Below are 230,686 nucleotides of genomic sequence, written 5' to 3' on the forward strand. Positions count from 1 at the left end.
CGGCCGGGCAAACGCCGATTTTCCGGTACCGGGCAAGGGCGATGTCGATTTCCCGGCAATATTCCGCACGATGCGGTTAACCGGGTTTGCGGGCCCGATCGTCGTCGAGCGGGTCGACGGGACGGACGGAGGCGCGCTGACCGCGGACGAGATCGACCGCCGTCTTGCTGAGGCCCGCGGCGGGCTGGCGAAGCTGCTTGCGGATGCCGGGCTGGCGGCGGAATAGGTAGTTTGGGCTGTGGTTGCTGATGGCAAGGCAAAACGAAAACCCCTTGTAGAGGGACGGCGTTCGACCGGTTTCGGTCAGCGTCTCCGTATGCAAGGGGTTTTGCATGCCGTTATGCGGGTTAACGCATCGGGGTGTAGAAGTTCTGCGTATAGTAAAGGCTCATATCGCCGCCAAAATGGACGCCGACGCCAAGCCGCGCGATATCGGACAGCAGATTATTGCGGTGTCCGAGCGAGTTCATCCAGCCCGCATGGGCATAAATCGCGTTGCGCTGCCCTGCGGCGATATTTTCCGCGGCTTGCCGGTAGATGATTCCGTTAGCTTTCATCCGATCGAAGGGAGATTCTCCATCCAAGTTCGTATGGTCGAAATAGTTTCGCTCCGCCATATCTTTGCTATGCTTCCTGGCGGTGTCGGCCGCCTTGTCGTCCCATGCGAACGGCGCCAATCCGAAACGCGCCCGCGACGCATTCGCGAGATCCAGGCTTTGCTTCTCAAAGCTGCTGCGCAGCTCTTTGCTGTAAGCCGGGTAATAGGTTTGCTGCGAATCTTCCACCGCTTGATCCACCAGTTGAACCGCTGCCGCCGTATTGTCCTTATGCTTGTCGAAGAACAAGGTTACATAGCTGCCGTCCGTCTTGTAAACGGCAATCTCGTTCTTATCGTGCGAATCTATCGTGTTTCCTTTGACGACCCGGATGGATTTCCCGTAGATCGCTTCGGCGTCGGCCGCCTTGGTGCCGATCTTCACGCCGCTGCTCGAGCTCCAGTTATCGGCATTGGAGAATAGAGCGACAACCTTGCCCGCTTGTATGCCGACCTGCACATAGTCTTTGTAATCGCCGTTGTAAATGTACCAGCGGAAGCCGTATTCGCTCGCATCCTTGCGGGCGGGCTGTCCGCGCTTGGCGATAACGGATGCTTCCGTTTGGCCGAGCTGCAGGCCGCCTACCGTAAACGCCGCGGCCGCAGCCGGAGCTCCGGCAGGGCCGTCCGTAACGGTCGTCCCTTTGTCCTTCATGTTCTTGATGAATTGAACGGCCTCAGCCCGCGTCAGGCGGTCGTTCTGCCCGAAGCCGTCGACGGTGTCGTCCGTCTTCCCGCTGGCGAGCCCTTGAGCCAGAAGGAAGCGAATCGAGCCGTCGACCGAATCCTGCTTGCCTTGCGTAGTCGTAATGAGCTGCGCCACGTTGCCGCGGTTGAACTGATCGGGCGACGTCACTTGGCGCACGGCCCAGCGCTTCTCGCCGGCTACGCGGTAGTATGGCGCATACCACGGTTCGCCGGCGCCGGTGGCGCCCGGCTGAATGTCGGGATACGCGCGAAGCAGCATCGCCAGGAATTCCGGCTCCGCCACCCGGCTTGTCCGGCTGGAACGTGCCGTCTTCGTAGCCGTCGACGATCCGCTGCGTCACCGCCCAGCGGATCGTGTCCGACGCCCAATGGGTTAGCGCGTCGCGGAACGAGCCGGCGGGATTGGGCAAGCTCGTTCCGCTTGCCGCGTTGGCCTGTTGAGCCGCCGGTAGCCCGGACAAGCTCGCGGCCGTAATCGCCGCCGCCGACAGGATCGAAAGAAGCATACGCTTCGGTCTTGTTGTTTTCATGTTCATCGTCGACACACTCCTTTACGGACAATATTCGACAATAATCGAGTTATTCCTTCCGTAAGCGGGGTGGAGAGGCAGTATTTGGCTCGAGGGGAAATGTTGCTGCTCAGGGCCCTATTCTATGCGTCCCGTCCAACCGGCACGCACAATAGAATCATTCGTTTGCCGCAAAAGATGCTCTTCACCAATAAGTAACTGGAAAAGTTCCAGCTTCTTTCGGCAGTTTGATCCGAGGTTCGGCACGAACTGGATATTCTCCATCTCATTCCGCATGATATGTACCGCAGATGGGGTATTCTCAGAATGAACGGCAGGTTTTCCAGTTAGATGACGTTACGAAGCCCCTAGAATAACATTTAACAGCATGTTTTCCAGTAGGGCAGTGGGTAAAGGGCAGAGAAATCAAGATTTTGTACCGTTAAGGGAAATCTGCTAAATATAAGGTTTTTTACGGTATAATTTAGAACAGACGTTCAAATAAAGGGGTTATCGCATGGATCGGGGCAGTACGGCAAAGTGGATAGAGGCAGGAAAAGCACTGGCAACTAATCCTTTCGCGAAGGTTCCGTGCCCGGAATGCGGAGACGAGGATCGAGACCAATAGGATAGGGATGCCCAGGGGGAACGATAATATGGAGCTTCAGAAATGGAGTGCGCTGAACGAATGGCTAAGCGTGGATGCGAGCGAGCTTGAAAGCAAGCTCGAGAGGGTGCAGAGTCTAATTTCCGGCATGGATATTTCGGAGCAAATGACGATTCATGCATCCTTGTCGAAAGAGGCGCTGCGCGGGTTGTTTTCCATACGAGACCGCATCACGCTTTCTCTTGATACGGTGGAACTCGTTGTCTGGACTTACTTCAAACAGCGGGTGCAGGAAAACGAAGATAGGCTTAACGACGAATGGGAAACAAGCTTGGTCGAAGAGTATAAAGCCAGCCGGAATATAGCGCTAGAAAGCCTAATTATCGGACTTCTCAAAAGAGATCGTATACCGCCGATGCAGCTGGAACGGCTCGAAAGCACATTCTCCTGCAAAGCCTTTCAAAAAGAGGCGGCGGCTTTTAGAGCCAGAAGCGTTGTCGGAAGCGGCGGCATGCTGTCGGAAGACCAGGTACTGCGTTTGATGGAGCGTAAGGCCTATGCTGCGCTGGCATTCGCGATGGACAACAAGGCCTTGACTCAGGAGGCGCTGGGACTTTTTTCCATGCCGGAAAAGTGTGCCGAGGACAGGAAAGCGAAGCAATCGCTTTTTGAGAAGGCGCAAAAGCTTCTGGACAAAAGCGAAGACAGCCCAAGCGGTTGAAAGGAGTCGAAGGGGATTTCAACTCCCGTCGAATATTCCAATTTATCCTATTATATGAATTATTTTAATAAATACCACTTACTAGAACATATGATATACTACTCCCAGTAACACCACCAATGACCACTGGGAGGACATCATGAAGAAACGCAACTTGCTAACTAGAACCATTGTCGGTGTAGGCTGTCTCTCATTGCTTTTGACGTCCGGACTTGTCGCGGCTCCGAATTCGGCTTATGCGGCCACGGGAACTACCGCGGCGATCGCGTCCACATCGTCTGCCAAAGCGGATAAAATTATCGCACTGGCTCAATCGCTGAAAGGAAAAGTCAGCTACAAATACGGCACGAACGATCCGAAAAAGCTGATTTTCGATTGTTCGTCGTTTACGAAATATGTTTTTGCTTCTCAGGGCGTATCGCTGAAATGGGGCTCGAGCGCGCAAAGCAAGCAGGGCACATATGTTTCGAAGAGCAACCTGAAGAAGGGCGATCTTATCTTCTTGAGCGTAGGCACGCCGGGTAAAATCAACCACGTCGGCATCTACATGGGGAATGGAAAGTTTATACATAACACCATCGGGAAATCGGTGAACGGCATCGTCGTCAGCGATTTGAACTCGGCTACCTATTCGAAGCGGTACATCACCGCCAGACGGGTATTGTAGCATTTTGAGAGGGGACGAGTCCTCTCTCTTTTTTTGTTGGTATGAGAGTTTCTTACATCTTGCCTAGCTGCAAGGTGTTTTTTTGCGTTGATAGCAAATGAACAGGAGATGCGGGACGGAGGGTTTGAGAATAACGGATTTTCGAGGCGCTAATGTTCGATGGACTTCGTTTGGTGGCATATAAGGCCCTGAGAGTCCGCTATCGCCGGTCTCTCGGTCCCCGTTCACTGCTGTTTCATGTAAATAGGCCGCTAACTACCTGTTGGATGGTTATTCTCCTGTAATTTTGTGACGGAAAGAGGGGCAGCTGATTATGGAATAAAATCGTTGTCGAATCCAGTCGTTACCATGTAAAATTATGCTATTCGTTTTGTTTTAGGGTCGATAGTCCTAGCCAACTTCAGGAGATGAGCAGCCTAGTATGATTTGTCCGAAATGTCAGACGGAAAATAAGAGTAATAAGTTTTGCAAAGTATGCGGTAATCCGCTTGGGACCGTACAAGCGGATTCGACACATAGCGAAGAAGTAGAGTTGGAAGCGGTATCAAACATGCATGCAGAGCGCGAGGCACATGAGCAAGCAGAGCAGGCGGAGGGGCAGACGCAAACGGCCCCTGTCCCTGTGCCCGAATTTCCGCATAAGAAGAGGAGGTTAGCGGCTTGGGCCGTCGGGGCAGCGGGCGGACTCTTATTGTACGCTTGCGCGATCGCATTCTCTCTTCTATGCGGATGGATCGGCAGCGGCAGCGTTTTGAAGAGCGACTTGGTCTATCATCTTCTAAAAAATGTAGTAGGCTACACGGCCGAACAGGCCGCCTATTTTACAGAGGATTTACGGCTCGGGATTTGGAGTCTTTTACTCCACACGCATGGGGGGGTGTATGAGGGAATGCTGACGCAGACGCCGGGAGATGCGGTCAGCACATGGATGGTTAAGGTTCCGTTCGTTACGTTCAGCCTTATTTTGCAAGCCGGATTGATAGCATGTCTTCGGGTTTTCCAAAGGCTCCCTTATGTCAAAGAGCGGCAAGGGGACGCACAGAAAGCGATTCAGCTTGTCGTCTGCGCATTCGTTTATGCGGTGCTCGTCACCGCCACCTTGATGCTGAGCGCGCCTTCGTCCACCTATACGCTCGGAACGGCTGCATACAAGCTTCGATTAAGCGTTTCGTTCTGGGATGCAGGCTGGAAATCGTTTGTACTGGCGGCTGTCGCTGGCTTGATCGGGTACGGCCCCTGGGCACTGCTGCGTACTAATAAGTTGACGGAGTGGCTGAAAGGATTTAAGAAATTCGCCATCATGCTCGGCGCCTTTTATGCGCTGGTGATGGCCTTAACCGTTACGAGCTGGGTTGTTTCCGAACGGACGAACCTGCAAAACTCGGATATGCTGACGATGGGCTCGATATGGAGCCAGTATCGGACGGACCCGCTCACTTACGTTCTGCTTCCGGATATCTTGCTTCGCGAACAGCTTTACTCGCTGGGCGCGAATTGGCACGTGTCCGGGCAAGATATGGCTCATTTATTGGATGCCAAGTATCCGTTCACATTGAACGCCATTACGGGCGTCTCGATACAGCCCGGCGCACAAGCTTCGGTCCAGAAGGGACAGCCGGCGGCGCCGGAGCAGGAAAAATGGGGGCGGTCATTGGAAAGCGCGCTGCAGTTCAGTTGGTTTAATGCGGCGCTGCTGCTTGTGTTCCTGTTTGCACTCGCTCAGTTGGCGATTCGAAAAGCAGGAACCTATCTGATTTCTGCGGGGCTCGTTACCGGATTGTTTACGCTATTCGCCGAATGGTCATCCATCCGCTTATGGAAATCCAATGCGGGCGGAGACGGAAGCTTGGTTGCCGCCGGTTGGATAGGCTTTGAATGGAGCAATGTTTTGACGGCATTTTCTGTAGTCGCTTTTGTATTTCTCGGGGCATCGTTTGCCGTGCAGTCGTTCATGCAGCGAAGCGTGAAGGGGGCGGACATCACGCATGGGCGCTAATATCTGGTTAACGGGGACGCTCGTTACATTTATCGTGCTGGCGCTTTCCGCGCTTGCGGTTACGCTGGCGTTCAAGTGGTACAGGCCCGAACGATTGCTGTTGAAGGGCGTCCCGGTACTGATCGTAACGCTTGCGGTGATGTCGCTCGCCGCCTTCTCCATACTTAGGGAACGGCCGCTGCTTGAGGCAGCCGAAGGGTCGGCGAATCTCGAGCTCTATAAGAATGCTTATTGGCTTGTAAACGAAGAGGCCGATTTTACTTTATCCCTCTCGAAAAAAATGTGGGAGCAATCGCCGTCGGCAGATACGAAATTCATCATGGGGCTCGCCTATTGGAAAAGCGGGCAAGCCGGGCAGGCAGGAGCTTTGCTGCGGGAAGCGAAGGAGCAAGCGAAAAGCGGCGACTTCGTCAAAGCGGGTGAGATCGACAAGCTGCTGGAGTCGCTGCCCGCCGCTCCCGTTGCGGCGTCGTCGACAGCGGCATCGTCAGCTTCGTCGAACACCTCGTCGTCGCCCGTGCCGTCCGCTTCCCCATCGCCTTCGGGCAAGGGCCAGACGGCTGCGCCGTCCGCTTCGTCGCCCGTCCAAGGACAACCGGCTGCCTCATCGGCGGCACCGTCCGTGCCGCCGTCCGTGCCGAGTCCCTCCCAGAGCGCAGCGCCGGCCTCCCCTAAACCGGCGGACACGCCGCCTCCGGCATTTATCGGAGATGCCAAGGCAGCGGCGGAAGCCCTTCTGGACAGAATCGACAAACAAGCCGTGCTTATGCCGAATGAGCGAAAAGCGGCGGCGCTGCTCGATACGGACAGGATGGATTACGTGCTGAAGGAGAAGCCTTCCCGCGCTAAAGACGCGCAAGCCGAAGTTCAGGCGGTGTTCGCGGAATCGGCGCAATCCGCTTCGGATTCCCCCGTATTCCGGGAAGCTGTCGCAAGGGCGGCCATCTATCTAGGGGATACGACCGTCGCGGAGAAGCTGCTGATCGGCCTCGTGAGGGACTACCCGGCGCTGAAACAGCCGCTGCTGCTGCTCAGCGAGCTTTACGTAAGCGGTAGGGTGAAGCAGCCGAATCCGCAAATTAACGAGCTGCCCCAATACAAGCAGGCCAAAATCCGTGCGGAACGGGAGCAGCGGAACCGTTTGCGGGAATGGGCGAAGCAGGAAAGAACCGGCAATGCGGAGAGCGCCAAGGTCGTCTCCCAGCGTATAAGCGAGCTGCGAAATACGCTCAACATCGGGACGCATCTGGCTTACTCGCTGCTGGAACCGATTGTTTCCTCCAAGGACCCGCAAGTCCGTTATTTGCTCGCCAAATATTACTACATGACGCATGAGGAGCAGAAATCGGCCGATCAGATTCATGCAATTATGGATGAGCCGGGCAAATTGACCGTTCCGCAGCAGTATTACGTGCAAGCGCTGCAGACGCTGCCGATCGATTCGGCGCGGTTGACGGTCGATCAGCTCCAGCAGAAAAACAAGCTGACAAGCGACGTCTATAACAGCTTTAAGACGCTGGACGGCAAACGGCTCAAGGACGCTCCGTTAACCGATGACGAGCGAAGCTTCTCCGTCCATCTAAGCAATGAGCTGATCCACTTAAACAAGAAGCGGATCCGAATTTCCTCCGTGCAGGCGGAGGCCGACGGAAAAGTCGAACTGTATGTCACGGCTGAAAATATCGAAGAGTTAAGCAAATCATCCATACAACTGAACGATACCGGCGAGAAAATAAGCGATTTTCAGGTGGAGAAAGTGAGCGAATCCAGCGCCTATAAACGCTCCGTCATGATGGTGATGGACCGCAGCGGCTCCATGCAGGGACAGCGCATCGACACGGCGAAGCTGGCCTCGCAAAATTTTGTCGAGCATCTGAAGAAAAACGAGCGTACGGGAATGATCGTATTTTCGACTGACAGCAGCATGCTGCATCCGCTTTCGGACGATAAGGGGGCCGTTTCTCAGGCTATTGCGACCGTTAAGGCGGAAGGCGGAACCAACATCGCGCCCGCTTTTCAAGCGGCGATGGATGCGGTCGGCAAGGAAGCGGGAGAGCGCGTCATCTTCATGCTGTCGGACGGGGAGGACCCCAATTTCTCCATCCCGGAGACGAGGCAAGCGATCATCAGCCGGGCGAACGAGGAAGGCATTACGATTTTCGCGATCGGCTTCGGCGCCGGGTACGAAACGCTTCGCGACGTAGCGGAAGGAACCGGAGGCAAATATATCGCGGCTGCGGGATTGGAGGACCTGATCGGCAGCTTTGCGGAAATCAGCAAGACCATGGAGCGTTCCTATAAGATTTCGTACACGCTTAGTCCGATGAAGGAAGGCAAGCATACCGTTCGTATGACAGGCCCTTCGGAAGCGTCGGCGTCGAAGGAATACGTGATAGGAAGCGGCGCCGTTTTTGCGAACGAGGGGGATGCCGGCGGCGGACCTGCTGTCGTGAAAGCGGACGGTGTGCGCATCGACGAAGCGAATCCATCGAGGCTAATCGCTTCCGGGACAGGTACGACCCGTGTGCAGTTTACGGGGTACGGACTCGATAAGGTGACGAAGGTGACGATGGATAACAAGGATATCCGCTTCGACCGCAGCGGGGCCGAACAGATCGCTATTACCGTAAGCAATAATCAGTCCATAGGAGCTCATCGCATCGTCTTCACCGCATCGGATCTGAGCGAAGCTCAGTATTTTCTGTCGGTCGCGCAGTCGGCTAACCAGGATTCGCGCTCGTTCGGCTATGCGACTGTATACGGCGATTTTATCGAGACGAAGGACACCGGCATCCGATTCGTCGGCAGCGCATCGATCGACCATTTCATCTACGATCAATCGGGCGAAATGACGCTTACGAACGAGAAAGAGCTGACGTTCACGGGCTTGAAGGCGGATGTGAACGGGGTTAAACGGGGCATCACGATCACCGAATGGATCGGCAAAGAACGCAAGGGCCAGGACACCGTCCGCATGGAGCGCGACGAGCTCGGCAAAACGTTCAAGCTGTCCAGGCGGGGCTACAGCGAAGCAATTGTCGATAACTTCGGGCTGGAATTGAGGTTGAAGCCTGAGCTTACTTACGAGGCCAAATTTGCCAAGGACGACGGTACTCTGAAAATGCAGGGCGGGCTGAAAGGGATGGCCACGCTGCATGATTTGAACAAAAATGCTAGCGATAAGCTGAAGAAGCTGATCAGGTTTACACCGACCGATATCGGCATCGAGCTTAGCTATGAACCGAAGAGCATCGAGTTCAAGGGAGAAATCGAAATGTCCGTTGCCCTCGCATCGATGGCAGAGGCGAACAATATTAAGGCCAGTATCCAATTCGACCCTTACAAAAATAAGCTCGTGCTGGCCGGAGAGACGGAGAAACTGAATATATTCAAGTTCAGTTTGGATAAAATCGGGTTGGCGAAGTTCGGTGCGGAAGTGGGCTGGGAGAACCACTGGTTTCCAAAGCGGTTAGGTGTCAACGTGGAAACGACCAAAGGCGTGAAGCTTGGCGCAACGGGACTGGAGCTGAAGGAAGTGTCGCTGCTTGCGGACTGGAGCTCCTCAGGCGAAGGTAAAATCGGCCTCGGTGTCGGGACGACTGCAGACCAGCCGGTGAAGAAAGCCATTCAAATGATCAACCGTATTCCGTTCATCAAAATCGATGAGAATGACGCGTGCCTGGTTTGTTTAGACGGAGAAGCGCAGGTCAAAAACATCGGAAACCCGGACTGGTCGTTTAACGGCAAGCTGGAAGCGAAGGCGCTTGGATTTTCCCTGCAAGAGAGAACCGTTTACTTTGACATTAACGAGGTAACGTTCGGCGCCAAAATCGAGCCGATCGGCTTTGAAGGCAATGCTTCGGTCGTATGGCGCGATCCCGACTTCAAGGAACGAACCGCATTGAAGTTTTTCGGCAACGTGGACCGGCTGAAAGTAACCGGCAAGCTTGCGATCGTGTTCGTCCCGGCTCAATTCGATTATTCGTTCATCGATTTCGAAGCGAATGTGGGGCCGTTCGATCCGCATTTCCGGATTGGCTCGGACCTTGACGTGATCAGGTGACAGGAGAAGGCAAGCGACCCGCTTGCCGTTTAGTAAGCGGCGTTTCTTGCGAAACGCCCGAGGAGGAACGGCTTTGCAGGAAACGAGGTTCGATTGTTCGGCGGAAGAGTGGGAGTTTGCCCGCTACCATGCGGAATTCGGCGGGAGGCAGTGGGGCAGCGAGACGACGAGGAGACTGTCCCTCAAAGGCTGTTTGACGAGCATAGCGCTCGTCTTCGGATTGTTTACTCTAGGAGCTGCCGGCACGAAGTGGCTGCCGGCTCCGTTCGACACGGTAATCGGCGTGGCTACCTACGCCTGTATGGCTTTGGTGATCGTCTATTTCATAAGGCTGGCGGCCCGGATGTCCAAACAGGAAGAACAGCTATTTACCACGCCGCACCCGCGTCAGAACATCGATTATTTGATCGTGGCGCCGGAAGGCTTTTGGGTCAATACGCATAACAACGTAACGCCCTCGGCAATGGCGTTCATCCGATGGGATAAACTGTATGGCATTTATTTTAACAACACGAGAGATCGAAGATTATCGGATGCCAACATGCTGGTGAAGCAGCAAAACTTTCGGAAGATACAGGCTTACTTGCCTGACTTCCGGGAGGATGCCGAGTGGGAGTACGACAACCGGTTCTCCTTGTTCATGGACTGCCGGGATACGTTCGCGTACACCGTACAGCTGCAGCTGCCGGAAAGCTGGCGCCGCGACGGTCAATTTATCCGGCTGGTCAAGCTCATAGAGACGTATGCGCGCATGCCCGTCAAGCCAGCGCGGCCCGAGCTATTCCCGATTTTTCGACAATGGCTGGAGTGAACCTAGATGATGCATAAGGGAGTAATTCGATTGGCAAGACGAACGGCAATCCTGGCAATTGCAGCAATGTGGATAGGGGCGGTCGGCTCGGGCCTTCTGTCCCCGGGGCGCGTGCAAGCGGCCGGCATAGCCAAAACGGAAACGGTGAAGCTTACGGAAACGATGACTTACGTCCAACTTGTCGTCACCGGAACGGCCGATGATTTCGACGTTGACCTGACGATGCCGGACGGCTCGAAGGAGCCTCACAAACAGGAGGATATGAGCAAAGCGATGTACTTCACGTTTGACAACAAGCGCAGCTGGCTCATCTATGAAGCGGCTGCCGGGGAGTACAAGCTCGATATTCAGAGCGGAAGCGACCAGACGTTCCAGGTTTCCGTCAAGAAAGAGATCGCCATGCCGATTACGACTTGGGAAGCGCCGGCCAATGCGAATGTGCAGGTCACGAATGGCACCGAGCTTAAGCTGTCTTGGAAGGTGGCGGGCGAACCGAGACCGGATCAAGATATCATCCGCTTTTCCCTCAAGCCGGCAGGCGGATGGGATGCGATGCCGCTTGGGGAAGCACCTCTTGTAAAAGGCGCTGCTTCGCTGACGGTTCCCGCAGCCGTTGCGGACGGGCAATACGAACTGCATGCCGTCGCCGACAATCGGACCGCGGCGCCTCAGCAAATCGATCCAAAGGTGACGGTAACCGTTGCGCGGGGAAATAACCCGCCGACGCTCAAACTGATGGAAACTAGCAAGCACGGCGGCACGATCGATTTTGATTTTCAGGCTCCGAACGGCTTGGCTTGGCAGGGAATCGACGTGAGGATCGTAGGGGACGCCAAAGATAGCAAGCCCGCTGTCTACAAGGTAGCGAAAGAGGAGCTATATACGGTAGATGACAAACGCGGGAGTGATTATACGGTCTACCGCTGGTCGTTATCCGTTCCGGGAAGCGGCGGGTACAAGGGATCATTCCAAGTGATATCCCAAGGAGGCATTTTGGGACCCGTCCAGCCGATAACGCCGTTTCAGGCCGTCATTCGCGACTGGTCGAAAGACGCCGTAAAGTGGTCCGTCGAGAACGATGCTACTAACCGGAGAAACGTCGAGGTGTCGTTATCCTTGCAGAAGGATTCGCGGGTGCAGGTTGAGCGGGGCAAGAACATGCTGTTCGACGGGCAAGTGAAGGCGGGAGACAAGGCCCCGACCGTCATCTCCGTTCCGCTGGAGGAAGGGGACGGATTGTATAACGTGCTTGTCGGAGACGACGACGGCAATGTAAATACCTATTCCAAGCGGTACATCGCCGACTTTACGCCGCCGCGGCTGCAAATGATTCAACCGATGGCCGAACATCCGAAGCTGCAAGGCGGATTCGCAAGCGGCTTTACGGAGCCGGGAGCGACCGTCCGTATCGGTAAAGTGGAGCTAAAGACGGGGCCGGACGGCTATTTCAAGGCGGAGAAGATCGGCTCATCACTCGATTTGACGGTGACCGACGAGAGCGGGAACGAGACGAGTTACCATTGGCGGGCCCAGTCGAAATGGAGCAAACAGGCGGCCTTTTTCGCCGGCGTTAATGGCCTTATTGCCGGGGCGGCCGTGTTTCTGATCGTGCGGCTGAGGCGAACCTCAAAGAGGAAATAGCCGAATACGACGGAATAGCGGGGAATTTCGGCAAAATCCGCTATTTTTGTTTGACAAACCGGCCGCTTGTCCTGATAATGATCGGTAAAGGGTGGGTAATATTTCCTGACTCCTTGCATTATCTTTATAGTAGAAACAGGTTCACCGAACGCGTGCTTTATAGCAAACGGATAACGATATGAGGAGGATACCGATGGGATTTCTCGACAAGCTTAAAGAAGGAGCCTCAAAGGCTGCAGACAAGGCTAAAGAAACGGTGGAAATTACGAGGTTGAACACGCAAATTTCAAGCAAGAAGAGAGACGTCGAAAGAAACTTTTCGAAAATGGGCGAAGCGGTGTTCCAAGCGTATTTGGCGGGGGATTTGAGCACCGCCGAAGGATCGATCAGCGAGATTAGCCAGGAGATTATCGGCTGGCAGAAAGAAATCACCGCCTTGGAGCTCAAGATTAAAGAGGTAAAGAACGAGAAGGATTGCGTTTGCGGCAAAGTGGTCCCGATAGAAGCGAAGTTCTGCCAGGGCTGCGGCCATAAGTTCGAGGATGCCGTACAGCCTGCTGCGGAAGCCGTGCCGGTTCAAGTTGTTTGCCCGTCTTGCTCCAGTGAAGTGGACGACGACGCGAAGTTTTGCGGCAATTGCGGGCATACGCTCGCTTAAAGAACGTCGGCTTTCTCGATGCCCCGCTGCCGCTCCAAAGGTTTTGCCCGTTGTATCCAGTTACAATAGAAACGATCCAAACGGCTTTCGCGAAGTATCCGCGGAGGCCGTTTTTTAATGGCTAAACAACAAACTAAAAACAACTAAATAAAGCAAAAACAAAATATTAATATACAGTTGACATTCCGTTAACAATCGGACCTTACAGTGGAACTACAGAGAGAATATAACGAAAAGCAAGGCAGGTGGGCGTGCGCTAACACATGATTTTCCTAGTATATCCATAGATAGCAGCAAGATTCGAATGCATTCCATTTATGATTTCGGGAGGAAGAGAAACGATGAAAAGGTTTTTGGCACTTGGCGTTACGGCGGCATTAGTTGTGGGATTGGTTGCGGGATGCGGCAAGAAGAGCGATGCTTCGGGCAATGAAATTACGGTATACACGGCGCTTGAGCAGGACCAGATCAGCGCGTATCTGGAGTCGTACAAGAAGCAATACCCGGACGTCAAAATGAACATCGTCCGCGACTCGACGGGCATCATCACCGCCAAGCTGCTGGCCGAGAAGGACAACCCGGTGGCGGACGTCGTGTGGGGAACGGCTGCGACGAGCCTCTTGGTGCTCGACCAGAACAAAATGATCGAGCCTTACTCGCCGAAGGGCGTGGAACGGGTTAGCCCGGAATTCAAGGATACGAACAGCAGATTACCGAGTGTATGAAGCGGCGGATACGCTGGGCGCGGGGACGCTGCGAAAGCTGTTCACCGTGACGCTGCCGAATGTGAAATACGGATTGATCAGCGCTATTTTCGTAGCGTTTACGCTTAGCTTTACCGATTTCGGCGCTCCGAAGGTAGTCGGCGGCGAATATCACGTCCTCGCGGTCGATATGTTTAAGCACGTTGTCGGCCAGCAAAACATGGCGATGGGCGCCACAGTCGGCATTTTGCTGATGATCCCGGCGTTTGCGGCGTTTTTCGTGGACCGGATTGTCGAGAGACGGCAGGGCCGCCTTGCGATCAATGCCAAATCGCAGCCGTTCGTGCTGAAGCCAAACGGCTGGCGCGACGGGTTTTATACGGGCTTTTGCCTGCTCGTTTCTCTTTCTCTGCTTCTGATGATGGGCGCTGTCGTATTCGCTTCGCTCGTCAAGGTTTGGCCCTATGATCTAAGCATCGGTTTTAAACATTATGATTTCACAAGCTCCGCCAACAGCGGCATGCAATCGTTCCGAAACAGCTTGATGGCGGCGTTCCTGACCGCGTTAATCGGTACGGCGATCACGTTCATACATGCTTATTTGATCGAAAAATCGCGCCTGATGGGCGGGATGCGGCAGCTGGCTTATATTTTTTTCTTTAACCATCCTAACAATCCGCTCGGTTTCCTGTACGGAACGATCTGGATCGTGGTGCTGGCGAACATCGTTCATTTTTACTCGGTTCCGTTCGTGACGGCGACGACGGCGCTGAAGAAGCTGGATAAGGAGTTCGAAATGGTGTCCGAGTCGATGAAGGTGCCGTTTTACCGGACCTTTTGGCGGGTTTCCGTGCCGATGTCGCTGCCCGCGATTCTCGAAATGAGCGTTTATTTCTTCGTTAACGCCATGGTCACGATATCCGCAGTCGTGTTCCTGTATGCGGCTGACTTCAAGCTGGCGGCGATCGAAATCGTCAATATGGACGATGCCGGAGATGTGGCGCCTGCGGCAGCGATGTCGGTGCTGGTCGTCTTGACGAACCTGCTCGTGCGAATCGTTTATGAGCTTGCGTCGAGGCGCTTGCGCAAACGAACCGAGGCTTGGCTGAGGCGCTAGGAGGGGGCTAAGGGGATGTTCGGCAAGCGGCGGCCGGTATAGGGTACGGACAAAGGCTGCTATTCGGTTTCGGCCGCAGGGGGACGCGGAGGAGGCAGACTCATTCATAGAAGGAGACGATGTTGATGATAAAAGCGGTTATGGCGGATTGGGCCGGGACGATGGTCGATTACGGGTGCTTCGCGCCGATGCGCGTTTTCGTGGAGGTGTTCCGGCAAAAAGGCGTCGCGATTACGGACGCGGAAGCCCGCGGTCCGATGGGACTGCTGAAACGCGACCATATCCGGGCGATTTGCAGGATGGAGCGGGTCGCCGAGGCGTGGCGGGAGAAGTACGGCAAGCTGCCGGATGAGAACGACGTCGATGAGCTGTATGCTGCATTTGAGCCGATGCTCCTCTCGATTCTGCACGACTATGCCGAGCCGATACCGGGAGCCGTGGAGCTGGCGGCCCGGCTGCGGGACAGAGGGATTCGCATCGGCTCGACGACCGGGTATACCGCCGAGATGATGGCAATCGTAGCGCCGGAAGCCGAGAAGCGGGGCTATGCTCCGGATATGCTGGTGACGCCTGAAGAGGTGCCGGCAGGCCGTCCTTATCCGTGGATGATTTATCGGAACGCGATCGCTCTGGGCGTCTATCCGATGGCGCATATCGCCAAGGTGGGCGACACGATCAGCGATATGCAGGAAGGGGTCAACGCGGGGCTTTGGACGATAGGCGTCGTGCTGGGAAGCAGCGAGCTCGGCATGAGCGAGGAAGAGGTATGCGACTGCGATCCCGCCGAGCTGGAGAAGCGGGTACGCGAGGTGGGAGACCGATTCCGGGCGGCGGGCGCCCATTATGTCATCGAGCGCATCGGGCAGCTGGATCTGGCGCTGGACGAAATCAACCGCAGGCTTGCGGCAGGCGAGCGGCCGTAGAAGGCAGGCAGGAGCGTGCGCCCGATAGGCCGCTCCTTCATAAATCTATTTACGCAGATGGAGGACTGAGTACAACATGAACAACCGAACGATTCCGCTTCCGGACAATCCGTATTTGCTGCTGACGCCGGGCCCGCTTACGACGACCAAGGCGGTCAAGGCGGCCATGCTTCGCGACTGGTGCACATGGGACAACGATTATAACGGGCTTGTGCAGGATATTCGCGCCAAGCTCGTCCGGCTGGCTTCGGCGAGCGAACCGGAACGCTATACGACGGTATTGATGCAAGGAAGCGGGACGTTCTCCGTGGAATCCGTGATCGGCTCCGTCGTTCCGCAGGACGGCAAGCTTCTGGTGCTCGTGAATGGCGCGTACGGAAAGCGGATCGCGCAGATCGCCGAGGTGCTCCGTATCGAAACGGCGGTCATCGATTTCGGCGAGCTGGCGCCTGTAAATGCGGCTGAGGTGGAAACGGCGCTCGCTGCCGACGCAGCCATTACGCACGTAGCGATCGTCCATACGGAAACGACGACGGGGATGCTGAATCCGCTCGCCGAGATCGCCCGAACGGTCAAAGCGCACGGCAAAACGTTTATCGTCGACGCCATGAGCAGCTTTGGCGGCGTAGAGCTGGATGCCGCCGCGCTCGGCATCGATTATCTGATCAGCAGCGCGAACAAATGCATCCAAGGCGTACCCGGCTTCGGCTATATCATTGCCGATAAAGAAACGCTCAAGGCTTGCGAGGGCAGGGCGCGCTCGCTCTCGCTCGACCTGTACGACCAGTGGGCGACGATGGAGAAGCACGGCGGCAAATGGCGATTCACGTCGCCGACCCATGTCGTGCGGGCATTCGCGCAAGCGCTGTTGGAGCTGGAGGCAGAGGGCGGCATCGCCGCGCGTGCCGGGCGGTATGCGGGCAATCAGGCTGCGCTCGCGGCGGGCATGGAGCGGCTCGGCTTCCGGGCTCTGCTGCCGGAAGACTGCCAGTCGCCGATCATCACGGCATTCCTCGAGCCGGAATCCGCAGCCTTTGCATTCGGCGAATTTTATAGCCGGCTTAAGCAAGCGGGCTTCGTTATTTACCCGGGCAAGCTGACCCATGCAAGCACCTTCCGCATCGGAAACATCGGCGACGTGCACGCCGCCGACATCGAACGGCTGCTCGAAGCGGTGGAGGCGAACCGGTTTTGGTAGAAAATAACGGTGGCCGATTTCAATGAGGAGGAGGGCCGCAAGGTCGTTGCATGGCTGAACGATCCGCGCTCAAGCGCAAAAACGTAAAGAGGATCGAGGTTCGCTGTACTTCGCCGATGACGAACATGCAGCTGGTGCGGGCCTTGTACGACTGGGGCTTTCTCCGTAACGACAGCATCGAAGTGAACGGGGAACAGGTCGGCATACTGGATTGCATCAGCCAATACTTGTATAATTCGAATGAGGGCCATGAAACGGCATTGTACGGTTATTCGCTTCATGTCGAGGTAACCGGCACGAAGAACGGCAGCAAAATGCGCCATGTGCTTTATCATACGCATCCGGCGTCCGACGGTTCGGTTCCGGGCTGGGAGAAGCTGCGCGCCTACACGCGCAACGTCGGCATACCGATGGCCATCGCCGCGGAAATGATCGCGAGGGGCGATGCGAAGCTGACCGGCGTCATTACGCCGGAGGAAGCGTTCGAGCCGGCCAAGGTGTTCGCGGAGCTGAAGAAACGGGATATTCACGTGCACGAGGAAATTACGGCGCTGGAGCCCGCCGGCGCGAAAGGATAATGGCGAGACAGAGCTAAGGCGTACCGGAGCAGGTGGACGCCGCCCCTTCGGGTCCCCCTATGGCTGGGGGATTTAGGGGGATCACTTTCCTCGTCGGAGGATGGATAAAAGGGGGAGCGTTCCATGTCATTGATAGGCGAAGAACGGAAAGCAATTATTTTGAATCTGCTCAATCTCGAAGGCAAGGTCAAGACGAACGACCTGGTCGAGCGGCTGCAGGTTTCTTCGGAAACGGTTCGCCGGTATCTTGAAGAGATGGAAGCGGAGAACAAGCTGCGCAAGGTGTACGGAGGCGCCATCAAAATCAAGCACGACCGCGAGGAGCCGTCCCATTTCAAGCGCGAAGTGATGTGGGCGGAGGAGAAAAGACGGATCGGCATAGCCGCCGTTCAAATGGTGCAGGACGGCGACGTCATCGTCATCGACGACGGGACGACGCCTCTGCAAATGATTCATTTCCTGGCGGACGTCAAGCAGCTGACGATCATTACCCCGTCCGTCCCGGCGTTGTCGATGCTGGTGCAGCTGCAGAACCAGGGCTTGTTCAACGGCGACGTGTATTTTATCGGAGGCAAAGTGAACGCGAAACATTACCGTGTAACCGGCTCGATCGCCGAGAAAATGATGTCCCAATTCCACGTGGATAAAGCGTTCATCTCCATTGACGGCATTAACCATAAATCGGTGACGAGCTTCGATGCGGACAAGTCGCAGCTGACGAAGCTGTTCGTCGAGAATGCGGACGAAACGATTTTGCTGACCGATCATTCCAAAATCGGGGCGAGCACCTTCTATAAAATTTGCGACCTGAAGGATATCGATACGGTCATCTGCAACGTGGCCGCTCCGGAGGAGTGGAAGCCGGAGCTCGAGAAGAAGGACATCAACTGGATCGTGGCGGAATAACGAAAAAAATATATGCAAAGATCCCGGGAATGACGGTTGCCGCTCATTCTCGGGATCTTTTTTGCGTGAAAAAAAGGGGGGGGGGGTCGAACTGTGCATCGTTTCAGAAGGCTTAGCGGATTCTGAGGGCGCTAACGGACCCCGAGCGAAGTGGTGTTCGGCCATAGCGGATTTACAGGGTGTTATTCGGCTGTTCGATCGTTCCGAACCCTATAAATGATCCGAATAAGTACCTCGAAATCCGCTATTGGACAAATATCCTTAAACACGCTCGGAATAGCTCCTTCAAAACCCGTTATTCACTCCTCGAACGCTTTCAAAACAATCACCGCATTGTGGCCTCCGAAGCCGAACGAATTCGAAATGCCGACGCGCATAGCCGCTTTGCGGGCGATGTTCGGCACTACATCAAGGTCGCAGTCCGGATCCGGGTGCTCCTGATTGATCGTCGGAGGGATGACGCCCTCCTGCAGGCTCTTCACCAGCGCGATCGCTTCCGCGCCGCCTGCCGCCCCGAACATGTGGCCGATCATCGACTTGTTCGCGGTCACGGGAATCCGGTACGCGTGCTCGCCGAACAACCGCTTGATCGCCATCGTTTCGGAGCGGTCGCCCAGCTCCGTGCTGGTGGCGTGCGCGCTGATGACATCGACCTCCTCCGGCTGCAGGCCCGCTTCCCGAATGGCCGCCTTCATCGCCCGGTAAGCGCCGATTCCTTCCGGATGCGTGGCGACGACGTGATACGCGTCGGAGCTTGCCCCGTAGCCGATGACTTCGGCGTAGATCGGCGCGCTGCGGCGCTGAGCATGGGCGTACGACTCCAGCACCAGAATGCCGGCGCCTTCGCCCATCACGAAGCCGTCGCGGCCCGCGTCGAACGGGCGGCTGGCCTTGGCCGGCTCGCCGTTGCGGACCGACAAGGCGGTGGCGTTGCCGAAGCTGGCGAGCGAGATGTCGGAGATCGCCGCCTCCGCGCCTCCGGCGAACACTACGTCGGCGCCGCCCGAGCGGATCAGCCGGAATGCTTCGCCGATCGCGGTGTTGCCGATGGAGCAAGCCGTGACGGGCGACAGCGTCGAGCCGTAAGCGCCGAAGGCGATGCTGATCGTCGCCGCCGCCATGTTGGAGATCATCATCGGCACCAGCAGCGGGCTTACCCGCTCGGGGCCGCGCTCCCGGAGGATGGCGTCCTGCTCCAGCAGCGTCTGAATGCCGCCGATGCCCGAGCCTACGTAGACGCCGACCCGCTCGCGGTCGAGCTGCTCCAGATCGAGCCGGGCGTCGTCCCGCGCCTGCTCCGCGGCCGCCAGCGCAAACTGGCAAAAGCGGTCCATGCGGCGCGCCTCCTTCCGTCCGAACCTGGCGTCCGCATCGAAGTCCCGCACGATGCCGGCGATTTTCGTTTTATGCCTGCCGGTGTCGAACGAATCAATAAGGGAAATGCCGGACTGTCCCTCGACCAGACGGCTCCAGAACGTACTCACCTCGTTGCCGAGCGGCGAAATGACGCCCATCCCCGTAATGACGACTCTTTCCATAACGAAATCCCTCCTGCTGGCGTACTTGATGCTACTTATCTTTCCACAGGCTGTATCCTATTACAAGTTGTAGTTTATCCTAGTATAATAGGTACCATGTAAACGGAAACGCCCCATTGGCCAAACTTGTCGGGATGCGCTTGCCGCAAAAGTAGCTATCATGAGGACATAGATTTTTTATAACCAAGCCGGCAGGAGGAAACGTTCGTGAATCATCAATCAAGGCTTCAGGCGCTGTCGGCCTTTCTCAAAACGCAGCGCGCCAAGCTGTCTCCGGAGTCGGCCGGATTGCCGGCGGGCACGCGCAGAAGAACGCCCGGCCTGAGACGGGAGGAAGTCGCCCAGCTGGCCGGAGTAAGCACGACCTGGTATACGTGGCTGGAGCAGGGAAGGGATATCAAGGTGTCGGCTTCGGTGCTCGATTGCGTGGCCGCTGCCCTGCGGCTGACGGTGGACGAGCGTAAATATTTGTTTGCCTTGGCGCTCGAGGCGAATCCGGGGACGGCTTTGCGGAACGAGCAGCAGCCGAGAATCAGCGCCTCCTTGCAAAAGGTTTTGCAGGAGCTGCGCTACTGTCCGACTATCGTATCCGACAGACGCTGTCAGATCGTAGCGTGGAACGAGGCTGCGGCGTACGTGTTTTTGGATTTCGAGCAAATTCCGGTCGAGGAACGCAATATGATCCGCCTGTTGTTCGCCAGGAAGGAGTTCCGCAGCTTGGCGGTCAATTGGGACCATTTCGTATTGGACTTCTTGGCTATTTTCCGGGCGTATTACGGCCAGTATGTGGAGGATGAATGGTATGAGCGGTTTTTGAAGGAGATGGGGAGCCTATATCCCGATTTCAGCCGCCTGTGGGAGCAAAGCCACGTCAGCTCGGCTCCCGAGGTGCTGATTGAATTCCGCCACGCCAAGGCAGGCAAAATGCTGTTTCACCTGCTTTCGCTGCAGGTGCAGGGCGATGCCGATTTGCGCTGCAGCATGTACACGCCGGCGCCGGAGTCGCTTACGGAATCGAAGCTGAAGCGGTTGATGGAGCGGAGTGCGGCAGCCCCGCTTGCTTTGGAATAGCTGCGCCGCAGCATCGCTGCATTCACTAGCCGAACTCGTTTGTCGAGCTCGTTAGCTGAACTCGCTAGCCGCACTCACTAGCCGAATTCCAGCAGATAAAGTTTATGTCAAACCAAACAAGCCGTCCTGCAGCCTCCAAGCACGCCAAAAAACGCCTCAGACCGATTGCGGTCGAAGGCGTTTCTTTGTAGTAAGGCTACGCGCCCGTCTCATGGTTCGCTTCGATCGGCGATAGCTCATACAGGTCGCGAACGTTGCAGCCGATCGTGTCGGCGATCGATATCGCCGCTTGCAGCGGCATGATTCGCGTGTTGCCGATGAAGTCGGACAGGCGCTCCGGCTTGTAAAACAAGGCTTGCGCGAGCTCGTCTATCGTCATCCCCCGTTCGTGCAGACGTTCGAGAAGCAGGCAGCGGCCAAGCTGAATTTTCATAATGTGCTGAACCTCCGTTAATCACGATACCAACAGTGTATCCAAGGAACGGGGGAAGTAACGCCGGCTGTTCCTCAAAGCCATAATATCGGCTGGCGGATCGCGATATTTCGCCGGATTTCCAAATCGCCTGGCTCCGCCTCCAGCCTTGCCCACAGATCGAGATACGCCTGCTCTCCGATTGCCCTTCCCGCCAAAAGCATAAAAGGCATCGCCACGGGCCAGCCGTCGAAATGCTCGACATCCTTGGCGAACGGCCATGAAGTCTTGCGCTCCAAATACGGATACAGAAACCGAAGGCCTTGGCGAATGCCGCGGCCGTCCGGGAGCTCGTAAGCCCACATATCATTTGATTCATCCGATAGCGTATGGCAGAGCGTGACCATATTGTCCAGCACGAAAATCGAATACGCATAGGGCTTCGTTCGGGCCAGCTCGCGCGGGAAGCTGCCGTCCGGAGCCATCTGCTCCGGCAGCAGAACGCTGCGGTACCGCTCCCGGCAAAAGTCCAGCATCTCCTCATTTCCGGCGAATCTGGCGAACACGGCCGCCTGCACATGCCAGCACACGCCGTGGTTATTGGCCTCGTCTCTTTCCTCCAAGCCGAACGGATGAGTGTTCATCCATTCCAGATAGTCGGCGAACCAGCGACGCAGCCCCGTTTCGACAGCCGGCGTCAGCGCGTCCGACGAGCGGAGCGCTCGCACGGCCATCGGCACGTCGATCAGATGCAGCGTGTCGATGATGCCGATTCCCCGTCCGGAGCAAACACCCGGGATCGCTTGCGCATAAAGCAGGTGCGGGTTCATACGGGTCGCTTCGTCAACGAAAAACGACTGAAGCAGCGCGACCGCCTTCTCCGCATACCGTTCGTTGCCGGTTACCGTATAACCGGCGGCAAGGTTGGCTATATGCGTCCGCATTCGCCGCAGGATGCGCCGATGCTCCATGAACGCGCCCGGATTCGATTCTCCGTCGCGTCTCACGTAAGGCAGGCCGTCCGGCGTATCCGGATTCGGCCACCAGTAGTCGCCGTTGGAATAATAATCGTGCCTGCCGCCTTCGCTCATCGGAGCGGCTGCGTCGGCAATCGTTTCGGACCGTACGTTGAGGGAGGCGTCGGCCAAGCGGACGATTCGCTCGGTCGCGAGCAGGCTGAACGCGTCATGAGCTTCGAGGGCGTTTTTGGCCTCATGCTTCGGATCGGTCATGGAATTCACTCCTCGGGGTAGTTGCTCTTTCGGGTTGTACCCGGTGCTTTTCGGCTTTCCGGAACGGTCAGCACAGCCGGCAGCCCGGGCAATGTGCGGTTAGTATTAACCTACCAGAACGGCGTACAGGTTGTATAGGTTTAGGGACGCGCTTCTACCTTTGATCAGGTAGGGGCGTTTTGCTTTGAGGCAAACAGGCGGCGCTAAACTTGCGGTTGAAAGCAAGGAAGGGAACGGCACGAAAATGATGATGACCATGCCCGGGAAACCGGGTTCATAAGAGGCGAACAAATGTTTGTGGATTATTTCTGTGGATAAGTGGATAAGTCGTAGGAAGCTTCTGGATAATTTCAGAGCACTCGAGAAGCAAATTGTGAATAGTTTGTGGATAAACAAGTCTGAGCTTGTGGAAAAAATGCTGAGATCGCCCGCCTGTATTCGCTTTCTTAATTGTCCGCAGCGATTGTTTGCAATGTGGATAACCGTGCGCCGTAAACGGCGTTCCCTGCATTATGCCTTTTGCCGATACAAAATATTACATTCGGTTAACGCTGTGATAATCGCCTTTTGACGTTTGTCCTTTACCATTAGACCCAAAGACGTGGAAGGGGCTGGCATGCATGCAGGCAATGATGGAACGGTCACGGAGCCAAACGGGTATCGCATGGCGCAACCGGAAGGTGAGCGAGAGCGAGGCGCTGCAAGCTTCGTTATGGCGGCACATCGAGGACGGCGAATGTACGGAGAAAGAGCTAACGGAGCTGCGGGCCCATTGCCGTACCGAGCTCCGCGCCTTGCAAGACGAGCTTGACGAGCTGTTAGAGGAGCTGCGGCGTATCGCGGCACGGTTATCGATCCGGTCGACGCCCCGCCGTTGAGCCTTTTTCGTTAGGGCAAACAGAACGCCGTTGTCATCGCACGTACCTCGTTTTATGATAGCCAATGCTTTTCCGTTTATTCGCCGGCCGCAGGGTCCGGTTTTTTTCGTTAATATACCCTTTATATCGGGGACACTGGCAAAGCAGACGGAGCTTCGAAGGCCATGCATTACTTTTTTGTGGTTTTCTTTTGCGTTCTGACGGCTCTTTACGCGGGTGTTTGAAAATGCGATGATAGATGGAAGAAACCCCGGATGCTAGGAGAGAGAAACGATGGCCATTTTGAAAAACGACTGGGCTCCGCTGCTCGAGCGGGAATTCGAACAGCCCTATTACTTGAAGCTACGGCAATTTTTGATAGAGGAGTATCGGACGCAGGTCATATACCCGAATCAGCACGATATTTTTTCGGCGCTGCATTTAACGCCTTACGAGGGTGTGAAGGTTGTCATATTGGGGCAAGATCCTTATCACGGTCCCGGGCAGGCGCATGGGCTCAGTTTCTCGGTTAAGCCGGGAGTAGCGACGCCGCCTTCGCTGCAAAATATGTTCAAGGAGCTGCACGCGGATCTCGGCTGCAAAATACCCGACAACGGCTATTTGGTGCATTGGGCGGAGCAGGGCGTGCTGATGCTCAATACCGTGCTCACGGTGCGCCAGCAGACGCCGAATTCGCATAAGTCGGCCGGGTGGGAGACGTTCACGACGCGCGTCATCGAAGTGCTTAATTTGCGGGAAGAGCCGATTGTATTCGTGCTATGGGGGAGCCATGCCCAAGCGAAGCTTCCGCTGATCGATACGAGCAAGCATTTTGTCATTCAGTCGCCGCATCCCAGCCCTCTTTCGGCGCATCGGGGGTTTTTCGGCAGCAAGCCTTTTTCGCGGGCTAACGCGTTTCTGCAAGGTGCCGGGATGGCCGAAATCGACTGGCAAATTCCCGATTTGGCCGAGCAACAAAGGATCGGATAGGAGGCATCCGTCGAATGAGGAAGACAATCGAGCAAACGATCGATTCGCATGCGGAACGGTTCAAACAAATTTCCGCTTATATCGGCGCGAATCCGGAGCTGGGCAACGAGGAGTTTCTCGCCGCGGAGAGGCTGACGGACGAGCTGGCCTTCCAAGGATTCGACGTGAAGCGGGGGACGCTAGGGCTGGACACCGCGTTCATCGCCAGCTACGATTCGGGCAAGCCGGGTCCGGTCGTGGCTTTTCTAAGCGAATACGACGCGCTGCCTGAGCTCGGCCACGCTTGCGGGCATCATCTCATCTGCATGATGAGCATCGGAGCGGCTGTGGGGCTGAAGTCGGCGGCGGACAAGCTGGGAGGCGTCATCCGGGTTTACGGAACGCCAGCGGAGGAAACCAAGGGTGCGAAGGTGCCGATGGCAGCCGAAGGCTTGTTCGACGACGTCGACTTTGCGCTGATGGCGCATCCGTTCTACACGTACGAAAGATCGGGCTCCTCCCTTGCGATGGATGCGCTGCAATTCGACTTTTACGGCCGCGCCGCTCATGCGGCGGCAAGCCCGCATGACGGGATCAATGCGCTGGATGCCGTGCTCCAGCTGTTTAACGCGGTTAACGCGCTCCGCCAGCAGCTGCACGACGATGTCCGCATTCACGGCATCGTTACCGAGGGCGGCAAAGCGGCGAACATCATTCCCGACCATGCGGCGGCGCAGTTTTACGTTCGCGCCGCGACACGGCCGCGGACGGACGAGACGGTGCGCAAAGTGCTTGCATGCGCGGAAGGGGCGGCGCTCCAAACGGGCTGCACGTGGAAGGTGTCCAATTACGAGTATTCGTATGACGAGCTGATGACGAATGAAGCCTTGTCGGCCGTCTACGAACGCAATTTGCTGGCGACGGGCATCAAGCCCGAAGAGATCGAAGCAGGGAAAGACCACGGATCGCTCGATCTCGGCAATGTGTCAAGGCGCTGCCCGACGATCCATCCGTTCGTCAAGGTGGTCGACGAACCGCATAACCTGCATACGCGGGAATTCCGCGATCTAGCCATGCACGAGCGTGCGCTTGACGCTATGATTTCGACCGCCAAAACGCTTGCGTTCACTGCCTACGACGTTATGGCCGACGCTAGTCTGCTCCAGGCGGTTCGGGATGAATTTGCGGCAAAGAAGTAGAGTGAACGGATAACGAATAGAATCGCCCCTTCGCAGCTTGCGGAGGGGCGATTTGTCGTTGAGCGCATAACGGTACTTGCAATTCGGATGGAAACATGCCATTCTGATCATGTATCAATACAAGTTACATACAAGTTATGTGAAGTGAAGCAACTTTAAAATAAATCCGAGAGGGACGGGAGGCAGCGGACGGATAATGAAGATCATCGATTTGACCGGTATGATCCGGGAAGGGATGTGGAATTATGAAAAGCCTTTTCCATCGTTTCGGATGAGGCCGCTGGAGAGGGTGCCTTGGGTTGACGGGGACGTGTATGCCGAGGTTTTCGAAGGCATGCATTCGCAAACGGGAACGTACCTGGAGACGCCCGCCCATTTTTACGGCAACGATGGAAGCTATTCCGTAGCCGATGTTCCGATCGGGCGGCTCGTCGATATGCCCTGCAAGGTACTGATGCTGGAGGAGCGCGAGTTTGACCGCGGCGGGCCGAGAAAGCTGATCGACGCCGGTATGCTGGAGCGATGCGCAGGAAGCCCGCTGATCGAACAGGGGGACGCCATTCTGGTCGGCACCGGCTGGGGCAGGCATTGGATGGACGCCCATTATCTCGAACATTCGCCCTACTTTACGCGGAGTGCGATGGAATGGCTGATCGCCCGGAAACCCTTCCTTCTCGGAACCGATTTTCCCCGGTGGGATAACCTGGCCAAATCGGAAGGCTTTTTTCCTGCGTTCTACGAAGCGGATATTTTGATGCTGGCGCCATGCGTGAATCTGGAAAAGGTCGGAAGGCCGGCAGTCCGGCTGACGGCGCTGCCGCTGCATATCCCGGGGACGAGCGCGGTGCCGTGCAGGGCGGTCATCATGGAGGAGGGGATCGCGGGTGGTGAATAAACAGGAAATGAAGATCGGCATCGAGCTGATGGGGCTGGAGCGCGGAGATATCGTTCTGGTGCACAGCTCCTTGACCAGTATCGGCTATGTCGAGGGAGGAGCGGGCGCCGTAATCGAAGCGCTGCTCGAAACGGTAGGGGACGAGGGGACGATCGTCATGTCCACGCTCACAGGGTGGTCGGAGCCGTTCGATGCGGCGAAAACGCCCTCGGCGGTCGGGAAAATATCCGAGACGTTCCGGCTGCGAAGCGACGCGCACCGCAGCTTGCATCCCGTTCATTCGGTAGCGGCGGTAGGCAAGCATGCGGAATGGATTACGGCAGGCCACGAGCTTTGCGAAACGGGCTGCGGTCCGGGCACCCCTTATTACAAAATCAAGGATCTGGGCGGCAAGGTGATGCTGCTTGGCGTCGATATGGACCGCAATACGATTATGCACTCGCTCGAAGAGGCGATTGATGCGCGGTATTTGCATACGCTGGACATTCCGGCGCCGACCTATCGGACAGGGACAACCGGGATGTTTACGCTGAAAAAGTTTCCGCCCGGCCATCGCGACTTTCTGCGGCTTACCCCGTATTTGCGAAAGCGGGATGCGTTGACCGAAGGCCGGATCGGGGATGCGGCCGTCAAAGTGATGGACGTTCGGCAGGTGTTTGAAATCGGCCTGGAGCTGCTTCATGGCGATCCGTTATTTTTTATATGCGATAATGAAAGCTGCAACTCCTGCCATTGGTCGCGGCTTCTGTACGAGGACGGCCCGATCGAATCGTCGCGGTACAAGGGGAACGGCTGCGTCGATCCGGGCTGCGAAATTTGCGCAGTCGAATAGTCATAAGGAGGTGCGGACATGTTCAACTTTAGCGTGCTGGCGAACGACCGGATTGCGGCCAGCCTGGAACATAAAATAGACATTTGCAGCGAGTTGATGCTGACCCATATGGAGATCGACGACCGGATCGGCGGCAAGAGCCTGACCATCATGAACGGCGAGGAGCTTGAAGAAATGCGCAATCGGCTCATCATGAAGCAGAAGCGAATCGTGCTCGTCAACGGCACCGAACCGGGAACCGATTTCGAGTACTACCGGAAACTATTCGCCAAGGCGTTCCTGCTGCATGCGGACAACGTCAAGGTGAAAACGAACGGACCGGGAACGTATGCGGAGGACATCATCGCCGGTATCGCCAAGCTTCGTCCTGTCGCCAAGAGCTACGGAATCGGCCTGCTCATCGAAAATGACGCGCAATCGGCCTTCTCCGACGATCCCGGCATGACGGCTTTGTTCAAGCAAATCCGCACGGAGCAAACCGGCCTGATCTTCAATCCGCTTGAGTTTGCCAGGCAGCGGGCGCATCCGTTCTTTCATGTTTTCTATAACAGCAAGCTGAAAGGAGACGTCCGCTTTCTTCGCGTCAACGACGGGTTGTTCGCTGACGGAGCGCCGGCGCTGCCCGGCGAAGGGAACGCGGAGCTGAAGGAGCTGGCGTCCATCCTGCTGTCGCGGTCTTACCGGGGGTATTTTTCGTTCACGCCATATTTGCCCAATAACGATATTTCCCGGCTCGGCCTTATGCTGGACAGGTTCAAAACGATGCTGATGACGCTCTGACCGGGCAGACCGGGTGAGGGCGGGCTTGACGAAGTTTTTCTATTTGTCATGAAACCGTAAAAACCGCTGGAGCAGTTGGCTTCAGCGGTTTTTTTTGGCGTTCTCGGCATGCGCTATGAGTAAGACTAGACGCGGTTTTGCGAAACGGTGAGGATATTGCCGTCGCGGTCGCGGATGTTGAAGAACGATACTTTCGGGTAGTGGACGATGTCGTAAACGATTTGGAAGCCAAGCTCTTGGGCATGTCGTCTGGCTCCCTCGATGTCGTCGGTGCTTACCTTGAACAAGACGGGGCCGGCTTCGGGCACCGGGACGCTCTCCATCCCGTTGGAATCGAGGATGAGCGACGAGCCGTCGTCCAGATTGAACATGTGCAGATGGCCGTAGCGGTCCTGCTCCCGCACCTCAAGACCCATAAATTTGCTGTAAAGCTGAACCGCTTCGTCCAAGTTCCGCACCCACAGGAATACCGCGTCGATATGGCTTTGTACGTAGCAATGCGCTTTCCGGCCGTCGACGCCGCCGAAGGCGATGTTGTAGCCGTCCGGATCCTGCACGATGAACTCCTTCCACGGGCCTCCATCCGGATAAATGACAGGCTCGCCGGATATAACGGCGCCTTTGCTGCGGAATTCCTCATACATACTATCGAGCGCCGTCCAGTTTTCCGCGTATGCATAAACGTCGAAGGCGCGCGTGCCGCCTTTTTCCGGCGGGTTCGGCTTCACGTCGGACGGATCGGGCGCCTGCAGCAGCTTGAGCGCGATGCCCTGCAGCCCGTCGCGCTGCGCCCACCAGTCGGTGACGTCAAAGCCGAGTACCTCGCGGTAAAACTGCTGGGAACGTTTCGTATCCGAAACCATTAGTGCCGTTAAGGAACTGCCGATTTGTTTGGTCATGTCGGGAATCTCCATTCTTCAGGGTTTGGGTGGGATGAGCCGGCCGGGACCGGGCGTTCGTTGTGTTTTCCGGGGGAAGCTCGCGGCCATCGCCTAATCCTGGCCATGACCGCTTCGCTTCGAGCTCCGGTAAACGTCCAGCAGCTCCTCCAGCGGAATGCCGTTGATTCGCATGCCTTCGACATCGCAGTCCCGCAGGTCGACGTTGCGGAGCTTGCAATGCTCGAATACCGCTTCGCTCAAATCGCTGCTGCGGAAGACGACCGGATCTACGTTGATCCAGCCTTCGGTTCCAGCTTCCTCGGTTTTGTCGCTACTCGGTGCGTCGGGGCGCATAATGTTTTCGAACAAGGTGCCGCCCAGCTGAATGCGGTTCACGTGCACGTCGGCAAAATAAATATGCTCCCACTTCGATCCGACGAAGTTGACGTGCTGCAGCGAGGCGTCCCGCAGATCGACGCCGTGAAGCTCGGCGCCTTGAAAGGTGATCATATGAAGCTTCTCTTCGCGGTGGTCCTCCAGCGCAAAGCCGGCTTTGCGGTCGATCATCGTTTTGGCGGTTCTCTTCATACTGGGGTCGATTGCTCCTTTGCCGCGTAATGGTAGGTCTACCGGAACGAATGTTCCGTTATGCGAATACATATTCGCTTTTTTCTTCTATTTTCCTCCTTCTGGAATAAAATTTTTGCGAATACGCCGAACGGCAGCCGCGCCGCAAAACGATTGCGCCTTTGTCTGGAGAGTGGTATCGTTAAAAAGGTTGTGGAATGGAATTCCAATCATCAGGAAGAGGGCGCTCGGCGCCAGTTCCGGGGAGGCAGTCATGTCAGCGAATCGCAAAAGGATGCGGCCGCTCAACGCGGTTGTATGGACGCAGTTTTTGAGCTCGTTTGCGGATAATTTGAACTTTTTTATTATTGTCGGGATGGTCAACCGTCAAGGCTTCGCCAATCCGGACGCATACGTCAGCTACATTCAAATAGCTTTTCTCGCCGCTTATGTCATACTTGCGCCGATCGTCGGCACGTTTGCCGACAAGCGGGCCAAATCGCATGTGCTGCTGGTCGGCAATCTGTTTAAGACGGCCGGCATTCTGCTGCTGTTTACCGGCCTTCACCCTGCTTTATGCTACTTGGTGCTGGGTATCGGGGCGGTTATTTATTCCCCTGCCAAGTACGGGATTCTAACGGAGCTGACGAGCACGGAGGAAGAGCTTCTTCGCGCCAACGCCAAGGTGGAGGGTACGACGATCCTCGCCATCCTGCTCGGCACCGTGGCCGGCGGACTGTTGGCCAAGGAGTCCGATTTGCCGGGCCTGATCGCTTGTCTGATCGTCTATGTGGCTTCGATCGGGATGACGTTCTTCGTTCCGGCCCGCGGCGGCGACCCCAAGGCCCGCTACGGAGCTTCCGCCGTCGCTTTTCTGCGTGACGTGCGGACTTTGTTCGCCCATCCGGCCGCCCGTTTTTCGCTTATCGGCACCGGGGCGTTCTGGCTGACCGCCTCCGTCCTGCGCATTGCCCTTATCGCCTGGCTGCCGGCCAATCTCGGGATTACGGATACCGACCAGCAGTCCCTCATTATCGGCGTTTGCGCGATCGGCGTCGTGTTCAGCGCCCTCGTCACGCCTAAGCTGGTACCGGCGGGCAAGCTGTATAGCGCTTATGTGTACGGATTCGTCATGGTGACGGCGGTTATGGTTGCGGCGTTCTCGCCGAGCGTCTGGCTGACGGTTGTTCTGATGCTGGTCATCGGGTTGTTCGGCGGCGTCTTCCTGATCCCGCTCAACACGATCCTGCAGGAGGTCGGCAAGGATTTAATCGGCCCCGGCAAAACGATCGCGATTCAGAATTTCGTCGAAAACGCGCTGAACGTCAGCGGCTTGACCGTCTACTTGCTGCTGGTTTCTGCCGGAACGCCGATCAACTGGTCGGTCGTCGGCATGGGCACGCTGCTGCTGCTGTTCGTAGCGTACTTGGCCACCCAGGTCGGCCGCGTGAAGCAAGCGGGGCTTGCGGATGCAGCCCGCAAGAAGGCGCCGGAGATGGGGCGCGGCGCATAAAAAGCATGAAACGGAAAAGGACCTTTGCTCGCGGAAGGTCCTTTTGTGCTGCAAGGAGACGCCGAGGAATACCGTTGAGAGGAAGGAGCCCGAAGGGCGTACCTTTTTTTCGTTCCAATTAAGGAAGCAATCGTGCAAGAAGGCGCAGTTCCCGCAAAGAACAACGAAAATGTACAGGCGGATCCGGAGCGAGAAGCTGTTAGCTTAAACAATTTTTGGCATACCTGCCGTCTCTTTTGTGCTATAATCGAACGTATGAGCGTATTTTTGCGACGTGGAAATGGGATCGGACTGCGGATTGAATCGAGTGGAGGGAATGCGGAATGTCTTTTATCACGAAGCTGCAATGGTTTTTCAAGCAGCAGCTGATGCACTACGTTGCCGTCATCGTGCTGATGGTGATCGTTAGCGTAACGAACAGCGTGCCGCCCAAAATAATCGGCGATCTGATCGATCAAATCAAGAACGGCTTGCTGACCGGCGCCATTCTGGGACAAACCGTCTGGCTGCTCGTGGGGCTCGGTTTGCTGCGGTATGTCGCCAGCTTTTTTTCGATCACGACGCTGTTCGGCAATTCGAATCTGCTCGAAACGGTGCTTCGGGGCAAGCTGTTCGTTCATTTGACGCGAATGGCGCCGTCGTTCTATCACCGCAATCGGACTGGGGATTTGATGGCGCTTGCGACGAACGATATCGTGGCGATCAGCCAGACGGCCGGCTACGGCGTCCTTACGCTTGCCAACACGCTGATCGGGACGACCGTGGTGCTGGTATCGATGATTGCGTTTACAAGCTGGAAGCTCATGCTTGCGGCGCTGCTGCCGCTGCCTTTTCTGGCCTATGCGATCAACAAGCTCGGCAAGGTGATGCGCCGGCGCTTTTTGGGCGCCCAGGCGGCGTTCGGGCATATGAACGATCAAGCGCTCGAATCGATTTCCGGCATGCGGGTCATTCGCTCCTACGTGCAGGAAAAGAACGATGCGGCCGCTTTTGACCAAGTCACCCGAGAGGTGATGCAGCGCAACAAAAAGGTTGCCGTCACGAATGCGTTGTTCCAGCCGGTCGTATCCACGATCGTCGGGATGAGCTACGCCATTTCGTTCGGCTATGGCGCTTATTTGGTGTTTCACGGTGATTTGACGCTGGGCCAGCTTGTGTCTTTCACCGTTTATTTAGGTCTTCTCATATGGCCGATGATCGCGTTCGGCGAATTCATTAACGTGCTGCAGCGGGGGAGCGCTTCGGTCGACCGGCTGGAAAGCGCGCTGTCCCAATCGTCGGACATTAAGGCTCCGGAACGGCCGCTCGATGTGCCGGTGCCGACGCTAATCGAGCTGAAATCGCTCACCTTCCGCTATCCGGGCTCTCATGCCGACAGCCTCTCGAATATAACGCTGACGGCCGAGCGCGGCCAGACGATCGGCATCGTCGGGCGGACCGGGAGCGGGAAATCGACGCTGTTGAAGCAGTTGCTGCGGCAGTATCCGATCGAGCCGGAGCGGCTTTTCGTCGCCGGCGCGCCGATCGAGCGTATCGATCCCGAGCAGGTCAGATCGTGGAGCGGGTACGTGCCGCAGGAGCATCTGCTGCTGTCGCGCTCGATCCGGGACAACGTCAAGCTCGGCAAGCCCGACGCCACCGAAGCCGAGCTCCGGAGCGCACTGGAGATGGCTTCGTTCGCACAGGATGTCGATCAGATGGCGGAAGGACTGGATACCGTCGTCGGCGAGCACGGGGTTATGCTCTCGGGCGGCCAGAAGCAGCGGCTGTCGATCGCCCGCGCGCTGCTGGCCGATCCGGAGATGCTCATTCTCGACGACGCCTTATCGGCTGTCGACGCCCGTACGGAAAGCGCGATTCTGCATAATATCCGCAGGCAGAGGGCCGGGCGGACGACGTGGATTGCCACGCACCGGCTTTCGGCTGTCAATCACGCGGATTGGATTCTCGTGCTTGACCAAGGGCGCATCGTAGAGGAAGGGTCGCACGAGCAGCTGATGCTGTTCGGCGGCTGGTATAAGACACAGTACGAACGTCAGCAGATGGAAGCGAACTTGCTGCAGGACGGCGTTTGAACAGAGGGGGTGAAGGGACGATGAAGGAGACGACAGGGGTGCCGGGGAAGAGCGGCTCGCCAAGCAAAAAAAAGCTGCTTGCCCGCCTGTTCGATTATGTGCTGCTTTACAAGCTGCGCGTTGCCGCCGCCATGCTGGTGTTGCTGGCCGCGACCGGGGCGCAGCTGGCCGGCCCGTACATATCGAAAATCATTATCGACAAGCACATATCGGGCATTCAAAAGCCTTGGTACGAAGCGCAGCCCTTCGAGCTGCCTCAAGGCGCAAAAGAACCCGACATCCGAACGGTATCCTATCAAGGACGTTCGTACGTACGTGAGGATTGGTTGAAGCAGGCGGCCCCGGCTGCCTGGAAACCGGCGACGATTGCGCAAATCGGCCGCGAATTTTATCTGGTCCGCGAGCGGGTTCCGGCTGAGGCCGCTTGGAGCGTTGCCGCTGGAGGACAAGTGACGATTACGGCGAACGGCGAGACGCGGACGTATCCGGCGGAGAAGCTGTCGATCGCGGAACTCGGCGCTTTCTACAAGCATGACCTGAAACCGGTGCTCGAGCTTACCGGCCTGTTCGTAGTCATGCTGCTTTTATCGGGAGGACTGACGTTCCTTCAGTCGTATATGCTGCAAACCACCGCCCTGCAAATCATACAGAAGATGCGGATGGACATCATGAATCATATCCAGCGGATGCCGATACGTTATTTCGACAGCACGCCGATCGGCCAGATCGTATCCCGGATCGCGAACGATACCGAGGCGATCAAGGAGCTGTTCATGAGCTTTATGGCGACATTCGTCGTCAGCGGGGTTACGCTGCTCGGCATTTTGATCGCTCTCTTCTTGCTGGACGCCCGGCTGGCGTTCATCGCGCTTGCGATGCTGCCGATTTTTGCCGTCGTCATGAGCATACACTTGAAGTACTCCAAAGTATATGTCACCAACATGCGGGCGCGGCTGGCCGATATGAACGCCAAGCTGAACGAAGCGATCAACGTCATGCCCATCATCCAGGCGTTCCGCCGCGAGAAGGCGGCAAGCATGGAATTCGACGCGCTGAATCAGGACCGTTATATCAATCAAAAAAAGCAAATACGCGTATTCGCTCTGTCGACGCGAAACGTCGTCATGCTGATCGGAGGTCTCGCTACTGCAGGAGTCGTCTGGTATTTCGGCGGGCAATCGCTGCACGCATCCGTTTCCTTCGGGGTGCTTTATGCGTTTATCGATTACTTGGGCCGGTTTACGCAGCCGATTATCGGCATCTTCGATCAAATGATGAATGCGCAGCGGGCGTTCGTATCCGCGGAGCGCGTGTTCAACCTGCTGGACGAACCGATTGACCGCGAGGCTGAGGGGTCCGCGGCGGAGACGGCCGCGCGTCCCGAAGGGCGCGTCACATTCGAGAACGTAACGTTCGCCTACAAGGAAGGCCAGCCGGTGCTGCGGGGCATCTCGTTCGAAGCGAACAAGGGAGAGACGGTCGCGCTGGTCGGGCACACCGGCTCCGGTAAGAGCTCGATTATGAACCTGCTTCTCGGCTTCTACGAGCCCGGCGAAGGGACCATTCGGATCGACGGCCGGGATATCCGGACGTTCTCCAAGCAAGAGCTGCGCAAATGGATGGGGATCGTACTTCAGGATCCTTTCCTGTTCGCAGGCGACATTAAATTTAATGTCAGTCTGTATAATCCCGACATCGACCTCGAGAAGGTGCGGAAGGCGCTTCGGGACGTCGGCGCCGATTCATTCGTCGAGCAGCTGCCGAACGGCTATGACGAGCCGGTTGTCGAACGGGGAAGCACGCTGTCTGCCGGACAGCGGCAGCTTATCTCGTTCGCGCGGGCGCTTGCGTTCGATCCCGCGATCCTCATTCTCGACGAAGCGACGGCCAGCATCGACAGCGAGACGGAGGGGCTGATCCAGCGCGCGCTGGCCGTGCTCAGTCAAGGCCGGACGACTTTCGTCATCGCCCACCGGCTGTCGACGATCCGCGAGGCGGACCGCATTCTCGTCCTGCACCGGGGCGAGATCGTCGAACGCGGCACGCATGACGAGCTGATGCAGCTTGGCGGCCGTTACTACAAAATGTATCAGCTTCAGACCGGCGAAGCGGCGAAGGTTTAGCGTCTCCAGGTGCCGGCTCCGCTGCACAAAGGAAAAAAGACAGTATGTATCCTGCCTGCAAGGGTAGGGAAACATTCTGTCTTTTTGTATTCGCATGCTTCGGCACACGTTGCGTACTGCATGGCGGCGGTTAGAACGTAAGCGGGAAGTGAGAGGAGAGTGAGATGGCAAGTGGTGATCGCGTGACTCTGGAGACTGCTAAATCCCGGAAAACTGGGAAAAACGCGGATTTAGACGACGCCAAAGACTCTTATAATGCTGGAAAGTGACGTGGCGTTCTCGAATGGGGCAAATAGACGACGCTAGAGACTGCTAAATCCCGGAAACTGGGAAAAACGCGGATTTAGACGACGCCAAAGACTCCTATAATGCGGGAAAGGAACGTGACGTGCTCGAATGGGGCAATTAGACGACGCTAGAGACTGCTAAATCCCGGAAAACTGGGAAAAACGCGGATTTAGACGACGCCAAAGACTCTTATAATGCTGGAAAGGAACGTGTCTTGCTCGAATGGGGCAAATAGACGACGCTAGAGACTGCTAAATCCCGGAAACTGGGAAAAACGCGGATTTAGACGACGCCAAAGACTCCTATAATGCGGGAAAGGAACGTGACGTGCTCGAATGGGGCAATTAGACGACGCTAGAGACTGCTAAATCCCGGAAAGCTGGGAAAAACGCGGGTTTAGACGGCGCCAAAGACTCCTATAATGCTGGAAAGGGACGTGGGCGTGTTCGAATATGGGGATTAGACGACGCTGGAGGCTGCTAAATCCCGGAAAACTGGGAAAGACGCAGATTTAGACGACGCCAAAGACTCTTATAATGCTGGAAAGTGACGTGGCGTTCTCGAATGGGGCAAATAGACGACGCTAGAGACTGCTAAATCCCGGAAACTGGGAAAAACGCGGATTTAGACGACGCCAAAGACTCCTATAATGCGGGAAAGGAACGTGACGTGCTCGAATGGGGCAATTAGACGACGCTAGAGACTGCTAAATCCCGGAAAACTGGGAAAAACGCGGATTTAGACGACGCCAAAGACTCTTATAATGCTGGAAAGGAACGTGTCTTGCTCGAATGGGGCAAATAGACGACGCTAGAGACTGCTAAATCCCGGAAACTGGGAAAAACGCGGATTTAGACGACGCCAAAGACTCCTATAATGCGGGAAAGGAACGTGACGTGCTCGAATGGGGCAATTAGACGACGCTAGAGACTGCTAAATCCCGGAAAGCTGGGAAAAACGCGGGTTTAGACGGCGCCAAAGACTCCTATAATGCTGGAAAGGGACGTGGGCGTGTTCGAATATGGGGATTAGACGACGCTGGAGGCTGCTAAATCCCGGAAAACTGGGAAAGACGCAGATTTAGACGACGCCAAAGACTCTTATAATGCTGGAAAGTGACGTGGCGTTCTCGAATGGGGCAAATAGACGACGCTAGAGACTGCTAAATCCCGGAAACTGGGAAAAACGCGGATTTAGACGACGCCAAAGACTCCTATAATGCGGGAAAGGAACGTGACGTGCTCGAATGGGGCAATTAGACGACGCTAGAGACTGCTAAATCCCGGAAAACTGGGAAAAACGCGGATTTAGACGACGCCAAAGACTCTTATAATGCTGGAAAGGAACGTGTCTTGCTCGAATGGGGCAAATAGACGACGCTAGAGACTGCTAAATCCCGGAAACTGGGAAAAACGCGGATTTAGACGACGCCAAAGACTCCTATAATGCGGGAAAGGAACGTGACGTGCTCGAATGGGGCAATTAGACGACGCTAGAGACTGCTAAATCCCGGAAAGCTGGGAAAAACGCGGGTTTAGACGGCGCCAAAGACTCCTATAATGCTGGAAAGGGACGTGGGCGTGTTCGAATATGGGGATTAGACGACGCTGGAGGCTGCTAAATCCAGGAAAACTGGGAAAGACGCGGAATTAGACGACGCCAAAGACTCATATATTGCTGGAAAGGGACGTGGCGTGCTCGAATGGGGCAAATAGACGACGCTGGAGACTGCTAAATCCCGGAAACTGGGAAAAACGCGGATTTAGACGACGCCAAAGACTCCTATAATTCTGGAAACGGACGTGGCGTGCTCGAATGGAGTAATTAGACAAAGCTCACTTCCTTTAAGCAAGAGGAATCACCGTAAGCCGTAATCGGATTGCGTATAAATGCATTAATATTCTGCGAGTATCTCCCCTTCAGCAGCGACGCAGGAATCTGCGCAGAAAAAACCTAGCGGTGAGTATTCCGCTAGGCTGGGCGATCGTATGCATTCACCAAGAAATATGGCTCGGAAGACTAGTTTGTTTTGCGTGCCGTTACCTTCGTTTCACGGCGACCGGTTTGGCGTGGAGCTCGTGTTCGGGTTCGTACTGGGGTTAGGGCTTGAACTCGAGCTTGGGCTTGAACTCTGCTTTTGATTCTGATTTGGTTTTTGGTTCTGACCTGGACTTTGACTCTGACCTGGACTTTGACTTTGACCTGGACTTTGATTTTGACCTGGGCTTTGGTTTTGATTTGAGCTTTGATTTCGGCTAGGACTTTGACTAGGACTTGGATTTTGGCTTGAGCCTGGGCTGGAACTTGGGTTTGATCTCGAGCCTTGGTTCTGCCCTGCGCTTTGCCCTGAGCTCTGACCCGAGCCCTGGCTATCGACGGCATCCGGGCCTTCAAGCTTGCTGATTTGAACGCTTGGAAGCATCAAGGTTTGTCCGTCGTTTAGCATGGACTCGTAGCCGCCGTTCCACGTTCCGATTACCGTCGTTTTGCCCAACGTGAACGGGAAATTGCCCTTCAGCAACATATAGCTGTTTTTGAATTCCGCTACGGCCGTTTGTCCGCTTATGGAGATGATCGTACTCGTAAAACGAACCTTCGTTTTGGCATAGTTGAGCAGTTCGTCCGCCGTAATGTCCACATAGTCGGACTTAGTACGGCTGAACGTGTACTTTCCGTTTACGATCTCATAGTAAGCCTGCTCGTTGTCCGGACGGCCAGCAGGGGAATCGACCAGCAGAAGTCCCGGCCGCTCCATGGAGAAGCCGTTCGCTTCCACATCGAAAAGCGGCTGAAGAGACCCGTCGCGGTATACGAAGGCAAAATAGCGGCCTTTTCGGCTGGTAGAAGCGGACTCGGCCACGATGACCGGCTCGTCGCCGGCGCTTAAGCCGTCGTAGCTTTTCACGGCTTTGATCTTCGCGCTCTTATCCAGCTGCACTTCAGCCCCTTGCAGCGTACCGTCCGGAAGCATGGCTCCGAACAGAAGCGCATTTCCGTCGGCAACGCCTGCAGCGACGGCGGTTAACCCGAACTTTTGAGTTCCCGTGTACGTCATGCTGACTTTACGCCCCGGAAAATGGGTATCCAGCAGATGAACAGGCTGCGCGATCGCCCATTTTCGTTCGGCGTCCGCTTTTTCCTTGGCCGTATCGCGGTAGCCCTTCAACTTGTCGTACATGGCGATGGCATCGCCGAATTTATTGGCTTTGACGGCCTGATCGGCCGTTCGGAACCAGCCGTCGATCGTTTTTTTGATGTACGCCTGAGCTTTGCCGCTGGCCGGAATGACATCCTTCAGCGACTGGACGGTTTTCGCCGTCCCGATAAAGCTTTCGATTTCGCCGGCTTGTCCGGTTTTTTGCAAGATCTGCAGGGTGTAGTCATCCAGCCATGCCGTCAGCCAAGGCGCCTGCCACTTGTTGCTCTGATACATCTGAAGTTTTGATTTGACCGACTCCCCCAGCTCTGGAATGCCCGACTTTTTGGCTTGCGCCTGCAGGCTTGCCGTATCATATTTTTGCAGCAGCTCGTTAATGGCTTTCGGCTTCGACTTGTCGAAGAACGAATCGGGGATGAGCAGCAAATTTTCGGCGAGACCTGCGCGGTCGAAGTCGTTATTCTTTATGCTGTCGGCGATTTGCTCGATTAAACGTTCCTTGGTTCGCACGACATCATTCCGCAGCTTGTTCTCGGTATCTTGACGGGCGGACAGCTCTTTAAATACTGCCAACCGCTCCGGCTCCTTCGCGGCTTCGGCGGCGAGCTTGGCGTACTCGTTATACGCTTCTACAAGAAGGGCGCTGTTTTCGTTCCCGGCCGCAGCAGACGCCCTGGTAGTCAACGCGGACAGCAGCAGCTTCGTTTCCGTTACCGGCTGAAGCGCGTCCAACGACTGCTCGATCAGGCTTTTTTTATACTCGATGGCCCACAGGCGCTCCGCCTTCGCAAATAGCTCCTCGGCTTGAATGATCTGATTCTGTTTGTACAGCTCGTCCGCTTCGTTAACCAGGCTGATTTTACGCTCCGTTAAATAAAGCTTGTAACAGGCGGCGGCCGCCATTAGAAGCAGGACTGCAATCGATAGGCTGCGGATCGCGAGCGATTTCCCATAAGCGGTTACAGGCATGAGTGCGAACTCCTAGATGACCCCTTTGAATTCCGGGTCGAAATCGTATTTTTTCTTGACAATGTCCTTGGTGCGATCGTACAGCAGCTGCCATTCGCCGGGCTCCCGCTTGGAGAGAAGCTTGCATAATCGAAGAATCCGCTCCCTCGGAAGCTGGTCCAAATAAGTCAAAATCAGTTCCATGTACGGATCGACATACTGCTTCAGCCTCAAGGCGGCGCCGGCTGCGTTAACGAGGAGGTCGGTTCCTCCCTCCAGTTGGCCGATCGCAACCATGTACCGGTCGACATAGTTCAATGTTTTTCTTTTGATCAGCTGCGGGTTGACCTTGGATACTTCCAGCAGGTAGGAAACGAATTCCTTATCGAAGGTGGACGGGATCAGGGATTCCAATTCCAAATCCATATCGCTGCGCAGCACGAAACGGTTCAATATCGAAATTTTGCCTTTCTTGATGCGATCGTTATGGAGAAAGACGCCGACTTCGCGGAGCTTCTCGTAGGCGGATTTGTACTGTTCTTCCTTGGCGTCGGCCACGGCGCTCACAATGTCTTTTTCCAAGCCCTCCTGAATCCGCTTGTGCTCGCGCAGCACCAGCTTCTCGAGCTGGATCGACTGCCTGCGCGGGAGAGCCTTCCGGTAGAGCAGCCATAGAAAAAGGGGCAGAGCCAAAGTCACGGCCAGCGCGGTCAACAGCTGCGGGATCGTGCCGGCGGCTGCGACCGACAGACAGCCCAGCGCCAGCAGAAGCGCCGATTCCGTATGGAATTTGCGTCTGCACACCGTATCGGAATAGGCGTGGAACGAGACAAGCGGACGATTCCCTCCGCATGCTTCGCATCGGGTATGCTGCAGAACGGTGTAAGCTCCGCACTTTCGGCATACCTTCAACCGGTCGAAGGCATATTTGGTGACGACGTTTTTTTTAAATTGAACGGGTAATTTTTTCATCGTTGTCAGGTTCACCGTTCACTAGCTTGAGCAGCAGCGCATCGGTTTGGTCCTGAGGAATTTCGCGTTTGCGCAGCAGGACGGCCGTTTGATAAAGCGCATAGCAGGCGATGGCCAGAAGACAGAAACCGTAAACGGCGGTTTGCGCCAAAGATAGCGTCATGTGAATGCTCCTTCCGTCGGAATGATTGGACTGAAAAAACTAAGAAAGTCTTAAGAAACTTTTCGATAGCCGCATCCGTCTATCCTTAGTATTCGATTTGGAACCGGCATGGCCGCCGGACCGTTTCATTCCTTGCATGCAATCCCGAACGTTCCGCCGACAAGCGGCTCTCGGCGCGAGCGCGCAGGCAACAGGGGTGCTCTAGTCTTTCCAAGCCAAAATAGAATATAATGGAATAGATCATAAAGATGACGAATAATGGGGCTTCCCGTCGTTTCATGGATATATTACAACTTTTGGGGTTAAATGACTAGCGAGACATATCGACTATCGATCCGTAGGGGGAACATCAATGGCTGTGAGCAGGACGTACATAACCCGGTTTATGAAGGCGGCGATTGGCATGGCGCTGCTTTGGAATTTAATGACTTTGCAGGCATTCGCCGCAGAGGAAGGAACCAAGCTGGATGCCGTGCTCGTCGTGGACGTCAGCAACTCGATGAACGACAGCGACCGCAATAAAATCGGCAACGAAGCGATGAAAATGTTTACGGACATGTCTTCCATGCAAGGCGATAAAATCGGAGTCGTGGCCTACACCGATCAGATCGTGCGGGAAAAAGCGCTGCTTAAAATGAACTCCGAGCAGGACAAGCAGGAGCTGAAAAGCTTTATTGACCAATTATCAAGAGGACCTTACACGGATATATCCGTCGGCTTGAAGGAGGGCCTCAAAATTTTGCAGTCCGGCAAAGAGCCGGGACATGCTCCGTTGATCGTGCTGATGGCCGACGGGAATAACGACTTCAACCCGAGCTCCGGGCGTACGAACGAGCAGGCCGACAAGGATTTGCAGAATACGGTGAAGACGGCCAAGGACAACGGCATCCCGATCTATACGATCGGGCTGAACGCCGACGGTTCGCTGAACAAGGACGCGCTCGCCAAAATCGCTTCCGAGACGAACGGGAAATCCTTCGTAACCAGTACGGCCGACACGCTGCCGCAAATTTTGAGCGAGATTTTCGCCGATCACATGAAGCTGAAAGTAATCCCGATGAAGAACATCGTGGCGAACGGGGAGTTTCAGGATATCGCCATCACGATTCCGAATGCGAACGTGCTGGAGGCCAACATTTCGATCATGTCGGGCAAACCGGTGGAGCTGCAGCTGATCGATCCGGCGGGCCAGCAGAAAGCCATTCCGTCGGACGCCGTGTCGCTGTCCAAGTCCAAATCCTATTCGCTGTTGAAGCTGTCCAAACCGGCAAACGGCGAATGGAAGCTGAGGGTAAAGGGCGTCAATCAGGATAAGATCGATATTAATTTGATTTTTAATTACGACCTGCAGCTGGTCATGGCGCCGCTTGCCCAAAAAACGTATAAAGTCGGCGACACCGTGAAGGTGCAATCGTTTTTCGAGGACAACGGGCAGAAGCAGACGGGGGCGGAGCTGTACAAAGGCATGAAAGCGACCCTGTTCGTGACGGATCTGGATACGCAAAAGACGGATCAGGTGCAAATGTCGGCCGTCGACGCCGGCTTCGAAGGAAGCTTTCCGATAAAAGAAAAGCATCGTTATCAAATCAAGGTGAAAGCGGAGGACAACAGCTTCTTCCGGGAAACGAAGCCGGTCGAGCTTTCGGCGACCGGAGGAGCAGCCGGCACCGCACAGCCGTCCGCAGCGCCCGGGGAGCCGGCGGAGCCCGGGAAACCTTTTCCTTGGCTCACCGTACTACTTGGAGGCGTCGGACTTCTTGCCCTCGTTGCCCTGGCTATTCTGCTAATGGCTTATCTGCGGAAGAAAAACAAAGGGTTCGTCGGTCAAATGATGATCGAAATTCAAGACGAGGATACGGGAGAAACGTCGAATCCGCAATTCAAAAAGCTGAACGCCTTCAAAGGCAGCTTCCGTCTGCATCAATTGCTGCAGCTCGCTCCCGAGCTTGCGGAAACGGATAAAATCGTGCTTCAGCCGGGGCCGAACGATTCGATCGTGCTTCTGAACAAATCCGGCTGTCTCATCGAGAAAGCCGGCCGGGCTTTGGACGCCGCTAAAGGCAAAGAGCTGAAAAAGAACGACCGCATCAAAATTTCGCTGCAAAACGTTCGCAAATCGATCTATTTGGATTATATCGACTAAGGGGGCATATAAGTATGAAAGCCGTAGTACGGGAGCATATCCAGCAGCTTGACGTATCGCTTGGCGGCGGTATCGTCAGCGACAAAATTCGCGTAGACACGATCGACAACCCGATGCTGATCATCGGGCTGGGGGGCACGGGCATCGATGCCCTGCTGCGTTTAAAATATCAGATCAACCGGCGGTTCAAGCTTCCGGAGGATTCGGTCTCCAAGAAAAGAAGGGAGAAGCCCGACAAGGTCGAGTTTCTCGCCTTTGAAACGAACGAACATGACCGCAACAAAAAGTATAGGGGCATCGGGCTCGATCCGATTTCGGAATTCGTCCTGCTGTCCAATGCGGAAGTCGGCAGCTTGCTGCAGAACCGCTCGATTCTCGAGCCTTACATAACGGAATGGCTCTCCCCAGAGCTGAACGTGACGGACGGCATCAACGGGGCGCAGGGCGTTCGCCAAGCGGGTAGGCTGCTTCTGTTTACGAAAATCAATCAGGTCGTGCAGACGATCGAGCGCAAAATCAAGTCGCTATGCGAAGGCACCAACAAGAAGCTGTACGTGTTCGTCCTAACCGGCTTGTCCGGCGGAACGGGCAGCGGCTGCTTCCTTGATATTTCGTACATCGTGCGCGGCATTATCGAACGCGAGCACGGAAGCGCGGGCGTCGACCGGGTCAGCATGCTGGGCTATTTGTTTACCCCCGACGTCAATTTGTCGAACAAAAGCCTGACCGCCCATACGAGCGAATACATCAAGAAGAACGGCTATGCGGCGCTCAAGGAGCTGGACTACTGGATGAACACCGACGAGCGGAACGAGCGGTTCCGCCAGCGGTACGGGAGCGTGCTGGAGGTCAATTCCATCATGCCTCCGTTCAACTTGTGCCATCTCATATCGGCGACCAATCTGGAAGGCAAGCCGCTGGAGAACGCGTACGACTATTGCATGAACGTAACGGCCGAGAACATCACCAACTTCATGGCCAGCGAAGAAAAGCATTCGGGCGAGGAGTTCGCCATTCACGATTACATCAGCAACATCAACATGAACATCAACCAGATGCCCAAGCCGTATCCGGCTAACTACAAGTACAACATCATCGGCGCTTCCTCGGCCGTTCTGCCGATCGAGGAAATGACCACCTATTTGGCGTACCGGCTATTCAAGAAAATGGAGAATATGTTCGCCTCCATGCCGTCTCAGGACGAAACGGAGAAGCTCGTCAGGAAGCTCGGGCTCGACCCCGATTCCGTACACCGAAAGTTCGAGGAACGGGTTCCCGAGCCTCTTCCCGGGTACGAGAACAGCGAGCGTCTCAGCTATAACAACGTGATCAAGCAGCAGATCGTCAATATCGATATGGAGCTGGAGCAAGGGTTCGTCGCACGCGCGAAGGAAGAATACGTGAAGACGAAGAAGCAAGCCCCCGCTCATGTGCTGGAGCAGTTCTCGGATCAGATGAAGCGCATTTTCATGAATCCGGCGCAGGGGCCTTTCTTCGCCTCGCGAATCATCTATTCCCAGAAGGGCTACTGCTTGCTGAACATGATTTCCACATACATCGAGTCGCTGCAGGAGAGCATGGATCGCAGCCGCCGCGCGATCGAGTCGGCTAAGGAGCAGGCGAACGAGAAGCTGACCGACGCCAGAAGCGCTTTTATCTCGAAGGACAAGAAGAAGAACGCGTATATCGAGGCCAAAATCAATCAGTATTTGCTTGTCGCCGATATGGAGCGGGCCGAGCAAATGCTCGAATTTTACGATGATGTGCGGAACCTGCTGCGCGAGCAAAATTTGCGGATTTACGAGGTGTTTACGGAAATCTTGAACGCCTTGAACCAAATTTTCGAGAAGAACGGAGATATCCTCACCTCTTCGCAGGAATCCGTCGACCATAAGGGCAACAAGACGTATTACTGGAACATCGTCAGCGTCCCGGATATCGCGAAGGTTGTCGGGTCGATTATGGACGGCAAAAATGTCGACGAGCTTACCCGCGACTTTGCGGCCGAGCTGCTTGAGCACTCGAACCGCTGGGTCAAAGAGCAGGAGATTGACATCATCGGCTCGATTTCGGATTTCCTCAGCGATAAATTCGGCGATCTGATTACGAAGTCGATGGAAGATTTCCTTACGATCAAATACGGCGACGACCAGTCCATCGAGAAAATCATTGAGACCCAAATCGCCAAAAAGCTGGACGACGAATCGATACCGGTCTTTCATCTGAGCAACAGCTCGGGGAACATGCATTTCCCGTCGTGGGGCTTCGTCTCCGTACCGCTTAAAGCGCCGAATATTTTAAAAGGGATCAAGAACTACCAGAACACCGCGATCAGCAATTCCCGGTTCACGGTCAAAGAGAGCGAAGTGAAAAACCGGATTTTCTGGCTGAACACTAAAAACGGCATTCCGCTCTTCACGTACACGCCGCTTCGGGTTTATGAAGACAGCTATGAGCGGACGATTCTCGAGAAGGAGGGCGTCGGACGCCATCTGCGTCAAACCGACAAAGACAATTGGACGTACCTGCCTTCGCCGATTCCGGAGAAATCGTGGGGCGACATGTACCTCAATCCGCGGATCAAAGCGTATAACGCCCAGCTTCGCGAGCTGTTCGACTTGGCGTTGAAATACCAATGCATTGTGGAAAAGAAAAGCGACTATTCCATGAGCAATCTGTTCGAGTGCGTGTTCACGAAGCCGTTCCAGGTCGAGCCGTTCGTAGCCCGCTATAATATGCAGCTTCAGGAGCAGCGCCCGAATTTGGGCGAAATCAAACGGTGTATCAACGATTTGAAAGCTTTGCTGGAGCAAGGGCTGGATAAAGAGGCTTCGCGCGATATATTTGCGAGCAGCAATACGGAAGTAGCGACGGATAATTTCATCCGTTCGCCGGAGCTGGTAAAACGGATTCGCGAAGAAGTGAACAAATATACGGCCATCGAGGCGCAAATCGCGGTGCTCGACGCGGTGCTTAGCGGCTATCAGGACGAGGAGAAGCTGCTCGATCAATTTATCGAGGCCATGTATACCGGAACGATCGTGAAACGCGGGGCGGTATACGTATATGACCGCAGCGACGAGGAAGACGATTGGGAGCCGTTCGTCAATTTGACGAAGGTCAATAAATATGTGGAATTTACGATTTTCGATCATTTCCGCAAGCTGGATGCCAAGCGCAAAGCGATGATCGCCCGCAAGTCGGAGAGGCGCAACCAGGACATGGTCGCCTCCGAGGAGAAGGTGGCGGAACTGGTCCGCAAGCTGGACGAAATGGGCGTGTCCATGGGCGAAGCCAGATCCAATCTGGAATTCAGCCGTGACGAGCTGGTGAACGGCGAAGAGGTGTACGGTTTTTACCGCAAAGCGGCGGCGAAAGTGAATGAACTCAGCAGAAACTTGAAGTAGCGGCATGGAGGAGCAGGCATGAGGGAAGTACTCGGGCGGTTTACAACGGGCTATGCGGCCGACATGGAGAAGCACACCGATAGCGGCGACGAGCAGAGAAGCGTCAACAACCCCGTCATGTTTCTCTTTATCGGGGACAAGGCGAAGGCTGCCGTCTCGGCCGTATCCGACATGGTGGAGCGCAAATGGAGCAACAGCGCGGGCGTTATGTACGTCCATGTTTACGCGAACGAACCGGCGGATAAAGCGAATGCGGTCCGTTTCCAGGTGGACGGCGGCGGAACGGACAGGAAGCGGTGGCGGCAAGAGCTGCACGCTTCCTTCTGCCGCGATGACCGGAAGCTCATGGAATTAAACCGGACGCTGCGCGCCGTCAGCTCCAAGCTTTCCGAATTCGGGCGGTTGTACGCCTCTTTTCAGCGGATCAACGTGTCGGTCGTCACCTGCGCGGACGATCCCTGCAACGTGCTCGTACCGGAGATTACGCTGCTAACTAAAGCAATTCTTGGCGCCTCGTTCCGCATCGTTCAGGTCGATCTTTATGCGCTCATAAAGGAAAAGACGGGAGGGGAGGAGTTCGGCTTCTCCTCTTCCGTCAGTGTAGGCTTCTTACGGGAGTTGAACTATTTCCAGAATGACCGGTATCGGTACGAAGGCATGCTGCAGGTGACCGAGGACGGGATCAGGCTGCCGGTCGAGCACGCCGGGCCGTTATTCGATCTTGCATACTTGCTTAGCGATAAGAATGAACGGGGCGTTATCGCGGAGCGCAGTATGGAAGAGAACTTCGAGATCATTTGCAGCATCAATTTGCTGAAAAACCGCGAGATGCTGACGGATTACACTGAGAAGAACGATATCTACAACAATATGCAGTTCAAGCAGAACATCATGTCCGATTTCGGGGCGCCTACGTTTGCGACGGCGGGCTTCTCCAAAATCAAGCGTCCGAACAAAGCGATCGCAGCTACCGTCGTCCATCAAGCATTCCGCAAAATTACCCGAAAGCTCAAAGCTTCCGCCTCCGTAGACATGCGTCAGGTCGTCGATAAGTTCGGCTTGAGTCCTGCCGCTTTTGAACGCAAAGTAAACGGACTGATGCCGGACGATAGACGCATTGAGGAAATGTGCTCGCTCATGATGCAAAAGGTATCCTACGACGAAATCCGTACGGGGACCGTTCGGGAAGCGGAGCTCAAGCTTTACGGCAATTCGGCGGAAGCGTTCTTCGAGAAAAACGTCGCCGTGCCGTCCCGCGAGCAGCTGGCGTCGTACCGCGCGATTGAGGAAATAAGAGCCGGCGTCGGGCATATCGTGGCGGATCCGCTCTACGGCCTTTATTGCGCTTTTGACTGGATGGAGGAAAAGAACGGCGATTCGAATCTGTTTGAGGAAATCCGCAAGGCGATGAAAGAAATCAATCGGCAGCTTGAAGCGGTTAGGGACGAATTGGAAAGCTTATATCAGGGACAGGTCGAGCATCAGCCGTATGCCCGTTCCCGTCTTCCGTTCCAGGGGAAAGCGAATCTGGCGCAGTTTACCCGTTACTTTTTCCAGGAGGTCTATGGCCGGAAGTACCGGATTGTCCATCTGGATCTTTCCCTCAAGGTGCTGCAGGCTATGGAAACGGCCCTGGAGGATGTGCACCGCGAGCTTAGAACGAAGGTGGAGGAAATGGCCGACGTCGAGCGCTGCTTGTCCGATTACGGCCAGCTGAGCATAAGGGAAGCGGAAGAAGAGCTCGGCAAAAATATCGAGCTGTATTACGGGAAAGTCGTCGATGAGGGAATGGCGGAATTGGAAGCCAGACGGGGCGGCTTGTTTTACTTCGAGGACCGTTACATCGGCAATGTCTTCGAGAGGCTCGAGCAAGGGAAAGCGGCTCTGCTGGAGCGGTTTATCCAGTTTTGCTCGAAAGAAATACTGTCATCCGCCCCGTTCCGGCTTTCGTTCGAGGACGAATTGCTGCAGCGCGCCAACGTAACCGCCCGCTACGAGCATCGCGACGTTCTAACCAAAGAAGAGCTTTTCGGGGAACTCTACGCCGCATTGGAAGAGCAGGCCGTCATTCATCTGGAAGTGTACAACTATACGCATAAAAACCGGTATGAGGAAAAGTACATATTCGGGGATTTTTACAGCGAATTTGTTACCTACGCTTTTCAATTCGACGAAGGCCGGCGCGGCTATAAGCTGGGTTGCGTACATGAGAAGCGATCGAGCGGGATCGAGAAGCTGAACATGATGGGCGGGTTTCAGATCAACGACCTTCTCTATGTCATCAACAACAAGAAATACTACCAATCCTACTTGGACAACGGGTTTTGCTTGCATGGGATCGCGGAAAGCGAGCTTCCCGATCTCTGATCCGGCTGAAGCGGAGAAGGAGTGGCGTACAAGATGCTGATAAGAAAAGTGAACGGATTAATGATTTTGTTTAGCCTGCTCGGCGGAGGCGTCGGGTTTGGAGTAGGCGAGTTCATACTGGCCGAATATGAACGCTCGTTGCCGAATGTGGTCTTAATGGCCGTTTACTTCGGCCAGCTTGCGTTTTTCGTCAGCTTGTTTTGCCTGCTTGCCGAGCTGATTTCCCCCGCCTTGAACGGCAAAGGATGGCGGCGCCGGTATGCGGGCACGTCATGGAAAATGCTTGTGCCGAGCTCTTTGGTGCTTCTGTTTGCCGCGGGAGCGTTATTTCAGTTTCTATACGGCCTGAACGTAGGCAGCGCCAAGACGCCGGAAAATATTTTGATGGCGGTCGACGTGTCGGGCAGCATGGATACCAACGATCCTAGCCGGCAGAGCTTTCAAGCGGCAACCGCCCTTATCCAGAAGATGAGCAAAAAGAATCAGGCTGCCGTCATCGTATTCGACGATCAAGCTTCCGTGCTGCAGCCGCTGACCCGACTTCAAAGCCAGGCCGTCAAGGACGAAATCGTGCAAAAGCTGAATCAATTCGACAGACTTGGCGGCGGGACGAATATAGCCGGGGCGCTAGGCGAGGTACGCAAGCAAATCGAAGAAGATTCCGTCAAGCGCAAAAGCTTGGTCATCCTCATTTCGGACGGGTACAGCGAGATGAATGTCAGCGCCGTTACGGAGCCGTTCCGCAGCGCGCATATTCCGGTCCATACGATCGGCGTGGCGTCGGATGCCGGCGGCGAGGGACTGCTGCGGGAAATAGCCGGTCAAACCGGCGGCAGCTACTATAAAGTCGATGAAACGAGCCAGCTCACCTTCGTTTTCGACCGGATTTACGAAGAGAACCAGAGCCGCCACCTCGTCGGCGAACGGACCGGCACCTCTCAAGACAGCATGCTGTCCGCCGTGCTGCGGGTCGTGCTGATTACGGGAATCGGCATCTTGTTCGGCTTGGCGCTGGGCTTCTTGTTCGATAACCGGTATTTGGCCCGGAATTTCTCCATAGGCGGTGCGGTTGCGGGTTTGCTGGCCGGGCTGACGCTGGAATGGGGCATTTCCGGCTGGCCGGAGCATTCGGAATGGTGGAGATTGCTGGCGGCCCTCCTCTTGGCCGTTGTCGTGACGGTATTCTCGGCGGTCATTCCGATCAAGGAAGGCGGCGAGACTCCGAGAGCGATGAGAGGCCAATCGCCTATACGCCGCGCTGACAGCGGCTTCGGCGGCGACAAGCGCGATACGATAAACAAAGGCTTTTAAGAAGCGGGCTAAAGGAAGGATGATGGCGATGGAGTGGGTAGAGTCCGCAAACGATGACCTCCGCATAACGAATCTGACGTCCCGCTTGCATAACCATGAATGCATTCTGAATTGGCATTGGCCGGACGGCCTTCAGTTTGTTTATATTCATAAGGCTTCCGCCGATGCGGAGCCTGGGGCCGAGCCGGCCGGAGAGAAGCAGATGAAGCTGTATACGATCGAGGAGTATAAGGCGAACGGCGGCTTTCGCGATAAAATCGATGAAATCGGCCGATTTGTTTATTCCCTCTACCCGTTTATCCGGGATCAAGACGGCAGCCGGGTCGTGCGCCAAACCGGCGGCGATAATGTCATCCGGGTCAGTACGGGTAAGGCCAAGGTCGATTGCCGGATCAAATACAAATCAAGTTTGTTCGGCAAGACGAAGCTGGTCCGGATCGCGTTCTATACGGACATTTCCGTTCCCAAAGAAGCGCTGTGCTACGTCAAGAAAGAGGGCGGTATCCCGATGACCATCGAGGACGGAACGGTATTTCCGTTCATTCGCGATATCGGGCCCGGGTCGGACGAAATGACGGAATTTCCCGTAGGCAAGAACGATTACGTCAAAGTGTTCTTTACGGACGGAAAGAAATATGCCGAAATGTATCAGCTTTTCGTCGGGCAATAAGCGGGTGTAGGCTTGACTGCTGAGACATTCTGCAAAGTGAAGGAGGGAGTAGGCATGGCAGGTTTTTTGAAAGGATTGTTCGGTTCCAAGAAAGTGATTGTCAAAGAAAAACCTCCGTATTACGATATCGTGTGCCCCTTTTGCTTCGAGAAATATCATCCTGACGAAGTCGTGTTCCGAGCGGCTCACCACCGGGAGGACGATGAGGACTACGCTTTGGCGGAGGACGACGTGCTGAACCGGTACCGCAAACGGTTCGGCCTCGGTACGTTCGACGAGTTGGAGGCGGTAATCCCTCCCGATACGATTCCGGAGGAAAACAAACTATACGCCGGACGGGTTCTCGTCGGCATCACGGACCGGTACAACATCGTAAGCCGCAGAAGACTTTGTCCGAAATGCCATAACGATTTGCCGTTGACCGTGGGAAAAACGCCGAGCAATATCATTTCGATTATCGGTCCTTCACAGGTCGGCAAGTCGGTTTACATGACGTCGCTGATCCATACGCTGGAGCATACGACTGCCGGCAATTTTGACGCGGCGTGCATGCCGATCAATACGGAAATCAGCCGGAAATACCGGGATCAATACGAGGAACCGCTGTTCGAGCAAGGAAACGTGCTGCGCTCCACACAGGTTAGCGAAGTGCAGGAGCCGCTCATTTTCCAGTTTACGTTCAAGGACGAGTCGAAGGACCCGCTTACGCTTGTTTTTTTCGACGTCGCGGGGGAAGGCATGACCGATCGCGCCTATATGGAAATGCGGGCGTCCCATGTGAAAAATTCGACAGGCATGCTGCTCCTGATCGACCCGCTGCAAATCAAGACGATTCGCGACCGGATCAAGATCAACGTGGGCGAGAAGCCCGGCGATTTCACGGACAGGCACGACAGCCCGCGCGAGGTCATCATCAATCTGTTCGATTCCTTCATCGGCCATCAAGGCGGGAAAACGAACATACCGACCGCCATCGTGCTGACGAAGAGCGATATGCTTCATTTCCTGAAGGAAGAGGACGGCGAGTATATCCGCAGCAACAGCAACGTGTTTCACAACATGGTCCACGCCAAAACGTTCAATGTGGCGGAGTTTGAAAACATTAACGGTGAAATCCGCCGGTTTATCGAGAAGGTCGACCGCCCGCTGAAGGGAGCGATCGACGTGAATTTTTCGGATACGGCCTATTTTGCCGTGTCGGCGCTCGGCAGCAACCCGGTCGATCTGAAAGTGAAAGGCGTAATCAGTCCGATACGCGTGGATGAACCGTTCCTCTGGCTCTTGTACCGGCTCGGGTACATCGAAGGCAAGGAGGGGGCATAAGCATGGCCAACATCCAACAGCATTACTACACCAGGGAGCGCGAAGGGCTTTTCCGCTCCAATGCGGGCTATGACTCGATTGCCAAATCGCCGGGATTGGACGGCGGATTCATCAAGCGGGTGCTGCATCCGTATTGCGGATACGACGCGCCGAAAGAGCTGACGGACCGGAACGAAAGCGATCTTGGCAAGTACCCGGAGTCGTACACGGTGTTCCATGCCGATTCGGGGGAAACCGTGCTCGGCAGCAGCGTTTTCGCCGGAGCGGATTTTACGGGTCAGCGGAACACGTTTTTTGCCCATCACCTGATCGTTCCGGGCGAACGGGCTGAGGGCTTGGTTACCGAGCCGTCGGCCGTTTTTCATGCGGCCGGCTTTCAGCGCCGGCACGATATCGGGGAAGGGAAGGCACTCCCGGAGCTGGCCGATATTCCGACCGAGCATGTGCCGTATGCGGCAGTGCTGGACACGGTGCGGAACAAGCTGGGGATCGGCGCGGACATGTTCAAGCGGCTCTTGTATGCGGTGATGATGTCCGTTTCGAGCAAGAAGAAAGTGTACATTACGCTCGATACCGGCGTTTCGGAAAGCTCCGCGTATGCGAAACGGTTGATGGAGGCGCTGTACCGCTGCCTGCCTTATGCGGTTCGCCGCAGGCTCGGGTTTACGACTTACAGCTACGAGCCGGTGCGCAAGGACCATCTCCATGTCGTTTTCGTCGAAAAAGGTAATATCCGTCCGAGCGACCGCAATATTGAGAAAGATTACTTGTTCGATTTTGCGAACAACCGGTTTGCGAATACGGATTTGCAGGGGGACGAGCACGAGTATTTGAACTTTGCCTGGGACAACCTGCAAACGCCGGAGCGGATGATTCCGTTCTTCGAATTCGCCGAAGAGGTGCTGGCTCCCGCGGATAAAGCGAAGGAGCTTGCGGTTTCGACTTATTACGAGCTGTGCGCCCTGTATCAGATCGAAGCGGGCGATTATACGATTTACGAACGCAATAAAGCGGGAGTTTTGCACGGGATTTACGGCTATTTGCTGTCGTACGGCATTGAGCGGGAAACGCGGCTTAACCGGCTGTTCGTTCAGCTGTTCGACCGCGAGCGGGAGACGATCACGAGCCGCAATTTACCGCCGCTGGAAGCGGTAAAGCTGGTTATCGATTACTATCGCATCGCCGAGGAAAGCAAGCAGCTGCCTTTTATCGTCTTCCTGATTCTTGTCGCGAATGCCGGGAAATCCGCGCAGCAAAGCGATTATGTGGCCGAAGTGTATAAGGCGCTGGCTGCGAATCCGCCGCTCTTCATCGCCTTTTTCAATCAGGTGTTCGTCCAGTACGGCGCGCAGCTGGCCAAGCCGTTGTTCGAGGAGTACTTGGAAGAGCGGGTCAAAAACCTGAGCAAGCATAAGGACGTGCTCAAGGAGCTGGGATTTTGGCTGAACCATACGCCGCATGCGCTCGGCAACGTATTTTTCCGGGATAAATTCGCCATGAAGCTACCGGAATTATTGGAGCATGACAAAAAATACGTAGCCAGCGCGCTGGAGATTCACCGGTTTCTCGACACGTTCGCGATTGAAAAGCCGTTTGCCGATGCCTATGAAAAGTTTCGCGAGGACGTCCTGTCCGAGGTCGACCACTGCCTGCTCTGGAAGCTCGACTTCAAGACGCTGAACGAAGAGGATTATGCCAGCGTGATCCGCATAATGAAGGAACGCCGCAAGACGTTCCGCGAATCGCTGGACGAGCGCGGCAGGCATCATTACGATGCGCTTCGTGCGCTCGATGCGATGATGACGGATACCAAGGCGAAGGCGCCGGATCAGTATATGGACGATCTGCCGCTCGACATGGTACAGCCGGTTCAGCATTTGCTGAAAGCCTTTCAAATGGGCAAGCCGGGCGGGATCGATTTTGACAGGCTGCTCTTCGCCTTTTACAGGCCGCAGAAGCAGCGGGAGAGAAGCGCGCAGGCCGGCGGCGATTTTATCGATTACGGCGCTTTGCTTCAAGCCGTTTATGCAGAGAAGAACGAGGCGGGCGTTTATGCCCTTGTTTTCTGGATGCTGCAAAAGGGCAAGCTGCCGCGGACGTTCATCGCCGAGCTGAAGAAGCATTTTGTCGAAACGGATCGGGAATCGCTGAAGGACAAGCAGTTGAGAAGGAAATGGAAGCGTCTCGGAAACGCCGGCGTCGACGAAGTGCTGGAATACGCGGACGAGAAGACGGCTTCCGGTTTCAAAAAGCTGTATAAGCGAAACAAAATGCTGTTCAGGAGACTCTTCGTGCTTGGCGGCGGTTCGATCATTCTGCTCGCTATGCTCGGGGGCGGCGGCTGGCTTGTTTACGACAAGCTCATTGCCAAGCCGGATAACGAGCCGGCGAACTCGCCGGCGCCGTCGTTATCGCCGAGCCCGTCGGGCGAGCCTTCAAGCCCAGCGCCTTCGATTACGCCTTCGGCCGTTCCGTCCGGCTCGCAATCGGGGGCGCCGGGCAGCGGTCCGGCGGCAACGCCGGGAACCTCGCCAGGAGCCTCGCCAGGGGCGCCGACCTATGGGCCTACGCTGGCTCCGGCCGGTGCGGCCAAAGGCTCGTCTGCGGTATCCGCCGGAACCGCGTCCCAAGCAAACCGCACGCCGGAAGCTAAGCGGTAGAGTGCCCGTATGCGCGGCACTGCCTGGGAGAGAGCAATCTTCTCTCTCGCTCCGAAGCTCAAAACCGCTAAACACGCGAGCGGATGCCAATTCCCGACCGGCTGGTTTTTAAGTTAGATAAGAGCCTTTAGAGTCTTCTAAAGCGGCACTTTTTGAGATAAACAGGAAAATAGAAGCCTCTAGCGTCGTCTAAATGCCTAGCCAGGCTAGTAAATCCGACTTTTAGGCTGTATAGGAGCCTTTAGAGTCTTCTAAATCGGCACTTTTTGAGATAAACAGGAAAATAGAAGCTCCTAGCGTCGTCTAAATCGCGCAACAATCATGCGCTTTTCCTCTCCGGCACCGAGTTGCAGCAAGGCTGCCCTAGAAGTCATAGGAAGAAAGGTTCGCGCCCGCTTTGCACACCATAAAGAAGCCTGCAGCTCCACTTTGACAGTGGTTCTGCAGGCTTCTTTATGGTATTGGGCAGAAACCGGCTTCCTGCGGCAACAACCTTTCGGGCCGCCTTCACCGCATCGCCATGATGACTATTCGTATACCCGAACCTCGATAATTTCAGCGCACGGGCTGCCGTTCGTCGCTTCCACGACGACGCGAAGCCGGTCGGCGACGACGGAGGCGTCCAGCCGGTGGACATGCTTGCGCTTGCGGTTGGCACTCCGTTCGGCGACGGTCGACCATTCGCCGTTCACGAGCGCTTCCAGCCGGTAATCGCGCACCAGCTCCGGCATCACCTCGAACGGCGTGATGTGATGGTGCAGGTTGATCAGATCCTCGTTCACGTCATCATTAAAGGTGACGTGAACCGAGCCGATCTTGACCGGCTGCTCCCAGCTCAGCTGGAGCCACTCGGCTTGGCCGGCGCGCATCGGCTCCGACGACCACATATGCGGACCGCCATAAGGACGCAGGAATCCGTCGGTCGCTTTGGACGGGGCGAGCGCGCTCGTCGGAGCCGGCAGACGGAAGCATGGGAGCTTGCGATGGAATTCGTTCATCCCCCATTCCACGGACGGCTGCGGCGGCTGCGGCCTGTTCGGCTCGTCGCGGTATACGACGATCGGCTTGTCGTTTCTCCGGAAGCCGAGCACGCCGCTTTGGCCGCGGTCGGATACGTGGACGGTAAGCGCATCGTTCGCCTTGACGACCACGAAAGCGTTCTGGACCGAATCGGGCGTCCAGGCGATATCAGCTTTCACCCACTGGCCGATGCCCGCGCGAACGCTGGCGGCAGCCGTTGCTTGCAGCGTATGCGGCACATAGTTTTCAGCGCGTCCCGTATTCCACACTTCGACGATTAGTTCCGTGTCCGTATCGGCGTCCACCAGAAGCTCCAGTCCGTTAAGCGGAGCATCGGCCGGCAGCAGTAATGCGATATCGGTATGGAGCGAGGCTGTGTTTACCGGCTGCTCGACGGCCAGCCGCGTCAGCGTGCTCGAGGCGGTGACCGATGCCTGCAGCGCCAGGTCGGAACGATCTTCGTTGTGCAAGCCGACGATCGACGCGTCCTGCCGGAGCAGCGTCTGCTGCAGCTCGCTCAGGTGGCTCGCGTACAGCTCGCGCGGCGAAACGCCCTTCTGCGCGCAGAGCGCGGCGCCAGTGCCGGCGGCTTCTCCGATGATGGCGCACGTCGCCATCACGCGCGTCGTGCCGAAGGCGACGTGCGTCGCGCTGATATCGCGGCCGGCCATCAGCATATTGCTCACGTTGGCGGAATACAGAGAGCGGAACGGGATATGGTAAACGCCGTCCGCATATAGATGCTTGGAGCCGTGCTCGGTCGAGTAAACGCCTTGAGGCGGATGCAGATCGATCGACCAGCCCCCGTAAGCGACGCGGTCCTCGAAAGGCCGCTGTGCCAGAACGTCGTTCTGATTAAGCACATAATCCCCGACAAAACGGCGGTATTCCCGTTTGCCCGGAATCGATCCGACCCACTCCAGCGTCATATTGTCGGCTTCGAATTTGCCGGAATTCTTAATGTAATCCCAGATGCCGTAAATGACCGACCACAGCTCGTCGCGGATACGGTCGTTGTCATGCACCGTGTCCAGCTCGCCGCCCCATTCGATCCACCAGTATGCACAGCCGTTATCCCCGCTGCGGATGACGCGCCGTTCCGGTATCGTCGTTTGCGTAATGTCTTTGGCAAAGCTGGGCGCTACGTATTTGACGGGATGTCCCGCATCCTTCGTGTAGAAGAGCAGCGTACTGCCGAGCGTAATGTCGTCGGGGACGAGGGGCGCCCAATCTTCCCCGTATTCCTCTTGAGCCTCGCGGCCGATGCGGTACTTGGCGCCTGCCAGAAAGCCGACAAGCCCGTCTCCCGTACAGTCGAGAAACATGCTGCTCTGGAACCGGATCCGGCGCTCGGAGCCCATCATCCAACCCGTAACGGAACGGATCTTGCGCTCCTGCTCGTCGCCGTCCGCTTCCACCTCGTGCACGTCCGTGTTCAGGTACAGCTTGATGTTCGATTCGGCGCGTACCGCTTCCAATATGACCATATCCCAAATATACGGATTGCCGTCGATGTTGCGGAACTGATTTTCGACGAACAGTTCGCCCATGATCCCGCCTTCCCGCGCATACCGGTTGATCCCGTGACCGGTCGCTCCGCACACCCACACGCGAACCTCGCTGCTGGAGTTTCCGCCGAGAACCGGCCTGTTATGCACGAGCGCAACGGTTTGGCCAAGCCGCGCAGCCGAAATGGCCGCGCAGACGCCCGCAAGTCCGCCTCCGACGACGGTAATATCCGTTAGAACCGTTTCATTTCTCATGACTTGTTCTCTCCTCTTTATCAATGACGTATATCCTTGATTTCATCATAGGAAAACGGATTCCCAAATAACATACATTGTATTACGATATAGCATATACTTTATTTCATAGGAAACAATGCGGAGAGAAGGGCGGCTGACACGCATGAAACGTCACGATTGGGGGGCGACTCCGGCGGCTTACGTATATTGGCATCAGAAAGCGGCATTTGACCTGGAAAGGGATATCTACGACAACTGGACGATGTTTGCGGCGGAGGACGGGCGGTTTGCCTATAGCATCGGCGATCACAAGGGAGAAGCGGGCTTTGGCGATCTGGTCGTATGTCCGCCGGGCATCCCGTTTATCCGGCGCACGATAACACCGCTTACGTTTCATTTTTTTCATTTTGAATGGGATTCGGAAGTGTCGGAGGAGGAAGCACTGTCGCTGTCCGGCAAGCTGACGGTTGCGGATGTCGACAGACTGGCTTCGAACTACCGGTATATACGGGAGATCGACTTCGCCGGGAGGCAGGAGCCCGCTTTCGGCAGAATGAAGCATTGGCTTCACGACATATGGCGGCTTGTCGAGCACAGCAGCGCAGCAGGCGCCGACAGGGCTGCAGGTTCCGACTCCGCGATGCAAACGGCCCGGCAGTGGCTGCTGGCCCATGCGTTCGCGCCGCTCGTTTACCGAGAGCTGTCCGACATGCTCGGCATCAGCCCGGTGCAGCTGACAAGACGTTTTCGGGCCGCTTACCGGATGACGCCGTCGGCTTTCGTAACGGAGCTGAGGCTTTCCCGCGCCTGCCGGCTGCTGGCTGAAACGGCACTCACCCTTGATGCGATCGCGCAAAAATGCGGCTACGAAAACGGCTTCTATTTAAGCCGCGTTTTTCACGATAAGAAAGGAACGAGTCCGTCCGCATACCGTAAGCTGCATCGTATTTAGACGTTTCCAATCATTCCGGCAAGGGAGCATTTGTTTGTGTACAAGCGCATAAACTTGTTGGTAGTAGTGCCAATAGAGGAGGAGAGCGCTATGGACTGGGAGAGCGTGGACATTTCAGAGGATACCAAGACGATATTGAACGAACTGGTGGAACGCAAGGTGAAGCTGGATCATATCACGAAGATGAAAAATTTATATTCGGGGATTACGTTATTCATCGTTGCGGTTTCCGTCTATTACTTCTATCGTTATCTGCTGCTGCCCTCCAACAACGACATGCTGAAGCTCGTGGGCCTGTTTTCGGGAAATGCGGCTCATTTGTTCCTGCTGGCGGCGTTGGCGACGTTGTACATCGTAACGAACAATTATATGAAATCGTACGGCAAACAGAAGAGCAAATACGAAACGCTGCGCATCGAGGCGATCGATCATTTGCACAGTACATGGGTCAAATCCAAGAGCTCGGCGATCCGCGACATCATCTCCAAACATTTGAAAGACAAGCATAATATTAACGTATCCCACAAAAGTTGATCCGCGCTCCGGAATCGCTAGAATTCCTCCTTTCCCAAGCCGTTCAAGCGCAAAAAGGAATCCTATCCTCTCGTCAACCCCCGGTGCTTCCCGCTAGGCGGTTTTGTAATCATTTTGTAAGCGGGTATCCGGTATACTGATTTCGAGAAATCTCCTATTTTTTCGACAAAACGCATAAATTTTTAAGAAATCTTTAACTTTGTTTGATATAATTGGAACTATAAATGATCACGAACCGTCCGAATTCGACAAATTTCCGTTAAACTTGTAGCCAAGGCCCCGGATGGTCAAAATGTATTGCGGCTCGGCGGCATTCGGCTCGATCTTTTTGCGGAGATTGCTAATGTGGACGAGCAGCGTCCGGGTATCGCCCATTCCGTCAAGCCCCCATATCGTTTCGTACAGATGGTCGATCTTGTACACCCGGTTCGGCGTTTTGGCTAGAAGCGACAACAGCTCGAACTCCTTCGTCGACAGCGTAACGGGCTCGCCGGCGACTTTGACGGTATGGTCCAACAGATTGATTTCAAGCCCCGGAAACTGCAAAGTATGATGCTCGGTATCCGTATATTTGTCCTGAAGCCTGCTGCGCCGCAGCTGGGCTTTAACGCGGGCGACAAGCTGCATGGGGCTGAACGGCTTTATCACGTAATCATCGCCTCCGGTGCTTAAGCCTTCGATGATGTCCGTGTCGTCTCTCTTGCAGCTGATGAAAATGATCGGAATTTCGGCCACTTCCCGGATCGTCCGGCATACGTCAAAACCGCCGAGCCCGGGCAGAAGAACGTCAAGAATAACGAGATCCGGTTTTTCCTTATGAATAAGGGGCATGACGCTGCGGCCATCGTTCGTGCTAACGACCTCAAAGCCCTCTCTTCTCAAGTATAGACTGATTAACTCCACGATATCGGCTTCATCATCAACGATCATGATCTTATTTGAAAGCATAGGCTTTATGTCTCTCCCCAAATGAAAATGAAGCGTAACGCATGTGCATGCCATGGATAGCAGCGGGCAGGCGAATGGAACTACTTTACATTATAAAGGGTTGACTGCGTTAATTTCCATCTTTATGTAGCCGGGGTGATCGGTCTGGAAACGCACGTGATCGCTTGCTTGCTGGCCATAGGCGTCTCCCATCTTGGATATTCCTTCATTCGCCGCGCCCTTGAGCCTTCATCTTTATATTTTGTGTTGTTCTGCATCGTTATGATGGTTCGTTCGTCGTTAGCGGGGGATCCGTCCCACGATACGGCGGGGGAGCTCTCCCGGAAAGCGGAGTATTTGTCCATTGTGATCGGGCTGCCCATTCTCGCCATGTATTTCCGTTCGCTGTTTCCGGAAGACATGTGGCCTTCGGCTGTGCGGTTCATCCAGCTGTGCGGAGCCGTGCTGTCCCTCTTGACCTTATTCACATCTGCCCGCATTTTCGCGGGAACGCTTCCCATGGTGCTTGGACTTGTGCTTTGCTTTGGCGTCTACACGCTGTTGATGCTGGCGGTGGCGATGCGGCGCAAGCGGCGAGGGGCGCTCTTGCTGCTGTGCGGTTGGGCGATTTTCGTCGGGGCGTTGGTCCATGACATCGCTTTCAAGGCCGAATCGGCCGGTCGGGAGGGTTGGTTTTCCGCCGGGCTGTTGGTACTGATCGTGATTCAGACCTATATGCTCGGTTACCGCTCGGCGAAGCTTGTAGCGGCAGCGGAGAAGCAGGCTCGCGACCTGACGAAACGGAATAGCGCACTTGAAGCCAAAGTGACGGAGAGCACGATGGATCTTGTGGTGGCCAGTCAAGAACTGGAGAAGGCGAACGCCGAACGGGAACGGCTGGAGCAATCCCGAAGAAGCATGCTGGTGAATATCTCGCACGATCTTGGCACCCCTCTTTCCATCATTCAGGGATTTACCGAAGCGATGATGAACGAGAAAGACGTGAGCTCCGAGCAGCGGCAGCAATATATAAGACTGATTCATGCCCGTATGGCCGGCATGCACCGCCTGATCGAACGATTGGGCGAGTCCTCTTACCTGGATGAGGGGCTCGGACGCTATCAATTCAGAAAAATGACGGTCGAGCAGATCGCTGCGCAAGTGAATGGCCGCTATGAAGCGGAAGTTGCCGAGACGAATCGCCTCTATGAATCGTTTATAACACCCGGAGCCAGCGAGATGTCCTTATGGGAGGTAGAGGTGGATATGTACCGGCTGGATCAAGCTCTTACCAATATCGTGTATCATGCGATCGGACGTACGCCGGAGAAGGGAACGATCCGGATCAGCTTCATGCTGGAAGAGCGCGAGCTCGTGGTGCGCATTGCCGATGGCGGGAAAGAGATGGATTCAGCCGAATTGCCGTATCTGTTCGAGCGCGCTGACAAGCAAGAGGATGCCTTCTCGGCAAAGGACGGCGGCACCGGGATGACGCTTGCCATCTCCAAGAAAATCGTCGAGCAGCACGGAGGCCGAATATGGGCGGAAGGAACGGCAGTTTCGTTCACTGTGCCGCTGATGAGAGGCGAACGGAAATTCAAAAGCGATTACACGGAGGTGGCGTTTTGAACCTGAACGATCTGATCGGCTACAGGCTGACTAAGGATATTTACAACCGGTTCGGATTGATCGTCATTCCGGAGCAAACGATACTTTGCGAGGATCATTTCGAGCTGCTTGGCAAACACGGCGTATCTTTATCGGAGCTCGAGGTCACGGAGCCGGACCGTATGCTTGCTGACAATTCTAGCGACTCGCTAACGAAGTCGGAACGTAAGCTTCAGCAAAACGAACGGCTTATTTCCGGCGCTACGGAGGAAATGAAGCATCTATTCGAAACGGTGCTGCACGAAAAGAAGATTCCGCTTCAAGAAATTAACGACAGGCTGCTGCCGACCATCGATTCGGCGGCTTCCAACGTCAACCTGCACCATTTGCTATCCGGTTTGCAAGCCAAGGATGACTATACGTACCGGCACAACATCGGGGTCTCGGTGCTGTCCAACATGCTGGGCAAATGGCTGCTGCTTCCGCCGGCGGAGCTGGATCAGCTGACGACCGCCGCGCTGCTGCACGACGTAGGGAAAATTAATGTAGCGAACGATATTTTGAACAAGCCGGGCAAATATACGGATGCCGAATACGAACGGATGAAGAAGCACACGATTTACGGCTACGAAATTATTAGGGGCATGAGCGATTTATCGCCGCGCATTGCGCTTGCCGCTTTGCAGCATCACGAGCGGGAGGACGGCAAGGGCTATCCGTACGGCATCTCCGGCAAAGAGATGGATTATTTCAGTAAAATCGTGGCCGTCGCCGACGTCTTTCATGCGATGACCTCCAGCAGGGTATACCGGGAGGCGTCTCCCTTCTATCAAGTGATCATGCAAATGCAGCAGGATGGCTTCGGCAAGCTCGATACCGCGATTTGCTCCGTTTTTGTACGGCGGATGATGGAGTTGGCCGTCGGCAGCGAGGTTATTCTAACGGACGGCAGACGCGGCAAAGTCGTTCTCATTCACGCGCAGGATCCAGGGCGTCCGCTTGTGCAGATCGGCAGTCATTATATTGACCTTAGTAAAAATCGTCAGCTTCAGGTACAGTCGATAGCAGGCTAAGGCGACGCCAAGGAGGGAGACGTTTATGCAAAGGTACGGCGACGCGCCGATGGAGACAGTCATGGAGGCGATAGGCGGCGACCGGTTGTTCCGCAGCGTTGTGGAAACCGCTTACGATTTCTTAGCTGTATTCGATCCTCAAGGAAGGCAACTGGCAACGTCGCCGACGAAAGGGAATGCATGCGCAGGATTATTTCCCGGCTGGGATCATATTGAGGCGCATGCGGAAGAAGGGGACAAACGCAAGCTTCTGCATACGCTGGCCGAGGTTCTTATGGACGGAACGCCTCGGCAGCTGGAATTCCGCTGTTTTCTTCCGTCAGGCAACCGCTGGTTCGAGTCCGTGGCCGTACGTGTGCCCGAGAGTCGGACAAGACCGGCATACGTGCTGATGGCGCTTAAGGATATTACGGAGCGCAAGCGGATGGAGGAGGAGCATATGCGGCTGGCGTTTCATGACTCGCTCACGGGACTTCCTAACCGGATGCTGTTTCAGGAGCAGCTGGCCCATGCGCTTGCTCAAGCCAAACGCAATCACGATGGACTGGCCTTATTCTATATCGACATAGACAACTTTAAGAATATTAACGACACGATGGGACACCCGGTCGGCGATGCGTACTTGAGATCTTTTGCGGAGCGGGTCAAAACCTGTTTGCGTGAAGGGGACACCTTTTCGCGGATAGGGGGAGACGAATTTACGGTTTTGCTGCCGGGGATCGACACCGTAGATATCGCAGATAAAGTGCTGCTGCGTATCTTCGACGCCCTGCAGAACAATTGGGACGTATGCGGGCATTCGTACGAGCCGACGATCAGCGTAGGGGTTGCGTTCTATCCCGATCATGGGAGTAAAGCGTCCACCCTCCTGAAGCACAGCGATCTGGCTCTGTACGGTGTCAAAGGCAGCGGCCGCAACGGATACCGCGTGTTCGATCCCGGCCTATTCCGGTAACGGGAAATAAGTAAGGGAATGGCGCCTCGCCGATTGACGCAAACTATGTGTCGGAGGTGATGTGTGCCATGTCGGGAAGAAACAGCAAGCCGAAAAACCGCGGTCCGGAGGGACATCCTTCGCAGCTGGGTCAGTTCGGTCCGAGAAAGCAAACGCCGCCGAAGCAAGAAAATGCGTGCGACAGCAAGTAAGAGGCAAGACGAAAGACGGAGCGATCCGTCTTTTTATCGTTTCGGGACCATGTACCGAATTTCGCTCAGGCTCTCGACCTACGCTTTACAAAACGTTCATCTCTCGCTGACACCGCCCAAATCGTCGGTTGTTATCCTGAAAGTGGCCGTTTGCGCTCGCAAGCGGCTTTCCGAAGCTTAGCTTCGTTCGAGGGATAATCGGAGGAGGGATCGTATGGTTTCGAAAAAACGGTTCATCACGATTGCGGCCGGCGTCCTGTTTAGCGCATGGTTTGCGGGGCAGTCGGCCGCTGCACCGCTGCAGCCGGATGCCCATGCCGGCTGGATGCGGCAAAAATCGCTGCTGGAAGGAGACGTCGGCGGGCAGCTGGCGCTTGAGCGAGGTGTGACGGCGGCGGAGGTCGTGACGCTTCTGGCACGGATTAAAGGCGAAACGAAGCTGGCCGCCGACCCGGCCATTAAGCATTGGGCTTCGCCGCAGCTGGCCTGGGCCAAGAAACAGGGATTGCTTACGGCCGAAGAGGCGGCGGCGCCTGACCGGGTGATGAATGCGGAGCAGGTTAACCGGATATCCGGTCATGCCGGCTACCATTTGGCGCTTGCCGCTAAAAGCCAAGTAACCAGGGCGGATTTCATCCAAGCGATCGGCGATGCGATTACGCTTCATGTGACGATCGGCCATACGAACGATACGCACGGCCATATCACAACGGATAAGGGCAATAAAGAGCTTGGTTTTGCCAAAATCGCGACCTTGCTGAAGCAGTGGCGGACCGAAAACCCGAACTTTCTGCTGCTGGATGCCGGAGACACGTTTCAAGGAACCGTGTTCGTGAACCAGTTCAAGGGAGAATCGATCGTCCCGATGCTGAATGCGCTGCAGTATGATGCAATGGCCGCCGGCAACCATGAGTTCGACTTCGGCTATGAGCAGCTGCTGAAGCTGCGCGATAGGCTTACCTACCCGGTAATTAACGCCAACGTATTCAAGGATGACGGGACAAATCTGCTTCCGCCGGTCTATTACACGGAAATCGGCGGTCGAACATTCGCGTTTCTCGGCTTTGTAACGGAAGAAACGCCGATATTGACGCATCCGGATAATGTGAAGGGCCTTACGTTCAAAAGCCCGGTGGAAGTAGCCAAGACGATGGTGCCCGAGCTGAAGAAAAAGGCCGATCACGTCGTAGTCATTTCCCATGTAGGCATCGAAACGGACCGCAAGATCGCGGAACAGGTGCCGGGCATCGATCTGATCGTGGGCGGCCACTCGCATACGCCTATTCGTGAACCGGAGAACGTGAACGGTACCTATATCGTGCAGGATTGGGAATACGGGAAGGCGGTCGGTCGAGCCGATTTGTATTACTTGAACGGAGAGCTCGTTCATTTCTCCGGGGGTCTTGCCGAGTATGACGATACCATTGCAGACGATCCGGAAATCGCCAAGCAGGTACAGGATATTGTGGCCAAAATCGACCAAGCGCTCAATGTCGTTATCGCCAAAGCCGAGGTGGATTTGGAAGGCGATCGCACGCAGGTGCGCAAGCGCGAGACGAATCTCGGCAACTTTATTGCCGATTCGATGCTGGAACGGTCGAAGACCATTTCCGGTTTTGCGGCTGACGTGGCGCTAACGAACGGAGGCGGTATCCGCAATCCGATTAAAGCAGGCGATATTACGAAGAAGGCGTTGTACGACGTGCTGCCGTTCCCTAACACGATCGTGATGCTGGAGGCGACGGGCGGAGAGCTCAAGGCGGCGCTTGAGAACGGCGTCAGTCAGGTGGAATCGGGAGCGGGAAGATTCCCGCAGATCGGCGGCATGACGTTTACCTACGATCCAACCAAGCCCGCGGGCGAACGGGTGATCGAGATGAAGATAGGCGGCAAGCCGGTCAACACGGCTCGGACCTATCGGCTCGCGACGAATGATTTCATTGCGGCCGGCGGTGACGGCTATGCGATGTTCAAGGACAAGAAGGCACTGAACACCGGTATCACGCTGTATGAGTTGGTGGAGGAAGCGATTATCCGGAAGCGATCGATCAGTCCGAAGGAGGAAGGCCGCATCGTCGAAGTAAAATCTTGAGGGCTGCGTAGGACGCCAAATAGCTGTCCACGGTACGTGAGATACGTGCCGCGGACAGCTCTTCCTTTTTGGCTCATAAGAAACTTATTTGTCGCCTTGATCGACATGAAACCGGACGCCCTCGTTGGTGTTTCGTTTGACATCGCTCTCCGGACGGAACTGGGCATCGACGGTTTTACGACCCGATTCGTCCAATTCGATCGGCAAGGCTACCATCTCCCATGTCGTCGTACCGAGCTGCGGATCGGCTGGGAAAATGTCGCCCATTTTCAGCATCATCGTTCGTCCCCACTCGTTGGAGTAAACGCCGTCTGCTTCAACCGGCTCGCCTGACATCGGATTCATCATAGGATTATTGTTGGACACGCGGTTTCCCTCCTCGTCGGCTTGCGGTTTTTCCGTGTCCGCTCTGTCTCATGACTCGCATGCGGACGGGTTGAACGAAGCCATATACCAATAACATGCCCACACGGGAAAGGATCGATTCGTCACGGCGCAAAACGGCAAATTATTTTGGAAACGCCCGATTCCCGCCAGCTACTCCCACATTGCGAAAGAACTGGAACAATCGATACGCCGCAAAAAAACTTGAACCGGCAAGCTGGACAGGATAACCCGGATAACCCGGATAAACCGGATAAACCAAAATCGTTCCATCCGCGTTCGCGAATAGCGCGGATTTTTTGCGTGATTTTGTTATGCACGAAACCTACTTAGGCCCGAAACAGGGGCTTTTCCCGGCTCCTCTACCGTCATTCGACATGCTGCGAAATGAAATAGGGAATTGGGCGGTATTGACAGTCCGCTTCTTTGTTTATTATAGTTAAACTGACTAGTCAGTACAATAAATGAAAAGCGTGGTGGAGACGAATGGAATGGCTGGCGTCGAATAACCTTATTCCTTTATCGTGGTACCGGAAAATGCGTGCCGAAGAGCCTGTCGCTTACGATGAGCAGTCTGGAGCATGGTCTTGCTTTACTTACGATACCGTCAAAAAAGTATTGTCCGATCACGAGCACTTTTCCTCGCAATTTCAAATGAGCCCAACTCCGAAAGAGCCGATCGAGTCGAGTATACTCCGGACGGACCCGCCTAAGCATAAGCAGATGCGGACGCTTGTGTCGCAAGTGTTTACGCCCAGAGCCATCGAAGCGCTGGCCCCTAAAATAACCGGTATCGCCGAAGAATTGCTGGCTCAATGGGCCTGGAAGGAAACGGTCGATTTTGTGAGCGATTTTGCCAGCCCGTTCCCGATTATCGTCATTGCCGAGATGCTGGGCATTCCGCATGAGGACCGGGATCGGTTCAAGGAATGGTCCGACTCGCTCGTCGGGAACGATTACGACCGGTATATGCAATGCCAGGAGGAGATGAGCGTTTATTTTGCGGACATTGCCGAGCGCCGAAGAAGGGAGCCCAAAGACGATCTGATCAGCAGTCTTGTAACCGCTCAGGTCGATGGAGAGAAGCTGGACGAAGTCGAGTTGATCGGTTTTTGCATTTTGCTCTTGGTGGCAGGCAATGAAACGACGACCAATCTGTTATCTTCCGCGGCGCTTTGCCTGGATGACCGTCCCGATCTTTATGAAGCTCTCTTTGCGGAAAGAGCATTGGTGCCCTCGGCGGTGGAGGAGGTGCTGCGCTATTGCTCGCCGGTGCAATCGATGCAGAGACGCGTAAGGAAGGAAACGACTTTATGCGGGAAACGGTTAAGCGAGGGGCAATATATCAATGTTTGGATGGGAGCGGCGAATCATGACGAGCATGCGTTTGCCGATCCGGAGACATTCGACATTCGCCGCAGCCCGAACCCTCACTTGGCATTCGGGCAGGGCATTCATTTTTGCTTGGGCGCTCCGCTTGCCCGTTTGGAGGCGAAGCTGGCGCTTACCGCTCTTCTTGATCGGTTCCGCTCCATTCGCCGGGACCGCAGCGTCACGCTGGAGCGGGTGGACAGCACTATCGTGTTCGGCGTGAAGCGGCTGCCGGTTTCCTTTGACCGGCGGTAAACAGGCGGATCCAGCCGGTTTCCGGCAAAAATAGGAGCCTTTAGCGTCGTATATTTCGCAATTTTTCGGATATTACGGGAAATTAGGAGTCTCTGCCGTCGTCTAATTGCCTCAAAGAGGCGGATTTAGCTGATTCTCGGCAAAATAGGAGTCTTTAGCGTCGTTTATTCCTTCAGTTTTTCGGATATTCGGACAAATAGAAGCCTCTACCATCGTCTAATTGCCTCAAACAGGCGGATCCAGCCGGAGGAGACGATTTGAAATAAAAGGCGCAGTGGGAGCGGCAAAGGAGAATAGAGGGAAGGATATGGGGGCAAAGCTTACGGGCCGCCTTTGAAATTACCGGCAAAATTAATTCCGGATCACACGATTTTAAAAACGGTTGAAATCCCATATCCATTCTCTCTCTCACCAAAGTATGGGGACTATCAAGAGTTATGCTATTGCTGCCGAGACAGCCGGTACAAGCACAACCATATGAGAACGAAGCCGAGAAGCTGGGCAAGCGTTACCGTTTGATGAAAGACGAGCCAGTTAAGCAGGACGCCGACCATCGGGAAGGAGAGCTCGGCGAGGGTTGCGACCGATGCTTTCGTATTCGACAGGCCGCGGTAGTAGAGCAGCAAGCTGAATAGGCCCGGCAGGAACGCTTGGGCTAGCAGGCTTACGGCTATGCCGCTCCATTCCGCGGATAGCTGCGGCTGCTGCCAAGCTGCGCCTTCCGTCCAAGTCATCGCGAAGAGAAGCGGAAGCGCCAGCGTAAACCGCAGTGCGGTCACCGTTTCGAAGCGCATCCGGTCGACGAGCAGCCGGCCCATGACGGTGGAGCCTCCCCATAGGGCGGCGGCTCCTACGGACAATAGCGCCCCCGTCCCGGCGATCTCTCCGAAGTGGCCGATCGGCGCGGACCAGCCGAACGTAAGCAGATAGGTGCCACCAAGCGCTAAGGCGAGCAGCGGCAGAAAGCGTCCCGGCAATGTTTCTTTTAGAACGAGCCGGGCGGCTAAGATGGCAAACAGAGGCTGCAGCTTCTGAAGCAGCAGCACGGCGTTCGGATTGCCCTGGGCAAAGGCATTCGTAAACAGGATCGTGGCAATCGCCGATCCCCCCCAAGAGATAAACAGCAGAGCGCCGGCATAACGGAGCTTCAGCCCCCGGAGCTCGGCGCGGTAGAGCCAGAGCACGGGCACGGCGTACAACATAAGGAGCAGATGCTCCAGCAGCACGATTTGCGCCGAAGTAAGATATCGAAGCAGCAAAATGCGGAATAGCGGATCGACGCCCCATAGGGCGGCTCCCAGTGCGATGAGCCAAACGCCGTTTCTCGTATGGATGCCGGCACGCTCCGCCTCCGCGGGCGGATGCATCAAAGTCAACTTTTCCATATTCAATAACCTCCTGCGGTTTTTTGAATAGGATCCTTCGTAAAGAAGAAATATGCCCCGTTATCGATTATCGATAACGGGGCATATTCAAACAAGCTCGGATCCGGATCGTTCAAAAAAACGATACCGGCGCCAAGCCGTTTGCGATCTTCTCCCATCCGGACTGTACCGTCGGCCTTGGAATCGCACCAAGTCAGTCGCTTTCCGCCTAATAGGCGGAAAGCGAGTCGCGGGCTAAGGTTCACGGGAACCATCACCGCCGGTCGGGAATTTCACCCTGCCCCGAAGATCCACATTCAATTAGAATGGATTCTACCACAGAGGTTTCATTTGCGGCAAGACGTTTTTTGAAAACGGCTTGCCGCATTTACATGGAAATGGAGATGCCTCGGTTCATACGCTTCCCTGCCGCGAGACGGAGGCCTTCGTCCCATTGCCTGCACCATTCGTTAAAATCCGACAGCACGCTGTCCGGTGCGCTTTCGCTGCGCGCGACGAATGACGGGTGATAGGGGCGTCCGGACGGCTGACCGGTGCGGTGGTAGCGCAGATCAATGCTCCAACGAATAATGTCCGACAGGTTCGACGTGCCCCGGTGAGGCGTATATTTGTTCATGATGACGATGCCGCCCTTCGGGCAAGGAGCCAGCTTGACGGGGCCAGCAGGCAAGTGCTCCGGTACGATGGTAAAGCCGTCTGTGGGCGTATGCGGCAAATATCCGTCCTTGAAGACGCCGGGCATGACTTCCATGCAGCCGGTTTCGGCGATCGCGTCGACGAGGGGCAGCCAGAACGTAAACATGTCGGTTTCGTCGGCTTCCTCCAGCGTAACCCCCGCATCTTGATGCCACGGTACGTTCAGGAAGAACTCAGGCGTCTCGGTGCCGAAAGCCCGATTCGGCACTTTGGCGCGCAAATGCTGGATAGGGTTGCACATGATGTCGCTGCCCAGCAAGCTGCCAGCGACATCGAGCAGATTTGGATTGCGCAGGAAATCGAACAGCTCCGGTATGCGCGAATGCATGATGTCGAGGCCAAGCCCGATTTCTTTGCTCTGCATAAAGAGAGAAGTGTACCGCTTCTCGAAGGATTCGCCTTCATGAAGTTCGGCAATTTTGCCTGCCTCCTTCAGCTCGTTCGCCCTCCGGTCGATAAAACGCTCAATGCCGGCGATGACCGGCGCCAAATCCGCCTCGTTCAGCGCATTTTCCACCACGAGGTAGCCTTCTTCGTGAAACTGTTTCACTTGCTTCTCCGTCAATTTCATCTCGATCCGACTCCTTATCGTTATCCTGTACCCGCCTAAACGGCTGGTCGTTCCGCCCCGCAAATCGCCGTGGGCAGCACGGCTTCCGCTTTGCGGGATTGCTTAAAGTGTAGCAAAACCGACGCGGATTTTGTGTCGTTCTCTAGCTCATTTTTGTTGTGATATTGCGGTTTATTTGACTCTGCTTTTCGCTATATTTTTGATCAGCGGTTGTCCGGATACAGGCTCCTCCGATCCCGGAATTTTCCAGAAGCTAGCTGCTGTCTAGCGCAAAGCCTGGAAGGCCGGTTCGCGGATATGCGGGATGCTGGCTACTTGCGATCCGCTGCGCGGAATCCGTGTTCCCGGCGTCGGAATCTGTGTGCGGATGACACTTCTCCATCCAGCAGCAAGCCAATGCCGCCTCCATCCGCTTGTTTCTCCATCTTACGCATTGTATGATCCTTGATAAGAACAACAATATCCAAACAAAATTTAGCGTTAGGGGTACGGCCGATGAATCGGGATGATGAGGCCATGCGAGAGGAGCGTTTCCTTTATGTATGTGCATGACAAAATGATCGCATTCGATCACCGGAAAACGACGTACGGCACCTTCAAGGAGACGTTTCACGCCCATAAGGCAATGGAGTTCGTTTATGTATACGAAGGGGAAGGACGCTTGATCAGCGAGGGACAGACGTATGCGATCAAACCCGGGACGCTGCTGGCTTTTCAGCCGTTTCAGCTTCACCGCGTTCAGATGGACGTCACGGAGACGGCTCCTTTTGTCCGCACGCTGCTTATCTTCGATGAAGGCCTGCTCACGCCTTATTTGGAGCCGTATCCTGCGCTGCGGTCCTTTTTTGACCATCTTGTCAAGGATAAACTGACGGTAAAGACGATTGAAGGGCTGGGCGCCGCGGAGCTGCTGGTCCGTCAGCTGGACGATTGCCGGCAGCTCATCGCCGAAGCCGCACAGCAAGAGAAGGCGGAAGCGCATATACACGCCGTGTTGACCTTTTTGCGGCTGTTAAAGCCGATTTGGCTTCAAGCCGAGCGGAACGGAGATGTCTACGGACAGCGTACGCCTCACCGGGCCGAGCGGATCATGCAGTGGCTGGAGGCGCATTACGCCGAGCCTTTCGAGCTCGAAAGGCTGGCCGGCGAGCTGCATGCGTCGACGTACCATCTTTCGCATTTGTTTAAAGACGCCACCGGAAGCACGATATCCGACTATTTGCATGCGACCCGCGTGCGACACGCCAGCATGCTGCTGACCCATACATCGCTTTCGATTCCGGAGATCGGGGAGAGGGTCGGGCTGACGAATCCGTCCTATTTCTGCCAGCTGTTCAAGCGCAAAATGGGCGTATCGCCGCACCGCTACCGGCTCATCCAGCGGAAGCGGTAGAACGCGTTTCAGACAGGCAGCGGCACTAATGCCGAAATCGCTTCCTTTATCCAGTTCCATCCATTTGCCGTTGAACGCGACTCATGGTACCTTATTATAGAATTAGACATGTGTACCGCCAGACCAATTCATCTCAAAAAGGCGAAAGCCGTTCTTTCAATATAAAAGAAAGCGTTACCGGAAGGGGAGCCGACATGATTAGAAAGCTGAGAGGCATGCTGCGGCTGGGCGTGTTCGACAATGCCAAAAGCGGCTTTTACCGCAAAAGCTTTGCGATCGTTCTGCTTATTACGAGCTTGCCTACCGCGCTGCTCGCTTTTGCCACCTATTATGTCGGCACCCGCCAGATCGAGCAGGAAGTGAACCGGACGCATCAGGTGCGGCTGCAAAATACGGCGGACAAGCTGAACAATCAGCTGGCCCAGCTGGAGAAAACGGTCACCATGTGGACGTTCGACCCGATGCTGAAGGCGAGGCTGGGCAGCATGACGGTCGAAACGTTCGAGAAGAGCTATGAGCTGCGCAACGATTTGGCTCAGTCATTGCTCGTCATGGGCAGCTCGAGTCCTTTGCTGCGGGAAGTGCGGCTCTACATTCCGGGCTCCGAATTGTACATTTCCCCCCTCAATTCGAGGGTTATCGTCCCTCTCGAAACCCGGGATGAGATCGTCTATTACGCATCGCTTATGCAAAACGAAAAAAACCGCTATTGGGCATACGTCTCGGGCTACCTCTCGCTAGTGCAGAAGCTGCCCGAACGGTCTCCATACGGCTATTTGCTGGCCCGTTTCGACGAGGCGGCGATCAACGCTTTGATTCAAACAGACAACGAGCTGAAGGGTACCGCCTTTCTGCTGAAAGATAACGGAGAATGGCTAGATCCCGCCATCGGCGCGGAGCCTGACAAGCATCGCTTCGATTTTGCGCTGAAGCAGAAGCTGAGCGAAGAAAAGGACAAGTCGGGCTCGTTCTTCATGGATTGGCAGGGGGAGAAATACGCCGCTTCCTACGGGACGATTCAAGCGACCGGGTGGACGTATATGTCCGCAACGCCGGTCTCGAAGCTGACGCAGCCCGTCATTACGATGTCGCGCGCGCTGATCGTTATCGGCTGTCTAGGCGTAGCAGTCGCCATATTCCTGTCCTGGTTCGCTTCGCGCAAGCTGTATCAGCCGATCGTCCGTCTCGTAAAGCTGTTCCGGGCGGAGAAGGCCGATACGGCAGAGATCGTCGCCAAGGACGAGCTGGAGTTCATCGAGCGGCAGTGGCAGTTTCTGAGCAGCCAGAGCAAGCATCTGCACGAACGGCTGGAGCAGCATCTCGATTCGTTGCGCGAGCTGTTTCTGTTCCAGCTGCTTCACGATCACCTCAGCCATCTTACCGAAGACGATCTGCGGAAACGGATGGAACAGTACGGCTGGGAGGTCGAAGGCCAAACCTATGCGCTGCTCGTCGTCCGGCTGCTCGGATTCTCCAAGCTGCAGGACCGTTTCGTCGACGGAGACGAGCAGCTTGTCACGTTCGCCGCGGCAAACGTGATCGGAGAGCTGGCCGACAGCTTGTTCGCGCAGGCGGAGGTCATCAACGAGCAGGATTTGTCGGTCAGCGTGCTCGTGCTGCTTCCGGACGGGCAGCCGGACGGCGAAGCCAAGAAGCAGCTTCAGTCGTTCAGCGAGCATATGATTCACACCTTGTCCGCGGTTCTGAAAATGAACGTCATGATCGGCCTTTCGCGGCGGACGCCGCGGCTTTCCGACCTGCCACAGGCTTACGATGAGGCGAACCGTTCGTTCCGCCACCGTAATTTGCAGGAAATCAACCAGGTGCTCGACGTCGAGGAAATGACGGTCAGCGCCCAGCCGATTCCTTATCCGTTCGCGACGGAGAAGGAGCTCGTGCGCTGTATCCGCGCAGGAGAACGGGAAGAAGCGCTGCGAACGGTCGACCGGTTCGTCGAGGAGCTGTCGGCAAGCGGAGAGACGGAGCTCGTCGTCCGCCAGGGCATTCATCAGCTGCTGGGCGTCGTGCTGCATCACATTATTTTATCCGGCTTCAATCCGCAGTCGCTTTACCGGGGCGCCGATCTGTACGAGGAGGCCGGGGAGCTGCGTGAGCCGGACGAGATGACGTTCTGGTTCCGGGAGAAGCTGTCGGTTTATTTGGACGCACAGGTTGAGACGATGCGCAAGACGCAAGACAGCCTTATGACCGAGACGGTCGATCAGGTTATCGCGCTGCTCCAGGAGGAATACGCCAAAGATATATCGCTGGAGACGTACTGCGATCGTCTGGGCATCAGCATCTATAAGCTTAGCGCGGGCTTCAAGGAAGTAACGGGCGTCAATTTCATCGACTATTTGACGAAGATTCGCCTCGACAAATCCAAGGAGCTTCTGCTTCGCTCGAACGAGAAAGTGAACGACATCGCTTTTCAAGTCGGTTATCAGCCGTCCTACTATTACCGCGTATTCAAAAAGCACGAGGGTGTCACCCCCTCGCAATACCGCGATATGTACAAAGAAAACGGGTAGCGCAGGCGTAAGAAACGGCGCTGCCCTCAAGAAGAGCCTTCCGCGTGCGGGAGGCTCTATTTTTTGTTTCCGTCTTTGAACAACCCGCGGCGTGCGGGGCATATTCCGGGCGGGTGCACTTTTTTAACGGAGTGCACTTTTTTGCGCGCCCCAAAAAGTGCATACCGGACAAACGGCAGTGCACACGTCTGCAAACAATGTGCACCCGGTGCAAAAGTTTGATGTTGTGCGGAGGCTGCCGCGGCGGGTATAGTCTGGCTTACCGGAACAAGATAGGAGTGGGGTGTTTGCATGGCAGTTACATCGTTAGATAAGCAGTCGCTAGGCAAGCGGACGGCATCGGGTACGGGATCGCTGAAGAAGCAGTCCTTCCGAAAGCATCTGTGGTTTTACTTGCTGGCTGCTCCGGGCATCATTTATTTTCTTCTTTTTCATTATGTACCCATGTGGGGCGTGCTGCTCGCGTTTCAGGAGTACAGTCCGTACAAAGGGGTTTTCCACAGCGAGTGGGTCGGCTTCGACCATTTTATCCGATTTTTCAAGGATCCCGCCTTTTTCGAGTTATTGAAAAATACGCTTTTGCTCAGCTTCTACAATCTGTTCTTCTACTTCCCGTTCACGATTCTGCTCTCGCTGCTTCTGAATGAGGTGCGGTCGACGCTCGTCAAGCGGTTCGTGCAAACGGTCGTATACTTGCCCCATTTCGTATCGTGGGTCATTATCGTCGGCATTACGTTCATCTTCTTCGGGCCTTCCGGCGTTCTTAACCATTATTTCGAAACGTGGTTCGACGGCAAAAACGTACCGTTCCTGATGAGCAACGACTGGTTCCGTCCGATGATGGTATTCCAGCAAATTTGGAAGGACGCGGGCTGGGGAACGATCATTTTCATGGCGGCGCTGGCCGGTATCAATCCCGAGCTTTACGAGGCCGCTAAGGTCGACGGCGCGAACCGCTGGCACAACATCGTGAATATCACGCTGCCGGGCATCCGGAGCACGATCATCGTTCTGCTTATTTTACGGCTCGGCTCGATTCTGGATTCGAACTTCCAGCAGGTGTTTCTCATGTGGAACACGTTCAACGAAAGCGTTTCGAACGTCTTCGACCTTTACGTATACAAAGTCGGTCTGCAGCGCTTCGAGTTCAGCTTCAGCGTAGCGGTGGGACTGTTCAACTCGGTGGTCGGCCTAATCCTGATCATGATCGCGAACTATATGGCCAAGCTATTTAAAGAAGACGGTATTTTCTAGGGGGTGACAGTATGAGACTGCGGCGCTTTTCTTTATTCGATAGTATCAACGGTTTGTTTCTGCTGGCGCTCACGCTGGTCGTCATCATCCCGTTCTGGTATATGCTGGCGGTATCGCTCAGCCCGGTCAGCGAGTCGCTGGGCGGCAGGTTTTACCTGATTCCGAAGGAATTTCTGCTGGAGGCATACCAGTATTTATTTTCCACCGACCGGTTCGTCAAAAGCATCGGCAACAGCATTTACATTACGGCCGTAGGCACGGTATTCAATATCATCGTTTCGATCACGCTCGCGTATGCGCTTTCCAAAAAGACGCTGCCGGGACGAAAGTTGATTCTTCTCATGATGCTGTTTACGATGGTATTCAGCGGCGGCATGATTCCGAAATATTTGCTGATTAAATGGCTGGGGCTGCTCAACACGTATTGGGCGCTTATATTGCCCGCGGCGACGAATGCATTTACGATTCTCGTCATGAAAACGTTCTTTCAGAATTTGCCGGAAAGCCTCGACGAGGCGGCTCGTATCGACGGGGCCGGCGAAGTTCGCATATTGGTTTCCGTTGTCATTCCGCTGTCGATGCCGATTATCGCGACGTTCTCGCTGTTTTTTATGGTGTCGCACTGGAACGAGTTTTTCGGCGCGATCATTTATTTGAGCGATAACGCCAAGTGGCCGATTCAAGTGCTGCTGCGGCTTATGGTTGTCGTCGGCGACACGAAGATCGGGGCGGAAAGCAATCTCGACTTCGAAATGGTCAGCAAGGTGGGCGACAATGTCAAAATGGCCGCGATCATCGTGGCGATGCTGCCGATCGTGATCGTGTACCCGTTTCTGCAAAAGCATTTTGCGAAGGGGGCGATGCTCGGGTCGATCAAGGAATAGGCCGGTTTTCGCTCCAATAGCTTGACGGAATGGGAAAGTTGAAATCCTAAATGTATCCGATGAGGGGAGTTATTCAGATGAAAACGAAAAAATGGGTCTCTGCGGCACTTGCAACGACACTCGCGGTAAGCGGCTTGGTCGGCTGCGCATCGAAGGAAGAAGCGAAAACGGGCGAGGGCGGCAAAACCTCTACGGAAAGCGCGAAGCCGGCTGAGCCGACGACGATCAAGGCGCTTGCGATCCTGTCGAGCGGCGAGCCGCCGGTGCTGGAGAACAACCAGGCGCTAAAAGAAATCGAGAAGCGCGCCAACGTGAAGCTCCAGGTCGAATTCGTGCCTGGCGACGTTTATACGGATAAAGTGAACATTGCGATCGCGGCGGGCAGCCAGTACGATATGATTTTGATGACGGACGGCAAAGACGACAAATTCGTTAAGCTCGTTAAACAAGGCGCGTTCCATGACATTTCCGCGCTTGTGAAGGACTCCAAAAACCTGCAGCGCATCCCGCAGTATACGTGGGACAACACGACGGTGGACAGCAAGGTGTTCGGCGTTCCGAGACCTCGCGCCATTCACGGCGGCGGCAACGCAAACTTCTTTATCCGCAAGGACTGGCTGGACAAGTACGGCCTCGCGGTTCCCAAAACGATCGACGAATTCACGAACGCCTTGAAGGTGTTCAAAGAGAAAGATCCGGCAGGCGGCGGCAAAACGATTCCGCTCGTCGCAGGTCCTTTCACCTCGCCTTGGTACGGATCGCTTAACCCGATCGGCTTCGGCTTCGGCTTGCCTTACACGTACAAGGTGGATGGAGATAAAGCTTCTGCTTATTTCCAACAGCCGGAATATAAAGCGTATCTCGACTGGATCAAAATGGCGTACACGGGCGGCTTGATCGACAAAGACGCGCCGGTGCTCAAAAGCGGCCAAGTGCAAGATAAATTCCTGTCCGGCGTAGCGGGCGCATGGGTTAACAACGTCGGCTTGCTCAACGAGAACAAGCTGGCTACCATACGCAAAGCCGATCCGAAAGCCGAAGTCGTCGGCATCCCGTCGCTAACAGGACCGACAGGCAAAACTGGCGTGCAAATGATCGAAGGCTATTTCGGCATTTGGGTAATCCCATCCAACGTATCGAAGGACAAAGCGAAGAAAATCGTCGAGTTCCTCGACTGGAGCGCAACCGAAGACGCAACGATTCTCGGCAAAGCAGGCGTGCAGGGCGTTCACTACAGCAACTACAACAAAGAGCTGAACGTGGCGGAGCGCACTGACGAACAGAAGAAGCTGTACGACAAAGAGAAGCCGAACCTGCTTATTTTGCAAAACGACTACACGAAATACTACTACGTCGATTCGCAAAAGCCGGAAATTCAAAAGGCGCAAAAAGACGTACTCGACGCGTTCGACAAAGTCGGCGTAGCGAATCCGTTCCTGATGTACCTGTCGGAAACGAACGGCAAAAACCCGGACAACACGAAGAAGATCACTGATGCTACCGTCAACTATGTCATGGGCAAAGGCGAATGGAGCGCGGTTCAAGCCGAGGTCGATGCGTGGGGCAAAGGGATCGGTGCTACCATTTTGAAGGAATACATGGATCAATATAACGCGAACAAGAAGAAATAACGAAATAAGCTTGCAGCGTTCATGTAGGAAGGGAAGAGCCGGAGGTGGACCAACGTCCATGTCCGGCTTTCCGTTTACGGAGCTTTCAGCGGGGATATGCTCCTGAAGGTCCGTTATGAACGGCGGTTGACTTCGTGCAGGAGGGAAGACGGTATGAATCGAGTGGCAGATGAGGGCATTCGGTATCCGGAACGGTTTACCGGAGGTTTGGGCATGACGAAAGCGGAGTGCGAGCAGGCGATTGCGTTCGTGCTTCGCAAAATCGATCAAAATTTGGAGACGTTCGTCGATACGTTTCCGGCGCCGGCGAGCACGAATCTCGTGTACGAGGCGACGGACAACGAGGAATGGACGCCCGCATTCTGGACCGGAATGCTGTGGCTCGCTTACGAGGTGACGGGAGACGACAAATACCGGAGAGTTGCGGAAATCCAACTGGATACGTTCAAGAAGCGCGCGGAAGAGCGCATCGGGACGGAAACGCATGACCTCGGGTTTCTATACACGCTTTCCTGCGTGGCCGCATACCGGCTTACCGGCAACGAGGAAGCGAAGCGGACGGCGCTGTTGGCGGCGGATTTGCTGATGACCCGCTATTACGATAAAGCCGGCATCATTCAAGCGTGGGGCAATCTGAGCAATCCGGAGCAGCGCGGCCGAATGATCATCGACTGCTGCATGAACCTGCCGCTGCTCTATTGGGCGGCCGAGATGACTGGCAATCCTGCTTATTATGACGCTGCCGTTTCGCATGCGAAGCAGGCCGCCGCGTATCTGATCCGCGACAACGCGTCCAGCTACCATACGTTCTATATGGACGTGGAAACCGGAGAGCCGAAGTACGGCAAGACATCTCAAGGGTATTCCGACGATTCCTGTTGGTCGCGCGGACAGGCGTGGGCGATTTACGGCTTCCCGCTTACTTATGTGTATACCGGCAATCCGGAAATGCTGGAGCTTACGAAGAGAGTTTCGCACTATTTTCTGAACCGGCTCCCCGAGGACTTCGTCTGCTATTGGGACCTTGTCTTCACGGACGGCCCGGAGGAGCGCGACAGCTCTGCCGCGGCGATTGCCGTATGCGGACTTATGGAGTTGGCCAAGCATTTGCCTCCGACGGATGAGACCAGAGCCGTCTATGAGCAAGCGGCGCTGAAGATGTTGAAATCGCTCGCCGATTCGTATACGTCCGCAGAACGGCCGGATTCGAACGGCGTTTTGCTGCACGGCGTTTACGGCAAGCCGCTTGGCAACGGCGTGGACGAATGCTGCATTTGGGGCGACTACTATTATTTCGAGGCGCTCGTCAGGGCGACCCGTGACTGGAAGCTATACTGGTAGGCGTTGAAGGAGTAGAGGAGGAAACGAGTAAGATGACCGCATATAACTGGCCTTCGTTTTACGGCGATCCGTCTTGGTTCGTGCAGGACCGGCTCGGCATGTTCATTCACTGGGGGCTGTACTCTTCCGCCGCCCGGCACGAATGGGTCATGAACCGCGAGTCGATTCATCCGGACACATACCGGAAATATTTCGACCATTTCGATCCGGATTTGTATGACCCGGCTGTTTGGGCGCGCAGCGCTCGGGAGGCGGGGATGAAATATGTCGTGCTGACGGCGAAGCATCACGAAGGCTTCTGCTTGTGGGACAGCAAGCTGACGGACTATACCGTTACGCATACGGCCTACGGCCAAGACGCGCTGCGGTTGTTTGTCGATGCCTTCCGCGCCGAGGGGCTGAAGGTCGGTTTATATTATTCGCTGATCGATTGGCACCACCCGGACTTCCCGGTCGACGGGCTGCATCCGCTGCGTGATGACAAGGCGGCGCGGGAAGCGAACGGCGCCCGCGATATCGCCCGCTATCGTGCGTACATGCTCGGCCAGGTGCGCGAGCTGCTGACGGAGTACGGCACGATCGACTACCTGTGGTTCGATTTCTCGTACACCTACATGAAGTGGGATTGGGCGAGCGGCAAAGGGAAGGACGATTGGGGCTCGGAGGAGCTGGAGCGGATGATCCTCGAGCTGCAGCCGAATATTTTGCTGAACGACCGGCTGGAGCTGGACAGGGGCGTCATTACGCCGGAGCAGTATCAGCCGGATAAGGCACTCGTGAAGGACGGCAAGCTCGTCGTGTGGGAAGCGTGCCAGACGCTTAACGGCAGCTGGGGCTATGACCGCGACAACCTCGACTGGAAGCCGGTTCCGATGCTGGTGGAGATGCTGGTCGACACCGTGAGCAAGGGCGGCAACCTGCTGCTGAACGTAGGCCCGAACGCGCGCGGCGAGCTCGATTCGCGATCGCTCGACAGCCTGTGCGGGATCGGCGGCTGGACGAGGGTGCACGGACGGTCCGTTTACGGCGCGGGGCCTAGCGGCTTCCGGGCGCCGAACGGGTGCCGGTATACGCAGAACGGCAGCCGGTTGTATCTGCATTTGTTCGAGTGGCCGTTTAAGCACATTCACTTGGACGGTCTGCAGGGCAAAGTGGCGTACGCGCAGTTTTTGCACGACGCGTCCGAGGTGCGCATGACCGAAGCGCCTGTCCATACGCAGGCGTCACTCGACTCCGAACGTCCGGAGCCGGGCCGCCTGACGCTCTCGCTGCCGATCCAGCGGCCCGGGGTGGCCGTGCCGGTCATCGAGCTGTTCTTGAAGAAGTAAGCTCAGCTGGGGACCCGGCAGCCGGCCCGGCTAACGATCGACGGCATCGTGCCAAGGAGGCGGGCTGCTTAGAAGTAAGGTGTAGGGGACGACCATTCAAGGGCTGTAGGCGGCTGATCGGCCAACTGACGGTTTTGTGGCGAGCGGTGGGCTGCATATCGAGACGGCATTGGAGAGTAACCGGTTCTTGGGATAGTTGGCTGATCGGCTAGTTGACGGTTTTGTGGCGAGCGGTGGGCTGCATATCGAGACGGCGTGGAGGCTTAGCAGTCTCTAGGGACTGCTAATTCATCGAAAACGCGAGTATAAGGGAAAATAGAAGTCTTTATGGTCTTCTAATCGGCGTTTATTGATGAATACAGCCGGATTTCCCCTGATTAGAAGTCTTTATCGTCCTCTAAATTTAGCCGAAAGGGATTCTGGAGGCGAATAGCAGCCTTTAACGTCTTCTAATTCGGACGAACGGGCCTCGCCTTGCTTTCCGGATACCGTCTTATCCGATATCGTCATATCGTCCGATGACAGCCGTCGGGTCATCGAGCTGCTCTTGAAGAAGTGAACGAACGCTAGTATTTAATAGCGGCATACATGTTTCGATGGAGAAAACGCAAAAGCGGAAGATGTTATAACGGGTGGAAAGTTTACGGGCCGCCTTTGACCTCGCGTTCTACCTTAAGCAGCATTCATGGAACGCGAGGTCAACGAAGGCTGGAAGCCGTTATAGCGATCTGTAGCTTCATCCGTTATCGACGGTGCGGAAAAGGAGTTTGCCCTACTTGAATAAAAGGGAGAGAGAACGCATGAAACACAAATTCGCCGCACAGCTCATGACCGTGCACCAAGAAACCGAGAAGGACTTCCCCGGCGTGCTGCGCGACTTGAAGCAAATGGGCTGGCCGGCCGTTCAAGTTTCCGGCCTGCGGGGCTGGCCGGCCGAGGAGATCGCAGCGGCGCTTAAGGAAACCGGGCTGCAAACCGCCGGCTTCCACGTGCTGCTCGAACGGCTGCAGAACGAGCTCGATACGGTCATGAACGAGGCGCGGATGTTCGGCACCCGCGACATCATCTGCCCGTATATGCCGAAAGACTTCCAGAACCCGGACGGCTACCGGAAGATGCGCGCCGAGCTTAACGGCATTGCCCGGCGGATCGCGGCTCAAGGCTTCCGCTTCTCGTACCACCATCACGCATTCGAGTTCGCTACCGAGGTGGAAGGCAAGACGGCGCTCGAATATTTGCTCGAGCCGTCTGCCGACAATCTCATTCTCGCGGAAATCGATACGTACTGGGTCAAGAAGGGCGGCAAGGATCCGCTCGAGTTCATTCGCCCTTATGGGAACCGGATGCCGATCATCCATCTGAAGGATATGTCGATCGGCGAGGAAGAAACGGCCGAAATCGGCACGGGCAGCATCGATTTCATGCCGATCCTGCAGTGGGGCGAAGCGAACGGCGTCGAATGGTACGCCGTCGAGCAGGACAGATGCCCGGGCAATCCGATGGACAGCCTGCAGCTGTCGTTCGATAACATAAACAAGCTTGCGGACAGGTTGCCGCGCGGTTAACCATCAGTGATCGGCGAGCAGGGGGGAAGCTTGAATTTACCGTACCGGCAAGCGGCTTACCTGCAACGATGCCGTTCATTAAACGGAGGAGATACACGATGAGTAACGTGAGATTGGGAGTAATCGGACTCGGCAATATGGGGACGATGACGGCGAATTATTTGCGGCGAGGGGACGTACGGGGCGCCGAGCTGGCAGCAGCCTGCGAAATGAATCCCGAGCGTCTGGAATGGGCTCGCGGCGAGTTCGGCGGCAGCGAAATCCGGCTGTTCGGCAGCGTGGAAGAGCTGCTCGACTCGGGGGCGGTTGACGCGGTCATCATATCGACGCCGCACTACGATCATCCGCGCATCGCCATCGAAGCGTTCAAGCGCGGCCTGCATGTGCTTACGGAGAAGCCTGCCGGCGTCTATACGAAGCAGGTTCGCGAGATGAACGAGGCGGCGGCGGAGTCCGGCAAAGTGTTCGGCATTATGTACAATCAGCGCGCGCTGCCGCTGTATCAGAAGCTTCGCGATCTCGTGCAGTCCGGCGAGCTAGGCGTCATTCGCCGCACGAACTGGATCGTAACAAACTGGTACCGGACGCAGAGTTACTACGATTCGGGCAGCTGGCGAGCAACATGGGCCGGCGAAGGCGGCGGCGTGCTGATCAACCAGGTGCCTCATCAGCTCGATCTGTGGCAGTGGACGATCGATATGATGCCGGTTCGCGTACGTGCATTTTGCAACTTCGGCAAATACCGCAGCATCGAGGTCGAGGACGACGTCACCGCTTATGTCGAGTACGCAAACGGCGCGACGGGTCTGTTCGTTACGACGACGGGAGAATACCCGGGTACGAACCGTTTCGAAATTACCGGCGACCGAGGCAAAATCGTCATCGAGGACGGCAAGCTGACATTTTGGCGGCTGCGTGTTCCCGAGACAGAATTCAACCGGACATGGACGGGCGGTTTCGGAAATCCCGAGTGCTGGAAGATGGAAGTGCCGGTCGGTGAGCCGAGCAAGGACGGCCATATTCTCGTTACGCAAAATTTCGTGGATGCGATTGCGAAGGGCACGCCGCTGCTGGCGCCGGGCGAGGAAGGCATCAAAGGACTGACGCTCTCCAACGCGATGCATCTATCCACCTGGACCGACAATTGGGTCGATTTGCCGATAGACGAAGACTTGTATATGGAACATTTGCAGGACAAAATCAAGACGAGTCGTGCGAAGAAAGAAGCGGGCGGACAAACGCTCGATGTGAGCGGCACTTTCGCTTGATCTTAATGGATAACCGAGGAAGCCCGTTTATTCTGAGCAGCGCAGAAAGCGCCGGAATAAATGGGCTTTTTGCGTTGATTTCCGTATATAGGAAGAGCTTCTGTAGGAAATATTTCGGATGTGGTAAATGGGTATTTATGGTACGATAATCATGAGGAAACATTGCATTCTTATTGCCGCTTTAAGGGGGAATATCGTGACAGAAAGAATCGCCGGTTTTATCGTCATAAGCATTTTCATCTACGTGGCCATCCGATATGCAGCTTATTTGATACGCAGGCTTATGCATGCGGTGCGGCGGAGGTATCCGGTGAAGATAATTGAAAGCGTTTGCTTAGGGGATTTGGAGCAAATCAGCCCGGCAGTGACCGGTACCGTTACGAGCTACTTGAAACATGTTAACAGCATCAATGATTATGCCCGTTACGTAACGCCGGTGTTTATTAAAGAGGTGTACTATGCAACGACTCAAGGGCCGCTTCGCGAAATACCGGTAACCGAGATGAAGAAGGCGCTGCGGGAGGCGAGCGCTGCAAGGGCCGCCTTTGTGAGCTGCATGGTGGATGAAGTGGTCAAGCTTCAAGAGAACAGGGTCCTGGTCGGCGTAACCCGCAAGTTTCAGCATGGCGAAGAGAACCGCGTCAAGTATATGGCGGAACGAATCGGCCGCGAATGGAAAATTTCCCATATCGCTCGAACGAGCAAGGGAACGGTGAAGGAGAAAGTTGCCCTTCGTGAAGGGATCGGGTATTTGATCGGAAACGAGGACAAGGCCATGTTCTTCGTCGATTCGGTAGACCGCAACATTCGCATCCACGACTACGTCTACGTAGAAGGCTACCTGGAAACCGGATATTTGATAAGCAATCGCTTTTTTTATCATGTCGTGACTTTGCAAACGGTGCAGTAAAAGAAGTGAAAGAAATGATTATGACAGGGCAGGTGAACTTATTGTCTCCCGAGAACAGCAATTCGAACTTACCCGGTGCAACGCCGGAACCTTTACAAGACGGAAGCGCAAAGCGTTCCTCCGGAAACGCCGGGGCCGGTTCGGAGAGGCGATTCGAGGACTCCGCTCAGGCGCTGTTCAAGCTGCTTGAGCATGGGCCGGATGCGTTCGCCTTGCTGGATGCGAGGGGAGACGTGCTGCATGTGAATGCCGCTTTTGAGCGGTTGTTCGGCTGGTCGTCCCGGGAGACGGTAGGGATGCCGTTCCCGATTATCGCGGAAACGTGCCGTTCAGCGTTCGATGACGCGTTCGGCAGGCTGTTGAACGGCGGCGAGCCGCCAATCGAGGTGACGGTCGCCGGGAAGCGCAAGGACGGAAGCAGCGTCGAAGCGGCCGTCGCTTTGGCGTCGGCTTGCCGCGACCGGGAGGCTCCGTTTGTCTGTTATGCGGTTATACGCGATGTCGGCGATAAGCGATTGATAGAACAGGCGATTAGGGACAGCGAAGCGAAATATCGGCTGGTCGCCGAACATATGTCGGATTTGATTTTGCTGATAGGTCCGGATGAAACGATTCGATACGCTTCTCCTTCCATTTGCGCTTTGGTCGGCTTATCGGAGGAGCGGGTCGTCGGAGAAGCGTTATACCGGTTCATTCATCCGCTGGATTTGCCGTCCGTGACAGATAAATTTCGGGAAGCGTTTGTGAACGGCGGCGACGTACGGTGCCAGTTCCGGGTGCTGCAGGCGGAGGGCGGCTGGGGAGTGATAGAAGCGAGATCCGTCGTTTTGTCGGGAAACGAAGGCGGGATGCTGATAACGGCGTGTAATATTACGAAATTGAAGCAAGCCGAGCAGGCGACGATCGAGGCGGAAGCCATGTACCGCAACCTGGTGGAAAAAGCGTTGGTGGGCGTTTATATGGTTAGAAACGACAGATTCCTCTACGTGAATCCCCGTTTTGCGGAAATATTCGGCTATTCGCGGGAAGAAGTGCTTGCCAAGCCGTCTATCTGGGAAGACATCCATCCGGATGACCGGGAATTGGTGGCGGTGAATATGCAGCGAAGGCTTTCGGGAGAAAGCTCGGCTCTGCAATACGGGTTTCGGGTATTCAGAAAGGACGGCAACCTCGCCCAGGTCGAGCTCTCGGGGACGATTACCGTCTACCAAGGGGAAACGGTATTGATCGGTACGCTGCTTGACGTAACCGAACGGAAGGAAGCCGAGGAGCTGCTCCTGCGTTCGGAGAAGCTGTCGATCGTGGGCCAGCTTGCGGCTGGCGTCGCGCACGAAATCCGCAATCCGCTAACCGCGCTGAAAGGCTTCATGCAGCTGCTCCGCAGCCGGAGCCATGACTTTCTGTCTTATTTCGAGATCATGCTTGCCGAGCTGGAGCGCATTAACGCGATCGTCAGCGAATTCGTGCTCGTGGCTAAGCCGCAAGCCGTGCGCTTCGAATGGAAGGATAATGCGGCGATGCTGAGAAGCGTCGTTTCCCTGCTGGAGCCCCAAGCTGCCTTCCATAACGTGCGGATCGTCTCCGAGTACGAAACGGACCTCCCTCCGCTCTTTTGCGATGAGAATCAAATTAAGCAGGTCTATATCAATTTATTGAAAAATGCGATTGACGCCATGCCGGAGGGGGGCGTCTTGCGCATCGAAATGACGGCGGACGGCGACCGTTCGGTGACGGTGCAGGTAATCGATCGAGGCGTCGGCATCCCTTACGAGCGGATCGGCAAGCTGGGCGAGCCTTTCTACACGACCAAGGAAAAAGGAACGGGTCTAGGTCTCATGGTCAGCTACAAAATCGTCGAGCACCACAAAGGCGAGCTGCGGATCGAAAGCAGAGAGGGAGAGGGGACCACGGCGACGGTTACGCTACCGGTACGGCAAGCCGTTCTCAGTTCGCAGGCCGTACCGGATTTGAGTTAACGAATCGTTTCAATCGTTCTTTTCAGCCGTTACCGGAATAGCAGACGTCCCTATTACCGGGAGGTCTCTTTTTTTTGGAGCAAGAGCATGTTGAAAAACGTTTACGTTTGGGGTAACATTCTCATACTTGGATATATAGGGACGTTTGGAACGGCAGGAGGGATTTAGGTGATCAACGATAGTCATTTGCAGGTGCTGGAGCATCTTTGCGTGGAATTGAGCGACGGAAAAATAAACTGGGCGGTTACGGGAAGCCTCGGCTTTGCACTGCAAGGCATGCCGGTGGCTGTCGGCGATATCGACATTCAGACGGATGCCAAGGGCGCTTACGAGATCGAGAGCAGGTTCCGGGACTATGTCGTCAAGAACGTGCGGCTTTGCGAAGCGGAGCGAATCCGATCGCATTTCGGCGCGTTGCTTATTGACGGCGTAACGGTTGAAATCATGGGCGACGTGCAGAAAAGACTTCCCGGCGAGACGGTCTGGGGAGCCCCGACGCGCTTGGAGGCGCATAAGCACATCGTGGACATCGGCGGATTTCCGATTCCCGTGCTGACGCTCGAGTATGAGCATTCGGCTTACGTCGCGTTGGACAGGCAGGATACGGCCGCCGCAATCCTCGAATGGATGAAGCAGGAGCGGTAGCGGCTCCTCCTCGGACATACGAAAAGCGCCATGACGGCTTAACACGCTATTTTTCCATATCGATCGAACTTGGGGGGCCTGGTATGCAAAGGCTCTTTTTTTTTTGAATACGGGTGTTGACTCTCACGTTACGTGATACTTTAAAGTGAGGATAGAAAGGAGGTCAGAACGATTGCGATGAAAGTGAAAGAAGTGGCGGACTTGGCCGGCATAAGCGTACGCACCCTGCATCATTACGATGAGATCGGGCTGCTGATCCCGGAGGAAACGACGGAAGCCGGCTATCGCTTGTATTCGGACGACAATCTTGCGACGCTTCAGCAAATATTGTTTTTTAGGGAACTGGGCTTTCCGCTAATGCAGATCAAAGAAATTATCGGCAGTCCTTCGTTCGATCGCCGGGAGGCGCTGGAGCTGCACCGGAACATGCTGCTGGAGAAACGCAAGGGACTCGACAACATGATCGCGATGATCGAAAAGACGATTCAGCATACGAAAGGAGAAATTCAAATGACGAACAAAGAAAAATTCGAGGGCTTTGATTTTAGCCGCAATCCTTATGAGAAGGAAGCGCGCGAACGCTGGGGGGATCAAGCCGTAGACCGGTCGAACGCCAAAATCGGCAGCATGTCCAAAACCGAGCAGGAGGCGATGGGCAGCGCCATGAACGCGATCTACTTTAAGCTTGCCGATCTTCGCAACGGATCGCCCGAATCGGAAGAGGCGCAAGCCGCGATTAAGGAGTGGTATGACTTTCTGAACACGATGGGGCAATTTCCGCTCGATGCGTTCAAGGGACTAGGCCAAATGTACGTCGACGATGCGCGGTTTACTCAAAATATCGATAAATTCGGCGAAGGGCTGGCCGTATTCATGCGCGACGCGATGGCCGTTTACGCCGATCATAACCGGAAGTAATGGAGAAGGCAAAGCTCTGGCGTCAGAGCTTTGCCTTTGTTCAAATATAAGAAATTATATGTTTCACACGATAAGCGCTTATATTTCACCGGTAAACGCATGGCGTCATAAGACGCCGGCATACGTTTATCCTTGTTTATTAGGACGGCTGCAACGCGATGCTCCCGATCTCATCGGATTCGAAGGCTGCGAATCCTAGTTGTGCCGGCCGCTGGGCTGCGTTATGCATGGCAAGCGCTACGGTCCGCCCGGGAATCGGTTTGTATTTACGCAGAGGGCCTGCCAGCAGGAAGGCAAAAATACGGGACAGGGCGGAAGCGATCTGCTCGCCTGTGCGTACTTCCTCCCGCTCGCCTAGGAGGAACGAGGGGCGGAACGCGTGGACGGACGGCGGACCGAGCCGCCGGACGCCTTCCTCCATTTGTCCTTTCATGCGCAAATAGAACGTTCGGGAATCGGCCTTGGCGCCGATGGAGGAGACGACCGCCATATGGCGGGCGCCCGCTTGCTCGGTCAAACGCGCAATCGCCAGCGGATATTCGACATCCACCTTGGCGAACGCTTCCTGGGAGCCGGCCTTGCGGATCGTCGTACCCAAACAGCAGAACACGTCGTCAGCTTGGAAAGCAGAGGCGAAATCGCCAAGCTTGGCAAAATCGACGACATGCTGGGTGAGCTTGGGATGAGACAGCTTTAGCGGCTTGCGTACCACGGCGATTACCGCATCGTAGTGCCGGCTGTCCAGCAGTATGGTTAAGAGCTCCCGGCCGATTAAACCGGTTGCTCCGAAAAGGAGCGCTTTTTTTCTTTCCATCGGAGGTGCCTCCTAAAGCGTTTGCGATACGCCTAAACGGTTATTTCCTCCACGATACCAGAGGAGAGGGAACGTTTCAACACGGCAACTACGCGATGAGCAAGACAAACAACCCCTTTGATCCGGCATTCCGGCGCGAAGGGGTTGTTTAGGCGATTATGGGAATCCGAGGCGGCATATCGATGAGCAATTGCCTGGATTTGCTGTTATGACTTGCATGGTCGTTGGCTTTTGCAGGGATACTAGGCGATATAACGGCTCATGAGTTCTTTTTTGGAGATGGCGATGATTTTGGGCACGAGGAGCTCGGATTTGGTCTTCAGCCGCTCTTTGCCTTGCGGGTGAATGACGGCCATCAGAATACGCAAATACCATTGGGTGAGCCGTGTAAACAAGCCCTTCGGCAAATCCTGTACGGTGAAGCCGAGCTGTTTGGTCCCCCGGTGAATCATGCTGATGCCGTATAGTCCTTTGACATCCCGGTAGGCCGGATCCGTCTCGAGCAAATGCAAAATTTGCGGCATAAGCTGCTCTACTCGGCGTATGATTTGGATCGCCAAATGCACGGACGTCCGCGAGTCATGCCCCAGCTTGAACAGCATATCGTTATCGAGATGCAGTTCGGCGATACGGTCGCCTTTCCGAATGCTTTCCCCGTCCTCCAGAAGGATCGGGTAGCTGCTGGAATATTCCCGCACTCTCAGCCGGAGCAGAGGATTGCTCTGGTCGATCACCTCGATATGAAAAAGCCGGATAAAGCAGCGTTCCCACAGCATCCACACGTACACAAGCGCGCGCTTGCCTGTACTTAACGGCGAGACCTTGCGGGACGACCGAGCGGCAGCGGCAGTCTGTGGCGATGCAGCCGGAGTGCCGGAAGAACTCAGAGCCGCAGCGGTTTCCGCTGCGACGACGGAACGCCGGGTGGCGAATTTATTGTCGCGTTCCTCGAACATTTCGTCGATGCGAACGCAGGACAGTCCCCGATTGGCCGCCTCCGCCAGTACGTCGTCAAGAGCCTGAAGCATGAAATAGGGAGCATCGGCGTCCGCTCCGAACGTATCTCCGCTGTCATGCAATAGGACGACGGAGCCGTCCTTCATCCGGTCGAGCAGCTTGTTTCTCAGCTTCGTTTTGCTGATATCGCGATTCCAGTCCCGGCCCATAAGCGACCACAGCACGATCCGATAGCGGCGCTTCAGCCAAAAATCGAATATGTTTATGATCCCCCACGGAGGCCGGTAATAAATCGGACGTTCTCCGGTTATCGCTTCAACGATATCCGCGGAACGGGTGACATGCTTGTCGAACACGGTCCATGGCGCCATCAGCCAATTGGATTTGTGGGTGTAATTATGAACGCCGATCAAATGACCGTCTTGATGAATGCTTCGTATGAGCTCCGGATAACACTCCGCTTTCGAGCCGAGCACGAAAAATGTGGCTTTCACATTGTGCTTTCGCAGCATCTCAAGCAGCTTTGGAGTATAAACCGGATCCGGGCCGTCGTCGAACGTAAATGCAATTTGCCCGGGACGTTTGCCTTTGCGCAGCACGCCTATACCGAAAACCCTCGTCAATACCCAAGGGGTAATCATGTAGACAGTCAGAAAGATCAAGCCCCCGTACAGCAGCTTCTCTCTCATGATCCTTCTCTCCTCCTCGTCAGACCGAATAATTGAGGCGAGTTGTCCAAGTCCTCATATTCCATTTCCTATGCGGCTTTTGCTGGAGAAATGCCTCAAATCGAAGACCTTCTCCTCTTATTATTCGCTTACTTTCGTTTAGCCGCAATAGCAAATTATGCTTCAGCATAGACTGCCCGGCGCACGCTGCGAGGCACAGGAGCGACCGTCTTGGTTTTGACGATCGTACGAAGAGCCTGGAAGGTGGCGGTTTTTGTCTGAATTTGTTTGGTCCTAGACTTTATTGTAGTAAGGATCTGCGGATTTTGGAAGACCCTTGTCAATTTATCGAATAAATCGGGCTCATTGAACGCCTGAACGGCAACCCCAGCCGAAACGAGGAAGGCCGCGTTGTCCTGTTCTTGGCCGGGAAGCGGCTTGTACAGCAGCATCGGCAGGTCTAGGGCAATCGCCTCGGAGGTCGTCAGTCCGCCCGGTTTCGTGATGATCAAATCGGACAGCGCCATCAGCTCATGCACGTTATCGACAAAGCCGGTAACCATAAACCGGTGTCTTCCGTCCTTCAGCTCGCCGGACAGCTTCTCGCGCAGCTTGTCGTTTCGGCCGCAAACGATGATGAACTGCATAGGCTCCAAGCGCGGATCCGACTGCAGCTGCCGGATGAACGTCTTGCTGATCATGCCGAGCCCACCGCCCATGATAAGGACGACGGGGCGCGAGCGCTTCAGTCCATGCTTGCTGCGGAGATCGTCGCGGTCGAATGTCTGGCTGAACTGCGGGCGAATCGGAATGCCGGTGGCGGCAATGCGGGACGCCGGCACATGCCTGGCGATCAGAGCGCTGCGGACGTGCTCGGAACCGACAAGGTATTGATCCGTATAAGGATGAATCCAGTAGCTGTGATCGGTGTGGTCCGTAATGACGGTTACGGTCGGCACGTCGGTAAGCCCTTGCTCTTTCAGAACCGACATGGCTGCGGCGGCGGACGGGAACGTGCTGACGACTACGGTCGGCTGCACTTCTTCGAGAAGCTGGACCATCCGGTCGAGGGCGAACAGCTTTATTTTTTTGAACAGGTGGGAAAACGAATTGTCATCGCGCGTCTTTTGGAACAGATAACCGTAAACGGACGGAAATGTTTTCACCCATTGAATGTAGCAGTACCGGCCTAACGAATGCAGATGCGGGTGAGTCCATTGCATAAAGTCGACGACTGTCGCTTCCACATCGGGACGGTATAGCTGCGACGTTTCGAGTATCGCCCGGGCGGCCTGTTTGTGGCCGTCGCCCAAATCTCCGGAAAGTATGAGTACTTTATGTTTCTTGGTCATGGTCATTTCATGAGCACCTCATCATCTTTCGTTCATCGTACATCTCTACTAAAATCTTATGCCGATCGGATGATTTTCAAAACGGCCGAAAGTAGGTTGTCCGACCTGGACCTGGGACCAGTATTTATTTTTAATCCCTTCTTAATACTAGACGATATTTTTTAATATGATGTTCGTTTTTTTATGAATTTTTTCTTAAAATTTTTGTTGGGATTCGAATTTCGCTATAATGAATAGACGGGAAACGGCTGGAAACGGCTTCCTGGATAGGCGGTTAATGGACGGGAGGAAGCGGGATGTCGACAATTCGTTGGGGAATCATTGGCTGCGGCAGCGTAACGGAGGTCAAAAGCGGACCCGCCCTGCAGAAGGCGGAAGGCTCGGAGCTGGCGGCCGTCATGCGCAGAAACGGGGAGCTTGCGGAGGACTATGCAAGAAGACACGGCGTGCCGAGGTGGTACGACAAGGCGGAAGAGCTGATCGCGGATGCGGGCGTGGACGCCGTGTATGTGGCGACGCCGCCGTCCTCGCATATGGAATATGCGAAAGCGGTCGCACGGGCGGGCAAACCCGTATATGTCGAGAAGCCTATGGCGATGAGCGCGGCGGAATGCGAAACGATGATCCAGGCTTGCCGGGATGCCGGAGTGCCGTTGTTCGTCGCCTATTACCGGCGGGCGCTTCCAAGGTTCCTGCATGTAAAAAAGCTGCTCGAAGCCGGCGCGATCGGCGATATCCGCTTCGTGCGGACGTCTCAGCTGCGCAAGCCGTCCGAGGCTGAGCTGACGCGTCCGGAGGAGATGTGGCGTCTCGATCCGGCAGTGGGAGGCGGGGGGCATTTTATCGATCTGGCGAGCCATACGCTCGATCTTCTCGATTTCCTGCTCGGGCCCGTACGCGATGTTAGCGGCTGGGCGTCCAATCGGGCGGGGCTTTATGCGGCGGAGGATCATGTCAGCGGATCGTATGTGTTCGAATCCGGCGTTCACGGTATCGGAAACTGGTGCTATTGCGCTTACGGCAGCGAGGACAGCAACGAAATTGTCGGTACCAAGGGCAGGCTGACGTTTGCCACCTTCGGGGAAGGGCCGATCCGACTGGAGACGGAGCAAGGAAACGAGGAATGGACGATCGCCAATCCGCTTCATATTCAACAGCCGCTAATCCAGACGGTCGTCGACGAATTGCTCGGAAGAGGGACTTGCCCGAGCACAGGCGTCAGCGCGATCCGGACGAACCGGGTTATGGACGCCTTAATACGCAATTATTATCATCGATAAATCATTTGAATTAGGAAGGCAGCCAAGTGTGCGCGGGAGAAAGAGGATACCGACCGCTGACGGCAGCCGAACGGAACGGAGGAAGCCGGATGGAGCCGCGAAAAACGTTACACGATAAACCGATGACCAGAAGGTCGTTTCTTCGTCTGGGGCTGCAAATCTCGGGCGGCGTGCTCGCCTCCGGTGTGCTTACCGGTCTTTATGCCAGGTACGCGGAACGATTCTGGTACAAGGTGACCCGCCTGACCTTATCGCTTCCGAGGCTGCCCGCTGCCTTCGACGGCATGCGAATCGTACAGTTCAGCGATGTCCATCACGGCCGCGATTTCGGAACGGAGCATGTGGAGGCCGTAGCCGGCAGGATCGAATCTTTAAAGCCCGATATGATCTGTTTCACGGGAGATTTATTCGATGCCCGTTACGGGGAGCTGACGAATGCCTGTACGCCTCTGCTTAAGCGATTGACAGCCCCGCTCGGCAAGTGGGCGGTACTCGGAAATCACGATTATGAGGTGGATTCCGGAGGCGTGACGAAGGAGCTGCAGGAGGCGGGCTTCACGGTGCTTTCGGACCAGCATCGCGTGCTTGAACGGAACGGCGAACGGATCTGGATCGCCGGCGTCTCCGATTTTATTTATGGCTTGCCAAGTATGGAAGACGCCTTAAAAGGAGCGAACGACCGCGGGTTCACGCTGCTTTTATCGCACGCGCCGGACTATGCCGACACTGCCATGCCGTATAACGTAGATCTGCAGCTGTCCGGGCACAGCCATGGAGGGCAAATCCGGCTTCCGTTCGCGGGAGCCCTGTTTACGCCGGAGGGCGCGAAGACTTACATAGCCGGCCTGTATAAGCTGAACGGCGGTGCGATGCAGCTGTATACGAACCGGGGACTCGGAACGTCGCTCATCCCGCTGCGGTTTCTTTGCCGCCCGGAAATTACGGTACTGACGCTGAAGAGAGCTGAGCCGGGAACGCCCGCATAGGGTTTGACCGCCGTCACGAAGCGCCAACTGGCTCAGGGAGAAGCGCGTGTTGCGAGAAAGAGCTGACCTTGTGGAATGCCCCCCCTTCCAGGCAGGGTCATACAACCCAGATTGCCCGCCCCGAGCGGGCTTATCGCTCTTCTGGAGACGATGGAATATTTTTTTGTTCACGTGAACATTTTTGGGTGATATAATAGAGACGTCTATCGGACACGGTTTAGGACACTCAATTATGCGGGAGGCACACATGGATAAAGTACGTATTGGCATTGTCGGCGTCGGCAATATGGGTTCCTCGCATGCCGGCTATTTGCACGAAGGCGGAGTTCGCGGTGGCGAGCTTGCGGCCATTTGCGACTTGAATCCGGCTCGTCTGGAATGGGCGAAGCAGAAATTCGGCGACTCGGTCAAGCTGTTCGACAGCGTAGAAGCGCTGCTGACGTCGGGAACGATCGATGCCGTGCTCATCGCAACGCCGCACTACGATCATCCGGGAACGGCCATTCAGGCGTTCCAGCACGGGCTGCACGTGCTCGTCGAGAAGCCGGCGGGCGTATACACGAAGCAGGTTCGCGAGATGAACGAAGCGTGGGCGAAGACGGACCGCAAATTCGGCATCATGTACAACCAGCGCACGAATCCTTTGTATCAGAAGCTGCGGGAGCTGATCGCGTCCGGCGAGCTCGGCGAAGTGCGCCGCACCAACTGGATCATTACGAACTGGTACCGTTCGCAGAGCTATTACGATTCCGGCGGCTGGCGCGCGACTTGGGGCGGCGAGGGCGGCGGCGTGCTGCTTAACCAGGATCCCCATCAGCTTGACCTGTGGCAGTGGACGGTCGGCATGATGCCGGTGCGCGTCAGAGCGTTCTGTCAATTCGGCAAATACCGCAACATCGAAGTGGAAGACGACGTGACCGCTTATGTAGAGTACGAGAACGGCGCTACCGGCTTGTTCGTTACGACGACGGGCGAAGCGCCGGGTACGAACCGATTTGAAGTGACGGGCGACCGCGGCAAAATCGTCATTGAAGACGGTAAGCTCACCTTCTGGCGGCTGCGTGTTCCGGAGCCGGAATTCAACAGCACGTTCAAGGGCGGCTTCGGTTCTCCGGAATGCTGGAAATGCGAAGTGCCGGTTAAGGACGACAACGATTCGCAGCATAAGAAAATTACGCAGAACTTCGTTGATCACATCCTGAAAGGCACGCCGCTGCTGGCGCCGGGCGAGGAAGGGATCAAAGGTCTGACACTGTCGAACGCCATGCATCTGTCGTCATGGACGGACAACTGGGTCGACCTGCCGATCGACGAGGAATTGTACTATGCCAAGCTGCAGGAGCGCATCGCAAGCTCGACCTCGACGAAGAAGGCGGAAGGCAAAACGCTGAGCGTCGAAGGCACGCATTAATTGCAGGCAGTAAGAGCGGAAATGCGGAACGACGAGTATTGCTGTTAACGTGTGCAGGCGGAGGGACGAGCGTTCGCTTGACATGACAATCGTGTGGCACCAAAAACCTAGCGGTGAAGCTTCCGCTAGGTTTTTCGATTTTAGGACCCTGGAGAGCATTACATATCCTCCGGGGCTGATTGATTCATGTAAAGCTGGGGAAGAAAGTGAACGGGAAAAACTTCCGTTATTTTTTCGATATTCTCGCAGGTGTAGGACTAACGGGAAAAACTCCATCTTTTTTTGCCATATCGTTTGAAAAAAAGCCGACTTGCAGAAATTAGCGGGATCATTTCCATCTAGCGCCTCTCGGAACGGGGATTTGAGTCATTTTAACAGGAAGTTTTTCAGTTAGTCTTGGGAACGTACATCCTCCGCTCGTTGTTCAATTTCCCTGTAAACGTTTGGCTGCAAAGACGCCGCAAAGGGCACTTATCCTAGACGCCGCTCAACCGTGCCTCTACAACCGTACTTCCCGCCCCGTGCTGCAGGACTGCACGATCGCGTCGGCCACCGCAACGCCGTGTACGGCATCCTCGAAGGACAGGTGGTCGGGTACGGTACCTTCGGCCAGGCAGCGGCAAATGTACATGACCTGCTCCCTTAGCGAGCCTACCGTCTGATTGAGCAGCTTGGCATGAATGTTCGTATCCGGCGACTGCCTGCCGGAAGCGTTCCAAATTTGCAAGCCGGACAGGCTCGTTTCGAAATGGGCGGTGCCCTTGTCGCCGATTACTTCTATGGAGTCGGCGATGGCGATGCCCGCTTCGTCCGGCGTCATCCAATTGCTGTGCAGGACGGCCATTGCGCCGTTCGCGAATTCGAGGCATGCCCACAAAATTTCCGGCGCCTCCGCGGGAGACTGGCCGAGCCCGTAGGCTCTGACCGTTTGAACCCGGCTTCCGGCATACCAGATGGCAAGATCGAGATCGTGAATCATGAGTTCGTATACGGTATGAGTCCGGCGGTAGGTCGCATATAGCGATTTTTGACGGGATCGCTTCGAATGGATGCTGAGCGGCCTGCCGATTTCGCCTTTTTGCAGGGACTGATGAATCGAGGCGTATCGCGGATCGAACCGAAGCAAATGCCCGGGCAAAATAAATCGGTTGTTTTCCGCAGCCGTGCGCGCCATTTCTTCCGCTTCCTGCACGTTCGTGGAAACCGGTTTTTCGACGAGCACATGCTTGCCTGAGCGCAGGGCGAGCAGGACAGGCGCAAGGTGATGCTTCTCGAATGTGACGACGCTGACCAGATCAAGGTCGGTGCGTTCCAGCAGCTTCTCGTACTGCGTATAGCGATGGGGGACGCCGTATTTGTCTGCCAGCTCGTTTAAACGATCCTCCCGCGTGTCGCACACCGCTGCCACTTCGGCTTGGGGCAGGGAACGGAATGCCTCCAGATGGCTTTCCCCCCAGCTGCCGAGCCCGATAATGCCGATTTTAACGGTTTTCATCGCAGTCACCCCTTACGGCTGTAAAAATATTTTGCCGACATGAACACGGCCGCCCACCAGATCGGCAAATGCGTTCCCGCCTTCGGACAACGGACGGATCTCCGTCCAGCCTTGCTCCGTGATGCGGCCGCCGACAAGCAGGTCGACCGCATCCTGAAAGTCTTGGCGCGTATAGCAGAACGATCCGAGAATTTCGATCTCGCTGCGGATCGTATGGTTAATCGGCAGATTGGTGCCGTCGATTCCGAGCCCGATATTCATTAGCGTGCCGCCCGGATTGAGCAGATTGACGGCCGTCTCGCGCGTCGGCTGAAAGCCGGCGGCGTCGATGACGACGTCTACGCCTTTGGCGCCAAAGACGATGCGCGCTTTCTCTTCCACCGCCTGCTCCTTCGGATTGGCTGTTGCGTCCACGCCCGTAAGCTGAGCGATACGCAGCCGTTCGGCATTCGTATCCACGATCATAACCCGCGCCGCGCCCAAAATTCGTGCCGTCATGGCGCAGAGCAGGCCGATTCCGCCTGCGCCGAATACGACGACGTTAGCGAGAGGATGCTGCAGCAGCGCACGCCGCGTTGCCCGCAGCGAGCAGGCGAGCGGCTCCGCCAAAGACGCCCGGAAGGAGCTGATCGATTCCGGAACGGGGATGACGGCGCTGCGCGGAACGGCGACCGTTTGGGCAAAGGCGCCCGGACGGTGGATGCCGATGATTTTCCGCCGGTCGCATAGCTGCGTCAGTCCTTTGAGGCAGCGGTCGCAATGGCCGCAAAACAAGAGCGGATTGACGACCGCCTTCCGGCCGATCTGCAAATCCGAACCGCTTCCGTGAGTGCCATTCGGGTTTACGTCTACTATCCGTCCGCAAAATTCATGGCCCATCACCAGGGGAGGGATGCGAAGGCTGTTATGACCCAAGTACCCTTCGATTTCCGAACCGCAAATTCCGACGGCCTCTACCTGAATCAACACTTCGCCGGCTTGCGCCGCAGGCTGCTCGCGTTCTTCCCAATCCATGGTTTCCGCCGCATTCCACACTAAAGCTTTCATAAAGGTAAACCTCCTTAATAGTTAAATGTGAGATAAGCCGGATTCGGAGGGTGCAAGTCAATACCGAACTGACTAGGGTCTATCATGGCGGTGCCAACGGAAGATCAGGGATACGATTGGGCCAGCAGCAAATAAAACTCCGCGGCCTTCGCCACTTCCAAGGCCGGCACCCATTCCTCCTTGGAATGAGCTTGCGCGATCGAGCCGGGGCCGTAAACGATCGTCGGAATGCCTTTCCACTGCTGAAGCTTGCTGGCGTCGCTGCCGTAAGGCACTCCGCACGGCTGCTCGCTTAACCCGAGCGCCCCCGCCGTTCGCTTTGCCGCCGCTACGATGCCGGCGTCATCAGGCGTATTCAAGGCGGGATCGAGCAGCAGCGGTTCAATCGTGAGCCGAACGCCGAGAGGCTCCACTGCCAGGCGCAGCGCGCGTTCGAATTGAGCCAGCGCCTCCTCCGGCGTTTCGCCCGGGATGATCCGGCGGTCGACCTCGATCGAGCAGCGCTCCGGCACGATGTTGATTTGCACGCCGCCGCGAATCGTACCGACTACGATCGACGGAGAGCCGCATAAGGGGCTGCTTAGCGACGCAAGCCGCAATTGCTCGTTTTCCTCTATGTAGCGGACGACGCGCATCATTTGATAGACCGCGTTGTCGCCCTCCTGAGGAACGGAACTGTGGGCGGCCTTTCCGTGCGTATGGACGGCGAAGCGGGCGCAGCCCTTATGCTGGGTGACGATGCCGAGCTCCGTCGGTTCGCCGACGACCGCGCCGCTGATCGGGATATCCAGCTCCATGAAGGCCGCCAAGCCGCGAAAGGCATGCTCTTCATCGACCGAAGCGCAAAAAACGATGTCGGAGCGCAGCGTTTCGGCTTGCTTGACGCATTCCTCCATGGCATAGAGCATGCCGGCCAGCGTCGCTTTCGTGTCGCAGGCGCCGCGTCCGTAGAGCCTGCCGTCCTTGTAGATAGGCTTCAGCGGATCGACCATACTGTCCAGAGAAACCGTATCCATGTGCGATTCGAACAGCAGTACGGCTTGCGGATCGGGAACCCGCAGCTCCGCGATCACGTTGTCCCGGCCAGGCAGTACAGGCTGCCGCCAGACGGTTAGACCGGCTCGCCGGCAGCGTTCTTCGATGTAATCGGCGACTTGGCCTTCGCCGTTCGCACCTTCGCCGTAATGCGGATTCACGCTTTGGATGCGTATGAGATCCTCCAGAATGGACAATGCAGGGTGCGAGGCCCCATCCGACAATGAATGCGTCATAGAAAGTCTCCCTTCTTGGCACGTACCGTGAGTTTGCGGCTTCCTTCCTCCTGGCGGCAATCCTCCCGTCGGTCGGCTATACCCAAATGATCTTGTCGAATTGACGGATTTGATCGTCCATCAGCAGCGAACAATCGGAGAAAGATTTGTAAATATGATTTCGCATTACTTTTTCCGCATGCTCCGGGTCTCGTTTCATCATGGCATCGATAAGCTCCCAATGCTCGGCGACTTCTTTTTGCTTGGTGGACGTGACACCCAAGATCCGGTTGACAAGCGTGATTTGAAACGAGATGGAATCGTACATCTTGATCAAGCGGGCATGACGGGAGAGGCGAATGATCGTTTGATGGATGGTCAGCGATTCTTTAAGCAAGGATCTGACCGTATCGTCGCTCAGCTTGAGTTTCATATCCTCGTAAATGGACACCAGACCGCTAATGTCGTCGTCAGTTGCGTACTGGGCGGCAAGCCGGATGGCGAGTCCTTCGAGAAAAGAACGAAGCGAATAAATTTCGAATACGTCGGTCGAATCCATTGTTCGCACGATCGGTCCCTTATTCGGCACGATCGTAATAATGCCTTCGCCCGACAACTGGCGAATCGCCTCGCGTACCGGCGTTTGACTGATGCCGAGCTCCTTGGCAACCTTCGTCTCCACGATCCGGTCCCCGGGATTCAGCTCCCCGTCGATGATTTGCTGCTTAATCAGCGCCACCAAATCTTCGCTGATGCTTTGCTTTCCCATAATGCTTTGCTTGGTAATCGATTCGGTTTGCATGCTAGATTCAACCTTCCCACTCTCTAATATTATAGATTATATATAATTTTAAAGAACTGATTTGTCAATATAAAGGTTCGTATGGTTTGGAAGAACTCAAGTAAATTAGACGAAAAGACTGATTTTATGCATGTTTTTCCATGAAAATTGATGTAATATAATAAAAAAACGGTTCGATATAATTATCGATTATATATAATAAAGATTTTATGTTATGAACAATCATATACAACTGCCGGAAACGGAGGCATTGTCCCGTACAGCCTTTGTGATCCAAACGCGGGTCCCGGTTGCGCCCCTTCGCCGGATTCGGTTAAAGTAAAGGAAACATTCCCTGGAAGGGGGACTCCTTTATGTATCGCATCATGATTATTGAAGATGACGACAAGATCGCGTCGATCCTGAAGGAATATATCGTCAAATACGGCTACGAGGTTGTACGTGCCGTCCGTTTTCGCGACTTGAAACAGGAATTCGCCGATACGAAGCCGAATCTGGTGCTGCTAGACATCAACCTGCCGCATTTCGACGGCTTCTATTGGTGCCGGCAAATCCGCACCGTTTCGAACGTGCCGATCATTTTCCTGTCCGCGCGGGTGGGCGATATGGATCAGGTGATGGCGATCGAGAACGGTGGCGACGACTATTTGACGAAGCCGTTCCATCTCGACGTGGTCATGGCCAAAATCAAAAGCGCCCTGCGCCGGGCATACGGCGAATACGCCCCATCCGCCGCGAGCTCGGACGAGCTGGAAGCGAACGGCTTGACGCTCGACCGCGCCAAAAACGTCGTGGAATGGAACGGCAATCGGGCGGATCTGAGCAGGAACGAATGTTTGCTGCTGGCAGCGCTTGTCGCCAAGGCGGGACGCATCGTAACGCGGGAAGATTTGCTGGAGGCGCTGTGGGACGACGTTCATTTTGTCGATGACAATACGTTGACCGTCAACGTGACGCGCGTCCGCAAAAAGCTGGAGGAGCTCGGATTGCCGAAGGCGATCGAAACGGTGCGCGGGCAAGGCTACCGTTTGGATACGGCATGGCCGCATTCGGGGCGTTGAATGCGCGGAGGCGGGTCAGGCACGTTACCGGCGATCCGGGGGCAGGCGAATAGGCCGGACAGTATGACCGGGATTGGACGATGCAGAGCTTCTGGACAAGTGCCGATAGGATGGACAGGGAGTGAAACGAATGGACCGTAGCAAGCATGGCGACATTCCGGACAGCGTGGCGCCACCCGAACGGAGATGGTTCGTCAAGCCGTTTTTGCAGGACAGGTTTTTTTATATCGCGGCTTTTTATTTGGCGCTCGTATTTGTCGTGCTGGTCGTTTCGCTGGAACGGCTGCGCGACGGGTTTGTTCCGGACATAAACAATATCGCGTACATGTTCGTGCTGGCGTCGGTCGTCATGCTGGCCTGGCTTACGTGGGACTATTTGCGGCAGCGGCTGTATTACCGCCAAGTGGCTAGCGTACTGTCGGAGCGGGAGTCCGATCTGGAGGCGGCGATGCGCGTCAGCGACGGCATGACCCGCGAACAGCTGGCGGTTCAGCAAGTGCTCGAGCGGCAATACAAGGCGTACTCGGACGAGCTTGCGGAATACAGGAGGCAGCGGGAGCAGCATCTCCATTTTACGAACCAGTGGGTACACCATATGAAAACGCCCGTGTCGGTCATCGATTTGCTAGTCCAGCAAGCGAACGAGCTGCCGGAAGGGACGTCCGGCGCGCCGTTGTTCCGCAGCATCCAAGAAGAGAACGAACGTATTTCCCGCGGGCTTGAAATGATGCTGCACACCGCGCGGCTGGACCATTTCAGACTCGATGTCCGCATTGAGCGCGTCAGCCTGCTGTCCCTCGTTCGCCAAGTCGTCAACGGCCATAAGAAAGCCTGTATACGAGCATCGATTTTCCCGCGCGTCGAGGGGGATGACATCAATGTCGAAACGGACGGAAAATGGCTTTCGTTCGTACTGAACCAGCTTATGACGAACGCCATCAAATATTCGAAGGACAAGCCCGGCAGCAAGCAGCTGCTTTTTACCCTAAAGATCGAGGGAACCGGCTGCCGCTTATCGGTAACGGACGAAGGAATCGGCATTGCCGAGCAGGATCTCGGCCGGGTATTCGATCCTTTTTTTACGGGAGAGAACGGCAGAATGGTGGAAGAGTCCACGGGCATGGGCCTGTATTTGGCCAGAGAGGTGTGCGGCCGGCTGGGGCATAGCCTCCAAGTCGAGTCGGAGCTGGGCATCGGTACGACGGTTACGATCGGCTTCAGCACCGATTCGATTTACCGGGAGCTGGTGGTTTAATGAAAAAGAGCTGTCTGACGATCGCGAGAGGATCGCCTGACTGCTCTTTTTGCATTGCCGACCCGGAGACGCTGCCGAATTATTGCGCTTTGGCCAAGATCCGCGCTTTCCGTTCCTCGCGCTCCGCTTCCGTCATCCGGGGGCAGGTATAGCATTTCTGGCCGTCGGTTCTGCACACATACATGCAGCAGGACGAATGCAGCATGAGCTGCGCCCCCAGCTTATAAGGGCTGTCGATATAACGGGGCGTATGTTGGAACGGATTGCGTTTGCGCTGAAACAGCTCCGGTGCTAGATCCGTTAATACGCCGCAATCCTGGTGGAACCGCTCGAGTACAGGCTCGCGTTTTTCGTGCTCCAGCACGAAATCCCGCACCCTGGCGAGCTGCCCGCCGTATTGCTGCCAGATCATGTCCGGCTTGACGCCGGCAGCGGCGGCAATGGCCTGCACCGCCGGAGTTATAATTGTGGTAAAGCTATCCTTCCAGTGCCGGGCAAGAAATGCCTCACGGCCGGCTTCCGGAACCTCGGATGATCGGAGCTCGTTGATTTTGTAGCCCAGATGGGCATGGTCGTCATGCATTTCAATCTGGAAGGTCAAGTTGCCGAGCGTCAGATCGAGCAGCCGGTTGTACTGCGCCGTAAAAAGCAACTGCGTAATGCAAAGATTGCATAACGAGATGCCGACGAACGACGCAGGCAGCTCCAGTCCGGTCGCTTGAACGGTCGCTCCGCTTTGCTGAAGCATGTCTTTCACAGTGCCGGAATCCAATAGGAAGGCGGTAGCCGGCATTTCATAATAAGGCTGATCGGCCCCATTGGGGGAGATATGAAAATACGTTTCCACCAGCGAGAAATCGAAGTGCTTCTCCATGGTTCAGCTCCTCTGATTCGGGGATGGGAAAGCTTCTATAAAAATAAGGACGACCGCATTTCCCAACGGGGGATGGTACGGATAGGCCGTATTCGATCACGCCATTTTTCGATAATAATAATCATTATCACATTCAAGATTTTACCATGGAACCAAAAACGTGACAATAGCGCAGCTTTTCGCACCCCGCGGCTGCGGCTCCGGCGTCGATGCAACATGCAAAGGTGACAACTTTGTAAGCTTGGCGGCCGAAAATGAAAGGGAAATCGATACATGCCCGCCCCGCAATCGCTTATACTGGGAATCGATCAAGCGAAGACTAAGCAAGCGGAGGAATGAACATGAGCGTACTGAAAGCCCAAGGGCTGACGAAGGTTTACGGCACGAAAGGCAAGATGGTTTATAAAGCGCTGGAGGATATCCATCTTGATATACAAAAAGGAGAGTTTGTCGGCGTCATGGGTCCGTCGGGAAGCGGCAAAACGACGCTGCTGAACATTCTCGCCACGATCGACAAAGCGACGTCCGGCAAAGTTGAAATCAACGGAACCGATCCGGCTGCGCTTAACAACAAACAGCTGGCGTTGTTCCGCCGGCGCGAGCTCGGCTTTATTTTTCAGGATTTCAATCTTCTCGACACCTTGTCGATCAAAGAAAACATCATCCTGCCGCTCGTACTCGAGAACGCGCATGTGAAGGAAATCGAAGAGCGTTTGAACGCGAGTGCGGATTTACTGAATATCAGCCATATTTTGCACAAGCGGACGTATGAGGTTTCCGGCGGTCAAAAGCAGCGTGCGGCCATCGCCCGCGCGATGATTCATAAACCCGCTATCCTGCTTGCGGATGAGCTGACCGGCAACCTCGACTCGAAGTCAGCGAAGGATGTCATGGACTCCCTCAAGGACTTGAACGAGCAGATGGGGGCCACGATCATGATGGTCACGCATGACCCGTTTGCCGCCAGCTATTGCAAGCGCATCATGTTTATTAAGGACGGCAAGTTTTTCTCGGAAATTCGCCGCGGTACGAACCGGCAAGCGTTCTTCCAGCAGATTTTGGATTCGCTCAGCGTGTTGGGAGGGAATTTCGATGAAATTTCGCCAGCTCGCGGTTAAGAATGTCAGAGGCAATTGGCATCAGTACAGCGCGTTTTTCTTAAGCAGCGTCTTCTCGGTAATGATTTTCTTCATTTATGCGGCGTTTATTTTTCATCCGGACGTAGTGAACGGTCATATCGAGGCGGCCTCCAGGGTGCGGCAGGGAATGATTTTGTGCGAGTACATCATTATGATTTTCTCGTTCTTCTTCGTCCTGTATTCGATGTCGGCCTTCGTCAAATCGCGCAAGAAGGAATTCGGTCTCTTCTCCCTGTTCGGCATGACCAGCGGACAAATTCGCAAAATGGTGCTGTACGAGAACATCGCCATCTCCGTGCTTGCGATCGCCGCGGGTATCGGGCTGGGTATGCTGTTCAGCAAGCTGTTTTTCATGGCGCTTGCGGAAATTTTGAATGTGAGCAATCCGATCCGGTTCGTAGTGCCTGCCAAAGCGCTTCTGCTTACGGGCGCTGGTTTCTTCGCTTTGTTTCTCGCCATTACGTTGTTTACGCTGTTTCAAATCGGACGCAGCCAAATCATCGACCTGCTGAAAGCTTCCAAGAAGCCCAAAACGCCGCCGCTGGCGTCCAAATGGCTCGTTGTACTGGCTGTCCTCTGCCTCGGCGGAGGCTATTATATGGCGTACACGATGAATATGATGAATGCGATGATCTTCATGCTGCCGATTTTATTTCTTGTTGTGGTCGGGACGTACTTTCTGTTCACGCAGGGAAGCGTGGCGATATTCCGCAGGCTGCAGCGGCGTACGCCGTTCTATTACAAGGGCACGAACCTGATGACCGTATCGCAGCTCGTGTTCAAAATGAAAGACAACGCGCGCATCTTGTTCATGGTGTCCGTTATGAGCGCGGTCATCCTGACGGCGTCGGGCACGTTTTACGTCTTTTTTCAGGGCAGCAAGGCGCAATTGCTGGATAACAGTCCGCAAACGATCGCTTTCATCGAAGAAGGCTTGAACACGCACAACGTCGTCGATCCGCAGAAGGTTCGGGATATTTTGAAGCAGGACGGAGTCGAAATCGACTATGAGTTGAAGCTCGTCGGAACCGCGGCTTCGCTCCCGACGATCGGAAGCCGGTTCAGCAAAGAAACGACGGCGATGATCGTTTCGGAGGAGACGTATAACGAATACGCGGCTAAAATGAACCGGCAGCGGCAAAAGCTCGACATCGCGAAAGGTCATGCGGTCTATGTGTATCCGTACAAGGAAATGAAAATCCAGATGGTGGAAACCGGCGTGCCGCTTAAAGTGAAGGCGAACGGCGGCGAGCTCGAATTGACGTTCGACCGGCAGGTCAACGGCACCATTGCGTTTCCGCGTTACGACGCGACGGAGCTGCTGGTAGTGGATACCGAGCAATACAAAGCGTTCATGAAAACCGTTCCGGAAGAGAAGCAGCTTGCGGTTTACGGCTTCGAATTAAAGAAATGGGAAGGGACGGGCGAGACGGCCGCCAAAATCGAAGCGCTCGTTCCCGAGAAGCAAAAGCGCCATTTCGACAACCGCGTCGCTACGTACCAGGAAACGAAGCAGTTGACCTCTCTTACTCTATTTATCGGTCTTTTTGTCAGCTTCTTGTTCTTCATCGCTTCCGGCAGCATGATTTACTTCAAGCTGTTTACGGAGCTGGAGGAAGATCGCGAACAGTTCAAAGCTCTGACCCGAATCGGGATGACGGTGCAGGAGATCGGCAAAACGGTGACGACGCAGATCGCCATGGTGTTCTATGTACCGTGCGTCGTCGGCATTGTGCATACGATGTTCGCGATGAAGGCGCTCGGCAACATCCTGATGACCGACGCCTGGTTATATGCGCTTGTCGTAATCGGCATCTATATCGTCATGCAGAGTCTTTACTTTCTCGCTGCGCGCCGCTCGTATTTGAATAAAATCGTGAAGGGCTTCGCAAGCTGACATGCGCCCTTCGCTCTTGAACAGCAAAGCCCCTCAGCCGATTTTGGCAGGAGGGGCTTTTTGGGCGTCGATAGGACATGTAAGCTTGGATCGTGTGCGGATTAGCGGCTGGAGGTAGTGCGGGAGTGTGATGCATACGCAGGCTGTGGGTTCGACTGTAAAGCGGACTGGACTGTTTGCTGGAATCGAGTACGGATTAGCGGCTGCTAGGCAGAGTGTGGAGAGTGGATGGATACGCCGGCTGTTGGTTTGTTTGTAAAGTGGACTGGACTGTTTAGCTGGAATCGTGTGCGGATTAGCGGCTGGAGGTAGAGTGTGGAGAGGGGATGGGTACGCCAGATAATGAATATTTTGAAATAACGGATTTTGAGGGCGTTGTATGGTGGTTTCGGCGGGATAAGAGGGACATAGCGGATTTTGAGGGCCTTATTGGAGTGCTATCCTTGGTTGCGGGCGAAATCGGTTCGAATAACGCCTCCAAAATCCGTTATGCTCCATCGGCTCGGTGAACGGCCCTGAATAACGCCCTCAAAATCCGCTATCCGTACAGGAGGGGCACGCGGCGAGTAGGCGTAGAAGGTGGAATCAACGACCGCGAGCAGAAGCTTGCACGGTGACGACGCAGTTGTCCTAAAAAGAAGGGGTGGCGCTTAGGGTGCAAACGAGCGTGAAGCATCGGCTGCAAGATACCAAGATACTTTATGCGCCGCGCAGCTCCCAGCGCGCGGTGGGGTGATGCGTGCTGGCTTGTCAACCACATGCGTATGACCGGACGTGCTCGCTGGTAAAGTCGGTCAAGCCGCCGAAAAAAATGCCCGGCTGCCAAATACGGCAAACCGGGCATTTTTTTCGGCAGCATGCCGGCCGGACTGCCGGCCGTATCAGGCGCTTTGCCCGCGCGGCGCATCCGGTTGTTCCAGCTTCGCGTTAACAGTTGTTTTGTTGTGCTTCAAGAAATACCAGACGCCTAGCAAAATAACGGCGCCCGCGGCCATCTGCAGGCCAGTGATCCGTTCGTCCAGCAGCCAGAGCGCGAGCAAAGCGGCGCCAACAGGCTCGCCCAGCACGCTCATCGAGACGTTCGTCGCGCTGACGTAACGAAGCAGCCAGTTGAACAGCATTTGCCCGAACACGGTCGGCACGAAGGCGAGCAGCGCGAAAATGAGCCAGTCGCGGCCTTCGTAACCGCCGAACGAAAAGCCCATCGCGCCGTTATAGACGACGAAGACAAGGGCGGCCGACGCGAAGGTCGAGAAGCTGTATAAGATGGCCGGCATCCGGCGCAGCACCAGTTGGCCGATCAGCATGTGAATCGCGATTGCGAACGTGCCCGCAAGCGACAATAAATCGCCGGTCAGCGCGTCTCCCGCGACGCGGATATCGCCCCAGCCGATCAGCAGCGAACCGGCGATCGCCACGGACATGCCGGCGATCGCTTTGCCGGTCGTCCGCTCGCGGAACAGCCAATAGGCGCCGACCAAGACGAAAATCGGCTGCAGCGCCAGGATGACCGTAGAGCTGGCAACGGAGGTTAGCCGGAGAGAGCCCATCCAGAGCAAATAATGGGCGCCGAGAAATAAGCCGGATAATCCGGTGAGCAGCCAATCGCGCGCGGTAGCCCGCTTGACCGCCGGCCCCGACCCGAGCATAAAAGGCAGCAGCAGCACATTCGTCAGCACAAGCCGGTACATGCCCATGACCGAAACGGGGGCATCGGACAGCCGAATGAAGATGGCGGAAAAAGAAATAGCCGCTATGCCGACGGCAAGCAGCAAAGGAATCGGCACGGGTAAAGAACGGGCTTTCATAGGGAGGCTCCTTCAAGTCAGAGTGGTTCTGTTGTCAACTCCCCTATCATAGCACGCGCTATATGGAACCGGAAGTATGCGTTAAATAGTTCCAGAGAGCCTGCCGGACGTCTTTCCCGGCCCGCTTCCGTAGACTAGGAGGACAGGGGCTGGGAAACCTCCGTAAGATAGTGGGGGGCCGCCGGCGGAAGGACGATTTCGACGGTGGTTCCTTGCCCGACTTCGCTGGATATGGAAATCGACCCCTGATGCGATTCGATGATGCGATGGCAAATCATGAGACCCAGACCGGTGCCGCCTTCTTTGGTCGTATAGAAGGGTTCCCCGAGCTTGGCAAGCTGTCCCTTGGCGATACCGGGCCCTTGGTCGGTGAAACGGAGAGAGAGCTCGCCCGAATCGTTCCGGCGCGCTGACACCATGATCATTCCCCCGTAAGGCATCGCTTCAATCGCGTTCTTTAGGATGTTAACGAATACCTGCTTCAGCTGATTTTCGTCACAGCATATCGGCGGAAGGCCGGCTTCGACATCGGTAAAAATTTGCACGTTGTTAAGAATCGCCTGAATGTCCAGCAGCTTGACGATGTCACGCAGCAGCAGGTCGATCGGCATCGGCTTGAAGCTTTTCGGCTGCGGCTTGGCAAGAATCAGAAACTCCCCGACAATTTCCTCGATGCGCGAAAATTCGTTGAACATAATCGAGAAATAGTCCTCGTATTTCTTTTCTTTCCCCAGCTTCGAGCGAAACAGCTGCAGAAAGCCCTTGAGCGAGGTGAGCGGGTTGCGGATCTCATGCGCGATGCCGGCCGCCAGCTGGCCGACGATGGACAGCTTCTCCGACTTTTGCAGAAGCTCCTGCTGCGCATGCTGGTCGGTAATATCGGTTCCGGTCGCGTATACCGTCCCCCGTTCGGGCAGAACGGAGGCGTTCCAGCGAATGAGCCGGTAGTGGCCCTTTTTATGACGAAGACGGGATTCGAAATGCATGACGCTGGAGCCGCACTTGAATTGCGCGCCTGCGGCCTGAATCGGACCCAAGTCGTCGGGATGGACGATCGAGCATAGGAAATTGTCCTGCAGCGTATCCTCGTTCAAATAGCCGAGCATCGATTCCCAAGCCGGATTCGTAACGACCGTTTGACCGTCAAACGTACAGATGCAGATCAGCTGCTGCGACAGGTTGAAGAAATGGTCGAGCTCCTCCTGCATCTTTACCATAGAGGAGACGTCGCGCAGAACGGACATGACGGCCGGTTTGCCGGCATATTCGAAGGAAAACCCGGTAGTTTGGGCGTCGAGATAGGTGCCGTCCAGACGTACGATCCGGTGCTGCTCCGTGATCGGCGAGCCGGGATTGACAAGCAGTCCCCGGAAATAGACTTTGGCCGATTCTTGTTCTGCCGGCAAAATGAAGTCGTACACCGACCGGCCGATCAGTTGTTCGCTATTTGCCGCACCAAGCAGCAGCTCGCCGGACGGGTTTACATAGACGAGCGTATCGTCGCAAATGATGATGATGCCCTCCGGAAACGACTCGACCAGCTGGCGGTGCTTTCTTTCGCTTTCCAGAAGCTGCGTCTCCATCAGCTTACGTCTCGTAATATCTCTGGAAAACAAGAGAAGGTGCTTGCATTCGTTATTCGCATCAAACAACGGGGCTAGCGTCGTATCGAACATGTTCTGATCGCGGTTGATCGGGTAGTCTCCCTCGAAATGAACCGATTGCTTCCGGGATTCCGCCTTCTCGAACCATTTCAGGAATAGCTCGTGGCCTTTATCGTCCAAAATTTCGTCCAAATACTTGCCGATGATGGCCTCCCGCGGGAGGCCGTTATACCGCTCGCATGCGCGGTTAACGTCGATATAGCGGAAACGGGGGCCCGGTACTACTTCGAGCAGGGAAATAGCATCGGAAACGTTTTCGATGAAGGAAGAAAGGTGGTGGATAAACGCATGCTGCTTCATAGGTACGACATTCCCCGCTTTTCAGATAGAAATGCTATGTATGTTATTCCTTGAAATTCGACTGGTTTTGTCCAAATTATGTCACAATTCAGAGTTTGGAGCAATCAAAAAAATGGAAACCACAAATGGAAAAAGCTCCCGTTTAGGGAGCTTTATTGTAATAACGCCATAATCGCCTGCGAGCATTGCTGCGGACTGTAGCTTAACGACTGCTGCCGCAGAAAGTCGCGGTGCCGGCTGACAAAGTCGGGGTATTCCCGAAGCAGTCTCTCGAACCAAATATCGATGGTTCCCGGCGAATCGAGCTGATCGCCGAACCCGTTCGCGATGAAGTAGTGGCAGTTCTCCTCTTCTTGTCCGGGAATCGGGCTGTAGAACAGCATCGGAATCCCTTTGGCCATCCCTTCGGTGCAGGTCATGCCGCCCGGCTTCGTAATCAGCAGGTCGGAGACGTCCATCAGCTTGTCGATTTCCTTCGTAAACCCGAGCAAATGCACGTTCGGATGCTTGAAGCGTTCGTCCTCTGCCAGCTTCTGGCGGGCTTTCTCGTTGCTGCCCATGCAGAAGATGAGCTGAATCTTGTCGCGCCAGCGCGTCGCGTAATGCAGCAGCTCCTCGTTGTTGATCAGCCCCCAGCCGCCCCCCATGATCAAGGCGGTCGGCATTTCCTTCAGACCGAAGCGGGCGCGGATTTCCTCTTTGTTCGGATCCGTCTCCCAAAAATTCGGATGAATCGGAATGCCGGTTACGACGATTTGCTGGGCGGGAACGCCCCGTCCGATCAGCTTCGCCTTGACCGAATCCGTGGAGACGAGATACTGGTTGACCGACTGGCTGATCCAGGTGCCATGCGCGTCGTAATCGGTAATGACCGTACAGAGCGGCACGGATAAACCGGACCGTTTCAGACGGGAGACGACGACGTTCGGGAACGGATGCGTGCATACGATCATGTCGGGGCGCAACTGGCGGATAATATTCGCCGTCCGGGCGTAGAAAATGCGGTGCAGCGCCATTTGCAGAACGCGGTTGAGCGATTTTTTATATTGATGACGGTACAGCATACCGTACAGCTTCGGCTGAGACGTCACGGTTTTGCGATAGGCGGAAAAGATGAGCGGAGCGATGGTCGGATGCTGAAAAGCGCCGAGCTCCATCACGCGGGTCATGATGCCGGAAGAAAGCTGGCGCAGCCCATCCGATATGGCGTGGGCGGCTTGCGTATGGCCGGAGCCGAAGCCCTCGGATAAAAGTAGCACCCTCTTTTTTCTCAAAGCGTTTCACCTGACCTTCTTCATTCACTCACACTATACCTAATGTTGACCGTCCGCAGGTAGTGACAATGGTCATGTGACCGGTCATGTCGTGCCGAATGCTTGTTTTTTGTCGCGATAGCATTTGCGGCATACGGAGAGATAGCTCTCGTTGCCGCCGATCTGGATTTGCTCGCCCGCGAATATGGGAACGCCGTCTTTCAGGCGCATGTTCATGACGGCTTTTCTGGAGCAATACCAGCAGATCGTTTTGATCTCTTCCATCTTATCGGCAATCGCGAGCAATCTGGCGCTTCCTTCAAACAGGTTGCCGAGGAAATCCGCCCTTAAACCGTACGCGATGACCGGAATATCGAGTAGATCCACGATGTCGGTCAGTTTGTCTACCTGCTCCACGTTTAGAAATTGCGCTTCGTCAATCAGGATGCAGTCGGGGCGCTCGGCCTCGGCGATGGCAAACAGATCCGTCGTTTCGTCGACAACGATCGCCTGTTTCGTCAGTCCGATGCGGGAAGCGACGACGCCGCCGGCCGTACGGTCGTCGACGGCAGGCGTAAACAGCAGCGCCTTTTTGCCTTGCTCTTCGTAATTATGCGCGGTTCGCAGCACTTCGATCGACTTGCCGCAGTTCATGGTGCCGTAACGAAAATAAAGCTTTGCCACGATATCGTTATCCTCTCCGGGAAGCGTTCATTGTAAGGGAGTCTACACTCCATCATAACACGTTTCCCCGAGTTTCGCATATTGCCGCAGTCATGTTTAAGCGAAACGAGCTTGTCCCGGAATTTCAGAAAATTTGAAATTGCGCCAATCTTTCGGTGGTGATAAAATAAACGAAACCCTTGAAAAGTCGGACGAGCTCTACGGCAAGGGTGCTCCTTAGACGCACTGGCAGCAGCTTTTGTTTGGCGCGTCACCCGCTACTTCAGCCGTTACCCACCATACGGCGCAGCCCTCAGCATGTTTCTTAATCAAAGCCGGACGCAATGCCGGTTTGTTGCCTCCCTGACGAGCCAGACTCAGCCTTATTCACACCGATGAGACGCCTTGATGCGCTTCATGACGTTAATCCCTTGGATCGCCGCAATGAGATGGATACGGGGCGAGACTTGGCCGCAAGCTTAGTGAAAGCGCTATCTTTCTTATTCCATTTTTGAAATAGTCCTGCCATCCCGCGAATGTTATCGGACAGGTGATTTTCTGGCCCGGCGCATCATATGGTAGCGGTATGCTTGATTGAATGATACTCGGGTTACCCTATACGGTCGCTTTACCCGGATTTTGCGTTTCCCGATCGTTGGCCGTTTAGACGTTCGGAAGCGGCCGTTGCCATGCCGCCGGCGGCAATTTCTTCGCACGCCGGTTCTACCGGTTTACAATAAAACTCCATATAGAAAGGTGCGCATCGATGAATCCTATCGGACTTCCTCCCAAGCAGGGGCTGTACGACCCGCAGTATGAGCATGACGCGTGCGGAATCGGCTTTGTGGCCCATCTGAAAGGCAAACCTTCGCATGACATCGTCAGGCAAGCGCTGAGCGTGCTCTGCAATCTGGATCACCGGGGCGGTCAAGGCTGCGAAACGAACACCGGCGACGGGGCCGGCATCCTGATGCAAATTCCGCACGCGTTTCTTAGCCGCGCTTGCTTCGAGCTGGGCTTCGAGCTGCCTGAGGCGGGCGCATACGGCGTCGGCATGCTGTATTTGCCGCAAGAGGCGCCCGCGAGAGAACGATGCGAGCGGACGATCGAGAGGATCGTCAACGAGGAAGGGCAGGTTGTCCTCGGCTGGCGTACGGTCCCTGCCGACAACAGCTCGCTCGGCGATACCGCCCGCTTGGCGGAGCCGTTCGTCCGGCAGCTGTTTATCGGCCGTTCCGTTCTCCCGGGGCCGGATGAGCTGGCTTTCGAGCGCAAGTTGTACGTTATCCGCAAACGGTCGGAGAACGCGCTGCGCGACCTGGCGGGCTTTTTCTACACCGCGAGCCTTTCGAGCCGGACGATCGTGTACAAGGGGATGCTCACGCCGCATCAGGTTGACGCCTATTATACCGAGCTCCGGGACCCGCTCGTCGAGACGGCGCTTGCGCTCGTCCATTCGCGTTTCAGCACGAATACGTTCCCGAGCTGGGAGCGGGCGCATCCGTACCGGTACATGATCCATAACGGCGAGATCAACACGCTGCGGGGCAATGTCAACTGGATGCATGCGAGACAGGCGATGTGCGAATCGGAGCTGTTCGGGGACGACATGAGCCGGATCATGCCGATTATCGATCAATCGGGCAGCGACTCGCAAATGTTCGACAACTGCCTCGAATTTCTAATGCTGTCCGGACGCTCGCTGCCGCATGCCGCGATGATGATGATTCCGGAGCCTTGGTCCAAGCACGAGAGCATGGATCCCGTCAAACGGGCGTTTTACGAGTATCACAGCACCTTGATGGAGCCGTGGGACGGACCGGCGGCGATTTCGTTCACCGACGGCAGAGTGATCGGCGCGGTGCTTGACCGGAACGGTCTTCGTCCGGCAAGGTACTACGTGACGTCCGACGATCTGATCGTCCTCGCGTCCGAAGTCGGGGTCATGCCTATGGCGGCGGACAAAATCATCCGCAAAGACAGGCTGCAGCCCGGACGCATGCTGTTGGTCGATACGGTTCAGGGCCGAATCGTCTCCGACGAGGAAATCAAGCGGGAGATTGCGGCCGAGCGTCCGTACCGGGAATGGCTGGACGACCATCTGATCGGGCTCGATGAGCTGCCGGATGCGCCGGAAGTTCCGGGAACGGATATCGAGACGGTGCTGCAGCGGCAGCAGGCGTTCGGCTATACGTTCGAGGCGCTGCGGAAGCTGCTCGAGCCGATGGCGAAGAACGGCGTCGATCCGATCGGCTCGATGGGCAACGATGCGCCGCTTGCGGTGCTGTCCGATCGGCCGCAGCTGCTGTATCACTATTTCAAGCAGCTGTTCGCGCAGGTGACGAACCCGCCGATCGACGCCAACTTCGAGGAAATCATTACGGCGCAGGAAACGACGATCGGACCGGAGCGCAATCTGCTGAAGCCGGAGCCGGAAAGCTGCCGGCAAATCCGGATCAAGACGCCGATCCTCACGAATGCGGAGCTGGCGAAGCTACGGCATATCGACCGGCCGGGCTTCCGTACGGTCACGCTGCCGATTCTCGCTGCGGCAGGAGGCGGAGCGGTGGGTCTGGATCAAGCGATGGAGCGGCTGTTCGCGGCCGCCGACGAGGCGATCGCGGAGGGAGCGACGCTGCTTATTTTGTCCGATCGCGGCGTCGACGCCGATCAGGCCCCGATACCGGCGCTGCTCGCCGTCTCGGGTTTGCATCATCACCTGATCCGCTGCGGCACGCGCACGAAGGTGGGGCTGCTTCTCGAGTCGGGCGAGCCGCGCGAGGTGCATCATTTTGCGCTGCTGATCGGGTATGGGGCCGGGGCGATCAACCCGTATTTGGCGCTGGAGTCGCTCGATGCGATGGTTCGCCAGCAACTGCTGACGGGTCTGACGTACGAGAAGGCCGTCTACAACTACGTGAAGGCGGCGACGAAGGGCGTCGTCAAGGTGCTGGCCAAAATGGGCATCTCGACGATTCAGAGCTACCGCGGCGCGCAAATTTTCGAAGCGGTCGGGCTGAACCGCGAGGTGATCGATAAATATTTTACGTGGACGGCTTCCCGTATCGAGGGCATCGGCCTCGACGTTATCGCAAGCGAGGCCGAAATGCGGCATCTTCGCGCCTTTGCTCCGCAGGAGGGCCGCGACCGCGTGCTCGATACCGGCGGGGATCTACAGTGGCGGCAGGGCGGAGAGGAGCATCTCTACTCGCCGGAGACGATCCATGCGCTGCAAACGGCCGTAAGGACGAATAACTACGGGATGTACAAATCGTTCGTCGGGTACATTCAGCGCGATTCGGAGAAGCGCTTTAACCTGCGCGGACTGCTTGAATTCAAGAGGGATCGAGCACCCGTGCCGCTTGACGAGGTGGAGCCGGCGTCCGATATTTTCAGACGGTTCAAGACCGGCGCGATGTCGTACGGCTCGATCAGCAAGGAAGCGCATGAGAGCATCGCCATCGCGATGAACCGGATCGGCGGCAAGAGCAACACCGGCGAAGGCGGCGAAAGCCCCGACCGGTTCGCGGCCGACGAGAACGGCGATTTGCGCCGCAGCGCGATCAAGCAGGTCGCTTCGGGACGCTTCGGCGTCACGAGCCATTATCTCGTGAACGCCGACGAGATTCAGATCAAGATGGCGCAGGGAGCGAAGCCCGGCGAAGGCGGCCAGCTTCCGGGCGGCAAGGTGTACCCGTGGATCGCGGAATGCCGCGGCGTGACGCCCGGCGTCGGCTTGATCTCGCCGCCGCCGCATCACGATATTTATTCGATCGAGGACTTGGCGGAGCTTATCCACGATCTGAAGAACGCGAATCCGCGCGCGCGGATCAGCGTCAAGCTCGTTTCCGAGGTCGGCGTCGGCACCATTGCGGCCGGCGTCGCCAAAGGCAAGGCGGACGTCGTGCTGATCAGCGGCTACGAGGGCGGTACCGGCGCATCCCCGCAAACGAGCATCCGCCATGCGGGCCTGCCGTGGGAGCTCGGCCTCGCCGAGACGCATCAGACGCTCGTGCTCAACAATTTGCGCAGCCGGATTACGGTCGAGACGGACGGCAAGCTGCTGACCGGCCGCGACGTTGTCATGGCGGCGCTGCTCGGCGCCGAGGAGTTCGGCTTTGCGACGACGCCGCTGATCGGCCTTGGCTGTATCATGATGCGCGTCTGCCATCTCGATACATGTCCCGTAGGAGTAGCGACGCAAAATCCGGAGCTGCGCAAAAAATTTGCGGGCGATCCGCAACACGTCGTCAACCTGATGACGTTCATCGCGGAAGAGGTGCGGGAAATCATGGCTTCGCTCGGCTTCCGGACGATCGAAGAGATGGTCGGGCGTACGGATGCCATCGAGCCGAGGCGGGCGATTGCACATTGGAAGACGAAGGGCGTCGATCTGTCCGCGCTGCTTTACCGGCCGGATATGCCGGAGGAGGTCGGCCGCTTCTGCTCCCAGAAGCAGGACCACGGCCTGGAGAGCTCGCTCGACATGAGGGAGCTGCTGCATATATGCAAGCCGGCGCTGGAAGAGAAGCACCATGTGCACGCGATATTGCCGATTCGCAATACGAATCGCGTCACCGGCACGATTCTCGGCAGCGAGGTTACACGCCGCTACGGGGCGCAGGGCTTGCCGCACGATACGATTCGCCTGCATTTCAACGGCTCGGCGGGCCAAAGCTTCGGCGCTTTCGTACCGCACGGCATCACGCTGTCGCTCGAAGGCGACTCTAACGATTACGTGGGCAAGGGGCTGTCCGGCGGCAAAATTATCGTGTTTCCGCCGGAGCGGTCGGCGTTCGTGCCGGAGGACAACGTCGTGATCGGCAACGTGGCGTTCTACGGGGCGACCGACGGGGAGGCGTACATCCGCGGACGGGCGGGCGAACGGTTTTGCGTACGCAATAGCGGGGTGCGCGCCGTTGTCGAGGGCGTCGGCGATCACGGCTGCGAATACATGACCGGGGGGCGCGTCGTCGTGCTGGGCGCTACCGGACGCAACTTCGCGGCAGGCATGTCGGGCGGCATCGCATACGTGTACGACCCGGACGGCGCGCTGCAATCGAGAGTCAACAGCGAGATGGTGCTGCTCGAACGAATTGAGGAGCAGTACGAGAATAACGAGGTTCACAATTTGATTCGCAACCATCACAAATTTACCGGAAGCGGCCTGGCTCATCGCATTCTCGAAAATTGGGAAGAGAGCGTGCTTGATTTCGTCAAGGTGATCCCGAAGGACTACAAGCGAATGTTCGAAGCGATCGAGCGGGGCAAAAGGTCCGGATTAAGCAATGAACAGGCCATTATGGTCGCGTTCGAAGAAAATACGAAAGACGTCGCCCGCGTCAGCGGCAATTAGGGGGGCAGAAAATGGGGAAACCGACAGGCTTTATCGAATACAAGCGCGAGGTGCCGGCGGAGGACGAACCGCTGCTGCGCATCGCCCATTACAACGAGTTCCACCGCCATTTTCCCGACGAGAAGCTGCAGACGCAGGGCGCCCGCTGCATGGATTGCGGCATCCCGTTCTGCCATACCGGCAAGCTGATCAGCGGGATGGCGTCCGGTTGTCCGGTCAACAATCTTATTCCCGAGTGGAACGATCTCGTTTACCGGGGCAGGTGGCGGGAAGCGATCGATAGGCTGCACAAAACGAACAACTTCCCCGAATTTACCGGCCGCGTCTGCCCGGCTCCATGCGAAGGCTCCTGCACGGTCGGGCTGAACGATTCGCCGGTGACCATCAAAACGATCGAGCGATCCATCGTCGACAAGGCGTTCGAGGAAGGGTGGATTACGCCCGAGCCGCCTCAGCGGCGAACGGGCAAGAAGGTCGCCGTCATCGGCTCCGGACCGTCCGGTCTCGCCTGCGCGGCGCAGTTGAACAAAGCGGGACATTCCGTCACCGTCTTCGAGCGTGCGGACCGGATCGGCGGGCTGCTCATGTACGGTATTCCGAATATGAAGCTGGATAAGCAAACGGTTCAGCGGCGCGTCGATCTGCTGGCTGCGGAGGGCGTGACGTTCGTCACGAATACCGAGGTCGGCAAAAACTATCCGGCGGAGCAGCTGATGCGGGAGTTCGACGCGGTCGTCCTGTGCGGCGGCGCGACCAAGGGCCGCGATCTGCCGATCGAGGGACGCGAGCTGAAGGGCGTTCATTTGGCGATGGAGTTTCTGCACAAAAACACGAAGAGCCTGCTCGATTCCGCGCACGAAGACGGACAATTCCTTTCCGCCGAAGGCAAGGACGTCATCGTCATCGGGGGCGGGGACACCGGCACGGACTGCGTGGGCACGTCGATGCGGCACGGCTGCCGGACGGTGACGCAGTTCGAGATCATGCCGAAGCCGCCGGAGAAGCGAGCGGCGAACAATCCGTGGCCCGAATGGCCGAAAGTATATAAGATGGATTACGGCCAAGAGGAGGCGGCTGCCCGGTTCGGCGAAGATCCGCGCCGGTATCTCATTTCGACGAAGAAGATCGTCGGCGATGAGAACGGGCATGTCAAAGAGCTGCACACGGTGCTGATCGAATGGAAGAAGGACGATGGCGGCCGATTTGTACCGGCGGAGGTGCCGGGCAGCGAGAAGGTGTACCCGGCGCAGCTCGTGCTGCTTGCGATGGGCTTCTTGGGCCCTGAACAGACGCTGCTGGAGCAGCTCGGCGTCGAGCGCGACGAGCGGACGAACGTGAAGGCCGCCTACGGACAATTCGCGACCAACGTTCCCGGCGTGTTCGCTGCAGGCGACATGCGGCGCGGGCAGAGCCTCGTCGTTTGGGCGATCCATGAGGGCAGGGAAGCCGCCCGCGAATGCGACCGCTACTTGATGGGCACGACACAGCTGGCATAGCTCCGGTATAGCAGCGGCAGCATGCTCCTGTTAGGCGCTGAAGCGTGAAGCGAAGGCGTTCGGTTTGTCCGTTTCGGATTGGAATGCGGGCTGTGATGAGAGGAAGTTGGCGGTACGATGGATCTGCGAAATGTGTTGACCGAGGAAGAACGGCAAGCGCTGCTAGGCGGTGCGGGGGGAGAAGGAAAAGCGGAAGCATCCGCTCAGGGAGCCGTTCTCCCTGCCTCCGCGGAACAATCGGCATCCGTTCCCAACGAGATGGCCGAACTTACGAATACGATAAACCGGCTGCTTGTTACGGTGGAGGAGCTCAAGCATCGAATCATGGATATGGAGTGGCGTCTGACTCAGGCGGAACGAAGGAGTCAGGAATATGCGGACCTGTTAATGCCTCCGATGCCGATGCCGATGCATCTGTCGTCAGCCGAGCTGGCGTACCCCGCCCCGCAACTGGAGGACTTAACGCTCTCTGTCGAGGCTGCCGCCGCCAAAGAAAAGGAAGTCCCTCAAGAGAACCTGCCTTTATCGCGCGTAACGACATACGGAAACCGAAAGCCGCCTTCCCTGGTCGAGAAGCTGTTCAAACGAAACGACGGTCCCGCAAATTAAAAAGCACCCCCTATTCCGAGCCCGATAGCGCTCGAAATAGGGGGTGCCGCCGTTTACGAGCCTTGTCCGTTTTTTACCCAGCCGGCTACGGTCACGACACGCTTGGCCTGATGCTTGGCTGCGGCCAGAACGGCGTCGGGGATCGGCTGGTTTTCCACTACGGTGACGCTTGTCCCGTACGGATTGCCGCCGGATTGGAACAAGATCGGATCGGTGTACCCTGGAGCTACGACGATGGCCCCCCAGTGATACATCGTGGTGTACAGCGACAGAACCGTCGCTTCCTGCCCGCCATGGGCATTGCTGGCGCTGGTCATCGCCGACACGACTTTGTTCGCGAGCTTGCCTTGGAACCATAAACCGCCCGTCGTGTCCAGAAATTGCTTCATTTGGGCGGCCATATTGCCGAAACGAGTCGGCGTGCTGAAAATGATCGCATCGGCCCACTCCAAATCCGAGAGCTGTACCGTAGGCACGTCTTTCGTCGCGTCTACATGGCTTTTCCAGGCGGGGTTCGATTCAATCGCCGCAGCCGGGGCGAGCTCCTGCACTTTGACGACTTTGGCTTCGCCGCCTGCTTCTTGAACGCCTTCCGCCGCCTTTTTTGCAAGCTCGTAGTTCGTTCCGGTGGAGCTGTAATAAACAATGGCTACTTTCACGTTGCTCATCCTAGTTTCGGCCTCCTCATAATGAATCCCAACCAAAGGTAAGTGATGATTCAAGGCAGTTCCCTACTGATTCGCGGGAGTCGAATCACCAAATCACACCTGTTTTGGTATGCCCGAATCGGCCGTTCTTATGCATGAGCAGGAAGGAGAGTCTTGGCGGATAAAAGCAAAAAGCCTCAACCGCGTAACGCGGTTGAGGCTGCCGTCAATTAAATCGAATAGGTGCCGATATCGAGCGCATCCATGATGCGCTGGCGCAGCGCCACAAACTCGCTGCCGTTCCGGTTGCGGGGGCGGGGCATGCCCGCATGCATCGTTTCCACGATGCGTCCCGGACGGGGGCTCATCACATGAATCGTGTCCGCGAGATAAACCGCTTCGTCGATATCGTGGGTGATCAGCAGCACCGTTTTGCCGGTTCCGCGCCATAGCTTGATCAGCTCGTTCTGCATCGTCAGCCGGGTGATGGCGTCAAGCGCTCCGTACGGCTCGTCGAGGAGCAGGACATCCGGGTTCATGACGAGCGCCCGGGCGATCGAAACGCGCTGCTTCATGCCGCCGGAGAGCTGATGCGGGTAATACTTCTGGAAGCCGCTCAAGCCGACCTTCTCCAGCACCTCGTCGACGCGCGGCTTGCGCTCCTTCTTGGATACGCCCGCCAGCTCGAGACCGAAGCCGACGTTCGCTTCCACCGTCCGCCACGGGTACAGCGCGTGCTCTTGGAAAATCAGGACGCGCCGGGGGTCCGGCTTCGCAATGTCGATGCCGTCGGCCAGCACGCGGCCCGTCGTTGACGTTTCAAGGCCTGCGAACATGCGCAGCGCCGTGCTTTTGCCGCAGCCGGAAGGACCGACGATGGCAGCGAATTCGCCTTTTTCTATTTTGAGTTCGATGTTCGACAGCACCTCGAGGTCGCCGAATCGTTTGGTTACCTGATCCAAATGTAGCGTCTGCATTACTTGTCCCCTCCCGATACGTACCGGTAGTGAAGCAGCTTGCGCTTCAGCCGCTCCAGCAGGACGAGGTCGATGAAGGCGGCGATGCTGCCGATAATGATGATGCTGACGAGAACGCCCTTCATGTCCGCGATTTCGGACCGATAGCTTAAGTATCTGCCGAGACCGACGCTTGCCGCGCCGACCATTTCGGCGGAAATAAGCGAACGCCAAGCGTTGCCGAACGATACTTGCGCTCCGGTCATGAAAGCGGCGAGAGATTCCGGCGCAAACACCTTTGTCAGCAGTTGGCCGCGGCTTGCGCCAAGCGTCTTGGCAAGCTCGATATGCGTCCGGTTAACGCCTTCCGTGCCGTTCAGTACGGACAGTGCCATCGGGAAGAAGCTGGCGATCGTAATGATCGAAATGACGGTCATATTGCCGAAGCCGAGCAAAATCATGAAGAACGGCGACCAGGTGATCGGCGGAATCGACTGCAGGATCGAGACGAGGCTTCGCAAATAAAGCGCGAAATGCTTGGATACGCCACCCAGCAGCCCCAACAGCGAACCGAGCAGGCAGGCAACCGGATAGCCGATAGCCAGACAATATAAACTGTTCAGAATGCCTTTGGTGAACTGCTTGTCTTCGAAGATGGAAAATAAACGAGGGATCGTCGACGCTACGCTTGGCAGCAAGAAGTTTTTGCCGATTATCCAGGAAATGATTTGCCAGATCAGCAGCAGGCTGCCGACCGCAACGAAAAAAGGCCACATTCTGTACAAAAGGCGAAGCGGCTTAGGGCCGCTTCGCTGCGAAGGTTTCGGTATGGATTGCGTTTTCTCTTTACTCATCGGTGTTGCTCCTTTTAACGGAAATAAGCACTTCCGTTATTTTAGAGATTTTTGCCAGGACAGGTCAAGAATATCTTCGACTTTAATCGATTTATCAAGCGACTTCTGCTTCACCATGATATCGATGATTTCCTGCATCCGTTTCGTGTCGTCCGCCGAAATCTCCCAAGTGAATTTTTGCGAATCGATCGATTCCTTGATGACGTCTACCGCTTTGACTTTGCCGTTCGGCGTATCGAGAGAATCGCCTTCGATAAAGTGCTTCGTAATCAGGGAAGCGGCTTTAGCGGAATCCTTCTGCAGCAGCTCGATGGCTTGCTTCTGCGCGTCCAGCATCCGGTTGATTTTGTCGCGGTCCTTCTTCAGCTGGTCGCCGGAGGTGATGACCACCATGCACGGGAACGGCCAAACTTTGCCGACTTCGTATATTTGCTTCGCGCCGAATTGCTTCTGGGCGATTTTGTCGAACGGCTCGAATACGAATGCCGCGTCCACTTGGCCGGCTTGCAGCGATTGGATCGCAACGTTCGGCTCCACATACACCATTTGAATATCTTCTTTGGTAAGCTTCGCGTCGGCCAGCGCTACGCCGTTCAAGACGACGTCGGCCGTGCTGCCTTGCTTTTGCGTCGCGAGCTTCTTGCCTTTCAGATCGGCGACCGATTTGATGTTGCTGTCCTTGCCCACGAGCAAGCTGTGGAAGCCCATTTGCGCGCCTGCAACGACCTTCAGATCGGCATCCTTCGAAGCCCATGTCGCCGCGTTCGTGAAGCCGAGCACGCCTGCGTCCACTTGACCGCCGACAATCGCCTTGATCAGGTCGGTACCGCTGGAGAACAGCTTCAGATTGACATTCAAGCCTTGCTGCTCATAATATTTGCCTTCATAGGCGACAAGCGCTTGCGCATCGTCCATAACGGCCAAATAGCCGACGGTGATGTTCTTTGTCTCTTTCTTAGGCGCAGCAGACGCGTTTGCCGAAGGCGATGCCGACGTGGATGCGGATGGCGATGCCGCTTGATCGTTCGATTTGGCGCCGCAGCCTGCGATAGCCGTAGCCAAAGCTCCTACTAAAAGCAGGGACGTCCAGCGTGCTTTGCGTGGTAAACGTTTCATCATGTAAATCAATCCTTCCCCCATAGGTAATCCGAAAACCGTGCGCCGCTTCTTTCTGCATACTTTCCATATAAGAGGAGTGCAGCCGAGCTTCTCGGTTAATTCCCAGTAATATAATAGGATTATTATAGGGGGGATGGGAAACATCGTCAATAGGTGGAAAAAAATAAAACCGATATGACAGGTAGACATAGTGGAAGTATAGCGTCGTTTACTCCTTCAGCAAATCCTTGCGCAGCTTAGCCGTGCGATCGTCGGAAGGATCCCGTTCTCCGTAACGGGCTTCTTCATAGGCGCTTGAAAGCGCGCTGGCGGCCGGATCCGCAGGCGAACCGCTTGCTGCCGCGTCCTGTCCCTGTCCCGGAATCCGGTTGTGCCGGTTCCCGAGCTGCTTCATCGTTTCCGCGGGCGTGCTGCCGGGCTCCCAGTCGTACCCGCGTTTCATCGCTTGCAGAACCGTCAGCCTGTACAAATAACGCACGCGCTCCCGATTGGTCCGCATGTCGTCCCACTTCGGCTCGCGCGCCAGCAGGGCGGAGAGGCGGTCGCGGAGCGACTTTCCCCATGCGGCAGGCACTTCCGCCCAGTCGAGCAGGCTCTGCTTCTCGTCTACGTAGCCGTTCCGGGCTTCGTCGGCCGAGCGGCCGAGCCCCCATTGCTCCATCAGCCTGTGCAACCACCGGCGAAGCAGCGGCAGTGCGAATTTAACCAAACGGTACAAGCCGTAAAGGACGGCGGCGGCAAGCAAAACGTAGGTCAGCGCAAAAAACAGCTTTTCCAATAGTTCTGCCAGTCGAGACGGCTCGCCGGGCGGGGGGAGCTGCTGCTGCGGCGCCGGAGTCGGCTCCGGCGTCTGCTCCGCCTTTTGGCCGTCCGACGCAAACAGCGAGAAGAACCAAAAAATAAACTGCACCAAGCTCTTGAAAGCCGCTGCCAGCGCGTCTTTGATGCGCGTAAAGGCAGCCGCGATCAGCACCACAACGAAGACGACGACGGTCCATATCGTATTTTGCGAGCGGACGGAAGCCGCCAATTCGCTCGAATCGTCGCCCGTGTAGGCGTTCGCCTGCAAATGCCGCCGGTTGCTCAAGAACAGGCTAGCCAGTACGGCTGCGAGTCCGACCCACCAGAGCAGGCTGGAGTAAGGCTTCCAGGCTTCAGCGAAACGGGCGATGACGGAAACGAGAAAGTAGCTGATCAGTCCCACCGCATAGCAAACGGTCGGAAACAGCTCCGGCCAACGCCGCCTAACGTGCTTGCCGCCGCGCGCCGCAAGAAACCATGCGATCGCCCAAACGGCGACGGCGCGAGCCAAGCCGGCAGGGTTATCCAGCGTGCTCGCCGTACCGAATGCGCCGGCAGGTGCTGCAGCAGCGAGATAGGCAAGCGCCGCGCTTGCCAGCATCGTACCGGCGAAGCCCAGCACCTTAGGCATTCGCCGGGCAAGCATGCCGATTGCGAAGCCGAGCGGGCAGCAGGCCAGCAAGAGGACGAGCCACCAGCCAAGCGTCATGCCGGCAGGTACGATATACAGGTAGGCGACTAAAGCCAGCGGGAAAAACAGCAGCAGCTCCACGGCTCCATGCCAGCCGGCTTCCAGAATGGCGCCTATCTTCAGTCCGTTTGCCGAACCGGGGGGCGTTTGCGCAGACGGCGCTCCGGAACCGTTTGTGACCGGCGGCGTTTCCGAACGCCGTACAGGTTTGCCTTCCGCATTATGTTCCCGCATGGATCCGTTCCTCCTCCCGGCGCAGCGGCAGCAGCTCGACCGCGTGCCCGAGCTCGTGCAGCTTATCGATTTGCCGCTGCATTTTCGCGTCGACGTACGCCGTAATGAGCAAGTAGTCCATTGTCTGTCCGCTTCGCTCCGTCTCGAGCGCGAGGAAATCGTCGAACGTGACGCTCCGCTCCAGCAGCAGCATCGCCATCGTTTCGTAAACCGCAGTCAGCTGCATGCCGCCGCTTTGCGCGGCCATGCGCACCGGCTCTTTACCGCCGTCCGTCAGCAGACCGTTGCAGCCGAAGCCCGTCGGTACGCCCTGTCCGAGCGCGTATCGCGCTATTTCCGCTGCGTAGGCGATGCCTTGTTCAATCAGCTCAGGATCGGTTACGGCATCCCACTGCTTCTCGTCATTGTCGATGTTGAGGCAGATCATCAGCCTGTGATCGGCCGTAAAATCATGCTGGCGCACCTGCAGCCCGCCGCTGCGCGCCGTCGCTTTCCAGTTGATCCGGTTCAGCGAATCGCCGTATCGGTATTCGCGTACGCCGGCGACGAGAAACGGGTCGTCGACGATCCAGCGCTTCACGATCAGGTCGCCGAGCCAGCTGTGCGAGGGCAGCGGAATCGCTTCCAATTCGATCGGCCGGGGATAGACGAGCAGCCGGCAGTTCAAGGACAGCCGCTTGACGACGGGGCTCATGCCGATCAGGTCGCCGCTCGTCATCGTCGCCGAGCTCAAGTCGTAGCAGCCCCGGCGGATGCACCGGATTTGGTGCCGCCTGACGATCTGTGTATAGGGCAGCAGGCTAAAGAAGCTTTGGTGGCTCTGGTAATACTCGCCGCTGTTGATCGACAGGTTATGCTGCCGCTCGAAACGAAGGCCGATGTGCATAAGCGCTTCGAGCCGCAGCCAAGGGACGGGCAGCAGCTTCCGGTTGGAAATGCGTTCGATCAGCTGCACCTCGTCGCCCTCGAAGCACGACGCCGCGCTGAAATACCGTTCGTAGCCTACCCGGGCGAGCGCCCGGCGGCGGTACAAAAACGCTTGTGCGGCAAGCACGAGCACCAGCACGAACAGCAGCCAGTGGATGCTCATCGCGATCGCCCTTGAGCGAGCGCTTCCTCGGTCGGAACCTCGACTTCCCGCAAAATGTGATCCAGGATCGCTTCCGTTCGCCCGGTCTGAAGACGGTGCGCATTGTTCGTGACGATCCGGTGCGCGAGCACCGGCTTGACCATCGACTTGATGTCGTCCGGCGTGACGAAGCTGCGGCCGCGCAGGATCGCCACTACCTGCGCCGCCTTGAGCAGCGCCTGCGTGCCGCGGGGACTGACGCCCAAGGCGATGTCGGGGTGGGTGCGCGTCTTCTCCGCAATCGCTACGATATAGCGGAGCAGGTCGTCATGCACCAGCACCGAGCCGTAATGCGTCTGCGCCGTGACGATGTCAGCCGCCTCGGCGACCGAATCGAGCGTTTCCTGCGGATTCGATTCCTTGAAGCGGCGCAGGATATCGACCCCCTGTTCGGCGGTCGGGTAGCCCATTCCGACCTTCAGCAGGAACCGGTCCAGCTGCGCTTCGGGGAGCGGGAAGGTACCCTGATTTTCTACAGGGTTCTGGGTGGCGATGACGAGGAACGGCCGCGACAACGTATGCGTTTCGCCGTCGATGCTCACTTGGCGCTCTTCCATGCACTCGAGGAGACTCGATTGCGTCCGCGGCGTCGCGCGGTTGATTTCGTCCGCAAGCACGATATTGGCGAACAGCGGCCCGGGACGGAATTCGAAGGCGCTCGTTTTCTGATTATAAAAGTTAATGCCGCTTAGATCCGACGGAAGCAGGTCGGGCGTGAATTGTATGCGCTTAAATGTGACGCTGAGCGAGCGCGCAAGCGACTTGGCCAGCAGCGTTTTGCCCATGCCGGGCACATCCTCCAGCAGGACATGACCCGACGCGATAAGCGCCACGAGCAGCTGCTCGATCACGTCCTCCTTGCCGACGATCACCCGGCTTACGTTCGCTTTGATCCGTTCGGCCATTCGGCGAATCGACTCGAGCTCGGCTTCCGTAGCCGGTTGTTTCCATCCATCCATCGCGATAACCACCTTGTCTTCGGAGTGAGTTTTGGCTTTTATTCCAACGGTTCAGAAAGGATATCTCCGCTGTTTGTTCGACTTCTCGGTAAACGCGCCATCTAAGGACGGCGAAGCTGTTTATCCTTTGTGGATTTCTATGGCTTTGTCTATATTTAGATTCGCCGTACGGAAGCGATATCCTGTTTTTACATGCTTTTATGCTTCTCCCGGTACTGCCCCGGCGTCATGCCCGTGTGTTTCTTGAAGACCCGGACGAAGTATGGCGAATTATACTGCAGCTTTTCCGCGATTTCATTCACCTTGAGGTCGGTAGTGAGCAGCAGCTCCATGCATTTGCCGAGACGCAGCCGGGTCACGTAGTCGATGAAGTTTTCTCCCGTTACCTGCTTAAAGCCTCTGCTGAGCTTGTATACGCTGACGCCGAACTGCTCCGCGTGCTGATCGAGCGAAATATTCGACAGGTAGTCGTCCTGTAGGACGGCCAGCAGCTTGTCGACGAAACACGAACGTGCCGGCAACAGGCGGCTTTTACGGGGCTTATTTGATCCATAAAAAGGTTCCCGAGAGCAAGGTGAAAAGCATTCTGAAGTTTCTGGACTACGGCTACAGCCAGGAAGGGAACGATCTCGCCAACTACGGCATCAAGGGCGTTCATTACAACGAGAAGGACGGCCGCAAAATTGCCACAGAGCAGGCGAAGAAGGATCTTGTTGTCGTCGTCGGCAACCTGGGCAGCATTTGGCGGCCGCTCGGCTTTGCGCAGGTTATCGACAGCGTCGGGACCGCCGATGACGTTTATGAGCAGAACAAGAAGACCGTCGAGGAAAGATCGAAGTCCTTCCTGCCGGATCCTGCGATGGGCGTCGTATCGGAGGCTTACAACAAATAATGGGCGGACATCAACAAGAAAATAACGGATTTCCGGGTAAAGGTTATCCTCGGTCAGGAAACGATCGATGCTTACGACCAGTTCGTCAAGAAAACGAAAGAAGATGCGAACTACAAAAAAGTGTTCGAGGAAATGAACGCGTACAAGAAGAAAGTCGAATTGAGCGCGGGAAAATAGGAAGTCCTTCGATCAGGGGACCGAACCGGATGAAAGCGTAAGCTTTTGTCCGGTTCTTTTTGTCGATAGGTTTGATCGTTAGCTGTTGCGGATTTCGGCAGATGGACTGCGTAGAGGATTATTCCTAACATGCTCGGCATGATTGTCCTTTGCTAACGGATGACATAATATGAAGGAAGAGATTTCCTTGGAAGTGCCGGGAGCCATCTGTTTTGCGATCGAATAACGAAAGGGAGGCGTAGCGATGCCGGAGCTGCATATTTGCAATAACGCGGCGCATGTGCTGCTGGAGCCGTTTTTGCAGGAGTTTGCGGAGACGTGGGCGTGCGAGCTGGTGCCTCTGGAGGACAGGTGCGTGCTTCTTCCCGAAGTGATGCTGCGTAAGCACGGCTTGTTCTTGTTCAAGCTTGCGGACGGGTATAAGGTATGCCGCGAGGAGGATGCAACGACGTGGGAGGATTTTCTGCTCATGCGGCTCTCGCATCTGCTGGCCGACCGGGGGCGCGGGACGCTTCGGCTGAACGGTGAAGGGGAACCGCTCGAGGTGGAGCCGCACCGGTTCGAAACGTTCGACGATTATGTCGACAAAGTGCTGGAATTTGAAGACGATCTTGTCCGCGACATGAAGAAGTACTGGATTTACGCCCACCGTAAAAGGACGATCCGGTAAGGTTGGCAGGCAGGCGGCAAGCTGCTATACTGCTACATACATGATTGACGGTATGGAGAAAAGCCATCGGAAACTATGAAAATTATGGAAACCATCGGAAACGGAGCATGAACAGGCATGGAGAAGGTTTTGACGCTGTTAAAGCAGCTGATCGGGGAGCAGTCGCTTCTGCAGGCGACGCTCAGCAACCCACGGCGCAAAGACGCTGAGCAGCCCAGCAAAGTGAAGGCGAAGCCTGTCCTCTTGAAGGGGCAGCTGCGCGTGCAGTTCGCCTATACGGTCGGACCGCAGGAGCGTCATGAGAACGTCGAGCCGGGAGAGGCGGCCGGCAAGCTGACGGAGCTGCTGCGCACCGGCTTCAAGCAAGCGCTCGTACAGGCGAAGGAAGCCGATTACCAGATTCTCGTCAACCGCCAAGAGAAGGCGCAAATCTTAAAGAAACAGGCGACCAAGAAAGAGGTCAGCCTGACGCATAACCGCCAAAAGCGCTACGTGCTCGAGGAAGGCAAGCCCGTGCCGTTTCTCGTCGAGCTCGGCGTCATGAACGGCGAGGGCAAGGTGCTCGCGGCTAAGTACGACAAGTTTCGTCAAATTAACCGGTTTCTCGAAATGGTGGACGATGTCGCTCCTCATTTGGCGGAGGGACGGAAGCTGCACATCATCGATTTCGGCTGCGGCAAATCGTATTTGACGTTCGCGCTTTATCATTATTTGACGCAGGTGCGCGGCCTCGATATCGACGTAACCGGCCTCGATCTGAAAGCGGACGTCATTGCGCATTGCGAGTCGCTGGCCCGCAGGCTAGGATACGACGGGCTTCGTTTCCTCGTAGGGGATATAAGCCGCTACACGGACCGGTCGCATGTCGACATGGTCGTTACCTTGCACGCCTGCGACACCGCCACCGATGCGGCGCTTGAGAAAGCCGTGCGCTGGGGAGCGGACGTCATTTTGTCCGTCCCTTGCTGCCAGCACGAGCTGTTCGGTCAAATCGAGAGCCAGGCGCTTGCGCCGCTTTTGACGCACGGCATTCTCAAGGAGCGGTTCGCCGCCCTTGCGACGGACGCAGCCCGTGCCAGACTGCTGGAGCTCGTCGGCTACAGAACGCAAATGCTCGAATTTATCGACCTCGAGCACACGCCCAAGAACTTGTTGATCCGCGCCGTCAAACAGGCTCAGCCGGCCGCGGCTCTGCGCAAGCTGGCAGTAGAATATCGCGAGTACGCGAAGTTTCTGCATATTTCGCCGTACTTGGAGCGCGCGCTGCAGGATAAGCTGGCGCCGCTGCTTTCGCAGGAAACATAAAGCTTGCACATCGGCCGTTCTACCGAACGGCTGGTGTGCAAGCTTTTTTGTGGGGTGCTCCCGATCAGCGTTCCTCTCGGAGCGTCGATGTGCGGATCGTTCGATCGGGCATGCGGAACGGCGCCAGCCATCGAACCGCCAGCAGCAGGAGAACGCCGGCTGCGCACCAATAGATGGCTGAAGTGCCGACGGCTTCGTCCAGCGCGTACGCGATGGACGGGCCTAACGAGGCGCCAAGATCGGTCGCCACGGTGTAGGAGGTCATGACGGCCAGCTTCGATGCGCGCGAGGATGCATGGGTCGCTAGCGCATCGATGATGGTACTGACGGCGGTAACTCCTAGCTGTAAGCCTAGGAGCAGGGCGAGCCACACGGCCAGCGGCATGCGGAACGGCACGAGAGCCAGCAAACTGGAAGCGCAGACAAGCACGACGACGAACATGCGGCCTTGATTCTTAGCGGCGTCGAATCTTTTGCCGATCCAAGGCGACAGCCAAGGCTGCAATCCCCAGCGCATCGCTTGCAGAATGCCGGCAAGCGACGCGGCGCCGATCGAGAGCGTCCACAACTGCACGTAAGTCGACTCGTGCACTTGAATGAGCCGGCTGAGCGTCGAATTGTACATCCCTTGAAACACCATGGCTGTCAGAAGGCCGGAAAGAAGCGTCCAGACGACGACCGGCTCCTGCCAAGGCTTGACGGTTTGCCTTCCGTCCCCGGCGGAAGGGACTTGCTCCGCTTCCGTTTGGCCTAATCCCGGCGGTCTTCATGTCTGCCGGCGAAAAGTCGCTTCGTAACCCCCATGAGGTCGCTATCTTCCAGTCAGCGGGATTTGTTCGTTTGTTCTGCGTAACCGATTCCATGGTTCCCACGCTCCGTTCCGTTCTTAGTCGTACTTTCCCTTCATGTACCTGACATGCCGGCTTTCGCATCCCAAGCTATCGAAAAGCTTTCGGTCTCATCGTAGTCCCCGTGTTTATTTCCGGCAACCTCTCACAATTTGCACGCTCATTTCCGCTCGTTGTAATTTTTTGCACGCGGAAAATTAACCGCTGCGGAAGCTGGCGGGGTACCTCGAGCTTTGGCGGTTAGTACGCGGTATCTCAATGGAGCGGGTGCTGTAAGGATAAGCTGGGATGTCGTTGGCGCGGGAGATGGAAGTGTGGAGATGGCATCGTAGTCGGTTCGGGAGTGGGAGTTGGTGCGAAAAAACTAACTGGCCTTTGTTTATCCCGCCTCTCCGCCAAGGTGGGGGGGTGCTGAAAGGATGAGACGGTGTGGTAGCTGGCTTGGGAGTGGGAGTGTGTGGGGCCTCAGTTCAATTGCGTCTCCGCCAAGGTGAAGCGGGCGCTGAAAGGATGAGCTGGCATCGTCGTTGGCGCGGGAAGCGAGAAAACTAGTCTCCTGTTCGTAGTTGGTGTTCAACGTCGCTACTATGCATCGAAATAGTGAACGAGGTTCATTATTAATGAACCTAAGTTCACTATTTGGAGTCGAAAGTAGGCCTGCATGTCCAAAAGTGAAGGAAACTTCACTATTAGTGAACCCGAGGGAAAAATAGCGCCCGCTTGGTTCACTATACGGGGAAATATCCTCTTTTGGAGCGGAAATAGTGAATTTTGGTTCACTATTAGTGAATTTGAGTTCAATAATGCGAAATTACAGAAAGCAGCATGGGCAGTAGTGGCTAGGCGCATGCCGGCACCATCAGCCACTGCCATAGCAATTGCCGCCGCTACTGCAACCGCCATCGTTATCACGCTACTACTTCCGTCACAAATACTGCTACGGCCATCGCTGCTCCCATCACCGCGCCTTTCACTGTCACAGCTACTGTCACTACGCTACAACTGCCACCACCGCCACTACTCTCGCTAAGCGACTTTCACGCAATGACGGCAATCAATCATTAAGACGGCGCAGCTTGTCCGGGTTGCGCATGATATAGACCGCCGAGATTAGGCCATCGCGTACGGCGAAGGAATAAACGCCGTGGACGGAGCCGTCCACGCGTTGGATGAGGCCGGGCAGGCCGTTCACCATCGTCAATTCGATGGTGGACGGTTCCTTCCGTTTCTCGTTCACGCCGACGAGGAATGTCGCGATGAGCTGCGGGCCGAGTATCGGCCGCTTGGCGGCAATCACTTTGCCGCCGCCGTCCGAGAGCAGCGCCGCGTCAGCGGTGAAGACGCGCAGCAGGCGGGCGGCATCGCCGGCGGACAGCGCATCGACGAACTCGTTAACGAGCGCGCTGCTTTGCTCCATCTGCGTCTGCGGCCGCTGCGCTTCCTCCCAGCCGGCCAGCTTCATTCGGGCTCGGCGAAGCAGCTGCCTGCAGTTGGCTTCGCTTTTGCCGACGATGCCGGCAATTTCCCCATATTCGTAATCCAGTGCCTCGCGCAGGACGAACACGGCGCGTTCGGCGGCCGTCAGTTTTTCCAGAAGCAGGAGGAAAGCCGTAGAGAGCGTATCTTTTTGCTCGAGGCTTTCCTGCGGATCGGCTGCCCGGCTACCGTCCACCCATGGCTCGGGCAGCCACGGCCCAACGTATACCTGACGCTCGCTTTTCGTTTTGCGCAGACGGTCGATACAGCGATTGGTTACGATTTTGCACAGGTAGGCGCGCACGTTTTCGGTTTGCCCGTTTTTGGCGGCATCGAAGGCAAGAAAGGCTTCGTGCACGATGTCTTCGGCTTCGCTCAGGCTGCCCAGCATGCGGTAAGCAAGCGACAGTAGGAGCGGCTTATGGGCTACGTATAGATCGGCCGTACGCTCATGCATGGCAGTCACTGTCATCCCTCCGTAATTCGTTCTAGACATCCCATTATCCCGTTCCGCAAAAAAATGTATAATAAGCGGCTGAAATGTACGATCCGATTGTTTTCATTGTATCATTCCCGAAGCGCGGAGCAACGGCAACCCTATAACGAAAAAAGTCAGCCATTTGTGACAAACCTTCGGCATGCATCGCGTCATGTGACTTTGACGCTCGGTCATATGACTTTTATCACGGCTGTAACTCTTAGTCTTTTCCAAAATAAAGCAGACCATGACTTGCTCATGACCGAGGTTGTGACAGGCGGCACTATTTGCATATGACCCGCAGACGGTAAGCTAAAACACGTAAAGCATGATAAGACGTGCGGAATAAACACCAAAGCATACAGCATGGAACTCAAGGGAACCGGGTGTTTACAAAAGAAAGGGGAAAAAAACGTGACTTGGTTTACGAAATGGGCATTCAAAAACAAGGCGTCCGTTATCCTGATGGTGGCGCTCATTTTGGTGGTCGGGGCGATGAGTTATTTCAAGCTCCCGCTCGAGTATATGCCGGAAGCCAACATGCCGCAGGTAACCGTAACGACGCTTGGGCAGGGGCAAAGCACCGGATCGATGGTGGCGAACGTCACCGAGCCGATCGAGAAGGCCGTACAGAACGTCAAGCATAAGACGGAGATTTTCTCCACTTCGGGCGACGGGTTCTCGAGAGTGGACATCAATTTTGGCTCCGGTACGGATATGAAGGCGGCCAAGGCGGAAGTACAGGAAGCGATCGCTGATCTTCGGTTCCCGGAAGGCGTCGGCAAGCCGATGCTGCTTCAATTGAATACGAGCATGATCCCGATTTCGCAAATTTCGATCGCGTTCAAAGACGGGGTCAACAAAACGAACATGGAGTTCCTCGACAAAAAAATCGTGCCTGCGCTGGAAAGCGTAGAGGGTGTATCGACGGTCTCGATCTATGGCCGTGCCGCTTCGAACGTAAACGTAACGCTTAACAAGGATAAAATGGCGCAGCTGAACCTTCCGCTGCATACCGTAATGGGCGTTCTGCAAGGACAGACCATGACGGCGGCGGTTGCCGGCAAGGCGATCGACGGCAAGGCGAGCAACATTAAAGTGACGGGCAGCTTGAACGGCGTGGATGCCTTGAAGGGCTTGGTCATTGCGCCGGGCGTCAAGTTCGGCGACATCGCGACCATCGAGGCAAAGCTCGATGCCGAGAATGTCACCCGGGTAAACATGCACGACGCCATGATGGCCGTCGTCATGAAGGAAGCCGGCAAAAATGCCGTAGCCGTAGGCGAAGGCGTAGCCAAAAAAATCGAAGAGCTGAACAAAGAAAACGCGAACCTGGAAGCGAACGTGTTCTGGGCATCCGCGGACCAAGTGAAAAACTCCGTGAACAGCATGATGAAGGAAGTAGGCATGGGTGCGCTGTTCGCAACGATCGTCATCCTGTTGTTCCTGAGAAGCATCCGCACGACGCTTATTACGATCGTGTCGATTCCGTTATCGCTCGGCATGACGCTGTTCATGCTGCATCAAACCGGCATTACGCTGAACATTTTGACGCTGGGCGGCGTAGCGGTTGCCGTCGGACGTCTGGTAGACGACAGTATCGTCGTTATCGAGAACATTTTCCGGAGAGCCCAGCAGGGCGAGGCGTTGACCCGCGAGATGATTACCCAGTCGGTCAAGGAAGTGGGCGGCGCGATTACGTCCTCGACGCTTACGACGGTAGCGGTATTCCTTCCGATGGGACTCGTGCAAGGCTCCCTGCATGACTTTATGCTGCCCTTCGCTCTGACCGTCACGTACGCTTTGTTGTCGTCGCTTCTGGTAGCGTTGACCGTCGTGCCGCTGATGAGCAAAGGACTGCTGCAAAAAGCAAGCATGCCGAAGCACAAAGAGCCGAAGCGCTATATGAATATGCTTCGTTTCAGCCTGAATCACAAATGGGTCCCGATCACGATCGCTATCGTGCTGACGGCCGGCGCAATCGGCACGTACTTGAATATGCCGAAGGGTGCGATCAGCGCTTCCGACTCGAGCATGGTATCGATGTCGCTTGAATATACGAGCGATACGCCGGTTGCAACGGTTCTAGAGAACGGCAAAAAGCTGGAGCAAACGCTGAAGGATCAGCCTGAAGTCAATATGGTCATGATGTCTTCCGGCAACAGCGCCGATGACGCCAAGTGGGGCGAAGTGAAACCGGCCACGAAGGTCGACTATTTCGTCACGATCAAGAAAGGCGCGGACGCGCAGCATTTCATCGATGAAATGAAGAAACAGAAGGACAATTACAAAGGCGCGCAATTCGAAATCTCCACGCAGTCGATGAGCGGAAGCGCCAGCTCGACGATTACGCTCGACCTTGTCGGCAACAACGTCGACGAGCTGATTAAAACGTCCGGCACTGTGGTCGATTCCCTGAAAGGCATCGACGGCGTAGACAAAATCGTCAGCAACCAGGAAGAAACCAAGCCGATGTACAACGTGGAAGTCGATCCGTCGCTGGCTAACGCTCAGCAAATCGCGGGCCAGCTGCAAATGCTGCTGAACCGTGCGCCGATCGGTACCATTAAGGTCGATGGCAAAGATACGCCGGTTATTCTCCAGGCTTTCGAGGATCCGACTACGGAAGGCGCGCTGAGCAAGCTTCAGGTGTTGACGGAGCAAGGGCCGACGGAGCTGTCCAAAGTGGCCAAAATCGTCAAATCAAGCGAAGCCAGCAGCGTGTTCCGCAAGGACAGCAACCAATATTTGCGGATTAACGCAATGGTTAACCCGGATAAGCTGAGCGCGGCATCCGCCGAGATCAACAAACAAGTGACCGCCATTAAGCTGCCTGACGGCGTCAAGCTGCAGCAAGGCGGGGCAAGCGAAGCCCAGCAAAAAGAATTCGCCGATATGGGCGTGACGATGCTGGCCTCGATCGGTATCGTGTACCTCATCATGGTGCTTACGTTCAAAACGCTTCGCGCACCGCTCGCCATCCTGTTCTCGCTGCCGCTCGCGGCTGTCGGCGCGGTCATCGGCCTGGTCGTCTTCCAAGTGAAGGTGGATCCGTCCGCAATGATCGGAGCGCTCATGCTGATCGGCGTCGTGGTTACGAACGCGATCGTGCTGCTGGAGCGGGTTAAGCACAACGAGGAGCATATGTCCATTCGCGACGCGCTGCTCGAAGCCGGCGCCACGCGTCTTCGCCCGATCATCATGACGGCTGTCGCCACCGTGTGCGCGATGCTGCCGCTCCTGTTCAAAGGCGAAGAGTCGGGCAGCCTCGTCTCCAAAAGCTTGGCCGTCGTCGTTATCGGCGGACTGACCGTATCGACGCTGCTTACGCTGGTCGTCGTTCCGGTCGCCTACGAGCTGCTTCACTTCCGCAAATCGCGCAAGCAGCGCCGCGAACAGAAAGCTTCGCAGTCGCTGGCGGCATAGGCATCGTCATCCAGCAAGCAGTGCATGTGCTCCGTATCTCCGGGCGCATGCGCTGCTTTTTTTTGTTCAAAACGCCATTCTTTTTTTGAATGATGGCGTTTTTTGTCGAATAAATGTTAAAAGTGTGGTAAAAGTCACCAAATTTATTCCGATAAAACGACAAAAAATGACAACATTTTCATATGATTCTCTATATAATGATCATGTTTGACCGGTGGCTAGGTAAAATGTCACTAAAGGGAAGGAGCAATTGGGACTGCAGGATTGTCATGTGTCAGAAGAAAGTCCATCATAGAGGGTTACAAAAAGGAGCAGAGAACATAACATGAAGCAATTTCGACAAAATCGCGTTTTGATTGTCTTACTGGCTTTTTTACTGGCTTTTACGAGCGCTTTGCCGGCTGCGGCAGCGAGCTCGGCAAACGTGCAAGAAGTAACCAAAAATCAATCAGGAAGCTTAAACGCCGTCTTAAGCAGCGTTCTCGATGTTACCTATAAGGATTGGGAAGCACTTTCCGGCATTACATATAAAATGATGAACGATAAGGGCGAGCAGGTCGGGCACGAACAAACCGCGACGAAGCAGCAGCTTCAATCAACGGTTAGCGGATCCGTTTATACGCTGAGCCATTCGCTAACGTTCAACAATCTGAATAGCGGCGCTTATAAGCTGGTAGCATCGTATACGGGGGAGAAGGGCGCGGTTACCAACGTAGAGCAGTCCGTTAACCTGGTGCCGGCAAGCCCGTCGATCGTTGTGGAAAGAACGGCAAAAGGCGTTGATTCCTTGGTCGTTGCTGAAGACAGGTTCATTCGCAGCGATGACAAGGAAGTCATCGTAACGGTGAAGGACGAATACGGTGTCCCAATGAAAAATAAGGATATTTTTATCAAAAACGGTTATGGCTCGAATGAACGGAAAATCAAATTGGACGATAAGGGGCAATTCAAGCTTCTTGCTGCCGGTCAATCGCCAATCGGATTGGATCAAGTCGTACTAATAGAAGGCAACCGCGACAGCGACAACTATTTTATTCATGCGATCTATGTGGAGGATCGGTTCGGTAACGGCTTCTCCAACTACTACATCGCGGAAATCAAATATTTGGATCATGGCGGGAAGCTATTCCCTGGAAACTTGAGCACGTCGGTGTCGACCGACAACGGCGGATATACGAACAGATACGGGAATGCGACCTTTGACATTCTGTATATCAGCAAATCGTCACCCGTGCAGGGCTACAAGAAGAGTCTGAGTACTCCTGATGGAAGCCTGTATCAATTTGCGGTCAATGATGAGGATTTATTGCCCGACGGCCAGAGCAAGAAGAAATCGCTTGTCGTGGACGGCAGAGCCTATGGCAAGGTTTCGCTCCAATATAAATGGGAAGGCCAATCGCTGCCAGTAAGCGGGATCAGCATGATTGTCAACGATTCCTACAAGCAGGCGGAGCGCCAATATTCTTCGACCCCTTTCAACAACGTCATGTATGTGAAGAAAGGATTGGACTATCAGATCACGGCAGAAGCGACGATCCCCGGAACGAAGGATAAAGTGGTGCTTCGGGATCGTGTGACGCCGACCGAGCCGGAAACGACGGTGTCCAAATCGTTCGCAGCCAGCGATTTCTCGATTATTGCGATTAATGCCGGTTATACGGATGCGTTAAATAACGCGATCGTCCGAATCGGGCATTTGAATGAGCGGTATAACTACAATGAGCTCGTCTCCGCTATTCCGAACGGCGGCAAGCTGTATGTCAAGAAAGGCGAGCAAATTTACAAATTGAACGTCGCGATGAATCAAGACTGGACGGATGCGATTGTAGAATCGTATTTCGTTCCTACGGACAGCAGCTACACGTTCCGCGCCGGAAAGGAAATGAAGAGCTCCGTAAAGCTTTATAGCAGCAACGTGGCTTCCGGGCCGACCGGGGAAGAGAAGGAGCAAATCATACTTGGGGAGCGCGCCTCGGTCGTCCTGAATACATTGGACGAATACGGACAATTGGTGGACGGATACAGCCTCCAGGCCGAAGTCCTGCAAGGAGACAAAACGATTGCGTCCCAATATACCGCCTCTGAGGACAAACTGGTTGAGGGCAAGCTTTGGAAAGACAAATATTTATCGTGGATGCCGGTTGAGTCGGGTACCTACAAAGTTAATTTCTATTCGAACGATGGAAAGAAAACGATAGTAGCCACGAAGGATATCGTAGTCCTGCCCAAAAAACAGTTGGATTTGGAGCTGAAGGATGCAAACGGGGCAGTCATTGATTATGCGAACAAGGGATACCTTACACAGCAGCAAGCCGCGCAAGCAAGCATCATGGTACGCGAGCATGTGACAGGTGTGCTGGGACAGCCGATGGCAGACGTCGTTGTAACGAGAAACGGGCAAGCAATCGGCAAAACCGATGCGAACGGCGTTGTTTCATGGACGATCCCTAAAGAGCAAATTTCCGGCGATCTGCAATTTGCCAAAAATGGTTTTTTGGTTAAAGCAATCACCTTGAACGTCATCGATCCGGCCAAACAGGCAGTCGTCAAGGTTTCAGGCTTGGATCGCCCGGAAGCGGAATTCGGCTATCCAGGCGGCGTACCGTTGAAGCTGGAGCAAGTGGTGGCCGAATCGACGCAAGGCGGGACTAGAACCGGCTTCTATTCAAGAAACTATTACGGCGACGAGTGGACAAGCGCCCTGATCGTCGTGCCGGCTCCGGCGGTTGTAAGCGTCGATGCGATCGGGCATGTCGCTCCGTTGGAAATAGGCTACAATAACCATGAAATCGGCTATTATTTATACGGTACACAGAAAGTGGAGCCGGGCCAAGAATACAATATGGTCATTGATGCACGGATTCCGGCGCAGCAGGTAGCCAAGGTAGACGTTTCGGGCATCAGCTCGCAAATCTCGCTGCTTCGCAAAGGAATTAGTGATGCAACGGTTTACGGTACAATGAATATTTACGGGGACGAATACTCGGGGGCGACGCCAACCCGCAAATACAATTATTTTTATGCGACGAAGGGAACCTATCATGCTATCGCCAAAGTAGGGAACGGCGGGTTCGTTTCCTTGGGCGAAACGGCGTTTGATCAGGATGTCAACAAGCTGGCTATCGACAGCGATTTGACGAAGCTTTCCGTGCTGAAGGCAAGTAAAGGAACACTGTTTGATAGCATTCAGTATTTGCTCGATAATGGTTCCAAATTGAATGTAGGCTATTATCCGCGTGAAACGCTATATCTTGCGCCCGGCAATATCGATGTTACGGTTGCCCGTCTCGTAAACGGCAACGATTACCGGTATAATGTCCATTTCAATAAAGAAGATATGAAAGCAGGGCAAATCAACCAAGTCGTGACGGGAGACATTCGCGGTCTGGATATTTTGGGGCTGAAAAACGATACGCTGGCTCGTTCCGCGAGTGAGCCATGGATTCGACTCGGCTTTGCGGATGACAAAGGAAATGCAATCCTGAACGTTTGGAAACCGGAGATGTTCGTATTTAACACCAGCATGTCCATTCACTCGAAATCGATCTTAATGGAGTCTCTAAATGTAACGATTAAGGATTCGCAAGGTCAAACGGTAACCGACCTGAAGGATGCGAAAAGCAGCTATCCGCACTACACGTATCTTAAAAATGACGGCACGTACAGCATTCAAGCGAGCTTGAAGCTCGGCGGGCAAACGTATACCTTGAACAAAACGTTTACGTTGGTCTCCTCGAACGGCAACACCGGAGGCGAGGGCGGCAACACGGGCAACACGGGCAACACAGGCAACACGGGCAACACGGGCAACACGGGCAACACAGGCAACACGGGCAATACCGGCAATACCGGCTCCGGAACAGGCAGCGGCCAACAAGGCAATTCGCAGCAGACCGTAAACAGCGGTAACGATCAGCTCAAGGATCTTGCTGCCGATACCGGCAAGTCCGATGCCGATAAAACCAAGCTGGCGCAGGATGCGCTCTCCAATATCGCTAATGCGGTAAAAGGGGTAGCGGATGGCAAAGACGCCGAGAAAACGGTGCAAGCCTTCACGGATACGCTAAAAAACGCTACCAAGCTTTTGGAAGGCATGAAGGATGCGAAGCAGAAGGAGCAGGTCGTTCAATCGATTCAGGACATGCTCAGCAGCACATCCTATGCGTTCGACAAAATCGAAAGCGGTACGAAAGCGGTCGAGCTGACGCGTTCGATCATCAAGGAAGTATCCGGTGTCATCGGTATCGCCGCAGCGGGAGCCGATGCATCCAAGGCAGAGCAGTTGAAGGATAGTCTGCTCGATATGGGCAAGAAGGCGGTCGAAAAAGCCGCAGCCATCACACTGGAAAGCAAAGATGTGAAGGTGGAAGGTAATGCGGCACGCACGGCGCTGGATCCCATTCAGGTGAGCAAACAGATCGACCAGGCTAAACAAGCGCTTGCCTCGATTACCGGCGACTTAAAGACAGTTATTGGCGACAAGGCCGACATTAAGCCGGTCATTACGGTTAACCTTCCGAAGCCAAGCGATGCGGTATCCAAGCTGGCGACGGATTTATCGTCCGATTTGGTTAAAGCGGTGCAAGACAGCGGCTTGGCCGGTCTAAAAATGCAAATGGGCAATGTAGGATTTACGGTGGAGCCGGATACGTTCGGTACGCTGCAAGGCGGCCAAAATATTACGCTCGCGGCAGAAACCGTAGAAAATGTTGCATTCTCGACGCCAGTGACAACGGAGAAGCTGGCGAACATTCCGGTGATGGAATTCAGCGCTACGATTGGGGAAAAGAAAGTCGAGAAGTTTAATAAACCGATGCCGGTATCGTTCGACGTATCTGCAATCGATACAAACAAATACTCCGAAGCGGATTTGGCAAGCTTGACGGTCTATATGCTGAACGAAAAAACGCTCGTGTGGGAAGCGGTCGGCGGTCAATATGATCCGGTCACGAAGACAGTTCAAGTGCTTCGCAGCCATTTCAGCAAGTACACGGTCATGAAATCGAAGCTCTCGTTCCATGATATGACCGGCCACTGGGCGGCGAAGGAAGTCACTGCATTGCTTACCAAAGGGATCGTCGATGAAAGCCCGGCGTTCCAACCGGAAAGCAAAGTGACGCGCGAGCAGTTCGCGGCGTGGGTTGTGCGTGCCTACGGCTTGGACGGCGGCGGCTTGAAAGCGCCATTCGAGGATGTGGAGGCGACCAGCCCGTACTACGATGAGATTGCGGCGGCATTCGCCGAAGGCATCATCAACGGCAAAAGCGACCAGCAATTTGATCCGAAGGCAACGATTACAAGACAAGAAATTGCCGTTATCCTCAGCAGGGCGATGGTTAAGTATGCGAATATTCAACCTGCCAAAGATGCGGCCTTGCAGAATGCAGGCTTCGCCGACAGCAACCAAATCGCGGCTTGGGCGGCGGAGGGCGTTGCTACCTTGAAGCAGCTCAAGCTTGTCGACGGCTATGAGGACGGCTCCTTTAAGCCGGAAGGCCAAACAAGCAAAGCGGAAGCGGCGGCGCTTGTTTACCGGCTTTATCAAAAGTGATCTATAGTCCAATAACGGGCAGCACGGCTCTCTCTGGAGACCGGGCTGGCCGTTTTTTTTACACCGAAATGATCGTGTGCAACCGCCGGAAGTGTCAGCACGTATTACCAAGTATATCTGGCTTGCGCGTGAAGGAGGTGAGAGCGAATGGAGCTGTCGATTGACGTCGTGCTGTTTCTCGTATGCGCGTTGTCGTGCTGCGCTTGGATTGCGGGGCCTAAGGCGGTTCGCATCCGCGGCATCGATATGTCGGCGGTTATGTGCCTGCTGCCGCTTAGAGCCAACAAGAACGCGGCACGCAGGCGTTTGCCGATCAAGCTGCTCACGGCCCGGCGAAAGCTGCCGCAGGCGTTCAGGGAAGCGGCGAGGGGAGACGAACCGGCCTCCGGGATGGAGAATGCCTATCTAGAGCATCCATCCAAAATCCCGGGAGGAATCATGTATGATTTCATTTATGCAGCCCGTGCTGCAGCCGATCGCCGCTGTTCTCCATTCGCTGCTCACGCTTTTGTTTCACCTATCGCATGATTGGGGCGTTGCCCTCATTGCGCTTACTTTGCTCGTCCGTTTGGCGCTAGGCGCGCTTAACCTGCGGACGGCCCGCCAATTTGTGCGGCAGCACAAGATCAAACCTGAGCTGGCGAAGCTAAGAGAAAAGCATAAGGATACTCCGCAAAAGCTCGCTCAAGAGACGATGGCGCTGTACCGGAACAACGGCGTCAAGCCTTTTTCGTCGATCGGTACCGCCTTGCTGCAAATGCCGATCTTTATGGGGATGTACAGCATGTTCGCCTCCCACGGCAGTGCGATGACATCGGTGCTGGTTCCGTGGGTAGACACGTTTGCTCATGCGGACCCCTTCCATCTGGTGCCTGCCATCGTGGGGGTGCTGACGTTTGCGGTAAGCTTCATACCGCTCGTCGGGGAGTCGGAAATGGCGGCTTCGCCCGTCAATCAGAGGCTGCTGCTGGCCGCGGTCATTTCGCTTGTTTTTGCAGGGGTGATGTGGCGAGCCCCCGTCGCCTTAGGTCTCTACTCGCTGTCGGGTTCCCTGTTCGCCCTGCTGGAACGGGCGTTTTACCGGCTGAAGACGGGGCGCAGCTTACTGCAAAAGCCGGTTAAGCAAGCGGCGTAGCACGGTCAACATACTCGCAGACGCAACTAAGGCGGAAGCCCTCCTTCAAGAGAGCTTCCGCCTTTTATACAGCCCGCGGTACCGGGATTACAACATGCCTTCGTCCTGCGCCTTTTTGGTTGCCTGAATGCGGTCGCGTACATCCAGCTTGGAGTAGATGCTGGAGATGTAGTTTTTGACGGTGCCTTCGGAGAGGAACAGCTTCTCGGATATTTCCCGGTTGTTCAGCCCGTCGGCAATGCAGCCGAGCACCTGCAGCTCCCGCTCGCTCAGTCCGTATGTGGCGGACTTGGCTTGTTCCGTTTCCGGACGCCCTGCGCCGATGCCGCCGATATCCGGGGCAGCCGGGCCGTTCGATGCGTTTTGCAGTTGGGATACCATCATTTTGGCGATATCCTGAGGGATGAGCGTGCCGCCCTTATGCACCCATTTGATGCCGGAAGCCAAGTCCTTGGGATGAATCGCTTTAAGCAGATAGCCCTCGGCGCCTGCTCCCAGCGCTTCGACGACGTAATTGATTTCCTGGAACGTCGTCAGGATGATGAGCCTGATGTCCGGCCAGCGGGATTTGATTTGACGGGTTGCTTCCACGCCGTCCATCTCCGGCATATGGATATCCATCAGCACGACGTTCGGGCTATGCTGCTCGCACAGCTCGACCGCCACACGCCCGTTCTCGGCCATGCCGACTACTTCAATATCGGGGTCCATATCCAGTACGATGTGCAAGCTTTCGCGGATGAGATCCTGATCGTCGACAAGCAGCAGCTTGATCGGTTTCATAGTTATCCTCCTTTGGGTACTAGGCTAGCTCGCCTAGCGGTTTGTCGAACGAACCTATAGGGACTTCGACGGCTGGCGAATCGGAATTTTACAGGTGATCGTGGTGCCGAAGCCCCTGGCGGAAGAAGCCTGCAAGGTGCCGTTCAGAGAGGAAATCCGTTCACGCATCGCCGTAAGCCCGAAACCTTCTTTCAGCTTTTCCGTACCGGAGCCGTTGTCTTCGATTCTCAGCAGGACGGATTCCGGCGAAAAGTCGATCCAGACATCGACGCGCACCGCCTCGCCATGCCGCTTGGCGTTCGTTAAAGACTCCTGCAGGCAGCGGATGAGCGTCAAATGCATTTGCTTCGGCAGGTCGATTTCGTCGCCGCTTACTTTAATTTTCACTTGGGTACCGGTATGGGTGGAAAATTCGGCCGCAAGCTGCGAAAGCTGCTGCGAAAGCGTGTGGGAATCGTCGACCGGCGCGATTTGATGAATGCTCCGGCGTACTTCCTCCAAGCCTTTGCGCGTAAGGTTGCGAAGCACCTCGAGCTTTTCTTTCGCTTTATCCGGAGCGGAATCCATAAGATAGGAGACGGCGTCCATGCCCATGATGACGGAAGTGAACGTATGGCCGACCGTATCGTGAAGCTCTCTGGCGAGCCGGTTCCGTTCCTCGAGCAGCGTCAGCTTCTCCACCTGCGTCGAATATTGTTCGAGTGCGCGGTTCTGTTCGCGGATCAGATGGTACTGCTTCAAATTTTCATCGTAGAGCCGTTTCCTGCGAAGATGGTCGTTCATGATCCGGTTGACCGCCATGCCTACAGCCAAAATGATCGCGTAATTAAACATGCTGCCGATAAACGCGTAGGCGGGGTGATCTTGCGTAACGAAGAAGACATCCAGGATAGGCGGCCCCAGAACGATGAGCGGAGCGAACCACCATATCGTCGAACGATGCGCCAAATACCCCATGATTATGGCCGGCAGCGTCAAGATGGGAATCGATTCATGCAAGGTTACGGTTGCCCATACCTGAAAAGTCCCGTTGGTGACAAGGATGGCGATCGGAAAAAAATAGTAATGCACGTATCCCGGACGCCAGAAGACAAGCGGGATGAAGTACCCGAGTAACGTTCCGATAATGGCTGCAGACCGATGCTCGTAGAACATCGGGTCCTGTTGAAAAACGATGGCAAGCAGGCTAATGAAAAATCCGGTTGAAAATATCGTAAAGAAAACCCAGTCCGCCCAGTTCCACTTGCGGCGATCGATCACGGCGTTCACCAACGTTTGTAGTTTTCTGAATCACATGCTGAATGTTTGATTATGTATACCTTATCCCATTGTACATAAAAAAAACGGCGGCACATAGTGATTGCGGTCATATTCGGGGTATGACCGCGAACATGACCGCCGGTATGACGTTCGGCACTGCTTTAAGGTGACATTTCTCGGCTATACTTATGAAGTAGATAGTGCGTGACAGCGGTTGACGCATGAATATAGAAGATGATTGATGGAGGGGAAACGATGAGCACACCAGTTGTCCAAATCCGCAACGTCTCCAAACGGATCGGACAAAAAACGATTATCGACCGGCTCACCTTCGATGTGCCGAAAGGCGAGGTATTCGGTTTTCTTGGCCCGAACGGAGCGGGCAAAACGACGACAATCCGTATGATGGTCGGTCTGATGAGCATTTCCGAAGGCGAGGTCATCATTTGCGGACACAGCGTGACCAAACATTTCGAGCAGGCGATCAAGCATGTCGGTGCGATCGTCGAAAATCCCGAAATGTACAAATATTTGACCGGCTACCAAAACCTGGTCCACTTTGGCCGTATGGTACCGGGCGTTACGAAAGCGCGTATCGACGAAGTGATCAAGCTTGTCGGCTTGGAAAACCGGATTCGCGACAAAGTGAAGACCTACTCGCTCGGCATGCGGCAGCGTCTCGGGGTCGCGCAGGCGATTCTGCATAAGCCTTCCTTATTGATTCTGGACGAACCGACGAACGGCCTCGATCCGGCGGGCATCCGCGAGCTGCGCGATTACTTGCGGCGGCTGGCGCGCGAGGAAGGCATCTCGATCGTCGTCTCGAGCCACTTGCTGTCGGAGATGGAGCTCATGTGCGACCGTGTGGCGATCATTCAGAACGGCAAGCTGGTCGACGTGCGCCTGATCAAGGAGTTTGTCAACGAAGGCGGTAAGCTGTCGGTTCAGTTCGAGGTCGATAACCCTTCCAGAGCGCAGGACGTTGTCGCTGCCGCTTTGAAGGATACCCGGGTACAGACGGCGAGCGGTGTGATTGAAGTCGAGCTGGAGCGCGAGCAGATCGCCGAGATGAACGCGCTGCTGGTGCAAGCGAACGTCAAAGTGTTCGGCATTCGGGCCGCGACCAAATCGCTGGAAGACAAATTCCTTGAAATGACGGGGAGTGAGCAGATTGTTTAACCTGATTCAGAATGAAAATATGAAAATATACCGGCGTATCCGCACCTGGATACTGATCGCTTTGCTCGTGGCCATCACGGCGGGGGCATCGGTAATCGTATATAAAGTGAAGGATACGGTTTCCGGAGACAGCTGGAGAACGGATGTCCAGAAGCAAGTCGAACAGGATCGGAAATTAATTGAAGATAAATCGATGCCGCAAGCTGCCCGAGACCGATTCCAAGCGGAAGTAAAGGTCGGGGAATACCGGCTGCAGCATGATATTCCGCCTGCCAACAACAATGTTTGGAGCGGCGTGAACGATATGAGCGTGCTTATTGTTCTCGTAACCATTTTCACCGTCATTGTGGCAGCGGATATCGTCGCAGGAGAGTTCGGCGGCGGCACGATCAAGCTGCTGCTCATTCGGCCGGCAAGCCGGTCCAAAATCTTGCTGTCGAAATATATTTCGACGCTGTTGTTTTCCTTGGCGCTGCTAGTGATTTTGTTCCTATCGGCGTTCGTCGTCAACGGGATATTATACGGCTTCTCGGGAGTCGATCTGCCCTACGTGTATGCCAGCAAGGACGGCGTCGTACACGAAGGAAGCATGCTCGGCCATACGCTGGGCATGTACGGCTTGAGCTGCATTAACCTGCTTATGGTCGTCACGCTGGCATTCATGATCTCCACCGTGTTCCGCAGCAGCTCCTTTGCAATCGGCCTTTCGATGCTGCTGCTCCTGGTCGGTTCTTCGCTCAACTTCCTTGTCATGAAATACAGCTGGATGAAGTATTGGCTGTTTATGAATACGGACTTGACGCCTTACTTGAACGGCATGCCGCCGGCCGAGGGGATGACGATGACGTTCTCGATCATCGTGCTCGCCGTATACTTTATCGTATTCAACGCATTGTCTTGGACGATTTTCAACAAGCGCGACGTAGCGGCTTAACGCCTTACGGGACGTAACAAGGGGACCCTCGCGCAGGGTCCTTTTGTTGCTGCAAATGCAGACAAGTAGCCTTGTTTTAAGAGTGAATTTAGCATCCAGCGTAGTTGCATCTTTTATTGCCGGCCGTTTTTGGGTAAACTTGGAGCAGACAGCATGGATTTGTCGGCATTAGGGGTGGGGGTGACTGGGTGTTTTGGCTTGTTCTGATATGCGTGCTCTTTATTTTTCAAATTTTAACCATTCTCTTGTCGGAATTTCGGAGTCCCTCTAAGGCCGTGGCGTGGTTGGCGATCTTGTTCATTCTTCCGGTAATCGGCTTTCTCATGTACTATTTTATGGCCAAGGGCTATACGCAGCGGCGTAAAGTAAGACGAAAGAACGGCAATATCATGAAGGAAATACGGCGCGATCTGAACAGGCAGACGATTCGTATCCGGCAATCGGAGGGGACGCAGGTTCCCAGCATTCTCGAGGATCACCGCCTGTTCGGGCTGCTCCGGAATTTGCCGGGGGCGCCTATAACGAAATGTAACGAAGCGAAGGTGCTGACCAATGCCGAAGCGACCTACAGGGCGATGCTGGAGGCGATGGAGCAGGCGGAGGATCACATCCATCTGGAGATGTACACGATTCGCGATGACGAAATCGGACGGAAATTCCAGAACATGATGATTCGAAAAGCCCGGGAGGGCGTCAAGGTGCGGCTGCTGTACGACGGCGTCGGAAGCTATGAGCTGCCGGATTCGTATGTGCGCAAGCTGCGGGCGGAAGGTGTGGAAACGGGCTGCTTTCTGCCTCCGTTCATCGCTTTGTTCGATAAGCGGCTCAACTACCGCAACCACCGCAAAACGATGGTCGTCGACGGTACGGTCGGTTTTCTCGGCGGCCTCAACATCGGGGACGAATATTTGGGCGGCAATAAGAAGCTGGGTTTCTGGCGTGATACCCACTTGATGCTGCGCGGGGACTCCGTATTTTATTTGCAGAATACATTCCTGACCGACTGGAGCTTCGTAACCGGCCAAAGGATGAGCGACCCGCGGTTCTACCCGGAGCACGATTGCGAAAGCAAGGAGCTGGTCCAGATCGTGACGAGCGGTCCGGATGAGCAGTGGGATTCGATCCTGGAGGTATACTTTGCGGCCATTTCCACGGCCAAAAACCGGGTGTTCATCACAACGCCGTATTTCATCCCGGATCCGAGCATTACGATGGCGCTCAAAACGGCGGCGATCAGCGGGGTGGACGTACGGATCGTGCTGCCGGGCGTTCCGGATACGAGAATCGTCCATTTGGCCTCTCTCTCATATTTGGAGGAGCTGATGCAGGCGGGGGTACGCTTTTACCAGTATCAAAAAGGGTTTGTTCACGCCAAGGTGCTGATCGCCGATCATACGCTTGCTACCGTCGGCACGGCGAATCTTGATATGCGCAGCTTTTACAACAACTTCGAACTGAACGCGGTCCTGTTCAACCGGGGGGTTATCAGCCGGCTGGAGCGCGATTTTATGCAGGATTTAAAGGACAGCAAGGAGCTGACGCTTGCCAACTTCGAGAAGCGGTCGCGCCTGCAGCGCGGCAAGGAAGTGGTCGCGAGGCTGTTGTCGCCGTTGTTCTGACTGTACCGGCTCAGATTGATGTGCGGCCCGAAAGTCGACCCCGGGTGCTTGCCGGGCGAGGTGCCGCTGCCGTTCAAATGGAAAGAAACCCGATACGGGATGGGAGCGATCCGCTCTGTCCTATGTCGGGTTTTTCTGTATCCGGAACGTTCTAAAAACTCACAGCTTCGGCAGTGCCGCCAAAATGGCGTCGAGCGACTGCGGCTGAACCTGCTCGATCAAATCGCCTTTTTCGCGGAGACGTTCTTCTATCGTGAGCAGATTGAAATCGCGCAGGCTGCAGCCGCGTTCGACTTCCTCCCACGTCAGCGGCGTCGAGACGGTCGCGTGTTTTTTGCCTCTCGGCGTATAGGGGGCGGCGAGCGTTTTGCCGTACCAGTGCTGCAGGTAGTCGACATAGATCAAGTCGCCCCGGTTTTTCGTGAGCCGTTCCAGCGTGAAGAGCTGGGGATGCTTTTGTACGAGATATTGCCCGATAAACAGGCCGATCGAGCGCAGCTGCTCGAACGTATACCCACGCTTGATCGGTACGAAAATTTGTACGCCGGATGCGCCTGACGTTTTGGGAACCGCCTGAATGCCAAGGGCGTCCAGCACCTCGCCGATCAAATGAATGGCGTGCATGATGCGCGGCTCTTCCTCCAGCGACGGATCGATGTCCAGCACCCATTCTGCAGGCTCGCTTTCGCCGATGTAGTGGAAGGAGGGGTGAAACTCCAGGCATGCCAGGTTGCCTAGCCAGACGAGTGTCGGAACCGAATCGAGCACGACGTAATTAATGCCGTCAAGTACTGCGGTATTGACGTAAGGCGGGAGCGGCTCCGGCGCGTTTTTCTGATAAAAGGATTTGTCGCCGTACCCGTGCGGGAACCGGATCGTCGTCAAATACCGGTTGCTGGTGTATTTCAGCAGGTAGGGAGCGAGCGCGAGCAGCTTCTGCAAATACATGACCTTCGTAATCCCTTGCTCCGGCCAGAGGGGTTTGTCCGGGTTCGTTATCGTTATTTCGTGCCCTTCGATAAAGACGACGCCTTTCGTGCTTTTGAACTTGACGGCCACGGCTTACCACGCTCCGATTCTTCCGGAATATGCTTTTCTCGTTCTGCTGCAACGGGCATGGCATCAGCACGCTGCTTTGTTCAGGTCAAGCGTGAGGGCAGCACGGACTGGAAAACCTGCCGTTATTTAAACGAATATTCTCGCTTGAATGAATTGTGCAAGATTAACTGGCGTTTTTCCAGTTAGTTCTGAAAATTCAGGTCAGTATCAGTAAATGAGATGGAGGTTTTCCAGTTAGCTGATTGATGTAGATGAGTAACGTGTGAAAACAAACGGTTGCTCTCCTTAAAAAGGGGATGCCAAAGACTCCTGGGCAGCGTTTTTACATAAGAGACGCTAGCGTCGTCTGATCGGCGTTAGGGCGGGCCAAAGGATGCTGCCGGCGCACTCTTGCTTCAATGCGTAAACGAAACGATTTTCGGGTGGCGAAGCAGCCCCGCGTCGGTGATTTCCAGCCCGGTAGCCTTGCAAGGAAGGGGCCTTGGAAGCCAAAGCAGCTTCTCCCCCTTCAGGTCGGATGGAAGCTGTGCAAACGGGCTGCTTCCTTGTCCGTTTTCGGCGAAGGCAAGGAGAAGGGCTTTCATTTCCTCGGTCAAGCCGAGGGAGATGCGGCCGAAATAAGCGCCGTTCCTTACCATGACCAGACTGGCGACCCGTCCGCTGCGGTAGGTCAGTCCGATGATATCCACGTCGAGCAGGATCGCCGTTTTTTTCTTCAGCCAGTCGCGGTGCTTCTTGCCTTCGCGGTACGGACTGGACAGCCGTTTGCTGACGACGCCCTCCCATTCGTTCTCCTCGACCCATTTCCATAAGGAGGGACCGTCTTTGTACAGCTCGGTCGTCATTAGCCGTTCGCCCGGTTCGGGGAACAGCCGGTGCAGCCGTTCATGCCGTTCGGCGAACGAGAGCTGGCGCAAGTCGTGCGTTCCCTCGTGAAGCACGTCGAACATGACATAAGCGGCCGGATCCCGGCCGCTTGTTTGCGCTACGGCGCCGCGGCTGCGGAGCCGCTCCCGCTGCAGCACCAGCTGAAAAACGGGACGCCGCCTCACCGGATCGAACACGATCGCTTCCCCGTCGAGCAGGTAGCGCCCTTGAAGCCGGGCTAATGCTGCGACTAGCTCGGGGTACGTATCGTTCTTGAGCAGCATCGCGCGCGAGTACAGCTTGACGTCGCCGTTATCGACGACGGCAAGCAGGCGGACGCCGTCCCACTTGAGCTGGTAGCCCCATTCCTCTCCTTGGGGAAGCTGGTCGTCCGATATCGGCTGCATCGGTTCCGCAGGCAGCTTCATGCTACGAACCGACCGTTTCCTGCAAATTCGACTTTCCTTTGCCCTTGCCCTTCGCCTTCGGCGCGGTAACCGGCGCTTCGCTGCCTTCCGTCTTGTCGTCCTTCGCTTTGCCGGCTTTGGAGGATTTGGCTTTTGGCGCGGCTTTGGAATCGTCCGTCGGAATGACGCCGCCCGGCTTAACCGCATCGAGACTCGCCTGCAGCGCAGCCATCAGGTCGATGACGTTCGTCCGGTGTTGCTGCGGCGCAGCCTGAATTTCTTCGCCCGAAACTTTCCGGTCGATCGCTTCGAGCAGAGAGGCCCGGTATTCATCCGTATATTTTTCCGGCTCGAACGGAACGGACAGCTGCTCGATCAGCATTTTGGCCATCGTCAGTTCCTTCTCGTTTACCTTCGGCTGCTCGGGCAAATTCGGTACCTGCGCGACCGGGCGAATTTCGTCCGGGTAATAGATGGTCTCCATGACGATGCAACGGTCCACGATCCGGATGGCGGCTAAGCTGCTTTTGGAACGGATGGATACGGTGGCCAGCCCGATTTTGCCCGTTTGGTGGAGCGCTTCGTGCAGCAAGCTGTACGCGCCGGCTCCGGTGTCCCCTGGTGCGAGGTAGTACGTTTTCTGAAAATAGATCGGATCGATTTCCTCGAGGTCGACGAAGTCCAAGATTTTAATTTCTTTGGTCGCCTCGCCCGCCAGACTTTCCAGCTCGTCCTTGTCGAACAGCACGAAACGGCCCGGCTCATATTCATAGCCTTTCGTAATGTCTTCCCATTCCACCTCGGTTTCGCAAGTCGAGCATTTGCGGACATAAGAAAGAGGTGTCGTGCAGGGCTTGTGAATCATACGCATGGCGATATCCTTTTCTTCCGTAGCGGCGAACATTTTGACCGGGACGTGAACGAGGCCGAAGCTGATCGCGCCTTTCCAAACCGTATGCATAGTGCAAGTTCCTCCTCAGTATTGATTTCCTGTAAGCGGCGTAAGCTTTCGGTCTACCGGTGATGCCATTGGACTTTGTTCGGCTTGGCAGCGGGAAAGCTTTCCTTGGGGTGCGGCGAGCTTCGGATTGATTAGTACCGGCACTTGTCCGGTGAACGTCTTTGCAAGTCTCTTAACCGGTGCGGCTTTTCTCGATAAAACTAGCTTCTATCGCTAGTTTTTCCAACTTGCGGCCCTTTTAGTAATGGTTCGGCTGGAAGTATGCATTTTTTATTGAAAAGGGAATGTGGCGCAGCGGGCTCCGTAGGGGCTTACGATGGTTTTTGGATGGCGTCTCTATAAGCGTATGCCGTTTGTGCATGGATATGCGGAACGCCGGGAATGTTAGGGAAAGGCGAAATGCCGAGCAGCAGCCGGAACGCTGCCGCATGGCAGTCCGGCACGATTATGTAGAGGAGGAGTACCCATGACGGACAAACAGCCGAACACGAACAATGCGCTGGACGATTCCATTTATGAAGGCCGGGACGCCAACTTTATGGATATCGACCGGATGGTCAACGAGGGACTTGGCGGGGGCCAAGTGATGCTCGGAAACGGATTGATCGACGATTCGACGACGGATACGATGCAGGGAAAAGAAGCGGACGACCACTAGCTCGCATGCGGGCAGCACATGTATTCGCGGGATAGCGAAACCATAGGAGGAAACGGAATATGAACGTGAGCCGGGCCCAAGAAATATTGACCGGAAAACAGGAAATTAACGTGAATCACAACGGCAAGCAGGTGTGGATCGACAGCGTGGATGCGGCCAATCAAACGGCTCGCGTACATTGCACGAGCAATCCGTCCGACGTGCAAACCGTACAAGTCCAAGAACTGCAGGAAGCCTAGGCGTCCGGCCGTTCCGACAATCATCCGAAATGGAAGCCCGGCGAACATGCCGGGCTTCTTTGTCATGAATCGGGGCGGCTTGCCCCAAGGTCGGAGCCTTCTTGACTTGTTGCGGCTGTTCACGGAGACCGCTATAATAGGGACAATAAGAAAGCGGAGGTCGAGCTTGCCTTGACGCAAATGGATGAGTTTGGCTTGATCCGTTCGCTTACGCACGGCAGACAGACCGGCGAGCTCCATGCGGCGAACGGGGTCGTTGTCGGCATAGGCGACGACGCGGCGGTTACGGCGCCTACCCCCGGTCTGCATACGGTGATGTCCTGCGACACGATGGTGCAGGATGTCCACTTCAAATCGATTACGATGACCGATGCCGACGTCGGCTTTAAAGCGATGGCAGCCAGCGTAAGCGACATTGCCGCAATGGGCGCAATGCCTCGCCACGCGCTTGTTTCGATCAGCGTTCCGAAGCGTGTCAGCCAAGCATCGGTAGCTAAGCTGTACGCAGGGTTGTACGCGTGCGCGAACGCGCTAGGCGTTGCGGTGATCGGCGGCGATACGACATCGAGTCCGGACAGCCTGGTCGTATCCGTTACGGCTCTCGGCGAAGTGGAGCCCGGAAGGGCGCTGCTGCGCTCGGCTGCACGTTCCGGAGACGTCGTCTTCGTGACGGGCTGGCCCGGCTGCTCGGCAGCCGGTCTTGACTTTTTGCTGGGCCGAAGCCGGCAATCGGAGGAGAACGAGACGTTCGAGGAACCGCTCGAAACGCTTGTGCGCGCGCACCGTCGTCCGCTGCCTCGCATAGAAGCGGGGAGGATGCTGAGCTTGTCTGGCGTCTGTCATGCGCTTAACGACGTGAGCGACGGCGTCGCCAGCGAAGCATGGGAAATCGCCGAAGCTTCGCAATGCGGCATCGTTCTTGATGAAGCAGCCTTGCCGGTGCATCCGAGTTTGCGGGCTTACGCTTCGGATAAGGAACGCGATGCGCTTGAGTTTCTGCTGTTCGGCGGCGAAGATTACGAGCTGATCGGCACGATGCCTGCGGAGCATGCGGAACAGGTTGGCGCTGCCATAGCGGCGACAGGGCTGCCTTTTACCGTCATCGGCGAGGTGACGGACGCGTTCGCCGGCGTTCGGCTAAGTCAGGCCGGCGGCCGAACCGTCCCGATCGATAAGAAGGGCTACAACCATTTTGCCTGAACCGGCTCTCGATAGGATAGGAAGCCGGCCTGCGCGCTGTTACAGCGGGGATGATAGGTGTAGCTCGATGTAGAGGAATCGGAATCATGCACACTGCGCGCTGCAGGGCTAAGGGGAATGATGGCGATGGAGAAGACGTTTGAATACCGCTCGAACTCGCTCGAGGAGACTAACCGGCTTGCGAGTTCGCTTGCTTCATATTTTACCGCGGGCACCGTTCTGGCTCTTGACGGCGATCTCGGCTCAGGCAAAACGACGTTCTCTCAGGCGATAGCGTCGGCGCTTGGCGTCCCGGGCATTGTTAACAGTCCGACGTTTACCATTATTAAAGAGTACGAGGGCGAAACGCTCCCGTTATATCATATGGATGTATACCGTCTGTCTATGGAAGAGGCCGACGAGCTGGGGTTAGACGATTATTTTTTCGGCGACGGGGTCACGCTGGTGGAATGGGCGAGTCTGATCGAGCCGCTGCTTCCGGGGGATAGGCTTTCGATTTTTATGGAAACGGCAGGGGCGACGGAACGGTCGTTCCGGCTGACTGCATACGGAACGAGATATGCCGAATGGTGCATAAGGATGAAGGAGAACGGACTATTATGGTAACGGGGCAACAACGGAACGGGCCGGCGCGAACGACCGGCAGCATGCTGGCGATAGATACCTCGACCGCGACGATGACCGTCGCGCTGCTTGCCGGATCGGCGGTGCTCGGAGAAAAGCACAATATGTCGGAGAGGAATCATTCCTTGTACTTGATGCCGGTCGTGCAGGAGTTGTTAAGCGAACATGGCTTGCAGCCGAACGATTTGGACGGCTTCGCGGTAGGCGTCGGGCCCGGCTCGTACACCGGCGTACGGATCGGCGTCACGGCTGCCAAGACGATGGCGTGGGCGCTTGGAAAGCCCGTGTACGGCGTTTCGAGCCTCGAAGCGCTGGCTTATGGCGCGGCGCATGAGCTGTTCCTGACGACGCAAGGCGGAACGGCTAACGAAGGCGGCGGATACGGCAGGAAGCCGGAAGAAGTCGAGTCAATGCCGTTAACCGTTAGTCCGGTTAACGATTCCTTACGGACATGGTTCGTACCGCTGATGGATGCGCGCAGGGGGCAAGTGTACACGGCGTTATTCGAACGGACGGCAGTAGATAATACATTAGATATACATCAAGGGTCGGCGGCATTTCCGTATACCTGGACAAGGCTGCGCGCGGACGGCATACAGCTAATGGACGCTTGGGCGAACGGGTTGCGGGAGACGGCGGGAAGCACGGGGGAGGCGCCGGATCGGATTGTGTTTATCGGGGATGTCGAGCCGTTTCGAGGGCTAATCGCCGGACTGGCGGAATCGTGGAGCGGAGAAGTGGCTGCTCAGCCGTTCCCGGCGAAGGCCTCCGCGCTAGGCCGTTTGGCGGCCCCGCTGCTGGCTTCGGGCGCTCCGTCGGACGCTCACGGGCTGCTGCCGAATTACGCTCAAATTACCGAAGCGGAAGCGAACCTGCTCGCTCGCAGCAAATAAACTGCCGGACAACGGACCGGGAAGGGGAACATGGTCATGGAAGGACAGCTCGATTCCCATCTGCAGCAATTACTGGAGTTCCGCAGCATGCAGGTGGACGATATCGAAACGATTTGCGCCATCGAGCAGGAAGCGTTCACGACCCCGTGGACTTCGACTGCTTTTTATAACGAATTGACCAATAATCATTTCGCCCGCTATATGGTGATGGAATACGCGGGGGAAGTCGCCGGCTATGCCGGCATGTGGATCATCATCGACGAAGCGCATGTGACGAACATTGCCGTTCGCGGCAAGTACCGGGGGAAAAAGCTCGGCGAGCGGCTTATGCGGGAGGTTATGAAGACCGCCCGGTTTTTTGGCGCCGTCAAAATGACGCTGGAGGTACGCGTATCCAACCGTGTCGCGCAAAATCTTTACGAGAAGCTGGGATTTCGCGCTTCCGGGCTGCGCAAAGCGTACTACTCGGACAACAACGAAGACGCGATCATCATGTGGGCGGAGCTGCCTGCCAAAGATTGACGCGCGATTAGCCATAACTGAACGATGAAACGAGTGAATAACATGACGGACAACGAACGGCAGCCGGGTACAGGAGGCTGCATACTGGCGATCGAAACGAGCTGCGACGAAACGTCGGTGGCGATCGTCAGGAACGGAACGGAAGTGCTGGCGAACGTCGTGTCCAGCCAGATCGAAACCCATCAAAAATTCGGCGGCGTCGTCCCCGAGGTCGCTTCGCGGAAACATGTGGAAACGATGACAAGGATTATCGAGCAAGCGGTCGAAAAGTCCGGCGTTCGGCTGGATGAGCTGTCGGCTATCGCCGTAACGCAAGGACCGGGTTTGATCGGCGCGCTGCTCGTCGGCGTGGTGGCCGCCAAATCGCTGGCCTACTCGCTGCAGCTGCCGCTGATCGGCGTCCACCATATTGCAGGCCATATTTACGCGAACCAGCTTGTACATAAGCTGGAATACCCGCTAATCACGCTGGTCGTATCCGGGGGACATACGGAGCTTGTTTTATCGGAAGCGCCGGGGCGGTTCCGGATTATCGGACAAACCCGGGACGATGCGGCCGGCGAAGCGTACGACAAGGTCGCGCGCGCCCTAAGCCTGCCTTACCCGGGAGGGCCGCATATCGACAGGCTCGCGCATGAAGCGGATGCGGCGATTCCGATGCCGCGGGCTTGGCTGGAGCCGGATTCGTACGATTTCAGCTTCAGCGGGCTGAAGTCGGCTGTGCTCGCCGCGCTGAATCAGGCGAAGATGAAGGGGCAGACCCTGGAGCCGTCGCATGTCGCTCGCGGCTTCCAGGAATCGGTCATCGAGGTGCTTGTCGAGAAGGCGATTCGAGCCGTGAAGCAATTCGGAGCAAGCCAGCTGCTGCTGGCGGGAGGCGTTGCGGCAAACCGCGGCCTGCGGACCAGGCTGACGGAGCGCTGTGCGGAGGCGGGCATTCCTCTGCTCGCACCGCCGTTAAATCTGTGCACGGACAATGCGGCGATGATTGGCGCTGCGGCCTTTTTGAAATGGGAGCAGGGTATCTTCTCTTCGCTTGATCTGAAAGCCGAGTCTTCGCTTTCGCTTGAAGGATGGTCGTTGGAGTAAGGTTCTAATGTATACCTGGTGTATATTATTCCATTCGGTCAAGTTGCGCCATGCCAAACTAAACATGATTTTTTGAAACCGGCCTTGCGTGATGCGAGGCCTTTTTGAGTTGCCGGAGCAAAGGATTTTTTAATGCGGTTAATGGTTCAAGGAGTTCGCATGTTGCCGTTTATCCGTTTTTCCGCATTTATTTGGGATGGCATTCATGCATTGACAACCGCTCAAGCGCATACTATAATCACAATCAACTTCATCAATTGACAAACGCTGGGAACGGGAACAGTAAGGATTCGACTTCGAACAGAGAGCTGCGGGACGGTGCGACGCAGACGAAGAGGACCTGAAACTCACCCGGGAGCGGCGGGGCGGAACAAGCCGGTCTATAGCTTCAGCCGCTTCATGGCGGCAGGGCGCGAAGACGGTAAGTATGCCCCGACGGGTTGCCTCCGTGATCGGGACTGCGATGTGCGCACATCGCAATCGAGGAGGGTCCTTCGTGCATGAGGGGCCAACAAGAGTGGTACCGCGGTAGGCAACGGCCTGTCGTCTCTTATGGAGACGGCAGGTCTTTTTTGTATGTTCGAACAGACGGGGAGGCGTGGAGATGAGCGGCAAAGTCGTAGAGTACTACTCCAGATTCGGGGAGAACGAGTGGCTGCGGTTGGAGCGCCAGCCTCTCGAATTTATCGTCAATTGGCATTACATCCGCAAGCATCTTCCGGCGGCCGGGAAGCTGTTGGACAATGGGGCGGGCCCGGGAAAATATGCGATGGAGCTTGCCAAAAGCGGCTATATCGTCACGTTGACCGATCTCACGCCGGGATTCGTCGAGCTTGCCCGGACCAAGGCGGAGCAGTACGGGATCGCGGACCGTTTTGACGGGTTTCATGCGATGGATGCCAGACATTTGGCAGGCCTTCCGGACGATCATTTTGACGCGGCGCTCATGATGGGGCCGTTGTATCACCTGCAGGAGGAAGAGGACAGGCGAAAGGCTCTGTCTGAATTGCGGCGGGTGACGAAGCCCGGCGGTACCGTCTTTATAGCGGTCAGAACCCGCCAGCATTGGACGCTCAATACGCTGCTTCAGCCCGAGCATTGGCCGCCTTTTAACAGCATCGATCCAATCATTGCCTTTCAGCAGACGGGTTGCTTCGACCACTCGGATGAAGGCAGGTATACGGGGGCGTACTTTTTCGAATCGGGTCGTATTGTTCCGTACATGGAAGAGAGCGGCTTCGAGACGGTAACGCTTGTCGGGTCCACGAACCTCGGCTGTATGCTGAATGACGAGCAGAAAGCGTATTGGCAGGAAAAAGGCGAGTACGAAAAGCTGATCGGCTTGCTCATCGATATGGCCGAGGACCCTTCGATCTCGGGGATGTCCTCCCACTCGCTGTATATTGGCAAGAAGAAGTGAACGCATTAGGAAACATAGAAAAACGCGATGAACGGGAATAGTAGGCGAAGGCATTCGTTCAGAGAGCTGCGGGTCGGTGCGACGCAGCGGAATGCCGAGCCGAAGCTCGCCCGGGAGCGGCAAAGCGGAAACCGGATCCGCCGTAAGCGAAGTGCCGTAATATCGGCGCTCGGGTGCGCGGACGAAGGAGTACGCTTGGACGGCTGACCCCCGATAACGGGTATGCGATACGCACGGATGAAACCGGGGCGGCCTCTGCGGAAACGCAGCAGTGCCGCGGTCCCCTTCGTGAAGGGCGTGTCGCAATGAGGAGGGTTTCGTCCGGTTAGGCCGGACAGGGATCAACAAGAGTGGTACCGCGACAGGGCAGGCCCGTCGTCTCTTGCCGGAACGGTTGCGTTTGACGCAGCCGGGAACGGCAGGGGACGGCGGGCTTTTTTCAATTTAGTTAACCCATAATTCCAAGGAAAGAGGATGATTCCATTGAGAACCGTTAAAATCTTCGATACGACTTTGCGCGACGGCGAACAGGCGCCGGGAGCCACCCTGACGAAGGAACAAAAAATACGGATCGCCCATCAGCTGGCGAAGCTGGGCGTCGATGTCATCGAGCCGGGATTCCCGATCTCGAGCCCCGGCGATTTCGAAGCGGTACAGACGATTTCCCGGCAGGTGTGGAATGCGGAAATTTGCGGCTTTGCGCGCTGCGTCAAGGCGGATATCGATGCGGCGGTAGCGGCGACGGCAGACGCGGCCAGACGGCGGCTGCACCTGTTTGTTTCCTCCTCGGACATTCACTTGAATTTCCAACTGAAAAAAACGCGCGACCAGGTCATCGAAATGGCCCGGACGATGGTGGCCTACGGCAAGCAATTTGCGGACCGTATCGAGTTTTCGCCGATGGACGCGACGCGCTCCGGAGAGGAATTCGTGATGGAACTGGTCGAGGCGGTCATCGCGGAGGGGGCAACGATCATCAACATCCCGGACACGATGGGATTCGCGCTGCCGGAGGAATACGGGCGGCTGTTCACCAACGTGCGAAATCATGTTCGCGGCGGCGATACCGTCGAGTACAGCTGCCATGTTCATAACGATCTGGGGCTAGCCGTAGCGAACAGCATCGCGGCGATTCAGGCGGGCGTTTCGTATGTGGAGGTGACGGTTAACGGCGTAGGCGAACGGGCCGGCAACACGTCGCTCGAGGAGCTGGTCATGGCGATCGAAACGCGCAAGCAAACGCTGGGCGTCCAAACGAATATCAATGTCGCCGAAATTTACAACACCTCGCGAATGGTCAGCCGCGCGATGCATTTCCCGATTGCGTTCAACAAACCGATCGTCGGCCGCAACGCGTTCCAGCACGAATCCGGCATTCATCAGGACGGCCTGCTGAAAAACCGGAGCACCTACGAAATTATGGATCCGGAGCAAATGGGCATCCCGCGCAAAATGATCGTGCTCGGCAAACATTCGGGCCGCCATGCGATCAAGCATCGCATTCAACAGTTCGGCGTTACACTGAGCGATACGCAGCTGGAGGATGTGTATACCCGGTTCATCGCCAAGGCGGACGCGCAAAAAATCGTCAGCGACGGCGAATTGGCCGAACTGGCGGGAGCGGCCGGGATCATGGCGATCGACGCTTTCGAGCTGGTCGATATGCAGGTGATGTCGAGCAGCGAACGCAGCCGCGTCGCTTCCGTGACCGTGCGCAACCGGCATTCCGGCGAGGCTGCGACCTATACGGCCATCGGCCAAGGTCCGATTGAAGCGGTCGTCCGGTCGATCAAGCAAGCGATGCCGTTCGAGGCCGAATTCGTCGACTTGGAGCTGCATTCGATCGCTTCGGGCGAGTCGGCCGGCGGCGAAGCGGAGGTGACGATCGAGGCGGCGGACGTCGCGTACCGCGGGAACGGCGTGGATGAGGATATTTTGCTGGCGGTCGCCAAAGCGTACATTGCGGCCTGCAATCAGGCCGCGCGGGCATATTTTACCGTGAATGGCGCCCTGGAGGCGGAACAATCGGCTCAAGCTTAACAAGAGATCGGGGAAATTATGATCCTGCGAATGCTTGAGGTGCTGTTTCAACGAGAGCTCCGGCGAAATGGTAATGCCTGCGAAGATGCAGGTTACCCGTGGCATGACGGAAAGAAGGAATGGGAGAACGTTGGACGGCTCGGCCGGTTCTGAGCTTACGGCGGGTTGACGGGGCGTTAACGTTTGAGGTTAGGCGGTTCAGGAATAAGAGGTCGTCATATTCGGGTTCGGCTGTATGGTCTGCCGCCAAGCGTTAATGAGGGTGTGGATAAACTTATCCACACCCTCTGTGTATAATGTGCATAAACGTGAAATTAACTTACGGCATTAAGGATTTGTTAACGTATTGAAAATCGGATAGCTTTTTCATAACATTTTGTGGATAACTAGAACAACTAGGGCGGGCTGTACACATATGCAATGATTTTGCGGGAAAATCGCCCTATAAGGACCATGGGATATGTGGATAAGCCTGTGAATATGTCGATAACCGAGCGAATGTTCGTCATCTTCCAGCGGGGAATGATTTTTGGAATATGCTTCCGGCCCCTTATCGTTATCCGATTTGCGAGTTGCGTCGGACAGACGAGGCCGAAGTTCGCTCTTGCAAGGAAATGTAGAGAGACTAGAAAGGCTGATTGGGCGAGGGACCGGACAACTGCCGGCAGTGGAATATTTCAGGCGCGCATGTGGATAAACTATGGAAAATGTCGGATGCCGTACGAGATTTATCCGATTGTGGATGAAAATGATTTTTGCGGAAACTATCCACAGGCTGCCGCTAGGTTCAACAAGAGGCTCGGTGATCGGCCCGATGGGGAAGGGGATGGATGCAGTGAGCGTATGTTGGCGGCGCTTGGCCCTTGTCTGGCTTGGGATCGCAGTAACGGCGGCATCTGCTGCACCCTTCGCCGGAGGAGCTGCGGCTATGGGTACGGAGACAAGACTGAAGCAGGATCATGGGCCGGTACCTCATACGGAGGCTAGGGTCGTCAAAACGTCTGAAACGCCTGCATTGACGATCCTTATGGTGCCGGGGCTGTCGTTCCAAGAGCTGCGCGAGCCGGGGATGGACGCTTTGCCGGAAATAGGGGCGGCTATTCGGGGCGGTGCGGTCGGCGGGGTCAATGTCCGGCTGTCCGGGAACCGGCTGGTGGACGTGTATCTTACGCTCGGTGCAGGCAGGCCCGCATACGGCACGCCGCTGGCTAACGGGTGGAACCGAACGGAGAAGGTCGCCGGCTCGTCGGCCGAGGAGCAAATGCTAAGATTCCGCGCAGGCGGACCGCCGGAAGGGGAAATTCTGGTGCCGCTGCAAAGCAAGCTTGCGGCCAGCAATGCGAGCTCTTCCTACGCAGCTAAACCCGGCGAGCTCGGCGAGCTGCTCAAAGCACGCGGCGTCCCTCGTTATGTGTGGGGCAGCACCGACTTGGGAAGAAGCAGGGATCAAGCGGAGATCCGGCGGCAGCGATTCGCGCCTCTTATGGCCATGGACGCTTCGGGGGCCGTGACGTTCGGCGATGTGGGCCCAAGGCTGCTGGCGGACGATAGGCTATGGCCTTATGGCGTTCGTACGGATGTTCCAAGAATACTAAGCGAATGGAAGAACCGTTCATCCGGCGCTCTCAGCATCATCGAGCTCGGCGATCTGTACCGGTTATATGAAGAGAAAGACGGATACGAGCGTTCGCGCTTTGAGGAAATGAAGCGAACCGCGCTGCGCGAAATCGACCGCTTCTTCGGCGAAGTCAGGAGCGGATTGCGTGCCGGGGAAGAGCTGTGGCTGTTTGCGCCGAAAGGAAATGCGGAAGCCTACGGCAAGTTCGACCGGCTGTCGCCGCTGGTGATTTACCGGGGCGGCGCTTATGAAGGGCTGCTTGGCTCAGCTTCGACGCGGCGGGCGGGCATCGTGACGATGTTCGATATGACGGTATCCATTGCCCGCTTATTCGGGGCAGCTGCTCCGCTGGAATGGATGGGCTCGCCGTTCCAAACCGTAGCGATCCCGGACGGCTTGTCACGGCTGCAAAACGAGCTGGCTGCGATCGGGACGGTCTACGGCCTTCGTCCGAAGCTGTTGTATTCGTGGACGATTGTGGAAATCGGCATATTGCTGGCGGCGATTGTCGGCATCGTTTGGCTTCAGAGGGGACGCAGATCTAACGCGGGACGATCGTTTCGGGTGCCGCTAGCGGCTGTGCTGACCGCGCCCGCGATTATGCTGGTTATGGGCTGGTTCGCCGGAATGCCTGCTGCTGGCGCTGCGCTGTTTTTTGCGGCAGCCGTCGCGGCGCTCAGCATCTGGCTGGCCCGTCATGATGTGCTTACGCTCTTTATCGGAGCAGGCATAGGAACGGCGGGGCTCATCTTGCTGGACGGCTGGACAGGCGAGCAAGCCATGAAGCGGTCCGTCCTCGGGTACGATCCGTTGATCGGCGCGCGCTACTACGGCATCGGCAACGAGTTCATGGGCGTGCTGATCGGCGCCTTGGTGCTCGGCGTCTCGGCCTGGCTGCAGCGGCGCCATGACCGCAGCGCCGCCACGGCCGGCGCTGCGCAGCCGCCCGCCCTAGCCGCGGCCGCCCCCGCCGGCGCGGGGCGCCGCCCGCCCGGCCCGCGCAAGGCGCGCCGGGAGCGCGAAAAGCGCGTGGCATTCGCCACCGCGCTGCTGTTCGCGTTCACGGCGCTGTACCTTGCGCTGCCGGGCGCCGGGACGAACGCCGGCGGCGCCATCACGGCGATGATCGCCTTCGGCATCGCCTGGTGGCGCATGCACGGCGGTCCCGGTGCGGCGGCGCCCCGCGGGCGCGGGCTGCTGCGCGGCGCGGCCGGCTTCGCGCTCGCCGCAATCGCGGCGCTGGCCGCGATATGGCTGGTCAACCGGGCCCTGCCTTCGGCGGGCCCGCCCAGCCATATCGGCCGGGCGCTGCAGCAGCTTGCGGACGGCCGATATGACCTAATCGGCTTGATCATCGTCCGCAAGCTGCAAATGAACGCCCATCTGATCGGCGTTTCCATCTGGAGCAAGGTCGTCCTGACGGGCATATTCGTCATGGCCGTCCTTGTGCTGCGGCCGCGGGGCGTGTTTCGCCGCTGGCTTGCCGAGTATCCGTACATCATGCACGGCATTGCGGCCAACATCGTCGGCGCGATCGCGGCGCTGCTGTTCAACGACTCCGGCATCGTGGCCGCGGGTACGATGATCGGCTTCATTGCGGTGCCGATGCTCGCCCTCCGGCTGCGCGAGTGCGAAAAAACGGCTTGAATGCTGTCCCCGCAGGGCAAGCATTCAAGCCGTTTTCTTATTACGCTCAACCTCACCCGACCAGCGACTCCCATTCCTCGTAAACCGTCTGCAGCTGCTGTTTCTTCGATTCGATTGCAGCCGTTTTGTCCTGCACCAGCACGTAGTCGTTGTAAACGTCGGGCCGCGTCAGTTCTTCCTCGAGAACGGCGATTTCGCCTTCCAGCCGCGCGATGTCCTGCTCGAGCTGCTCCAGCTTGCGCTGGCGGCTGCGCTCCTCGCGCTTGGCGTCCTTGCTGCCGCTCCAGTCGTTCCCGGCGCTGTCGTTTTTCGCTTCCGCCGCAAGCTTGCTGGCTTTTTCCGCCGCTTTCGCGGCTTCGATTTCGGCAAGCTCCTGCTTTTTCTCCGTGAAATCGTCGTAGTTGCCCAAATAGCCGGTTATGCCCTCCGCCGTCATCTCCAGTACGCGCTCCGCCATTTTGTTCAGGAAGTAGCGGTCATGGGAAATAAACAGCAGCGTGCCTTCGTAATCGATGAGCGCCGCCTCGAGCACTTCCTTGCTGAACAGGTCCAGATGGTTGGTAGGCTCGTCGAGTATAAGCATGTTGGCGTTCAAAAGCATCAGCTTGGCAAGCGATACGCGCGCTTTCTCCCCGCCGCTCAAGCCGGCGATTTTCTTGAACACGTCCTCGCCGCTGAACAGATAGTTGCCGAGCACCGTGCGGATGCGCGCTTCCTCCAGATGCGGATAGGCGCTCCATACTTCCTCCAGTACCGTTTTGTTAGGACTGAGCCCGGTTTGCTCCTGATCGTAGTAGCCGATTTTGACGTTCGTGCCCCAGCGGATCTGGCCTTTATCCGGCGAATGCTGGCCGATCAGCGTTTTGAGCAGCGTCGATTTGCCGATCCCGTTCGGTCCGATCAAGGCGGCGGTATCCCCGCGGGTCAGCTGGAACGAAGTGTTCTTGAACAGCTTTTTGCCGTCGCCGACCGAAACCGCGAGATCGCTCACCTGCAGCACGTCTTTGCCGGAATTCTGCTCCGTCTGAAACGCGAACGAAGCACGCTTCAAGTCGCCGAGCGGCTTGTCGAGCCGGTCCAATTTGTCCAGCGCCTTGCGCCGGCTTTGCGCACGCTTGGTGGTTGATGCGCGGACGATATTTTTCTGGATGAAATCTTCCATTTTTGCGATTTCTTCCTGCTGTTTTTCGTATTGCTTCAATTGAATTTCGTATTCGGCTTCCTTCGTTTCCACGTAGCGCGTGTAGTTGCCGGTATACCGCTTGGATGTGTTCCGCTCGATCTCATAGATCGCCGTGACCAGCGCATCGAGAAAATAACGGTCATGGGAGACGACCAGAATGGCGCCCGGATAGCCGCGCAAATAATCCTCGAGCCAGGTCAGCGTCGGGATGTCCAAATGGTTCGTCGGTTCGTCGAGCATCAGGATGTCCGGCTGTTGGAGCAGCATTTTGGCCAGCGCGAGCCTTGTCTTTTGTCCGCCGCTCAGCGTTGCGATCTTGGTATCGTGCGCGAAATCGGCAAACCCCATCCCGTGCAAAATACCGCGAATTTTCGCCTCGGTCTCATACCCGCCGCGCTCGCGAAACCATTCGGAACGAAGGGCGTACCGGTTCATCATATCGGTGTATTTTTTTTCGTCGGCCAGAAGAACGGGGTCGCCCATCTGCGCTTCCATTTGCCGCAGTTCCTGCTCGACGCCGATCAGCTCCGCGAAGACGGCGCGCATTTCCTCGATGATCGTTTTATCAGAGCGAAGCCCGCTGTTTTGCGCGAGGTAGCCGACTCTCGTTTCCTTCGCTTTGAAAATGTCTCCGCCATCATACGACATTTCCCCGGCAATAATCTGCAGCAATGTCGATTTTCCTGCACCGTTGACGCCGACGAGCCCGATGCGCTCGCGTTCTTGAATTTGCAGCGAGATTTGGGAAAGGATGGGTCTTACTCCGTAGCTTTTACTTATATTAGATGCTTGCAGCAGCATGATGAATTGCGTACCTCCAAATCGGTTTCCAATGAATCAACCGTAATGATCATAGCTTCCATTCAAGTATAAGCTTAGCGGTTAACCTGCGCAAACCTCAATTACCGTTCGTCAAGCTTATCCGCCCGGCAGCGCTCCCTTGGTTTAGACGAACACCGCGCGGCCTTCCAACAACTCCCGTGTATACGAAGCCGTACCGCCGATTGTATGCTCGAAGAAACCGCGCCGAATGACGGTCAAGGGGAGCAGGATGAAAAAGCTGACGGATTCGTTTACAATAGAAGAAAGTAAGCCGGAAGCCGTTACGATGTCGGGCGGCGGCAAGACATACGGCTGGCCGGGACGAATTCGTCCTAAGATAAAGGAAGACAAGATACGGCGCTTCCTTCACGTCGCTATACGCAGCCGCGCTTCTAAAGGCGGACGGATCGCAAACGGCTGGCGCCGAATAACGGCGCTAATCGGATTGCTGGTTATGGCAAGCATCGTCATCGCCGGTGCGGAATCGACAAAAGCTGACACGGAGGCCGCGGGCACGATGAACGATTCTTTTCGGGTGATGACGTATAATATTCACCATGGCAGAGGGATGGATGGCAAGGTAAGCCTGGAACGGATTGCCGAGGAAATTCGGAATTCGGACGCCGACATCGTCGCTTTGCAGGAGGTCGACCGGTATTTGCCGCGAAGCGGGTTTCGCGATCAGGTCGGCTGGCTTTCCAGAAAGCTGGGCATGCACGCTGCCTACGCGCCCAGTATGAACATGGGGCCGATTCAGTACGGAAACGCGCTGCTAAGCCGTTATCCGATCGCCGCCAAACGGGTTGTATATTTGCCGGGCAAGTTGGAGCGCAGAAGCCTACTGATCGCCGAACTGTTCATAGGCGGGCAAAAGGTGACCGTGGCCAACACGCATCTTGGCGTACTTCGCGCGGAATGGACGAAGCAAATGCCGATTCTGCAAGCGGAGCTGGAGCGCATGGACAAGCCCTCCATTTTGCTGGGGGATTTCAATATGGTGACCGGAAACAAATATATGAAGCAAATGAAGCCGAGATTTACGAAAATTTCTCTCCGTACCAAAATGCCGACGCTCAGCTACGGCGGGGAAATCGATCATATTTTGGTGAATGCGCCGACATCGGAAGCATTCGCGTGGGTGCAGCCGTCGGACGCCTCGGACCACCAGCCTGTGGTGGCTCTGATCCAGTGGCATCCCTCGGTCGCTCACAAGTAATCAACCTATCGGTACGAAGGAAGGATCAGGATGACCGTAAGCGAACAAAAGCGGATCGTACGCAAACTAGTCGAAGCGCAGCGTTCCGCGATTCCTGCAGAGGAGCGGCAGAAGAAATCGGCGGACATTTGCCGGAGGTCCGTCGCGATTCTGGAGAAGCTTGACTGGGCGGGGGGCAAGGCGCTGATGACCTACGTGCCCTTTCGCTCGGAGGTTGACGTCTCGCCGCTGATCGAGTGGTGCTGGCAGCAGGGCGTCGTTGTCGCCGCGCCAAGGTCGCTTACGGACCGAAGGCTGCTCCAGCTGCATGCGATTTCAGATTGGCCTTCGCTGGAGTCCGGGGCGTACGGCATACGAGAGCCGCGCGAGAGCTGCCCTCTTTTGTCCCATAACGAGATATCCTGCGTGATCGTGCCCGGAATTGCGTTTGATGAGCAACTGGGCAGGCTCGGTTACGGCGGCGGGTACTACGACCGCTTCTTCGAGGGCTTGGCCGGCAAGCGGCCGCAGCCGCTCAAGCTGGCGCCGGCCTTCGACATTCAGATCGTGACGGAAGCGCCGATGGACGCTCACGATATCAGGGTCGACCGGGTTGTGACCGAGACGAGGGATTTCGTGAAAGAGGCGCCCGCCGACTCGGAAGCTTAGGATTTCCAAAAGCGCGCAGCCCGGATTCCGCTGCTATCGCCGGGGCGTCGTAAGGCTTTATCATGCGGCATTTGAGCGGCGCTCATTTTTTGTACTACACATACGGTGAAAAATGTCACATAATAGAGCATAAGCAAGTTTCTAAAAACATTTAATCGGACGGTTGCCGTCATGAACGATATCACGCAGGGTTTCCGGTCGATCCGAAGCCTGCTGAAGGGAAGAGGGATGCCTTATGCCGAACAGCCCGAACGGTCCGTTCACGCATATGAACGAGCAGGGCAGGGCGCGCATGGTCGACGTTTCGGACAAGCAGGAAACGAAGCGCAGTGCGGAAGCCGTGACGACGGTGCGGATGCGGCCGGAGACGCTTGCAGCGATCAAGGAAGGAAATATTGCCAAAGGCGATGTGCTGGCGGTCGCCCAGGTTGCGGGAATCATGGCGGCAAAAAAAACGCCGGATTGGATTCCGATGTGCCATCCGCTTCAATTGACCGGCGTCGATATCCGTTATACCGATAACGGCAACGATCTGCTTCACATTAGCGCTATCGTCAAGACAACGGGACAAACGGGCGTGGAGATGGAGGCGCTGACGGCGGTTTCCGCCGCCGCGCTGACCGTTTACGATATGTGCAAGGCGCTGCAAAAAGATATGGAGATCGGCCCGACGATGCTGCTTGCCAAAACAGGCGGCAAATCCGGCGATTTTGCAAGGTAGTTTCCAGTATATTGCGAGGAGAGGGTGAACGACATGCGCTGGAAGGTTGCGATTTTGACCGCAAGTGACAAAGGCTTTCGCGGGGAAAGAGAAGACACGAGCGCGCAGGTTATTCGCGAGCTTGTGGACGAGGAAATGAATGGCGAAATCATCGAATACCGTATCGTGCCCGATGAAATGGATGAGATCATGGCGGCTTTGATCGAGATGACCGACTACTACAAAGCCGATCTGATTCTTACGACAGGCGGGACCGGCCTCGCTCCACGCGACGTTACGCCGGAAGCGACGCTGCAAGTCATCGACAGGCTGGCACCGGGGTTTGCCGAGGCTATGCGCTACAAGTCGATGCAGAAGGTGCCCCAGGCGATGCTTTCACGGGCGGTGTCCGGTATCCGCAACCGCACGCTCATTCTCAATCTTCCGGGAAGTCCGAAGGGCGTACACGAAAACCTGATGGCCGTCATGGACCAGCTGCCGCATGCGCTCAGCATTTTGACGGAGCGGGAGAAGGAGCACGACCTATGAAGCGTGAGACGTCCATGCTGCAAGAGGTCAGGGTGGAGGACGCGGTCGGCATGGTGCTGGCGCACGATCTGACGCAAATCATTCCCGGCCAGTTCAAGGGACGCTTGTTCAAGAAAGGCCATGTCATCCGCGAAGACGACATTCCCGCCCTTCTGAGCATAGGCAAAGAGCATATTTACACGATGCACCTTGAGCCCGGCTATCTGCATGAGGATGAAGCCGCCGAGCGGATGGCCAAAGCGTTTGCCGGCAGCAACGTGGAGCTTAGCGAGCCGCATGAAGGGAAAATTAACCTGAAAGCGGCCGTGGACGGGATCGTCAAAATCGATCCGGCGTTCGTCGATCGGGTCAATTCGATACCGTTCGCCGTTTTGGCCACATTAAAGACAAACACCCCCGTCAAAAAACAACAAAAAATTGCCGGAACCCGCGTCATTCCGCTTATTATGGAAGAAGAAAGCGTTTTACAAATCGAGTCGTTGGCGGTACAATGGAGACAAACCGATAAGTCGTCTGATGACTTAGGGTCTCCGGTATCGGTCAAGCCGTTTCGCCGGTTGAAGGTCGGGCTTATTACGACAGGCAGCGAGGTGTACGGCGGACGCATACAGGATAAGTTCGGACCCGTCGTGAAACGGAAGGTCGAGGAATTCGGCTCGGAAATCATCGAGCAGCGTTTCGCCCCTGACGAGAGCGACAGGATCGTTCAGGAAATTCGGTATTTCCTTGAACGGGAGGCGGATTTGATTCTTCTGACTGGAGGGATGTCCGTTGATCCGGACGACCGGACCCCGGGTGCCATACAGCGGGCCGGCGCGCGCGTAATCAGCTACGGAACACCGATGCTTCCGGGTTCTATGCTTATGATGGCGTATATCGGCCGTACTCCTGTGATGGGGCTGCCGGGATGTGTGATGCACGATCCATTTACGTCGTTTGATGTCCTGCTGCCACGAATATGCGCTGGCGAAGAAATTGTCCTTGCGGATATCACATCGCTTGGTTATGGCGGGCTTTACGGCTGTTGAGCCTTGAAATTACATTTTATTAAGGGAGTGAATGATCATGCCTAGTATCGGACCTACTGGATTTATTTTAATTATTTTGGTGGCTCTGCTCTTGTTCGGACCTAGCAAGCTTCCGGAGCTCGGACGCGCATTCGGCAAAACGCTCCGCGAATTCAAGAACGGCGCTAAAGAACTCGTAGGCAATTCGGATGACGACCAGCAGCGCAAAGAAATCCGTACGGATGAAGTAAAAGTTCACGACGTCAAATCCGAAGCAAGACCGGTTGAAAGCAAACGCCTGCCTGACTAAGCGTTGCTCATCTCGATTGCAAAAGGTTAGGACATACTTAGAGAGAGGTAGCAATAGCCTCTTAGACGATAGTGGAGCGGTAAACGATGGCTTCCGAAGTCGTTGTTCGATGATTTACTAGGCGGACGAAGCCGTTTATCCTCGTGGATAGGTTGGTGAATACATGCAAGACGATCAAATGTCCCTGGTCGAGCATTTGACCGAGCTCCGCAAACGTATGCTTTGGGTGCTCGTCGTTCTCGTGCTCGCGATGATCGGGGGCTTTTTTGCCGCCGATTATTTGCTCGAATATCTCAAAAGCATCAAGCCGGCCTCCGACATGTCCTGGCATGCCTTTTCGCTCTGGGACGGGATTCGGATTTATATGCAGTTCGCCTTCTTAATTGCGCTCGTCGTTACGATACCGTTCGCGTTGTTTCATCTATGGTCGTTCGTGAAGCCGGGCTTGCGCCGGGAAGAGCAGAGCGCCACGCTTCGGTACATTCCGTTCACCGTGCTGCTGTTTTTAGTGGGGCTCGCCTTTTCATACTTTGTGGTGTTCCCTATGGCATTTTACTTCACATCGGGCGTGAACAAGAATTTGCAGCTAACGGAAACATACGGAATCACGCAATATTTTACGTTTATGTTCAATATTTTACTGCCGGTTTCGCTCTTGTTCGAGCTTCCGATCGTCGTCATGTTCTTGACCCGGCTTCGGATCTTGAACCCGATGCGTCTGCGCAAGCTGCGCCGGTACGCATACGTGGTGCTTGTCGTCGTTGCGACGTTAGTCACCCCGCCTGACTTTATTTCGGACATACTGGTCGCCATCCCGCTTATCGTTCTGTACGAAATCAGCGTGCTTCTCTCCTCCGTGGTATACAGGAAGCAGCGCGAGAAAGATCTCGCTTGGGAAGCGGAATTCGGCGCCAAATAACGGCACACCTTCGGGTGTGTTTTTCTTTTGTCGAAAAATAGCGTAAACGGGACGGTTCCGCGAAGAAAGAAATGTCGTATTTCGTCGCTATATCGCAGAAATCATGGAATAGAATCATTGACGATGGCTAAAATGATGAGGGCTGATTTTTTTCCGAATTTCCATCCAAACCACTTGCAAAATAAACCCAAGTTGATTATCATAAGAATTGTTGTTAGCACTGACCGATCGTGAGTGCTAACGCATCTAACATAACTTTCTACTAAACCCAACATATTTAAAGGAGGCTATTTACCCATGATCAGACCGTTAGGCGATCGCGTAGTACTTGAAGCAGTAGCAAAAGAGGAGACCACCGCAAGCGGCATCGTTCTGCCGGATACAGCGAAGGAAAAGCCTCAAGAAGGCAAAATCGTGGCTGTCGGCAACGGCACGCTGAAGGATGGCGAACGTATTCCGCTGGAAGTTCAAGTTGGCGACCGCGTTCTGTTCTCCAAATATGCCGGCACCGAAGTGAAATTCGAAGGCAGAGAGCTGCTTATCATGCGCGAAAGCGATATTTTGGCGGTGTTGGGATAATAGTTCGCGTCAGCGAAACGACTTCGAAAGCGTAGGCTTTACTTTGCTTAAGCAAAGCGGCTTCGAAACTCCTATATGCCCATACCTGTAGCTTGTCCATAAATTAATTATTCGGGAGGTATTTGTCTCATGGCAAAAGATATCAAGTTCAGCGAAGACGCACGTCGCGCAATGCTTCGTGGTGTTGACGCACTGGCAAACGCAGTAAAAGTGACGCTCGGACCGAAAGGCCGCAACGTCGTTCTGGAGAAAAAATTCGGCAGCCCGCTCATCACCAATGACGGCGTGACGATCGCTAAAGAAATCGAGCTGGAAGACGCATTCGAGAACATGGGTGCGCAACTGGTTAAAGAAGTAGCTACCAAAACAAACGACGTTGCCGGCGACGGAACGACGACGGCTACCGTTCTGGCACAAGCGATGATTCGCGAAGGCCTCAAAAACGTAACGGCTGGCGCTAACCCGATGGTTATCCGCAAAGGGATCGACAAAGCGGTTAGAGCGGCTGTTGAAGAGCTGAGAAGCATTGCGAAGCCGATCGAAGGCAAGCAATCCATCGCACAAGTTGCTGCTATTTCCTCCGCTGACGACGAAGTCGGCCAACTGATCGCGGAAGCGATGGAGAAAGTCGGCAAAGACGGCGTCATTACCGTAGAAGAATCCAAAGGCTTCGCTACCGAGCTTGAAGTGGTAGAAGGCATGCAATTCGATCGCGGCTACATTTCCCCGTACATGATTACCGATACGGACAAAATGGAAGCAGTTCTCGATACTCCATACATCCTCATCACCGACAAGAAAATCAGCAACATCCAAGAAATTCTTCCGGTGCTCGAGAAAGTGGTACAATCCGGCAAGCAATTGCTGATCATCGCAGAAGACGTGGAAGGCGAAGCTCAAGCTACGCTGATCGTGAACAAACTGCGCGGCACGTTCACTTGCGTGGCTGTTAAAGCTCCTGGCTTTGGCGACCGCCGCAAAGCGATGCTGCAGGATATCGCTGCTTTGACTGGCGGCCAAGTGATCACCGAGGAGCTCGGCCTTGAGCTGAAATCCACTCGCGTCGACCAACTGGGTAGCGCGCGTCAAGTCCGCATCACGAAAGAAAACACGATCATCGTTGACGGTGCAGGCGACAAGAAAGACATCGGCGCTCGCATTTCGCAAATCCGTTCGCAACTGGAAGAAACGACTTCCGATTTCGATAAAGAAAAGCTGCAAGAGCGTCTTGCCAAGCTTGCTGGCGGCGTAGCCGTTATCAAAGTAGGCGCAGCTACCGAAACCGAGCTGAAAGAGCGCAAATTGCGCATCGAGGACGCTTTGAACGCGACTCGCGCTGCAGTTGAAGAAGGTATCGTAGCAGGCGGCGGTACGGCGCTTGTGAACGTATTCGCAGCAGTTGCCGGTGTGAAAGCCGACGGCGACGAAAAAACAGGCGTTAACATCGTGCTTCGCGCTCTGGAAGAGCCGGTTCGCACAATCGCCGCTAACGCAGGCCAAGAAGGCTCCGTTATCGTTGAGCGTCTGAAAAAAGAAGCTACCGGCGTAGGCTACAACGCAGCTACCGGCGACTGGGTTAACATGATCGAAGCAGGTATCGTAGACCCTGCGAAAGTAACCCGTTCCGCACTGCAAAACGCTGCATCCGTTGCAGCTATGTTCCTCACTACCGAAGCGGTTATCGCCGACAAACCGGAAAAAGACAAACCGGCTATGCCTGACATGGGCGGCATGGGCGGAATGGGCGGCATGATGTAAGAAGGGCGACAAGCCCTTATGCATTAAGGCTTCCGGTTTCGGAAACGCCGTTATAGCAATGATAAGAGACCTTGCATGAGTTCCTCGAACTTATGCAAGGTCTCTTTTTGTTCTTCTCCCTATAATTGTTTAACCTTTTTACAGAACGAAAGGACTCAAACACAAAAAAATGAATGATAACAGGCAGTTTGTGAGATTTTTGAGAGTGTATTTTGCTAAATTTGGTCATATAGTCCCAATTTGTGTTAGCGATTCAGTTATTTTCAAGGAATTTGCGGCTATTGTTCAGAAAAAGTTCAGTGGAAAAAAGTACAATATGTCGTATGAAGAACAAAAACGCATAAATTGTCGAGTGCCATTTGGAGTGTTTTTATTTTGAGTCACCATATTGATACACAAGTTATCAAAGGGAGTACGGAGATGAAGGTATGGAAAGGTAAGTCGCACAACCCGCTCGGGAGAATCGTCACGATGCTGTTAATACTTGTATTCTTGGCTGGCTGCAGCCTGTTTGGAGGCAGAGCAGAACCCGCCGAGAACGGGAAGGACGGGAGCGAGACAGCTCAGAAGATCATCCGCTACAGCGGGGAGAAAAGCAAGGCGATACCGTATGTCTATACGGCCAGAAAAGAACTATCCCTTACCTTTAACGGCATGGGCGACCAAAAGACGATGAAGCGGTTGCTGGATGAGCTGGACGTCTATCAGGTTAAGGCTACGTTCTTCCTGCCGGGGATGCGGGTGGCGGAAGAGCCGGATATCGCCAGAGATATTTTGGCAAGAGGCCATGAGATCGAGAACAACACGTTGAATCAGCTGGATATGAGCAAGCTTGGTTATGAGCAGGTTTATAAGGAAATTCGGCTGAGCAATGAAATTATCGAGAGAGAGACGGGCGTCTATCCCCGCTATATTCGAACCAAGTCAGGCGATTATACGGACGATGTCCGTTTGGCTGCCGCTCAGCTCAGCATGGATGCGGTCGTCAGCTACAATATCAATCCGAAGGACCGCGATATGAAAGACGCCAAGACTATCGGAGAGTACGTGGCAAAGTACATTTCGAGAGGCGGCATCATCACATTAAATACGGATGTGAACCCGGAGGTTATCCCGGCCATCGGTCTCATCGCGAAGGCCGCCGCCGAAATCGGCTACAAGCTTATCCCGCTAAACGAGCTGATGAAGAACGGCGGCGAAAGAAAGCCTTTTGAACAGATTTCCGGCTATGATGCGGCTAAAGTAAACCTGGATTACGAAAACGCAGCGTACAAGCTTATTTATAAGGCCGAGACGAACAAGCAGCAGATCGCTCTCACCTTTGACGATTGGGGCAGCGACAAGACGGTTACCAAAATATTGAATATTTTATCCGAGCACGATGTGAAGGCGACGTTCTTCCTGCGGGCGAAAGGCGTCGAGAGCAACCCGAATCTGGCCAGAGCGATGGTCGAAGGCGGGCATGATGTGGCCAATCATTCCTACAGTCATCCTGTCGTAACGACCTTGACGCCTGAGCAGCTGCAGGAGGATCTCGTAAGGGCTCATCAGGTCATCACGGAGGCGATACAGCAAAAGCCCGTGATGCTGTTCCGGCCGCCGACGGGAGTCGTAGACGATCAGACAGGCAAGGCGATAGCGGCGGTCGGTTATCCGCAGATCGCCATGTATGACGTAACGACGCTCGATTGGGACTCCAATAACAGCGCTGACGATATCGTCAAAGGAATCTTGGATCGGACGCAGAACGGAAGCGTCATTTTGCTTCATATGCTGGATGATATTCATACGATTGAGGCACTGCCGACTGCCATTGAAAGCCTAAAGCGCAAGGGCTTCACCTTCGTGAAGATGGCTGATTTAATCGGCAATTAGAAATATCGAGATACGGAGCTGGATGCAATGGGGTTATATGAAGAGATCGTCGGCCGGCGAGAGAAGATCGCTGTAGTCGGCCTTGGTTATGTGGGCTTGCCCATAGCTGTGGCATTTTCGAGAAAAGTAGACGTCATAGGCTTTGATGTGGACACCCGTAAGGTTGAAGGGTACCGGAAAGGGATCGATGCAACAGGGGACACCGGGGATGCCGCTATTGCGAACTGTTCGGTGGATTTTACCTCGGACGCCGAGAGGCTGGAGGGCGTTCGCTTTTATATCGTTGCGGTTCCGACGCCGGTTCAGAACGGCAATGTGCCTGATTTGCAGTATGTGCGAAGCGCCAGCCGAATTGTGGGTAGGAAGCTGACCAAAGGCGCAATCGTCGTCTACGAATCTACGGTTTATCCGGGGGTTACCGAAGAGATCTGTATACCCATTCTGGAGGCGGAGTCCGGCCTGCGCTGCGGAGAGGATTTTAAGGTCGGCTATTCGCCGGAGCGGATCAATCCGGGGGACAGCGTCCACCGGTTGGAGAACATCGTCAAGATCGTTTCCGCGATTGACCGGGATGCACTAGATGTCGTAGCTAGGATGTACGAGCTCGTCGTTGAAGCCGGCGTATACAGAGCCGAGAGCGTGAAGGTGGCCGAGGCGGCCAAGGTCATCGAGAACGCCCAGCGTGACCTGAATATCGCCTTTATGAACGAGCTGTCGATGCTGTTTAACCGGATGGAAATCGATACGCAGTCGGTGCTGAAGGCGGCGGGCACCAAGTGGAATTTTTTGCATTTTAGCCCCGGTCTGGTGGGCGGACACTGCATCGGCATCGATCCTTACTATTTGACGTACAAAGCGGAGGACGCCGGATATCGCTCCAAAATTATTCTAGCGGCACGACACATCAATGACGGCATGGGTGTCTATATCGCTCAGCAAATCATCAAACTGCTGGTTCGGCTGAGGCTTGATATCAAGAATGCGAGAGTAGGCGTATTCGGCTTGGCTTATAAGGAAAATTGCCCGGATATCCGCAACTCGAAGGTGATGGACATCATTCATGAGCTCAAGGATTACGGGATCATGCCGCTTGTAGCCGATCCTTTAGTGGATGGGAGGCTCGCTTATGAGGAATACGGCATCGAGCTGTCTGCCATGTCTTCTATGAAGGAATTGGACGTTGCGATCGTAGCCGTCCCGCATCGATTGTTTGCGGAGATGAACGTCATGGATTTTGACAAGCTGTACAGCGGCAGCCAAACGAAGGTCATGATCGACGTGAAAGGCATTTATTCCAAAGCGGACTATGAAACCAACGGGTTTGCCTACTGGCGTTTGTAATAATAGGATTGGAGACCGCAGTGGTGATTATTAGAAAGAAAAAGAAGGATGTAGAAGTACTGGCGGTCCCGAGAGCGGACAGGCGAACGCTATCCCATGTACCGGATCCGGAAAATATCCGCGTAACGACCGATCGCAGAGGAATGAAAGCCGCCGATGCCGGCGGCACCGGTGCAGATTCGGACTACTTGAACAAATTGCGGATGCTCAGCTTAAGGTATGTGGCCGATTTTGACGTTTTGCTCATAGCCAAGGGACAAAAGAAGAAAGCCGGCATAAAAGGGCGCGCCGTGGATATTTCTTCGACGGGTTTATTGGTTGAGCTTGACGGAAAGGAAGACAGCTTCAAGGTTGGAGATAAGCTGAATATCCGTTTCGATATCCCCCAGGGTACGATGCCCGAAGGATTCGAGTCGTCCGTGAAGATCGATGCCGAGGCGGTCAGACTCTTTACGCGCTTGCAGGATGATCAAGAAAAGCTGATGGTGGCCTTCCAATTTGCCAAGCCGCTTACCGATTACTTTCAGCGAAAACGATGGGGGTATTCCATCTACACCGCCAGCGGTTTGCTGTTTATTGCCATTGCTTTTATCATGTTACTGCGTGTGGAAAGTATCATTTATTTCAAATACAACTACTTGTTGTATTTGTACAGCCTCACGGCGGCTGCGTTTCTGCTGACTCGCTATTTATTCGGAGCGCTATACAGGGATGTGCCGGTCAATCCCGATTATACGCCTGGCGTCACGATCATTATCCCTTGTTTCAACGAAGAAGAATGGATTCATCGCACGATATTAAGCTGTATGAATCAAGATTATCCGATCGATAAGCTGGAAGTTATCGTGGTCGACGATCGTTCGACGGACAAATCCGTTGAGCGTATTCAGCAGGTCATCGATTTGATCCATCGTGAGGCGGAACGGTATTCGACCAAGGAAAGGCTCAAGATGTTCGTCCTGCCGGAGAACGGAGGCAAACGGGTTGCATTGGTGAAGGGTGTGGAGATGGCCAAACATGATTTGGTCGTGTTCGTGGATTCGGACAGCTTCCTGGAGCCTACTGCGATCAAGCATTTGGTTCAACCGTTTCAGGATCCGCGAATGGGCGGCGTCGCCGGGCGTACGGATGTGGAGAACAAATATACGAATTCCGTCACCAAGCTGCAGACCGTGCGGTATTACATTGCTTTTCGCATCATGAAGGCCGCCGAATCATGGTTCGACAGCGTAACCTGTTTATCCGGACCCTTATCCTGCTACCGAAAAGAGCTCGTTGTGAAGCATGCCGAAGCTTGGCTGAATCAGAAGTTTCTCGGGCAGCCGGCCACCTTCGGCGACGATAGAAGCATGACGAATTTTATATTGCGAACGCATCGCACGGGTTACCAGGATTCGGCTATTTGCTCGACGATCGTTCCTTCGAAGATGAAAGTCTTCTTGAAACAGCAAATGCGCTGGAAACGCTCCTGGCTGCGGGAATCGCTGCGGGCCGGTCTGTTTATATGGCGCAAGGAGCCCTTTATGGCGCTGTTCTTCTATATCGGGTTGATCGTGCCTATCGCTGCGCCTGTTGTCGTACTGTACAATCTGGGTTACGTTCCGCTCGTGCACGGCATCTTCCCCGGCACCTTTTTGATGGGTCTGCTGCTGATGGCGCTGCTGATGAGTCTTGCCCACTTATTGTTTCGCAAAAGTAAACTATGGGTTTTCGGGCTTGTCTTCTGTATTTTCTACGAGCTTGTGCTTTTATGGCAGATGCCTGTCGCTTGGGTCACCTTCTGGAAGTCGACATGGGGCACGAGAGAAACCCCGCAGGATATCGAAGCGAAGAAGCGGAAGGAAGCCAGGAAGCTCAAAAACAAAAAAAGAATCGGATTGCCTTTCTAATAGCAATCATCGGAAGATTCACGGAGTGAGGATCGCAGAAATGACAAAAAGTCGGCGTTCCGCCCTTTATGTCCGCAAGAAAAATCAAATGAAAATCATCAAAACCGTCGTGCAAGCGATCCTTTTGATCGCCGTGGGCGTGCTTCTGTTTCATGCGATATTCGATATCCGCAAATACGACGAGCGGATAAAACGGCATGGACGAACGAGAAAGGGTTCATCGCGCTTTCTTATTTCGGCGTCGGGACGGTCGGGCACACCTAAATTGGTTGCCAAGAGCCAGTTGATACGAAACATCTCCAAGTGCTGCATGATCAGGGCTATACGAACGATATCGCAGCAGGATATTTTGGATTTTTACCGGGACGGGCAAGAAGCTTCCGGACAAAGCCCTCTTTCTGTCCTTGAGGACGGGCGCAACGATTCCGGCTTGTTTGCTCAGCCGCTTCTTGAGAAATACAATTTCAAAGCGACTTTCCTCTCCTACGCCAACAAAATGGGCAACAGCGACCGTAAATTCCTTCAGCCCAAAGATATGTTGAAAATGGTCAAAAACGGCTATTGGGAGCTGGGAAGCAACGGGGTAATCGCCTTTCTTATATCAATATTTTCGACAAAGGAAGGCCGGTTTATCGGCGAGAGGAGACGAAAATCAGCTGCCGAATAAAGAACAATGTGGAGTATTACAACCACTATCTGATGGATTTTATTCGAGACGGCAACATGATCCCGGTGGAAGACAGGACGGCAATGGAAGCCTCGTATCGGCGGGGATTACAAGGCGATGAAGGAAATTTACGGCGATACGCTCGGATTTGTGCCGAACGTCTACATGATCATGCACGCCAACGCCCTTCATGATGGAATGAATCGGCTCGTTTCGGAAGCGAACACCGCCAATATCCGGGGAGATATTCAAGCTGCATTTTAACCGGGAAGGGACAGCCTTCAACGGCAGCAAGGAGAACGTATACGATCTGACCCGCGTTCAAGCCGGCTCCTTACTGGTATACCAACCATCTATTGATGAAAATCCAGAAGGATACCGGCCAGAGCATGCAATTTGTATATGGCGACAAAAAGCGCGCAGACAAATGGAGCTTGCTAAGCGGTGCGGCGCAATTTACCGACAACCGGATCGCATTGACTTCGCCGCCTGACGAAGCTGGCATGTTGTACTTGAACGGCAGCGACGAGTACCGGGATATCCGGCTTACGGCCAAGGCCGCAGGGAATGTAGTAGGCAAGCAGACCGTATACGTCCGTTATGATCGACAGAAGGAATCTTTCCTTCGTATTACGCCTGGATAATAACGAGTTGCATGTCGAGCAGAAAAAAACGGGACAAGCGGGCCCGAGCAGCTATTTACTCAAAAATTGGATCCCATTCGCTGGAGTTCGAAAGATCTCGCCTTCGATAAGGCATCGGTCTATACGCTGGAACAGGCGTCTGCTGGCGCCTCCGCTGAAGAGGAGTATCCCGTCAACATTCGACCAGACTAGAAACATCGAAGTCGTTGTACAAGGTGACGCGTTTGAGCGTCGCGGTAGATAAGCGAGTGCTTCTGGACAAACGGCAAATCGACGGCAGCGTCGGAGCGGGCGGGGGTCGCGCTAGAGTCCGCATCCAGCAAGCAGAACAAAAAAAGACGATATTTATGACGGCGTGTTCGACGGACGTTGCGGTCGTATCGCTGGAAGAAGAGAGCGGCCGTCAAGAGATGCTGTTCAGCAAAAGGTTAACAGGCTGGCAAGGGGGGGTAGGCCAGATTAGAAAAGCGGTTAACGCTTCCGTCGACTGGGCGATCGATACCTTCTAAATCGGAGAGCAAAGGGGAACGCAGCGAAATGTACAAAAGAAAACCTGACCGGCAAACGGGTAGTTTGCATAGCTGCTGTGACGTTCATCCTTGGTATTGCTGCCACGTACGTGCTGAATCATTTACGGATCCGGCGGAACGCAGAAGCCGGTGCAGGCCGAAAGGAAGCTGGAGCTGTCCGCATGGATTGCGGATTGGCAGTGGCGTACCGGTCTAGAGGATTGGCGTGGGATGGCAGACGGACTCGCAAGCGTGCAGGCTTTTGCGGCCTATTTCGATCAGGCAGATGGTCTTTATTTTACGGAGGATATGCATGAAGCGCTACCCCGAATCGCCGAGACTGTCAAGCCAAAAGGTCTCGCCCGGCGTAGAGCTGACGGGTCGTGAACGACCGCTGGCATGGAGACGGTTCTTCGACGCAGAAGGACCCCGCATTGATTACGAGACTGATGGCAACGGACGAGAGCCGCCGCAGGCATATCGATGATATTATTGCGGTGGTCGCCAGGTATGATTTTGGGCGGCGTGGAAATCGACTACGAGAAAATCCGGGATAGCGACTGGAGCAAGGTAGGCATTTTCTACGAGGAGTTGTATCGGCGGCTTCAGGCGATGGGGAAAACATTAAGAATCGTGCTGGAGCCCCGGGCGCCGATCGAACGGCTGACGCTGCCGGAAGGGCCTGTGTATGTGATGATGGCGTACAACCTCTACGGCAGTCCATAGCGGGCCGGGGCCGAAAGCGGATCACGCGTACATCACGAGCTGGCGGGCCGGATGAACCGGCTGCCGGGAGGACAACGCGATCGCCTTTGTCGGCTGGAGGATTCGACTGGGCCGAAGCGGGAAAGGTTGCCGCTTTGACAGAGAAGCGGGCAGCGGAGCTATCGCGAAAGAGTATCGGCTCTCCGGAGCGCGATGCCGGAAGCGGCAGCATGCGCTTCGAGTACCGCGACGAAAACAACGTGAAGCACACCGTCTGGTACGCCGGATCATGTCACGTTGAACGTATGGATCGAAACCGCGCGGCGAGCGGGCTACTATAAAATCGCGTTGTGGAAACTCGGCGAGCTCGGGGATGGAACGGTGACGGGCCTAGGGCGATGACCGGGGTGTGAGGAAATGATGCGGCAAAGGAGTGAAAGTCGATGACATACATAGGCCGTATTACGATGCTGCTTGTCTCGGTTGTCTACTCGGTATGCGGTGCTGTCGTTCTTGGGAACTATTCTGTTTCGTACCTCTTGTTCGCCGGTTGCGGCGCCGCTGCTGCTTGGGTCTTTCGATCGGCTGCTCTTTGTATCTCCAGGATGGCTGCAATATGGAGGAACTGGTTACAACCGCCGATGAAAGCATGTATGTGAATAAACAGTTGCAGCAGTAGCGAAGGTCTATTTTCGGCAGATGGGAAATCGTCCAGGCAAGGCAAACGCAAAAAGGCACTTCAGAGCCCATTGAAGCTCAAGAAGTGCTCTTTCTATCTGCTCTGCCTATACGGCATCCAATTCAACTTCGGTGTGGCGCTGCTGATAGTAAGCGCAGGTTTCCGCTAGTCCGTCACGTAGAGAAAATGTCGGTTCCCATCCTAGCTCTCGAATAGCGGCGCTGTTATTTAGGCGGCTATGGACAATATCGCCGGATCGTTGTGGCATATAATGAGGGACGACCCGTATATTCATTACTTCGCTCATTGCGTGCACTAGCTCGTTTACGGAAGTTTGGAGATTGTAGCTAATATTGTAAAGAGCACGGCTTCCTCGTGTCAGGGCAGCAATATTAGCGGATACAATGTCTTTAACATAAACGAAGTCACGGGTCTGTTCTCCATCACCATAAATAACGGGAGTTTCACCGCGAAGCAGCTTATCCAAAAAAATAGAAATGACACCGCCTTCCCCTTTCGGATCCTGGCGAATTCCATAAGCGTTAGCATAACGCAGAATGGTAAAGTCCAAATCATACAAATTTGCATAAGTTTGTATGTAATGTTCGGGGGTATGCTTGGAAATACCGTAATACGAAATAGGACGTAATGGATGTTGTTCATCAACGGGTAAGTAATCGGGATGACCATAGACAGCAGCTGATGAGGCGTAAACGACCTTTCTAACTTCATGAGCCTTGCATTGCTCCAATAGAGCAATTGTGCCGAGAATATTAACCTTCGCGTCAAATACAGGATCCTTTAAAGAATGCTGAACATCTATTTGGGCGGCATGATGATAAACAATTTCCGGATTAAAATCTTTAAATGCATAATTCAGTGTGCTGGATGTGATATCAAAATTGTAAAATTTAGCCGTTTTATTCAGAAAATCATTTTTTCCGGTAGACATATTGTCCACTACAGCAACTTCATGACCTAATTCTATTAGTGAATCCACCAGGTGTGAAGCAATAAATCCGGCGCCACCGGTAACCATAACTCTCATGAACCCATATCCCCTTAAATTACTGGTGATTTATTATAACGATTTCTATTATACAATAAGTTGGAAATCGAGCCAAACAAAAGATATTGTAAAAGGTAAAGTGGTTCACATTTTGTTTGCCAGTATGCAGGAATTCGTGGTATTGAAAAGGATACCTTAATCATATGCAGATAAATGAGTTTGAATCACAGAAATACACAGAAATGTGATATATTCATGTCACTCTTTGTTGAATCGTGTTATGTGGTGATATAAAATAGAAAAGTGTAGAAAAAGAAAGGTTGCTACAATTTATGATTGATATCCACTCTCATATTTTACCTGGCATCGACGATGGTGCTCAAACGTTGGAAGAGTCGCTCGAGATGGCCCGGGCTGCTTACGCGGATGGGATTCGAACCGTCATTGCCACGCCGCATCATGCGAATGGCAGGTATACGAATGCAGCCGGCAATGTGACAGCAGCTGTTGCTAGTTTGAATGATGCGCTGCAAACCAATGGGATCGACTTACAAGTGCTGGCTGGGCAAGAGATTCGCGTATACAGCAAGCTAGTAGACGATTGGCATGATCAAGCGCTCCTCTCGCTGGATCGTTCTTCCTATATATTGATAGAATTCCCGACGGCTGAAGTGCCCAAAGGAATTGCCGATCTGATCCATGAGCTTCGGATTCTGGGAATAACGCCGATCATCGCCCATCCCGAGCGCAATCAAGAGCTCCTTAATAAACCGGACCGTCTGCGGGAGCTGGTAGAGCTGGGGGCTTTAGGCCAAGTTACTTCGCATTCCATAACCGGACTATTCGGCAAGAAGATCCAAGAGATTTCGATGCAGATGTGCAAAAGCAACCTGATTCATTTCGTGGCATCGGATGCTCATAATATGAGTAATCGTGGGTTTGGGTTGTCGAGGGCTTATGAAACAATAGAAAAGGCCCTCGGTTTCCAGTATTCCGAGTATTATAAGGAAAACGCGAATTCTCTTATTACAGGAGAAATCATTAGCAAGTGGTCTGTTAAGGAAGTCAATAGGAAGTGGTTCCTTTTCTGGAAACGATAATATGTAAAATCCAAACTTGACCAATTCCTATTGAAAGTGCTAAAATATGACTCGAGAGTCTGCAATATTCGACATCAGATTCTATTTTTTTTTGTGTATTTATTTTTTACATATAAAATATTTTGTAGAGGTGAGAGGAAACAATGAAACTAACAAAGAAGGTTTTAGCAACTACTCTAACGGCAGGGCTTGTAGTCAGCTCGATTTCGGCTTTGCCGCTAAGCAGCAAGGGGATTTTTGATAAACTGGGCCTTCAAACTGCGTCTGCCGCAACTTTGCCGGCAGGTGCTACTCAGCTAGCTGCACGCGCAGCAAAAATTCATGATAATATGACTCCGGCTGAGAAAGAGGCAGTTCGTGCAGCCAGAGATCAAATCCAAGCTGCAATATCTGGGACCATTGCTCAAGCGGACTTGGACTTAATCGATCCGGTATGGAATCAAATTAAAGCAAAAATCGGCAATAGCGCTGATTTTCCAAATCTTAAGCAAGATGCAGTCCTGAAGGCATTGCTTCAACAAGCATCCTTCTATAACGGAGATTTTACTAGCCAGCTAGCTTTCTGGGAAGGTTTGAAAAATAACACCATCTTGAAACCTGCTATCAATGATTTACTGAGATTGGGTGGCATCACAAACGGTTTGGATGGAGTTAGCTTCAATGATGTTTACGCACTGGTTGATGAAATAGAACAATCGGGTAAAGCTGCGTTAAACGGCGATTATAGCCTCTCTAATTTTCTGGTTAAAGAGGGCGCAATTAAAGCTGCCATTAAGGCGAAGTTGGAAAGTCTGAAAGGTACCAATCCATTAGTTAAAGCGTTATATGCATCCGGCGTAACGGCTACTGCGCTCGAGCAAGTTACGACCAATTTTAATAATAGATTCAACAAGCTGAAACCAGCAGCACTTGCATTCGCGAGCGCATACTCGAAAGTGCTGATAGCGGAGAAACCAGTAGATCCAGGTACAGGCGGTCCTGGAGGCGGAACGCCTTCTACTGGCGGCGGTACTACAACAACTCCTTCTTCTAACGCTACGCTTGACGAGGCTATCAAAGCGCTTGATGCAATCAAAGATCAACTGAAGAACGCAACAGGCGATAAGAGAGAAGAATTGCTGCAACAAGCGCTTGAGAAAGCACAAGCGGCAATCGACAAAATTGCAGTTCTTGACCTTTCTTCCTCTGTCAAAATTACTGGAGATAAAGCGAAACCGGAAATTGACTTTGCTGCAGTATCGAAGAAAATTGCTGAAATTGTAGCTCAAGTGAAGAAAATAAATGATCAACTGAAAGCATTGGATCCTAACGCTCCTGTCGCTGTTTTTGAACTAAAATTGGATTTTGGAACAGTAGCTGCTAAGACAATTGAAATACCGCTTCTGAAAGATTTGTTGGTTGCTGCTAAAACGAATGGCATCGATTCCATCGCTGTGAAAGTGAATGGCGTAGAAGTAGCGATTGCTTCCGATCTGTTCAGTGCAGACACTACTTTGACAATCGGCAAAGTGGACAAATCAACTGTTGGCGTAGCTACATACGGTAGCTTTGCTTCCGACGTATTCAGCTTTGAATTTACATCGGGTGGACAAGCCGTATCCAACTTCAGCACTCCGGTTGAACTGCGCATTCCGGTAACGGCTACTAACGTTGATAGCGAATTGTTGACGATTGCGAAAATCGTTGACGGCAAGCTGCAATACTTCGGTGGTATGTTTAATAAGGCTGATGGAACAATCAACGGTCTTCGCGGCTCTTTCTCGACATACACAGTAGTAGAAAACAAAGTAAGCTTTAACGATACGGCTTCCGTTAAAGACTGGGCAGGTCGTCAAATCGATGTTGTTGCAGCTAAGGGTATCGTAGAGGGCCGCGCTGAAAAACAATTCGTTCCAAATGAAAAAGTAACACGTGCTGAATTCACCAAAATGATCATCAAAGCGCTTGGCTTGGAAGATGCAAGTGCAACTGAGAGCTTTGCTGACGTTCAAAGCCAAGATTGGTACAAAGTTGCTGTAGCTACAGCAGTGAAATACGGCATCGTAAACGGCCGTACGGACGATAAATTCGAGCCGAATGCTACAATTACGCGTGCAGAGATGGCAACAATCGCAGCTCGTGCATTGACCATTGCTAAAGCATACAGAGAAGTTGCTGATGTGGATGCAGCGTTGAAATCCTTTGCTGATGCTTCGGCTATCAATGCTTCCCTGAAAAGTGGTGTAGCTCTTGCCGCTAAGCAAGGGATTGTCGTAGGTGAAGAAGGCAGCAAGTTCAACCCGAATAACGACTCTACAAGAGCTCAAGCGGCAGTTGTAATCTACCGTTTGCTTAACAAGTAATTGATATAAGGGCATCATAAGAAGATCCTCCTCTCATTTAGATGGGAGGGGGATTTTCCATATAATACTTGTGTCATATAATTATTGTATGTATTACCATGTAGATACAACATATTTGGCTTGGACGCTCCTGGGAGGGTAATAATGGAACTGGATTTGAAGGATTATATTAAGATTATTAGGAAGAGAATTTGGTTAATTGTATCTATTGTCCTAGTTGCTAGTTTCACCACAGGTATTGTCAGTTTCTTTTTCATGGATCCGGTATATGAAGCATCTACTAAGTTGATTGTAAATAAACAAAGCGAACAAGTGGGCACAACAACAGGCCAACTCGATATTAACTCTCTAAATTTGAATATCCAGTTGATTGCGACATATAAAGAAATTATCAAGACAACTCGAATTATGGACAAGGTTGTCAAGGAACATCCGGAATTCAATCTTACCCGTGACGAGCTTATTCAGAGGGTGAAGGTAAACTCCGTCAACAATACACAAGTGATGACACTGGTTGTACAAGACGAATCCTTTGAGAAAGCCTCAGACATTGTGAACGCTGTATCTAGGGTCTTTAAAGAAGAAGTTCCGTCGATTTATAAAGGCGTAGATAACGTCTCCATTCTGAATGAGTCTAATCGTACCGATCAATCCGCCCCAGTGAAACCGAACAAAAAACTAAATATTGCGATCAGTTTCGTTGTTTCGTTGATGATTGCCGTAGGGATTGTTTTCTTGCTTGAGTACCTAGATGATACCATCAAAACAGAAGCCGACGTTGAGAAGTATTTAGGATTACCAACACTCTCTATGATTACCAGAATAAAAGAAGAGGATATGGCAATTGAACCATCAAAAGCTATCCGACAGGTAGGTGAACAGCAGCATGTCCCACTCAAATAATAGCCGACCGATTATTACTCACTCCAATCCCAAATCGCCAATTTCGGAGGCGTATCGAACGCTTCGGACGAATATAGACTTTTCTTCAATAGACGCCAGTATGAGAGTCATGATGCTTACTTCAGCCGGCCCTGGCGAAGGGAAATCAACGACGACGACGAACTTGGCGGTTGCTTACGCCCAAGCCGATAAGAAGGTCTTGGTTATCGATGCAGATATGCGCAAGCCAACGATGCACCATACCTTTCTTAAAACAAATCGTCGTGGTCTTTCTAACGTAATTGCAGGGCAAGCAACCGCGGATGAAGTTATATTGGAAACACAGGTTAATAATTTGTTTCTTATGACAGCCGGCCCCATTCCACCAAACCCTTCTGAAATGCTTTCTTCAAAGAAAATGACAGCCATGCTGGAGGAACTAAAAGAGACATTCGATATGATCATTATCGACACACCACCGGCTCTTGCTGTAACGGATGCGCAAATCGTTGCAACAAAGTGTGACGGGGTTCTTCTTGTGGTTGACTATGGCAGAGTGAAGCGCGAAGCGGCGATAAAGGTGAAAAGCAATTTAGAACATGTAAATGCCAAACTAATTGGGGTCGTCCTCAACAATGTAGATCGGAAAAGTGGAGAGAATTATTACTACTACTATTACGGAAACGAACAAAAGGAAGAAAAGTAAGGAAAGCAAGAAAAGTAAGATTGTGCTAGGAGTGATAAAGTTCCTAGCTGTGCTGCTTTGCTTGAAAAGCGGTAAAGCTAGGAACTTTAGGAGTTACATAGGAGGATACTTATGACTAAGATAAGAAAAGCGATCATACCCGCGGCCGGATTGGGAACTCGCTTTTTGCCCGCAACCAAAGCGATGCCCAAAGAAATGCTTCCCATTGTGGATAAGCCAACTATTCAATATATTGTTGAAGAGGCTGTGGAATCGGGTATTGAAGATATCATTATTGTTACCGGTAAAGGAAAGCGGGCAATAGAGGATCATTTTGATAGTCATTTTGAACTTGAATATAATCTTTTGGAAAAAAATAAGCTTGAACTACTTAAAGAAGTCCAGTATTCATCTAAGCTTGTAGATATTCACTACATTCGTCAAAAGGAACCAAAAGGTCTTGGGCATGCTGTTTGGTGTGCGAGAAAATTTATTGGTAATGAGCCTTTTGCTGTGCTTCTAGGAGATGATATTGTTCAAGCAAAAACTCCTTGTCTACGACAATTAATGGATCAATTTGAAATAGTTCAACAATCGGTTATCGGTGTGCAACCTGTGCCGTATGAAGAAACGTATAGATATGGAATAATTACTCCATTCCATCAACATGATAGACTTTATCAGGTAAGTAATTTTGTTGAAAAGCCGCCACTTGGTCAAGCGCCATCCGATCTAGCGATAATGGGTAGATATATACTTACACCAGAAATTTTTAACATTTTAGAGACACAAGGGGAAGGGGCAGGTGGAGAAATTCAACTCACAGATGCGATACAAAAATTAAATGAGCTACAGTCTGTATATGCTTACCATTTTATGGGGGAACGGTATGATGTAGGAGAGAAGCTTGGCTATATTCTGACAACAGTAGATTTTGCGTTAAAAAATAAAGAGATTAGAAAGCAATTATTGGTGGAATTAGAGTCTATGATTAATCGAGAGAAAGTTAACGGAAATGTGGAGGACAAGTGATGAGTCAAAGAATACTGGGTGGTTCATCCCAAAAATATGATAAATTAAATTCGTTGGATGATAGAAGAATCTTTTTTTCAATTGTCAAAAGAATGATAGATGTGATCCTGTCGCTAGTTATATTATTTATTTCATTTCCTTTTTTGTTGCTGGTTATGCTTGTAATTAGAATTGAGTCTCCTGGACCTGCACTTTATTTCCAAGAGAGAGTAGGAAAAGGGGGGGGGGTATTTAAAATAATTAAACTTCGGTCAATGTACATTGATGCAGAAAGTAATGGTCCTCAGTGGGCGTCTACAAATGACTCAAGAATTACAAAAATGGGTGCGTTTATTAGAAAAACTAGAATAGATGAATTGCCACAGTTAATTAATGTATTGAAAAACGATATGAGCTTAATTGGCCCTAGGCCTGAACGACCAATATTTACGATGAAGTTCAATAATGAAATACCGGGATTTAACAATCGTCTAAATGTGAAGCCTGGACTTACAGGATGGGCTCAGATTAACGGTGGATATGAATTATCTCCGGAGGAAAAGTTACAATACGATATACAATATATAGAGAGACGGTCTTTTTTTCTTGAGTTTAAAATATTTTGTAAGACTATAGTTGTTGTTATAACTGGTAATGGTGCACGATAAGGATGAAAACTATGTACATACAAGGTATTAAAGAAGTATATTGAGACTTTTTTCAGTTTTATAAAATTTTATTATTAAAAAAATTATTTGATTGTGGTCTCGAAATAAGAAGGAAAAGTGAATATGAAATTATTAAAAACAAGTATACTTTCAGCTGGTTCAACAATTATAAAAATTCTATCAGGAATTGTTGTTAATAAAATTATATCAATATATATAGGACCTTCAGGGATTGCTATAATTGGTCAGTTTCAGAATGTCCTATCAATGATTACGTCAGTAGGTACTGGGGCTATTTCAGCAGGTATAACAAAATTTACTGCACAATATAATGACGACCTGAAAAAACGTAATCAATTTATTCAGGCATCAATAACAGTTACAATAATTTGCTCAATTATAGTTAGTTTATTTACTCTTATTATGAAGGATTGGCTATCCGTTAATGTTCTCCATTCTACTGAGTACCATATTATTTTTATCATTGTGAGCATTAGCATTATATTCAGTAGCTTGAATCTTTTATTATTAGCATTATTAAATGGACTTAAGGAAATTAAAATATATATTGCAGCAAGTATTTCAGGTAGTCTTGTGTCTTTATTGCTGGCTTCTGTTTTAACGATCAAATTTCAGATGTTTGGAGCATTACTAGCATTTGTTTTAGTTCAATCGATTGTATTTTTTACAACTATAGTTTTTTTTAGAAGATATAGAGTGCTCGTTGATTTTACGTTTGTTAAAAATATACCTAGAGATGTATATAGCAAGTTAGCTCGCTATTCATTGATGACAGTAACTTCTCTCATAGCAATCCCCGTGGTACAAATACTGATTAGAAATGCTATTATTGAAAGTGATTCCCTTGAAGCCGCTGGATTTTGGCAGGCAACAGTAAAGATTTCGGATCTTTACTTAATGGTTATAACAACTGCTCTTGCGACTTACTATTTACCGAGACTATCTGAAATAAAAGGTGAGCAAGAATTGCGAAATGAAATTATTATAAGTTATAAAATAATAATTCCTTTCGTTTTATTAAGTTCATTATTAATGTATGTTTTAAGAGGTTTTATTATAAACATACTATTTACCTCTGAGTTTCAAGGGATGAGTCCACTTTTTCTATATCAGTTAATAGGAGACTGTTTTAAAATGTGCAGTTGGGTATTGGCATATTTGATGATCGCAAAGTCAATGACAAAGCTGTATATTTTTACTGAAATAATATTTTCCTGTATATACTATTTGTTATCAATATACGCCCTTGAAAAGTTTGGAGTAATAGGAGTAACAATGGCTTATGCAGCACACTATTTTATCTACTTGCTTACTGTGTTGTATCTTTTTAAAGGGGTTTTTATAAAAAACATTAAAAAGTAAAGACGTTTTATCTTAACGCGAGCTTCATCGGTGGTGAAATGCATAAATGCTACTCTGCACCTTTTTGGCTCTAGTTACGAGTTTACATTCGTAAAGGCAAATCGCTCGACAATTCCGCAGTCGACGGATTACGGTTACCATAATAATCTCGAGTCGTGACACTGATCACAATTTTGGTGACAGACTGCTAGAAGAAGTAGGCCGTTTCTGGATCAAAGGTCTGATAGAGAGCCGCGAGTATTAAAAAAATGATCAACCATGTCGTTGGAGGTGCTGTCGATATACTGTAGTTCGATGGCTTTTATCCGCATCTAGGAGCAATCGTGTCAGAGCCCTTCCTTTGGAGATAAGATCCTGCAATCTTTCACATTCTTCAGCTTAAAAGACAAACGGATATTTATCCTTTGGTATAAGTGCCTCTTTTTGTATTACTATACCGCACTCTCTCTGCTAGACATTTTGAACTGATAGATTACTAGAGAGTATTATCTAGGTTTATAAGGAGAATAGACAGATGAAAAAAATACTGCTTCTAGGGGAATATAGCGGAGTACATACTAATTTGAAGGAAGGGCTACAAGAAATTGGTTATGATGTCACTATTGCCTCGGGAGGGGATGGCAAAAAGAAGTTTAAAGGAGATATTGATATATCTCTAGTGGGCAAGTTTAAGATATCCAAATTTGTACATTTGAAAAGAATTTTGAATAGTTTCGCTGGTTATGACCTTGTTCAATTTATTAATCCTTATATATCCCACAAGCTGGGGGTGTTAATGTATAAGCATATTTATGAGAATAATGGACCATCTTTTTGTCTAGCAGCAGGTGATGATGTTGAATTTACCCGCTTTACACAGAATAGGGGATTTTCTAAATACTCACCATTTGATTATGAATTGGAAAATAATATAGAACTTCCATATAGCAGTATTTTTGATATTTATTTACATAATAAATTCATGAAAAATATCAAGGGCATTATTCCAATTATGTACGAGTATGCTGAGAGTTATAGAAGCAGCGTATATAAAAATAAACTAAAGAATACTATTGCAATGCCTATTAACTTATCATCTATAAAGTATACAGAGAACAGAATAAGTAACGGAAAGCTTAAAATATATCATGGTGAATTAAGACCCTTATTCAAAGGAACTCCATATATAAAAGAAGCAATGGGAATTATTAAAAGCAAGTATCCAAATGACGTGGATATTTTACACGCAGGAATTCTTCCTTTACAACAATATTTGGATATTATTAAAGATACTAACGTTATTATGGATCAATGTAGAAGTTATTCATATGGAATGAATGCGGTCTATTCAATGGCTCAAGGGAAAATAGTAATGAGCGGAAGCGAGAAAGAATCTCTAGAAGAGTTCGGTGAGTCTTCTTGTCCTATAATAAATATTGAACCAAGCACACAGCAGATTGTTAAACAACTAGAGTTGCTTATCGAAAATAGATATAGAATTACAGAATTGGGCGAGCATTCAAGGAAATATGTCGAATTAAAGCATTCCCATATTAAAATAGCTAAGGAATATGAAGAAAGTTGGGAGTTAAAGGGCTAATGCTAAATTATTAGCTCTTTAACCGTTTGTAATAAAAAAATCTTCGAGCATGAGTTATATGGGCAAATAGAAAACTTGGGCGTGTAGAATAGTATAAGTATGAAAAAGTTAGTCGAAATTATTAGGGAAAGGTGACTATAAGTGTATCATATTCTTAACGAGCCCCAAGGTACGAGGATAAACTTTCTAAAATCACTTTATATTTTTCTTGTTTGTATATATGCTTTCATCTCTTTAAAGCCATTCTATATCTGGAAAAATGAACGATTATTTATCTTTGGAGCAGCGGCCTTATTTTTAGTGGCTATTTTAATGTATCTTTTAAAAAATAAAAGAAAAATAGATAATAACATGATTTGGTTCTATGTAACAACTTTGCTTTTAGTGATTCCCTATGCGTTAACAAATGATATTTTAAGTTACAAGGGGACTTTCTTAGTTTTTTTTCTTCCAATTTTATGTTTTATCAAAAAAACTGATTGGATTAAATTATATCGCTGCTTTTCAGTAATACTAGCCATTTCTTATATACCCGGAATACTGGCATTTTTTATAGTGTTATTAGGAATAAATTTAAACATGTCGACCATAGTTCACCCAAACGGAAGAATGTATTTTGAATTACTAGGTTCAATTTTTTGGATTACTGACTACGGTTTTTTATTAAGATTACATGGGATGTTTTACGAACCAGGGGTAGTTGGAACATTTAGTGCGTTAATACTAATCGCTGATAATGTTAATTTAAGAAAACATATCAATAAGATCCATCTTATTGCAGGCCTTTGTTCAATTTCTACAACTTTCCTTATTTTGATTTTATTTTACTTTGGAATTAAGAAAAGAAAATCATTTCTTATACTAAGCGTTTTTTTAGCAACGCTTATTTATATTGTTCCACAAAACACAGATCTAGGAGTCGCATTAAAATATAATTTTATTGAGAAAATGCCTTTTTCAGAACACGATAATCGAACTACGGAATCCTTTGATTATAAATATTACCAATTTATGGATAAAATGACGATTAAAGAGATGTTTTTTGGGATAGGTAGGAGCAGCTATGAAGAGAACTTTTCTGGCGACTTGTCCTATACGTGGAAGCAGGAAGTAATAATGCATGGATGGATTTACTTTATTTTTTTAATTATATATATGTTTTTACATGCTTTTAGAACCAAAAATAGTGATGCAAAATTATTTGCATTAGTATTCGTGTTGTCTTTGTATCAAAGGCCGGATATCATAAATATATCATACTTCTTAGTTTTTTTCGGAGGACTCTATAGTATATCCCATAAAAAAGAAGGGCAGATAATATATTGATATTATTATGATGTGATATGATATGGAATATTATAAAGGATGAGGGATCCAATGCCAAAAGTAACAGTATTAATGCCTGTATATAACGGTGAAAGGTACCTAAGAGAATCGATAGAAAGTATACTAAATCAAACATTTACGGACTTTAAGTTTTTAATTATTAATGATGGTTCAACTGATAAAAGCGTTGAGATAATAGAAGAATATAAAGATTCGAGAATACAATTAATTCATAATTCAAATAATATTGGGTTAATTGCGACATTAAATAAAGGATTGGATTTATCTGAGGGAGATTACATTGCAAGAATGGACTGCGATGATATAAGTCTTCCTAGAAGGTTGGAGATACAAGTTAATTTCATGGATAACAATAATGACATATCGGTTTGTGGGACAGGAATTGAAATAATCGGGCATAAATCATTTAGCCCTTATATAGTTTCGAATTATAATAAAATAAAAAATTATCTTGTAGTGGATGACTGTATAACTCATCCTACAGCAGTGCTTAGAACTGCTGTTATAAAAGAAAATCAATATTATTTTGATAAAAACTATGTGCATGCTGAGGACTACGAATACTTTCAAAGAATCAGTGAAAAATATAAAATTGAGAATCTAAATGAGATTCTACTACAATATAGATTATCCCCAGAGGGAATTAGTAGAAAGTTTGTACTCGATCAATTAAATATGGCAGCTCGTATTTCTACGGAAGCTCTTCTTAGAAGAGGGATTCCCTTTGAAAGACAACCATATATAAAACTCTCACTGGAAAGACAGGAAATACGTGAAGCTAAAGGTAAAATAGAAGATTTGAAATTGTTATGTAATCTTGATAATGATATAAAGGAAATAATTCGTTTTTTGTGGTTAGACATTTGCAACCGAGGGACATACCACGGTTGGTGGGCATTTAAAGAATTATATTCAATTAAAAAAGTAAATATGTTAGGCTTGAATATTAAAATGCAGTTTAGATTCCTAATTAAGTGCCTTATAAAAAGGAAATTATCTCGATAAAAGGATGATGTATATTGAAAAGAGTAGTGTTTGTTGCAGCAAATCCAATAGACCCTGATCCTAGAGCTGAAAAACAAATAATCACTTTAAAGAATAATGGTTTTGATGTTTTTGCCTTGGGATGGGATAGAAGTACAAATAAAAACGTCAGAGGTTCGATTGACAATATTGTTGTTTATAGAAAAGGTATAAAAAGCCAATTCGGGAGTGGAGTAAAGAATCTTATACCTCTAATCAAATGGCAGTTTATCGTATTGTTTTTTTTAATTCGAAATAAAAAAATGTATGATATAATTCATGCGGCAAATTTCGATACTGTCCTACCTTCAATCATTGTTAAATTTTTATTTGGAAAGAAAGTGATTTATGATATATATGATTTTTATGTTGAATCCTTTTTAGTTCCAACAAAACTAATTAGGATAATTAAATGGTTAGATTTCTGGGCAATTAAGAATGCGGATGCGATTATTTTACCAATAGAGTATCGTAAAGAACAAATAGCAGGAAGCAAATATAAAAAAATAGAGTTTATTCATAACACACCTTTTAATATTGATGTGTTTTCTCATAGAGTAGAGGAAAAAAGTTCTCTTATCATTACTTATGTAGGTATACTTTCGGAAGATCGTTTTTTAAAAGAAATGGTTCGAATTGTAAAAAAAAATCAAAACTTTGTACTTCATTTGGCTGGATTTGGTATAGAAGAGAAGGCGATAATTAAGGAAATTGACAATGCTTCGAATATTTATTTTTATGGAAAGGTGGATTATATAAGAAGTCTAGAGTTATCTGCGAAAGCTGATGTTTTATTCTGTATATATAATCCTAGTATCCCTAATCATAAGTATTCTGCTCCAAATAAAATGTATGAAGCTATGATGCTAGGTAAGCCAATTATTGTAGCTAAAGGAACAGGAGTCGATAAAATTGTTGAAAATGAGGAAATCGGATTAGTAATAAACTATTTCGATTCTATAGATGTAGAAAAAGCTCTTATCTACTTGGATAATAACAAGGAAGAACGGAAGAGTATGGCTATTAATTCAAAGAGGGCATATCTAGAAAGATATTCGTGGAATGTAATGGAAAAGCGACTATTACAATTATATTCCGATTTATAAAAGACTTGTTCATAAGGGGAAGTTTATGAAAATACTATATGCTATTACAAAAGCTGAATGGGGGGGGGCTCAGGTCCATGTATTTGATTTAATTATGCATGCTGTACAGAATAAACACGAGTGTGTTTTGGTGTCTGGAGAAGAAGGAGAGTTAGTTGAAAGGGTTAGAGGATTAGGTGTAAAAGTAGTAATTTTAGAGACATTAGTACGTGAAATTAGAATTGTAAAGGATATCAAGGCAATCATGGGGTTTATTGGTATTATAAAAAATGAAAGACCTCATATAGTACATGTTCATTCGTCTAAAGCCGGTATAATAGGTAGACTATCTTGTAAATTAACCGAAGTACCCGTAATTTTTACAGCTCATGGCTGGGCTTTTACCGAAGGAGTATCTCGATTTAGAAAAAAAATGTTTAGATTAGTTGAAAGGATATGTGCAAATATAAGTACTAAGATCATATGTGTATCAGATTTTGATCGAAAGCTAGCTCTGAAAAACAATGTGGGTAATGAGAAAAAACTTATAACAATTCATAATGGAGTAAAAAATGAAGATTTTTTATTAGAGGGGAAACCCGACAATCTTGTTAGAATTATTATGGTGGCAAGGTTTTCTTCACCAAAAGACTATAAAACATTACTGCTCGCACTGCCAAAATTATCTGGAACATTTAAAGTTCTATTGGTTGGTGATGGTGAACTATTAGAGCAAACACAGGAAATAGTATATGAATTAAATTTAGAAAATGTAGTTGAGTTCCTTGGTATGAGAAAAGATGTAAAACAACTATTAAAGAATTGTGATATTTTTGTACTTACCTCCAATTACGAAGGCTTACCAATTAGTATTATTGAAGCTATGGGAAGTAGTTTGCCAGTTGTCGCTTCCAATGTTGGAGGTGTAAATGAACTAGTTATTGAGAATTATAATGGTTTTTTAGTTGGACGCGGTGATACCATTAAAGTTGCAGAAAGTTTACAAAAATTACTGGATAACAAGATATTAAGAGAAGAAATGGGCCAAGCTAGTTATAAGCGATATAATGAAATGTTCACCTTAGAAAAAATGCTGTCTAAAACTTTTTCACAATATGACATTGTATTTAATACAAAGATTGGACAATAAAAAGCTTCTTCGCTGCAGTGAATGTTTGATGTCTGATCAATAGAGAATGCGTCAATACTACTAGGTAACATGATTAATAGGGTGATAATGACAATGTGGAGCTAAATGAGCAGTAACGACAATTTAATTACGGAGATGTTTAAAGTAGCATTAGAGCTTGAAGAACCATGGAAATTAACACATATTGAATACGATGAGAAAGATGAAGCTTGGCATCTTTTTATTGATTTCGAACGAGGCTCTATGTTTGCTTGTCCGCACTGTGGCACAGCATGCAAAGCATACGATGCAGAGAAAAAGCAGTGGCGACATCTCGATTTTTGGAACTGGAAAACGTATATGCATGCACGGGTTCCAAGAACAGAATGCCTAAATTCTGTTAAATGGTCGCGACCCAAGTCACACTTTACGCTGAAATTTGACGCATGGGCAATGCGACTGATGGCTGAAATGCCTGTAAATGCTGCAGCGCGAGAGCTAAGAGAGCACGATACTCGTATGTGGCGGATTCTCCACCATTACGTGGATCAAGCCATGTCAGAACTGGATTTATCCCAGGTAAAACGAATTACGGTAGATGAAACTTCATCACGCCGTGGTCATCGCTATATAACTTTGTTTGTGGATGTAGACACCAAGATGGTATTGTTCGCTAAAGAAGGAAAAGGCAAAGTTACTCTTACGCGTTTCAAACAGCATTTACTTGATAAAGGCGTAGAAACGGCGCAAATAAAGGGATTTTGCTGTGATATGTCTGCTGCATTTATCTCAGGAATAGAGGATCAATTCCCTAAAGCAGAAATAACATTCGATAAGTTCCATGTCATGATGATGGCGAATGAAGCCGTCGATGAAGTGCGTAAAACCGAGCAAAAAGAAGAGCCACAGCTAAAGCGAACCAAATATTTCTTTGGTTAAAAAATGAGGTAAACCTGAAGGAGAAGCAGAAAGAAGAACTTCAAAGTCTTAAAGATAGCAACTTGAAAACCGGCAGAGCTTACCGATTAAAGTTAGCTATGCAAGATCTGTGGACGACACCGCATCTACTCGCTGATGTATATTTACGCCAGTGGATCGGCTGGGCAAGGCGCTCACAGTTGGAACCAATGAAGGATCTTGCCAGGACCGTGAAAAAGCATGAAGAAGGCATTCTTCGTTGGTTTCATATCAAAATGACAAATGGCCTGCTCGAAGGAATAAATGGACTTGTGCAAGCAGCCAAACGAAAAGCACGCGGTTACAGAAACGTTCAAAATCTGATTGCCATGGTCTACATGACCGCTTACAAGCTTCGGCATCCAATATGCTTTCAGCACGCAGGTCCTAAACCCGTCCCTTTTATACCAGTTTTTAAGAATCTCCTAATTTCATTGGTAACTATGAGCCCTATTTTATGTGGCATTACCCACCCAATAGAGCGAAGAGCCAATAAAAAGTGTGTTAATCGAAGATAAATATCTACTTTAATTTTGTGATCGGTTAATATAGTACTAATCGAGAGGTATTGATTTTCATGATTGAAATGCGAAGCATATCCAAAAAAGTACCGGAAGCAGGCAACGAAGTCAGCGTCCTCAGAAACGTCGATCTATCAATCGCTGCTAAAGAGTTCCTTTCCATCATGGGGCCCTCGGGCTCTGGAAAGTCTACTCTTTTGAACATTCTAGGTTTACTGGATGTACCGACTTCGGGTGAGTATTTCTTCGAGGGAACGAATGTCAGCAAGCTGAACGGACGAGCATTGGCTGAATTCCGTAACAGAAGAATTGGCTTTGTCTTTCAATCTTTCATGCTGATACCTCGTCTGAGTGTGAAGGAGAACGTAGAGATCCCCCTACTCTATACTATATGCAGCTCTAATGAGCGGAAAAGACGAACCGAGACCGCCCTTGAGCAGGTGGGTCTTCTACATAAAGCTAAGGAGCCGGTGATTCATTTATCTGGCGGACAGAAACAAAAAGTGGCTATTGCGCGTTCTATTATTAACGAACCCGAATTGCTGCTAGCCGATGAGCCGAGTGGTAATCTGGATGCGGATTCGAAAGAAGATATTCTACGAATATTCAAGTCGTTAAACCATGCGGGGAAAACCATTGTGATGGTCACGCATGATTGGGAAGTGGCACAAGTCGGCAAGCGGATTCTCACGTTGAAGAATGGCCAATGGACCGAGACACCTTCACTGACGAAAGCTGAGGTGAAGACAGGATGAGGTTGATCAGAACGTTTGGCGTTGCTTTTCGGGGGCTATGGGGTTATCCGGTAAGAACTTGGCTTGCGGTATTAGGTATAGCGATAAGCACGCTGCTTGTCGTTTTCTTGCTTTCGGTGCTATATAATTTTAGAATTAGCCTCGTTGGCCAAATACAGAGTGTTGGTGTGCAGCAAATTGTCGTTGTGCCAGGTAAGTTATTAAATAGTGGCAAAAACATTAGCCAAGTGAACCTATCCAGTCTTCTTTCGTATACTTCGGTCACAAGTACCCTCACTTATCAGGATGTCATAGATGTGAAGGCACAGGTGCCGGAAGTCGCAGGAGCCGCCCCTCAGCTTGAGACGATCACACGAATGACGGGAGCAGGGAAAGGCGCTGAAGTGATGTATACGGGCACGCTGCCGGACTACGCCGATATGTATACGTTTGAGCTGGAGGAAGGGCGGTTTTTTACAGAGGAAGAAGCGAAGCTTGAAGAACCGGTTATTGTCCTTGGACAGACGGTTAAACAGTTGTTGTTCGGGGAAATGAGCGCTATCGGCAGTAAAGTGCAGGTGAAAGGAATTGATTTTACTGTCATTGGTGTCTTGAAGGATAAGCAACTCATAGGATTTACCTTTAATGAACGGGTATATACTGGCTATCAATTGGCAGCCAACACAGCAAATTTGCAAAATGCGTCGATGCTCTTTTTTAAAGCGCAAACTGCTGAGGGGCTAGAGGCCGTTAGGCAGAAAATTGCCACAGTAATCATAAGGAACCACAGTGGGATACAGGACTTTGGTTTGATGGCACCAGAAGGTGCACTGCACGTTGTGGATACGATTGCGGATTTGGTGACGGCCATCGCGCTCGGCATTACGGGGGTTTCTTTTTTGGTCGGGGGGTTGGGAATTATGAATGTTATGCTTCTTACCGTTAAGGAACGCACTCGAGAGATCGGCATACGTAAAGCGGTTGGCGCTGAGTGGTGGGATATTCTGTTGCAGTTTCTCCTGGAAGCTGCCTATATAAGCGCATTCGGATGTGTACTTGGATTAGCTGGATCGTATGGCCTGCTTCATTTGCTTCACCACTTTTTCCCGGTCCTCTCTACTATATTCCCTCTTGAATGGGTTGCTGGAAGTTTATTGTTTTGTGTTTCGTTAGGTTTGTTGTTTGGCATTATTCCTGCGGTAAAAGCTTTGCGAATTAAGCCGATCGACGCGCTGCGCTATGAGTGAGTTAATTGCATAAATTCGCGCTAGGATTGGAGGGACAAGCATGCGAAAAGGGATTATTGTCACTGTATCTGCTGCTTTGAGCTTTATTTTGATTACAGGATGTTCTTCGTTTTCTTCGACAGAGCAGGCAAGCGCTCCTCCTCAGGCAACGAACAATGTCAGCACGAACCTTCCAAAGCAAACGGAAGCCACTCCGGGGGGATCTGCTGATGCAGCCCAAACCGAAAAGCCACCTACCCCATCTAATCCTCCTGCTAAAATCAATGAGAAAGATCAAGAAGGACAGCAGCAGGGCAACTCAACTAAGCAAGGCGAGGGTGGGGATAAAAGTCCTCAACCAAAGGAAACTCCATCGGGAAATCAAGCTGGTACTGGAACTGCTAAAGTAACGAAGGAGCAGGTGAAAGAAAAGTACGCAGGGCAGCTCGAAGACCTAAAAAGTTATTATTCGGGTCAACTACAGAGCCTCTACAATCAGGCAATGGCTTCTAAACAGAACGAGCCATCCAAGAGTGACCTTTACGATACCTATTTAAAGAAAGCGGCGGCTTTGGAGGAAGAATCTCAGGCTAAAGTGAATCGACTTCTTCAGCAGATGAAGGAGGAATTAACCAAGCAAAGCCTGGCTGCTGATAGTGTAAATGAGCTACGTTCCGCTTATTACGCCGAAATGGCGAAGGTTAAAGAGAGTTTTGCAGGGAAAGTAAAAGCCGGTTAGGGATCCGTAAATGGGATGTTAGTTACATGACCGCAAGCTTGACAATGGAATCTGTCAATAAAGAACGACTTGCTAGGAGGCCGGATGAAGATGAAGAAGATTCATAAGATAGTTCTCTGGTCAGGCGGAGTAGTTGCTATAGTTGCTGTTACGGCTTATATGGGGATGAATTATGCAGTTGATCGAGTCATGAATTCGCTTGTCGCATCGGCTATACAGGCAGAGGCAGATCCCTCTAGCTTGATTTCTGGAGATAACCAGAGCGTTCCAGTACAACCCGAGACGTCCCCTTCAGCTTCTGCAAAAGATGCGACAGAAAAGAATCCTTCGGAAAAGACGGCAACTGCCAGTACAGATCTAGAGGCTGGCGATAAAAGCGCAACTCAATCGATTCCGAACCAATCCGGAGGAAGTGAGGAGAAGCAAACGACCCCAGCATCTAAGACTTCTGATTCGACATATAAAGCTGAAATCTCTACGGATAAAGCCAAAAAGGTCCAAGAGGAAATTACCGTAAAGGAAAAGGCGATGATCTCTTCGATCTTACTGAAAAAATTGGGAGCTTCTGATATTTCTGCATTCCTCAACATGTCCAAAGGAGGGGTGTCTGAGGAAGAAAAGCTGGAGGCCAAACGGGTTATTCTCCAAAAACTTAGTGAGGATGAATATAACCAACTTATTGCTATTGCTGCAAAGTATGGCTTGAGTCAAGGACATTCATACAAAGAAACAGCCCGTTAACGGGAATAAAAAAAGGGGAATAGAAGATGGTATCCAAATTCAGTATGAAAATGATCAAAATACTTATTGTCACTGGTGTATTATGGTGCACAGCTGTAACAGCTTACGCCGAGCAAACACCTAAGCAAACAGAAGTTTATTTTGCACCCCTGCAGTATGTATTTGAGGGAAAGCAGTATACACCTCCAGAAGGCCAACAAGGCTTCATCTATAACGGAAGCACCTACGTGCCGCTTCGCTTCATCTCTTATGCACTAGATCAAGATGTTCAGTGGGATCAGACGAGCTATACCGTGACCGTTCAGAAGCCGGATAAACAAGCGATGGTGTCCATACAGGAATACAAGATGAATAGAGAAATCCGCGGAGAGCTGAAAAAAGCAGATGCCTCTAACCTTGCACCGACGACGATACCTGTATATTTAGAGAAAGTTACATATGTCTTCGACGGAACGACCAAAGAACCATCTGCTGATTTACCAGGGTTCATTTACGAGGATTCCTTGTATGTTCCCATACGCTTTTTCTCCGAATCGCTCAATCGCCAAATCGATTGGGATCAAGAGACCTATACGGTTTCTGCGGTAACGGGTGATCAGAAACCTTCGGAGCAAAAACCTGAAGCGGGTACAGAAACCGGTTCTAAACAGTCTTCCGATTCGCTTATCTCTGCGGCCAGAAACCAACTCAGCTCCATGGAATCAAGTGCGACTAGTTCCTTTATGAGTATGGCACTATCGTATTTGTCCAGCAGCAATCCGACCGAAAAGGCTGCCATTAAAGCACAGGCCGAGGCAGCACTGGCCCAGATGGATGCTCAAGTTTCATCCATTACCGGGTCACTAGAGTCCGAGTTAAAAGCCAATGGCTATGATACAAGCCCTGCTGACGCCATGCGGAAAGAATACGCCGATAGGAAAGCGGCAGGTAGAGCACAGCTGGAGCAACTGAGATAAGTCATCTGGCAGTACAAAAGAACCTCCCCGAAAAGGAAATTCCTTTCCGGGGAGGTTCTTTTTATTTAATAGTAGTTAAGTGGCTATTCAATAAATCCTGCTTTGCTCAAAAGTCGTTTCAACATGGTAGCAGATTGTGCGCGAGTTGCATTCTCATTGGAAGCAATCGTCGTATCTGTCATACCGTCCACGATACCTGCTTTTACGGCTGCAGCAATTTCGTTTTTAGCCCATACGATTTTGTTTGCATCAGTAAACTTCGCTAGCAGAGCTGCTTGCTCAGAAGCGGAAACGGTTGTATCTTGACCTGCGAACTTCAGTGCGCGGACAACCATAGCAGCCAACTCTTCACGAGTGATGGAAGCGTTCGGTTTGAACGAACCATCTTCATAGCCATCGATGAGGCCGGCAGCTTTAGCTGCTGCTACAACGCCGGTGTACCATTCGCCAGCTTTCACATCAGTGAAGTATGTAGCGGAGGTTGCCGAAGCTGTAAGACCCAGCGAACGAGTTACGAGAGCTGCGAACTCTGCGCGAGTAATGTTGCGGTCTGCTTCAAAGATGTCGGCAGCCGTTCCTTCCACGATCAGCTTGCTCGCGAGCAACTCAATGTTTGCTTTGGCCCAGTGAGATTTAATATCGCTGAACGTGTTGGAGACTTCAACGACTGTGTAAATACTATTACCCGTACGCATGAATTGAGCTTCTTTGCCTGTGACTTTACCAGGAACAAAAATCAGTTTCTTCGTAACGGGATCATACATGACGATTGTAGTCGTTTTAGAAGCATCTTTATTCAATGGCAGCTTACGTTTAACATAAGTCTGTCCGAAATCGTTGATTGCCATTGACTTGCCATCAGTTGTAATAGCCGTAAGGTTGAAGTCTACCACTTCCGACAACGAGCTTGCGCCAGCAGCACTAATAGCTTCTAATACTGCTTTAGATGCATCGCCGGTCAGTTTTTTCATTTCGAGCTTAAGCTCGGTTAAGTTATCAAAGCTTAGAACGGAAAGAGGAAGTTCATAAGTACCATTCTCATTCACGACAGTTAATGTAGCGCCAGGTTTCTTGGCGGCATCCACTAAGGCTGAAACAGGGATAGTTAATGTTTCGCCAGTTAGTTTAATGGTCACATTCAAGTGAGCGGCTAGCGATGCTTTCAATACATCGGCGTTAAGGGTACCGTTGGAAGTTAACTCGGATGCTGCATTGTTGTTTGAACCTCCGCCACCTCCGCCGTTACCTCCGCCAGATGAAGGTGGGCAGTTGCTAGTACATCCAGGATCAACAGGCTGCCTGTAAACGTTACTGGATACCGCTTCTTGAACACCATTGGCAAAAGACTTTAAAATAAGCGGGTTATAACTCGCATCCGTAACGGACATCGTGAAGTTATACCAGTAGTTCCCGTATACATCGGCATTCACGTATGTAGCTTCAACAGGCGTCAAGTATCTTGTGCCATCCTGCGAGTATACATTAACCGAAACGCTGCCGTAGACAGAACTGTAAACTTGGCCGGTTACCGTACCGTTTGCGTTGTAAACGATGTTAGAAAAGCCAGAAGCGGCGTAACCAATGACGGGCATTAGAATCGATAAGAACAGAAGTGAAGCTAGTAGTGTTGATGTTTTCTTCATGAAAATAGTTTTAAGCATTGAAAAAGTTCTCCTTTCTATCGTAAGTGTGGTTACTAAAAGTAACCGAAAGCTTAACGAGAGTTTGATTTCACCTCCTTATCCCTAATAAAGATGTTGATCTAGTAGACTCCAACACCTCATGGCAATTTGAGATATCATCCTTATACCTTTCGAATGCAGGTCCGTAATATAAGTCCGTTGAAATAGAATATTATTCTAATAATGCATTTTAATGGTATTTATTTACACTAAATAACACATTTTCTTCTTACTCTTCTAAAAGACGCAGGGAGCACAGGAATTGTTGCATGGAAAATGGTGTAAAAATAGAAAAGCACTCTTGAGCCTTGGCTCATGAGTGCTTTTAACAAATTATTGCAGCAATGGAGCATTTACTAAGGTTTGTATCTGTGCTGCTTCATTCGGGTCCTTAGCAATGAGTTTATTATAAAGGCCTTGATCATTTTGCTGTTGTTTTTGCAAAGAAGCCAAATACCAACGAGTCATTAGTCGATTCATCTGATTATCGAATTTCTGCTCATTGGCGCCGGCTTTTAAGATGGTTGATGCACTCGCGAAGTCACCTTTAAGGAAATGAATTTGCCCGATCGCAAAAGCGATCCTGTCTGTCACATAAAACTCGCGTCCCTGGGTCTGCTCCTTCGGTAAGAGCTGCAGTTCCTTCATACGTACAAGAATATCGTCATAGAGCTGAAGAGCATGGTTCCACGAACGTTCGGCATCTTGCTTTTTCTGTTCACTTCGTGCTTTATCTCCCTTGGTTAGCTCGAAGGAAATAGCTTCCTCATACATGGTAATTTCCCAAGGGAAGTTGATAAGTGCTTGATTCATGATACCCTCAGCCTCATCAAGGTTCCCCTTCTTCATCAGTTGAGAATATTTTGCCATCATAAGAAAACGATTATTCGGGTCTTTTTGTAAAATGTCCTGAATAGTCGAAGAGGCTTCTTCGAAATATTTTTCGTCCTTCGTTTGCTCATAGGCTTGTGAAAGAATATTCGATTTAAATAACGAGTATTCCGGATGACTAGGATTCCGGTCGATTGCTTTATCCACCGAGGTCATAATTTCTTGGAACGAAGCCTTGCCTCCTTGTGCGGCTGCATAGGCAGATTTATAAAGCTTATCGGCAGTTAGAAGGCGAACGGAAATAATTAAGAATACGACTGCAAACACACCAAGTAGAATAGGAAAAGCCTTCGATGCTTTCGCGGAAATCTTGCTGCCGAACTTCAATAATGTTTCCGTATCATCGGGACCTCCAATCATAGCTCCTAAGCATAAGAATAATAATGCAGCGATGTAAGCATAGCTCATATTAAAATCAATGATACTGTGTATCAGCAGTGAGATCGCAATGATGAAGTATAATAATCGTGCATCTTTTTGTTCGGTTGAACTTCTGAAATAGGTCCGGATAAAAAGGTAAAGGCCATAGAATAAGAAGATGGTCAAAACAACAGTGCCCAAGATGCCAGTTTCGACTAGGTACTGCAAGTAAAAATTGTGCGCTTGGCGGCTTGTGTACGGGTTGTTCTGATATTTCTCATAGAGTGCTGCCCAACCTCCCCCGCCTGCTCCTAATATTGGGTAATCCTTAACCAGTTTAATGGAGTCTTTATAGAAGGTTCCTCGTTCCAGAACACTATGTTGAGCAAAGTTAATGTTCTCTACACGGGTTTTGACGGAATCCGGTAAGATGTTAATGAATCCTGTATTACCGAGCAACAGATACAGCCCAAGCCCTCCGAGCAGAGCAGCCGCTGCAGGAATGATCCAGAACGATACGTACCATTTTTGGGCTGTTGCCGTTTTTCCTTTAAGGTATGGCTCTACGTAGTGTTGAACCACAGAGATCACAGCCGAGAGTACTAACGATGAAACGATTACCGTTAACCAGCCTTTCCAGGATGACGAAGCTGAAAATTGTTTGCTGATTTCTTGTCCGATATTCGTAACCGAGGCTAGGATTAGCAGTGTTACGGCAAAGGATAGTACGAAATAGACGAGCACCAACAATTGCCGGTATAAAGAGAAGAATAACAAACAAACCAAAAGAACAACTGGCAAGATGACTAATGCACCTCTGGATAGCGTTAGCATTAGGGAAACGCACACCGGTACGAGCATGAACGCATGAATGCTTGTGGTTAGCCATTTTCGCGATTTTACGATGCTAAACAGTGAGGCTAGGAGCACAGCGATCAAGAATGCACCGTAGGTATTCGCATATTGAAAGCTGGATGTTAACCGTATACCGTTGGAGTCCGCCATAACCGCATCGCGATACTGTGCAAGTCCAAACCAGTTCAATAGCGTATAAATGAAAGTGCCCGAATTTTGCCCGTTCCCAAACCAATACAGGAGCCCGAATAAAACAAGTATGTAGGCCGATGCCATTAGTCCGACTTGTAGAATTCGGTTGATAGAGCTGATCTTAGTTAAATAGAGTCCTACCATAAAGAATACGGCATACATGATATGAAGATAGGTCATATTGCTAGCGAAAAAAGAGGAAGCTGCATTAATTGAAGATAGAAAGAAGCATACAGGCAGCAGCCAGACGAAAAGCGAGATCAGATCCCGATGAGTGCGAAGCTGCCATTTGGAAAACAGAAATACGGCGAGAGTAACCATAATGATAGCAGCCCATATGTATGAACTGAAAATCGGTCTATCGAAATCGGAGGTATACCCGTTGAACAGGCCGCGTTGAAATGGAGCCCAAAGCAGAAAAATCATTACAATTCCAAGAACACCCCAGAGTGAAAGGGATTGTTGATCAGCTACTTCGGGTTTTAAGGGCTTTCCGTATACCTTTTGTTTTGTTGCCAAACTGCTCATGGAACAATATCTCCCTTAACGTATTTTATGTTCATTTTATCATACAAATTTCGACACTCCAATGGCTCAGAATAATGGAAACCATTTTAAATGCTGGGAATCTAGGGGGGGAGTATGGTTTTATTCGACTTATTTTGATAAGATGGGGTTTGATATGACATTAGGGATCCTCTATTAAATGAGTGGGAGTACAGTTATGATACCAGCGCTCGCGAAAGACATAATTAGTAAGCAAAGATTTATTTTAGACCTAGCAAAGAAGGATTTTAAATCGAGATATCTAGGCTCGTATTTAGGGACGGTCTGGGCATTTTTGCTACCCGTAGTTCAGATATTGATATTTTGGTTCGTTTTTCAAGTTGGATTTAAATCAGTACCTGTGGATAATTTTCCTTTTATTCTCTGGTTATCATCAGCTATTATTCCATGGTTTTTTATTTCTGATTGTATTCAGAATTCTACTAACTCCATTATCGATAACAGCTATCTGGTCAAAAAAGTTGTTTTTAGAGTGAGTGTTCTACCGCTTATAAAAATATATTCGGCAATCTTCGTGCATTTGTTTTTTATTTTTTTTATTTTTCTTATGTTTTTTATTTATGGATACACGCCGTCACTTTATAATGTTCAGGTGCTTTACTACATGATCGGTATCATTGTTTTGGTGCTTGGAATTTCATGGGTTACCTCCTCATTGGTAGTGTTTTTCAAGGATACGGGGCAAATTGTAGCAATGTTTCTGCAAATTGGGTTTTGGTTGACGCCTATTTTTTATTCTTTAAATATTGTTCCAGAGAAATATCACGTTTATTTAAAACTGAACCCCGCTTATTACTTGATTGAAGGGTATAGGGATACGTTTGTTTACCACAAATGGTTCTGGGAACATCCTTACTTGACAGTATATTTTTGGACAGTATCACTATTAATAATGTTTGTTGGTATTGTCGTATTCAAAAGATTAAGACCGCATTTTGCGGACGTCCTATAAGGAGTCATAGTTATGAGCTCTGAACAGATTATATCGCTAAACAACGTTTCGAAAATGTATAAACTATACGGGGAACCAATAGATCGATTAAAGGAGGCATTGAACCCCTTTAGAAAAAAGTATCACCGTGAATTTTATGCCGTTAACAACGTAAGTTTTCATATAAACAAAAATGAAATTGTAGGGTTGATCGGTAAAAATGGTTCTGGGAAATCAACGATTCTAAAAATGATTACAGGGATATTGACCCCTACTGCAGGAGCGATTCAAGTTGAAGGTAAAGTTTCGGCTCTACTAGAATTGGGGGCAGGATTTAACCCGGATTATACGGGGATGGAGAATATATATCTTCATGGAACGATTATGGGATTCACGAAAGAGGAAATTGATGCGAGAATTGATGAAATTTTGTCTTTTGCTGATATAGGAGAATTTATTCACCAGCCTGTTAAAATGTACTCAAGTGGTATGTTCGTTAGGCTTGCATTTGCAGTGGCGATTAATGTAGATCCTGATATTCTCATTATCGATGAAGCGCTTAGTGTAGGAGATGTGAAGTTCCAGCAGAAGTGTTTTAGAAAAATTGAGGAGTTTAAAAGAGATAAAACCATATTAGTAGTTTCTCATGACATGGGTGTAATTACAAAATATTGTGACCGGGCGATCTGGATAAACGAGGGGAATATTCTTCATGATGGTTCACCTATCGAAATATCAAAAAAGTATCAGGCCTTTATGATCGACTCCACTCTTACGAAATACGAGAGATCGGAAAACTCCGCCAATACGTTGCAAGTAGATAATACAATAGATCCGATAGACTCGAATCTTGATGTGCTTGGGGATCAACAAGTGGAGATTTTGGGTATATCGATCTTCGACCAAGCAAACGAAAAAACCACAGTTGTATATCCAGGCCAGTCTATTAAGATTGTTTTGAAGGTTAAATCATATGCCAATATTCAAGATCCTATCGCAGGCTTTACTATAAAAGATCGATTAGGGACAGTATTGGCGCAATGCAATAGCTTTGTCCAAGATAAGCTGCTTTTGGATTTGGTTGAAAACCAGACTTCTATTTTTACTTTTTCATTTCATATTCCACAACTCAATCAGGGCAGATATACGGTTTCCCCTGCTATAGCTTCTGGATCTCAAGATGAACATGTTCAGCATTGTTGGGTTCATGACGCTTTGGTTTTTAATGTCCTGAATAAACAGAGATATCACCTTGAAGGTATTTTAGTACTGGACGAGGTCGATATTGAACAAATCAATTAAGGTGGTTTTTTGGAAAATGGAATTTACAGGCGAGAGATTCACTCCTGGATTAACCGATAAACAACTTGAAGCTGAGCACTTACAAAGATACTATTCCATTACTGAACTGGTAAAGGGGAAAGTAGTATTAGATGCTGCATGTGGGGAAGGATACGGAGCATTTCACATAGCTCAAGGCGCAAAAGAAGTATATGGCGTAGATATTGATCATGAAACAATAACCCATGCGACTAATAAGTATACTAGAGCAAATTTACATTACATCCAGGGTTCAGTAGAGAAGCTGAATATTCCGGATAATACTATTGATATCGTTGTATCGTTCGAAACAATTGAGCATATTGATGAGTTTCAGCAGCATGGTTTTCTTAAGGAAATAGTGAGAGTCTTAAAGAAAGATGGCATTGTAATAATTTCAACCCCGGACAAATATAACTATTCCGATCTCCCCCAATATAAAAACCCTTTCCATATTAAAGAGTTTTACAAGGATCAATTTCGCGACTTTTTAGAAGGCTACTTTGCGAATGTAAAATTGTTTTATCAGCGCTTTGAGATAGTCTCCCTATTAGGTAATGAAACAAGTGAAGCGTTATGTTATGCCCATTTAAGCGATGAATATCGATTGTGCGAAGGCAAATATATGGTTGCCGTTTGTAGCAATTCTAATATACAGGATACCGAGCTTGGTTCCGTACTTTTGAATACGGGAATGCAATATCAGGATTTAATAGATAGGATTATGACTCTTCAAGATGAGGTAGAAGAACGTAATTCGCATATCAGCAAACTTGATGAGTTTATTGAATCTAAAGAAATAACTATTACGAATATGAGCAAAGAAATTGCACGTATAAATGAATTGAGAATACATGAAAAGCAAACGAATCAAGATGTACTTGAGAAACTGAAACTTACGAATCTGAAACTTGAAGAAACACTTGAAGAAACAAGCGTTAAGATTATCATGATGGAGAATGACTTTGCGGAAAAAGTGAAGAATAATGAAATCGTTATAAGCAACCAACTGGGGCATATCAACCAACTAGTAGAGCAAGAACGAAGGTTAGTAACGATTTTAAACTCAAGCGGATGGAAAGGGTTAAATAAATACTACAGAATTCGAGATTATATACTGCCGCATTCAAGTAAAAGAAAACTTGCCGCAAAGCTCATGTTTAAAATGATCAGAAATCCTAGGAAAATGATGGGCCAAATAAATTCCACGAATTTCAAGAAATTCTTGTACTATCTTCGTACTGATAAAACAGGCCTTTTGCAAAGTCGAGTAGATAACTACCTAGATCGACAACAATCCCAATTAAAGCAAGATTTTATCGTAAACAAGATTGAGGATACCAGCAAGAAACTCGTTTTTCCTATAGTGGATGAACCACTTATCTCGATCATTATTCCTGTCTATAACCAGTGGAATTACACGTATTCATGTCTGGTTTCTATTCTCGAAAATACGGTTGGTGTTAAGTATGAGATCATTGTAGCGGATGATTTATCTACTGACGAAACGCGTGATATCCATAGTGTTGTAGAGAATGTTAACGTGATTCGAGATGATGTAAACCGTGGTTTCTTACTGAATTGTAATCATGCTGCCACATATGCAAAAGGTAAGTACTTATATTTTCTTAACAATGATACTAATGTTCAGCCAAATTGGCTTTCGTCTTTACTGGATGTAATTGAAATGGACGAAACTATTGGGATGATAGGTTCGAAATTAGTCTATCCGGACGGCAGGCTGCAGGAAGCCGGAGGAATTATTTGGAGTGATTCTAGTGGGTGGAACTACGGTAGGCTTGATGATCCCGCTCATTCTGATTATAACTATGTAAAAGAAGTAGACTATATTTCAGGCGCAGCGATTATGATCCGTTCTCAATTGTGGGAGAAACTCGGTGGATTCGATGAGAGATATGTACCTGCCTACTATGAAGATACAGATCTGGCCTTTGAAGTAAGAAAGCAAGGGTACAAGGTGGTACTTCAACCTCAGTCCGTTGTTGTCCATTTTGAGGGAATCTCTCATGGGACAGATACGAACGCAGGTGTAAAGAGCTATCAGATTAAGAATAAAGAGAAATTCATTGAGAAGTGGAAGGAAATACTACAACAAGAGCATTTTGAAAATGCACAAGATGTATTTTGGGCTAGAGACCGTAGTTCCAAAAAGAAAACGATTGTTGTAGTAGATCATTATGTGCCACATTATGATAAAGATGCCGGCGGCAGATGTGTATATCAATATTTAAACTTATTCGTAGAAATGGGTTACCATGTAATCTTTATTGGGGATAACTTTTTCAAGCATGAACCTTATGCTTCAAAGCTGGAGCAGTTAGGCATTCAGGTTCTCTATGGCAACTGGTATGCAAAGCACATTGATGAGTGGGTTAAACAAAATCAAAAATACATTGATTATGTATATTTAAACAGACCTCATATATCGATTAAATACATTGATTTATTCAAAAAGCACACAAATGCTAAAACTATTTATTTCGGCCATGATCTGCATTATGTAAGAGAAAGAAGAAATTACGAAATCGATAATAACCCAGAGTACTTGAAATCAGCTGAGAAATGGAAAGCTATAGAGTTTGAACTCTTTCAAAAATCTGATGTTATTTACGTAGTGGGTAGCTATGAACAAGAACTTGTGAGACGAGAGTTTCCTGACAAAGTAGTAAGAAATATACCTTTGTATCTTTATGATGACAATCAAATAGTAAATGGACAATTAACAGATTTTGATAAACGAAAAGATCTTCTATTTGTAGGCGGATTTGGACATAAGCCAAACCAGGACGGAGTACTATGGTTTGTTAAGTTTATATGGCCAAAGATTAGCGAGGTAATGCAGGACTTAAAGTTATATATCGTAGGATCTAATCCACCTAGTGAGATTCAGGAATTAAGCTCGGATCGCGTTATTGTAACCGGCTTTGTAAGTGATGTGGAGCTTCTAAAATACTACAATCACTGCCGATTGGTAGTTGTTCCTTTGAGATTCGGTGCAGGAGTAAAAGGCAAAGTCGTGGAAGCAATGGCCAACGGAGTCCCACTTATAACGACCTCGATTGGTGCAGAAGGGCTTCAAGAATCGGAGCGGGTTGTAAATATAGCTAATGATGAGAATGAGTTTAGTGAAGAAGTGCTCTCTCTTTATACAAACCAGGAGAAGTGGGAGGAATTTTCGAAAAAGTCATTTGAGTACATTAAAAACAATTTTTCGAGGAAATCGGCAAAAGATCTCATTCAAATGGACTTTAGAAAGAAAGGATCGGGGGGAGAAACATGATCAATATTATACTTTGTGGAGGTAGTGGAACGCGTTTATGGCCGCTCTCGAGAGAACTATTTCCGAAACAGTTTATTGATCTTTTTGATGGACAGTCCCTTTTCCAAAAGACAATTCTTAGGAACATGGAGATATGTGAACAATTTATTATAGTGTCTAATAAGGAGCAGCACTTTCTTGCATTAGATCAATTGGAAAAGTTACATGTTGGTTCATCTAGATTCATCTTGGAGTCTGTGGCAAGAAATACTGCTCCCGCTATAGCTTTGGCTTGTCTCGCAGTTGACCCGGATGAAATTGTGTTGGTTACACCATCGGATCACTTAATCACTGAGATGGAGAAATATCGTGAAGCAATCATAGAAGCAGAAGTATTGGCCCGAGATGGATACTTAGTTACATTCGGAATTAAGCCGACTCATCCTGAAACAGGATATGGGTATATTCAAGGTGACGGGTATGATGTCATCTCATTTAAAGAGAAGCCAGACCTAGAGATCGCAAAACAATATATGCTCGATAAACGATTCTATTGGAATAGCGGATTGTTTATGTTTAGAGCAGGTACCTTTTTGAAAGAACTGGAGTCTGCTGCTGTTAATGTCTATGAAGCGGCAAGCAGAGCCTTTAAATCAAACGATGGAATGGATCCAATACTCATTGGTAGGAGAGAGATGGAGAGTATTCCAAGCATTAGTGTGGATTATGCTGTTATGGAGAAAAGTAATAAAGTAAAAGTCATACCGTCTTACTTTGGTTGGTCCGATCTGGGTAGTTTCGATGCCGTTTATCAGGAGTTCCCGAAGGATGAGTTTGGTAATACCCGAAATACAAACTATATCAATGTGGATTCAAGTAATAACTTGATTTTATCGGACCGGACTGTAGCGACAGTGGATATTGATGATATAATTATTGTTGATACAGACGATGCTCTTCTGATTACGAAAAAGGGTTCGTCTATGAAAGTGAAAGAAGTAGTTAACCAATTAAATGATGTAAACTCATCCTTAACTAACGTTCATGTAACAACTTTCCGTCCGTGGGGTTCATATACTTTGTTGGAACAATCGGGGAATTATAAGATACGGCGCACGATTGTTAAGCCTGGTTGCAAACTGTCTATGCAAAAGCACTATCATCGTAACGAACATTGGATCGTGTTGTGTGGTACGGCAAAAGTGACTTTGGGTGAAAATGAGATTATTATTCGTCCGAATGAATCGACTTATATCCCTATCGGTGAGTTCCATCGTCTTGAAAACCCAGGCAAAGTGGATCTAGTGTTAATTGAAGTTCAGACTGGAGAATATTTAAGTGAAGATGATATTGTAAGGGTTGGAGATACATGAAAAGAAATAAGTTGCCTTTGTCAAAAAGTAGAAATGTGCGATTATTGTTACTTGCTATGTTAACTATAGTACTAAGTATTATATTTAATATCTTCACAATAAAAAATGTTCTGATAGGTGTGTATAACTGGCATCTCCACCAACCTGAGACAACCGAAGGGGGGGCAGAGGCACTTGTATTGTTTGTAATTATTTGTTTGAGTTTAATATATGTTAAGAAAGGATTATATCGATCAATATTAATATTAATCTCTTGTGCAGTGTATTTAAAACTTCACCAAGTGCTTATGCCAGCTGTTCTTTCTTTGGTTTATTTAGAAATACTAATCTCAATAGGCATGACGACTCTAAAGTGGTGTAAAATTAAAAAAACAAACGAAACCAACGTTTACCTAGAATCATTTATTGTAGGTATTCTTGTTTGGAGCGTAGTGGCGCTAGTACTTTCACTAGTAGGCCTAGGTAATTTTAATGACTTGCGAATTATGACACTCGGTTTAATGCTATTAAGCATAATAAGTGGGGTTAATAAACCATTTATAGTTTTTGCAATAAAGAATATTTATAATTTGGAACCGAAAGCAAAAGTGGGTTCTGCTTTTTTATTGTTAATTATACTTATACAGTTTGCTAAATCTAATACTGCACTAGATTATGATTCATTGTGGTATGGACTTCGTCCAGAATATGTTCTCGTCGGTTCTCATTCTTTCTTTGATAACTTAGGTTTAACAATGTTTGTTCATTACTATCCAAAATTATTTGAACTGATATTACTTCCATTGAGTAATACCGGAGATTATAGCTTCATTTTAGCGGGAAACACCGTAATGATGATGGTTTTACTCTTTACTATTTATTCTTTTCTTAAATTAGTAGGATTGCACAAAAAAGAAGCTTTAGTATTTACATGTTTATTAGGAAGCATTCCCGCTTTAGCTAATATGGGGTCGACTGCAAAGACGGATATATTTTCAACCTTATTTATTGTATTAACTGCTTATTACCTAATGCATTGGTATAAACATAGTTTTAATAGGTATTATCTTGTATTTGCGATATGCACTTCGATGATTTCATTAGGTGGAAAAGTTACTAGTTTTCTATACATTCCTTTACTTTTTGCTGGTTTTATAATAACAATTGCTCTTTATAAACTTAAAAATATTACAATAGAGCATCAACCTCAACCGCTATTGGAAAATAAAAACTATGCTTTTCAAATCTTTATTTTTTGTTTATCTTTTCTCGTTTTCGGTGGGGTTCTCTATAGAACTTTTGTTCTAACGGGGTATCCTCTTTACCCTATATTAGGCAGTCTGTGGAGTAGACTAGGGTTTGAAATTAAATATCCTTTTCTTTCTGATGTTAATGATTTTGTCCAAGAACAAGAACAAGTAGATGTATTTAATCACTGGTACAAAATAATTTTTGATCCGAACAGCTATATCCATTATGTTATGGTTTGGCCAGGGAATTCTTTGTTCTATTTGATGTTTATACTAGGCTTATATGCAGTGTTTTATAGACATAAAGAAATAAAAGGGCAGGATGCATTTATTTTTATTACTTCTTTACCGCTAATGGTATCAGCAATTTACTATATTATGACATTGCCCCAAGGTGGGGACGGTAACTATTATCTACCCACGTTAATAATTGCAACAGTCGGGCTGGCATCTATTGTTAAAGCGATTAACTTGAAAATCAGGAAAATAGTTTTGAAAAGTTTGCTATTATTTATCCCTATTCAAATGTGTTTGATGTTTGTTTCACATTTTTCATGGAGCTGGGGTACTGCCCCATTCAATTTTGACATAACAAAATCAGATTTCGAATCGAGTGTACGAACAAAAAATAAATTCCAAGCAGCAGGTTTGCTGGAAATAGAAAATTATTTAGCGAGGTCTTCGGAGAAAAGCAATTGTATTGGTTTCGGAGAAGAACAAACTCTTAATCAACTCTCATGCAGGTTTGAAGACATCCCACACATGAATTCTAGATATGGGAATCATAATTTATTTGATTCAGAAGAAGCATTTAAAACTTACCTAAGCTGGGCTAAGGTGAAATATATTATAATGCCAAAGGGGGCTATCGAAGGCTACAAGCCAGTAATGAGTGTAATTAAGCAAATGGAAGCGTCGGCAGACATAAAGAAAATAAATGGAAGCAAGTTTTATCTTCTAGAAATTGATGGCCAAATCAGTGTTAACGGAAATGGTAGTAATCTTGAAAGTGCAGAATTGTTGGAAGGGTGGTATGCAAAGGAAAATAGTCAAAGGTGGATAAGCAAAAAAGCAGAAGCGATTTTTCAAAGTGGAAATGAAGGAGTACTTACTCTCGAAGGAATTGTTCCGGATACCTTTGATTCAATGAATGTGAAGTTGTATGTTGATAATGTTTTAGTATCTGAAAAAGAGTTTGAGAAAGGTGGATTTAAAACCGAAATAGTTGTGGATAAAAATAAACTACTTAAAATTAGACTTGAATCCAATAACTCATTTGTTCCAAAAAATATAGGGATCAATAATGATATAAGAGAATTAGCTCTATTAATTACAGGGTTAAATCTTCAGTAATTTCAAGGTTAGGGTGTTATAGGGGGATAATGTGAAGGTGCAAAAAATCAAACTGAATAAGGTTTTTGATTTTTATAGGATATATCAATATTAGTAATTCGATCCTAACAAAAGTTTACCGGGATATAAGATTATTCGTTTTTTCCTTCAAAGATATTTTTTTCAACGATCAGATTAGCAAGTGATTTCAAAATTTAACGGGGAAATTCATGGTTCAGTCAAGCCGATATTCTTATCGACATTGGGAGACTCCACAGAGAGTGCTTCTTTCAATTCCAAATAAAGATAGCGGTTGGAAAGAGGAATATATCCCTACGATTGAAGAGATTAAACAATATTTCAATGCAAAGCCCTATAGATTTAAATATTAAGTTAAAATGGAGGAATGTCTATGGCATCTTTAGTTAAAAGCGAAATGATTCAAATACAAGAGCTAGGAGATGAGCGAGGCTTACTAGCAGTCATTGAAGAAAATCGAACGATTCCTTTTGACATTAAAAGGGTTTTCTATATTTACGGTACTCGAGAAAATGTGCGTCGAGGTTTTCATGGGCATTTTAAAACCAGACAAGCACTGATCGCGGTTGCAGGGTCTTGTAAAGTGTACCTAGATAACTTGCGGAGAAAAGAAGATGTATTACTTGATTCACCGACAAAGATTTTGATCTTAGAGCCGAATGATTGGCACGAAATGTATAACTTCTCATCAGATTGCGTTTTATTAGTCCTCGCATCGCATTTATATGATTCAGAGGACTACATAAGGGACTATAACAAGTTTTTAGAAGTATACGGGCAATAATCACAGTATTAAAAAATAGGGGGGAAAGTAATGATTCCTTTTTTGGATTTAAAACAAATAAATTTGCGTCATGAAGAAGAGATCATGCAAAGTATAAGTCGATTTTTACATTCGGGCTGGTATATTCTTGGACAAGAAGTAGAGCAATTTGAAAATGAATTTGCAGAGTATTGTGGGACGAAGTATTGCCTCGGAGTAGCAAATGCTTTGGATGCACTGACTTTAATCCTTAGAGCATATGATATCGGGGAAGGGGATGAAGTAATTGTCCCTTCAAATACGTATATTGCTTCTATTCTATCCATTTCAGCTAATGGAGCTACTCCTATCTTGGTAGAACCCAATATTGAAACATACAATATTGACCCGTCTATGATTGAAGAAAAGATTACTCCTCGTACTAAAGCGATTTTGGTAGTACATCTATATGGACAAGCTTGCAATATGGCACCTATTCAAGCACTGGCCAAGAAATATGGGCTTAGAATCATTGAGGATTGTGCGCAGGCTCATGGTGCAATCTATAATGGGCAGCGAGTAGGAAACTTAGGGGATGCTGCGGCATTTAGCTTTTATCCTGGCAAAAACCTAGGAGCCCTGGGTGATGGTGGAGCTATTACAATCAACGACGATGATACGTATTTGAAATTAAGAGCTCTGCGTAATTATGGTTCCCATAAAAAGTATGAAAACTTATATAAAGGTGTAAATTCACGCTTGGATGAACTGCATGCTGCAGTATTGAGAATGAAATTGAAATATTTAGATGAAGATAACCAGAAGAGGAGGGATATTGCGGATTATTACAATAAACACTTAAAAAATGATCTACTTGATTTGCCGATTGTAGAAAATGGCGATTTGCTTACCCACGTTTGGCATGTATATGTAATTCGTACAAATAATCGAGACAATCTTCAAAGTTACTTGACAGAGAAAGGGATTCAAACATTAATTCACTATCCAATCCCCCCTCACAAGCAAGAGGCTTATAAGGAATGGAGCGATCATCAATACCCGTTATCTGAGAAAATTCATAGAGAGATTTTAAGTTTGCCCATTAGTCCAGTTATGCCCATTGAGGATGCGGAAAAGGTAGTGAAGGCATTAAATGAGTACAAAGAAGCTTTTTAGTATTGTTGTACCGATTTACTACAATGAATTGAATATTCCTTATACAATACCTCGGTTAAAAAACTTGCAAGCCTTACTGATAGGGTATGATTTGGAATTGATTTTTGTAGATGATGGTTCACGAGACAAGTCTTATGAGTTATTACTAAAAGAAAGACAACTTGATACTAGAGTTAAAGTAATCAAATTAAGTAAAAACTTTGGTTCCATGTCTGCGATTCAAGCAGGATTGCAGTTCGCTGCAGGAGACTGTGTAGGTATAATTTCTGCTGACTTGCAGGACCCGCCGGAATTATTTGTCGATATGATCAAATGTTGGGAAAATGGAAAAAAGGTGGTTATGGCCACCAGATCAGACAGAGAAGAATCTTTTTCACAAAAAATGTATTCTAATACGTATTATACATTGATGAAACGTTTTGCTATTAAAGATTACCCTGAGGGTGGCTTTGATTTTGTTTTAATAGACAAACAAGTAGTCGGTGAGTTACGTAATATTTCTGAGAAAAATACGAATATTATGAGTTTGATTTTTTGGTTGGGGCATCCTCAAGAGACTTTCCCCTATGTTCGACAGGAAAGAAAGTTGGGTAAATCGAGATGGACGCTCAGTAAGAAAATAAAGCTTTTTGTCGATTCCTTTGTGAGCTTCTCATATGCACCCATTAGATTTATGTCTGTAATAGGATTTGTCACAGCATTTATAAGTTTTCTTTACGGTATTTTTGTTGTGATTAACGCTATTTTTGGAGCAGTTGATTTGCAAGGCTGGTCTTCAATTATTGCTTTAATTACTTTTTTATTAGGTCTAATAATGGTCATGTTAGGTATAATCGGGGAATATCTCTGGAGAATACTTGATGAAACCAGGAAAAGACCAGCCTATATTATTGATGAAACGCATATATGATTTGATTTAGGGAGGGTACCATGAGTTATTACAAACATATACAAGCGCTGGTGGAATCTACAAGTATTGGTGAAAACACACGGGTGTGGGCATTTGCGCACATTTTGCCGAATGCAGTAATAGGCAACGATTGTAACATAAATGATCATACTTTTATTGAGAATGATGTGATATTGGGAGACAATGTAACTGTAAAATCTGGAGTATATATCTGGGATGGAGCAAGAATAGGTGATAACGTTTTTATTGGCCCCAATGTTACTTTTACTAATGATCTAACCCCCCGATCCAAGCAATATCCAGATAAATTTGAGCAGACCATCATTGAGGAATGGGCATCTATTGGAGCAAACTCGACGATAATTGCAGGAAACAAGATTGGAAGGTATGCAATGGTGGGTGCAGGTTCGGTTGTGACTAAGGATATTCCAGCTCATACATTGTGGTATGGAAATCCTGCTAAAATGAGAGGGTATGTATGTTGCTGTGGCACCAAATTAAATGGTGAACTTGTATGTCCGAGATGTGCTAAAACATATCAGATATTGGACAATCAGATTGTTCAAAAGGCTTAATATGGCTTGGTTTTTTAGTATGGTACAGAAGTATAGAGAGTTTGTCGGCTTTGCCTTGGTGGGGATACTGAATACAGCAGTAACATATGGCATTTATTTAAGTTTACTAAATATTTTCTCATATTCACTTGCTTATTCGCTTGCCTATGTACTTGGTATTTTTTTTGCTTATTTTTTAAATTCCATATTTGTATTTAAACAGAAAATTTCATTGATCAAGTTTTTGAAATTTCCAATTGTTTATGCAGTCCAATATTTGAGTAATTTGTTGATTACAGTGATTTTAGTTGAACTTCTAAATATTAGTCAGGGACTCTCATTATTATTGGCAATAGGAGTTACTTTCCCTGCAACGTATATTATCACCAGGTTTATATTAAAAAAATAAGATATTGGAGTGAAGAATACGTGAAAGGTATTATTCTTGCCGGCGGCACAGGATCCCGCTTATACCCGTTAACAAAAGTTACTAACAAGCATCTTTTGCCAGTAGGCAAGTATCCAATGATTTTCCACTCGGTTTCAAAACTCAAAGAAGCTGACATTAAGGATATTCTCATAGTTACTGGAAAAGATCACATGGGAGATGTCGTCAACTTATTAGGGAGTGGAACGGAGCTAGGTGTTTCATTCACCTATAAAGTTCAAGATGAAGCGGGTGGAATTGCTCAAGCACTAGGGCTGGCCAAACATTTTGTAGGAACAGATCAAATGGTTGTTATTCTAGGGGATAATGTATTCTCCGACAGTATAACACCTTACGTAAAAAACTTTAAAGAGCAGAAATTTGGAGCGAAGATTTTACTTCAAGAAGTACATGATCCGCAACGTTACGGTGTAGCAGAACTGAACGGAACAAGAATTGTCTCGATAGAGGAGAAGCCAAAAAGCCCTAAGAGTAGTTTTGCCGTAACAGGTATTTATATGTACGATAATAAGGTTTTTGATATCGTTAAAACATTAGCACCGTCGGATCGGGGCGAAATGGAAATCACGGATGTAAATAATGCATATATTAATCGTAATCAATTATCTTATGACGTACTGCTGGGCTGGTGGACAGATGCAGGGACACATAGTTCTTTGGCTAGAGCCAATGAATTAGCGAAGAGTATAACATTTGGTGTGGAATTTGGAAAGCTTAAAATATAATGAGGTGCCGTTGTGAAGATAATCGAGACGAAGTTGAGCGGAGTCCATATTCTTGAACCCGATATTTTTGTGGATCATCGCGGTTTTTTTATGGAAAGCTACAATCGTGATCGGCTCTTATGTATGGGACTTGATCATGAATTTGTTCAAGATAATCACTCACTATCGGTTGAAGCCGGTGTGTTGAGGGGACTTCACTATCAATTAGCCCCCAAAGCACAAACGAAACTCGTTCGTGTGATTGCAGGTGCTGTCTATGACGTCGTTGTTGATATTAGAAAAGAATCTCAAACTTATGGACAGTGGATTGGCGTCAAACTTTCCGCAAAGAACAAGAAACAACTGTTCGTACCTAAGGGGTTTGCCCATGGCTTTTGCACAATCGAACCCAATACTGAAGTTTTATATAAAGTGGACGAATATTATTCTTCGGAGCATGATCGAGGGATTTTATGGAGTGATCCAGTTCTTGGTATCGAATGGCCGGTTTCAAAACCGATTTTGTCAGGGAAAGATGAGGAGCATCCGTGTCTGTTTGATGCGGACAACAATTTCTAATAGTGGAGGCGTGACATGAAGGTTTTAGTTACAGGTGGTGCCGGTTTTATCGGCAGTAACTTTGTTCTATATTTGCTTACTAAATACCCAGACTATGAAATTGTTAATCTGGATGCTTTGACATATGCGGGCAATTTGGAGAATTTGGTGTCAGTACAGAATAATTCGAAACACACGTTCGTGAAAGGGGATATCTCAGACCGAGTACTTGTAGACGGTTTGTTTTCACAGGGGGTTGACGTAGTGGTTAACTTCGCAGCTGAATCTCACGTTGATCGCAGCATTACGGAACCGGATATTTTTGTGCGGACAAATGTAATGGGTACGCAAGTTCTTTTGGATGCAGCTAAGAAATACGGTGTACAGAAATTCGTTCAGGTTTCTACGGATGAAGTATATGGCACTCTTGGCGAAACGGGGCTTTTCACGGAAGAAACGCCGCTTGCTCCCAATAGCCCGTATTCCGCAAGCAAAGCCGGTGGAGATCTACTCGTGCGGGCTTATCACGAAACCTTCGGGTTGACAGTCAATATTACTAGGTGCTCGAACAACTACGGGCCATTTCAATTTCCTGAAAAGCTCATCCCTCTAATCATTGCTAATGCATTAAGCGATAAATCGCTTCCGGTATACGGTGATGGCTTGAATGTTCGCGATTGGTTATATGTTGAGGATCATTGCAGTGCAATCGACCTGGTCATGCATGAAGGAAAGAATGGCGAAGTATATAATATCGGCGGAAATAACGAACGGACGAACATTCAGATTGTCAAAACGATTTTGGAACAACTGGGCAAGCCGGAATCTCTTATTTCTTATGTAAAAGACCGCTTGGGTCATGATCGCCGTTATGGGATTGATGCGACAAAGATTACCGCGGAGCTCGGTTGGAAACCGAAATATCATTTTGAGTCGGGAATTAGATCGACGATAGAATGGTATTTGGAGCAGCAAAAATGGTGGAAAAGGATTCAATCGGGGGAATATCAAGCATATTACGCGAAACAATACGGTGATAGGCTGAAAGGAGAATAAACATGAAAGTCGTAGTTACGGGAGCAAATGGTCAACTAGGTAAAGATCTTGTTGATATTCTCCTTAATAAAGGCTTTGATGTTTATGGCTTTGGTAGAGCTGAACTGGATATTTGTAATTTGGAGCAATGTAGACAAGTTTTAGACAGCTTGCGTCCCGATACTATCGTTCATAGCGCCGCTTATACGGCCGTTGACCAAGCTGAATCTGACCAAGATCGGGCTTATCAGGTCAACGCTTTTGGAACCCGGAATATCGCCGTTTGTGCGGAACGAATTGGGGCTAAACTTGTTTACATCAGCACGGACTATGTGTTCGACGGTACGGGGCAGGTACCGTATAAGGAGTATGATTCAACAAATCCGATCGGAGTGTACGGAAAGTCTAAGCACGCAGGCGAGCTTTTGGTAAGTTCCCTATGTCATAGGTATTTCATTGTACGGACTTCATGGGTCTATGGCCTTCACGGAAATAATTTTGTGAAAACAATGTTGAAGCTGGGCAATGAACGAGATTCGCTTAAGGTGGTTAATGATCAAGTGGGTTCTCCGACATATACGGTCGATCTAAGTCATTTCTTGGTTGAACTGATTCGGACTGAGAGATATGGCATTTATCATGCTTCCAACTCCGGGGCTTGTTCATGGTATGAGTTTGCAAAAGCGATATTTGAAGTCAGCGGTCTTTCGATTGATGTGGAACCTTGTACGACCGATGAGTTTCCAAGGCCGGCTCCGAGGCCTATGTTTTCTGTTATGGACCATATGTCCATTCGTACGAATGGCTTTGAGGATTTCCGGCATTGGAAAGAAGCGCTACATGCTTTTATTAAGATAAACAAAAAAATAAGTACGTACTTATTAGACTAGGTGATTGAAAATCTAGTCTTTTTTCTATTGCAGCAGCCCGTCTAGTGGTATTCATGGTATAATGTAGCTACTTGCAGAGTAGTGGGGATCGGGTATGGACGTCAGTGTGTTGATCTTAAATTATAATACGCGTGAATTAACGTTACAGGCTATCCGTTCCGTTCGGCAGTCGGTTACCGATTTTGCCTATGAAATAGTATTGGTAGACAATGCTTCAACGGATGGGGCGGTAGAAGCGGTTAGACGCGAGTTTCCGGATGTAGCGGTTATTGTAAATGATGAGAACGTCGGGTTCGCGCGTGCCAACAATCAAGCGATTCGGGTTGCCGAGGGGCGCTATGTTCTTTTACTTAATTCGGATACAGTGGTACAGACGGACACCTTGGATATCATGATCCGTCATATGGACGAGCAGCCGGAAGTAGGCGCAAGCGGTTGTAAGGTCGTACTGCCCAATGGAACGCTGGATAAGGCATGTCTCCGAGGATTCCCGACACCAGAGGCGTCTTTTTACTATGCGTTTGGATTTTCCAAGCTTTTTCCCGGTAACCCGCGTTTCAGCCAGTATCAGCTTAATCACTTGAACCCGGATCTGCCTCACCGGATTGATTGTTTGGTTGGAGCTTTCATGTTGGTACGCCGAGAGGCAATCGAGCAGGTAGGTGTCCTTGACGAAACGTTTTTTATGTATGGCGAGGATATTGACTGGTGCTATCGGATTAAAGAAGCGGGCTGGGACATATCATATTATCCGCTAACCCGGATTATTCATTATAAAGGGGCAAGCAGCCGCAGGAAGCCGGCTAAAATCATTTATGAATTTTACCGAGCGATGTGGGTGTTCCATCAGAAGCATTACAGGAAGAAGTATGCTAAGGTTGTGAATTTCTCCGTTTTTGCAGGTATCTCATTAAAGTTTGCGCTAGCGATCACGATGAATGCATGGCGCAGAGGTTCAAAAAGATAGAAAAATATACCCAAACAGTGAGTGTGAACGGGTCATGCTGAGAAGAAACGAAAAGTTCTTATTTCAAATTTACTCGTTAGCTGATTTTTGTGTTGTTCAAGCTGCCTTCTTTCTTTCATGGTGGCTAAAATTTTCGAGCGGCGTTCTTCAGTACGACGATCCTCTTCCTATACAGGTGTACTTCACATGGAGCGTCGTATACGGAGGCATAGCAATCGCTCTCGGCTATATGGTTGAACTCTATTCCCCTCAACGAAAGAAACGATTCTCGTTTGAGGTGTTTAAGGTTGCTCAGATTCATGCTATCAGCTTGCTTCTTCTGCTAAGCCTTTTGTTTATTTTTAAGCAAGTCCATATTTCTCGCGAGTTTCTGGCTATATTTGTAGTCGCCAACATTTTTTTCATTATGGTGTACCGCTATATGGTGAAAATATCTTTGCGTTATATGCGGGGACGGGGCTACAACAAGAAATTCATTTTAATATTGGGTGCAGGCCGATTAGGCAAAAGGTTCTATAAAAACCTCATGCAGCATCCGGAATTGGGTTATGAGGTTCTCGGTTTCTTGGATGATTACCAGACGGAGCATGAAGAATACAAGGGACTTTACAAGCCCATCATCGGCCGAGTGGACGAATTGGAGGAGAAATTGCAGAGTTTGTTGATTGACGAAGTCATCATCGCTCTGCCGCTCACCGCGCACGATAAATACGGGCAAATCATCTCGATTTGCGAAAAAGCCGGAATTCGGTCGATGATTATCCCGGATTTTTACGACTTTTTGCCGGCTAGACCGCATTTTGACAACTTTGCGGGGATACCGCTCATTAACGTGCGGGATATTCCGCTTGATGATTTGAGCAACAGAATTGTGAAGCGAATGTTCGACATCGTCTTTTCCCTAATTGCGATCGTGTTGACGCTGCCGCTTATGATTCTTATTGTTACGGGTATCAAATTGACCTCGTCGGGCCCGATCATTTTCAAACAAGAGCGAGTGGGCTTAAATCGGCGGACGTTCCATATGTATAAGTTTAGGTCGATGAGGGTGCTGGAGCAGGACGATTCGGACACCCAATGGACGACGGAAAACGATCCGAGAAGGACGAAATTCGGGACGTTTCTGAGAAAAACGAGCTTGGACGAATTGCCTCAATTCTACAATGTGCTGTTTGGTCATATGAGTGTCGTCGGGCCGCGGCCGGAACGCCCGTTCTTCGTAGAGCAATTCAAAGAAGAAATCCCGAAGTACATGGTAAAGCACCACATTCGGCCAGGCATAACGGGATGGGCGCAAAGCAACGGCTTACGGGGCAATACGTCGATTCAAGACAGAATTTCGTACGATATCTTTTATATTGAAAACTGGACGTTCCTCTTCGATATTAAAATCATTTGGAAGACGGTGTGGAACGGCTTTGTCAATAAAAATGCCTATTGAAAAGGTTGGAGCTGCTATTTTGCGGCTCCAACCTTTTGTGTTTTATCCGAGCAACTCCCCCAACACCGCATCTCCCGCGGCTCTCGCCGTGAGATCGGTGCAGGTGCTTTCGGCGGACTCGATCGTCCAGCCGGCGACTTTGGTGCCGCAGACGACGGCTTGAGCGAGCGGCAGGCCGCTGACGAGGCCGGCTACGGTACCGGAGAAAAAGGCGTCGCCTGCGCCGGTCGTGTCGACGACGTTGACGGGGAATACCGGCTGGTGGCCGGATTCGCCGGTCGCTGCGTCGAAGTAGACGGCACCCTTTTCGCCCATTGTCATGACGATGGACTGAAGCCCGCTAGCATGGGCATAGGCGGCCAGAGAGCCGACGATCGACTCGATCGTTGCGCCATCGAAGGTTGCGTTCATCAACCGCTCTCCCTCGATATGATTGCAAATGAAGCAGGACATGCCCTGCAGCAGGTCGGGATGGCTGCCGATGACATCGAAGTTGCCGGGAATGCCGTAGACGGGCTTGCCATGCTTGGCGGCGAGTTCGATGACGCGGCGGGAAATCGGCTCGTTCAAGTCGAGTTCGAGGGCAATGTGCGAGCATTCTGCGATTATTGCGTCGCCTTGCTCGATCAGCTGCTGCTCCGTATGCGCCAGATCGGGCATTTGCGAGATGGAGCCGGCGAGGTCGCCGTTTTCGTTCAGGATGGCGAGCCACATGCCCATTCCTTCGCTTGACGCCTCTTTCACGTAGCGGACGTCGATCTGATTGGCCTGCAAGCGGCTCAGCACCTCATGACCGATCCCCGTGGCATCGACTGAGCTGACGAAGGTGGTCGGAACGCGGAGGGATGCGATCGTTTCGGCTACGTTGCGGCCTACGCCGCCGTGGACGAACTGAATCGATCCCAAATTCCGCCCGGCGGGGCGATAGTCTTGTTTGGCAAACCCTTTGCAATCGATAAATACCGTGCCGATGACGGCAATGCGTTTATTCGTCAAGTAAGGCAGCTCCTTTAAAAGTTAAGTAATAGTCCAACAACGCGATAAGATAAGGATAAACGTCTACCGGCGTCATTTGGCGCCATGCGTTTACCGGGACGATGAACAATCAGCGGGGATATACGTTCTGAATCGTCAAAGAAAGATTTATGATGACAGAAATGTTGTGCAGCGTTCGAGTGACTTCGACAGCCATATTCTCATATATTATAGGGAAAAAAGCGGTCTCGTGAAAGAGCCGAAGGAATAAAACACGGACGGACGTGCCATACTGCTGGATAAGAAGGTTATGGAATAGGAGGTCCGGTCATGGTCGATCAAGACGATAGAGTTCCGGAGGACCCGCTTTCGGTCGGGAAGGGGATCGCCTACGGTATCTTTTTTGGCTCCATCCTATGGGCGGCCCTTATCGGGGCGTTCTGGCTCATACTCAAATAGGGTGCAGCTGCAGGAAGGCAGAAACATTGCTTGATTGAATCGGTTGTGTTAAAAACGGTGCGCTTCTAAGCCGCATATGGGGAAAACTTCTGGTTACCCTCGTGCAGCAGAGAGAAGCGCATTTTTAATGGAGAGATATCCTGCTTTCGGGGGACTGTGAAAGTAAAAAAGCCTGTGCACCTCTAGTGAAGTGCGTGCAGGCTTTTTCTATGAATTAAAGCTTCAGGTCTTTAAAAAGCTTCTCGATATCCTGCACAAGCAGTTTAGCGGCAAGAATGCCTCCGGCCGAGTTCCAAATCGCTTCGTTCACGTTGAACGTGCGGTTATTCTTCACGATGCTCATGTTTTGCGCAAGCGGGTCTTTCAACCAGCTTTTGGCCGTTTCCGTGGCGGCGGTTTCACCGTCCCGGTCCGATGTGAAATAGAACATAACGTCGCCGTCCAATACAGGCAGCTGCTCCTTGGTAATGTCTTGCGAAAATTCCTTTTTATTTTGCGCATCCGGACGGGCGAAGCCCAGCTTATCGAGCACGACTCCGGCAAAGTTTTGCTTGTAGTAGACGCGGACTTTTCCCGGTTGAAAGCGCGCGAGCGACACGCGGAACGCCAGTTTATCGCCGAGCCTCGACTTCGTGTCTTTCAGAAGCTGGTTGAACTTGTCCATGGCGGCCTTGCCTTCCGCTTCCTTGCCGAGCGCTTTGGCGAACAAGTCGAAATTCTCGAACATGCTGTCGCCCAAATTTTCGCTGAAAACGGTAGGCGCAATAGCGGAGAGCTGGTCGTAAATTTTTTCCTGCCGCACCTTGGTCCCGAGAATTAAATCCGGTTTCAGGCTGGCGATCAGCTCCATGTTAGGCTGCGTTTCGTCGCCGACGACTTGAACGCCGTCCATGCGGTCCTTGATGTGGTCATACCACGGATTGCCGATCCAAGATTTTACGGCTCCGACAGGTTTGATGCCGAGCTCCAGCAGCGTTTCCGTCCCTTGTGTGGTCAACACGACCACCCTTTGCGGCGTCCCCGTAATTTTGGTTTCGCCCATGGCATGCTTAATGGATTGTGTAGTGTCCTGGGGCTTCGCGCTTTCTTTCGGTTTTGGCGCTTTCTCGCCGTTATTGCCGCAGGCGGCTGTAAATAAAGCAACGATAAGAAGGCAAAGCATAAGTGTGACGGATTTTTTGGATCGCAGCATGATCGATGGATTCCCCTTGTAATGGTTATTTTCAAGAAAATGATTATCATTATCAGTTAAAAAAATACAGACGTTCCCCTTATTTGACGGCCTCGCTCGAACGCCGCATGCTTTCCTCACGGCTAGGACAGGTCGTATTCGCGATGAAAGCGTACCTCCTTTAGCCCGACCCTGTATTGACATCGGCTGCCTCATCAATGTTACAGTTGTAACATTAGTACAAGTTGATTCGTTTCGCAACCGGAATTCGGCTGGGTCATTCAAAAATAGACACTTGAGAGGATTTGTCACATTTGACGGATGTACGGATCAATCGGACGCCCCGTTCGAAGGAATGGATCGTTACGGCGTTGTTTCAGCTGATGGAGCATCAGGAGTATTCGGCGATTTCGATTCTTCAGATTGCCGACAAAGCGGGGGTAGTCAGGCAAACGTTTTACCGGAATTACAAGGAAAAAGACGATGTTTTGTTCGAATATATGACGGATCGCTTCAAGGAGTTTTTGGGCGGCTTCGGTGCAAATAAAGAGCTGAGCTTGCAGCTGTTCGTTTCGTTGTTTGACAAATGGAAGCAGCGTTCCCCGTCGTCGTTAATCCTCAACGTCCATAATCGGGACCGTAAAATCAGGCAAATTTTGTTCAGAAGCCTGGATCAGTGCATCGAACAATTTATCGAGGGCGCATCGGATCCGAAGGATTCCAAGAGGAGGGAACGATCTGACGACGACCGGTTTTACTATGCCCGAAGATCGTTGTCCTCGGTTATTCATGTGATGCTGGTCGACTGGACGCTTAGCGGCTTTCGGCTGCCTGCGGAGGAGATGGCGCATATCTGCTATCAATTGACGAGCTCCATGAGAGAAGAGGTCTATCGCGCCTTGTAGCGGCTGGGAGCGTTTGTTTTACGAGAATCCCCGTCCCGTTCGGCAGGTGTAAAAATACGGTCCCGCAATTCAGCCGAGTCTGCGTATGACAACTTGTCATGCTCGTCACTCTTGTCTGCATAATTGGCCAAGTACCCTCATAGACATGTATCAGTGTTCGATATTTAGCCAATGAGGGGATGATGCACAATGCGTCGGATCACATGGATAGCAGCCATCGTGATAAGTTTAGCAGTAGTTCTGGCCGGATGCGGCAGCAAGAATGCAGGATCGGTAGTCAAACAGTTGGATCATGTGATCAGCAAGCTCGACAGCTATCAAAGCACGGGGACGATGACGCTGAATACCGGACAAGAACCCCAAGTATATCAAGTGGAAGTTTGGTTCCAAGACCCTCATTACTACCGGATTTCGCTGACCAACGACAAGAAGGACATCACGCAAATCGTGCTGCGCAACGATGACGGCGTGTTCGTGCTGACGCCTCATCTGAACAAGAGCTTCCGGTTCCAAAGCGACTGGCCCGAAAATCAAGGACAAGTCTACCTGTACCAGTCCCTCGTGCAAAGCATTATGATGGATAGCGACCGGCAATTTACGGCGGAAGACAGCAATTACGTG

183 protein-coding genes, 4 pseudogenes, 1 riboswitch and 1 other annotated feature (2 of these 189 cut by a window edge) are annotated in these 230,686 nt (G+C 52.3%); of the genes and pseudogenes, 139 read left to right on the plus strand and 48 right to left on the minus strand.

From position 1 onward, the window contains the following. Positions 1-226, plus strand: the 3' portion of a protein-coding gene (locus ACKGJP_RS02065; protein WP_409344041.1) for a sugar phosphate isomerase/epimerase family protein. It extends 608 nt beyond the left edge of the window; only the last 226 of its 834 coding nucleotides appear in the window; the start codon falls outside the window, past its left edge; the stop codon is at positions 224-226. Between the two features lie 121 nt (positions 227-347). Here ACKGJP_RS02065 and ACKGJP_RS02070 read toward each other — a convergent pair whose 3' ends face one another. Both ACKGJP_RS02070 and ACKGJP_RS02075 read right to left on the minus strand, forming a co-directional pair. Next, positions 348-1,586, minus strand: coding sequence for a CAP domain-containing protein (locus ACKGJP_RS02070; protein ID WP_409344042.1), 1,239 nt, complete (start codon positions 1,584-1,586; stop codon positions 348-350). 52 nt (positions 1,587-1,638) lie between these two features. Beyond that, positions 1,639-1,839 (minus strand): annotated as a pseudogene (locus ACKGJP_RS02075) (hypothetical protein); the annotation flags it as partial. A 629-nt stretch (positions 1,840-2,468) separates the two neighbouring features. Between ACKGJP_RS02075 and ACKGJP_RS02080 the strand changes: the two are divergent. From ACKGJP_RS02080 to ACKGJP_RS02140, 13 genes and pseudogenes are all read left to right on the plus strand, one after another. Next, complete coding sequence (locus ACKGJP_RS02080) at positions 2,469-3,140, plus strand: hypothetical protein (RefSeq protein ID WP_409344043.1); 672 nt, start codon at positions 2,469-2,471, stop codon at positions 3,138-3,140. Positions 3,141-3,279: 139 nt separating this feature from the next. Next, entirely contained in the window at positions 3,280-3,807 is a 528-nt protein-coding gene (locus tag ACKGJP_RS02085) for a C40 family peptidase (RefSeq protein ID WP_409344044.1), read from the plus strand. Positions 3,808-4,357: 550 nt separating this feature from the next. Further along, a complete protein-coding gene (locus tag ACKGJP_RS02090) occupies positions 4,358-5,803 on the plus strand; it encodes a hypothetical protein (RefSeq protein ID WP_409344045.1) in 1,446 nt (481 codons plus the stop codon). Further along, complete coding sequence (locus ACKGJP_RS02095) at positions 5,793-9,866, plus strand: vWA domain-containing protein (RefSeq protein ID WP_409344046.1); 4,074 nt, start codon at positions 5,793-5,795, stop codon at positions 9,864-9,866. The genes ACKGJP_RS02090 and ACKGJP_RS02095 overlap by 11 nt, the downstream gene beginning before the upstream one ends. Before the next feature lie 73 nt (positions 9,867-9,939). Continuing rightward, complete coding sequence (locus ACKGJP_RS02100; RefSeq protein ID WP_409344047.1) at positions 9,940-10,677, plus strand: hypothetical protein; 738 nt, start codon at positions 9,940-9,942, stop codon at positions 10,675-10,677. A 30-nt stretch (positions 10,678-10,707) separates the two neighbouring features. After that, positions 10,708-12,318: a hypothetical protein gene (locus tag ACKGJP_RS02105; protein ID WP_409344048.1), complete on the plus strand. Its 1,611-nt coding sequence runs from the start codon at positions 10,708-10,710 to the stop codon at positions 12,316-12,318. Between the two features lie 193 nt (positions 12,319-12,511). Further along, a complete protein-coding gene (locus ACKGJP_RS02110) occupies positions 12,512-12,976 on the plus strand; it encodes a zinc ribbon domain-containing protein (RefSeq protein ID WP_409344049.1) in 465 nt (154 codons plus the stop codon). Between the two features lie 341 nt (positions 12,977-13,317). Beyond that, positions 13,318-13,677, plus strand: a pseudogene (locus ACKGJP_RS02115) (putative 2-aminoethylphosphonate ABC transporter substrate-binding protein); the annotation flags it as partial. A 4-nt stretch (positions 13,678-13,681) separates the two neighbouring features. Then, positions 13,682-14,797 (plus strand): annotated as a pseudogene (locus tag ACKGJP_RS02120) (ABC transporter permease subunit); the annotation flags it as partial. Positions 14,798-14,922: 125 nt separating this feature from the next. Continuing rightward, positions 14,923-15,720: a phosphonoacetaldehyde hydrolase gene (gene phnX, locus ACKGJP_RS02125; RefSeq protein WP_409344050.1), complete on the plus strand. Its 798-nt coding sequence runs from the start codon at positions 14,923-14,925 to the stop codon at positions 15,718-15,720. 76 nt (positions 15,721-15,796) lie between these two features. Continuing rightward, the gene (gene phnW, locus ACKGJP_RS02130; protein WP_409344051.1) at positions 15,797-16,918 is read left to right on the plus strand and encodes a 2-aminoethylphosphonate--pyruvate transaminase; all 1,122 of its coding nucleotides are present in this window, start codon (positions 15,797-15,799) and stop codon (positions 16,916-16,918) included. A 65-nt stretch (positions 16,919-16,983) separates the two neighbouring features. After that, positions 16,984-17,496 (plus strand): annotated as a pseudogene (locus tag ACKGJP_RS02135) (saccharopine dehydrogenase C-terminal domain-containing protein); the annotation flags it as partial. 123 nt (positions 17,497-17,619) lie between these two features. Further along, positions 17,620-18,402 (plus strand): DeoR/GlpR family DNA-binding transcription regulator, encoded by a 783-nt coding sequence (locus ACKGJP_RS02140; protein ID WP_409344052.1) that lies wholly within the window; start codon positions 17,620-17,622, stop codon positions 18,400-18,402. 299 nt (positions 18,403-18,701) lie between these two features. Here ACKGJP_RS02140 and fabF read toward each other — a convergent pair whose 3' ends face one another. Beyond that, the gene (gene fabF, locus ACKGJP_RS02145) at positions 18,702-19,940 is read right to left on the minus strand and encodes a beta-ketoacyl-ACP synthase II (protein WP_409344053.1); all 1,239 of its coding nucleotides are present in this window, start codon (positions 19,938-19,940) and stop codon (positions 18,702-18,704) included. 207 nt (positions 19,941-20,147) lie between these two features. On the opposite strand from fabF, the gene ACKGJP_RS02150 reads away from it, so the two are divergent. Then, positions 20,148-21,011 carry a helix-turn-helix transcriptional regulator gene (locus ACKGJP_RS02150; protein ID WP_409344054.1) on the plus strand — a complete coding sequence of 288 codons (864 nt, stop codon included), beginning with the start codon at positions 20,148-20,150 and terminating at the stop codon, positions 21,009-21,011. Positions 21,012-21,207: 196 nt separating this feature from the next. Here the strand turns inward: ACKGJP_RS02150 and ACKGJP_RS02155 are convergent, their stop codons facing one another. Both ACKGJP_RS02155 and ACKGJP_RS02160 read right to left on the minus strand, forming a co-directional pair. After that, positions 21,208-21,444 (minus strand): helix-turn-helix domain-containing protein, encoded by a 237-nt coding sequence (locus ACKGJP_RS02155; RefSeq protein WP_409344055.1) that lies wholly within the window; start codon positions 21,442-21,444, stop codon positions 21,208-21,210. A gap of 74 nt (positions 21,445-21,518) precedes the next feature. Continuing rightward, positions 21,519-22,655: an alginate lyase family protein gene (locus ACKGJP_RS02160; protein ID WP_409344056.1), complete on the minus strand. Its 1,137-nt coding sequence runs from the start codon at positions 22,653-22,655 to the stop codon at positions 21,519-21,521. Between the two features lie 620 nt (positions 22,656-23,275). On the opposite strand from ACKGJP_RS02160, the gene ACKGJP_RS02165 reads away from it, so the two are divergent. The 6 genes from ACKGJP_RS02165 (at position 23,276) to ACKGJP_RS02190 (ending at position 28,187) form a co-directional block, all read left to right on the plus strand. Beyond that, positions 23,276-23,533, plus strand: coding sequence for a hypothetical protein (locus tag ACKGJP_RS02165; RefSeq protein WP_409344057.1), 258 nt, complete (start codon positions 23,276-23,278; stop codon positions 23,531-23,533). A gap of 273 nt (positions 23,534-23,806) precedes the next feature. Further along, positions 23,807-24,502 carry a uracil-DNA glycosylase gene (locus ACKGJP_RS02170; protein WP_409344058.1) on the plus strand — a complete coding sequence of 232 codons (696 nt, stop codon included), beginning with the start codon at positions 23,807-23,809 and terminating at the stop codon, positions 24,500-24,502. A gap of 14 nt (positions 24,503-24,516) precedes the next feature. After that, complete coding sequence (locus tag ACKGJP_RS02175) at positions 24,517-25,680, plus strand: M20 family metallopeptidase (protein WP_409344059.1); 1,164 nt, start codon at positions 24,517-24,519, stop codon at positions 25,678-25,680. A 196-nt stretch (positions 25,681-25,876) separates the two neighbouring features. Beyond that, positions 25,877-26,575, plus strand: a complete 699-nt coding sequence (locus ACKGJP_RS02180) for a cyclase family protein (protein WP_409344060.1) — start codon at positions 25,877-25,879, stop codon at positions 26,573-26,575. Then, the gene (locus tag ACKGJP_RS02185) at positions 26,565-27,407 is read left to right on the plus strand and encodes an AAC(3) family N-acetyltransferase (protein WP_409344061.1); all 843 of its coding nucleotides are present in this window, start codon (positions 26,565-26,567) and stop codon (positions 27,405-27,407) included. Before ACKGJP_RS02180 ends, ACKGJP_RS02185 begins: the two co-directional genes overlap by 11 nt. 18 nt (positions 27,408-27,425) lie before the next feature. Next, complete coding sequence (locus ACKGJP_RS02190; RefSeq protein WP_409344062.1) at positions 27,426-28,187, plus strand: hypothetical protein; 762 nt, start codon at positions 27,426-27,428, stop codon at positions 28,185-28,187. A gap of 125 nt (positions 28,188-28,312) precedes the next feature. On the opposite strand, the gene ACKGJP_RS02195 is transcribed toward ACKGJP_RS02190, so the two are convergent. Together ACKGJP_RS02195 and ACKGJP_RS02200 are read right to left on the minus strand one after the other, a co-directional pair. Next, positions 28,313-29,086 (minus strand): VOC family protein, encoded by a 774-nt coding sequence (locus tag ACKGJP_RS02195; protein WP_409344063.1) that lies wholly within the window; start codon positions 29,084-29,086, stop codon positions 28,313-28,315. Between the two features lie 93 nt (positions 29,087-29,179). Beyond that, a complete protein-coding gene (locus tag ACKGJP_RS02200) occupies positions 29,180-29,656 on the minus strand; it encodes a pentapeptide repeat-containing protein (RefSeq protein ID WP_409344064.1) in 477 nt (158 codons plus the stop codon). A 253-nt stretch (positions 29,657-29,909) separates the two neighbouring features. Here ACKGJP_RS02200 and lplT point away from each other — a divergent pair, with 253 nt between their 5' ends. The 3 genes from lplT to ACKGJP_RS02215 all read left to right on the plus strand — a co-directional run bounded on the left by lplT (position 29,910) and on the right by ACKGJP_RS02215 (position 35,346). Continuing rightward, on the plus strand, positions 29,910-31,148 hold the full coding sequence (gene lplT, locus ACKGJP_RS02205; protein WP_409344065.1) for a lysophospholipid transporter LplT: 1,239 nt from the start codon (positions 29,910-29,912) through the stop codon (positions 31,146-31,148). 323 nt (positions 31,149-31,471) lie between these two features. Next, positions 31,472-33,223 (plus strand): ABC transporter ATP-binding protein, encoded by a 1,752-nt coding sequence (locus ACKGJP_RS02210; RefSeq protein ID WP_409344066.1) that lies wholly within the window; start codon positions 31,472-31,474, stop codon positions 33,221-33,223. A gap of 20 nt (positions 33,224-33,243) precedes the next feature. Further along, positions 33,244-35,346 (plus strand): ABC transporter ATP-binding protein, encoded by a 2,103-nt coding sequence (locus tag ACKGJP_RS02215; RefSeq protein WP_409344067.1) that lies wholly within the window; start codon positions 33,244-33,246, stop codon positions 35,344-35,346. A gap of 2,338 nt (positions 35,347-37,684) precedes the next feature. On the opposite strand, the gene ACKGJP_RS02220 is transcribed toward ACKGJP_RS02215, so the two are convergent. The 3 genes from ACKGJP_RS02220 to ACKGJP_RS02230 are packed head-to-tail and all read right to left on the minus strand — an operon-like array spanning position 37,685 to position 40,874. Further along, entirely contained in the window at positions 37,685-39,760 is a 2,076-nt protein-coding gene (locus ACKGJP_RS02220; protein ID WP_409344068.1) for a hypothetical protein, read from the minus strand. Between the two features lie 12 nt (positions 39,761-39,772). Continuing rightward, on the minus strand, positions 39,773-40,711 hold the full coding sequence (locus ACKGJP_RS02225; RefSeq protein ID WP_409344069.1) for a hypothetical protein: 939 nt from the start codon (positions 40,709-40,711) through the stop codon (positions 39,773-39,775). After that, entirely contained in the window at positions 40,686-40,874 is a 189-nt protein-coding gene (locus ACKGJP_RS02230; RefSeq protein ID WP_409344070.1) for a hypothetical protein, read from the minus strand. Before ACKGJP_RS02230 ends, ACKGJP_RS02225 begins: the two co-directional genes overlap by 26 nt. 352 nt (positions 40,875-41,226) lie before the next feature. Between ACKGJP_RS02230 and ACKGJP_RS02235 the strand changes: the two genes are divergently transcribed. From ACKGJP_RS02235 to ACKGJP_RS02265, 7 genes are read left to right on the plus strand one after another with little or no spacing between them, the layout of a single operon-like run. Next, the gene (locus ACKGJP_RS02235; RefSeq protein ID WP_409344071.1) at positions 41,227-43,017 is read left to right on the plus strand and encodes a vWA domain-containing protein; all 1,791 of its coding nucleotides are present in this window, start codon (positions 41,227-41,229) and stop codon (positions 43,015-43,017) included. A 14-nt stretch (positions 43,018-43,031) separates the two neighbouring features. Continuing rightward, positions 43,032-46,424 (plus strand): tubulin-like doman-containing protein, encoded by a 3,393-nt coding sequence (locus tag ACKGJP_RS02240; RefSeq protein ID WP_409344072.1) that lies wholly within the window; start codon positions 43,032-43,034, stop codon positions 46,422-46,424. A gap of 18 nt (positions 46,425-46,442) precedes the next feature. Continuing rightward, positions 46,443-48,791, plus strand: coding sequence for a hypothetical protein (locus ACKGJP_RS02245; RefSeq protein ID WP_409344073.1), 2,349 nt, complete (start codon positions 46,443-46,445; stop codon positions 48,789-48,791). A 33-nt stretch (positions 48,792-48,824) separates the two neighbouring features. Beyond that, the gene (locus tag ACKGJP_RS02250; RefSeq protein WP_409344074.1) at positions 48,825-50,102 is read left to right on the plus strand and encodes a vWA domain-containing protein; all 1,278 of its coding nucleotides are present in this window, start codon (positions 48,825-48,827) and stop codon (positions 50,100-50,102) included. A gap of 28 nt (positions 50,103-50,130) precedes the next feature. Beyond that, the gene (locus ACKGJP_RS02255; protein ID WP_409344075.1) at positions 50,131-50,772 is read left to right on the plus strand and encodes a beta-mannanase; all 642 of its coding nucleotides are present in this window, start codon (positions 50,131-50,133) and stop codon (positions 50,770-50,772) included. A 54-nt stretch (positions 50,773-50,826) separates the two neighbouring features. Then, a complete protein-coding gene (locus ACKGJP_RS02260; RefSeq protein WP_409344076.1) occupies positions 50,827-52,095 on the plus strand; it encodes a TRAFAC clade GTPase domain-containing protein in 1,269 nt (422 codons plus the stop codon). Between the two features lie 2 nt (positions 52,096-52,097). Beyond that, positions 52,098-54,755, plus strand: a complete 2,658-nt coding sequence (locus tag ACKGJP_RS02265) for a hypothetical protein (protein ID WP_409344077.1) — start codon at positions 52,098-52,100, stop codon at positions 54,753-54,755. Positions 54,756-55,282: 527 nt separating this feature from the next. Here the strand turns inward: ACKGJP_RS02265 and ACKGJP_RS02270 are convergent. Beyond that, positions 55,283-57,538, minus strand: a complete 2,256-nt coding sequence (locus ACKGJP_RS02270) for an FAD-dependent oxidoreductase (protein WP_409344078.1) — start codon at positions 57,536-57,538, stop codon at positions 55,283-55,285. A gap of 145 nt (positions 57,539-57,683) precedes the next feature. Between ACKGJP_RS02270 and ACKGJP_RS02275 the strand changes: the two genes are divergently transcribed. Together ACKGJP_RS02275 and ACKGJP_RS02280 are read left to right on the plus strand one after the other, a co-directional pair. Continuing rightward, positions 57,684-58,472, plus strand: coding sequence for a helix-turn-helix domain-containing protein (locus ACKGJP_RS02275; protein WP_409344079.1), 789 nt, complete (start codon positions 57,684-57,686; stop codon positions 58,470-58,472). A 90-nt stretch (positions 58,473-58,562) separates the two neighbouring features. Continuing rightward, a complete protein-coding gene (locus ACKGJP_RS02280; protein WP_409344080.1) occupies positions 58,563-59,006 on the plus strand; it encodes a DUF2663 family protein in 444 nt (147 codons plus the stop codon). A 228-nt stretch (positions 59,007-59,234) separates the two neighbouring features. Here the strand turns inward: ACKGJP_RS02280 and ACKGJP_RS02285 are convergent, their stop codons facing one another. Beyond that, complete coding sequence (locus ACKGJP_RS02285; protein ID WP_409344081.1) at positions 59,235-59,954, minus strand: response regulator; 720 nt, start codon at positions 59,952-59,954, stop codon at positions 59,235-59,237. A gap of 135 nt (positions 59,955-60,089) precedes the next feature. Here ACKGJP_RS02285 and ACKGJP_RS02290 point away from each other — a divergent pair, with 135 nt between their 5' ends. The 5 genes from ACKGJP_RS02290 (at position 60,090) to ACKGJP_RS02310 (ending at position 65,852) form a co-directional block, all read left to right on the plus strand. Beyond that, complete coding sequence (locus ACKGJP_RS02290; RefSeq protein WP_409344082.1) at positions 60,090-61,562, plus strand: ATP-binding protein; 1,473 nt, start codon at positions 60,090-60,092, stop codon at positions 61,560-61,562. Next, the gene (locus ACKGJP_RS02295) at positions 61,559-62,614 is read left to right on the plus strand and encodes an HD-GYP domain-containing protein (protein ID WP_409344083.1); all 1,056 of its coding nucleotides are present in this window, start codon (positions 61,559-61,561) and stop codon (positions 62,612-62,614) included. Before ACKGJP_RS02290 ends, ACKGJP_RS02295 begins: the two co-directional genes overlap by 4 nt. A gap of 25 nt (positions 62,615-62,639) precedes the next feature. After that, a complete protein-coding gene (locus tag ACKGJP_RS02300) occupies positions 62,640-63,569 on the plus strand; it encodes a diguanylate cyclase domain-containing protein (RefSeq protein ID WP_409344084.1) in 930 nt (309 codons plus the stop codon). Between the two features lie 68 nt (positions 63,570-63,637). Further along, entirely contained in the window at positions 63,638-63,760 is a 123-nt protein-coding gene (locus ACKGJP_RS02305; RefSeq protein ID WP_409344085.1) for a hypothetical protein, read from the plus strand. Positions 63,761-63,974: 214 nt separating this feature from the next. Then, positions 63,975-65,852: a bifunctional metallophosphatase/5'-nucleotidase gene (locus ACKGJP_RS02310; RefSeq protein WP_409344086.1), complete on the plus strand. Its 1,878-nt coding sequence runs from the start codon at positions 63,975-63,977 to the stop codon at positions 65,850-65,852. A gap of 84 nt (positions 65,853-65,936) precedes the next feature. Here ACKGJP_RS02310 and ACKGJP_RS02315 read toward each other — a convergent pair whose 3' ends face one another. Continuing rightward, positions 65,937-66,218 carry a hypothetical protein gene (locus ACKGJP_RS02315; RefSeq protein ID WP_409344087.1) on the minus strand — a complete coding sequence of 94 codons (282 nt, stop codon included), beginning with the start codon at positions 66,216-66,218 and terminating at the stop codon, positions 65,937-65,939. A gap of 504 nt (positions 66,219-66,722) precedes the next feature. On the opposite strand from ACKGJP_RS02315, the gene ACKGJP_RS02320 reads away from it, so the two are divergent. After that, positions 66,723-67,862 (plus strand): cytochrome P450, encoded by a 1,140-nt coding sequence (locus tag ACKGJP_RS02320; RefSeq protein WP_409344088.1) that lies wholly within the window; start codon positions 66,723-66,725, stop codon positions 67,860-67,862. A gap of 440 nt (positions 67,863-68,302) precedes the next feature. Here ACKGJP_RS02320 and ACKGJP_RS02325 read toward each other — a convergent pair whose 3' ends face one another. Both ACKGJP_RS02325 and ACKGJP_RS02330 read right to left on the minus strand, forming a co-directional pair. After that, positions 68,303-69,247, minus strand: coding sequence for a DMT family transporter (locus ACKGJP_RS02325; protein WP_409344089.1), 945 nt, complete (start codon positions 69,245-69,247; stop codon positions 68,303-68,305). 142 nt (positions 69,248-69,389) lie between these two features. Beyond that, positions 69,390-69,541, minus strand: a riboswitch (FMN riboswitch). Between the two features lie 73 nt (positions 69,542-69,614). Continuing rightward, positions 69,615-70,514 (minus strand): phytanoyl-CoA dioxygenase family protein, encoded by a 900-nt coding sequence (locus ACKGJP_RS02330; protein WP_409344090.1) that lies wholly within the window; start codon positions 70,512-70,514, stop codon positions 69,615-69,617. Positions 70,515-71,052: 538 nt separating this feature from the next. Here ACKGJP_RS02330 and ACKGJP_RS02335 point away from each other — a divergent pair. The 13 genes from ACKGJP_RS02335 (at position 71,053) to ACKGJP_RS02395 (ending at position 88,158) form a co-directional block, all read left to right on the plus strand. Then, complete coding sequence (locus tag ACKGJP_RS02335; protein ID WP_409344091.1) at positions 71,053-71,907, plus strand: helix-turn-helix domain-containing protein; 855 nt, start codon at positions 71,053-71,055, stop codon at positions 71,905-71,907. 194 nt (positions 71,908-72,101) lie between these two features. Then, positions 72,102-74,438 (plus strand): helix-turn-helix domain-containing protein, encoded by a 2,337-nt coding sequence (locus ACKGJP_RS02340; RefSeq protein WP_409344092.1) that lies wholly within the window; start codon positions 72,102-72,104, stop codon positions 74,436-74,438. Positions 74,439-74,729: 291 nt separating this feature from the next. Next, a complete protein-coding gene (locus ACKGJP_RS02345; protein ID WP_409344093.1) occupies positions 74,730-75,692 on the plus strand; it encodes an ABC transporter permease in 963 nt (320 codons plus the stop codon). Positions 75,693-75,703: 11 nt separating this feature from the next. Next, positions 75,704-76,576, plus strand: a complete 873-nt coding sequence (locus ACKGJP_RS02350; protein ID WP_409344094.1) for a carbohydrate ABC transporter permease — start codon at positions 75,704-75,706, stop codon at positions 76,574-76,576. Between the two features lie 77 nt (positions 76,577-76,653). Then, entirely contained in the window at positions 76,654-78,207 is a 1,554-nt protein-coding gene (locus ACKGJP_RS02355) for a hypothetical protein (protein WP_409344095.1), read from the plus strand. A 153-nt stretch (positions 78,208-78,360) separates the two neighbouring features. Beyond that, positions 78,361-79,548: a glycoside hydrolase family 88 protein gene (locus ACKGJP_RS02360; protein ID WP_409344096.1), complete on the plus strand. Its 1,188-nt coding sequence runs from the start codon at positions 78,361-78,363 to the stop codon at positions 79,546-79,548. Positions 79,549-79,580: 32 nt separating this feature from the next. Then, a complete protein-coding gene (locus ACKGJP_RS02365; protein ID WP_409344097.1) occupies positions 79,581-80,876 on the plus strand; it encodes an alpha-L-fucosidase in 1,296 nt (431 codons plus the stop codon). An 800-nt stretch (positions 80,877-81,676) separates the two neighbouring features. Next, the gene (locus ACKGJP_RS02370; RefSeq protein WP_409344098.1) at positions 81,677-82,441 is read left to right on the plus strand and encodes a sugar phosphate isomerase/epimerase family protein; all 765 of its coding nucleotides are present in this window, start codon (positions 81,677-81,679) and stop codon (positions 82,439-82,441) included. A gap of 98 nt (positions 82,442-82,539) precedes the next feature. Next, positions 82,540-83,709: a Gfo/Idh/MocA family protein gene (locus ACKGJP_RS02375; protein WP_409344099.1), complete on the plus strand. Its 1,170-nt coding sequence runs from the start codon at positions 82,540-82,542 to the stop codon at positions 83,707-83,709. Between the two features lie 196 nt (positions 83,710-83,905). Continuing rightward, positions 83,906-84,619, plus strand: a complete 714-nt coding sequence (locus ACKGJP_RS02380) for a hypothetical protein (protein WP_409344100.1) — start codon at positions 83,906-83,908, stop codon at positions 84,617-84,619. Between the two features lie 14 nt (positions 84,620-84,633). Then, the gene (locus tag ACKGJP_RS02385; RefSeq protein ID WP_409344101.1) at positions 84,634-86,595 is read left to right on the plus strand and encodes a PAS domain S-box protein; all 1,962 of its coding nucleotides are present in this window, start codon (positions 84,634-84,636) and stop codon (positions 86,593-86,595) included. Positions 86,596-86,763: 168 nt separating this feature from the next. Then, on the plus strand, positions 86,764-87,240 hold the full coding sequence (locus ACKGJP_RS02390) for a nucleotidyltransferase domain-containing protein (protein ID WP_409344102.1): 477 nt from the start codon (positions 86,764-86,766) through the stop codon (positions 87,238-87,240). A gap of 171 nt (positions 87,241-87,411) precedes the next feature. Next, positions 87,412-88,158, plus strand: a complete 747-nt coding sequence (locus ACKGJP_RS02395; protein ID WP_409347051.1) for a MerR family transcriptional regulator — start codon at positions 87,412-87,414, stop codon at positions 88,156-88,158. A gap of 139 nt (positions 88,159-88,297) precedes the next feature. Here the strand turns inward: ACKGJP_RS02395 and ACKGJP_RS02400 are convergent, their stop codons facing one another. The 3 genes from ACKGJP_RS02400 to ACKGJP_RS02410 all read right to left on the minus strand — a co-directional run bounded on the left by ACKGJP_RS02400 (position 88,298) and on the right by ACKGJP_RS02410 (position 91,955). Further along, entirely contained in the window at positions 88,298-88,972 is a 675-nt protein-coding gene (locus tag ACKGJP_RS02400) for an oxidoreductase (protein ID WP_409344103.1), read from the minus strand. A 242-nt stretch (positions 88,973-89,214) separates the two neighbouring features. Further along, positions 89,215-90,618 carry a polysaccharide deacetylase family protein gene (locus tag ACKGJP_RS02405; RefSeq protein WP_409344104.1) on the minus strand — a complete coding sequence of 468 codons (1,404 nt, stop codon included), beginning with the start codon at positions 90,616-90,618 and terminating at the stop codon, positions 89,215-89,217. A gap of 155 nt (positions 90,619-90,773) precedes the next feature. After that, positions 90,774-91,955, minus strand: coding sequence for an MGDG synthase family glycosyltransferase (locus ACKGJP_RS02410; protein WP_409344105.1), 1,182 nt, complete (start codon positions 91,953-91,955; stop codon positions 90,774-90,776). 290 nt (positions 91,956-92,245) lie between these two features. Here ACKGJP_RS02410 and ACKGJP_RS02415 point away from each other — a divergent pair, with 290 nt between their 5' ends. The 3 genes from ACKGJP_RS02415 (at position 92,246) to ACKGJP_RS02425 (ending at position 95,626) form a co-directional block, all read left to right on the plus strand. Continuing rightward, positions 92,246-93,229: a Gfo/Idh/MocA family protein gene (locus ACKGJP_RS02415; protein WP_409344106.1), complete on the plus strand. Its 984-nt coding sequence runs from the start codon at positions 92,246-92,248 to the stop codon at positions 93,227-93,229. A gap of 89 nt (positions 93,230-93,318) precedes the next feature. Continuing rightward, a complete protein-coding gene (locus ACKGJP_RS02420) occupies positions 93,319-94,215 on the plus strand; it encodes a metallophosphoesterase (RefSeq protein WP_409344107.1) in 897 nt (298 codons plus the stop codon). A gap of 247 nt (positions 94,216-94,462) precedes the next feature. After that, a complete protein-coding gene (locus tag ACKGJP_RS02425) occupies positions 94,463-95,626 on the plus strand; it encodes a Gfo/Idh/MocA family protein (RefSeq protein ID WP_409344108.1) in 1,164 nt (387 codons plus the stop codon). Positions 95,627-96,125: 499 nt separating this feature from the next. On the opposite strand, the gene ACKGJP_RS02430 is transcribed toward ACKGJP_RS02425, so the two are convergent. The 4 genes from ACKGJP_RS02430 to ACKGJP_RS02445 form a co-directional block, all read right to left on the minus strand. Then, on the minus strand, positions 96,126-97,121 hold the full coding sequence (locus ACKGJP_RS02430; RefSeq protein ID WP_409344109.1) for a Gfo/Idh/MocA family protein: 996 nt from the start codon (positions 97,119-97,121) through the stop codon (positions 96,126-96,128). Positions 97,122-97,133: 12 nt separating this feature from the next. Next, positions 97,134-98,168: a zinc-binding dehydrogenase gene (locus ACKGJP_RS02435; protein ID WP_409344110.1), complete on the minus strand. Its 1,035-nt coding sequence runs from the start codon at positions 98,166-98,168 to the stop codon at positions 97,134-97,136. A 104-nt stretch (positions 98,169-98,272) separates the two neighbouring features. After that, complete coding sequence (locus ACKGJP_RS02440) at positions 98,273-99,439, minus strand: M20 family metallopeptidase (RefSeq protein ID WP_409344111.1); 1,167 nt, start codon at positions 99,437-99,439, stop codon at positions 98,273-98,275. 76 nt (positions 99,440-99,515) lie between these two features. Then, a complete protein-coding gene (locus ACKGJP_RS02445) occupies positions 99,516-100,220 on the minus strand; it encodes a GntR family transcriptional regulator (RefSeq protein ID WP_409344112.1) in 705 nt (234 codons plus the stop codon). A 353-nt stretch (positions 100,221-100,573) separates the two neighbouring features. Between ACKGJP_RS02445 and ACKGJP_RS02450 the strand changes: the two genes are divergently transcribed. Both ACKGJP_RS02450 and ACKGJP_RS02455 read left to right on the plus strand, forming a co-directional pair. Next, complete coding sequence (locus ACKGJP_RS02450) at positions 100,574-101,281, plus strand: winged helix-turn-helix domain-containing protein (RefSeq protein ID WP_409344113.1); 708 nt, start codon at positions 100,574-100,576, stop codon at positions 101,279-101,281. Positions 101,282-101,411: 130 nt separating this feature from the next. After that, the gene (locus tag ACKGJP_RS02455) at positions 101,412-102,536 is read left to right on the plus strand and encodes a sensor histidine kinase (RefSeq protein ID WP_409344114.1); all 1,125 of its coding nucleotides are present in this window, start codon (positions 101,412-101,414) and stop codon (positions 102,534-102,536) included. Positions 102,537-102,615: 79 nt separating this feature from the next. Here ACKGJP_RS02455 and ACKGJP_RS02460 read toward each other — a convergent pair whose 3' ends face one another. Further along, a complete protein-coding gene (locus tag ACKGJP_RS02460; protein ID WP_409344115.1) occupies positions 102,616-103,410 on the minus strand; it encodes a hypothetical protein in 795 nt (264 codons plus the stop codon). 341 nt (positions 103,411-103,751) lie between these two features. Here ACKGJP_RS02460 and ACKGJP_RS02465 point away from each other — a divergent pair, with 341 nt between their 5' ends. Together ACKGJP_RS02465 and ACKGJP_RS02470 are read left to right on the plus strand one after the other, a co-directional pair. Continuing rightward, entirely contained in the window at positions 103,752-104,528 is a 777-nt protein-coding gene (locus tag ACKGJP_RS02465) for an ABC transporter ATP-binding protein (RefSeq protein WP_409344116.1), read from the plus strand. Next, a complete protein-coding gene (locus ACKGJP_RS02470) occupies positions 104,503-106,446 on the plus strand; it encodes an ABC transporter permease (RefSeq protein ID WP_409344117.1) in 1,944 nt (647 codons plus the stop codon). The genes ACKGJP_RS02465 and ACKGJP_RS02470 overlap by 26 nt, the downstream gene beginning before the upstream one ends. 881 nt (positions 106,447-107,327) lie before the next feature. Here ACKGJP_RS02470 and ACKGJP_RS02475 read toward each other — a convergent pair. The 4 genes from ACKGJP_RS02475 to ACKGJP_RS02490 form a co-directional block, all read right to left on the minus strand. Next, entirely contained in the window at positions 107,328-108,254 is a 927-nt protein-coding gene (locus ACKGJP_RS02475) for a DMT family transporter (RefSeq protein ID WP_409344118.1), read from the minus strand. A 134-nt stretch (positions 108,255-108,388) separates the two neighbouring features. Then, positions 108,389-110,218 (minus strand): PAS domain S-box protein, encoded by a 1,830-nt coding sequence (locus tag ACKGJP_RS02480; RefSeq protein WP_409344119.1) that lies wholly within the window; start codon positions 110,216-110,218, stop codon positions 108,389-108,391. A 152-nt stretch (positions 110,219-110,370) separates the two neighbouring features. Beyond that, the gene (locus ACKGJP_RS02485) at positions 110,371-111,492 is read right to left on the minus strand and encodes an MGDG synthase family glycosyltransferase (protein WP_409344120.1); all 1,122 of its coding nucleotides are present in this window, start codon (positions 111,490-111,492) and stop codon (positions 110,371-110,373) included. Between the two features lie 84 nt (positions 111,493-111,576). Then, complete coding sequence (locus tag ACKGJP_RS02490) at positions 111,577-112,155, minus strand: thymidine kinase (RefSeq protein WP_409344121.1); 579 nt, start codon at positions 112,153-112,155, stop codon at positions 111,577-111,579. Positions 112,156-112,900: 745 nt separating this feature from the next. Between ACKGJP_RS02490 and gltB the strand changes: the two genes are divergently transcribed. The 3 genes from gltB to ACKGJP_RS02505 all read left to right on the plus strand — a co-directional run bounded on the left by gltB (position 112,901) and on the right by ACKGJP_RS02505 (position 119,595). After that, positions 112,901-117,490 (plus strand): glutamate synthase large subunit, encoded by a 4,590-nt coding sequence (gltB, locus tag ACKGJP_RS02495; protein ID WP_409344122.1) that lies wholly within the window; start codon positions 112,901-112,903, stop codon positions 117,488-117,490. A gap of 11 nt (positions 117,491-117,501) precedes the next feature. After that, the gene (locus tag ACKGJP_RS02500) at positions 117,502-118,986 is read left to right on the plus strand and encodes a glutamate synthase subunit beta (protein WP_409344123.1); all 1,485 of its coding nucleotides are present in this window, start codon (positions 117,502-117,504) and stop codon (positions 118,984-118,986) included. 117 nt (positions 118,987-119,103) lie between these two features. Then, positions 119,104-119,595, plus strand: a complete 492-nt coding sequence (locus ACKGJP_RS02505) for a hypothetical protein (protein WP_409344124.1) — start codon at positions 119,104-119,106, stop codon at positions 119,593-119,595. A gap of 53 nt (positions 119,596-119,648) precedes the next feature. Here ACKGJP_RS02505 and wrbA read toward each other — a convergent pair whose 3' ends face one another. The 8 genes from wrbA to ACKGJP_RS02545 form a co-directional block, all read right to left on the minus strand. Continuing rightward, positions 119,649-120,263, minus strand: a complete 615-nt coding sequence (wrbA, locus tag ACKGJP_RS02510) for an NAD(P)H:quinone oxidoreductase (RefSeq protein ID WP_409344125.1) — start codon at positions 120,261-120,263, stop codon at positions 119,649-119,651. A gap of 209 nt (positions 120,264-120,472) precedes the next feature. Next, positions 120,473-121,219 carry an ABC transporter ATP-binding protein gene (locus tag ACKGJP_RS02515; RefSeq protein WP_409344126.1) on the minus strand — a complete coding sequence of 249 codons (747 nt, stop codon included), beginning with the start codon at positions 121,217-121,219 and terminating at the stop codon, positions 120,473-120,475. Then, complete coding sequence (locus tag ACKGJP_RS02520; RefSeq protein ID WP_409344127.1) at positions 121,219-122,052, minus strand: ABC transporter permease; 834 nt, start codon at positions 122,050-122,052, stop codon at positions 121,219-121,221. The genes ACKGJP_RS02515 and ACKGJP_RS02520 overlap by 1 nt, the downstream gene beginning before the upstream one ends. A 36-nt stretch (positions 122,053-122,088) precedes the next feature. Next, a complete protein-coding gene (locus ACKGJP_RS02525; protein WP_409344128.1) occupies positions 122,089-123,171 on the minus strand; it encodes an ABC transporter substrate-binding protein in 1,083 nt (360 codons plus the stop codon). A gap of 208 nt (positions 123,172-123,379) precedes the next feature. Further along, the gene (locus ACKGJP_RS02530; RefSeq protein ID WP_409344129.1) at positions 123,380-124,897 is read right to left on the minus strand and encodes a DUF4129 domain-containing protein; all 1,518 of its coding nucleotides are present in this window, start codon (positions 124,895-124,897) and stop codon (positions 123,380-123,382) included. Next, entirely contained in the window at positions 124,884-125,987 is a 1,104-nt protein-coding gene (locus tag ACKGJP_RS02535; RefSeq protein WP_409344130.1) for a DUF58 domain-containing protein, read from the minus strand. The genes ACKGJP_RS02530 and ACKGJP_RS02535 overlap by 14 nt, the downstream gene beginning before the upstream one ends. After that, positions 125,984-126,985: an AAA family ATPase gene (locus tag ACKGJP_RS02540; protein WP_409344131.1), complete on the minus strand. Its 1,002-nt coding sequence runs from the start codon at positions 126,983-126,985 to the stop codon at positions 125,984-125,986. Before ACKGJP_RS02540 ends, ACKGJP_RS02535 begins: the two co-directional genes overlap by 4 nt. A gap of 188 nt (positions 126,986-127,173) precedes the next feature. Further along, the gene (locus ACKGJP_RS02545) at positions 127,174-127,506 is read right to left on the minus strand and encodes a helix-turn-helix transcriptional regulator (RefSeq protein WP_409344132.1); all 333 of its coding nucleotides are present in this window, start codon (positions 127,504-127,506) and stop codon (positions 127,174-127,176) included. On the opposite strand from ACKGJP_RS02545, the gene ACKGJP_RS02550 reads away from it, so the two are divergent. From ACKGJP_RS02550 to ACKGJP_RS02560, 3 genes are all read left to right on the plus strand, one after another. Beyond that, positions 127,497-127,877 (plus strand): hypothetical protein, encoded by a 381-nt coding sequence (locus ACKGJP_RS02550; protein ID WP_409344133.1) that lies wholly within the window; start codon positions 127,497-127,499, stop codon positions 127,875-127,877. The genes ACKGJP_RS02545 and ACKGJP_RS02550 overlap by 10 nt on opposite strands. A gap of 421 nt (positions 127,878-128,298) precedes the next feature. Then, positions 128,299-128,724: a hypothetical protein gene (locus tag ACKGJP_RS02555; RefSeq protein ID WP_409344134.1), complete on the plus strand. Its 426-nt coding sequence runs from the start codon at positions 128,299-128,301 to the stop codon at positions 128,722-128,724. A 117-nt stretch (positions 128,725-128,841) separates the two neighbouring features. Then, complete coding sequence (locus ACKGJP_RS02560) at positions 128,842-130,029, plus strand: class I SAM-dependent methyltransferase (protein ID WP_409344135.1); 1,188 nt, start codon at positions 128,842-128,844, stop codon at positions 130,027-130,029. A gap of 64 nt (positions 130,030-130,093) precedes the next feature. On the opposite strand, the gene ACKGJP_RS02565 is transcribed toward ACKGJP_RS02560, so the two are convergent. Together ACKGJP_RS02565 and ACKGJP_RS02570 are read right to left on the minus strand one after the other, a co-directional pair. Then, positions 130,094-130,654 (minus strand): hypothetical protein, encoded by a 561-nt coding sequence (locus ACKGJP_RS02565; RefSeq protein WP_409344136.1) that lies wholly within the window; start codon positions 130,652-130,654, stop codon positions 130,094-130,096. A gap of 1,277 nt (positions 130,655-131,931) precedes the next feature. Next, on the minus strand, positions 131,932-132,810 hold the full coding sequence (locus ACKGJP_RS02570) for an RNA polymerase sigma-70 factor (RefSeq protein WP_409347052.1): 879 nt from the start codon (positions 132,808-132,810) through the stop codon (positions 131,932-131,934). A 435-nt stretch (positions 132,811-133,245) separates the two neighbouring features. On the opposite strand from ACKGJP_RS02570, the gene ACKGJP_RS02575 reads away from it, so the two are divergent. The 4 genes from ACKGJP_RS02575 (at position 133,246) to ACKGJP_RS02590 (ending at position 142,943) form a co-directional block, all read left to right on the plus strand. Continuing rightward, the gene (locus tag ACKGJP_RS02575; protein WP_409344137.1) at positions 133,246-136,257 is read left to right on the plus strand and encodes an efflux RND transporter permease subunit; all 3,012 of its coding nucleotides are present in this window, start codon (positions 133,246-133,248) and stop codon (positions 136,255-136,257) included. A gap of 325 nt (positions 136,258-136,582) precedes the next feature. Next, positions 136,583-141,808, plus strand: coding sequence for an S-layer homology domain-containing protein (locus ACKGJP_RS02580; RefSeq protein ID WP_409344138.1), 5,226 nt, complete (start codon positions 136,583-136,585; stop codon positions 141,806-141,808). A gap of 147 nt (positions 141,809-141,955) precedes the next feature. Next, positions 141,956-142,336, plus strand: a complete 381-nt coding sequence (locus tag ACKGJP_RS02585) for a hypothetical protein (protein WP_409344139.1) — start codon at positions 141,956-141,958, stop codon at positions 142,334-142,336. Then, the gene (locus ACKGJP_RS02590) at positions 142,251-142,943 is read left to right on the plus strand and encodes a YidC/Oxa1 family membrane protein insertase (RefSeq protein WP_409344140.1); all 693 of its coding nucleotides are present in this window, start codon (positions 142,251-142,253) and stop codon (positions 142,941-142,943) included. Before ACKGJP_RS02585 ends, ACKGJP_RS02590 begins: the two co-directional genes overlap by 86 nt. A gap of 87 nt (positions 142,944-143,030) precedes the next feature. Here the strand turns inward: ACKGJP_RS02590 and ACKGJP_RS02595 are convergent, their stop codons facing one another. Continuing rightward, the gene (locus tag ACKGJP_RS02595; RefSeq protein ID WP_409344141.1) at positions 143,031-143,726 is read right to left on the minus strand and encodes a response regulator; all 696 of its coding nucleotides are present in this window, start codon (positions 143,724-143,726) and stop codon (positions 143,031-143,033) included. Between the two features lie 54 nt (positions 143,727-143,780). Continuing rightward, complete coding sequence (locus ACKGJP_RS02600; protein WP_409347053.1) at positions 143,781-144,995, minus strand: sensor histidine kinase; 1,215 nt, start codon at positions 144,993-144,995, stop codon at positions 143,781-143,783. 246 nt (positions 144,996-145,241) lie between these two features. Between ACKGJP_RS02600 and ACKGJP_RS02605 the strand changes: the two genes are divergently transcribed. From ACKGJP_RS02605 to cls, 3 genes are all read left to right on the plus strand, one after another. Next, a complete protein-coding gene (locus ACKGJP_RS02605) occupies positions 145,242-146,165 on the plus strand; it encodes an ABC transporter ATP-binding protein (RefSeq protein ID WP_409344142.1) in 924 nt (307 codons plus the stop codon). Next, positions 146,158-147,099, plus strand: a complete 942-nt coding sequence (locus ACKGJP_RS02610) for an ABC transporter permease (protein WP_409344143.1) — start codon at positions 146,158-146,160, stop codon at positions 147,097-147,099. Before ACKGJP_RS02605 ends, ACKGJP_RS02610 begins: the two co-directional genes overlap by 8 nt. Before the next feature lie 188 nt (positions 147,100-147,287). Then, positions 147,288-148,718, plus strand: coding sequence for a cardiolipin synthase (gene cls / locus ACKGJP_RS02615; RefSeq protein ID WP_409344144.1), 1,431 nt, complete (start codon positions 147,288-147,290; stop codon positions 148,716-148,718). A 159-nt stretch (positions 148,719-148,877) separates the two neighbouring features. On the opposite strand, the gene ligD is transcribed toward cls, so the two are convergent. The 3 genes from ligD to ACKGJP_RS02630 form a co-directional block, all read right to left on the minus strand. Further along, positions 148,878-149,777, minus strand: a complete 900-nt coding sequence (ligD, locus tag ACKGJP_RS02620; protein WP_409344145.1) for a non-homologous end-joining DNA ligase — start codon at positions 149,775-149,777, stop codon at positions 148,878-148,880. A 395-nt stretch (positions 149,778-150,172) separates the two neighbouring features. Beyond that, positions 150,173-151,072 carry a DNA ligase gene (locus ACKGJP_RS02625; RefSeq protein ID WP_409344146.1) on the minus strand — a complete coding sequence of 300 codons (900 nt, stop codon included), beginning with the start codon at positions 151,070-151,072 and terminating at the stop codon, positions 150,173-150,175. Position 151,073: 1 nt separating this feature from the next. Beyond that, positions 151,074-152,012 carry a Ku protein gene (locus ACKGJP_RS02630; protein ID WP_409344147.1) on the minus strand — a complete coding sequence of 313 codons (939 nt, stop codon included), beginning with the start codon at positions 152,010-152,012 and terminating at the stop codon, positions 151,074-151,076. A gap of 466 nt (positions 152,013-152,478) precedes the next feature. Between ACKGJP_RS02630 and ACKGJP_RS02635 the strand changes: the two genes are divergently transcribed. The 10 genes from ACKGJP_RS02635 (at position 152,479) to ACKGJP_RS02680 (ending at position 163,962) form a co-directional block, all read left to right on the plus strand. Further along, positions 152,479-152,670: a hypothetical protein gene (locus ACKGJP_RS02635; RefSeq protein ID WP_409344148.1), complete on the plus strand. Its 192-nt coding sequence runs from the start codon at positions 152,479-152,481 to the stop codon at positions 152,668-152,670. A gap of 59 nt (positions 152,671-152,729) precedes the next feature. Next, positions 152,730-152,909 (plus strand): H-type small acid-soluble spore protein, encoded by a 180-nt coding sequence (locus ACKGJP_RS02640; protein ID WP_409344149.1) that lies wholly within the window; start codon positions 152,730-152,732, stop codon positions 152,907-152,909. A 180-nt stretch (positions 152,910-153,089) separates the two neighbouring features. Beyond that, a complete protein-coding gene (thiL, locus tag ACKGJP_RS02645; RefSeq protein ID WP_409347054.1) occupies positions 153,090-154,109 on the plus strand; it encodes a thiamine-phosphate kinase in 1,020 nt (339 codons plus the stop codon). 120 nt (positions 154,110-154,229) lie between these two features. Further along, positions 154,230-154,715: a tRNA (adenosine(37)-N6)-threonylcarbamoyltransferase complex ATPase subunit type 1 TsaE gene (tsaE, locus tag ACKGJP_RS02650; RefSeq protein WP_409347055.1), complete on the plus strand. Its 486-nt coding sequence runs from the start codon at positions 154,230-154,232 to the stop codon at positions 154,713-154,715. Further along, positions 154,709-155,626, plus strand: coding sequence for a tRNA (adenosine(37)-N6)-threonylcarbamoyltransferase complex dimerization subunit type 1 TsaB (gene tsaB, locus ACKGJP_RS02655; RefSeq protein ID WP_409344150.1), 918 nt, complete (start codon positions 154,709-154,711; stop codon positions 155,624-155,626). The genes tsaE and tsaB overlap by 7 nt, the downstream gene beginning before the upstream one ends. A gap of 36 nt (positions 155,627-155,662) precedes the next feature. After that, positions 155,663-156,148 carry a ribosomal protein S18-alanine N-acetyltransferase gene (rimI, locus tag ACKGJP_RS02660; protein WP_409344151.1) on the plus strand — a complete coding sequence of 162 codons (486 nt, stop codon included), beginning with the start codon at positions 155,663-155,665 and terminating at the stop codon, positions 156,146-156,148. A 42-nt stretch (positions 156,149-156,190) separates the two neighbouring features. Beyond that, positions 156,191-157,237 (plus strand): tRNA (adenosine(37)-N6)-threonylcarbamoyltransferase complex transferase subunit TsaD, encoded by a 1,047-nt coding sequence (gene tsaD, locus ACKGJP_RS02665; protein ID WP_409344152.1) that lies wholly within the window; start codon positions 156,191-156,193, stop codon positions 157,235-157,237. A 260-nt stretch (positions 157,238-157,497) separates the two neighbouring features. Then, positions 157,498-157,791 (plus strand) — a binding site (T-box leader). 50 nt (positions 157,792-157,841) lie between these two features. Further along, positions 157,842-158,657, plus strand: a complete 816-nt coding sequence (locus ACKGJP_RS02670) for a class I SAM-dependent methyltransferase (protein ID WP_409344153.1) — start codon at positions 157,842-157,844, stop codon at positions 158,655-158,657. 474 nt (positions 158,658-159,131) lie between these two features. Next, positions 159,132-160,697, plus strand: a complete 1,566-nt coding sequence (locus ACKGJP_RS02675; protein WP_409344154.1) for a 2-isopropylmalate synthase — start codon at positions 159,132-159,134, stop codon at positions 160,695-160,697. Between the two features lie 835 nt (positions 160,698-161,532). Next, positions 161,533-163,962: a hypothetical protein gene (locus ACKGJP_RS02680; protein ID WP_409344155.1), complete on the plus strand. Its 2,430-nt coding sequence runs from the start codon at positions 161,533-161,535 to the stop codon at positions 163,960-163,962. 52 nt (positions 163,963-164,014) lie between these two features. Here the strand turns inward: ACKGJP_RS02680 and ACKGJP_RS02685 are convergent, their stop codons facing one another. After that, on the minus strand, positions 164,015-165,946 hold the full coding sequence (locus ACKGJP_RS02685) for an ABC-F family ATP-binding cassette domain-containing protein (protein ID WP_409344156.1): 1,932 nt from the start codon (positions 165,944-165,946) through the stop codon (positions 164,015-164,017). A 250-nt stretch (positions 165,947-166,196) separates the two neighbouring features. Here ACKGJP_RS02685 and ACKGJP_RS02690 point away from each other — a divergent pair, with 250 nt between their 5' ends. The 19 genes from ACKGJP_RS02690 to ACKGJP_RS02780 all read left to right on the plus strand — a co-directional run bounded on the left by ACKGJP_RS02690 (position 166,197) and on the right by ACKGJP_RS02780 (position 181,624). Next, positions 166,197-167,183, plus strand: coding sequence for an endonuclease/exonuclease/phosphatase family protein (locus tag ACKGJP_RS02690; protein ID WP_409344157.1), 987 nt, complete (start codon positions 166,197-166,199; stop codon positions 167,181-167,183). Positions 167,184-167,213: 30 nt separating this feature from the next. Beyond that, positions 167,214-167,831: a 5-formyltetrahydrofolate cyclo-ligase gene (locus ACKGJP_RS02695; RefSeq protein WP_409344158.1), complete on the plus strand. Its 618-nt coding sequence runs from the start codon at positions 167,214-167,216 to the stop codon at positions 167,829-167,831. Between the two features lie 235 nt (positions 167,832-168,066). After that, on the plus strand, positions 168,067-168,552 hold the full coding sequence (moaC, locus tag ACKGJP_RS02700; RefSeq protein WP_409344159.1) for a cyclic pyranopterin monophosphate synthase MoaC: 486 nt from the start codon (positions 168,067-168,069) through the stop codon (positions 168,550-168,552). A 33-nt stretch (positions 168,553-168,585) separates the two neighbouring features. Next, complete coding sequence (locus tag ACKGJP_RS02705; protein ID WP_409344160.1) at positions 168,586-169,080, plus strand: molybdenum cofactor biosynthesis protein B; 495 nt, start codon at positions 168,586-168,588, stop codon at positions 169,078-169,080. Next, positions 169,077-170,108, plus strand: a complete 1,032-nt coding sequence (locus ACKGJP_RS02710; RefSeq protein WP_409344161.1) for a molybdopterin-binding protein — start codon at positions 169,077-169,079, stop codon at positions 170,106-170,108. Before ACKGJP_RS02705 ends, ACKGJP_RS02710 begins: the two co-directional genes overlap by 4 nt. Before the next feature lie 37 nt (positions 170,109-170,145). After that, a complete protein-coding gene (gene tatA, locus ACKGJP_RS02715; RefSeq protein ID WP_409344162.1) occupies positions 170,146-170,397 on the plus strand; it encodes a twin-arginine translocase TatA/TatE family subunit in 252 nt (83 codons plus the stop codon). Positions 170,398-170,560: 163 nt separating this feature from the next. After that, complete coding sequence (gene tatC / locus ACKGJP_RS02720; RefSeq protein WP_409344163.1) at positions 170,561-171,316, plus strand: twin-arginine translocase subunit TatC; 756 nt, start codon at positions 170,561-170,563, stop codon at positions 171,314-171,316. A gap of 297 nt (positions 171,317-171,613) precedes the next feature. Beyond that, complete coding sequence (groES, locus tag ACKGJP_RS02725; protein WP_113035234.1) at positions 171,614-171,895, plus strand: co-chaperone GroES; 282 nt, start codon at positions 171,614-171,616, stop codon at positions 171,893-171,895. A gap of 129 nt (positions 171,896-172,024) precedes the next feature. After that, complete coding sequence (gene groL, locus ACKGJP_RS02730) at positions 172,025-173,653, plus strand: chaperonin GroEL (protein ID WP_409344164.1); 1,629 nt, start codon at positions 172,025-172,027, stop codon at positions 173,651-173,653. Positions 173,654-174,073: 420 nt separating this feature from the next. Further along, positions 174,074-175,528, plus strand: a complete 1,455-nt coding sequence (locus ACKGJP_RS02735; protein WP_409344165.1) for a polysaccharide deacetylase family protein — start codon at positions 174,074-174,076, stop codon at positions 175,526-175,528. Positions 175,529-175,555: 27 nt separating this feature from the next. Next, positions 175,556-176,869: a nucleotide sugar dehydrogenase gene (locus ACKGJP_RS02740; RefSeq protein WP_409344166.1), complete on the plus strand. Its 1,314-nt coding sequence runs from the start codon at positions 175,556-175,558 to the stop codon at positions 176,867-176,869. A 26-nt stretch (positions 176,870-176,895) separates the two neighbouring features. Continuing rightward, entirely contained in the window at positions 176,896-178,758 is a 1,863-nt protein-coding gene (locus tag ACKGJP_RS02745; RefSeq protein ID WP_409347056.1) for a glycosyltransferase family 2 protein, read from the plus strand. 40 nt (positions 178,759-178,798) lie between these two features. Beyond that, positions 178,799-179,425 (plus strand): hypothetical protein, encoded by a 627-nt coding sequence (locus tag ACKGJP_RS02750; protein ID WP_409344167.1) that lies wholly within the window; start codon positions 178,799-178,801, stop codon positions 179,423-179,425. A gap of 117 nt (positions 179,426-179,542) precedes the next feature. Beyond that, positions 179,543-179,689: a hypothetical protein gene (locus ACKGJP_RS02755; RefSeq protein ID WP_409344168.1), complete on the plus strand. Its 147-nt coding sequence runs from the start codon at positions 179,543-179,545 to the stop codon at positions 179,687-179,689. A gap of 125 nt (positions 179,690-179,814) precedes the next feature. Then, positions 179,815-180,069 carry a hypothetical protein gene (locus tag ACKGJP_RS02760; RefSeq protein WP_409344169.1) on the plus strand — a complete coding sequence of 85 codons (255 nt, stop codon included), beginning with the start codon at positions 179,815-179,817 and terminating at the stop codon, positions 180,067-180,069. A 224-nt stretch (positions 180,070-180,293) separates the two neighbouring features. Next, positions 180,294-180,578 (plus strand): hypothetical protein, encoded by a 285-nt coding sequence (locus tag ACKGJP_RS02765; RefSeq protein ID WP_409344170.1) that lies wholly within the window; start codon positions 180,294-180,296, stop codon positions 180,576-180,578. Positions 180,579-180,728: 150 nt separating this feature from the next. Continuing rightward, complete coding sequence (locus ACKGJP_RS02770) at positions 180,729-180,965, plus strand: hypothetical protein (protein ID WP_409344171.1); 237 nt, start codon at positions 180,729-180,731, stop codon at positions 180,963-180,965. Between the two features lie 96 nt (positions 180,966-181,061). Further along, positions 181,062-181,304, plus strand: coding sequence for a hypothetical protein (locus ACKGJP_RS02775; protein WP_409344172.1), 243 nt, complete (start codon positions 181,062-181,064; stop codon positions 181,302-181,304). Between the two features lie 134 nt (positions 181,305-181,438). Beyond that, on the plus strand, positions 181,439-181,624 hold the full coding sequence (locus ACKGJP_RS02780) for a hypothetical protein (RefSeq protein ID WP_409344173.1): 186 nt from the start codon (positions 181,439-181,441) through the stop codon (positions 181,622-181,624). Positions 181,625-182,068: 444 nt separating this feature from the next. Here the strand turns inward: ACKGJP_RS02780 and ACKGJP_RS02785 are convergent, their stop codons facing one another. Further along, on the minus strand, positions 182,069-183,010 hold the full coding sequence (locus ACKGJP_RS02785; RefSeq protein ID WP_409344174.1) for an NAD-dependent epimerase/dehydratase family protein: 942 nt from the start codon (positions 183,008-183,010) through the stop codon (positions 182,069-182,071). 293 nt (positions 183,011-183,303) lie between these two features. On the opposite strand from ACKGJP_RS02785, the gene ACKGJP_RS02790 reads away from it, so the two are divergent. The 19 genes from ACKGJP_RS02790 to ACKGJP_RS02880 all read left to right on the plus strand — a co-directional run bounded on the left by ACKGJP_RS02790 (position 183,304) and on the right by ACKGJP_RS02880 (position 203,079). Beyond that, positions 183,304-184,071 (plus strand): tyrosine-protein phosphatase, encoded by a 768-nt coding sequence (locus ACKGJP_RS02790; protein ID WP_409344175.1) that lies wholly within the window; start codon positions 183,304-183,306, stop codon positions 184,069-184,071. 143 nt (positions 184,072-184,214) lie between these two features. Continuing rightward, entirely contained in the window at positions 184,215-186,413 is a 2,199-nt protein-coding gene (locus ACKGJP_RS02795) for an S-layer homology domain-containing protein (RefSeq protein ID WP_409344176.1), read from the plus strand. Positions 186,414-186,557: 144 nt separating this feature from the next. Then, on the plus strand, positions 186,558-187,316 hold the full coding sequence (locus ACKGJP_RS02800; RefSeq protein ID WP_409344177.1) for a YveK family protein: 759 nt from the start codon (positions 186,558-186,560) through the stop codon (positions 187,314-187,316). After that, positions 187,300-188,001: a CpsD/CapB family tyrosine-protein kinase gene (locus ACKGJP_RS02805; protein ID WP_409344178.1), complete on the plus strand. Its 702-nt coding sequence runs from the start codon at positions 187,300-187,302 to the stop codon at positions 187,999-188,001. The genes ACKGJP_RS02800 and ACKGJP_RS02805 overlap by 17 nt, the downstream gene beginning before the upstream one ends. 111 nt (positions 188,002-188,112) lie before the next feature. Continuing rightward, positions 188,113-189,012, plus strand: a complete 900-nt coding sequence (galU, locus tag ACKGJP_RS02810; RefSeq protein ID WP_409344179.1) for a UTP--glucose-1-phosphate uridylyltransferase GalU — start codon at positions 188,113-188,115, stop codon at positions 189,010-189,012. Further along, positions 189,012-189,659, plus strand: a complete 648-nt coding sequence (locus ACKGJP_RS02815; protein ID WP_409344180.1) for a sugar transferase — start codon at positions 189,012-189,014, stop codon at positions 189,657-189,659. Before galU ends, ACKGJP_RS02815 begins: the two co-directional genes overlap by 1 nt. A gap of 123 nt (positions 189,660-189,782) precedes the next feature. Continuing rightward, positions 189,783-191,042: an O-antigen translocase gene (locus tag ACKGJP_RS02820; protein WP_409344181.1), complete on the plus strand. Its 1,260-nt coding sequence runs from the start codon at positions 189,783-189,785 to the stop codon at positions 191,040-191,042. Between the two features lie 514 nt (positions 191,043-191,556). Then, complete coding sequence (locus tag ACKGJP_RS02825; protein ID WP_409344182.1) at positions 191,557-192,621, plus strand: glycosyltransferase; 1,065 nt, start codon at positions 191,557-191,559, stop codon at positions 192,619-192,621. A gap of 141 nt (positions 192,622-192,762) precedes the next feature. After that, positions 192,763-193,947, plus strand: a complete 1,185-nt coding sequence (locus ACKGJP_RS02830) for a hypothetical protein (protein ID WP_409344183.1) — start codon at positions 192,763-192,765, stop codon at positions 193,945-193,947. Positions 193,948-193,998: 51 nt separating this feature from the next. Next, a complete protein-coding gene (locus tag ACKGJP_RS02835; RefSeq protein WP_409344184.1) occupies positions 193,999-194,973 on the plus strand; it encodes a glycosyltransferase family 2 protein in 975 nt (324 codons plus the stop codon). 14 nt (positions 194,974-194,987) lie between these two features. Next, positions 194,988-196,097, plus strand: coding sequence for a glycosyltransferase family 4 protein (locus tag ACKGJP_RS02840; protein WP_409344185.1), 1,110 nt, complete (start codon positions 194,988-194,990; stop codon positions 196,095-196,097). 25 nt (positions 196,098-196,122) lie between these two features. Then, a complete protein-coding gene (locus ACKGJP_RS02845) occupies positions 196,123-197,226 on the plus strand; it encodes a glycosyltransferase family 4 protein (RefSeq protein ID WP_409344186.1) in 1,104 nt (367 codons plus the stop codon). Between the two features lie 105 nt (positions 197,227-197,331). Then, positions 197,332-198,144, plus strand: a complete 813-nt coding sequence (locus ACKGJP_RS02850; RefSeq protein WP_409344187.1) for an ISL3 family transposase — start codon at positions 197,332-197,334, stop codon at positions 198,142-198,144. A gap of 14 nt (positions 198,145-198,158) precedes the next feature. Then, positions 198,159-198,680 (plus strand): transposase, encoded by a 522-nt coding sequence (locus tag ACKGJP_RS02855; protein WP_409347057.1) that lies wholly within the window; start codon positions 198,159-198,161, stop codon positions 198,678-198,680. Between the two features lie 59 nt (positions 198,681-198,739). After that, positions 198,740-199,438, plus strand: a complete 699-nt coding sequence (locus ACKGJP_RS02860; RefSeq protein WP_409344188.1) for an ABC transporter ATP-binding protein — start codon at positions 198,740-198,742, stop codon at positions 199,436-199,438. Continuing rightward, positions 199,435-200,664 carry an ABC transporter permease gene (locus ACKGJP_RS02865; protein WP_409344189.1) on the plus strand — a complete coding sequence of 410 codons (1,230 nt, stop codon included), beginning with the start codon at positions 199,435-199,437 and terminating at the stop codon, positions 200,662-200,664. The genes ACKGJP_RS02860 and ACKGJP_RS02865 overlap by 4 nt, the downstream gene beginning before the upstream one ends. Positions 200,665-200,704: 40 nt before the next feature. Continuing rightward, positions 200,705-201,382, plus strand: coding sequence for a hypothetical protein (locus ACKGJP_RS02870; RefSeq protein WP_409344190.1), 678 nt, complete (start codon positions 200,705-200,707; stop codon positions 201,380-201,382). Between the two features lie 90 nt (positions 201,383-201,472). Then, positions 201,473-202,123: a hypothetical protein gene (locus ACKGJP_RS02875; protein WP_409344191.1), complete on the plus strand. Its 651-nt coding sequence runs from the start codon at positions 201,473-201,475 to the stop codon at positions 202,121-202,123. Positions 202,124-202,149: 26 nt separating this feature from the next. Further along, the gene (locus ACKGJP_RS02880) at positions 202,150-203,079 is read left to right on the plus strand and encodes a copper amine oxidase N-terminal domain-containing protein (RefSeq protein WP_409344192.1); all 930 of its coding nucleotides are present in this window, start codon (positions 202,150-202,152) and stop codon (positions 203,077-203,079) included. An 83-nt stretch (positions 203,080-203,162) separates the two neighbouring features. On the opposite strand, the gene ACKGJP_RS02885 is transcribed toward ACKGJP_RS02880, so the two are convergent. Further along, positions 203,163-204,740, minus strand: coding sequence for an S-layer homology domain-containing protein (locus tag ACKGJP_RS02885; protein ID WP_409344193.1), 1,578 nt, complete (start codon positions 204,738-204,740; stop codon positions 203,163-203,165). 354 nt (positions 204,741-205,094) lie between these two features. Further along, positions 205,095-207,587, minus strand: coding sequence for an O-antigen ligase family protein (locus tag ACKGJP_RS02890; RefSeq protein ID WP_409344194.1), 2,493 nt, complete (start codon positions 207,585-207,587; stop codon positions 205,095-205,097). Between the two features lie 196 nt (positions 207,588-207,783). Between ACKGJP_RS02890 and ACKGJP_RS02895 the strand changes: the two genes are divergently transcribed. The 16 genes from ACKGJP_RS02895 (at position 207,784) to ACKGJP_RS02970 (ending at position 226,555) form a co-directional block, all read left to right on the plus strand. Beyond that, positions 207,784-208,578, plus strand: coding sequence for an ABC transporter permease (locus ACKGJP_RS02895; protein ID WP_409344195.1), 795 nt, complete (start codon positions 207,784-207,786; stop codon positions 208,576-208,578). Between the two features lie 12 nt (positions 208,579-208,590). Further along, a complete protein-coding gene (locus tag ACKGJP_RS02900; RefSeq protein WP_409344196.1) occupies positions 208,591-209,859 on the plus strand; it encodes an ABC transporter ATP-binding protein in 1,269 nt (422 codons plus the stop codon). Then, entirely contained in the window at positions 209,843-213,178 is a 3,336-nt protein-coding gene (locus ACKGJP_RS02905; RefSeq protein WP_409344197.1) for a glycosyltransferase, read from the plus strand. Before ACKGJP_RS02900 ends, ACKGJP_RS02905 begins: the two co-directional genes overlap by 17 nt. Further along, positions 213,175-214,530: a mannose-1-phosphate guanylyltransferase/mannose-6-phosphate isomerase gene (locus ACKGJP_RS02910; RefSeq protein WP_409344198.1), complete on the plus strand. Its 1,356-nt coding sequence runs from the start codon at positions 213,175-213,177 to the stop codon at positions 214,528-214,530. Before ACKGJP_RS02905 ends, ACKGJP_RS02910 begins: the two co-directional genes overlap by 4 nt. Then, positions 214,527-217,112 carry a hypothetical protein gene (locus ACKGJP_RS02915; RefSeq protein ID WP_409344199.1) on the plus strand — a complete coding sequence of 862 codons (2,586 nt, stop codon included), beginning with the start codon at positions 214,527-214,529 and terminating at the stop codon, positions 217,110-217,112. The genes ACKGJP_RS02910 and ACKGJP_RS02915 overlap by 4 nt, the downstream gene beginning before the upstream one ends. 391 nt (positions 217,113-217,503) lie before the next feature. Next, a complete protein-coding gene (locus ACKGJP_RS02920) occupies positions 217,504-217,914 on the plus strand; it encodes a sugar 3,4-ketoisomerase (protein WP_409344200.1) in 411 nt (136 codons plus the stop codon). A gap of 30 nt (positions 217,915-217,944) precedes the next feature. Then, positions 217,945-219,048 carry a DegT/DnrJ/EryC1/StrS family aminotransferase gene (locus ACKGJP_RS02925; protein WP_409344201.1) on the plus strand — a complete coding sequence of 368 codons (1,104 nt, stop codon included), beginning with the start codon at positions 217,945-217,947 and terminating at the stop codon, positions 219,046-219,048. Continuing rightward, complete coding sequence (locus ACKGJP_RS02930; RefSeq protein ID WP_409344202.1) at positions 219,026-219,958, plus strand: glycosyltransferase family 2 protein; 933 nt, start codon at positions 219,026-219,028, stop codon at positions 219,956-219,958. The genes ACKGJP_RS02925 and ACKGJP_RS02930 overlap by 23 nt, the downstream gene beginning before the upstream one ends. A gap of 20 nt (positions 219,959-219,978) precedes the next feature. Continuing rightward, positions 219,979-220,533 (plus strand): acyltransferase, encoded by a 555-nt coding sequence (locus tag ACKGJP_RS02935; RefSeq protein WP_409344203.1) that lies wholly within the window; start codon positions 219,979-219,981, stop codon positions 220,531-220,533. Between the two features lies 1 nt (position 220,534). Continuing rightward, entirely contained in the window at positions 220,535-220,921 is a 387-nt protein-coding gene (locus ACKGJP_RS02940; protein WP_409344204.1) for a GtrA family protein, read from the plus strand. A gap of 20 nt (positions 220,922-220,941) precedes the next feature. Further along, positions 220,942-221,685 carry a sugar phosphate nucleotidyltransferase gene (locus tag ACKGJP_RS02945; protein WP_409344205.1) on the plus strand — a complete coding sequence of 248 codons (744 nt, stop codon included), beginning with the start codon at positions 220,942-220,944 and terminating at the stop codon, positions 221,683-221,685. Positions 221,686-221,697: 12 nt separating this feature from the next. Further along, positions 221,698-222,243: a dTDP-4-dehydrorhamnose 3,5-epimerase gene (gene rfbC, locus ACKGJP_RS02950; RefSeq protein WP_409344206.1), complete on the plus strand. Its 546-nt coding sequence runs from the start codon at positions 221,698-221,700 to the stop codon at positions 222,241-222,243. Positions 222,244-222,258: 15 nt separating this feature from the next. Further along, positions 222,259-223,278, plus strand: coding sequence for a dTDP-glucose 4,6-dehydratase (gene rfbB / locus ACKGJP_RS02955; RefSeq protein ID WP_409344207.1), 1,020 nt, complete (start codon positions 222,259-222,261; stop codon positions 223,276-223,278). 2 nt (positions 223,279-223,280) lie between these two features. Continuing rightward, positions 223,281-224,147 (plus strand): dTDP-4-dehydrorhamnose reductase, encoded by an 867-nt coding sequence (rfbD, locus tag ACKGJP_RS02960; RefSeq protein WP_409344208.1) that lies wholly within the window; start codon positions 223,281-223,283, stop codon positions 224,145-224,147. Between the two features lie 94 nt (positions 224,148-224,241). Beyond that, positions 224,242-225,114 carry a glycosyltransferase family 2 protein gene (locus ACKGJP_RS02965; RefSeq protein WP_409344209.1) on the plus strand — a complete coding sequence of 291 codons (873 nt, stop codon included), beginning with the start codon at positions 224,242-224,244 and terminating at the stop codon, positions 225,112-225,114. Between the two features lie 34 nt (positions 225,115-225,148). After that, positions 225,149-226,555 carry an undecaprenyl-phosphate glucose phosphotransferase gene (locus tag ACKGJP_RS02970; RefSeq protein WP_409344210.1) on the plus strand — a complete coding sequence of 469 codons (1,407 nt, stop codon included), beginning with the start codon at positions 225,149-225,151 and terminating at the stop codon, positions 226,553-226,555. A gap of 42 nt (positions 226,556-226,597) precedes the next feature. On the opposite strand, the gene ACKGJP_RS02975 is transcribed toward ACKGJP_RS02970, so the two are convergent. Further along, on the minus strand, positions 226,598-227,551 hold the full coding sequence (locus tag ACKGJP_RS02975; protein WP_409344211.1) for a carbohydrate kinase family protein: 954 nt from the start codon (positions 227,549-227,551) through the stop codon (positions 226,598-226,600). A gap of 309 nt (positions 227,552-227,860) precedes the next feature. Here ACKGJP_RS02975 and ACKGJP_RS02980 point away from each other — a divergent pair, with 309 nt between their 5' ends. Beyond that, a complete protein-coding gene (locus ACKGJP_RS02980) occupies positions 227,861-227,989 on the plus strand; it encodes a hypothetical protein (RefSeq protein ID WP_409344212.1) in 129 nt (42 codons plus the stop codon). A 214-nt stretch (positions 227,990-228,203) separates the two neighbouring features. On the opposite strand, the gene ACKGJP_RS02985 is transcribed toward ACKGJP_RS02980, so the two are convergent. Next, positions 228,204-229,181, minus strand: a complete 978-nt coding sequence (locus tag ACKGJP_RS02985; RefSeq protein ID WP_409344213.1) for an ABC transporter substrate-binding protein — start codon at positions 229,179-229,181, stop codon at positions 228,204-228,206. 293 nt (positions 229,182-229,474) lie between these two features. Here ACKGJP_RS02985 and ACKGJP_RS02990 point away from each other — a divergent pair, with 293 nt between their 5' ends. Then, a complete protein-coding gene (locus ACKGJP_RS02990) occupies positions 229,475-230,065 on the plus strand; it encodes a TetR/AcrR family transcriptional regulator (protein WP_409344214.1) in 591 nt (196 codons plus the stop codon). A 189-nt stretch (positions 230,066-230,254) separates the two neighbouring features. Then, positions 230,255-230,686 carry the 5' portion of a DUF4367 domain-containing protein gene (locus tag ACKGJP_RS02995; RefSeq protein WP_409344215.1) on the plus strand. 948 nt of this gene lie beyond the right edge of the window, so the window shows 432 of its 1,380 coding nt (coding positions 1-432); it begins with the start codon at positions 230,255-230,257; its stop codon lies beyond the right edge, outside the window.

Source organism: Paenibacillus litoralis (genome assembly GCF_046244365.1).
Lineage (GTDB): Bacteria > Bacillota > Bacilli > Paenibacillales > NBRC-103111 > Paenibacillus_V.

Excerpts from the sequence above, each read along its gene's own strand:
- ACKGJP_RS02080 (WP_409344043.1), top strand. The coding sequence starts at position 2,469 with ATGGAGCTTCAGAAATGGAGTGCGCTGAACGAATGGCTAAGCGTGGAT.
- ACKGJP_RS02085 (WP_409344044.1), top strand. The coding sequence starts at position 3,280 with ATGAAGAAACGCAACTTGCTAACTAGAACCATTGTCGGTGTAGGCTGT.
- ACKGJP_RS02090 (WP_409344045.1), top strand. The coding sequence starts at position 4,358 with ATGCATGCAGAGCGCGAGGCACATGAGCAAGCAGAGCAGGCGGAGGGG.
- ACKGJP_RS02095 (WP_409344046.1), top strand. The coding sequence starts at position 5,793 with ATGGGCGCTAATATCTGGTTAACGGGGACGCTCGTTACATTTATCGTG.
- ACKGJP_RS02110 (WP_409344049.1), top strand. The coding sequence starts at position 12,512 with ATGGGATTTCTCGACAAGCTTAAAGAAGGAGCCTCAAAGGCTGCAGAC.
- phnX (WP_409344050.1), top strand. The coding sequence starts at position 14,923 with ATGATAAAAGCGGTTATGGCGGATTGGGCCGGGACGATGGTCGATTAC.
- phnW (WP_409344051.1), top strand. The coding sequence starts at position 15,797 with ATGAACAACCGAACGATTCCGCTTCCGGACAATCCGTATTTGCTGCTG.
- ACKGJP_RS02140 (WP_409344052.1), top strand. The coding sequence starts at position 17,620 with ATGTCATTGATAGGCGAAGAACGGAAAGCAATTATTTTGAATCTGCTC.
- fabF (WP_409344053.1), bottom strand. The coding sequence starts at position 19,940 with ATGGAAAGAGTCGTCATTACGGGGATGGGCGTCATTTCGCCGCTCGGC.
- ACKGJP_RS02155 (WP_409344055.1), bottom strand. The coding sequence starts at position 21,444 with ATGAAAATTCAGCTTGGCCGCTGCCTGCTTCTCGAACGTCTGCACGAA.
- ACKGJP_RS02160 (WP_409344056.1), bottom strand. The coding sequence starts at position 22,655 with ATGACCGATCCGAAGCATGAGGCCAAAAACGCCCTCGAAGCTCATGAC.
- ACKGJP_RS02165 (WP_409344057.1), top strand. The coding sequence starts at position 23,276 with ATGCAGGCAATGATGGAACGGTCACGGAGCCAAACGGGTATCGCATGG.
- ACKGJP_RS02170 (WP_409344058.1), top strand. The coding sequence starts at position 23,807 with ATGGCCATTTTGAAAAACGACTGGGCTCCGCTGCTCGAGCGGGAATTC.
- ACKGJP_RS02175 (WP_409344059.1), top strand. The coding sequence starts at position 24,517 with ATGAGGAAGACAATCGAGCAAACGATCGATTCGCATGCGGAACGGTTC.
- ACKGJP_RS02180 (WP_409344060.1), top strand. The coding sequence starts at position 25,877 with ATGAAGATCATCGATTTGACCGGTATGATCCGGGAAGGGATGTGGAAT.
- ACKGJP_RS02190 (WP_409344062.1), top strand. The coding sequence starts at position 27,426 with ATGTTCAACTTTAGCGTGCTGGCGAACGACCGGATTGCGGCCAGCCTG.
- ACKGJP_RS02195 (WP_409344063.1), bottom strand. The coding sequence starts at position 29,086 with ATGACCAAACAAATCGGCAGTTCCTTAACGGCACTAATGGTTTCGGAT.
- ACKGJP_RS02200 (WP_409344064.1), bottom strand. The coding sequence starts at position 29,656 with ATGAAGAGAACCGCCAAAACGATGATCGACCGCAAAGCCGGCTTTGCG.
- lplT (WP_409344065.1), top strand. The coding sequence starts at position 29,910 with ATGTCAGCGAATCGCAAAAGGATGCGGCCGCTCAACGCGGTTGTATGG.
- ACKGJP_RS02210 (WP_409344066.1), top strand. The coding sequence starts at position 31,472 with ATGTCTTTTATCACGAAGCTGCAATGGTTTTTCAAGCAGCAGCTGATG.
- ACKGJP_RS02215 (WP_409344067.1), top strand. The coding sequence starts at position 33,244 with ATGAAGGAGACGACAGGGGTGCCGGGGAAGAGCGGCTCGCCAAGCAAA.
- ACKGJP_RS02220 (WP_409344068.1), bottom strand. The coding sequence starts at position 39,760 with ATGCCTGTAACCGCTTATGGGAAATCGCTCGCGATCCGCAGCCTATCG.
- ACKGJP_RS02225 (WP_409344069.1), bottom strand. The coding sequence starts at position 40,711 with ATGAAAAAATTACCCGTTCAATTTAAAAAAAACGTCGTCACCAAATAT.
- ACKGJP_RS02230 (WP_409344070.1), bottom strand. The coding sequence starts at position 40,874 with ATGACGCTATCTTTGGCGCAAACCGCCGTTTACGGTTTCTGTCTTCTG.
- ACKGJP_RS02235 (WP_409344071.1), top strand. The coding sequence starts at position 41,227 with ATGGCTGTGAGCAGGACGTACATAACCCGGTTTATGAAGGCGGCGATT.
- ACKGJP_RS02240 (WP_409344072.1), top strand. The coding sequence starts at position 43,032 with ATGAAAGCCGTAGTACGGGAGCATATCCAGCAGCTTGACGTATCGCTT.
- ACKGJP_RS02245 (WP_409344073.1), top strand. The coding sequence starts at position 46,443 with ATGAGGGAAGTACTCGGGCGGTTTACAACGGGCTATGCGGCCGACATG.
- ACKGJP_RS02250 (WP_409344074.1), top strand. The coding sequence starts at position 48,825 with ATGCTGATAAGAAAAGTGAACGGATTAATGATTTTGTTTAGCCTGCTC.
- ACKGJP_RS02255 (WP_409344075.1), top strand. The coding sequence starts at position 50,131 with ATGGAGTGGGTAGAGTCCGCAAACGATGACCTCCGCATAACGAATCTG.
- ACKGJP_RS02260 (WP_409344076.1), top strand. The coding sequence starts at position 50,827 with ATGGCAGGTTTTTTGAAAGGATTGTTCGGTTCCAAGAAAGTGATTGTC.
- ACKGJP_RS02265 (WP_409344077.1), top strand. The coding sequence starts at position 52,098 with ATGGCCAACATCCAACAGCATTACTACACCAGGGAGCGCGAAGGGCTT.
- ACKGJP_RS02270 (WP_409344078.1), bottom strand. The coding sequence starts at position 57,538 with ATGAGAAATGAAACGGTTCTAACGGATATTACCGTCGTCGGAGGCGGA.
- ACKGJP_RS02275 (WP_409344079.1), top strand. The coding sequence starts at position 57,684 with ATGAAACGTCACGATTGGGGGGCGACTCCGGCGGCTTACGTATATTGG.
- ACKGJP_RS02280 (WP_409344080.1), top strand. The coding sequence starts at position 58,563 with ATGGACTGGGAGAGCGTGGACATTTCAGAGGATACCAAGACGATATTG.
- ACKGJP_RS02285 (WP_409344081.1), bottom strand. The coding sequence starts at position 59,954 with ATGCTTTCAAATAAGATCATGATCGTTGATGATGAAGCCGATATCGTG.
- ACKGJP_RS02300 (WP_409344084.1), top strand. The coding sequence starts at position 62,640 with ATGCAAAGGTACGGCGACGCGCCGATGGAGACAGTCATGGAGGCGATA.
- ACKGJP_RS02305 (WP_409344085.1), top strand. The coding sequence starts at position 63,638 with ATGTCGGGAAGAAACAGCAAGCCGAAAAACCGCGGTCCGGAGGGACAT.
- ACKGJP_RS02310 (WP_409344086.1), top strand. The coding sequence starts at position 63,975 with ATGGTTTCGAAAAAACGGTTCATCACGATTGCGGCCGGCGTCCTGTTT.
- ACKGJP_RS02320 (WP_409344088.1), top strand. The coding sequence starts at position 66,723 with ATGGAATGGCTGGCGTCGAATAACCTTATTCCTTTATCGTGGTACCGG.
- ACKGJP_RS02325 (WP_409344089.1), bottom strand. The coding sequence starts at position 69,247 with ATGGAAAAGTTGACTTTGATGCATCCGCCCGCGGAGGCGGAGCGTGCC.
- ACKGJP_RS02330 (WP_409344090.1), bottom strand. The coding sequence starts at position 70,514 with ATGAAATTGACGGAGAAGCAAGTGAAACAGTTTCACGAAGAAGGCTAC.
- ACKGJP_RS02335 (WP_409344091.1), top strand. The coding sequence starts at position 71,053 with ATGTATGTGCATGACAAAATGATCGCATTCGATCACCGGAAAACGACG.
- ACKGJP_RS02340 (WP_409344092.1), top strand. The coding sequence starts at position 72,102 with ATGATTAGAAAGCTGAGAGGCATGCTGCGGCTGGGCGTGTTCGACAAT.
- ACKGJP_RS02345 (WP_409344093.1), top strand. The coding sequence starts at position 74,730 with ATGGCAGTTACATCGTTAGATAAGCAGTCGCTAGGCAAGCGGACGGCA.
- ACKGJP_RS02350 (WP_409344094.1), top strand. The coding sequence starts at position 75,704 with ATGAGACTGCGGCGCTTTTCTTTATTCGATAGTATCAACGGTTTGTTT.
- ACKGJP_RS02355 (WP_409344095.1), top strand. The coding sequence starts at position 76,654 with ATGAAAACGAAAAAATGGGTCTCTGCGGCACTTGCAACGACACTCGCG.
- ACKGJP_RS02360 (WP_409344096.1), top strand. The coding sequence starts at position 78,361 with ATGAATCGAGTGGCAGATGAGGGCATTCGGTATCCGGAACGGTTTACC.
- ACKGJP_RS02365 (WP_409344097.1), top strand. The coding sequence starts at position 79,581 with ATGACCGCATATAACTGGCCTTCGTTTTACGGCGATCCGTCTTGGTTC.
- ACKGJP_RS02370 (WP_409344098.1), top strand. The coding sequence starts at position 81,677 with ATGAAACACAAATTCGCCGCACAGCTCATGACCGTGCACCAAGAAACC.
- ACKGJP_RS02375 (WP_409344099.1), top strand. The coding sequence starts at position 82,540 with ATGAGTAACGTGAGATTGGGAGTAATCGGACTCGGCAATATGGGGACG.
- ACKGJP_RS02385 (WP_409344101.1), top strand. The coding sequence starts at position 84,634 with ATGATTATGACAGGGCAGGTGAACTTATTGTCTCCCGAGAACAGCAAT.
- ACKGJP_RS02400 (WP_409344103.1), bottom strand. The coding sequence starts at position 88,972 with ATGGAAAGAAAAAAAGCGCTCCTTTTCGGAGCAACCGGTTTAATCGGC.
- ACKGJP_RS02405 (WP_409344104.1), bottom strand. The coding sequence starts at position 90,618 with ATGAGAGAGAAGCTGCTGTACGGGGGCTTGATCTTTCTGACTGTCTAC.
- ACKGJP_RS02410 (WP_409344105.1), bottom strand. The coding sequence starts at position 91,955 with ATGACCATGACCAAGAAACATAAAGTACTCATACTTTCCGGAGATTTG.
- ACKGJP_RS02415 (WP_409344106.1), top strand. The coding sequence starts at position 92,246 with ATGTCGACAATTCGTTGGGGAATCATTGGCTGCGGCAGCGTAACGGAG.
- ACKGJP_RS02420 (WP_409344107.1), top strand. The coding sequence starts at position 93,319 with ATGGAGCCGCGAAAAACGTTACACGATAAACCGATGACCAGAAGGTCG.
- ACKGJP_RS02425 (WP_409344108.1), top strand. The coding sequence starts at position 94,463 with ATGGATAAAGTACGTATTGGCATTGTCGGCGTCGGCAATATGGGTTCC.
- ACKGJP_RS02430 (WP_409344109.1), bottom strand. The coding sequence starts at position 97,121 with ATGAAAACCGTTAAAATCGGCATTATCGGGCTCGGCAGCTGGGGGGAA.
- ACKGJP_RS02435 (WP_409344110.1), bottom strand. The coding sequence starts at position 98,168 with ATGAAAGCTTTAGTGTGGAATGCGGCGGAAACCATGGATTGGGAAGAA.
- ACKGJP_RS02440 (WP_409344111.1), bottom strand. The coding sequence starts at position 99,439 with ATGACGCATTCATTGTCGGATGGGGCCTCGCACCCTGCATTGTCCATT.
- ACKGJP_RS02445 (WP_409344112.1), bottom strand. The coding sequence starts at position 100,220 with ATGCAAACCGAATCGATTACCAAGCAAAGCATTATGGGAAAGCAAAGC.
- ACKGJP_RS02450 (WP_409344113.1), top strand. The coding sequence starts at position 100,574 with ATGTATCGCATCATGATTATTGAAGATGACGACAAGATCGCGTCGATC.
- ACKGJP_RS02455 (WP_409344114.1), top strand. The coding sequence starts at position 101,412 with ATGGACCGTAGCAAGCATGGCGACATTCCGGACAGCGTGGCGCCACCC.
- ACKGJP_RS02460 (WP_409344115.1), bottom strand. The coding sequence starts at position 103,410 with ATGGAGAAGCACTTCGATTTCTCGCTGGTGGAAACGTATTTTCATATC.
- ACKGJP_RS02465 (WP_409344116.1), top strand. The coding sequence starts at position 103,752 with ATGAGCGTACTGAAAGCCCAAGGGCTGACGAAGGTTTACGGCACGAAA.
- ACKGJP_RS02470 (WP_409344117.1), top strand. The coding sequence starts at position 104,503 with ATGAAATTTCGCCAGCTCGCGGTTAAGAATGTCAGAGGCAATTGGCAT.
- ACKGJP_RS02475 (WP_409344118.1), bottom strand. The coding sequence starts at position 108,254 with ATGAAAGCCCGTTCTTTACCCGTGCCGATTCCTTTGCTGCTTGCCGTC.
- ACKGJP_RS02480 (WP_409344119.1), bottom strand. The coding sequence starts at position 110,218 with ATGAAGCAGCATGCGTTTATCCACCACCTTTCTTCCTTCATCGAAAAC.
- gltB (WP_409344122.1), top strand. The coding sequence starts at position 112,901 with ATGAATCCTATCGGACTTCCTCCCAAGCAGGGGCTGTACGACCCGCAG.
- ACKGJP_RS02500 (WP_409344123.1), top strand. The coding sequence starts at position 117,502 with ATGGGGAAACCGACAGGCTTTATCGAATACAAGCGCGAGGTGCCGGCG.
- ACKGJP_RS02505 (WP_409344124.1), top strand. The coding sequence starts at position 119,104 with ATGGATCTGCGAAATGTGTTGACCGAGGAAGAACGGCAAGCGCTGCTA.
- wrbA (WP_409344125.1), bottom strand. The coding sequence starts at position 120,263 with ATGAGCAACGTGAAAGTAGCCATTGTTTATTACAGCTCCACCGGAACG.
- ACKGJP_RS02515 (WP_409344126.1), bottom strand. The coding sequence starts at position 121,219 with ATGCAGACGCTACATTTGGATCAGGTAACCAAACGATTCGGCGACCTC.
- ACKGJP_RS02520 (WP_409344127.1), bottom strand. The coding sequence starts at position 122,052 with ATGAGTAAAGAGAAAACGCAATCCATACCGAAACCTTCGCAGCGAAGC.
- ACKGJP_RS02525 (WP_409344128.1), bottom strand. The coding sequence starts at position 123,171 with ATGATGAAACGTTTACCACGCAAAGCACGCTGGACGTCCCTGCTTTTA.
- ACKGJP_RS02530 (WP_409344129.1), bottom strand. The coding sequence starts at position 124,897 with ATGCGGGAACATAATGCGGAAGGCAAACCTGTACGGCGTTCGGAAACG.
- ACKGJP_RS02535 (WP_409344130.1), bottom strand. The coding sequence starts at position 125,987 with ATGAGCATCCACTGGCTGCTGTTCGTGCTGGTGCTCGTGCTTGCCGCA.
- ACKGJP_RS02540 (WP_409344131.1), bottom strand. The coding sequence starts at position 126,985 with ATGGATGGATGGAAACAACCGGCTACGGAAGCCGAGCTCGAGTCGATT.
- ACKGJP_RS02555 (WP_409344134.1), top strand. The coding sequence starts at position 128,299 with ATGCCGGAGCTGCATATTTGCAATAACGCGGCGCATGTGCTGCTGGAG.
- ACKGJP_RS02560 (WP_409344135.1), top strand. The coding sequence starts at position 128,842 with ATGGAGAAGGTTTTGACGCTGTTAAAGCAGCTGATCGGGGAGCAGTCG.
- ACKGJP_RS02565 (WP_409344136.1), bottom strand. The coding sequence starts at position 130,654 with ATGTACAATTCGACGCTCAGCCGGCTCATTCAAGTGCACGAGTCGACT.
- ACKGJP_RS02570 (WP_409347052.1), bottom strand. The coding sequence starts at position 132,810 with ATGCATGAGCGTACGGCCGATCTATACGTAGCCCATAAGCCGCTCCTA.
- ACKGJP_RS02580 (WP_409344138.1), top strand. The coding sequence starts at position 136,583 with ATGAAGCAATTTCGACAAAATCGCGTTTTGATTGTCTTACTGGCTTTT.
- ACKGJP_RS02585 (WP_409344139.1), top strand. The coding sequence starts at position 141,956 with ATGGAGCTGTCGATTGACGTCGTGCTGTTTCTCGTATGCGCGTTGTCG.
- ACKGJP_RS02590 (WP_409344140.1), top strand. The coding sequence starts at position 142,251 with ATGATTTCATTTATGCAGCCCGTGCTGCAGCCGATCGCCGCTGTTCTC.
- ACKGJP_RS02595 (WP_409344141.1), bottom strand. The coding sequence starts at position 143,726 with ATGAAACCGATCAAGCTGCTGCTTGTCGACGATCAGGATCTCATCCGC.
- ACKGJP_RS02605 (WP_409344142.1), top strand. The coding sequence starts at position 145,242 with ATGAGCACACCAGTTGTCCAAATCCGCAACGTCTCCAAACGGATCGGA.
- ACKGJP_RS02625 (WP_409344146.1), bottom strand. The coding sequence starts at position 151,072 with ATGAAGCTGCCTGCGGAACCGATGCAGCCGATATCGGACGACCAGCTT.
- ACKGJP_RS02630 (WP_409344147.1), bottom strand. The coding sequence starts at position 152,012 with ATGCATACGGTTTGGAAAGGCGCGATCAGCTTCGGCCTCGTTCACGTC.
- ACKGJP_RS02635 (WP_409344148.1), top strand. The coding sequence starts at position 152,479 with ATGACGGACAAACAGCCGAACACGAACAATGCGCTGGACGATTCCATT.
- ACKGJP_RS02640 (WP_409344149.1), top strand. The coding sequence starts at position 152,730 with ATGAACGTGAGCCGGGCCCAAGAAATATTGACCGGAAAACAGGAAATT.
- thiL (WP_409347054.1), top strand. The coding sequence starts at position 153,090 with ATGGATGAGTTTGGCTTGATCCGTTCGCTTACGCACGGCAGACAGACC.
- tsaE (WP_409347055.1), top strand. The coding sequence starts at position 154,230 with ATGGCGATGGAGAAGACGTTTGAATACCGCTCGAACTCGCTCGAGGAG.
- tsaB (WP_409344150.1), top strand. The coding sequence starts at position 154,709 with ATGGTAACGGGGCAACAACGGAACGGGCCGGCGCGAACGACCGGCAGC.
- rimI (WP_409344151.1), top strand. The coding sequence starts at position 155,663 with ATGGAAGGACAGCTCGATTCCCATCTGCAGCAATTACTGGAGTTCCGC.
- tsaD (WP_409344152.1), top strand. The coding sequence starts at position 156,191 with ATGACGGACAACGAACGGCAGCCGGGTACAGGAGGCTGCATACTGGCG.
- ACKGJP_RS02670 (WP_409344153.1), top strand. The coding sequence starts at position 157,842 with ATGAGCGGCAAAGTCGTAGAGTACTACTCCAGATTCGGGGAGAACGAG.
- ACKGJP_RS02675 (WP_409344154.1), top strand. The coding sequence starts at position 159,132 with ATGATTCCATTGAGAACCGTTAAAATCTTCGATACGACTTTGCGCGAC.
- ACKGJP_RS02685 (WP_409344156.1), bottom strand. The coding sequence starts at position 165,946 with ATGCTGCTGCAAGCATCTAATATAAGTAAAAGCTACGGAGTAAGACCC.
- ACKGJP_RS02690 (WP_409344157.1), top strand. The coding sequence starts at position 166,197 with ATGAAAAAGCTGACGGATTCGTTTACAATAGAAGAAAGTAAGCCGGAA.
- ACKGJP_RS02695 (WP_409344158.1), top strand. The coding sequence starts at position 167,214 with ATGACCGTAAGCGAACAAAAGCGGATCGTACGCAAACTAGTCGAAGCG.
- moaC (WP_409344159.1), top strand. The coding sequence starts at position 168,067 with ATGCCGAACAGCCCGAACGGTCCGTTCACGCATATGAACGAGCAGGGC.
- ACKGJP_RS02705 (WP_409344160.1), top strand. The coding sequence starts at position 168,586 with ATGCGCTGGAAGGTTGCGATTTTGACCGCAAGTGACAAAGGCTTTCGC.
- ACKGJP_RS02710 (WP_409344161.1), top strand. The coding sequence starts at position 169,077 with ATGAAGCGTGAGACGTCCATGCTGCAAGAGGTCAGGGTGGAGGACGCG.
- tatA (WP_409344162.1), top strand. The coding sequence starts at position 170,146 with ATGCCTAGTATCGGACCTACTGGATTTATTTTAATTATTTTGGTGGCT.
- tatC (WP_409344163.1), top strand. The coding sequence starts at position 170,561 with ATGCAAGACGATCAAATGTCCCTGGTCGAGCATTTGACCGAGCTCCGC.
- groES (WP_113035234.1), top strand. The coding sequence starts at position 171,614 with ATGATCAGACCGTTAGGCGATCGCGTAGTACTTGAAGCAGTAGCAAAA.
- groL (WP_409344164.1), top strand. The coding sequence starts at position 172,025 with ATGGCAAAAGATATCAAGTTCAGCGAAGACGCACGTCGCGCAATGCTT.
- ACKGJP_RS02735 (WP_409344165.1), top strand. The coding sequence starts at position 174,074 with ATGAAGGTATGGAAAGGTAAGTCGCACAACCCGCTCGGGAGAATCGTC.
- ACKGJP_RS02740 (WP_409344166.1), top strand. The coding sequence starts at position 175,556 with ATGGGGTTATATGAAGAGATCGTCGGCCGGCGAGAGAAGATCGCTGTA.
- ACKGJP_RS02750 (WP_409344167.1), top strand. The coding sequence starts at position 178,799 with ATGACAAAAAGTCGGCGTTCCGCCCTTTATGTCCGCAAGAAAAATCAA.
- ACKGJP_RS02755 (WP_409344168.1), top strand. The coding sequence starts at position 179,543 with ATGAAGGAAATTTACGGCGATACGCTCGGATTTGTGCCGAACGTCTAC.
- ACKGJP_RS02760 (WP_409344169.1), top strand. The coding sequence starts at position 179,815 with ATGCAATTTGTATATGGCGACAAAAAGCGCGCAGACAAATGGAGCTTG.
- ACKGJP_RS02775 (WP_409344172.1), top strand. The coding sequence starts at position 181,062 with ATGATATTATTGCGGTGGTCGCCAGGTATGATTTTGGGCGGCGTGGAA.
- ACKGJP_RS02785 (WP_409344174.1), bottom strand. The coding sequence starts at position 183,010 with ATGAGAGTTATGGTTACCGGTGGCGCCGGATTTATTGCTTCACACCTG.
- ACKGJP_RS02790 (WP_409344175.1), top strand. The coding sequence starts at position 183,304 with ATGATTGATATCCACTCTCATATTTTACCTGGCATCGACGATGGTGCT.
- ACKGJP_RS02795 (WP_409344176.1), top strand. The coding sequence starts at position 184,215 with ATGAAACTAACAAAGAAGGTTTTAGCAACTACTCTAACGGCAGGGCTT.
- ACKGJP_RS02800 (WP_409344177.1), top strand. The coding sequence starts at position 186,558 with ATGGAACTGGATTTGAAGGATTATATTAAGATTATTAGGAAGAGAATT.
- ACKGJP_RS02805 (WP_409344178.1), top strand. The coding sequence starts at position 187,300 with ATGTCCCACTCAAATAATAGCCGACCGATTATTACTCACTCCAATCCC.
- galU (WP_409344179.1), top strand. The coding sequence starts at position 188,113 with ATGACTAAGATAAGAAAAGCGATCATACCCGCGGCCGGATTGGGAACT.
- ACKGJP_RS02815 (WP_409344180.1), top strand. The coding sequence starts at position 189,012 with ATGAGTCAAAGAATACTGGGTGGTTCATCCCAAAAATATGATAAATTA.
- ACKGJP_RS02820 (WP_409344181.1), top strand. The coding sequence starts at position 189,783 with ATGAAATTATTAAAAACAAGTATACTTTCAGCTGGTTCAACAATTATA.
- ACKGJP_RS02825 (WP_409344182.1), top strand. The coding sequence starts at position 191,557 with ATGAAAAAAATACTGCTTCTAGGGGAATATAGCGGAGTACATACTAAT.
- ACKGJP_RS02835 (WP_409344184.1), top strand. The coding sequence starts at position 193,999 with ATGCCAAAAGTAACAGTATTAATGCCTGTATATAACGGTGAAAGGTAC.
- ACKGJP_RS02845 (WP_409344186.1), top strand. The coding sequence starts at position 196,123 with ATGAAAATACTATATGCTATTACAAAAGCTGAATGGGGGGGGGCTCAG.
- ACKGJP_RS02850 (WP_409344187.1), top strand. The coding sequence starts at position 197,332 with ATGAGCAGTAACGACAATTTAATTACGGAGATGTTTAAAGTAGCATTA.
- ACKGJP_RS02860 (WP_409344188.1), top strand. The coding sequence starts at position 198,740 with ATGATTGAAATGCGAAGCATATCCAAAAAAGTACCGGAAGCAGGCAAC.
- ACKGJP_RS02865 (WP_409344189.1), top strand. The coding sequence starts at position 199,435 with ATGAGGTTGATCAGAACGTTTGGCGTTGCTTTTCGGGGGCTATGGGGT.
- ACKGJP_RS02870 (WP_409344190.1), top strand. The coding sequence starts at position 200,705 with ATGCGAAAAGGGATTATTGTCACTGTATCTGCTGCTTTGAGCTTTATT.
- ACKGJP_RS02875 (WP_409344191.1), top strand. The coding sequence starts at position 201,473 with ATGAAGAAGATTCATAAGATAGTTCTCTGGTCAGGCGGAGTAGTTGCT.
- ACKGJP_RS02880 (WP_409344192.1), top strand. The coding sequence starts at position 202,150 with ATGGTATCCAAATTCAGTATGAAAATGATCAAAATACTTATTGTCACT.
- ACKGJP_RS02885 (WP_409344193.1), bottom strand. The coding sequence starts at position 204,740 with ATGCTTAAAACTATTTTCATGAAGAAAACATCAACACTACTAGCTTCA.
- ACKGJP_RS02890 (WP_409344194.1), bottom strand. The coding sequence starts at position 207,587 with ATGAGCAGTTTGGCAACAAAACAAAAGGTATACGGAAAGCCCTTAAAA.
- ACKGJP_RS02895 (WP_409344195.1), top strand. The coding sequence starts at position 207,784 with ATGATACCAGCGCTCGCGAAAGACATAATTAGTAAGCAAAGATTTATT.
- ACKGJP_RS02900 (WP_409344196.1), top strand. The coding sequence starts at position 208,591 with ATGAGCTCTGAACAGATTATATCGCTAAACAACGTTTCGAAAATGTAT.
- ACKGJP_RS02910 (WP_409344198.1), top strand. The coding sequence starts at position 213,175 with ATGATCAATATTATACTTTGTGGAGGTAGTGGAACGCGTTTATGGCCG.
- ACKGJP_RS02915 (WP_409344199.1), top strand. The coding sequence starts at position 214,527 with ATGAAAAGAAATAAGTTGCCTTTGTCAAAAAGTAGAAATGTGCGATTA.
- ACKGJP_RS02920 (WP_409344200.1), top strand. The coding sequence starts at position 217,504 with ATGGCATCTTTAGTTAAAAGCGAAATGATTCAAATACAAGAGCTAGGA.
- ACKGJP_RS02925 (WP_409344201.1), top strand. The coding sequence starts at position 217,945 with ATGATTCCTTTTTTGGATTTAAAACAAATAAATTTGCGTCATGAAGAA.
- ACKGJP_RS02930 (WP_409344202.1), top strand. The coding sequence starts at position 219,026 with ATGAGTACAAAGAAGCTTTTTAGTATTGTTGTACCGATTTACTACAAT.
- ACKGJP_RS02935 (WP_409344203.1), top strand. The coding sequence starts at position 219,979 with ATGAGTTATTACAAACATATACAAGCGCTGGTGGAATCTACAAGTATT.
- ACKGJP_RS02940 (WP_409344204.1), top strand. The coding sequence starts at position 220,535 with ATGGCTTGGTTTTTTAGTATGGTACAGAAGTATAGAGAGTTTGTCGGC.
- rfbB (WP_409344207.1), top strand. The coding sequence starts at position 222,259 with ATGAAGGTTTTAGTTACAGGTGGTGCCGGTTTTATCGGCAGTAACTTT.
- rfbD (WP_409344208.1), top strand. The coding sequence starts at position 223,281 with ATGAAAGTCGTAGTTACGGGAGCAAATGGTCAACTAGGTAAAGATCTT.
- ACKGJP_RS02965 (WP_409344209.1), top strand. The coding sequence starts at position 224,242 with ATGGACGTCAGTGTGTTGATCTTAAATTATAATACGCGTGAATTAACG.
- ACKGJP_RS02970 (WP_409344210.1), top strand. The coding sequence starts at position 225,149 with ATGCTGAGAAGAAACGAAAAGTTCTTATTTCAAATTTACTCGTTAGCT.
- ACKGJP_RS02980 (WP_409344212.1), top strand. The coding sequence starts at position 227,861 with ATGGTCGATCAAGACGATAGAGTTCCGGAGGACCCGCTTTCGGTCGGG.
- ACKGJP_RS02985 (WP_409344213.1), bottom strand. The coding sequence starts at position 229,181 with ATGCTGCGATCCAAAAAATCCGTCACACTTATGCTTTGCCTTCTTATC.